General features: G+C 51.6%; 170 protein-coding genes, 17 tRNA genes and 2 pseudogenes (2 of these 189 running past the window's edge). 110 read left to right on the top strand and 79 right to left on the bottom strand.

Translation table 11 applies throughout. The annotated features are described in order from the left end of the window. The 7 genes from AC1RVX_RS00805 to AC1RVX_RS00835 all read right to left on the bottom strand — a co-directional run. Positions 1-541, bottom strand: the 5' end (the start) of a protein-coding gene (locus tag AC1RVX_RS00805) for a methyl-accepting chemotaxis protein (protein ID WP_493214686.1). The gene continues 1,193 nt to the left of window position 1, outside the view; only the first 541 of its 1,734 coding nucleotides appear in the window; the start codon lies at positions 539-541; its stop codon lies off the left edge, out of view. 277 nt (positions 542-818) lie between these two features. Next, positions 819-2,573, bottom strand: coding sequence for a methyl-accepting chemotaxis protein (locus tag AC1RVX_RS00810; RefSeq protein ID WP_493214687.1), 1,755 nt, complete (start codon positions 2,571-2,573; stop codon positions 819-821). A 562-nt stretch (positions 2,574-3,135) separates the two neighbouring features. Continuing rightward, on the bottom strand, positions 3,136-4,560 hold the full coding sequence (locus AC1RVX_RS00815) for a metallophosphoesterase family protein (RefSeq protein ID WP_493214688.1): 1,425 nt from the start codon (positions 4,558-4,560) through the stop codon (positions 3,136-3,138). An 80-nt stretch (positions 4,561-4,640) separates the two neighbouring features. Next, positions 4,641-5,819 carry a serine hydrolase domain-containing protein gene (locus AC1RVX_RS00820; RefSeq protein ID WP_493214689.1) on the bottom strand — a complete coding sequence of 393 codons (1,179 nt, stop codon included), beginning with the start codon at positions 5,817-5,819 and terminating at the stop codon, positions 4,641-4,643. A gap of 70 nt (positions 5,820-5,889) precedes the next feature. Further along, positions 5,890-6,210 carry an AzlD domain-containing protein gene (locus tag AC1RVX_RS00825; protein ID WP_493214690.1) on the bottom strand — a complete coding sequence of 107 codons (321 nt, stop codon included), beginning with the start codon at positions 6,208-6,210 and terminating at the stop codon, positions 5,890-5,892. Further along, positions 6,207-6,944 carry an AzlC family ABC transporter permease gene (locus tag AC1RVX_RS00830; protein ID WP_493214691.1) on the bottom strand — a complete coding sequence of 246 codons (738 nt, stop codon included), beginning with the start codon at positions 6,942-6,944 and terminating at the stop codon, positions 6,207-6,209. Before AC1RVX_RS00830 ends, AC1RVX_RS00825 begins: the two co-directional genes overlap by 4 nt. A gap of 77 nt (positions 6,945-7,021) precedes the next feature. Then, on the bottom strand, positions 7,022-7,843 hold the full coding sequence (locus tag AC1RVX_RS00835; protein ID WP_493214692.1) for an AraC family transcriptional regulator: 822 nt from the start codon (positions 7,841-7,843) through the stop codon (positions 7,022-7,024). 314 nt (positions 7,844-8,157) lie between these two features. Here AC1RVX_RS00835 and AC1RVX_RS00840 point away from each other — a divergent pair, with 314 nt between their 5' ends. The 6 genes from AC1RVX_RS00840 (at position 8,158) to AC1RVX_RS00865 (ending at position 16,211) form a co-directional block, all read left to right on the top strand. Continuing rightward, positions 8,158-9,744, top strand: coding sequence for an ABC transporter ATP-binding protein (locus tag AC1RVX_RS00840; RefSeq protein WP_493214693.1), 1,587 nt, complete (start codon positions 8,158-8,160; stop codon positions 9,742-9,744). Further along, positions 9,737-10,804, top strand: coding sequence for an ABC transporter permease (locus AC1RVX_RS00845; RefSeq protein WP_493214694.1), 1,068 nt, complete (start codon positions 9,737-9,739; stop codon positions 10,802-10,804). The genes AC1RVX_RS00840 and AC1RVX_RS00845 overlap by 8 nt, the downstream gene beginning before the upstream one ends. A gap of 6 nt (positions 10,805-10,810) precedes the next feature. Further along, on the top strand, positions 10,811-11,731 hold the full coding sequence (locus tag AC1RVX_RS00850; protein WP_493214695.1) for an ABC transporter permease: 921 nt from the start codon (positions 10,811-10,813) through the stop codon (positions 11,729-11,731). 77 nt (positions 11,732-11,808) lie between these two features. Beyond that, the gene (locus AC1RVX_RS00855) at positions 11,809-12,969 is read left to right on the top strand and encodes a BMP family ABC transporter substrate-binding protein (RefSeq protein ID WP_493214696.1); all 1,161 of its coding nucleotides are present in this window, start codon (positions 11,809-11,811) and stop codon (positions 12,967-12,969) included. A gap of 125 nt (positions 12,970-13,094) precedes the next feature. Continuing rightward, positions 13,095-13,793, top strand: a complete 699-nt coding sequence (locus AC1RVX_RS00860) for a hypothetical protein (protein WP_493214697.1) — start codon at positions 13,095-13,097, stop codon at positions 13,791-13,793. A gap of 558 nt (positions 13,794-14,351) precedes the next feature. Further along, positions 14,352-16,211 carry a hypothetical protein gene (locus AC1RVX_RS00865; RefSeq protein WP_493214698.1) on the top strand — a complete coding sequence of 620 codons (1,860 nt, stop codon included), beginning with the start codon at positions 14,352-14,354 and terminating at the stop codon, positions 16,209-16,211. Positions 16,212-16,262: 51 nt separating this feature from the next. On the opposite strand, the gene AC1RVX_RS00870 is transcribed toward AC1RVX_RS00865, so the two are convergent. Both AC1RVX_RS00870 and AC1RVX_RS00875 read right to left on the bottom strand, forming a co-directional pair. Beyond that, entirely contained in the window at positions 16,263-17,189 is a 927-nt protein-coding gene (locus AC1RVX_RS00870) for a LysR family transcriptional regulator (protein ID WP_493214699.1), read from the bottom strand. Further along, positions 17,186-17,983 (bottom strand): class II glutamine amidotransferase, encoded by a 798-nt coding sequence (locus AC1RVX_RS00875; RefSeq protein WP_493214700.1) that lies wholly within the window; start codon positions 17,981-17,983, stop codon positions 17,186-17,188. Before AC1RVX_RS00875 ends, AC1RVX_RS00870 begins: the two co-directional genes overlap by 4 nt. 288 nt (positions 17,984-18,271) lie before the next feature. Here AC1RVX_RS00875 and AC1RVX_RS00880 point away from each other — a divergent pair, with 288 nt between their 5' ends. Then, positions 18,272-18,595 (top strand): hypothetical protein, encoded by a 324-nt coding sequence (locus AC1RVX_RS00880; RefSeq protein ID WP_493214701.1) that lies wholly within the window; start codon positions 18,272-18,274, stop codon positions 18,593-18,595. Positions 18,596-18,611: 16 nt separating this feature from the next. On the opposite strand, the gene AC1RVX_RS00885 is transcribed toward AC1RVX_RS00880, so the two are convergent. After that, a complete protein-coding gene (locus AC1RVX_RS00885) occupies positions 18,612-19,319 on the bottom strand; it encodes an ArsR/SmtB family transcription factor (protein ID WP_493214702.1) in 708 nt (235 codons plus the stop codon). A gap of 78 nt (positions 19,320-19,397) precedes the next feature. Here AC1RVX_RS00885 and AC1RVX_RS00890 point away from each other — a divergent pair, with 78 nt between their 5' ends. From AC1RVX_RS00890 to AC1RVX_RS00910, 5 genes are all read left to right on the top strand, one after another. Next, the gene (locus AC1RVX_RS00890) at positions 19,398-20,600 is read left to right on the top strand and encodes a cytochrome P450 (protein WP_493214703.1); all 1,203 of its coding nucleotides are present in this window, start codon (positions 19,398-19,400) and stop codon (positions 20,598-20,600) included. Next, positions 20,597-21,535, top strand: a complete 939-nt coding sequence (locus AC1RVX_RS00895; RefSeq protein WP_493214704.1) for a DMT family transporter — start codon at positions 20,597-20,599, stop codon at positions 21,533-21,535. The genes AC1RVX_RS00890 and AC1RVX_RS00895 overlap by 4 nt, the downstream gene beginning before the upstream one ends. 69 nt (positions 21,536-21,604) lie before the next feature. Further along, entirely contained in the window at positions 21,605-21,949 is a 345-nt protein-coding gene (locus tag AC1RVX_RS00900) for an antibiotic biosynthesis monooxygenase family protein (RefSeq protein WP_493214705.1), read from the top strand. Between the two features lie 20 nt (positions 21,950-21,969). Continuing rightward, positions 21,970-22,671: a DUF6058 family natural product biosynthesis protein gene (locus AC1RVX_RS00905; RefSeq protein WP_493214706.1), complete on the top strand. Its 702-nt coding sequence runs from the start codon at positions 21,970-21,972 to the stop codon at positions 22,669-22,671. A gap of 112 nt (positions 22,672-22,783) precedes the next feature. Continuing rightward, positions 22,784-23,371, top strand: coding sequence for a LysE family translocator (locus AC1RVX_RS00910; RefSeq protein WP_493215145.1), 588 nt, complete (start codon positions 22,784-22,786; stop codon positions 23,369-23,371). 6 nt (positions 23,372-23,377) lie between these two features. Here AC1RVX_RS00910 and AC1RVX_RS00915 read toward each other — a convergent pair whose 3' ends face one another. From AC1RVX_RS00915 to rpmH, 6 genes are all read right to left on the bottom strand, one after another. Next, positions 23,378-24,178, bottom strand: a complete 801-nt coding sequence (locus AC1RVX_RS00915) for a helix-turn-helix domain-containing protein (protein ID WP_493214707.1) — start codon at positions 24,176-24,178, stop codon at positions 23,378-23,380. Between the two features lie 49 nt (positions 24,179-24,227). Beyond that, positions 24,228-25,634 carry a tRNA uridine-5-carboxymethylaminomethyl(34) synthesis GTPase MnmE gene (mnmE, locus tag AC1RVX_RS00920; protein ID WP_493214708.1) on the bottom strand — a complete coding sequence of 469 codons (1,407 nt, stop codon included), beginning with the start codon at positions 25,632-25,634 and terminating at the stop codon, positions 24,228-24,230. Between the two features lie 363 nt (positions 25,635-25,997). After that, positions 25,998-27,677: a membrane protein insertase YidC gene (yidC, locus tag AC1RVX_RS00925; RefSeq protein ID WP_493214709.1), complete on the bottom strand. Its 1,680-nt coding sequence runs from the start codon at positions 27,675-27,677 to the stop codon at positions 25,998-26,000. Positions 27,678-27,686: 9 nt separating this feature from the next. Next, positions 27,687-27,983, bottom strand: a complete 297-nt coding sequence (gene yidD / locus AC1RVX_RS00930; RefSeq protein WP_493214710.1) for a membrane protein insertion efficiency factor YidD — start codon at positions 27,981-27,983, stop codon at positions 27,687-27,689. A 9-nt stretch (positions 27,984-27,992) separates the two neighbouring features. Then, positions 27,993-28,412 (bottom strand): ribonuclease P protein component, encoded by a 420-nt coding sequence (gene rnpA / locus AC1RVX_RS00935; RefSeq protein WP_493214711.1) that lies wholly within the window; start codon positions 28,410-28,412, stop codon positions 27,993-27,995. 40 nt (positions 28,413-28,452) lie between these two features. After that, positions 28,453-28,587 carry a 50S ribosomal protein L34 gene (rpmH, locus tag AC1RVX_RS00940; protein WP_061535510.1) on the bottom strand — a complete coding sequence of 45 codons (135 nt, stop codon included), beginning with the start codon at positions 28,585-28,587 and terminating at the stop codon, positions 28,453-28,455. Positions 28,588-29,065: 478 nt separating this feature from the next. Between rpmH and dnaA the strand changes: the two genes are divergently transcribed. The 7 genes from dnaA to AC1RVX_RS00975 all read left to right on the top strand — a co-directional run bounded on the left by dnaA (position 29,066) and on the right by AC1RVX_RS00975 (position 40,098). Next, complete coding sequence (dnaA, locus tag AC1RVX_RS00945) at positions 29,066-30,454, top strand: chromosomal replication initiator protein DnaA (protein WP_493214712.1); 1,389 nt, start codon at positions 29,066-29,068, stop codon at positions 30,452-30,454. A 429-nt stretch (positions 30,455-30,883) separates the two neighbouring features. Then, a complete protein-coding gene (gene dnaN, locus AC1RVX_RS00950) occupies positions 30,884-31,990 on the top strand; it encodes a DNA polymerase III subunit beta (RefSeq protein WP_186946002.1) in 1,107 nt (368 codons plus the stop codon). 224 nt (positions 31,991-32,214) lie between these two features. After that, entirely contained in the window at positions 32,215-34,710 is a 2,496-nt protein-coding gene (gene gyrB / locus AC1RVX_RS00955; protein WP_493214713.1) for a DNA topoisomerase (ATP-hydrolyzing) subunit B, read from the top strand. Between the two features lie 277 nt (positions 34,711-34,987). Further along, positions 34,988-36,313 (top strand): N-6 DNA methylase, encoded by a 1,326-nt coding sequence (locus tag AC1RVX_RS00960; RefSeq protein ID WP_493214714.1) that lies wholly within the window; start codon positions 34,988-34,990, stop codon positions 36,311-36,313. Beyond that, positions 36,310-38,379 (top strand): ATP-binding protein, encoded by a 2,070-nt coding sequence (locus AC1RVX_RS00965; protein WP_493214715.1) that lies wholly within the window; start codon positions 36,310-36,312, stop codon positions 38,377-38,379. The genes AC1RVX_RS00960 and AC1RVX_RS00965 overlap by 4 nt, the downstream gene beginning before the upstream one ends. A 1-nt stretch (position 38,380) precedes the next feature. Beyond that, positions 38,381-39,079, top strand: a complete 699-nt coding sequence (locus tag AC1RVX_RS00970) for a hypothetical protein (protein ID WP_493214716.1) — start codon at positions 38,381-38,383, stop codon at positions 39,077-39,079. After that, positions 39,076-40,098 (top strand): ComEC/Rec2 family competence protein, encoded by a 1,023-nt coding sequence (locus tag AC1RVX_RS00975; protein WP_493214717.1) that lies wholly within the window; start codon positions 39,076-39,078, stop codon positions 40,096-40,098. Before AC1RVX_RS00970 ends, AC1RVX_RS00975 begins: the two co-directional genes overlap by 4 nt. A gap of 664 nt (positions 40,099-40,762) precedes the next feature. Here AC1RVX_RS00975 and AC1RVX_RS00980 read toward each other — a convergent pair. Then, positions 40,763-42,163, bottom strand: a pseudogene (locus tag AC1RVX_RS00980) (aminotransferase-like domain-containing protein). 233 nt (positions 42,164-42,396) lie between these two features. Here AC1RVX_RS00980 and AC1RVX_RS00985 point away from each other — a divergent pair. Beyond that, complete coding sequence (locus AC1RVX_RS00985) at positions 42,397-42,642, top strand: hypothetical protein (protein WP_493214718.1); 246 nt, start codon at positions 42,397-42,399, stop codon at positions 42,640-42,642. 96 nt (positions 42,643-42,738) lie between these two features. Here the strand turns inward: AC1RVX_RS00985 and AC1RVX_RS00990 are convergent, their stop codons facing one another. From AC1RVX_RS00990 to AC1RVX_RS01010, 5 genes are all read right to left on the bottom strand, one after another. Further along, on the bottom strand, positions 42,739-43,416 hold the full coding sequence (locus tag AC1RVX_RS00990; protein ID WP_493214719.1) for a class I SAM-dependent methyltransferase: 678 nt from the start codon (positions 43,414-43,416) through the stop codon (positions 42,739-42,741). 330 nt (positions 43,417-43,746) lie between these two features. Further along, entirely contained in the window at positions 43,747-44,724 is a 978-nt protein-coding gene (locus AC1RVX_RS00995) for an extracellular catalytic domain type 1 short-chain-length polyhydroxyalkanoate depolymerase (protein WP_493214720.1), read from the bottom strand. 115 nt (positions 44,725-44,839) lie between these two features. After that, positions 44,840-45,586 carry a hypothetical protein gene (locus AC1RVX_RS01000; protein ID WP_493214721.1) on the bottom strand — a complete coding sequence of 249 codons (747 nt, stop codon included), beginning with the start codon at positions 45,584-45,586 and terminating at the stop codon, positions 44,840-44,842. Further along, complete coding sequence (locus tag AC1RVX_RS01005; RefSeq protein WP_493214722.1) at positions 45,583-46,308, bottom strand: hypothetical protein; 726 nt, start codon at positions 46,306-46,308, stop codon at positions 45,583-45,585. The genes AC1RVX_RS01000 and AC1RVX_RS01005 overlap by 4 nt, the downstream gene beginning before the upstream one ends. Before the next feature lie 95 nt (positions 46,309-46,403). Next, positions 46,404-47,282: an ATP-binding cassette domain-containing protein gene (locus AC1RVX_RS01010; protein WP_493214723.1), complete on the bottom strand. Its 879-nt coding sequence runs from the start codon at positions 47,280-47,282 to the stop codon at positions 46,404-46,406. A 264-nt stretch (positions 47,283-47,546) separates the two neighbouring features. Here AC1RVX_RS01010 and AC1RVX_RS01015 point away from each other — a divergent pair, with 264 nt between their 5' ends. From AC1RVX_RS01015 to AC1RVX_RS01035, 5 genes are all read left to right on the top strand, one after another. Then, positions 47,547-48,401 carry a DUF6920 family protein gene (locus AC1RVX_RS01015; RefSeq protein WP_493214724.1) on the top strand — a complete coding sequence of 285 codons (855 nt, stop codon included), beginning with the start codon at positions 47,547-47,549 and terminating at the stop codon, positions 48,399-48,401. Positions 48,402-48,628: 227 nt separating this feature from the next. Further along, positions 48,629-50,737: a hypothetical protein gene (locus tag AC1RVX_RS01020; protein WP_493214725.1), complete on the top strand. Its 2,109-nt coding sequence runs from the start codon at positions 48,629-48,631 to the stop codon at positions 50,735-50,737. A 137-nt stretch (positions 50,738-50,874) separates the two neighbouring features. Beyond that, complete coding sequence (locus AC1RVX_RS01025) at positions 50,875-57,780, top strand: LamG-like jellyroll fold domain-containing protein (RefSeq protein ID WP_493214726.1); 6,906 nt, start codon at positions 50,875-50,877, stop codon at positions 57,778-57,780. 383 nt (positions 57,781-58,163) lie between these two features. Next, positions 58,164-61,064 (top strand): polyprenyl synthetase family protein, encoded by a 2,901-nt coding sequence (locus tag AC1RVX_RS01030; protein WP_493214727.1) that lies wholly within the window; start codon positions 58,164-58,166, stop codon positions 61,062-61,064. 148 nt (positions 61,065-61,212) lie between these two features. Continuing rightward, positions 61,213-62,145 carry a hypothetical protein gene (locus tag AC1RVX_RS01035; protein WP_493214728.1) on the top strand — a complete coding sequence of 311 codons (933 nt, stop codon included), beginning with the start codon at positions 61,213-61,215 and terminating at the stop codon, positions 62,143-62,145. A gap of 200 nt (positions 62,146-62,345) precedes the next feature. Here the strand turns inward: AC1RVX_RS01035 and AC1RVX_RS01040 are convergent, their stop codons facing one another. Beyond that, positions 62,346-63,488, bottom strand: coding sequence for an ABC transporter substrate-binding protein (locus AC1RVX_RS01040; protein ID WP_493214729.1), 1,143 nt, complete (start codon positions 63,486-63,488; stop codon positions 62,346-62,348). 486 nt (positions 63,489-63,974) lie between these two features. After that, entirely contained in the window at positions 63,975-64,514 is a 540-nt protein-coding gene (locus tag AC1RVX_RS01045; RefSeq protein WP_493214730.1) for a MarR family winged helix-turn-helix transcriptional regulator, read from the bottom strand. Between the two features lie 240 nt (positions 64,515-64,754). Here AC1RVX_RS01045 and AC1RVX_RS01050 point away from each other — a divergent pair, with 240 nt between their 5' ends. After that, positions 64,755-65,996, top strand: a complete 1,242-nt coding sequence (locus AC1RVX_RS01050) for a flavin-dependent oxidoreductase (RefSeq protein WP_493214731.1) — start codon at positions 64,755-64,757, stop codon at positions 65,994-65,996. A 330-nt stretch (positions 65,997-66,326) separates the two neighbouring features. Here AC1RVX_RS01050 and katG read toward each other — a convergent pair whose 3' ends face one another. Then, complete coding sequence (katG, locus tag AC1RVX_RS01055) at positions 66,327-68,513, bottom strand: catalase/peroxidase HPI (protein WP_493214732.1); 2,187 nt, start codon at positions 68,511-68,513, stop codon at positions 66,327-66,329. Between the two features lie 320 nt (positions 68,514-68,833). Here katG and AC1RVX_RS01060 point away from each other — a divergent pair, with 320 nt between their 5' ends. Then, positions 68,834-69,082 carry a DUF3297 family protein gene (locus AC1RVX_RS01060; protein WP_422952512.1) on the top strand — a complete coding sequence of 83 codons (249 nt, stop codon included), beginning with the start codon at positions 68,834-68,836 and terminating at the stop codon, positions 69,080-69,082. A gap of 186 nt (positions 69,083-69,268) precedes the next feature. Continuing rightward, positions 69,269-70,048, top strand: a complete 780-nt coding sequence (locus tag AC1RVX_RS01065) for a tRNA-uridine aminocarboxypropyltransferase (protein ID WP_493214733.1) — start codon at positions 69,269-69,271, stop codon at positions 70,046-70,048. 45 nt (positions 70,049-70,093) lie between these two features. On the opposite strand, the gene AC1RVX_RS01070 is transcribed toward AC1RVX_RS01065, so the two are convergent. The 4 genes from AC1RVX_RS01070 to AC1RVX_RS01085 form a co-directional block, all read right to left on the bottom strand. Then, on the bottom strand, positions 70,094-71,407 hold the full coding sequence (locus AC1RVX_RS01070) for a hypothetical protein (protein ID WP_493214734.1): 1,314 nt from the start codon (positions 71,405-71,407) through the stop codon (positions 70,094-70,096). A gap of 244 nt (positions 71,408-71,651) precedes the next feature. Continuing rightward, on the bottom strand, positions 71,652-73,091 hold the full coding sequence (locus tag AC1RVX_RS01075; protein WP_493214735.1) for a protein kinase domain-containing protein: 1,440 nt from the start codon (positions 73,089-73,091) through the stop codon (positions 71,652-71,654). A gap of 88 nt (positions 73,092-73,179) precedes the next feature. Next, positions 73,180-75,435, bottom strand: a complete 2,256-nt coding sequence (locus AC1RVX_RS01080) for a hypothetical protein (protein WP_493214736.1) — start codon at positions 75,433-75,435, stop codon at positions 73,180-73,182. A 234-nt stretch (positions 75,436-75,669) separates the two neighbouring features. Then, entirely contained in the window at positions 75,670-77,232 is a 1,563-nt protein-coding gene (locus tag AC1RVX_RS01085) for an FHA domain-containing protein (protein WP_493214737.1), read from the bottom strand. A 237-nt stretch (positions 77,233-77,469) separates the two neighbouring features. On the opposite strand from AC1RVX_RS01085, the gene AC1RVX_RS01090 reads away from it, so the two are divergent. The 3 genes from AC1RVX_RS01090 to AC1RVX_RS01100 all read left to right on the top strand — a co-directional run bounded on the left by AC1RVX_RS01090 (position 77,470) and on the right by AC1RVX_RS01100 (position 80,863). After that, positions 77,470-78,873 carry an aspartate kinase gene (locus tag AC1RVX_RS01090; protein ID WP_493214738.1) on the top strand — a complete coding sequence of 468 codons (1,404 nt, stop codon included), beginning with the start codon at positions 77,470-77,472 and terminating at the stop codon, positions 78,871-78,873. 132 nt (positions 78,874-79,005) lie between these two features. After that, positions 79,006-79,593, top strand: coding sequence for a TetR/AcrR family transcriptional regulator (locus AC1RVX_RS01095; RefSeq protein WP_493214739.1), 588 nt, complete (start codon positions 79,006-79,008; stop codon positions 79,591-79,593). Between the two features lie 205 nt (positions 79,594-79,798). Then, entirely contained in the window at positions 79,799-80,863 is a 1,065-nt protein-coding gene (locus AC1RVX_RS01100; RefSeq protein WP_493214740.1) for an alkene reductase, read from the top strand. Positions 80,864-80,918: 55 nt separating this feature from the next. Here the strand turns inward: AC1RVX_RS01100 and AC1RVX_RS01105 are convergent, their stop codons facing one another. Next, positions 80,919-81,785: a dienelactone hydrolase family protein gene (locus AC1RVX_RS01105; protein ID WP_493214741.1), complete on the bottom strand. Its 867-nt coding sequence runs from the start codon at positions 81,783-81,785 to the stop codon at positions 80,919-80,921. A 205-nt stretch (positions 81,786-81,990) separates the two neighbouring features. Between AC1RVX_RS01105 and AC1RVX_RS01110 the strand changes: the two genes are divergently transcribed. The 10 genes from AC1RVX_RS01110 to AC1RVX_RS01155 all read left to right on the top strand — a co-directional run bounded on the left by AC1RVX_RS01110 (position 81,991) and on the right by AC1RVX_RS01155 (position 96,638). Beyond that, a complete protein-coding gene (locus AC1RVX_RS01110) occupies positions 81,991-83,475 on the top strand; it encodes an ABC transporter permease/substrate-binding protein (protein WP_493215146.1) in 1,485 nt (494 codons plus the stop codon). Between the two features lie 161 nt (positions 83,476-83,636). Further along, positions 83,637-84,962 carry an ABC transporter substrate-binding protein gene (locus AC1RVX_RS01115; protein ID WP_493214742.1) on the top strand — a complete coding sequence of 442 codons (1,326 nt, stop codon included), beginning with the start codon at positions 83,637-83,639 and terminating at the stop codon, positions 84,960-84,962. Positions 84,963-84,980: 18 nt separating this feature from the next. Next, complete coding sequence (locus AC1RVX_RS01120) at positions 84,981-85,694, top strand: response regulator (RefSeq protein WP_493214743.1); 714 nt, start codon at positions 84,981-84,983, stop codon at positions 85,692-85,694. A gap of 94 nt (positions 85,695-85,788) precedes the next feature. Then, positions 85,789-87,186, top strand: a complete 1,398-nt coding sequence (locus AC1RVX_RS01125; protein WP_493215147.1) for an ATP-binding protein — start codon at positions 85,789-85,791, stop codon at positions 87,184-87,186. A gap of 494 nt (positions 87,187-87,680) precedes the next feature. Then, positions 87,681-88,904 (top strand): ABC transporter substrate-binding protein, encoded by a 1,224-nt coding sequence (locus AC1RVX_RS01130; protein ID WP_493215148.1) that lies wholly within the window; start codon positions 87,681-87,683, stop codon positions 88,902-88,904. 362 nt (positions 88,905-89,266) lie between these two features. Continuing rightward, positions 89,267-91,882 carry a TonB-dependent receptor gene (locus AC1RVX_RS01135; protein WP_493214744.1) on the top strand — a complete coding sequence of 872 codons (2,616 nt, stop codon included), beginning with the start codon at positions 89,267-89,269 and terminating at the stop codon, positions 91,880-91,882. Positions 91,883-92,362: 480 nt separating this feature from the next. Next, positions 92,363-93,721: a sugar MFS transporter gene (locus AC1RVX_RS01140; RefSeq protein WP_493214745.1), complete on the top strand. Its 1,359-nt coding sequence runs from the start codon at positions 92,363-92,365 to the stop codon at positions 93,719-93,721. 193 nt (positions 93,722-93,914) lie between these two features. Continuing rightward, the gene (locus tag AC1RVX_RS01145) at positions 93,915-94,946 is read left to right on the top strand and encodes a hypothetical protein (RefSeq protein ID WP_493214746.1); all 1,032 of its coding nucleotides are present in this window, start codon (positions 93,915-93,917) and stop codon (positions 94,944-94,946) included. A gap of 136 nt (positions 94,947-95,082) precedes the next feature. Beyond that, positions 95,083-95,400: a helix-turn-helix domain-containing protein gene (locus AC1RVX_RS01150; protein ID WP_186945968.1), complete on the top strand. Its 318-nt coding sequence runs from the start codon at positions 95,083-95,085 to the stop codon at positions 95,398-95,400. Then, complete coding sequence (locus AC1RVX_RS01155) at positions 95,397-96,638, top strand: type II toxin-antitoxin system HipA family toxin (RefSeq protein WP_493214747.1); 1,242 nt, start codon at positions 95,397-95,399, stop codon at positions 96,636-96,638. Before AC1RVX_RS01150 ends, AC1RVX_RS01155 begins: the two co-directional genes overlap by 4 nt. Before the next feature lie 639 nt (positions 96,639-97,277). Here AC1RVX_RS01155 and AC1RVX_RS01160 read toward each other — a convergent pair. Continuing rightward, positions 97,278-98,078: an HNH endonuclease gene (locus AC1RVX_RS01160; RefSeq protein WP_493214748.1), complete on the bottom strand. Its 801-nt coding sequence runs from the start codon at positions 98,076-98,078 to the stop codon at positions 97,278-97,280. 318 nt (positions 98,079-98,396) lie between these two features. On the opposite strand from AC1RVX_RS01160, the gene AC1RVX_RS01165 reads away from it, so the two are divergent. Both AC1RVX_RS01165 and AC1RVX_RS01170 read left to right on the top strand, forming a co-directional pair. After that, positions 98,397-99,554: an SPFH domain-containing protein gene (locus AC1RVX_RS01165; RefSeq protein ID WP_493214749.1), complete on the top strand. Its 1,158-nt coding sequence runs from the start codon at positions 98,397-98,399 to the stop codon at positions 99,552-99,554. Between the two features lie 74 nt (positions 99,555-99,628). Next, complete coding sequence (locus AC1RVX_RS01170; RefSeq protein ID WP_493214750.1) at positions 99,629-100,711, top strand: TFIIB-type zinc ribbon-containing protein; 1,083 nt, start codon at positions 99,629-99,631, stop codon at positions 100,709-100,711. 135 nt (positions 100,712-100,846) lie between these two features. Here AC1RVX_RS01170 and AC1RVX_RS01175 read toward each other — a convergent pair whose 3' ends face one another. Beyond that, complete coding sequence (locus AC1RVX_RS01175; protein WP_493214751.1) at positions 100,847-101,548, bottom strand: YceH family protein; 702 nt, start codon at positions 101,546-101,548, stop codon at positions 100,847-100,849. 199 nt (positions 101,549-101,747) lie between these two features. Between AC1RVX_RS01175 and AC1RVX_RS01180 the strand changes: the two genes are divergently transcribed. The 5 genes from AC1RVX_RS01180 to AC1RVX_RS01200 all read left to right on the top strand — a co-directional run bounded on the left by AC1RVX_RS01180 (position 101,748) and on the right by AC1RVX_RS01200 (position 109,463). Next, positions 101,748-102,527, top strand: a complete 780-nt coding sequence (locus AC1RVX_RS01180) for a hypothetical protein (RefSeq protein ID WP_493214752.1) — start codon at positions 101,748-101,750, stop codon at positions 102,525-102,527. 51 nt (positions 102,528-102,578) lie between these two features. Next, positions 102,579-106,937, top strand: a complete 4,359-nt coding sequence (locus tag AC1RVX_RS01185) for an MG2 domain-containing protein (RefSeq protein WP_493214753.1) — start codon at positions 102,579-102,581, stop codon at positions 106,935-106,937. A gap of 143 nt (positions 106,938-107,080) precedes the next feature. After that, positions 107,081-107,692, top strand: a complete 612-nt coding sequence (locus AC1RVX_RS01190; RefSeq protein ID WP_493214754.1) for a sigma-70 family RNA polymerase sigma factor — start codon at positions 107,081-107,083, stop codon at positions 107,690-107,692. Further along, the gene (locus tag AC1RVX_RS01195) at positions 107,689-108,978 is read left to right on the top strand and encodes a hypothetical protein (RefSeq protein ID WP_493214755.1); all 1,290 of its coding nucleotides are present in this window, start codon (positions 107,689-107,691) and stop codon (positions 108,976-108,978) included. Before AC1RVX_RS01190 ends, AC1RVX_RS01195 begins: the two co-directional genes overlap by 4 nt. Positions 108,979-109,157: 179 nt before the next feature. Next, complete coding sequence (locus AC1RVX_RS01200) at positions 109,158-109,463, top strand: high-potential iron-sulfur protein (protein ID WP_493214756.1); 306 nt, start codon at positions 109,158-109,160, stop codon at positions 109,461-109,463. A gap of 73 nt (positions 109,464-109,536) precedes the next feature. Here the strand turns inward: AC1RVX_RS01200 and AC1RVX_RS01205 are convergent, their stop codons facing one another. Then, positions 109,537-109,842 (bottom strand): helix-turn-helix domain-containing protein, encoded by a 306-nt coding sequence (locus AC1RVX_RS01205; protein ID WP_493214757.1) that lies wholly within the window; start codon positions 109,840-109,842, stop codon positions 109,537-109,539. Between the two features lie 197 nt (positions 109,843-110,039). Between AC1RVX_RS01205 and AC1RVX_RS01210 the strand changes: the two genes are divergently transcribed. From AC1RVX_RS01210 to AC1RVX_RS01295, 18 genes are all read left to right on the top strand, one after another. Then, positions 110,040-110,285, top strand: a complete 246-nt coding sequence (locus AC1RVX_RS01210; RefSeq protein WP_493214758.1) for a hypothetical protein — start codon at positions 110,040-110,042, stop codon at positions 110,283-110,285. Positions 110,286-110,822: 537 nt separating this feature from the next. Beyond that, positions 110,823-110,897, top strand: a tRNA-Glu gene (locus AC1RVX_RS01215). A 23-nt stretch (positions 110,898-110,920) separates the two neighbouring features. Next, positions 110,921-110,996 (top strand) — tRNA-Ala (locus AC1RVX_RS01220). Positions 110,997-111,001: 5 nt separating this feature from the next. Then, a tRNA-Phe gene (locus AC1RVX_RS01225) sits at positions 111,002-111,077 on the top strand. A gap of 27 nt (positions 111,078-111,104) precedes the next feature. After that, positions 111,105-111,181, top strand: a tRNA-Pro gene (locus tag AC1RVX_RS01230). 26 nt (positions 111,182-111,207) lie between these two features. Next, positions 111,208-111,283 (top strand) — tRNA-Ala (locus AC1RVX_RS01235). Between the two features lie 79 nt (positions 111,284-111,362). Next, positions 111,363-111,436: transfer RNA gene (locus AC1RVX_RS01240), tRNA-Lys, on the top strand. Between the two features lie 65 nt (positions 111,437-111,501). Beyond that, positions 111,502-111,577 (top strand) — tRNA-Asn (locus AC1RVX_RS01245). A gap of 6 nt (positions 111,578-111,583) precedes the next feature. Next, positions 111,584-111,660: transfer RNA gene (locus AC1RVX_RS01250), tRNA-Gln, on the top strand. Between the two features lie 9 nt (positions 111,661-111,669). Next, positions 111,670-111,744: transfer RNA gene (locus AC1RVX_RS01255), tRNA-Ile, on the top strand. Positions 111,745-111,753: 9 nt separating this feature from the next. Beyond that, positions 111,754-111,830, top strand: a tRNA-Ile gene (locus AC1RVX_RS01260). 115 nt (positions 111,831-111,945) lie between these two features. Beyond that, a tRNA-Trp gene (locus AC1RVX_RS01265) sits at positions 111,946-112,021 on the top strand. A 6-nt stretch (positions 112,022-112,027) separates the two neighbouring features. After that, positions 112,028-112,103 (top strand) — tRNA-Arg (locus AC1RVX_RS01270). 80 nt (positions 112,104-112,183) lie between these two features. Next, positions 112,184-112,271, top strand: a tRNA-Ser gene (locus AC1RVX_RS01275). Positions 112,272-112,278: 7 nt separating this feature from the next. Next, a tRNA-Asp gene (locus AC1RVX_RS01280) sits at positions 112,279-112,353 on the top strand. A gap of 6 nt (positions 112,354-112,359) precedes the next feature. Further along, positions 112,360-112,435 (top strand) — tRNA-Thr (locus AC1RVX_RS01285). A gap of 5 nt (positions 112,436-112,440) precedes the next feature. Further along, positions 112,441-112,529: transfer RNA gene (locus AC1RVX_RS01290), tRNA-Ser, on the top strand. 574 nt (positions 112,530-113,103) lie between these two features. Continuing rightward, a complete protein-coding gene (locus AC1RVX_RS01295; RefSeq protein WP_493214759.1) occupies positions 113,104-113,574 on the top strand; it encodes a hypothetical protein in 471 nt (156 codons plus the stop codon). On the opposite strand, the gene AC1RVX_RS01300 is transcribed toward AC1RVX_RS01295, so the two are convergent. Then, complete coding sequence (locus tag AC1RVX_RS01300; RefSeq protein ID WP_493215149.1) at positions 113,567-113,950, bottom strand: winged helix-turn-helix transcriptional regulator; 384 nt, start codon at positions 113,948-113,950, stop codon at positions 113,567-113,569. The two genes, AC1RVX_RS01295 and AC1RVX_RS01300, sit on opposite strands and share 8 nt — an antisense overlap. Positions 113,951-114,110: 160 nt before the next feature. Here AC1RVX_RS01300 and AC1RVX_RS01305 point away from each other — a divergent pair, with 160 nt between their 5' ends. Genes AC1RVX_RS01305 through AC1RVX_RS01325 form a run of 5 tightly spaced genes read left to right on the top strand, consistent with a single transcriptional unit; the run spans position 114,111 to position 117,535 of the window. Next, positions 114,111-114,959: an NAD(P)H-binding protein gene (locus AC1RVX_RS01305; RefSeq protein ID WP_493214760.1), complete on the top strand. Its 849-nt coding sequence runs from the start codon at positions 114,111-114,113 to the stop codon at positions 114,957-114,959. Positions 114,960-114,973: 14 nt separating this feature from the next. Then, positions 114,974-115,369 (top strand): DoxX family protein, encoded by a 396-nt coding sequence (locus AC1RVX_RS01310; protein ID WP_493214761.1) that lies wholly within the window; start codon positions 114,974-114,976, stop codon positions 115,367-115,369. Positions 115,370-115,387: 18 nt separating this feature from the next. Further along, a complete protein-coding gene (locus tag AC1RVX_RS01315; RefSeq protein ID WP_493214762.1) occupies positions 115,388-116,320 on the top strand; it encodes an NAD(P)-dependent alcohol dehydrogenase in 933 nt (310 codons plus the stop codon). 4 nt (positions 116,321-116,324) lie between these two features. After that, complete coding sequence (locus AC1RVX_RS01320) at positions 116,325-117,224, top strand: SDR family NAD(P)-dependent oxidoreductase (RefSeq protein ID WP_493214763.1); 900 nt, start codon at positions 116,325-116,327, stop codon at positions 117,222-117,224. Positions 117,225-117,253: 29 nt separating this feature from the next. Beyond that, entirely contained in the window at positions 117,254-117,535 is a 282-nt protein-coding gene (locus tag AC1RVX_RS01325) for a hypothetical protein (RefSeq protein WP_493214764.1), read from the top strand. Between the two features lie 266 nt (positions 117,536-117,801). On the opposite strand, the gene AC1RVX_RS01330 is transcribed toward AC1RVX_RS01325, so the two are convergent. Further along, complete coding sequence (locus AC1RVX_RS01330) at positions 117,802-118,182, bottom strand: winged helix-turn-helix transcriptional regulator (RefSeq protein ID WP_493214765.1); 381 nt, start codon at positions 118,180-118,182, stop codon at positions 117,802-117,804. Positions 118,183-118,264: 82 nt separating this feature from the next. Between AC1RVX_RS01330 and AC1RVX_RS01335 the strand changes: the two genes are divergently transcribed. From AC1RVX_RS01335 to AC1RVX_RS01355, 5 genes are all read left to right on the top strand, one after another. After that, positions 118,265-118,684, top strand: a complete 420-nt coding sequence (locus AC1RVX_RS01335; RefSeq protein WP_493214766.1) for a DoxX family protein — start codon at positions 118,265-118,267, stop codon at positions 118,682-118,684. 16 nt (positions 118,685-118,700) lie between these two features. Further along, positions 118,701-119,444 carry an SDR family NAD(P)-dependent oxidoreductase gene (locus AC1RVX_RS01340; RefSeq protein ID WP_493214767.1) on the top strand — a complete coding sequence of 248 codons (744 nt, stop codon included), beginning with the start codon at positions 118,701-118,703 and terminating at the stop codon, positions 119,442-119,444. A gap of 51 nt (positions 119,445-119,495) precedes the next feature. After that, the gene (locus tag AC1RVX_RS01345) at positions 119,496-119,834 is read left to right on the top strand and encodes a VOC family protein (RefSeq protein WP_493214768.1); all 339 of its coding nucleotides are present in this window, start codon (positions 119,496-119,498) and stop codon (positions 119,832-119,834) included. Between the two features lie 720 nt (positions 119,835-120,554). Next, positions 120,555-121,529, top strand: a complete 975-nt coding sequence (locus AC1RVX_RS01350) for a hypothetical protein (protein WP_493214769.1) — start codon at positions 120,555-120,557, stop codon at positions 121,527-121,529. Positions 121,530-121,545: 16 nt separating this feature from the next. After that, a complete protein-coding gene (locus AC1RVX_RS01355; protein WP_493214770.1) occupies positions 121,546-122,961 on the top strand; it encodes a family 43 glycosylhydrolase in 1,416 nt (471 codons plus the stop codon). 2 nt (positions 122,962-122,963) lie between these two features. Here AC1RVX_RS01355 and AC1RVX_RS01360 read toward each other — a convergent pair whose 3' ends face one another. Then, positions 122,964-124,334, bottom strand: coding sequence for a hypothetical protein (locus AC1RVX_RS01360; protein ID WP_493214771.1), 1,371 nt, complete (start codon positions 124,332-124,334; stop codon positions 122,964-122,966). 174 nt (positions 124,335-124,508) lie between these two features. Between AC1RVX_RS01360 and AC1RVX_RS01365 the strand changes: the two genes are divergently transcribed. Then, positions 124,509-125,330: a nucleotidyltransferase domain-containing protein gene (locus tag AC1RVX_RS01365; RefSeq protein ID WP_493214772.1), complete on the top strand. Its 822-nt coding sequence runs from the start codon at positions 124,509-124,511 to the stop codon at positions 125,328-125,330. A gap of 77 nt (positions 125,331-125,407) precedes the next feature. Then, positions 125,408-126,412: an LLM class flavin-dependent oxidoreductase gene (locus tag AC1RVX_RS01370; RefSeq protein ID WP_493214773.1), complete on the top strand. Its 1,005-nt coding sequence runs from the start codon at positions 125,408-125,410 to the stop codon at positions 126,410-126,412. A 406-nt stretch (positions 126,413-126,818) separates the two neighbouring features. Here AC1RVX_RS01370 and AC1RVX_RS01375 read toward each other — a convergent pair whose 3' ends face one another. The 5 genes from AC1RVX_RS01375 to AC1RVX_RS01395 all read right to left on the bottom strand — a co-directional run bounded on the left by AC1RVX_RS01375 (position 126,819) and on the right by AC1RVX_RS01395 (position 133,391). Next, positions 126,819-130,058 carry an efflux RND transporter permease subunit gene (locus AC1RVX_RS01375; protein ID WP_493214774.1) on the bottom strand — a complete coding sequence of 1,080 codons (3,240 nt, stop codon included), beginning with the start codon at positions 130,056-130,058 and terminating at the stop codon, positions 126,819-126,821. Between the two features lie 2 nt (positions 130,059-130,060). After that, the gene (locus AC1RVX_RS01380) at positions 130,061-131,245 is read right to left on the bottom strand and encodes an efflux RND transporter periplasmic adaptor subunit (protein WP_493214775.1); all 1,185 of its coding nucleotides are present in this window, start codon (positions 131,243-131,245) and stop codon (positions 130,061-130,063) included. 453 nt (positions 131,246-131,698) lie between these two features. Next, positions 131,699-132,655 (bottom strand): M23 family metallopeptidase, encoded by a 957-nt coding sequence (locus AC1RVX_RS01385; protein WP_493214776.1) that lies wholly within the window; start codon positions 132,653-132,655, stop codon positions 131,699-131,701. A 5-nt stretch (positions 132,656-132,660) separates the two neighbouring features. Continuing rightward, on the bottom strand, positions 132,661-132,870 hold the full coding sequence (locus tag AC1RVX_RS01390; protein ID WP_493214777.1) for a hypothetical protein: 210 nt from the start codon (positions 132,868-132,870) through the stop codon (positions 132,661-132,663). 26 nt (positions 132,871-132,896) lie between these two features. Continuing rightward, a complete protein-coding gene (locus AC1RVX_RS01395) occupies positions 132,897-133,391 on the bottom strand; it encodes a low molecular weight protein-tyrosine-phosphatase (protein ID WP_493214778.1) in 495 nt (164 codons plus the stop codon). 190 nt (positions 133,392-133,581) lie between these two features. Between AC1RVX_RS01395 and AC1RVX_RS01400 the strand changes: the two genes are divergently transcribed. Continuing rightward, positions 133,582-134,130 (top strand): GNAT family N-acetyltransferase, encoded by a 549-nt coding sequence (locus tag AC1RVX_RS01400; RefSeq protein ID WP_493214779.1) that lies wholly within the window; start codon positions 133,582-133,584, stop codon positions 134,128-134,130. A 31-nt stretch (positions 134,131-134,161) separates the two neighbouring features. Here AC1RVX_RS01400 and AC1RVX_RS01405 read toward each other — a convergent pair whose 3' ends face one another. Further along, the gene (locus AC1RVX_RS01405) at positions 134,162-134,389 is read right to left on the bottom strand and encodes a hypothetical protein (protein WP_493214780.1); all 228 of its coding nucleotides are present in this window, start codon (positions 134,387-134,389) and stop codon (positions 134,162-134,164) included. A 95-nt stretch (positions 134,390-134,484) separates the two neighbouring features. On the opposite strand from AC1RVX_RS01405, the gene AC1RVX_RS01410 reads away from it, so the two are divergent. After that, complete coding sequence (locus AC1RVX_RS01410) at positions 134,485-135,984, top strand: tetratricopeptide repeat protein (RefSeq protein WP_493214781.1); 1,500 nt, start codon at positions 134,485-134,487, stop codon at positions 135,982-135,984. Positions 135,985-135,993: 9 nt separating this feature from the next. Here the strand turns inward: AC1RVX_RS01410 and AC1RVX_RS01415 are convergent, their stop codons facing one another. Beyond that, on the bottom strand, positions 135,994-136,386 hold the full coding sequence (locus AC1RVX_RS01415; RefSeq protein ID WP_493214782.1) for an MAPEG family protein: 393 nt from the start codon (positions 136,384-136,386) through the stop codon (positions 135,994-135,996). A 210-nt stretch (positions 136,387-136,596) separates the two neighbouring features. On the opposite strand from AC1RVX_RS01415, the gene AC1RVX_RS01420 reads away from it, so the two are divergent. Both AC1RVX_RS01420 and AC1RVX_RS01425 read left to right on the top strand, forming a co-directional pair. Then, the gene (locus AC1RVX_RS01420; protein WP_493214783.1) at positions 136,597-136,848 is read left to right on the top strand and encodes a hypothetical protein; all 252 of its coding nucleotides are present in this window, start codon (positions 136,597-136,599) and stop codon (positions 136,846-136,848) included. A gap of 93 nt (positions 136,849-136,941) precedes the next feature. Continuing rightward, positions 136,942-137,133: a hypothetical protein gene (locus AC1RVX_RS01425; protein WP_493214784.1), complete on the top strand. Its 192-nt coding sequence runs from the start codon at positions 136,942-136,944 to the stop codon at positions 137,131-137,133. Positions 137,134-137,210: 77 nt separating this feature from the next. On the opposite strand, the gene AC1RVX_RS01430 is transcribed toward AC1RVX_RS01425, so the two are convergent. Together AC1RVX_RS01430 and pdxR are read right to left on the bottom strand one after the other, a co-directional pair. After that, the gene (locus tag AC1RVX_RS01430) at positions 137,211-139,280 is read right to left on the bottom strand and encodes a M13 family metallopeptidase (RefSeq protein ID WP_493214785.1); all 2,070 of its coding nucleotides are present in this window, start codon (positions 139,278-139,280) and stop codon (positions 137,211-137,213) included. A gap of 164 nt (positions 139,281-139,444) precedes the next feature. Further along, positions 139,445-140,944: a MocR-like pyridoxine biosynthesis transcription factor PdxR gene (gene pdxR / locus AC1RVX_RS01435; protein ID WP_493214786.1), complete on the bottom strand. Its 1,500-nt coding sequence runs from the start codon at positions 140,942-140,944 to the stop codon at positions 139,445-139,447. 451 nt (positions 140,945-141,395) lie between these two features. On the opposite strand from pdxR, the gene AC1RVX_RS01440 reads away from it, so the two are divergent. From AC1RVX_RS01440 to AC1RVX_RS01470, 7 genes are all read left to right on the top strand, one after another. Continuing rightward, the gene (locus AC1RVX_RS01440; protein WP_493214787.1) at positions 141,396-142,664 is read left to right on the top strand and encodes a 4-aminobutyrate--2-oxoglutarate transaminase; all 1,269 of its coding nucleotides are present in this window, start codon (positions 141,396-141,398) and stop codon (positions 142,662-142,664) included. Between the two features lie 92 nt (positions 142,665-142,756). After that, positions 142,757-143,878 (top strand): ABC transporter ATP-binding protein, encoded by a 1,122-nt coding sequence (locus tag AC1RVX_RS01445; RefSeq protein WP_493214788.1) that lies wholly within the window; start codon positions 142,757-142,759, stop codon positions 143,876-143,878. A 70-nt stretch (positions 143,879-143,948) separates the two neighbouring features. Beyond that, positions 143,949-144,980, top strand: a complete 1,032-nt coding sequence (locus tag AC1RVX_RS01450; RefSeq protein WP_493214789.1) for an ABC transporter substrate-binding protein — start codon at positions 143,949-143,951, stop codon at positions 144,978-144,980. 98 nt (positions 144,981-145,078) lie between these two features. After that, entirely contained in the window at positions 145,079-146,362 is a 1,284-nt protein-coding gene (locus tag AC1RVX_RS01455) for an ABC transporter permease (protein WP_493214790.1), read from the top strand. A 13-nt stretch (positions 146,363-146,375) separates the two neighbouring features. Continuing rightward, positions 146,376-147,212, top strand: a complete 837-nt coding sequence (locus AC1RVX_RS01460) for an ABC transporter permease (RefSeq protein ID WP_493214791.1) — start codon at positions 146,376-146,378, stop codon at positions 147,210-147,212. Positions 147,213-147,224: 12 nt separating this feature from the next. After that, complete coding sequence (gene gabD, locus AC1RVX_RS01465) at positions 147,225-148,679, top strand: NADP-dependent succinate-semialdehyde dehydrogenase (protein ID WP_493214792.1); 1,455 nt, start codon at positions 147,225-147,227, stop codon at positions 148,677-148,679. 296 nt (positions 148,680-148,975) lie between these two features. After that, on the top strand, positions 148,976-149,494 hold the full coding sequence (locus tag AC1RVX_RS01470; protein WP_493214793.1) for a hypothetical protein: 519 nt from the start codon (positions 148,976-148,978) through the stop codon (positions 149,492-149,494). Between the two features lie 229 nt (positions 149,495-149,723). Here the strand turns inward: AC1RVX_RS01470 and AC1RVX_RS01475 are convergent, their stop codons facing one another. The 4 genes from AC1RVX_RS01475 to AC1RVX_RS01490 form a co-directional block, all read right to left on the bottom strand. Continuing rightward, positions 149,724-154,484: an NAD-glutamate dehydrogenase gene (locus AC1RVX_RS01475; RefSeq protein ID WP_493214794.1), complete on the bottom strand. Its 4,761-nt coding sequence runs from the start codon at positions 154,482-154,484 to the stop codon at positions 149,724-149,726. A 332-nt stretch (positions 154,485-154,816) separates the two neighbouring features. After that, entirely contained in the window at positions 154,817-155,569 is a 753-nt protein-coding gene (locus tag AC1RVX_RS01480; RefSeq protein WP_493214795.1) for a hypothetical protein, read from the bottom strand. Between the two features lie 22 nt (positions 155,570-155,591). Continuing rightward, on the bottom strand, positions 155,592-156,119 hold the full coding sequence (locus tag AC1RVX_RS01485) for a hypothetical protein (protein WP_493214796.1): 528 nt from the start codon (positions 156,117-156,119) through the stop codon (positions 155,592-155,594). Between the two features lie 97 nt (positions 156,120-156,216). Further along, positions 156,217-157,887, bottom strand: a complete 1,671-nt coding sequence (locus AC1RVX_RS01490; protein WP_493214797.1) for a M20/M25/M40 family metallo-hydrolase — start codon at positions 157,885-157,887, stop codon at positions 156,217-156,219. Between the two features lie 412 nt (positions 157,888-158,299). Here AC1RVX_RS01490 and AC1RVX_RS01495 point away from each other — a divergent pair, with 412 nt between their 5' ends. Continuing rightward, positions 158,300-159,274 (top strand): peptidylprolyl isomerase, encoded by a 975-nt coding sequence (locus tag AC1RVX_RS01495; protein WP_493214798.1) that lies wholly within the window; start codon positions 158,300-158,302, stop codon positions 159,272-159,274. A gap of 202 nt (positions 159,275-159,476) precedes the next feature. Continuing rightward, positions 159,477-161,645 (top strand): C1 family peptidase, encoded by a 2,169-nt coding sequence (locus AC1RVX_RS01500; RefSeq protein ID WP_493214799.1) that lies wholly within the window; start codon positions 159,477-159,479, stop codon positions 161,643-161,645. 248 nt (positions 161,646-161,893) lie between these two features. On the opposite strand, the gene AC1RVX_RS01505 is transcribed toward AC1RVX_RS01500, so the two are convergent. Beyond that, positions 161,894-164,224 (bottom strand): DEAD/DEAH box helicase, encoded by a 2,331-nt coding sequence (locus AC1RVX_RS01505; protein ID WP_493214800.1) that lies wholly within the window; start codon positions 164,222-164,224, stop codon positions 161,894-161,896. A 171-nt stretch (positions 164,225-164,395) separates the two neighbouring features. Further along, a complete protein-coding gene (locus tag AC1RVX_RS01510; RefSeq protein ID WP_493214801.1) occupies positions 164,396-165,274 on the bottom strand; it encodes a LysR family transcriptional regulator in 879 nt (292 codons plus the stop codon). 329 nt (positions 165,275-165,603) lie between these two features. Between AC1RVX_RS01510 and AC1RVX_RS01515 the strand changes: the two genes are divergently transcribed. The 3 genes from AC1RVX_RS01515 to AC1RVX_RS01525 all read left to right on the top strand — a co-directional run bounded on the left by AC1RVX_RS01515 (position 165,604) and on the right by AC1RVX_RS01525 (position 168,098). Next, positions 165,604-166,713 (top strand): HAF repeat-containing protein, encoded by a 1,110-nt coding sequence (locus AC1RVX_RS01515; protein ID WP_493214802.1) that lies wholly within the window; start codon positions 165,604-165,606, stop codon positions 166,711-166,713. Between the two features lie 226 nt (positions 166,714-166,939). Continuing rightward, entirely contained in the window at positions 166,940-167,707 is a 768-nt protein-coding gene (locus AC1RVX_RS01520; protein ID WP_493214803.1) for an SDR family NAD(P)-dependent oxidoreductase, read from the top strand. Positions 167,708-167,792: 85 nt separating this feature from the next. Continuing rightward, positions 167,793-168,098, top strand: a complete 306-nt coding sequence (locus AC1RVX_RS01525; RefSeq protein ID WP_493214804.1) for an NIPSNAP family protein — start codon at positions 167,793-167,795, stop codon at positions 168,096-168,098. Between the two features lie 12 nt (positions 168,099-168,110). Here the strand turns inward: AC1RVX_RS01525 and AC1RVX_RS01530 are convergent, their stop codons facing one another. Next, positions 168,111-168,932 carry a substrate-binding periplasmic protein gene (locus AC1RVX_RS01530; protein WP_493214805.1) on the bottom strand — a complete coding sequence of 274 codons (822 nt, stop codon included), beginning with the start codon at positions 168,930-168,932 and terminating at the stop codon, positions 168,111-168,113. Between the two features lie 13 nt (positions 168,933-168,945). Further along, the gene (locus AC1RVX_RS01535; RefSeq protein WP_493214806.1) at positions 168,946-169,935 is read right to left on the bottom strand and encodes a 1-aminocyclopropane-1-carboxylate deaminase/D-cysteine desulfhydrase; all 990 of its coding nucleotides are present in this window, start codon (positions 169,933-169,935) and stop codon (positions 168,946-168,948) included. On the opposite strand from AC1RVX_RS01535, the gene AC1RVX_RS01540 reads away from it, so the two are divergent. Together AC1RVX_RS01540 and AC1RVX_RS01545 are read left to right on the top strand one after the other, a co-directional pair. After that, entirely contained in the window at positions 169,934-170,596 is a 663-nt protein-coding gene (locus tag AC1RVX_RS01540; RefSeq protein WP_493214807.1) for a GGDEF domain-containing protein, read from the top strand. The two genes, AC1RVX_RS01535 and AC1RVX_RS01540, sit on opposite strands and share 2 nt — an antisense overlap. 90 nt (positions 170,597-170,686) lie before the next feature. Next, positions 170,687-172,681, top strand: coding sequence for a CocE/NonD family hydrolase (locus tag AC1RVX_RS01545; RefSeq protein ID WP_493214808.1), 1,995 nt, complete (start codon positions 170,687-170,689; stop codon positions 172,679-172,681). A 57-nt stretch (positions 172,682-172,738) separates the two neighbouring features. Here AC1RVX_RS01545 and AC1RVX_RS01550 read toward each other — a convergent pair whose 3' ends face one another. Continuing rightward, positions 172,739-173,611, bottom strand: coding sequence for a DMT family transporter (locus AC1RVX_RS01550; protein WP_493214809.1), 873 nt, complete (start codon positions 173,609-173,611; stop codon positions 172,739-172,741). Positions 173,612-174,213: 602 nt separating this feature from the next. On the opposite strand from AC1RVX_RS01550, the gene AC1RVX_RS01555 reads away from it, so the two are divergent. Both AC1RVX_RS01555 and AC1RVX_RS01560 read left to right on the top strand, forming a co-directional pair. Beyond that, the gene (locus AC1RVX_RS01555) at positions 174,214-175,944 is read left to right on the top strand and encodes a rhamnogalacturonan lyase B N-terminal domain-containing protein (protein ID WP_493214810.1); all 1,731 of its coding nucleotides are present in this window, start codon (positions 174,214-174,216) and stop codon (positions 175,942-175,944) included. Positions 175,945-176,100: 156 nt separating this feature from the next. Then, the gene (locus tag AC1RVX_RS01560) at positions 176,101-176,694 is read left to right on the top strand and encodes a CcdC protein domain-containing protein (protein WP_493214811.1); all 594 of its coding nucleotides are present in this window, start codon (positions 176,101-176,103) and stop codon (positions 176,692-176,694) included. Here AC1RVX_RS01560 and AC1RVX_RS01565 read toward each other — a convergent pair. The 7 genes from AC1RVX_RS01565 to AC1RVX_RS01595 all read right to left on the bottom strand — a co-directional run bounded on the left by AC1RVX_RS01565 (position 176,691) and on the right by AC1RVX_RS01595 (position 185,936). Beyond that, complete coding sequence (locus AC1RVX_RS01565; RefSeq protein ID WP_493214812.1) at positions 176,691-177,500, bottom strand: TatD family hydrolase; 810 nt, start codon at positions 177,498-177,500, stop codon at positions 176,691-176,693. The two genes, AC1RVX_RS01560 and AC1RVX_RS01565, sit on opposite strands and share 4 nt — an antisense overlap. Before the next feature lie 252 nt (positions 177,501-177,752). After that, positions 177,753-178,508: a LytR/AlgR family response regulator transcription factor gene (locus AC1RVX_RS01570; protein ID WP_493214813.1), complete on the bottom strand. Its 756-nt coding sequence runs from the start codon at positions 178,506-178,508 to the stop codon at positions 177,753-177,755. A gap of 20 nt (positions 178,509-178,528) precedes the next feature. Continuing rightward, the gene (locus tag AC1RVX_RS01575; protein ID WP_493214814.1) at positions 178,529-179,872 is read right to left on the bottom strand and encodes a sensor histidine kinase; all 1,344 of its coding nucleotides are present in this window, start codon (positions 179,870-179,872) and stop codon (positions 178,529-178,531) included. Positions 179,873-180,011: 139 nt separating this feature from the next. Then, positions 180,012-180,443 carry an ANTAR domain-containing response regulator gene (locus tag AC1RVX_RS01580; protein WP_493214815.1) on the bottom strand — a complete coding sequence of 144 codons (432 nt, stop codon included), beginning with the start codon at positions 180,441-180,443 and terminating at the stop codon, positions 180,012-180,014. A 128-nt stretch (positions 180,444-180,571) separates the two neighbouring features. Beyond that, entirely contained in the window at positions 180,572-183,034 is a 2,463-nt protein-coding gene (locus AC1RVX_RS01585) for an alpha/beta hydrolase family protein (protein ID WP_493214816.1), read from the bottom strand. A 159-nt stretch (positions 183,035-183,193) separates the two neighbouring features. After that, a complete protein-coding gene (locus AC1RVX_RS01590) occupies positions 183,194-184,603 on the bottom strand; it encodes a M16 family metallopeptidase (protein WP_493214817.1) in 1,410 nt (469 codons plus the stop codon). Positions 184,604-184,607: 4 nt separating this feature from the next. After that, the gene (locus AC1RVX_RS01595; RefSeq protein ID WP_493214818.1) at positions 184,608-185,936 is read right to left on the bottom strand and encodes a M16 family metallopeptidase; all 1,329 of its coding nucleotides are present in this window, start codon (positions 185,934-185,936) and stop codon (positions 184,608-184,610) included. Between the two features lie 512 nt (positions 185,937-186,448). Here AC1RVX_RS01595 and AC1RVX_RS01600 point away from each other — a divergent pair. Beyond that, positions 186,449-187,978, top strand: a complete 1,530-nt coding sequence (locus AC1RVX_RS01600) for a peptide MFS transporter (RefSeq protein WP_493214819.1) — start codon at positions 186,449-186,451, stop codon at positions 187,976-187,978. A 66-nt stretch (positions 187,979-188,044) separates the two neighbouring features. On the opposite strand, the pseudogene AC1RVX_RS01605 reads toward AC1RVX_RS01600, so the two are convergent. Both AC1RVX_RS01605 and AC1RVX_RS01610 read right to left on the bottom strand, forming a co-directional pair. Continuing rightward, positions 188,045-189,460, bottom strand: a pseudogene (locus AC1RVX_RS01605) (RtcB family protein). 169 nt (positions 189,461-189,629) lie between these two features. Next, positions 189,630-190,034, bottom strand: a complete 405-nt coding sequence (locus AC1RVX_RS01610) for a tautomerase family protein (protein ID WP_493214820.1) — start codon at positions 190,032-190,034, stop codon at positions 189,630-189,632. A gap of 161 nt (positions 190,035-190,195) precedes the next feature. On the opposite strand from AC1RVX_RS01610, the gene AC1RVX_RS01615 reads away from it, so the two are divergent. After that, complete coding sequence (locus tag AC1RVX_RS01615; protein WP_493214821.1) at positions 190,196-191,128, top strand: LysR substrate-binding domain-containing protein; 933 nt, start codon at positions 190,196-190,198, stop codon at positions 191,126-191,128. Between the two features lie 60 nt (positions 191,129-191,188). Here the strand turns inward: AC1RVX_RS01615 and AC1RVX_RS01620 are convergent, their stop codons facing one another. The 3 genes from AC1RVX_RS01620 to AC1RVX_RS01630 all read right to left on the bottom strand — a co-directional run bounded on the left by AC1RVX_RS01620 (position 191,189) and on the right by AC1RVX_RS01630 (position 194,935). Continuing rightward, positions 191,189-192,322, bottom strand: a complete 1,134-nt coding sequence (locus AC1RVX_RS01620; protein ID WP_493214822.1) for a GGDEF domain-containing protein — start codon at positions 192,320-192,322, stop codon at positions 191,189-191,191. 364 nt (positions 192,323-192,686) lie between these two features. Then, positions 192,687-193,862, bottom strand: coding sequence for an acetyl-CoA C-acetyltransferase (locus tag AC1RVX_RS01625; RefSeq protein WP_493214823.1), 1,176 nt, complete (start codon positions 193,860-193,862; stop codon positions 192,687-192,689). Between the two features lie 179 nt (positions 193,863-194,041). Next, on the bottom strand, positions 194,042-194,935 hold the full coding sequence (locus AC1RVX_RS01630) for a LysR family transcriptional regulator (RefSeq protein ID WP_493214824.1): 894 nt from the start codon (positions 194,933-194,935) through the stop codon (positions 194,042-194,044). A 125-nt stretch (positions 194,936-195,060) separates the two neighbouring features. On the opposite strand from AC1RVX_RS01630, the gene AC1RVX_RS01635 reads away from it, so the two are divergent. Both AC1RVX_RS01635 and AC1RVX_RS01640 read left to right on the top strand, forming a co-directional pair. Continuing rightward, positions 195,061-196,857, top strand: coding sequence for a sulfatase family protein (locus AC1RVX_RS01635; protein WP_493214825.1), 1,797 nt, complete (start codon positions 195,061-195,063; stop codon positions 196,855-196,857). 18 nt (positions 196,858-196,875) lie between these two features. Next, positions 196,876-197,262, top strand: coding sequence for a hypothetical protein (locus AC1RVX_RS01640; protein WP_493214826.1), 387 nt, complete (start codon positions 196,876-196,878; stop codon positions 197,260-197,262). A gap of 96 nt (positions 197,263-197,358) precedes the next feature. Here AC1RVX_RS01640 and AC1RVX_RS01645 read toward each other — a convergent pair whose 3' ends face one another. The 3 genes from AC1RVX_RS01645 to AC1RVX_RS01655 form a co-directional block, all read right to left on the bottom strand. Beyond that, entirely contained in the window at positions 197,359-197,922 is a 564-nt protein-coding gene (locus AC1RVX_RS01645) for a phasin family protein (protein WP_493214827.1), read from the bottom strand. Positions 197,923-198,101: 179 nt separating this feature from the next. Next, complete coding sequence (locus tag AC1RVX_RS01650) at positions 198,102-198,650, bottom strand: methylated-DNA--[protein]-cysteine S-methyltransferase (protein ID WP_493214828.1); 549 nt, start codon at positions 198,648-198,650, stop codon at positions 198,102-198,104. A 25-nt stretch (positions 198,651-198,675) separates the two neighbouring features. Further along, on the bottom strand, positions 198,676-200,259 hold the full coding sequence (locus AC1RVX_RS01655) for an AlkA N-terminal domain-containing protein (protein ID WP_493214829.1): 1,584 nt from the start codon (positions 200,257-200,259) through the stop codon (positions 198,676-198,678). 181 nt (positions 200,260-200,440) lie between these two features. Here AC1RVX_RS01655 and AC1RVX_RS01660 point away from each other — a divergent pair, with 181 nt between their 5' ends. The 3 genes from AC1RVX_RS01660 (at position 200,441) to AC1RVX_RS01670 (ending at position 204,173) form a co-directional block, all read left to right on the top strand. Next, a complete protein-coding gene (locus AC1RVX_RS01660; RefSeq protein ID WP_493214830.1) occupies positions 200,441-201,655 on the top strand; it encodes an MFS transporter in 1,215 nt (404 codons plus the stop codon). A 25-nt stretch (positions 201,656-201,680) separates the two neighbouring features. Next, the gene (locus AC1RVX_RS01665) at positions 201,681-201,812 is read left to right on the top strand and encodes a hypothetical protein (RefSeq protein ID WP_493214831.1); all 132 of its coding nucleotides are present in this window, start codon (positions 201,681-201,683) and stop codon (positions 201,810-201,812) included. Between the two features lie 180 nt (positions 201,813-201,992). After that, complete coding sequence (locus AC1RVX_RS01670) at positions 201,993-204,173, top strand: M3 family metallopeptidase (RefSeq protein WP_493214832.1); 2,181 nt, start codon at positions 201,993-201,995, stop codon at positions 204,171-204,173. A gap of 116 nt (positions 204,174-204,289) precedes the next feature. On the opposite strand, the gene AC1RVX_RS01675 is transcribed toward AC1RVX_RS01670, so the two are convergent. From AC1RVX_RS01675 to AC1RVX_RS01700, 6 genes are all read right to left on the bottom strand, one after another. Then, a complete protein-coding gene (locus AC1RVX_RS01675; RefSeq protein WP_493214833.1) occupies positions 204,290-204,589 on the bottom strand; it encodes an energy transducer TonB in 300 nt (99 codons plus the stop codon). A 198-nt stretch (positions 204,590-204,787) separates the two neighbouring features. After that, positions 204,788-206,527 carry a methyl-accepting chemotaxis protein gene (locus tag AC1RVX_RS01680; RefSeq protein WP_493214834.1) on the bottom strand — a complete coding sequence of 580 codons (1,740 nt, stop codon included), beginning with the start codon at positions 206,525-206,527 and terminating at the stop codon, positions 204,788-204,790. A gap of 579 nt (positions 206,528-207,106) precedes the next feature. Beyond that, positions 207,107-209,974, bottom strand: coding sequence for a TonB-dependent receptor domain-containing protein (locus tag AC1RVX_RS01685; protein ID WP_493214835.1), 2,868 nt, complete (start codon positions 209,972-209,974; stop codon positions 207,107-207,109). Positions 209,975-210,724: 750 nt separating this feature from the next. Beyond that, a complete protein-coding gene (locus AC1RVX_RS01690) occupies positions 210,725-213,841 on the bottom strand; it encodes a TonB-dependent receptor (RefSeq protein WP_493214836.1) in 3,117 nt (1,038 codons plus the stop codon). A gap of 902 nt (positions 213,842-214,743) precedes the next feature. Beyond that, positions 214,744-217,524 (bottom strand): TonB-dependent receptor, encoded by a 2,781-nt coding sequence (locus AC1RVX_RS01695; RefSeq protein WP_493214837.1) that lies wholly within the window; start codon positions 217,522-217,524, stop codon positions 214,744-214,746. A gap of 586 nt (positions 217,525-218,110) precedes the next feature. Further along, positions 218,111-218,659, bottom strand: coding sequence for a c-type cytochrome (locus AC1RVX_RS01700; protein WP_493214838.1), 549 nt, complete (start codon positions 218,657-218,659; stop codon positions 218,111-218,113). A 283-nt stretch (positions 218,660-218,942) separates the two neighbouring features. Here AC1RVX_RS01700 and AC1RVX_RS01705 point away from each other — a divergent pair. Both AC1RVX_RS01705 and AC1RVX_RS01710 read left to right on the top strand, forming a co-directional pair. Beyond that, positions 218,943-219,019: transfer RNA gene (locus AC1RVX_RS01705), tRNA-Arg, on the top strand. Between the two features lie 232 nt (positions 219,020-219,251). Continuing rightward, positions 219,252-222,023 carry a M16 family metallopeptidase gene (locus AC1RVX_RS01710; protein ID WP_493214839.1) on the top strand — a complete coding sequence of 924 codons (2,772 nt, stop codon included), beginning with the start codon at positions 219,252-219,254 and terminating at the stop codon, positions 222,021-222,023. A 55-nt stretch (positions 222,024-222,078) separates the two neighbouring features. Here the strand turns inward: AC1RVX_RS01710 and dinB are convergent, their stop codons facing one another. Beyond that, positions 222,079-223,134, bottom strand: coding sequence for a DNA polymerase IV (gene dinB / locus AC1RVX_RS01715; RefSeq protein WP_493214840.1), 1,056 nt, complete (start codon positions 223,132-223,134; stop codon positions 222,079-222,081). Between the two features lie 173 nt (positions 223,135-223,307). Between dinB and AC1RVX_RS01720 the strand changes: the two genes are divergently transcribed. Together AC1RVX_RS01720 and AC1RVX_RS01725 are read left to right on the top strand one after the other, a co-directional pair. Then, a complete protein-coding gene (locus AC1RVX_RS01720) occupies positions 223,308-223,775 on the top strand; it encodes a thioredoxin family protein (protein WP_493214841.1) in 468 nt (155 codons plus the stop codon). Between the two features lie 17 nt (positions 223,776-223,792). After that, positions 223,793-226,123, top strand: a complete 2,331-nt coding sequence (locus AC1RVX_RS01725) for a PAS domain S-box protein (RefSeq protein WP_493214842.1) — start codon at positions 223,793-223,795, stop codon at positions 226,121-226,123. A gap of 4 nt (positions 226,124-226,127) precedes the next feature. Here the strand turns inward: AC1RVX_RS01725 and AC1RVX_RS01730 are convergent, their stop codons facing one another. After that, entirely contained in the window at positions 226,128-227,177 is a 1,050-nt protein-coding gene (locus tag AC1RVX_RS01730) for a helix-turn-helix transcriptional regulator (RefSeq protein ID WP_493214843.1), read from the bottom strand. A gap of 118 nt (positions 227,178-227,295) precedes the next feature. Here AC1RVX_RS01730 and AC1RVX_RS01735 point away from each other — a divergent pair, with 118 nt between their 5' ends. Beyond that, positions 227,296-228,891, top strand: a complete 1,596-nt coding sequence (locus tag AC1RVX_RS01735; RefSeq protein WP_493214844.1) for a GMC family oxidoreductase — start codon at positions 227,296-227,298, stop codon at positions 228,889-228,891. Positions 228,892-228,912: 21 nt separating this feature from the next. Here the strand turns inward: AC1RVX_RS01735 and AC1RVX_RS01740 are convergent, their stop codons facing one another. Together AC1RVX_RS01740 and AC1RVX_RS01745 are read right to left on the bottom strand one after the other, a co-directional pair. After that, positions 228,913-230,478: an amidase gene (locus AC1RVX_RS01740; RefSeq protein ID WP_493214845.1), complete on the bottom strand. Its 1,566-nt coding sequence runs from the start codon at positions 230,476-230,478 to the stop codon at positions 228,913-228,915. Between the two features lie 20 nt (positions 230,479-230,498). Further along, positions 230,499-230,686, bottom strand: the final stretch of a protein-coding gene (locus tag AC1RVX_RS01745; protein WP_493214846.1) for a SirB2 family protein. The gene runs 202 nt beyond the window's last position; only the last 188 of its 390 coding nucleotides appear in the window; its start codon lies beyond the right edge, outside the window; the stop codon is at positions 230,499-230,501.

Below are 230,686 nucleotides of genomic sequence, written 5' to 3' on the forward strand. Positions count from 1 at the left end.
GATAGGCAGCAATACCGCCATCTGAATTAATCTGCACCATCTTGTCCGCCAGTTTGAGTATCTCTGCATTCAATCTGGATGATTCGCCACGCAGAGTCGTACGTGCCTCTTCCATATTGCCTGCTCTGGCCTGATCTGTCAGTTTTTTAGCTTCAATGGCGTACAGGTCCCACAGCCTGCCATATTCCGTGAAGTCTTTTTGCTCATCTGCTGAACTGATCAGTTTGGCGTAATCGCTCTCATAATTCTTCAATTCAAGCACATAATCTTGCCAGCGCTTTTCATATTTATTGAGACTATCTGCATCACCTGCAGACAATACAATCTGCATTTCCTGAGTACGCAGGCGCGAGATTCTTTCCTTGATGCCCATGGCGGCGTTCACACTGGGCATCCAGTTGGTGCCCAGTGTGAACGCTGTCTGGTTAACCCGTGATAATTGAAATATTGAAAAACCGCCCAGAAAGGCAGTCAGTATCAAAAGTAGAATGAAACCCACAAACAGCTTGGACGAAATCCTCAGGTTATAAAACAATTTCATGGCGAGTCCTTAGGTAAAAAGAACGACACAATGCAATAAGATAGAAAGAGGGGGCAAGATAGATGAACTACTTATGTTGTTATAGTTGTTATTTTTATAAAAATCAAATTTCTAACACCAATTGACGTGCTCATTCAGCTTAGCATTGTAGAAATCGTCAAGACAAGCAAAAGCGAGGTTTCATTGAAACCGACGTATAGGGCTCCTGCCCAAGCGCATTCTTTGAGCATCAGCGACATCCTCTGCACCAACTCCGGACTGCCTTTGCTGTCGGATACTAAAATTCTTCCCAGTCGTCATTGGCCCCGGCCACCACCGACTCTTTCCGGCTCGCGGTACTCTTATTGACTGGACTGGATGAAGGGCTTGAAGTGCTGCCCGGCCTGGTGACTGACTTTGTTGCAGGTTTGGGTAAGCCGTGCGCTGCCCCAGTCGTCTTCACTGTAGCGTGCTTAGTGATGACTTGTCGTGGCTGTTCACTGCTCTGTTCCAGTTTGAACACACTGACCACACGGCTGAGTTTGGCAGCCTGCTCCTGCAAGGCTCTCGCAGCAGCAGCGGCCTCCTCCACCAAGGCAGCGTTTTGCTGCGTCATCTGATCCATTTGGGTCACAGCCACATTGATTTGCTCTATACCTGAGCTTTGCTCAGCACCTGCAGCCGTGATTTCGCTGATGATGTCACTCACCCGTTTCACACTTTCCACCACTTCTTTCATGGTGGCACCAGCCTGGTCCACCAGGCGCGTGCCCTGACCGACTTTTTCTACCGAGTCATTGATCAGTTCCTTGATTTCCTTGGCGGCACTTGCCGAACGCTGGGCCAGATTGCGGACTTCAGACGCCACCACGGCAAAACCACGCCCCTGTTCACCAGCACGTGCCGCTTCCACAGCGGCGTTCAATGCCAGGATATTAGTCTGGAAGGCAATGCCATCGATAACGGCAATGATATCTACAATCTTTTTTGACGAGGCATTGATTGAGCCCATGGTATCAACCACCTGCGACACTACATTGCCACCCTTTTGTGCTACGGCCGAAGCAGAATGGGACAGTTGATTGGCCTGACGTGCATTGTCGCTGTTGTGTCGAATGGTAGATGTAATTTCTTCCATGGACGAAGCGGTTTCTTCCAATGAACTGGCCTGGCTTTCGGTACGATTGGACAGATCCATATTGCCATTGGCAATTTCGGTCGAGGCCGAGGCAATTTCATCCGTCCCCTGGCGTACTTCGCCGACTACCTGCAACAGGTTTTGATTCATCTCTTTCAACGCTTGCAATAACAAGCCCGTTTCATCCTGTGTATCAACCTGGATATGACTGGTCAAGTCACCGGTAGCCACGGTCTGTGCGACCTTGACCGCGTCCTGCAAGGGGCGCGATACAATGCGTGCAATCGCATAGGCCAACACCATACCCAGCAGAACACTGATGATCAGCACGGAAATAATCAGCGTGCGTGAAGTCTGATAAGACTCCATACCCGCCTTATAAGCATGGATACCGCCATCGACATTAAGTTTGACCATCCTGTCGACCAATTCCCTGACTTTGGTATTTAATTTGGATGAATCGGTACGCATCAGTGCCAACGCATCCTTACCATTTCCTTCGTGTGCAAGTGCGGCCATCTTATCGGTAATCTGTAAATAGGCAGTCATGGATTTACTGTATTCATCAAATTGCTTTTTTTCTTCAGGATCAGAAATCAGGCGCGCATAGTCGGCTTCATTTTCTTTCAGGCCAGTGATGGCCTCTTTGGTGCGGTTCAGATATTTTTCCACTTCCTCCGCATTCTCTGCCGAGACCATCTGCGCTTCTTGCGAGCGTATGCGCGACACTCTTTCCTTGATGCCCATGGCAGCATTGACGCTGGGCATCCAGTTGGTGCCCAGATCGTAAGCATTCTGATTCACTCTGGCCAACATGACGATGGAAAACACACCGAGGAAAATGGTCAGCAACAAAAGAAAGCCAAATCCTACGAACAGCTTTGCCGAAATTCTTAAGTTATAGAACATGCTCATCACGATTCCTTTAGAAAAAGGCGCATCAATGCATGGAAAAATCAAAAATTCAACAACTACATAGTAAAAAATTAATGTCAGATTATGGTGTGCCCTGATCAGAAAATGGAAATTGAATTCCACTAACGACTGGTAACTGAATGACCGAGACTCCTCTAGTCGTAGAAGCATCTGATGACGCATTCTTGTGAGAAAGAATGAGGCAATGCGATTCGACAGCAAGTGATATGGGATATATTTGACTATATACTTAGTTGTAGTTGGAATTGTTGCAGAATGCAAATTCCCACACAGGTATGTGGCGTAAAGCTCGTGTCTGTGTTGTATCAACTGTGAAATTCAAATCAATAAAAAGCACGGACTAACAGCTCTCATTTTCAAAAACGCAATCTATTGCAAACATCAAATTAAAGAGCTTGCCTCTCCGGCAGCAGTATCAAAATCGCCAGTTCATCGATACCAACAATGCATTAGGATCTGTCACTGGTATTTGATTTTTGCGCAATGACATTACAATAAAAAACGGAGCATCAAGCTCCGTTTTAATTGGTAGCAAAAATGATTACTTCATTGACTTGCATTCGGTTTTATTACCCTGCATGCGGCATTCGGTTATCAACTTGCCCTGCTTGTTCCAGGCCTGGACTTTCCAACTTTGCTGCTCACGCTCCATGGTCATGAAACCAACATCATTGGAATTGCTGAAATGATCAAGCTTGGCCCCGGTATACGGTGTGGCATTGGCTTCCAGCGGGGTAGACAAAGCTGTATCGAGTGAAGAACCACCATTGCCCGACACAAATTGCACTGGTTGACCGCTACTGAAGGTCAGCGCTTCAAACAAATGCACATGACCCGCCAGTGTAGCTTGCACCTTGGAGGGGAACAGGCGGGTACTGTTCAACGTCTGCATGATGTCTTGCATGGCCAGGTTGCCTGGATGAATTTTCATTTCACCACCCTTTTTAGATTCAGCAGCAAAACCCAATACCGGATGGTGATCGATAAAGAGATTGAAGTCTGCTGTTTCTGCCAGCTTGTTGACTGCCTTGAACTGCTCCATATACAACTGATAAGCAGCATCGGTTTTTGCCAGTGGCTTGTTAGGGACTTTGGCGGAATCAAAGACGATGAATTGTGCCTGCTCGCCACCGACGCGCCCTAAAGGCACGGCATACGGGGCACTGTAATCACCGCCCAGATCATCTTGCTCGGCAACGCAATCACGACCGGCCTGCAAAGGACGCGGGTCCATCAGACGCCACCAGCCCTGGCCTGCCCGCGTGCAGGATTCATGATTACCGCGCACAACTATCCAGGGTGCAGTTTTGAGCAATGCGCTTGCTGGCGAAAAGAAATCTGCCTGCCAGGTATCCCAGCCATAACCCCAGGGGCTGCCAGCACATTCCTTATTGCCTTCGGGGCAGGCATTTTCGCGGTATTGATAATCGCCTACGTGCACGACCAGGTCAGGCTTGAAACGCGCAGCGGTTTCCACCATTTCGCGGAAAGCCCATTTTTCACTGTCATTGCATGACTGGAAGTAATTGTCATTCGATTTCAAACGGCAACCTGTATCCCCTATCACCACAATTTTTTGTGTCACGGGTTTGGGCAAAGGTAAATCACGGCCAGCGATACTGGCGGCTTTTATCGTCGCAGGCAATGCTGCTTCACAAGTCAGGACGGGGAAAGAAGACGGTTTGCTGTCTTCCGGCTTGCTGGCTGTTTTGCGTAAAGGCAGAGTAGCGGCTGCAGCACGCACCTGCATGGGCTGCACCACACCATCTTGCGTCAGGGCCGGGCAGGTAGTATCTGTCGTGATGGCACGGGCAATCGCCTGGCCATTTTCACCCAATACTACCCAGGTGGCCTGTAACTTGCCGGCCTGTTCATTTTGCGTAGGCACTGTGCCACACGCACCCAACAGACTGGCCGCTGCCAGACCGGACATCACGCGCAAGCTTTGTGTCATATTGAAACTCATTGTCTTCTCTCCCATGAAATAATACTGTCCTTGCCGCCCAGCTTAACGTCGCATCATGTCCGCATGATGAACACCCTGGTTTATCCGTGCCCCAACGCCTCATACGCCAGACGCTTGAAGTCAAATGAAAAAGGATGCCAGAAACTCATCAGTCTTTGTGTCATCAGTACACCGGCAATATTGTGGCGCGGCGATATCCACCAGTGCGTACCAGCTATGCCCCCCCATTCAAACTCACCGGTTGCTGCTGGCGGGTCGATTGATGAAGGTTGCAGCGTTACTGCACCGCCCAGGCCAAAACCCTTGCCCGGTACGGCACCGACACCGGGAAAAGCAATGCCGGTACCTGCTGGCAACTGGTTCTGCATCATCAGCTTGATGGTCGAAGCTTGCAGTAGTGTATCGCCATCCGGCATAAAACTGCGCAGCAGGGCCAGCATGTCCTGGATGCTGGATACCAGTCCCCCACCGCCAGACAAACGTGCCACTGGCGTGACAAAGGCACCTGGATAGGGTGACTTGTCCAGCTTGCGCAAACCGCGTTGCAAGATATTTTGTGGATCAGTCCCCGCATAGTAAGACGCCAGACGATCACGTTTGTGTTCGGGCACGACAAAGCTGGTGTCATGCATGGCCAGGGGATTAAGTATGCGTAATTGCAGGAAGCGATCAAAACTCATACCGCTGACCACTTCCACCAGGCGTGCCAGCACATCGGTGGCGATCGAATATTCCCATGCTGCACCAGGGTGAAAGCTCAAGGGCAAGTCAGCCAGCACATCCATCATGTCGGCCAGACTGGTGAAAGCATTCAGTACCCGTTTTTCATTGTAGGTCTTGTACATCAACGTGCCGTGGTCAAGCAAGCCATAGCTAAGCCCTGCAGTGTGGTTCAGCAATTGTTTGATGGTGATCTTGCTGCGTGCTGGCTCGGTATCATCCAGGCTGGTGGCACCGGGTTTCAATACCTGACGCTGTGCCAGTTGTGGCAAAAATTCTTCAGCGGGTTGATCCAATTCCAGTTTGCCATCTTCCATCAACAGTAACACTGCTATCGACGTAATCAGCTTGGTATTGGAAAACACGCGAAACAGGTGGTCGTCACGCATGGGTGTCTGGCTTTCGCGGTCTGCCCAGCCAGTGCAATGCTGATGCACCAGTTCACGCCCGACCAAGACGGCCGTCGACACACCGGACAGGATTTCCCTGTCCACATATTTTTGCATTGCTGCATTTACTTTGCTGAAATCGTAGGTCATAGCCGAACTGTGCATACGTCAAAAAAACAGACATATTACTACGCTACACAGCTATCTTTATTCCTGCCACTCAGGCAAGCATGAATTGCCAGCTGAAAAAAACCAGCAGACCTACGATGATGGTCGCCAGTTGATGACGTGTTGCAGCGCAGACCATGGCCGCCAAAGAGGCTGCCACCAGTTGCGGATTGCGCCAGCTTAATTCCAGCTCCTGCCCATGCGGCGACAGTATCATCGGGACGATAATGGCGGTCAGCACCGTCACTGGCACAAAGTCCAGCGCCTTGCGTACATTGGCAGAAAACATCACACGGTCCCCCAGCATGAAGATCAGTGCCTTGATTACGAAAGTAATGGCGGCCATGCCAAGTATGGTTAAAGTGATATTCATGCTGGTTCCACTTCGTTTTCTGCTGCATTTTGTTTGCTAGTGTTGAATCTGGACGCCAGCATGCCGGTACCCACACCTGCGACCACGGCGACCAGCAAACCCAGTTTGTAAGGCAAACTCTGCAACGCGTAGGCACTGCTGCCAGCCACGATCGCCGCCAATAAATGTGGTCGCCGATATAACTGTGGCACCACAATGGCAATAAAGGTTGCCACCATGGCAAAATCCAGCCCCAGGGTCTGCAATTTCGGGAAAATGGCACCAAACAACAGGCCCACCAGCGTCCAGCACTGCCAGTTGACATACATGGACAAGCCCGATCCCAGAAAATACCAGTGACCATCTTTGGTATGGTGATGTTCACGATAAAAACCATCGACCACAGCAAAGGTTTCATCCGTCAATAAAAATCCCAGGATCCAGCGCCAGCGCCGCGGCAAATGGCGCACATAGGGCATCAGTGAAGCGGCATACAGCATATGCCTCAGATTCACGATCAGGGTCGCCAGCCAGATCACGAACATGCTGGCATGCCCGGCAATCAGGCCAACGGCAATAAACTGGCTGGAGCCGGCAAATACCGACAGCGACATGAGCTGCCCCTGCCATACGTTCAATTGTGCAGTAGCCACCAGGGCACCGAATATCATGCCGAAAGGGGCAGCGCCGACCAGCATGGGCACGGTATCGCGGATACCGGCAGTAAATTTGCTGAGTCTGGGAGAGCTTGGCATGGAATGCATCCTTTGAGACATGTGGATGTCAAATCATGCACGCCTGGCGGATTTTGCGCTTGTACAATCTTGCGCTTTTATAGTCGCCAGCGCCCTGGTGCTACGCCGAAGGCGCGTTTGAAATGGCGGTTGAAATGACTTTGGTCGGCAAAACCTGTCATGTTGGCAATATCAGTCACAGATAATCCCTGTCGCAGCAACCCCTGTGCACGGTTCAGCCTGAGCTGATTGCGCCAGGCGTGAGGTGGCATGCCGGTGCTGCGGGAAAACAGGCGTGCGGCATAAAAAGGGGAAAGTGCAACTTCCCGCGCCAGATCACTCAGACTCATGGGCTGGTCCAGGTTTTCACTGAGTCTGGCCTTCATCAATTCCACCCTCGCAGCATCTGGCAAGATGGATTGCAAGGCAGGCCGGGTACGTGCATAGCGCGACAACAGCAAGGCAAAACCGGCTGTCAGCGCATTTTCTGCAGCCAAAGGGTCAGCAGCTGTTTCCAGCAGACGGTGTGCGATTGCCAGGTGACTGGAAACTTCGGCATCTTCGATCACACCATCTGGCAACCAGGGAATACCTGCCTGTGTACCCGTCATATCTGCCGACAATTGCTGCATCCAGGCAACCGAAGGGTAAAAAGCACGGTAAGCCCAGCCGTGTTCAGTCGCCCTTTCGCCGGTATGTACTTCGCCAGGGTTGATGGCGGCGATACAGCCCACTGCAGCCAGGCAGCGTGCTCCACGATAACGATAAGTTTGTGCACCAGACTGGATAACGGGAATGGCAAAGCCTTCATGCCAGTGAGGTGCAAATTCCTGGGCAAAATATTCAGCCGTCAGCAATTCGGCATCCGGCAAGAGCGGGCTGCGCCACATTCGTGCTTCATCGTGGAAGGTCTTTTGCATGGGCAAAGTTAGACTGGAACTTTAAACCGTTTCATTTTATACGTACCTGACATTCATTGCCCGGATACCTCAGGCTGGCATGGCTGATGCTTGCAAACAACGCGAACGACTGGTCTGCTAAAAATTTCATCATCCTGGCTAATTGCCCAAAATCATCGTAAAGCACTGGCTATGCAAATGGCACAGAGATTTTGAATTTGTGCGGTTGACACACTTATAATGTGATGCAAATGATGGCCATGCCGTTCACGTGATGTTGAGCGATGGGCTTACTCTCTACTCTTGATTACCTACCTTTGGTTCGAAAGGATAAAGTGAATTCTGCCGTTACGCCAAACTTGCCCCGACTGGACTTGAAAGGCATCTCTAAACGCTATCCTTCGGTCATTGCCAATGATCAGGTTGACCTGCAAGTGGCACCCGGCGAAATCCATGCAGTACTGGGCGAAAATGGCGCAGGCAAGTCAACGCTGATGAAAATCATCTTCGGTGCTGTCAAGCCTGATGCAGGCACGCTGCGCTGGAATGGTGAAGAAACCAGGATTGGAACGCCACAAGATGCGCGCAAACTAGGCATCGCCATGGTGTTCCAGCATTTTTCGCTGTTTGATACCCTGACGGTTGCAGAAAACATTGCGCTTGGGCTGGACAAGAACGTCAATATGCAGGCGCTGGCAGAACAGATCGCCCAGACTGGCGACAGGTATGGCCTCGAACTGGAACCACATCGCCATGTCCACACCCTGTCTGTCGGTGAAAGGCAACGCGTGGAAATCGTGCGTGCCCTGCTGACCAAACCGCAATTGTTGATACTCGATGAGCCAACTTCAGTGCTGACACCGCAGGCCGTGCAAAAACTGTTTGTGACCCTGCGCCAGATTGCAGCCGAAGGATGCAGCATCCTGTACATCAGCCACAAGCTCGATGAAATCCGTGAACTCTGTCATTCAGCCACCGTCATGCGGGCTGGCAAAGTGACCGGGCATTGTGATCCGGCGCAAGAAACTGCCGCCAGCCTGTCACGCATGATGATAGGTGAAGACTTGCCGCAATCCACAGAGACCGGCGAATGCATACTGGGTGAATCGCGCCTGATACTCAGCGGCCTGAGCCTGCCCAAGGCACATGCGTTTGCGACCGCATTGTATGACATCGACATGGAAGTCTTTGGTGGCGAAATCGTCGGCATCGCCGGCGTATCCGGCAATGGCCAGCAAGAATTGCTGGCCGCCCTGTCTGGTGAAGACCGTCGTGCCGGTGCCAGGATGATACGTCTGAAGGGCCAACTGGTTGGCAACCTGGGGCCGGAAGCACGACGCAACCTGGGCCAGAGCCTGGTACCGGAAGAAAGACTGGGCCGTGGTGCCGTGCCGGAAATGAGCCTCACTGACAACATGTTGCTGTCGCATCAGCATGGACAATTCGTGCGCCATGGCATGATCAATTTTCGCCATACCATACAGGCGGCGGCAGATATCATCAGCCGCTTTCGTGTCAAGGCATCTGGTCCGGCGGCGCTGGCCCGCAGCCTGTCTGGTGGCAACCTGCAAAAATTCATCGTTGGCCGCGAGATCACGCGGCAACCGGATGTCTTTATCGTCGCTCAACCCACCTGGGGTGTGGACGTGGGTGCGGCAGCCCAGATCCATGCAGAAATCCGTCAGTTGAAACAGGCTGGTTGTGCCGTGCTGATCATTTCTGAAGAACTGGACGAACTGTTTGAACTTTGCAACCGCATGCATGTTATCGCCAAAGGACGCCTGTCACCCTCTATCGCCACGTCCACTGCCACGCGCGAGAAAATAGGTTTGTGGATGAGTGGCCTGTGGGAAGATGGGGAAACAGCAGAAACCGTATCGCTGGGCAAGACCCGCCGCCGCAAAGAGGTGGACCATGCTTAAGCTGGAATTACGCGCTGGCAGTTCGCGCAGCATGGCTTATTTTTCACCGGTACTGGCGCTGTTGCTGACCATCTTTTTTGGTGCCCTGTTGTTCATGGCTTTGGGCAAAAACCCTTTGACTGGCTTGCAGGTGTTTTTGATCGAACCGATACGCAGCAAGGCGGCGATTGCCGAATTATTGCTGAAGACCACACCACTGGTACTGTGCGCGCTGGGGCTGTCAGTCTGTTACCGTGCCAATGTATGGAACATCGGTGCCGAAGGCCAGTTGATTGCGGGTGGTCTGGCAGCGGGTAGCACCATCCTGTTTTTTGATACGGGCACACCAGGTTTGTCGGGTGGGATGGTACTGATACTGGCAACCTGCGCCGGTGTCATCGGTGGTGCACTATGGGCCAGTATCACTGCGCTATTGCGTGACCGTTTTAACGCGAATGAAATCCTGGTGTCGCTGATGCTGACTTACATTGCACAACTGCTGTTGATGTATGCCGTGAATGGCCCGCTGAAAGATCCAGGCGGTATGAATTTTCCGCAATCCAAGGTATTTTCCAGCGACTATTTATTACCGCATCTGTTTCAGGGTAGCCGCCTGCATGTAGGCTTTATCGTCATGCTGCTTGCCAGTGGCCTGATGGCAGCCTTTGTGTATCGCAGCTTCGCCGGTTACCGCCTGACCGTGGGTGGGCTGGCACCACTGGCGGCACGCTATGCAGGTTTTTCCAGCCGCAAGGCTTTGTGGACATCCTTGCTGATTTCTGGCGGCTTTGCCGGCATGGCAGGCGCGTTTGAGGTAGCGGGCCCCATAGGCCAGGTCTTGCCTTCGATTTCACCGGGCTATGGTTTTGCCGCCATCATCGTCGCATTTATTGGTCGACTTAACCCCATAGGCACCATCTTTGGCGGTCTGGTGCTATCCCTGTTTTATCTGGGTGGCGAAATGGCGCAATCACGGCTTGGCCTGCCATCTGCCATCACCGGACTGTTCCAGGGCATGCTGCTGTTTTTGCTGCTGGCCTGCGATACCTTGATCAATTACCGCCTTCGTTGGCAGAAATAAGCGACCATGGAAAATTTTGCTGCGCTGATCGCCGCCTCCATCAATTCCGGTACGCCCTTGCTGATCGCTGCGCTGGGCCTGCTGATCAATGAGCGTGCAGGTGTGCTCAATCTTGGTGCCGAAGGCATGATGCTGGTGGCCGCCATTGTCGGCTTTGCCGTCGCCCACCAGACCCATATGCCCTGGCTGGGCTTTGTCGCCGGTGCCATTGCCGGTATGCTGATGGCCACCCTGTTTGCCTGGCTGGCGCTGGTGCTGGCCACCAATCAGGTAGCCACCGGGCTGGCATTGTCCATCTTCGGTGGTGGCCTGTCGGCCTTTATCGGGCAGTCTTTTGTTGGCCAATCACTACCCGGCGGCGGACATGGCATACCTTACCTGTCTGATATCCCATTCCTGGGCAAGGCGCTGTTCGACCAGCATGGCATCGTGTATTTCAGCCTGATATTGTGCGTGGCGATTATCTGGTTTCTATACCGTAGCCGGGCTGGCCTGATCTTGCGTGCGGTTGGCGAATCGCCAGAATCCGCCCATGCCCTGGGCTATCCGGTACGCAAAATCCGTTATATTGCCCTGCTGTTCAGTGGTGCCTGCTGTGGCATAGCGGGGGCTTACCTGTCCGTGGTCTATACACCGATGTGGGTGGAAGGTCTGGTAGCAGGTCGTGGCTGGATTGCACTGGCCCTGACCACCTTTGCCACCTGGCGCCCGGCACGCGTCTTGCTCGGTGCCTTACTGTTTGGTAGTGTGACGATATTGCAGTTCCATTTTCAGGCGATAGGCATTGCCATCCCTTCGGAAATTCTGTCCATGCTGCCTTATGCTGCGACCATCGTGGTGCTGGTACTGATTTCGCGCAATCCGGACTGGATACGCTTGAACATGCCTGCGTCACTGGGGAAACCTTTCCGTCCCGGTTCTGCCTGAAGGCGGTCCTGGATAAATTTTTTTGCTGTATTCTTTTTATTTTACGAAACTTAGTTACCTAGCATAGGAAGCTCACCATGAAAATTTCTCGCAGAAAAACCCTGACAGCCGCGCTGTCTCTGGCGGTAATTGGGACTCTTGGTCTTGCCGCTTGTGGTCAGAAAGAAGAAAGCAAACCTGCTTCCTCAGCATCTGCTGCGCCAGCCAGTGCAGCAGCCGCGCCCGCGGCACCTGAGCCGCTGAAAGTCGGCTTCATCTATGTTGGCCCGGTGGGTGATGCAGGCTGGACATTTGCCCATGATGTTGGCCGCAAGGCGGTCGAAGCCAAATATGGTGACAAGGTTAAAACCACCTTTGTTGAAAACGTGCCAGAAAGTGCCGCCGATGCTGAACGCGTCATCCGCGACCTGGCCACCCAGGGCAACAAGGTGATCTTCGGTACCACCTTCGGTTACATGGAAGCCATGCTGAAAGTGGCCAAAGACTTTCCTGACGTGAAATTTGAACACGCCACCGGCTACAAAACCGCCGACAACATGGCGCAATATGATGTACGCACGTATGAAGGTGCCTACCTTGCAGGTATCGCCGCCGGCAAGATGAGCAAATCTGGCAAACTGGGCGTCGTTGCCTCCATCCCTATTCCTGAAGTGCTGCGCAATATCAATTCCTTCACGCTGGGCGCACGTTCAGTCAACCCCAAAGCGACGACCAAGGTAGTCTGGGTGAACAAATGGTTTGACCCGGGCAAAGAACGTGAAGCTGCCACCACCCTCATCGGCCAGGGTGTGGATGTACTGATGCAAAACACCGACTCTGCCGCCGTAGTACAGACCGCTGAAGAAAAAGGCGTGTATGCCTTTGGCTGGGATAGCGACATGAGCAAGTTCGGCGCCAAGGCTCACCTGGCAGCATCCGTCATTGACTGGGGCGTGTATTACACCAAACGCGTCGGTGAAGCACTGGATGGCAAATGGAAATCAGACACCACCTGGTGGGGCCTGAAAGAAAACATGATAGACCTGAAAAACTTCAACGCCAGCCTGTCAGATGACGTGAAAAAACTCATCGCCGACAAACGCCAGGGCGTCATCGACGGCACAGCACCGATCTGGAAAGGTCCGATCAAGGACAATACCGGTAAAGAAGTACTGGGCAAGGATGCAGTTGCGGATGACAAGTTCCTGCATGATGTGAAGTTTTATGTCGAGGGCGTCGAGGGCAAGGTTCCGGGCTAAATCGACAGAACTCTACGTCAACAAAAATCGCGGCGACCCGTTATCGGGCAGCCACGATTTCCTTTACAGGAGTAATCATTGCAGAGACGGAAATCAACATTTGCATAAACTCAAAGAGGAAATAAATGGGTCAGCAACGTGCAAAAATTGAAGCATGGCTGGAAGTACGACGCAGCCGCCCCAGTGACAGCGAATCAATCAAATTGCTTCTTTTAATTGCCGATGCCTGTGATTCTGCACTCGACATGGGCCATTTATCAAAGGAACAATTACAGGTATTTATAGATGGAGCAAGTAACACTCATGCACTGGTTTGGGCAAATACCGTAGAACTTATCACGATTTTGCAAAAGAACGGGATCGACGCGAACTCAATCCTGGTCGAAATTTCGAAAAGCAAGAAGGCTAAAGCGCGATATGCGGCGCTTTGCTGCATCGAGGGAAGAGCGACACCCAATTTTCTCGTAGATGAAATACTCATCTCTGGCTTGAATGATCGTAGTGAAAATGTGCGCGTGAAAGCCGCAGAAGTCGCAACCATTCATTTCCGTAAAAAATGGCTGGCCCCGATCATGGGCCCAGCCGCAGAGCAACATCCCTACATCGCGCAGCTGCAAAAATTGACTCGTGATGGATACACACTAGAAGGGCATGGAGATGGAACTTTCGATCTCAGTGTTCTTACTCATTCAGACGGTATCTGGACAAAACGCATTACCGAAACTGACCTGGAAACAAAAGGTATTCATGCCCTTGTGACTGCATTAAAACTTGGTTTAAATAAGACACCACCTCTTCCTGTCGAAGAGCATAGGATTTTCTGAGTTTATATAGAAGTGCAGCTCATCGGTATTGACCCGGAAATTAGCCACGTATCTGACCATGCGCACAGACAAAGGCAGGACATCTGCCAGGCAAGGATCGTTTAACAACTGGGTAATCAGCCTTCTTCAAGAACGTCGTCGAAAGACTACTATTTAGGGATCAAGGTGAATCATCACACCCTGACCTACTGGATTCACTATCAGGACCACCAGGCCATGGACATCGGTGCCGACATCGGTGCAAGCACTCAGTTGAGCCGAGGCACGCGATGTGTGCAGTCGGCTAGATCGCGGCTTGCTTCGTCATTAATTTATCGCGTTCTTCTTGAAGTGCAGACCAGTTTTCCGGATATCCGGCACATGTGCACATAAATCACGCCTTTGACGTCTTTTGCATAAAACGCAGCACATCGCTTCGCATAGACAGGCAGATTTTCGTCCTTCGTCCAATTACTATCCGCGTGCCGGAGTGAAATTGAAAATACCGTCAATCGACATTCGACGACGGCGGCAACGCCGTCGTTCTTTCACAATAATTGCGATAAGGAATACAGCATCATGAAGATACAATCCGATAAAGTTCATGCAGAAACCTCAGCTCACTCGGAACACCCCCAGGAAACAGCGCCCGCACCGGAAAACCGATACACGCCGGACGAGCGACCTGGGAGCATCGTGTCGGCGCAATTCGCTGGATTGGAACGGCTTTCAGTGGTGCGAAGGGCCTCATCCGATATTGGGCCGCGTCACGCCGCCTTGGAAATCGGCGAATCTTCCGGTACTGCCAATGCCGCCGTGGCGCGCTCCGACTCCGCAATGCTTTTAGGCCATCACACGCAACGCAGTGACAGTCAGATCTTGACACTGTTGCGGCATTCGAACATGCCCGCCCGCGCGACCAATGTATCTGACCCGGTCGCTTGCGCTGCAGATGAAGCATCCTCCGGCTTCAAAGCGGCAATGCACTCTTTCGCCCGCATGTCCGATATCCGTACACTACTATCCAAGGCAGATGATGGCGAGTTTCTCGCACCGTTGCAGGGACGCGATGGCGAACTTGCTCGTCTGTCGGCCAACATGGCCGACTTGAAAGCCATCTTGAACAGCAACGATGTTGCCGCGCCGGCGGAATTGAAAGAAGCCATTTCGGCCAGGCTTGATCAGGTAACGCAGGCCCTCGATGAACTCAATACCAACAAGTCACTATCAAATCGTGCGTCAAAAATTGTCGCCATCCACGCCTTGCTGGCACCGCTGCCGCTGCTCGTCCCAATGTTCACCAAACCCGTTCAGCAAAAGGCAGAGGCGGAAATCATGGCCTTGATCTTCAAGGCCATGGTCGAGGGTGTGGGCATGATGCGCACTCCTACTGTCGGCAACCTGCTGCTGAAGGATCGCACCATGTCGCGCTACTACGCCAACATAGTCCAGGCCGGATTGTTTGCCTTGCCGACCTTTGTCAAGAGCTTGCGCTTCCTTAATAAAAGCACGCCCTTCAACGCGGCGCTTGGTGTCATCTCCACCGGCGCGCTATTCGGAGGGTTCATGTCGAAGGAAATCAAGGAGAAAGTCAATAAGTGGTATAGCGGAGATCCTCATCCCGCCATGATGAAGGCGGGCCGGGACTTGTTCTCCACCACTACGTCCTTGAGTGAAGAGCAGCAGACCCGCATTCGCGAAGTGATGAACCAGATCGTCTACACCATTAATACGGATCAGAAAAGCCTGCTCAACACCAAGAAAGCATTCGTCGCAAACGAACATCTTGAACTCAGTCCGCACGTCAGCAAGCAAGTTTCCATTGCAGTGAACGCCTACCAGCAGATAGCCGAGGAACTCTCCAGCCTTCTGGGCACCCACGCGCCCGAACTCGCCACGGAAAACAAGGATCGCAAGACCAAGTTAGCACTGGCCACATTTGCCACCGGCGTGTGCGCCGCGACCACGATACTCATGATTCCCGACAAGATCGGCGTGGTAGACTTGGGGGCGGATGCTGCATTCACCTCCGCCTTGATGTTCAGCCTAGTTGCCGATGGCAATGTCAGCCGCAAGGATGCGCTGGAGGAATTCAAAACTTTTGTCGGATTGAGTATCGTCATGTTTGCCGTGCTGGCGGCCAACAAGGGGGCGAAGGATTACATGGAGAAAGGAGCTACCGGACTCTTGGTCGGTTCCATCGCCATGACCGGACTCAATCTCGTATTGCCTGGCCCTATTGGCCATTACGCTGCGTCGGGGTTGGAAAAGTTGATGAGCATGAATCCGTCCGATCTGCTGGCAGCCCTGCACGGCATTGGTAACAAAGTTTACCAGATGTTCGGCGGTGCGGCGGCGGAAGCACAACCGCACAGGTCCAGTGTCGTCATCGAAGAGCTGGAAGGGCACGGCGATTTGGAAAACGGCCTGCCTGCGTAGGTGGGTTACCTGTTTGCGCCACATTGTCCCCCGCCGATTAATACAAATCATCTACACCATCACCTTGGCCGACGCCTCCGCCACTATCCGCCGTAACCACTGCACTTCTGCCGCTGCATGTGCGCGTTCGTGCCAGAGCATGAAGAATTTCATTTTGGGTACGGTAATGGGCATGGGCAGGACTTCTATCGGCCAGTCTTTGGCGCACTGCACGGCAAAGCTGCGGCTGGTGGTGAAGATCAGGTCGGTGCGGGACAGGACGTAGGGCACCATGCCGAAGTAAGGGATGGTCATCTGTATCTTGCGCTTCAGGCCCTGTTCTGCCAATGCGGTATCGATGATGCTGCGGTGGCCCATCATGTAGGGTGTCGGGGCAAGGTGGGCCATTTCCAGATAATATTTGATCGACAGACCCTTGCTGACAACCGGGTGCTTGCGATGCACCATGCACACCACTTCATCTTCAAATAATTGCGCCAGATGCAGGTGCTGTGGCAGGTCTGGCCAGTTGCCGATGACGCAATCCAGTTCGCCAGTTTCCAAGGCATTCGCATAATCAAAACCGGCATTCAGGGCATGCACGGTCAGGCCGGCATTTGGTGCCTGTTCACGCAGTTTTTCTATGATCAGCGGGATCAGCAAGGCACTCAGGTAATCGGGTGCGCCCAGTTGAAATACCCGCTGGGTGGATGCGGGCATGAAGGCGGGGGCCGGGCTGGCGATGCTTTCCATCACGTTGAGCCCCTGGCGGGCCAGCAGCAATAATTCTTCACCACGTTCTGTGGCAGTCATGCCATTTTTACCCCGTACCAGGATGGCGTCGCCAGTGATTTCGCGCAGGCGCTTCAGCATATTGCTGATGGCAGGTTGTGATTGCCCCAGTTTCATGGCTGTGCGGGTGACACTTCGTTCCGTCAGCAGGGTATGCAGGACACGCAATAAATTGGTATCAAGCTGATCCATCAGGCGCTGGTTCATGCTGCCACCTCAGTTGAGGATAAGGGCAGTGCCAATACATCACCATCGACAAAGACCAGCATCTGGCCAGATTCGCACTGGGTCCAGTGTTCATTGGTGGTCAGCGGTTCAGTCACGATGATGGCAACCTTGTCAGCGGGCGTAGTCACCTGCGAAAAATCCACGGCCACATCTTCATCCGTCAAGGCAGCCGTACTGAAAGGATGCTGGCGCACGATATAGTAAAGTTTGGTTGAGCAATGCGTGAACAGCGCTTCGCCATTCGACAACATCATGTTGAAGGTGCCGAAGCTGGCAATTTCTGCGGTGATTTCGTGCATGAACAGAGCCAATTGCTCAACCGATGGCAACTGCTCACCAAAATGGCGGCGCATGCGTTGCAACAGGTAGCAAAATGCGCGCTCGCTATCGGTATTGCCGACCGGCTGAAAACTGCCATCCAGCACAGGATGAAACTCTTTGAGGTCACCATTGTGGGCGAATACCCAGTAACGGCCCCAGCATTCGCGCACAAAAGGGTGACAGTTTTCCAGGCTGACCTGGCCCTGTGTGGCCTTGCGGATATGCGCGATGACATTCCTGGATTTAATGGGATAACGCTTGATCAGCTCGGCCACGGGTGATTCAACCGCTGACTGATGATCAACAAACAGGCGCACACCGCTGCCTTCAAAGAAAGCGATACCCCAGCCGTCTTTGTGCTCGTCCGTTAAACCGCCACGCGTAGCAAACCCGGTAAAACTGAAGACAATATCAGTCGGGGTATTGCAGTTCATTCCAAGTAATTGACACATGATGCAAATAGTAGAAACAGTTTGCACATACCTTACCATAGGCAAACCCGCTTATTATTCCCAAAGCCATAAGATTTTTGTGATTCCTTATGCTATTTTCGCTCAAGATGTGTTGACATATCTTTTAGACAAGTGAATAGAATGGCAAGCTTGTCCGGGCAATCGCGGCGACACAATCTGTAGCAATCATGGGCGGTAAATGTCTTACAATTTGACCGTGGACCTGATGCATATTGAGGCAGATAATCTACCCATGGCCTGGTTTCAGGCTGATAAAGGAATCCTATCATGCAAAAATTCAGCACCGATATCTTATTGCTGGCCGTACCTGAATTAAAAGACGTTGCGCCCAAGCACTATGCAGAACTCATCTACCATGCAGAGCTAGCGACATTAAAGACACGCAAGCCGCTCTGGCGTGAATTGATGATAGCCATGACGATATTCACGTCTGTGTATTTTGCCAACCTGATATTTGCACCGGACTCCATCTGGATCAGCGGTATGGTCACTATTGCCATTTCACTGTGTTCCGTATTCGTCATCGACCTGATCTACTTCCGCAAGCTGAAGCCAGCCATCATCTCGCGTCTGGCAAAAATCAAATCCTGAGCAGACTCAGATTAGTTCAGGTTTTCAGGGCAAACACCTTTTGAAATTCGCGTTTGCCCTTGTTCGTCAGCGCCAGTGCCCGGCTGTCCAAATCACGCTCCAGCCAGGCATGGCTGAGCAATAAATTCAACAAAGCTGCTCCCAGCGCACCTCCTAGATGAGGTGTGCGCTCACTCCAATCGAGGCATGAGCAGGCGAACCTGCGTCTGGCCTTGCGTGTAGTGGCCACATCCAGCCCCAGTTTTTCCAGTGCAAGCACGCCTTCTGCCGTCAATTCATAGGCAGTATCTTCACCTTCCACGGTGGTGATCCAGGCTTGCTGCAACAGATAATCATGCATACCCACCGCCACTTCTCCCGCCATATGGTCATAGCAGGTACGTGCCTTGCGCAGTCGGTCTGGCGTATTTGGCACAAAAGGCGGTCTGGGCAAGCCTGCAATCAATAACAGAGATTCCAGCGCATTAGCCACTTCGGGGCTGGCCAATTGGTAATAGCGATGCTTGCCCTGCGCCACCACATTCACCAGATGTTGTTCCAGCAACTTGCTCAAATGCACACTGGCTGTGGAAGGGCTGACCTCGGCCACTGTTGCCAGTTCAGTACTGGTACGGGCGCGCCCGTCCATCAGGTTACACAGCATGCGGGCGCGGGCTGGTTCGGCGATGGCACCGGCCAGTCTGGCTAATTGGGTATCGGCATAATGGAGATTATCTGCATTCATAGTTTGATGGTAGACGAATTGTTCAATGCAAACAAGCCCTATACTGCATCACCTACCCATGCACGATAGAGCATAGCCATGAACCAGACAAACACCATTAACATCCTGAATGCCGCAAGCAATTCTGACCCCTACCCGTATTACGCCAGCCTGCGTCAGGGTCCGGCATTGGCATATGAAGCTGAATTCAAATGCTGGATAACCAGCCGCGCAGATGTGGTACAGCAAGTGCTGGAATCCACAAGCTGTGCCGTCAGGCCGACCGCCGAACCAGTGCCGCGCAATATCGTTGGCGGTTCAGCCAGTGAGATATTCGCCCATTTGATGCGCATGAACGAAGGCCAGGCCCATGCCCAGCCCAAACAAGTCATGCAAACCACATTGCGCCAACTGGATTTATCAGTTCTTGCCCTGCATGCCCAACAGCATGCGCTGGCACTAACACGCCAGTATGCATTGGATGATGGCGAAGGCCTAAGCCAGTATCTGTTCGACCTCCCTATCCATGTCATGGGCAGCACTCTGGGTTTCAGGCAAGACGTATTGGTCAGGCTGTCCATATGGATGGCTGATTTTGTGCGCTGTCTGTCGCCGCTCAGTACCCCACCACAAATCGAGGCAGCCCATGCAGCCGCACAGGCTTTACAAGCCAGTTTTCGCCAACTGCTACAAGACACTGCGGTTGAACCGGACAGCTTTCTGGCACGCCTGCAGGCAGAAGCACTACAAGTGGGCTGGAACAATGCAGATGCCTTATTGGCCAACCTTATAGGCTTGTTATCACAGACTTATGAAGCAACAGCGGGTCTGGCGGGTAATAGCATCATCGCTTTGCAGCAACGACCAGACCTGATACATATAGTGTGTGAAGTGTCTGCTAGTCAGCCACAAAGAATAAAAGACCTGGTTGCAGAAGTAGCCCGCTACGATGCCCCGGTACAAAACACACGGCGCTTCGTGACTCAGGCATGCGACATTGCGGGCCAGGCTTTGCAGCCCGGTGATGTGATCGTGGTCTTGCTGGCAGCCGCCAATCGTGACGAATCGGCCAACCGTGATGCAGATAGCCTGCAACTGGACAGAACGGACCGCAAGGTATTCACCTTCGGCCATGCCCGGCACGCCTGCCCCGGTCAGGCGATTGCCGAACAGATTAGCGCCAGTAGTCTCCACCATCTGTTGACTAACTCGTTGTTTGACTGGGGCAGACTAAGCTGGGCTTACCGCCCTTCGCTGAATGGCCGTATTCCGGTATTCAATCACAATATGGAGTTGTCATGACTGAAGTCAGCATTGTCGCGAATCAGAAAAATAATGTTGCTACTGAACTCGCGCTGTTACTGGCACTTTCTACCTTGTGGGGAGCGTCCTATACCTTTATCAAAATCGGTGTGGTCACCATCCCGCCAGTGACCTTTATCGCAGCACGCACGCTGATCGCCAGTACTTTATTGTTGGCTATCATGCGCTGGCGTGGCATCCGTCTGTCCCGCGACGCAGTTATATGGCGTCGTTTCATGGTGCAGGCATTGCTGAATAGCGTCGTACCATTTACGCTGATAGCATGGGCGGAACGGTCGGTCGATGCTGGTCTTGCCACCATCCTGAATTCCGGTGCCCCAATTTTGACATTTCTGGGAACGTGGATGATTACCCGCCATGAATCGGTCACCCCACGTAAGCTGTTCGGTGTAGTCGTAGGACTGGCAGGAACCTGCCTCATCATCGGCATGGAAGTCCTGCATGGCCTGGGCGAGCAATTGATGCCACAACTTGCCATTATCCTGGCCACTATCTGTTATGCAGGTGCCGCCATGTATGGCAAACATTTTAAAGGTCTCGACCCCATGCAGCCTGCTGCTGGATCCCTGATCTGCGGCACAGCCATCATGATCCCTTTAAGTCTGATTGTTGATCACCCCTGGACAATCACACCTTCCCGCGCGTCGGTCTTTGCCTTGCTTGGGCTATCGGTATTTTCGACGGCGTTGGCGTTTGTCATTTATTTCCGGCTGGTACGAACTCTGGGTTCCGTCGGCACGACTGCACAAGCATATCTGCGTGTTCCGATTGGCGTCCTTATCGGTGTAGTCGTACTGCATGAAACCATGACGCCCACCGTTTGGACAGGTTTGGCCTGCGTGGTTTTTGGTGTGGCTGCGATGACCATCCCGGCACGTGTTGCCATACCTGTCAAAACAGGGAAACCCACGTAACCTGCCTTGGCAACCATGCTCGTGAAATTTACTACTCAATCAGATGTTTCTCAACAACCAGGAGACCCCATGATCGCCGTTATTTTTGAAGTCATTCCCCATGCAAACAATAAGCAGGAATATCTGGACATTGCCGCTGAGCTTGCGCCTTTGCTGAAAGAAATGGATGGATTTATTTCCATTGAGCGTTTTCAAAGCCTGGTTGATCCTGCCAAGATTTTGTCGCTGTCTTTCTGGCGCGATGAAGCCGCTGTCGCCAACTGGCGTAATACCGAAGAACACCGGGCAGCGCAAACCCAGGGGCGCGGCCATGTGTTTGCCGCTTACCGTCTGCGTATCGCCGCCGTGGTGCGCGATTATGGCTTGCATGAAAGAGAACAGGCACCTGCGGACAGTCGCAGCGTGCACGGTTAAACCAAACCAGAAAGTACCTTATGTCCGCACTTGATCTCTACCTTAAAAAATACTACCTGAACAAGGCGCAATTTGCCGCTGCCTGCAACTGTACAGAGGAAAATATCGATGTCCTGATACAGGCCCAGCTATTACCCGCCCCGTCTTATGTGGTGACAGAAAATGCCAAAATCCATTCTGCTATTTTTGGAGAATTGGATGCTGCTGAAACTGACGTTGGCGAATATTTTCACCCTGCCAATACCGTGTGGTACAACAAGGCACAACAGGCGATGGCCCAACATGGCGACCTGGCCGCTCAGGCATTCAAACAGGATTTCACGCAAGAATTTATCGATGCCATCACCAAGCTGAATGCCACACTATGGCATGTGCAAGACAGTTTTAACAGCGATGGGACTGTCATTGACACAGGCTTGCAAGCCCGTGCTGAATTAAGCTGGCAACATTTTTTGTTGGGTACTTTTGGCCTGTGCGTCGCCAACCCGACATCAGCAACAACAATAGCACTCAAAGAAGTATTGCAGGAAAAATTGATCGCCCTGACCGACAATGGCAGCAAGATCATATACAACACTGCAGAAGCAAAAGACTTGCTGCCACTGGTCGATGATTATGCGCGGGTAGCCATGTGGTTTTCCCCGGCAGAGTACCCGCGTTGCAGCCGCAAGCGTCTGGTGGATGATTTGCGGCCCCATCTGCTGACAGCAATCGCCGCATAAATCAGCAGCCGGGTTTATCGACGCGGTTTGCCAGGGTAGTTTTCTTCAATACGCCGCATGTGTGGCCGGGTATAAGTCTGTCTACCGACTAACTTATACCTCCACACTTATGTTGAAACTCTATCTTTCCATGGCAGCCTTTGCATTGGCTTCATCCTTTTCACCCGGCCCGGTCAATATCGTGGCCTTGCGCTCTGGCACGCAATACGGCTTTCGTGCCAGCCTTGCACATGTCAGCGGCGCAACCATAGGCTTTACGGTTTTATTGTTCCTGATTGGCCTGGGCCTGCATGAGTTATTGAATGTCATACCAGCGCTGACACAGGTCATACGATGGGCCGGAGTTGCTTTTTTATTGTTCCTGGCTTACAAGCTCGCAATAGACGATGGGCAATTGCTGGTCGATGAAAAAGGCAAGGGCCCATCCGCATGGTATGGCGCACTGATGCAATGGCTGAATCCAAAAGCATGGCTGGCATCGATAGCTGGCATGGGTGCGTATGCTGCAAATGGTGATACCAGCATGGTATGGCATTTCACCATCATCTATTTTTTCATTTGCTATGCATCGATTGCAGCCTGGGCCTATGCTGGCACGGCTTTGCGCCAGCTATTCAAACGACCAGCCCTGATGCGTGCTTTTAATCGCAGCCTGGCGGCGATGTTATTGGTCAGTGCCGTCTATCTGGTGCTGACTTAAGCTTGCTTAACCCAAATACTGGCCAGGCGTCGCCGCCAGCATGCGTTTAAACACGCGCTGAAAATGCGCCTGGTCAGCGAAGCCAGCATCCAGTGCCGCCTCAGCGATGGTGGCACCGTTCTTTAATCGCTCTTGCGCATATTGCACACGGCGATTGATCAGGTAGGCATGCGGTGTCATGCCATATTGTTTTTTAAATGCGCGAAACAGGTAAGAAGCAGACAGCCCGGCCTGTGCAGAAATATCGTCCAGGCTCAGGTCTTGCGTACAATGTGCATCAATGAAATCTGCCGCCAGCTTGAGCTTGCCATTTTCCAGCGGCAATTCTGGTACTGCCGCCTGCAGGCGTTTTTGCACTTCAGAAAAATACTGGATGGCGCTGCCCTGCTTGTGCAAGAGTTCAGCATCTTCGGTAATCAATACCTGATACAAGTCCAGCAAGCCCTCAAACAATACCGGGTCGGTACTGACCGCTGTCGCATACCCCTGAAAAGTCTTGTCCGTTTCCCCCTGCAAACCGGCCAGCCAGTCAGCATCTACATACAGCATGCAATATGCCCAGGGCAAATCTTCCAGCGGATTACAGGCATGCACGCAACCCGGATTGATGATAACCACGCTGCCCGCAGCGACACGGTATTCATCATCACCATGAATAAAACTGCTCTCCCCTTCGATGATGGCCCCGATGGAAAACAGCTTGTGCGCATGCCTGTCATAACTGACCCGGCGACCATCCGCCAGATAACGCGCCTCAATAAAAGGCAGCCTGTCATCGCGCCAGAAACGCGGGACAAATTCGGGCATTAACTTTTCAGTAGGTTTTGGCATTTTTCACATCAGTGGTCGCCAGTTTTTATTTCCCAATACAAAACCGCGAAAAAATCACCCCCAGCAAATCATCCGACGTAAATTCACCGGTGATGCTGTTCAGGCGGTCCTGGGTCAGGCGCAGTTCTTCGGCGAACAGGTCCAGTGACTGGTCGTTTTGCGCTGCATATTCCGCCGCGTTTTGCAAATGTTCGTGTGCGTGCTTGAGGGCGATCAGGTGGCGTTCGCGGGCCAGGTAAAGTGATTCGCCAGTCTGTTCCCAACCTGCGATGCGCAGCAGTTCTTTACGCAGTAAATCGATACCTATGTGTTCATGGGCTGACAGGTAGATGTGGGTGGCGTCGGACATCTGGTCTACGCTGGCATGGTGGCCGGATAAATCGATCTTGTTCCACACACGTATCACCGGCACGCCATCAGGGAAGCGGGCGACAATGGCTTCATCAGCACGTGTAGGACCGCGACTGGCATCCAGCAGATGCAGGATCACATCTGCCTTTTCAACTTCGGCCCAGGTACGCTCTATGCCTATGCGTTCTACTGTGTCGATGGCATTGGCGACCTCGCCTTCTTCGACTTCATCATGTTCATGGCGTATGCCGGCGGTGTCGATGATGTTGAGCGGTATGCCTTCGATATGGATGGTCTCGGTCACCTTGTCGCGGGTGGTACCGGCGATGGGGGTAACGATGGCGACATCATCACCAGCCAGCACATTCAGCAAGGATGATTTGCCGACATTCGGCTGGCCTGCCAGCACCACATTCAAACCTGCGCGCAATAAGGCACCTTGGGCTGCCTGTTCAAACACTTTTTGCAGCGCTGCCTGTATGGTTGCCAACTGGCCACGGGCATTGGATTTTTCCAGGAAGTCGATTTCTTCTTCCGGAAAATCCAGTGTTGCCTCCACCAGCATACGCAGGTGCACGACTTTTTCTACCAATGCATGAATGACTTTGGAGAAAGCGCCAGACAGCGATTGCGATGCCGACTTGGCTGCCGCCTCGGTCGATGCCTCGATCAGATCAGACACGGCTTCTGCCTGTGCCAGGTCAAGCTTGTCATTCAAAAAGGCGCGCTGGGTAAATTCGCCCGGTTCTGCCAGACGCAAACCCGCGTCCTTGCCTGCTTCCAGGCAACGCGACAGCAGCATTTGCATGACCACAGGGCCGCCATGGCCTTGCAGTTCCAGTACGTCTTCGCCAGTATAAGAATGTGGAGCCTTGAAATAAATGGCGATGCCCTGGTCGATGACGGTGCCGTCAGCCTGCGTAAATGGCAGATAACTGGCATGGCGTGGTTTGAATTGGATATTGCCAAACAGTGCCGTGACGACAGGGGCAAGGTCTTTGCCGGAAATGCGCACGACACCGATGCCGCCACGCCCGGGGGCGGTGGCTATTGCGGCGATGGGGATGGGGTCATAAATCATATTGAAATTCTATCTGTGCTTGCACCTTATAGGTGCAAATTAGTTTGTCTTGCTGTGACGCAAATGCGACAGGAGTTTATGCCTACAAGAATAAATATGTAGGTTGGGCATTTAAATGACGTATACGTTGGTTGAGGCCCAGTGTTGGGCTGATACCCCGTAGCCCAACCTACAAGCTTATTGGCCCGACACTCGACCTCGAAATAACGTATACGTTTCTTAAACGCCCAGTGCTGGGCTGATACCCCGTAGCCCAACCTACGAACTAGCCCAACCTACGTTGGAGCATGTCTTTGCAAAAACAAAAAAGCCCGCAAGCAAACTTGCGGGCTTTCTCATTTGCTCAATACTTCAGCTTTATCCTCAAGTCTTGTGCGCTGCCGGGATCAACTTATTATTGATCACCCACTGCTGTCCAATCGACAGGATGTTGTTCACTACCCAGTACAGTACCAGACCGGACGGGAAGAAGAAGAACATGACCGAGAATGCCAGTGGCATGAACATCATCATCTTCGCCTGCATAGGATCAGCCGGGGCCGGGTTCAGCTTGGTGGTGATGAACATGGAAATCGCATACACCACAGGCAGGATATACCATGGATCAGGAGAAGTCAGATCGGTGATCCAGCCCACCCATGGCGCGCCGCGCATTTCTACGCTGGCTTGCAAAACCCAGTACAGTGCCAAAAAGACTGGCATCTGGATCAGGATAGGGAAGCAACCGCCGAGAGGATTGATCTTCTCGGTCTTGTACAACTCCATCATGGCCTGATTCATTTTTTGCGGATCGTTTTTGAAACGCTCGCGCACGGCCTGCATCTTCGGTGTCACCACCTTCATCTTCGCCATGCTGCGATAACCGGCAGCCGACAAGGGGAACAGTGCCAGTTTGATGGAGATCGTGAAGACCACGATAGTCCAGCCCCAGTTACCCAGCATCTTGTGGATTTGTTCCATAACCCAGAACAAAGGTTTGGCGATGATGGTCAGTACGCCATAATCCTTGACCAGCTCAAAACCTGGTGCGATCGCTTCCAGTTTCGCTGATTCTTGCGGACCAGAATACAAACGTGCATTCATCGTCACCGTGGCACCTGGCGCAACCGAGCCCATAGGCAGGATATTGCCGACAGCATACAGATTGGTATCAACCTGTTTGGTGAAGATTTCACGCTTGGTCTTTTCTTGCGGGATAAAGGCTGAAACAAAGAAATGCTGCAACAACGCGACCCAGCCATTGTCAGCCTGTTTGGCATGGCTGTCTGTACCTTTGGCGATTTTTTCAAAATCCAGCTTCTGGAACTTGTCGCTTTCGGTGTACACCGCAGGGGCATAAAACTCGCCACTACCAGAGAACATGCCGCCGCTTTCAGGCTTGGTGCCATCATGCAGCAGTTGCAGGTACAGCGAAGGGCTGATGGCTGCGCCGCTGTTATTGGTCACGTCATGGCGCACATCAATGGTGTAATCGCCTTTTTTGAAGGTATAGGTCTTGGTCAGCTTGATGCCAGACTGTTCAGATTCCAGCACCAGTTGCACCTGATTGGCATCCCCCAGGGTACGGACACCAGGCTTGGCAACAAAGCCAGACCGGTGATTAGGGAAAGCGCCACCCAGCAAACCTGTCTGTGCCAGGTAAGTGCGTTTAGCCGAGTTATCAAACAAGACCATGTTACGGGTGTGATCTTTACCATCTTTATGCTTGAGCAATTCCAGATGTTTCAGCTCGCCACCAATGGTATCAATATCGGCTTTGACCACATCGGTGGTGATGGTGATGATCTCGCTCTTGATGACAGGTGCAGCTTCGCCATTGGCTGCGGTACCAGCGACGGCTGTTGTTGCACTAGCCGCCGTGGCCGATGCAGAACCAGTCGGGACAGGCACATTGCCGGATGCAGAAGCGCTGGCATCTTTGGTCTGCGCTGTCGGTGTCGGGAAAAACAGGGATGATTTGCCATTATGGCGCATCCAGTTATCCCAAATGAGCAACAGCGACATTGAGAAAATTACCCACAGGACGGTACGTTTGATATCCATTTGTGTATGTCAGGAAAGGGGAGAAGAATGACCAGTGTGGCCAGGTTCATGGCAGCACTTGGCGGATGTGGGGGCGTTTTGCGTTTTTTCACTAGCGGGCGGAACATGATCCACACCACCGGGGTGCCAGGGATGACATTTACATAAGCGTTTGCCTGCCAGCAAGCTGCCTTTGGCGGCACCATGCAGCTTGATTGCCTCTGCTGCGTATTCAGAACAGCTGGGATAAAAACGGCAATTCTGCCCCAGCATAGGACTGATTGCCAGTTTATAGAACTTCAGCAACAAGAGCAGCAGGGTTTTCATCTCAGCGCCTTAAGTGAGCTTGCAGGCTGGTGCGGCGAACAGGCGCAGGATTTCCGCCCTGAGCTCACGCTTGAGCTGGGCAGTCGTAGCAGGGCCATCCTTGCTGTTGACAGGGCGGGACAAACGCACGATGCAATCCACATTCAATAACGCTGCCCGCCGGAAAATCTCGCGGGTAACCCGCTTGATCGTATTGCGCGTCACGGCACGTGGCGCAAAACGTTTGGCGGCTACCACGCCCAGACGGGCATGCGGCAAATCATTGGTTCTGGTATACAACACGAAATGCGCCGTTTTTTGTACGGGGCGCAAACGAAAAACGGATGAAAACTCATCCGTTTTAACGATGCGCCTGACGCGGGCAAAATCTGCGCCACCTGCACCTGCCTGAACTGGCTCAGTTGTACTTTCAGCTATATGATTGATCACGCGAATTCAGCAAAGCTGCCGCAGACCAACGAACCGAAAATCAGGCTGCCAGGCGTTTACGGCCTTTGGCGCGACGTGCGTTCAGAACAGCGCGGCCACCGCGGGTTGCCATGCGTGCGCGGAAACCGTGAGTGCGCTTGCGGCGAACGACGGAAGGTTGGTAAGTACGTTTCATGTTGGTCTCGCTATTTGAGCAATAAAAAAAATCGGAATTACGGATAAAGGCTGTCTCGGGTGCGACTTCGGCTTGCACATTTTCGTCAGGCCTTTCGCCTTTACTGCCCCAAAACCGCTGCTCATGGTGTGAAGCATAGATAGCAGATAATCTGCTTATCAAGGCCGCACCAATAAAAGAGGGGTAGGGAACCCTGAATTAGACACCACTTTTGACTTCGGTGTCAATCACTTAGCGCAAATTTTAATCAATGCAGGCACATCTATTGGTGCAATGCAAAGAATAAATTTAAAGGCAAACCTGTGGATAACTCGGTCAAGCGGGGTTAAAATAGCGGATTAGCGCGGCACCGTTTTATGTCTTTCAGACAACTCACCCAGCGATACAGATAGAGTTACTGGCGCAAGTTTAGCCTGTTTCATCTGGGTAGAATGTTAATTCGGCACCGCGCGTTTGCATTTAATAATTAAAGTCATACATGGAAAATTTCTGGCAGGCCTGTTCGTCCCAACTTGAGCAAGAGCTTCCACCACAGCAATATAGTGCCTGGATCAAACCGCTGGTTCCGCTCGACTTTGAAGACGGCAAGCTGCGCATTGCTGCGCCGAATCGTTTCAAGCTGGACTGGGTCAAGGCCCAGTTCGCTCATCGCATCTCGGAACTGGCAAAACAGTTCTGGGACGATGACGTGGAAGTGCAGTTTGTGCTGGACCCGCGCGGCAACAAAAAACCTGCTGCGCCCGCTGCCCGCCCGCAAGGTTTGAATGCCGACCTTGATGCTCAGGGCGACATGCCAGAAATGATGTCCGAACCCGCTGCACCAGAAGTCGCGTCGCCACGCCGTGAACAAAGCCGCATCAATTCCGACCTGACCTTTGACAGCTTCGTCACTGGTAAGGCCAACCAATTGGCGCGCGCTGCCGCCATCCAGGTGGCGAATAACCCTGGCGTATCGTACAACCCGCTTTTCTTATATGGCGGCGTTGGCCTTGGTAAAACGCATTTGATTCACGCCATCGGCAACCAGATCCTGGTTGATAACCCGAATGCCAAAATCCGCTACATCCACGCTGAACAATATGTACGCGACGTAGTGACCGCTTACCAGCGCAAAGGTTTTGATGAATTCAAACGCTATTACCATTCGCTGGATTTGTTGCTGATCGATGATATTCAATTCTTTGGCGGCAAGAGCCGCACCCAAGAAGAATTCTTTTATGCCTTTGAAGCGCTGATTGCAGCCAAGAAACAAATCATCATCACCAGTGATACGTATCCAAAAGAAATCACCGGCATGGATGACCGCCTGATTTCACGCTTTGATTCTGGTTTGACCGTCGCGATTGAACCGCCAGAGCTGGAAATGCGCGTAGCGATCTTGCTCAAGAAAGCCCATTCAGAAGGTGTGCATATCTCTGACGACGTGGCTTTCTTCGTGGCCAAGCATTTGCGTTCCAATGTGCGTGAGCTGGAAGGCGCATTGCGCAAGATTCTGGCTTATTCACGCTTCCACGGCAAAGAAATCACCATTGATGTCGTCAAAGAAGCTCTGAAAGACTTGCTGTCAGTACAAAACCGCCAGATATCGGTAGAAAACATACAAAAGACCGTGGCCGACTTTTTCAACATCAAAGTCGCCGACATGTATTCGAAGAAACGTCCGGCCAATATTGCCAGACCACGCCAGATTGCCATGTACCTGGCCAAGGAATTGACACAAAAGAGCCTGCCAGAAATCGGCGAACTCTTCGGCGGCCGCGACCACACCACCGTCTTGCACGCCGTACGCAAGATCACCGCAGACCGTACCAAAAACCCCGAATGCAATCACGAATTGCATGTATTAGAACAAACGCTCAAGGGTTAATGGCCAGGATGTTGTAGGATGTGCAAGTTAGGTTTGTAATTAGTAAAGTAAAGATTGTAAGGTCAAGATGTGTAGGGTGCGCCGGGCGCACCATGGCAGTAAAGCCGGACAAGTGCGGTGCGCGTGGCGCACCCTACGGGTTGGCAAGGGCCAAATTGAAGTGGCGGGATGTTTAAAACCGCAAGAAAAGTATTAACGTCATCCCAGCGAAGGCTGGGATCCATCTGTGCAAGAGCCGTATGTACAGAGCGACGAACAAGTTTGTAGGGTGCGCCATGCGCACCATGGCAGCAAATGCCCGGACGGTGCGCGTGGCGCACCCTACGAGGCAACAAGTACGATGCAGTAAATAAAAGAAGTAGTAAAAAAGAAGCAAGGGGGCAAGCTAGCTTGCACCGGTCCTTTAAACAAAATAGTGAGGATATTCAAATGCAATTGGTTAAAACCCACCGGGACACCCTGCTCCGGCCTTTGCAAATTGTGAGTGGTATTGTCGAGCGTCGGCACACATTGCCGATTCTGGCCAATATCCTCATTCGCAAAGATGGCGAACAGGTGTCGTTCTTATCGACCGACATCGAAGTGCAGATCACGACCAAGGCAGCCATTGGTTCAGGCGGCGATGTCGTTGCCACCACCGTGGCCGCCCGCAAATTGCTGGATATTTTGCGCGCCCTGCCCGATGACAATGATGTCGTCCTCAAACTTGAAAACAAAAAGATGACTGTGCAGTCTGGCAAGTCACGCTTTTCTTTGCAGACTTTGGCAGCGGAAGAATTCCCTACCGTCGCCCAGGCCGAGCATTTCAATGCCAGCGTCAACCTGCCACAAAAAACCCTGAAGCACCTGTTCAACATGGTGCACTTCTCGATGGCGCAACAAGACATTCGTTATTACCTGAATGGCTTGCTGCTGGTCGTTGATGGCAAGAACGTGATTGCCGTGGCAACTGATGGCCACCGTCTGGCGTTTTGCCAGGTCGAAGTGGAACAAGAATTCCCGCGCCATGAAGTCATCATCCCGCGCAAGACCATCATTGAAATGCAGCGCCTGCTGGAAGACAAAGAAGACCCGGTCCAGATCGACATCGCCAACAACCAGGTCAAACTGACGTTTGCCGATATCGAACTGATTTCCAAACTGGTCGAAGGCAAGTTCCCTGACTTTAACCGCGTCATCCCCAAAGGCTATAAAAACAGCTTCACTTTGGGCCGCGAGCAATTGCTGCGTTCATTGCAGCGTGCCGCGATCATGACATCAGACAAGTTCAAGGGCGTGCGTTGCGTCATTACCCCAGGCAGCATGCAGATCTTGTCCACCAATGCGGACCAGGAAGAAGCGATAGAAGAAATTGAAATCGACTACGGTGGCGACAGCGTGGACATCGGCTTCAACGTCAGCTACCTGCTGGACGTGCTCAACAACCTGAAGTGCGACCAAGTCAGCGTATCGCTGGGTGATTCCAACTCATCCGCCCTGATCACCATACCCGACAACACCGACTTTAAATATGTCGTCATGCCGATGCGGATATAGTTTTTTATTTGCTGAATTGCCGTGAAAGCAGTTAATCAATTTCACGGCAATCTCATTTCCGTCATTCCAGCGAAGGCTGGAATCCAGCGTCTTCTGCCTGTATGCATCAATACCCAAGACACTGAATCCAGCCCAAACAGGAATGACAAAGCAGTTTTTGAATGTGTTTCACATTGGACGATTTACATATTGTCCAAAACAGTTCGTTTTTTTAGAAGGTAGCCATGTCCGATAACACCCAAGACAATACTCCAGCCCAGCCAAATCAATACGGCGCATCCTCGATCCAAATTCTGGAAGGCCTGGAAGCCGTGCGTAAACGCCCCGGCATGTACATCGGTGACACCTCGGACGGCACCGGTCTGCATCACCTGGTATTTGAAGTGCTGGATAACTCGATTGATGAATCCCTGGCAGGCCACTGTACCGAGATCAACGTCACCATCCATAGCGACAACTCCATCTCCATTACCGACAATGGCCGTGGTATCCCTACCGGCATCAAATGGGATGACAAGCACGACCCAAAACGCAGCGCGGCAGAAATCGTCATGACCGAACTGCATGCCGGCGGCAAGTTCGATCAAAATTCCTACAAGGTATCCGGCGGTCTGCATGGCGTGGGTGTATCCTGCGTGAACGGCCTGTCCAAATTGCTCAAGCTGACTATCCGCCGCGACGGCAAAATGCACACCATGGATTTTGTCCGTGGCGTACCACAAAACCGCGAGCTGGAAACCGTTGATGGCATCGTCACATCACCAATCAAAGTCGTAGGCGACACCGACAAACGCGGTACCGAAGTCCATTTCTGGGCTGATGAAGAAATCTTCACCCATGTTGAATTCCATTATGAAATTCTGGCCAAACGCATACGCGAATTGTCCTTCTTGAATAATGGCGTACGCATCAAGCTCAACGACCACCGCACCGGCAAAGAAGAATTGTTTGCCTTTGAAGGCGGCACCCGTGGCTTTGTTGAATACATCAACAAAAACAAAAGCGTACTCAACCCGACGATTTTCCAGGCCACTGGTGAACGCCAGTCTGACCAGAACACCACCATCACCGTAGACGTATCCATGCAATGGAACGACGCCTACAATGAACAGGTATTGTGCTTCACCAATAACATCCCGCAGCGTGACGGTGGCACCCACCTGACCGGCCTGCGCGCCGCCATGACCCGCGTCATCAACAAGTATATTGAAGAACACGAATTCGCCAAAAAAGCCAAGGTCGAAGTCAGCGGCGACGACATGCGCGAAGGCTTGACCTGCGTCTTGTCCGTTAAAGTGCCGGAACCAAAGTTCAGCTCGCAGACCAAAGACAAACTCGTCTCCAGCGAAGTACGTGGCCCGGTAGAAGAAATTGTCGCCAAGACCCTGACCGACTTCCTCATGGAAAAACCCAACGATGCCAAAATCATTTGCGGCAAAATCGTTGAAGCAGCACGCGCCCGTGAAGCCGCCCGCAAAGCCCGCGAGCTGACACGCCGCAAAGGCGTCATGGACGGCCTGGGCCTGTCTTCCAAACTGGCAGACTGCCAGGAAAAAGATCCCGCCCTGTGCGAACTGTACATCGTCGAAGGTGACTCTGCGGGTGGATCAGCCAAGCAAGGCCGCGACCGTAAGTTCCAGGCGATTTTGCCACTGCGCGGTAAAGTGCTCAACGTAGAAAAAGCCCGCTTTGAAAAAATGCTGTCCAGCGAACAGATCACCACCCTGATCGCCACCCTGGGCACCAGCATAGGCCCGGACGAATTCAATGCCGACAAACTGCGCTATCACCGCATCATCATCATGACCGATGCGGACGTTGACGGTGCCCACATCCGCACCCTGCTGCTGACCCTGTTCTATCGCCAGATGCCACAACTGGTAGAACGCGGCCACATCTACATCGCCCAGCCACCACTGTACAAAGTCAAGGCGGGCCGCGATGAACGTTATCTCAAAGATGATGCAGAAGAAGCCACCTACATGATGACCGTGGCCCTGACCGGCGCATCGCTCACACCAGGCACAGGCGCAACCCCCATCATTGGCGAAGCCCTGGGTGAACTGGTACGCCAGTACAACCTGGCCAACGCCATCATGATGCGCCTGACCCGCGTCATTGACCGCGCCGCCCTCACCGCCATCATGACTGGCGTCACCCTGAAACTGGATACCGCAGAAAATGCCGAAGCATCCGCCATCGCCCTGACCGCCGCCATTGGCGACAATGCAGTCAAGGCAGTGGTACGCAGCGACGAACTGTCAGGCGCATTCAGCCTGCGCATAGAACGCCTGTACCACGGTAACATCAAGGTCAGCAGCATCGATGCCGACTTTGTGGATGGCGCAGACTACCAAGTGCTAGAAAACGCCGCCAGCACCTTCAAAGGCCTGCTGACCGAAGGCGCCTTCATGCGCCGTGGCGAAGGCGAAAAAGCCAAAGAAATCGCCGTACAAGACTTCCACCAGGCCATGCTGTGGCTGCGCGACGAAGCCGAACGCGGCGTCAGCAAACAACGCTATAAAGGTCTGGGCGAAATGAACCCAAGCCAACTCTGGGAAACCACCATGGACCCCACAGTCCGCCGCCTGCTCAAAGTACAGATCGAAGACGCCATCGCCGCCGACCAGATCTTTACAACACTGATGGGCGACGACGTGGAACCACGCAGAGCGTTTATTGAATCGAATGCGTTGCGGGCGGGGAATATTGACGTTTGATGTTTTCAATTATGGGTGAAGTGAAATTAATGCTACATTGGCAATAATAAATAGTTCCTAGTTGTACAATTAAAGAAGCCAGCCTTATAGGTCGGCTTTTTTAATTTGTTCTTTGCAAAATATCTTGTGCTCTTTATTCACATATTGCGAATAACTGACACTCTTAGAAAACAATCTAATGATTAATGTATCATCAACATACATAAATGATTGTAATAGTGCAATTTGTGCACTCCGCACTATTTTTTCGTAATTTGGAGTTGGTATACATAGCACCATGAGCTCACAGGAATTTAACCCAATTAAAGACTTTGCGGCATTCTCCAAAGAAGTTGACGCCGAACTCGGTAGGCTACTCAATCAATTATCAGAGGGTGTCGAAAATACAGAGCGACTGCTCAATGGAGCAGCGGTTGAGGCTGTTCAACAGTTTGTTAATAGAGATGCTCGCTCAGCGGACGGAATATATTTTTCTAGCCAAGAACTATCAAGACTTGCAACGTCTCTTGTAGCTGACCGATTACGCGAAGGTGCGACCGTTGCAGATCCCGCGTGTGGGGCAGGTGACTTATTGATAGCATGTGCTAGTCATTTCCTTAGTGAATCAGGATTGACAGCTACACTCAATAGTTGGGAAGGTCGAATTTTCGGCTGTGATCTGCATAAAGAATTTGTGGATGCCGCTCGTTCAAGACTTAGATTACTGGCAGCGTCCCAACAAGTAGCTATACAGCGCACCCTATCTCACGAGACTCGCCGCCTTGTACCTTTCAAGAATATTTTGCGAAAAAACTACTTGCACCATACCGAATCTCTTGGGCAGGTTGATTGCTTAGTTATGAATCCACCTTTCGGTAGCACTATAGCTGGCCCAGATTGTACTTGGGCCTCTGGAAACGTTCAATTGGCTGGAATTTTTGTCGATTCAGCACTTAAGGCAGCAAAAGTTGGTCAAGAGATTGTCGCTATCCTTCCTGATGTCCTCCGAAGTGGTACTCGCTATAAGCGATGGCGAGAAAGTATCTCTGCCAAAGCCCTCGTCAAACAGATCATCGTTTACGGCAGATTTGATAGTAAAACAGATGTTGATGTTTTTATTATTCACTTACAAAAACTTGAAATTGAGAAAAATGGAACATCTAGCTGGCAAGTGTCTTCTGATAACACCGATCTTCTCAGTGCAGTGGAAAATTTCTTTCGCGTCTCTGTTGGTGCCTACGTACCATTTAGGGCAAAAAAAAATGATAGAAAAGTCGATTATCTTTCTGTTAGTGACGCCACACCAGATGGAGAAGTTATTCCAACAGCTACGTGTAAATTTAACGGCACATTACACAAAACTCCATGCGTTGTAGTCCGGCGCACCTCTAATCCGTCAGATGCACGTCGAGTTATTCCAACCCTAGTATGCAGTCCTGCTGAAATAGCTGTTGAAAACCACTTAATTGTCCTATCACCGATTGATGGAACTTTGAGAACCTGTAAGAAGCTAATGAAAGCACTAAAAAATTCTAATGTTGATGACTGGATGAATAAAACTATACGTTGCAGGCATTTAACGACCGAATCGCTAAAAAAACTTCCTTTGGATGAGTGGATATGACAAATGCATCATTTCGTTTTTCTCCAATAATATTATCCAGGCTAGGGGAAGAACTCAACCAAAGTGCAGATCAAAGCATTCTAGAGCTTATAAAGAATTCATACGATGCAAATGCAAACCTATGCACGATTGAACTCTTTAATACCACTGAATCAGGCGGGGAAATTAGTATCACCGATGACGGAGATGGAATGAATGCAGCTGGAATACGTGACGGGTGGCTTGTTCTAGGCAAGTCCGGAAAATCAAATGCTGTAGAAACTCGATTAGGAAGAAAACCTGCCGGAAGTAAAGGCCTTGGCAGGCTAGCAGCACTTCGAATGGGACGAAAAGTTGAGCTCTCCGCAGTACAACTCAGCAACGTTCGGCGCATTCATCAACTCAAAATCAATTGGGCAGACTTTGAAAAAGCGTCGGTTGTTGAAGACGTAGCGTTGGAGATTAAAACAAGTAAAAACAACCAACGTGGAAAAGGTGTAACCATATTACTTCAGGATCTACGCCAACCTCTTAGAACAGAAGAGGTCAAGCGCCTCGCCCGATCAATTCTGCTCCTGACGGATCCATTTGGTGATAAAAAAAACGGCTTTGAGGTCAAACTTGTCGCGCAGGAATTCAAAGAAGTCGTTGAACTGCTTAATCAAAAATACTTTGACCAAGCGGACTACCATCTGCTGGCAAATCTCGACAAAAATGGTAATGGAACTGCAAGCATTTTAGATTGGCAAGGCAAAGCTCTAGCAGTTGCAACGCATGCGGACCTTCGAAGGGTCAAACAAAAAGTTCCCTACAAAGCTCCGCCCACAGTATTTGACCTTTGGGTTTTTGTTTTGTCTGCTGCAGAATTTAGCGCTCGCCGAGTTACGAAAACAGAAGTTTCAAACTGGCTTGCAAACTTTGGGGGAGTTCATGTGTACCAAGATGACATTCGGGTGTCACCATATGGTAATCCTGGGAACGATTGGCTTGAAATGAATCTTGCCCGCGCTAAGAGCCCTGAAGAGCGCCCAAGTACAAATACCTCTATCGGAAGAATTGTTATTCCAGGAGCGAGCAAATTCGAATTGAAACAAAAGACAGACCGAACTGGGTTTATTGAGGATGACAACTTTGAAGAGCTTAAGGAATTTGCAAGCGATGCGATGAATTGGATGGCACGTTGGAGATTGGCACGAGCCCAAGAGCGTCGGGATAATGACAAAGATGAAGTTCCAAAAGCGACAAAAGCACACAAAGATAATATGGCAGCTGCTATCGCCAAAGCCTCACCTACTGTAAGAGCACAATTAGAACTTGCATTTCACGGATATGAAAAGTCACGGAACAAAGAAGCAGACTCATTGAAAAAAGAAATTCAGTTATACAGAACTTTAAGTACCGCTGGAATCACTGCTGCCACATTTTCACATGAGTCACAAGGTAATCCAATCAAGATTATTGATCTGTCCGTAAATACACTAACTCATCGCATTCCCCTTTTGATCAAAGCAGTTTCTGAGCAAAAGAAATTTCTGGACCCGGTAAATAAAATTCGAGAAGCTTCAGGAACTTTGGCTACACTTGGAAATGCTACACTTAGCCTCGTCAGATCATCAAAACGTCGAATGGAACGCGTACAAGTTCATGACGTAATTAAAAACATGTCTACTTTAATGGAGAAGTTCGTAACTGGGCGCGACGCAACGTTGGAGCTTAAACTGGCAAAGGGCTCTCCTTACCTCCGCACTTCTCACGCAGCCATCGAATCAATTCTTGCGAACTTAATTAATAACTCCCTTCGTGCCTTTGAACATGCTGCTACTCAAAACAGAAAAATCGAAATTTCAACTATTATAAGTAGTCATGAAGTAGAAATTATAATATCGGACTCTGGTCCAGGTATAACAGATTTAAAACTATCAGAAATTTGGCTGCCAGGCATGACAACCAATCCTGACGGTACTGGATTGGGATTAACCATCGTCAAAGATACTCTAAAAGACATGGGCGGTAAGATTGATGTCACACCAAATGGCGGACTCGGTGGTGCTGAGTTTAAGGTAACTCTTCCAATTTTGGGGAAATAATATGGCTTTAAACATAGGTGCGCGGGATATATCGACAATTCAATTAATTGACGACAATCCGAACGTACGGGAAACATACCGATTTCACGTTGAAGACCTTGAAGTGGATGCCAAAGAAATAATGGGGCAGATTCAAGATGTCCCATCGCTCATTCAACAATTTGACGCTCAGAAAAGCGCAGTCATATGTGATTACAATCTCAAAGTAAAAAATTACTCAGCAATTAATGGAGATGAAATTGTCTCTGGTTTATACACAAATTTTATTCCCGTAGTGCTATGTACACGTTACGAAACCCATCTTCCTGATGCAATTCGAAGACATCGCCGTCAAATCCCGGTGATTCTTCAACCAGATGACGTAAGTGCTGAAACTTTAAAGGAAGCATTCACAATATGCATAGGTGAATTTCAACAGAATTTTTCTTCCGTTCGCAAACCTTGGAGGACAGTTGTTCGCATAGAGGGTGGGGAAATCTTACGAACAGGGCTTATACAAGTAAATGCAGTGATTCCAGAATGGGATTCGTCAACTTTCGTCAGCTTTGAGTGGGAAATAAATGACAATGAAGCGCTTCAAAAAGTAAAAACGGGAATTGAAAACCATGAAGTGGTTCGAATTTACGCAACTGTAAATGTTGGAGCTGACGGACTCGAGGATTTATATGTAGATGAATGGTCCATAAGGAAACTTCAATGAGCAAAATTACTCTATTGAAAGCGACCGCGACAAGTATCAATGAACCTGTCCTTTTGGTACTTGATGTCGGTCACGGAAATGCAAATGTTATACTAGAAAACGGCGTTGTCATTTTAGTGGACACAGGTACTAAGGCCAAATTGCGGCAGCATCTTAAAAAACTAGGTATTACAAAAGTAGATACCGTAATTCTTTCGCACTCTGACTATGATCACATTGGTGGACTAGTGGGCCTTCTCACGGATGGATTCGAGATTAAGAAAGTTTTATTGAATGCGGATGCAGACAAAACGAGTGAGGCTTGGAATGATCTTACCTTTGCGCTTGACGGCGCTGAGGAAAGGAACGAAATTGAAATTGTCTTAGGATTAAAAACTGGTCCTCTTGAAGTCGAAGGCCTTGTAGATGTCTCCTTAGAAGTAGCGGCACCTTCAGTGCTACTTGCCGCACGCGGTGCAGGGGCGCGTGATCGACAAGGTAGGCAAGTGACTAGCAATTCTGTTAGTGCCGTTATTCGCATTATTTTTGACAAAGTACCAATTGCGTTATTGACTGGCGACATGGATGAAGTTTCATTAGATGAAATCACAAAAAAAGGTGTAGATATTACAGCGCCATTCTTAGTATTCCCACATCACGGGGGCTTGCCCGGCGATGCGGACCCACAACAGTTCACTCAAACGCTGCTCAATGCCGTACAACCTAAGACTGTCCTCTTTTCTCATGGACGAGATAAGCATTTAAATCCGAATGAAGCAGTACTAAAAACCGTAGTTGCATATAACGCATCTATAGGCTGTACCCAATTATCGAAACGGTGCGCTAAAGATCTCCCCATTGCAAGCCGGATCTTTGATGAAAACTTACATTCATCTGGAAGAGAAAAAAATATTTGTTGCACTGGAACGGTAAAAATCCCATTAAAAAAATGCGCGATTTCAGAACCTACAAACTCATCCCATCAAGATTTTATTCTCCAGCATATACCCAATGCGAAATGTAAAAGTACCAATCCATGAATAATGCACGCCATTTGCTTGATTTCGAAAGCAAGATAAAAGAATATTGATATTCGATAGCTTTGAGTTTGCGCCATCTTAATACCAAAATATCTTATACAAGTTTACTAGTAGAACTTTTAATGCGCAGATTGATCTAGCCCCAAAACTTTTGTGCCTCTTGCCTAGCAATTTCTTCTATTTTAATCACTAATTGAAATAGCTTCTTTTTGCGAACTTGTCGTTAATATGCGAAACAGCATCAGCATCGCCTCAGAGTAAAAAATTAAAGGCTTTTCTCTGGCCAATTGTAAAATGCTCACCACGGTTGCCGCGCAAAGAAATCCCAAATCATCTCCGCCCCATTCGGTGCCATCGGCGATGGCCCTAGCGTAAGCACCCGGTCAACCTGTGTTGACCGGGTGCTTACTGTGATCTTGTTCAGGTCCGCGAAATATTGTGCGGATGCGCGTGCATTGAGTACGTCGCCGCATTTGTAGAACAGCCCAAGAGGTTTACTTCGCCGCCGTTGAATAGCACTAGCGGGCCTTTGGTGCCGTTAATGATGATGACTGAAGTGCCGAGTGGGCTTACGGCGGAAGTTCTGGATTGCTTGCACGCTCGCTGACACCGCCGTCCCAGCGCGGAAGCGGCTTGGGGATTCCAGTGCCAGACGTAGTGACAATTAAACCACAGCAGCGTTGAACGACTCGGGCCGCCATGCAAGGAGATGAGACAGCCGTTGACGACCCGCCTGTAAGCGTCCACGGTCTTTGATGCTACCCAAAGAGATACGGATTGCATTCACTGGTTCGCTGACAGTTGCGAATGCCTCTGCTGGCGTGACTGCGATGCCCTCGTTGGCGGCTGCACGCGCAAGCTGTGCAGAGTTCCAATACGCTGGCAACTCTAGCCATATATGCAGGCCGTCTCCGGCGCCGCTGTATTGCCCCGCCAGAATATCCCTGGCCATGCTGTGGCGCAGGCGCGCCTCGTTGTGTATGCCTTCCATCAATCCCGTCAGCCGAACTGTCGAGTATCCACTGGGTGGCCAGTGCGGCCGTCAAGGGGGCGGCCATCAGCGCAAATGATCTTAGTGCGACCAGAAAACGTTCGCGTTCGTGCGGGGTGGGTATGAGCACGAAGGCGACACGCAGGCCGGGCGTCAGGCATTTCGACAAGGTGGAGATGTAGTACACCTGTTCCGGCGCAAACGTGGCAATAGGTGATGGCGGGGCATCAGCAAGGAGCCAGTAGGGATCGTCTTCGACGATGCGTACATTGCAGCGCTTCGCGATGCTGGCGAGCTCTTTGCGCCGGTGTTCTGGCATGGTGATGGCGGTCGGGTTCTGTAATGTGGGGTTGAGGTAGACCAGCCCAGGCTTGTGCTGGCGGCACGCTTGCTCCAGCATATCAGGCAGCATCCCGTGTTTGTCTGCTTCCACGGCAATGATATGCCGGCCAAATTGGGTCGCTGCGGCACACAAGCCGGGGTAAGTCATTGGCTCTGCCAGGATGACATCGCCAGGCTGCGTCAGCGCCAGGATCAATGCGGCGATCGCAGCTTGCGCACCCGGACAGACAACAAGCTGTTGAGCATCCAGCTGTCCAAACATGGGTGCCAGCCATTTGGCCCCAGCCTTGCGGTCGGAGTCGCTTCCACCGGCCAGGTGGTAAGTCATCAGCAATTCATTATCTGCCCTCATCAGTACTTGTGACAAACCTTGTTTCAACATGTCGTCAAAATCCTCGCCATCCGGCGGTGGTGGGGTATTCATGCTGAGGTCGAGGATGGCGTTCATTTCAACTTTTGGCGCTGCGACATAAGTGCCCCGGGCACCGCGGCCCTGCAACAAGTTGCGGCGTCTGGCTTCGTCATATGCGCGGGTGATGGTCGTCAGGTCGACGTCCAGTTGTGCTGCCAAAGGCGCTGCGGAGGTAGGCGGTCACCCGGTTTCAACGATCCTTCTGCCACCGCCGCCTGCAAGGCATCTGCAATTTGCAAGAACCGTGGCCCGCCGTGCACGGCCAATTGCGGCAACCAAATTGGCAAATTTTTGTCTTGTGTGTTTTTCAACTGGGACAATTTGTCCTCATGTATGGAAATTGCTTTGAAGTAGTATGCATCAGGACGTGCAGCAACACTATCCTTGCATGGCAGTCGATGACGTTTTCTGCTCTCTCATCTGCATTCGGCAGGTTACTTCGCTGGATGCCTGAGGGGATGGTTTGAACAAGAAACGAAGCTGCTGAAGCAGTGTTTTAAGCTGGTGTTGCTCACGATAGATAGTTTTATGTAATAGCCTGGAAATACTCAAAATGATGGAATGGATTCCTATAGTCTTAGTTACGTTCAAAGCTCTCGTGCTCGGCGTGGGCATGTTTTTCGCCATCAAGTGGCATTACGATCAAGGGAAGAAGGAGAAGGACCACGGGACGGAGACACGCGCAGTGCTACGCGCGAGTGGCAAGGTGGCTGCCATCTTTATGCTATCGCTCCTTGCCTTGGGGATCTTCACCTTCGTCCTTGCCAGGGCGTTGGGCTTGGACCTGACCTTCCCGTGATGGCAAAGAATAGTCGGCCGATCTAGTGATGCAACGGCGCTTCCTCGATGCAGCTGTTGGGCAGCGTCGGCAGGCGGCTCGAGTACATTCACTGAATTATTTATTTTTAACGGCGAAAAATGCGGTGACACCAAGCACCTCAAAATCAAGCACTTGAAAATTCTTTTCCAAGAAATCTTTCAGGTCGCGTGCATTGTCATTGCGATTGTTGAAAACGCCCAGATAATTCATCAGCCACATGAATGGCTTTGCAAAAAAATTTTTATGTACGTCTTCAGATAAGACAGAGGTTCCAAACAGCACGCCATTTTCAGTGAGAAGTGGTTGTAGATGGCTGAATGCAATGCCCTTTTCTTTGAAGCTGCCTGGAACGCAATGCATGACATAGTTGATCGCAATGGAGTCAAATTTGCTCATCTTGTGCTGGACGGGCTCCAACAAATTTTGAATGTATGTTTCCGGCGCATATCTTGAAACCTTGAGTTTGGTTTTTGCCAGACACTCAGGGCTTAGATCCATCAGCGCGAGTCTGGGTTTGATAGAATCAAAGACAACCCTGTTTAATAGGAACCCAGTTCCAACACCGACTTCGAGATGATTGGAAGAGACGTAATTTTTATAATGCGCGTCCAAACGCTGGATAGAGCAACCCCAGGCGTATTTGGAAATCACACCATACAAGACGAGGTCGTAGAAAAATAGACTCACCTGATTAAAATATCGCTGCGACCGTTCGACTTTTAAGGTGGTTAAATTCTGATTGGCAGTTTTCATTATTGCTTTCATGTTGAGTTGCGTTCGAATTATAGATGTCTAACCAGCACATTTATATTGCGTTCGACTGAAGGAGCGGAGGTTTCTGAATCCAGCATTCAAGCAAAGGCTTTGGGACTATTATTGAAGAACTTAACATTGGAATGAACCGCAATGAACCAGTGCGAATTGAACCAACAGAAGGAATGAACGCCTACATCTCTGCAAATATGGATGACTATATCTTCGCTTTACCTACCTTATTTTCAGATTGATACGTGCTCCCCCAAAGGGGGTCGCTGCCGCAACGTGAAAGATTGCAAGAATCTCCCCCGACCATTTAAATGTTGCTCAAGGTTGCTGTCGCGCAAAGAACTCCCAAATCATTTCTGCCCCATTCGGTGCCATCGGCGACGGGCCTAGCAGGCGTGCACGTCGGTAGTAGGGTTGTGGCAGGCCATGCCCACCACCGTGGATGGTGACGAGTTCGACTTCGGTTCTGGCGTCGTGCTTCCAGCTTACTTGTTCTGCATCGATACCTGACGTAGCGGTCGTTTGCGTTATGGGTGTGGCGGTGATCTTGTTCAGGTCTGCAAAATATTGCGCAGATGCGCGTGCTGACAGTACGTCGCCGCATTTGTAGAACAGCCCAAGCAAGTTCACTTCACCGCCCTTGTATGGCACCAGCGGGTCTTTGGTGCCGTTCATGATCATGACGGAGGTGCCTGTGCCATTGGGCTTGCAGCGGAAGTTCTGGGGTGCTTGCACGCTTGCAGATACCGCCGCCACGGCGCGGAAGCGGTTTGATGATTCTAAGGCCAGGCGCAGTGACATGAAACCGCCTGAGGACACGCCGGTGGCAAACACGCGGGTCTTGTCTGTGCCGAGGTCGTTGATGAGCTTGTCGGTCAGGGCATTGAGGAAACCAACATCGTCGATGTCGCGGCCATTGACCTGGTAGTCGCCAACCTTGCCGCAATCGTTCCAGTCAAAACTGTAGGAATCGGGATAGGCGACGGCGAAGCCATGTTGATCGGCGAGGCGCTCGAAGCCGTAGCCGGTTTCGACGCGAATATCTTCTGCGCTTTGGCCTGAGCCGTGCATGACCAGCACCAAGGGTGCGCCTTTGGGCAGGTCACGTGGAACATAGCTGACGTAGGTGCGTTTGATGCCGCCAGCTTGTATGTTGCCTTTTTGCAGAGTGCCGGACAAGGCCGGGCGAACGGGCGCTGGGGAATAAATGAAGTAAGCGAACAATGCGCCGCACACAGCGATGAGGGCAAGCAGGCCCAGTATGCTCCAGGCAAACCAGCGAAGTAATCGTTTCATCGTGTGCCTTTAGTGGCTGAACCTGCGAAAGGGCATGGCTTGCGATTGTTTGGCAAACACACTCGTGAGCACATCTGTGATAATACCCAAGCGTCCAATTGTTCTGCCTTCCTCATCAAAAATTATTACTAAAACGCGCCGACGTTAAAAACGCACGCTGCCCGGTCACTACCACTTCATCACCGATGTTCAATTGAATCTGTTTCGGGATCGTTTCTGGAGATAATTTCAGCGCACCCATCTGCATAGACACATCAAGCCGATTCATTTGCACCGCATAACCCAAACCAAAACCATTTTCGTGCCAATGTTTTATTTGCGATTGGCATGTCGACGTCAGCTTGAGGTGATCGACTGCGAAGTTTTCTACATTCACCGTTGGTGCACAATCGGTAATTTCCAAACTCAATTCAGTAGCAGGTAAGGGCATGCTACCAGACACTTCAACGGCATCAACACCAGAAAATTTCACTTTTTTAACCGAAGACGGTAGTTTGATGATTAATTCGCTGGACGATGTGTACTGACGCGTTTTAATACTGGCCAAAGTGATATTCAATGCCCCGTCAACAATCTGACCATTGACTGACAGGCGCAAGTTCTCATTATTAACCGAGGCCTGTGATGTACTTGGGTCGAAAAAAATTTTGATTCTTGCAGCACCAACTTCGTTATTCTTCGTGCGTATCACCACACTTGCCTGTTCGCCGATATCGAAATGTTGCTCAATATTATGCATGCTCTTGGCATACGTGACATTATTTTTATTAATGTCAGCCAGTATGAAATTACCAGCGAGATACCATGCCACGGCTACAAAAAACAACCAGACTCCAATTTTTGAAAAGAGACGTTGCATCATGCCACCTCGCGTTCTTTGAGGTGGAAAAATAGTGCCGTCCAAAGCAACACAGGCAAACCTAGCCACAAGCCTATTGAAAAACCATATTCGGCTGCCCCGTGTAGAACAATTACATCATCATTGCTCGATGCAAATATTCCCAATTGTGGAGAGGAACCAATCCATGCTGTAAAAATGAAAAGTAAAAATAACCCCAATACCGTTCTTAGCACGGGTGAACGTTTAAAAAAAACCGTACAACCGGCAAAGACTGCCTGCCCCGCTGATAAGAACAGCGCGAAAAATATTTGCATCTTAAAGAAGCTTCGCGCATCGTCACTGGTCTTTCCTATTTCTGAGGTGAAGAAGGGAATATAGAAATGAAAGTCCGGCTCAACGCGATTGCAAGCCTCACAAAGCGCTGGCCCAACATATGACGCTTTGGCCAACTGGACGGCGGGATAATTCATCAGCGTATAACCCAAGGTATACACCAGAGGATACAAGATGCTGATGATCACGAATGCCAACAGCCATTTTTCAAACACCGAAGCCGGGCGCATCAGGGTAATCAGGCTTGCGCCAGGATTGACCATATGTTTGAAATACCGGCCAGCGAATACAATTGCCGACATAAACAAACCACCCATATACCAGTTAACCTGCATGCCGAACTGAAACAGCCCGAACGCGCTCTGCCTATCGGAAGTAAACGAAATCAGTATAAAGATCAAATCCAGCATGACCATGACGGCGACGAACCAGGCATAGTCACGCCAACTTTCTGCCCAATGGGCGCGCCACAAGCGGGCAAAACGCGCGCTGTCAAAAAAATTGCTCATTGCGGATTCCTTGTTGTGTCTTGATGGACTGCCACTGCATCCAGTATGGCTTGCTTATTGATGCTCAGGGCCTTGTACAGCAATTCGAGATTGACTGCCCCCGGTGCATCGCTCTTGTTGGCTGCGACATAGGCCCATTGATGACCGATTGCCTCGTGATAAATGCTGTCGGCGATATCTGCCTGATTGTCTGCGACGCCCAGATGCAAGGCACGTTGCAGTGTGTCCATGCTGGCGGACAAGGCCAGCTTGCCTGCATCGACGAACAGCACGTGGTTCATGAGGCTTTCTAAATCATGTGCCTGGTGCGTGCTGATGATGACGATACGGTCTGCATGTTCTTTGCGGGCCATGATGGTTTTAAACTGTGCACGGCCTACGATGTCGAGCCCATTGGTTGGTTCATCCATCAATAACACGGGTGTGTGGGTTGCCAGCGCAAAGGCGATCACGGCTTTTTTCTTTTGCCCCAGACTCATGGAGGCAAAGCCCTTGTCATGTGGAACTTCAAAAATATCTACGTAGCTTTGAAAATCGACACTGGAAAAGCGCGGATAAAACGGCGCATGCGTCTTCAGTAGCACATCCAGCTTGATATTGGGCAGATGAAATTCTTCAGGGACCACGTACACCTGTTCCAGAAAGGTGGGCAAGCGGGCCGCAGGCTTGTAGCCCAGCACCTCAACATTACCCCCATGCGGGAACAGCAAACCCGACAGTATTTTTAACAGCGTCGATTTGCCGCTGCCATTGCGCCCAAACAAGCCATACACGCCTGGCTGGGCCAGCGTCAGCGAAAAATCGTCATAGACGCGTTTGCGCCCATATTCAAATTGCAGTTGTGTGACTTTGATCATCAAAGGTCCTGTAGACATCTATTATTTGCGGCCCGCTGTTTTCAGCAGTGGGCGTTCTGTATGCGGTATTTTTAATTCTGCTTTGCCTAAGTCCTGGCAACGAAAGATTCAATTGCAAAGTGTCAGAGTTTATTACTTTTTTGCAAATAAAGGAAACTGAGACATCTATTGGAAAATATCCAGGCGATGCCAGCTCACTTATGTTTGATACCCCACAAACAAGGTGGTGGGCTTTGTGCATAATCTAATGCATCTTTCACTTCCATTACTGGCAACATCACTATGACCTGGATTGTATGGATATTACTTGCTCTGGTTTCTGTCGCTGCCATCGTAGCTGGCCTTGTCGCCTATGGTGCGGCGCGCTGGGCGGGCAAAACGCGGGGTTTATTGGCGCGACTTGAAAGCACTCGCCTGCTGACAACTACATCGCCATATAACATGCAGGAAATTGAAAACCTGCCTGCACCTGTGGCACGATATTTCCGTACCGTATTGAAAGACGGCCAGCCCATCGTCACCGCTGCCAGGGTTGAACATGTTGGCAGCTTTAACCTGAGTGCTACTGGTGAGCAGTGGAAGCCGTTTACATCCACACAGCGGGTCGTCACCCGCAGACCGGGCTTTGTCTGGAATGCCCGCATAGCGATGGCCCCGGGCATAAGCGTTTATGTACACGATGCGTATGTGGGTGGTGAAGGCATATTGACCCCGGCCATACTTGGCCTGCTGACTATGGCGGGTAACATTAGCGCACGTGACCTGGCTGAGGGCGAATTCATACGCTTCTTTGCCGAAGCTGCCTGGTACCCCACCGCCCTGCTCCCTGGCCAGGGCGTAAGTTGGCAAGCTGTGGATGCCCATTCTGCTACTGCCACGCTTGCCGATGGGCCAATCAGCGCGACCATGCTGGTCAAGTTTAACCAGGCTGGTCTGATTGAATCAGTGCGTGTTGAAGCACGCGCCGCCATGGTAGGCAAGGTGGTCGTGCCTACCCCGTGGGAAGGGCGCTGGTACAACTATCAAGAACGCAATGGCATGCTGGTGCCACTTAGCGCCGAAACCGCATGGCTGCACGCTGACGGGCGCAGGCCGTATTGGCGCGGTACCATCACTTCGATTACGTATGAGTTTTAAGCTGGTGAACAGCATTGCTGCGAAGCATATCTTTAAGAACATATCTTGCCCCTCAAAACTCCTTCCCCTCCCTCGGCAGCAAATCCGCCATACCTTCCATTTCCTTGTATATTTTTAAGGCATTTCCGTCTATCCTGAGCGCTGACTGTAAATCCTCTCTTTGACATTGACAGAACGTGCCGTCAAATTGATCCGCTTTCTCACTTACTGTGTTTCTGGAGACATCGATGGCCACTGTGCTGACACCGCAATTTGGACCTCTTCAATTCGGCGCTGAGTGCGCTCTGCCTGGAGAGCGTTTGTTTGCTCCGGTGATTGCCAGTGGGGGGCGGATGTTGATCGCCGGGGGGCCGCAGGCTTTAGGCTTGTTTACGGTGGATGATACTTCCAGCGCGCTGAAGACGTTTCGTACCCGTGCGGGGCAAGGGATAGCGGGGTTTTGTGTCAGTGATTCGGTGTTGTATATACAGGATGGGCCGGTGATCAGTGCATGGTTTTTGGTGAAGCAAAAATGTTTTGCTGCACAAAATCTTTCCACTGGCCAAAGCTGGGATGCCGATGATGCAAAGCCGGGTGAGCATGAGCCGCCAGTGTCGTTTTATGCATTTTCTGAAGAAGACAAGGACTTGTATGCGCAATTGCTTAAGGCGCGCAACAGGCGGGTGCTGGCAGCATCGCTGGCGGACCTGGATCAGCAAAGTACGGCAGAGTCTAAAGAACTGGCCGGTGGGGTACGCCAGCTTTTGCAGGTTGATAGCAAGGATGCGACACACGTGCTGGCCGCGGCCAGAACCGAATTGCAGCAGACTGCCAGTGCGGTGGGCAGGATTGTGTATTCAGCCCCGGTGGCGCGTATGCAGCAGGCGTCGGGGTCGGGCGGCAGCCAGGTATTTACGCTGGGGTTGAACGGCACGGTGTATGCAATGGATGCCAGGCTGGAGTCGGTGCAAGCGGTGATACGCGATGCCAGCCTGCCTTTGCGTGCTGCGCTGGCCATAGCAGAACCCATGCAAACATCCGGCAATTATGGTTGCCGCCTGTATTACGTAACGGAAGATGGCGGCATCTGTGCGCTGAACGGCATTACGCCGAATCTGGACGCGCTGCCGGGTTGGCGCGGCGTGGGTCGCCCGGCGCGTGACAGGGTTTTGCCTTTGAGTTGCCATGGCAATGTATTGATGGGTGGCGGTATTCTGGGCGCGGATTTTTTTGCGACTGGTATTGAACCTACGACAGCACTGGCACAAACGGTAGAGGCACCTGCCGGGGGCTGGACCAACTATCAGGTTGAACCCAAAAGTGAACTGGTGTTGTTAAGCAATGGCATGGCTTCGCGCCTGCATGCTTATGGTGCCACGGTCAAGAAACGTGACCGCTGGCGTCTGCGTCAGAATACCGCAGCAGTGCATGCCGCATTTGCTTATACAGGCACGACCAAAGATGATTACCTCGTGGTGGTGGAAACGGACGCATTGAAACCGGCAGGAGGTTCGCTGGGTTTTCGCATCTTGCTGGCCAATACGCTTGACTGTGAAGACCCGGCCAAAAGCCCCGATTACCCACCGTCAGCCGTTGAGCTGGGCCGGGGCAGTTTTGGGCCATGGAATGGCAGCCCTTCATTTAGCATAGACTGGATACGCCACAACCCTGCCATTGCCGGGCCACATATGTATTGCATGGTCAGGGCAGCACGCCCGGCCAATCTGAAAGCGGACTCGCCACAATTGCTGACAGGCAGGGAACCTGGCTATGCAGCGCAGCTACGTCAATTGAGCAGTGGTGGTTTACTGGCGGATGCCGGCATGCCTGTGCTGCGGGCAGAAGGCGGCGCGCCTGATTATGTCGCGGCATTTGCCTTGAATGCAGAATTAAGCGCGATGAAACCACGTGCCAAGGATGAGATGGTGATCATGGCCATGAAGGCCAGGTCAGTCAAGGTGCGTGTCATGCTGAGCTGGACTGAAAGCGGCCTGGGGATTAATCCACGTACTGAAAGTTTTGGCCCCAGCCCTGTGCGTTCTACCCTGCTGACCATGCGTCTGTCACCGGGTGGCGAGACCAGGCTGACCACCGATGCGGATGGCATAGCCTATATTGACTCCAGCTTGAAAGACAGCCAGGTCACGTTGGTACCTGGTTCTTACGATGGACTAAAGCCACCCCGGTCTGGTACTTCACTGCGCCCTGATTTTGATTTTCCTTTACCCGACATGGGGGGAAGTCGCATTATCACCGACAAACCTACATATCATCGCAGCGCCAGTACAGTCAAGCTTGATGAATACAATATAGTCGAGCTTCATGTCAGGGTTCTTGTCCAGACTAATCGTCCATAATCCACCTACCATGCACGGGCACGGCATGGGCACTATTGATTGTTGCTGGTCGCTGCTGGCCGCAGTCGGCAACTTTTTTCTGGTGAACCCTGCCGCCTGTGCATCTGTTCTATCCATTGAATAAATACGAGGATGTTATGAGCACATTATTAGATGCATTGGGAGCAGAAATTCTGCCAACGACCTGGACTTGTCCTTCGATTTACGGACCGCTGACCTCGCCGCTGGTGGCCGCCGGTGACAAGCTGATAGGCGTAGCGGGCAAGGTGGTGTATGCAGTTGACATTCATAACGGCCAGCAGGTGCCGCTGGCCAAAAATAGCGATTCGAGATGGGTGCTTGAGATGCGTCAAGCCACAGGCACTGACCCACGTGTCACTGCCTGTGATGGTACGGTGTATTTGATGGATGGTGATTACCTGACGGCTGTATGCCTGAACGATGGCAGCAATTTGCCTGGCTGGGTCCCACCCAAACTTGGCCGCGCCAGTTCGCTGGTGGCGGACAGGGGTATCATCATGGCCGTATACCTGGATGCAAAAAAAGGAGCATCGCGTGTCGCAGGCTATATTGCCGCAACCGGTGCCAAAGCCTTTGAGCCTGTAGAAGTGACAAAGAGCAGCGCCGGGCCAGCATGTTATGGTGACGGCGCGGTGTTCTTTGTGGCGGGCGGCAAGCTGCTGGCTGTGAACTTGCGTTCTGGTGATACCCGCTGGACTTTTAATGATGCGCAAGACAAACTCAGTGCAGCTACTGCACCCTGTGCGGCAGAAAAAGTGGTGCTGGTGGCTGGCCGCCATCTGCATGGCATAGGGATAGACGACGGCAAAGTACGTTTCAAGATTGCACCGCTTGAAGAGGGCAATGTCAACTGGCATACGCCTGTGATTGATATTCCGGCCAAGGTCAGGACTGCATCACGGGTGGTCAACCTGAAAGCAGCACGCCCACCGCAACAAGGTGCCGAACATTTGTTGCAGGCCAGCGATACCGATCCGGCCAATCTGGCTGCGGGTGTGGCGGTGGCATGCAATTCGATGGGCGAAGTGATATGCCTGTCGCTGGCCGATGGCAAGATCAAATGGCGCGCCAAAGTCAAAGACCCTGGCGCACCCAGGATCATTGATGGTGTGGTGTATATCAAGACCGATGGCGGCAAGCAGCTTGCGCGCTTTTATGTTGAGAATGGCAGAAGCGCAGGCGTGGCTTATTCGCTGCCCAGTCTGGCAAGTGCTCAACCGCCAGTCATCACGAATGGCACGCTGTTTTTGGCGGATGACCTGGGTGGAATCGCTGCGCGGCCTTATGCCAACCAGACTGCGGCGTATTTTGATGGCGTGAAGTCCATGATCAATATTCGCCCTGACGGTACGCAGTTTGATTTTGGTGAACGCAATTTCACGGTAGAAGCCTGGGTACGCAGCAGCCACGGTGGTGAGATCATTTCTGGTTATCCGACAAAAAATGACCCGGATGCGAATGGTTTCAGACTCAACCTGGCACCGAATGGACAGATACGGGTGGCGATATTTTCTGCCGATGGCAAACGTCAGAGCGTTGGCCGGACCAATACATCGTCTGCGGCGGATGGCAACTGGCATCACATCGCCCTGGTCAGGCGCAATGATACTTATCTCATCGTGCTGGACGGCATACAGCAGGAAGTGCGTCTGCCAGAAACACCAGGCGTGGCCAGGCTGGCGATAGGTGGCAATACTGCGCTGACGATAGGTGCGCTGGTATCCAGACAGGGGGATAAGGCAGAATCATTCTTCAATGGTCTGATACGTGAAGTACGTTTGTGGGACTGCGCGATGGAAGCCAGTTTAATAGAAAGCAACCGCAGCACCGCCTTGATAGGCACAGAACCACAGCTGCTGGGTTTGTGGCGTCTGGATGAAGTTCAGGCTACCGACAAGGCCGCGGTGGAGCCTTATAACGCTGCGCACCAGCATCGTGTCACATCGCAGTTCATTAACCATGCATCGAGGCGCACTGACCTGACCATGGACCGCAACGCCTTCCCTTACCTGTTACGCGAATCGGCCAAGCAATGGCCGTATGCCAATACCTGGGGTGCACGTGGGCAGACGCAGGTGACGGGTTCATCGGCCCTGTCCAGAAATGGCATATTGGCTTTCCCGACCGAGAATGTCTTGTATGCAGTGGGGGCACAAGATGGCAAGCGCAAGTGGGCCATGGATATTGCCGAAAAAATCTCGGACCCGGTGGCAGACGGCAACAGCTTCTTGCTGCTGACGCAAGACGATTCGCTGGTACGTATTGATGCCAGAAGCGGCCAGAAAACCCAGCTTGCCGCTTTTGCAGGCATGCATAACGAACATGCCGAAGCCTTGCCTGCACCTGCTGCGAATGAAACCTATGTGGCAGCAGCAACTGGCGATGGCAACACGCAGATCGTGATTGCCGAACGCCAGGCCGACACTGGGCTGACTGTGAATATACCTGGCACGCCATTGCAACTGGCATTTTGCAAGACGGCCACGAATAGCGCACTGGCCGTACTGACGCGCACGGCCAGTGACCTGGAACTGCACCTCGTCGATTGCGTAACTGGCCTGGAAATTGGCAAACGCAGCATAACGGGTAAAGCCTATTGCACTGCCGGAACCTGGATATTTTCCATGTCTGGCGATACGGTCACCAAGCTCGACATCGCCAATCTGGCGGCAGCACCACTGGCTATTTCTGGCAAGATCAGTGACAACATCACTGGCATGGTGGCGTCGCTGGATGAAGACTTGCTGGTGCTTGCCACTGATACCGGTAAAGTGCTGGCATACAGCCTGAGTGCCCTGACCACACGCTGGGAAGTCAGCTTGCCACCTGGCCCTGCCGGTAGCTTGAATGGATTGAATACCCCGGTATTTGACCGCGCAGCACGCGTGATCTGTACCACGGCCAGCGGCACGATAGCCGCCGTCAACGGCAAGACCGGAACATTGATGGGCTTGTACCAGGCACAAAATGGCACGGTCGGCATACCACAGGTGCATGCCGGTACGGTCTACGTCGGTTGCCACGACGTTGCTGCCAATGCGCAGAATGCCGAACTTGACGGTGCCATGCACAGTCTTGTGCTGGGAGATATTTCTGCCCTGCGTTTGAATCTTGACCGCTGGGGCAATCCCGTTGCCAATGGCACTCAACATGCGGTGATAGACATCAGTACCAAGGATGCGACCCTGCACCTGATGCGCGTGCAGGAAAGCTGCGTCGAAGCCTGGGTCAATGTGCCACGCCTGACAGGTGCGGCAGCAGCGCGTGCCGGTGGTGGCATCGTTGGCATCGCTGCAACAGAAGAATCCAATTTCAGTATCAACATGTGGCTGGATACCGATGGCACCGTGCATTATTCATCCAGCGCCAGAGAAAATGGCAAATGGACTGGCATCCACGTCAAGACGCAGACATCTATCATGGATGGCAAGTGGCATCACCTGGCTGCATCACGCCGCCCGGCTGCCGCCAATGAAACGGCGGAACAGGTGATATTGTATGTGGACGGCAAAGCCATGCCCACTGTACGTCTGGATAAACCACCAGCACCCAGGGTAGCCCCTGCTGGCCTGAAAGCCTATGTCGGTGCCTGCGTGGCTGCAGACTTGCGCGCAGAAAAAGCGTTCTGCGGCATGATTGCTGAAGTACGTATCTGGGACACTTATCTGGTGGCACCAGAAATTGCCTCGCGCATGCTGGTCAAGTTGCGTGGCGATGAACCTGCCCTGCTGGCTTACTGGAACTTTGATTACCAGGCAGTGCATGACTCAGCCCTGCAAGGCCATAGCGGCGTGCTGGCGCAAAACCCCACTGACGAAGCGCCGGTGTGGTGGCTGACTGACCTGCCCTTCACACAACCGGCCTACCCGCACATCACCAGCACGGCATCCATCTCCCGCATGAAGGACAATGTGCCCTTGTATGCGCTGACAGCCAAGGTCTGCGCAGCAGACGGCACAGGCATGGCTGGTAAACGTGTAGAGATGTGGTACATCAAACGCCAACCGGACGACCCTGCATCCATCTTCATCAATGGTGACGAGGTACTGGGAATAGAGCCAGGCAGCGAGCCTGATCCCGTGCTGCGTGCCGCAAAGGTCACTAAATTTTTCTCTGCTGTCACCGGCATCGACGGTACGTTGAACCTGAGCATCTCCTCGCCTGAGCCTGGCCATGGCCCTTCACTGGATCTATGGACTTCGTTCATGCCGGTCAATGAACGCTTCCATATCAATGTGCTCATCAATAACCAGGTGCTGGCCAAGCCGGTGCCGCCAAACCTGACAGCACAAGCCAAGCTGATACAAGACTATCATTACACCACCGGTGACAAGATCAACGACCAGCGCGACCGCTCTACCTGGCGCATCGTCTTGCGTTCACGCGAATCTGACGGCGGCCTGTGCATGCGCGAGCCCATTACGCTTTGGGCATCGAAAGCTGCGACGATAGAAATTGCAGGCAAAAAATATGAGGTCAATACCGAACGCTCAGTCACCGTTGACAGTGAAATGAATGGTGACATGACCATCATCATGGAAGCTGACGAGCTGACCTCGCCTTCATTGTACGCACGCGCCGGTTTCATGAACCGCAATGAACGTATCATCATCAGCCCTGAACAGGAAGCACAGGAACAGTTATCGACCATGGAAAGCGATGACATGACCAAGCCGCGTGTCACCAACTGGAAGAAAGAAGGTGGTGGCGAAGACAGCATGCTCAACCCCGAACACAAGGAGCATGCTGGCGACATATCGAAGGCCGTGCGCCAGGTAGCATCATCTGCCAAGAATGACAGTGACCATACCATGTTAAGGGCGCGCATGTCGCCTGCACAGCTTAAACTGATGGCCATGCGTGCGGCAGAAAAAGGCATCGATGTGGGCTTGCTCAAGGCGGGCAAGAATGGCCCGGATTTATTACGCATAGACGCCATGCAACAGGATGAAGCCGGGGCCAAAACTGACCGCGTAACCCTGTTACGCACAGTCGCCGGTGCACCGCGCCTGGCACCGGCCAACCCTGACGCTTTCCGCCGCGCCATGGGCGGTGCCATGGGTTTTGTGATAGAAGCAGGCGGCCCGAAAGGTTATAGCTACCGTACCTTGAATACGCACAAGGATGTAATGCTGGCACGCGGCGTAGCAACACCTGTCATGGCACATGCCCCCCATTTACTGGGTGGTTTTCTTGATGATATGTGGGATGGTATCAAGGACGTTGCCACTGACATTTATGAAGGTGCAAAAACCATCGTCGTCACGGTTGCCGATGCTGTGCAGGTTGCCATTACCAAAGTAGTCGATGGCATCAGTAGCGTGGTACACGCTGTGGTGTCCACGGTAGAAGATGCCTTGAATGCGGTGGCTGGCTTCTTCGAGCAACTGGCAGTTGCCATCAAGAAGGTGATTGCCTTTTTGCGGGCGCTGTTTGACTGGGGTGCCATCCTGGAAGCGCAGCGCATCCTGCATGACATGTTCCGCTTGGCAAGTGAAGTACAAAAAAAGGCCATGAAGGACAAGGCAGGCATGACGCGCGTCGCCAGGATGATTGCCGGCCTGCCAACAGACAATATGCCTGCTGGTGGCCCCAGCCTGAATGCAAGTTCAAGCGAGGCAAAAAATGCAGGAGCACCGGCGCTTGCCGGGGCAGATGGTGTGCAGGCAAATTCCATGCTGCAAAAATCAAATAACAGTTCGCCACGTCCATTGGAGAAAAAAGACCCCAGCGGCACCATGAGCATGCCCAGCTCAGACGATCCCTTTAAAGCGGTGATAGAGGTTCTGCCCGGCCTGGCCAAGTCAATGCTCGATCTGTCACCAAGTGATCTGGTTGCGAAATTGCAAGCGGCTTTGAGCAAGTCAGCGTCGACTGGCCTGGAAAGCCTGGTGGGGCATCTGGGCGATGCCTGTGGTGCCATCGGCGACGGCATAGACGGCATCATGAAACTTTTTGATACGCCTGTGTATATCCCGTTTATCAGTGAACTGTATAAATGGATTACTGGTGAAGAATTGTCCCTGCTCAGCCTGATCTGTCTTGGCCTTGGTGTATTTTTTAACACGCTGTATGCATTTGTCACGCTCCTCTCGGGAGAAACCCGCAGTTTTGCCAGTGATGCCAAAGGCTTGCCAGCCCGCTGGCGCAGTCAGGCTGGTCTTGCGCCAAAATCCTCGCGTCCTTCCGATGTAGTCAGCGCAGATGACCATGACAATAACGGGAAAGGGGCCGCAATTCTGAAATCTGAGCTTGTGCCAGGTACACCTCTTGTCGTTGAGGTGCTGTATTTGGGTTTTAGCGTCCTGAAATACTTTGCAAATATGCTATCAGACATGAAATTTCGTGATATTTTCGTGAGAGATGGTCTGCGCAATCCCTGGGACAACATGGTGCTGGCAATGGCCGGGATTATGCAGGGTCTGGCGGGTATTGGTGTGGCCTGCACTTTTACGTTCGGCTCGCAACCTGCATTTCATGCCCGCCTGGAAGCAGTATTGGGATCGGACCGGAAGTTGGCAAAAAGACGTGAATGGATGGTGTACCTGAGCTTCAGCATCTTGACTGCCTTGAGTTTAAAAAAGGCCGTGAAAGGCGTTATTACCTGTCTTGATGGAGGATTGGACATCCCACCCAATTCAGCTACCTGGACGGGTAAAGTCAAACTCTTTTTCAAGAACCATGAGTACAAAATATTGCGTATATTTGGCGTACTCAGCACGGCCCTTGTCGTCTATCTGCTAGTTGACTTCTATGCATTGAGCCAGGATGAGTTTAACCGCATCACAAATGAAAATGTGAAGGAGGAATACAAGTTACTCCTTTATCGCGATGTCATGGGTCTGATGCCGGTCATGTTGGAATTCGTGTTTACTGATGAAGATATGAAGGAATCGAGAAAGGGGGGGCACTACGGCAGCGCTGGTTACGACATGGTCATATCTATGCGCAGTATGAGCACCGTGGTTGCTATCATTTTACATGGCGTTGCGGTGTTCAAGTATGGTGATATTGAATATTGAATAAGGATGAAAAAGGTTTGAGCCAGGTATTATTCTGGCACGCTCAAGTCTAATATGCGATCAGTCAGGCAAGTGCAAGACTGATCGCTTGCGTGTTAGTTGTGTATTAGTTGTGGATTGTCTGCGCATTGTCTGCGTATTGCTGGACGACTGAAAACGCATGCTCCAGCCCCCGCGGCACCGCATAGCGCCGATAAGCAAAGATTTTTCAGATAAAAGCCATGCAACCAAGCGGGCACTGTCTGTTTTTTTGAACAAATCAAATTTTGCCAGCACTTTGCTTGCCCAATACCAACAGACTGCCAGCATAATACCTGCTGATCAATGGCGGGTGAGCTCATCTGTGAGTTCCTCTCCGCGATTTCACCTCAGGAGAAAGCTCGTTGAAGCAAACTAGAGTACTTATTGCTGGCGCAGGTATCGCAGGTTTAACGGCAGCCCAGGAGCTGGCCGAACGTGGATTTTTGGTGACAGTGGTGGAGGCACTTGCCGCACCTGGTGGAAAATCGCGCAGTATTCCGGTGGAAGGGTCTGCAGCGACTGGCCAACAAGATTTGCCGGGCGAACATGGTTTTCGCTTCTTTCCGGGCTTTTACCGGCATATTCCCGATACGATGGCGCGCATTCCCTGTGTATTGGCCGATGGGTCTTATGGCAGCGTCGCAGATAATCTGGCGCATACCTCACGCACGCTTGCCCTGTCAAAGAAGGGGCGGTGGGAGGTACCTAACCAGTTGAGGTCATCATCGCGTGATGCGGCGTCGCTGCTGTCATTTCTGTATGATCTTTTCGTAGGCAGTGGGGTTGATGTGCCGCGAGAAGATATGCTGCATTACGTGCGTTGCGTATTCACCATGCTGACCAGTTCAGACGAGCGACGTTTTGGTGAATTTGAAAACATCTCTGCCTGGGATTATTTCCAGGCACCGTCACGCTCAGAAGCCTATCAAAAATATGTCATCAACGCGGTAACCCGTACCCTGGTGGCCTGTCGCGCAGCGGATATGAGTGCACGCTCCAACGTGGTGGTGGGCATACAATTGCTGAGCGATATCTACCGCAGTTGTGCGGACAGGGTGTTGAACGGTCCGACCAGCGAAGTGTGGATAGCACCATGGGTAACGCACCTTCAACATCTGGGGGTGGAGTTTATCCAGGGTGTGTCTGTAGAAAACGTCTTGTGGGAAGGTGATGCGGCATGTGCGCTGCAATTGAGTGATGGTACAGAGTTAACCGCCGATCATTTCATCCTGGCATTGCCGCTGGAACGCCTGCAGGCACTTGCCAATGCCGACATGCTGGCCCGGGCACCCAGTCTGGCACGGCTGGATGAACTCAAAACGGAATGGATGAACGGTATCCTTTTCTATCTTGGGCAAGATATAGAACTCAATCACGGACATACGATTTTTTTGGATGCGCCGTGGGCGCTTACTTCTTTGTGTCAGCAGCGTTTCTGGCCGCGTGGGTTGGCGCAATATGGCGATGGCACGGTGCAAGGCATACTGAGCGTGTGCATATCCGATTTTGACGTTCCCGGTGATTTTGTACGCAAACCCGCCAGGGATTGCACGCCGGAAGAAATACAGGAAGAAGTCTGGCAGCAAATTCTTGCTCACCTTGCCCCTGCAAACCGGGCAGCGCTTGAAGCTGCTGGGGTAGTCGCCTGTTCCATTGACCCGTCATTGCGCTGGACTGCTGAGGGTATGGAAAATGATGCGCCATTGTTTGTCAACACTGCCGGATCATGGGCAGCGCGGCCCGAGGTGGATATTGGCATCAGTAACCTGTCTGTCGCTGGCGATTTTGTACGTACATCTACCGATGTGGCGACGATGGAAAGCGCCAATGAATCCGCACGCAGGGCCGTTAACCACCTGCTGGATGTAACAGGTTCCAGCGCACAGCGCTGCCAGTTATTTCCGCTGGAAGAACCTACGGCGCTGACTCCGCTCAAGGTCATAGACAAGCTGCGATTTGATGCTGGCTTGCCGCATTTGCTGGACCTGGTGCCGGTATTTTCTGGCGAGACCATTGCGTGGTTAGGTGGTATGACTAGCCGCGTCGCTGACTATTCAGTCAGGGCCGGTGACCTGGTGCGCCAGTTGGGGTGGGACAAGCGCTTGCCCGAATTTGAATCCAGGGCCATGCGTTTCATCAATAACCTGAGCCGGGGTGTGGCACCCGTATCCAAGTGGGCCAGCACTGCGGGCAACGCTACAGGTACCACTGAGCATGGCGCGCAAGACCCGCAAGCCAAGGCATCTGGCGTGTATGCCCTTATCAATGATGTTGTTGGTGCCATCAATGACAAGGCACTGGCTGATGATCTGGATATGTTGCGTGCACGTTTGATTAGTGCGCTTGATCAGACGGATAAACATTTTCGTGAATACGGTGCCAGCCACCAGCGCCACCTTATCGATGGTGTGCTGGCTGATTCGCTGTTTCAATCCGGTAAGCGTTTGCGGGCCAGCTGCGCCCTGCTTTGCTCCATGCTGATGCGGCGGTTTTTATCGGAAGAAGCGATACAGGTTGCCATCATCACCGAATCGATACACGCTGCCACCCTGCTGCATGATGACATCATCGACGAAGCCGATCAGCGGCGCGGCCACCCCACCGCATGGAAAAAATATGGCGTTGGTGCCGGTGTGCTGGCAGGCAACCTGCTGGTGTCACGCGCTGTACGTTCACTGTACCGCATAGGTTACAACGGGCTGGCAGATGACCTCTTCGAAGTCATAGAATCCATGATCGCTGCCGAATCTGACCAATTGTCAGGCCGCCGCAACCTGGAAGCCAACGAAGAAGATTACCTGCGCATCATCGACGGTAAAACCGCCGGCCTGTTCGCCTGGTCCTGCCGCGCCGGTGCCACTGTAGGTGGCTGCAACGCCGCCACAGTCACCGCCACCGCCCAGTTTGGCCGCCACATGGGCCTGGCCTTCCAGCTCATCGACGACATACTTGACCTTGACCCGGCCACCAGCGACACTGGCAAAACCCGCTTTACCGACCTGTCCACCGGCCTGCTGACCTACCCATTGCTACTGGCACGCAAGCGTGACCCACAAGGTTTTGATGCTCTGGCGGCCAATGGTTTTGCTGATGCCGCTGAAGTCAGTGATTGGCTGGTCGCCAATACAGCGCTGGAAGATACACGGGCAGAGGCTGCCAGGCAGATTGCGCTGGGGGTGGAAGCCTTGGTGCCGGTACGGCATTCTGCGGCGAAGGCGACGTTGATTGAGTTGGCGAGGGCTTCGACGCGGCGGTTGCGGTAGAACATAGGAAGCTCAATCAGTTCTGCGCTTTTTTACTACTCATTAACAAGTCTATGCTAAGAGGAAATATTCTACTACCATCGGCTAACAATACAACTATTTAGTAGTATTGCAATTTCCTGTATTGAAATTAAGAAAACTATTCGCTATGGACATTCAAGATGACGATCAATCAGCAAGTAATTCCGAATTCAAAAAAACTATTGGAGTAACACAAGCGGAGAGTAAAAGAGTCTTGGCCCTAATCGCGCACTTACGTCGCCTTTTCAAAACCGTATTGAATGAAGATGGAACTGTACGGCACCCTTTAATAATGGATCAAGCGGATTTACTTCTCTGCGCAGCTTCGCTGAGGACGCTTCTATTCGACGATTCACCGTCCCCAATTCTGCTCGACTTCCTAACGCAACACGCGATTGACATTGAAATGGAAACTTTCGAAACTAATGTAGCAATGCTATTCTTTGCACAGATAGAACCTAAAGAACGCGGACACGCTTGCGACCTTTGTCTCGCTTTGTTGTTTGATAAAGAAATGCGAGAATATTGTAAACTCAATCAACCAAAACAACTTCTACTATTTGCAGACGGAGCAAATAAAACATACTCTGACCTAAGACTAAGTCCAAATGTATGGAAACCAAGCCCAGAAAAACTAAAAGAACTTAATACAACTTTAGAGTTTTCAAATCTTGGTGGGCCACTACAGTACATCACCGTAACCCGCAAGCGGGTCTCAATTATGGAATGGGGCATGGTTCGCCTAGGTTGCCTGAAAGACATTCAAATTCATCGCAGAAATATCATTTCATATGTTGCAAATAAGCTTGGTGCAGTACATTACGACTCCACTCGGCTTCCAGTCAGTAAAGATGACAAGGCGGAGTTTAAAATATTAGCTCAGGCATATGACTGGGAAAAACAAGCAATCATGCACGCAGGGTTAACGGCAATAGCTATCGCGTGCATTGAGATAGTAACGCATCCACAAATAAAAGCTGTACTAACTGCACTGCAGAAATTTGAGAACGATCGATTATCTCGATTAATCAGAGGTGAGTCTCCGATCTGGAAAAATTGAAATTTTGATGGCGTTCAATTTTTGAGAAAATTTATCAAAATAGTTTACAAAGAAAAATTATTCATTAATCTCTGATGAGAGTATAGCTCCACACTTTCAATACTTATATCGAACGATTTCTTCGGAAGTTGGCGCGATTCATAAAATAAATAAATCGCGCCTTAGTGACTCATGCAGAATTGTACAATTTCTTTAATTCTTCAAGGCCCAACAGCCTTCCAATTCCCATTCTGTATCGTCAACATCACCCGCGCTTTTTCTTCCAGGCCAAAATGGTCATTGGCGGTGTAATGTAGTACGCCTTGTGTGATGGGAATATCAATCTCAGATTCCATTGCATCCTTCAAGGCAGTGCGGAATTCCGGCGTGCCGGGTTTGGCTTTTTTCAGTGCCAGCGGAACGACACGGTTCAACAGCAGGTAGGCGTCATAGCCGTGGGCGGCGAACTGGTTTCTGCTGCCTTCACCGAATTGCTTTTCATAGCGAATGGTGAAGTCGGTTGCCAGGTGTTTGGATGGGTGGTCTTCTGGCAACAGTTCGGGCAGGATGGCCAGGCCAGCAACAACGAAGGAACCTTCCACATCTTTACCGCCCAGGCGAATCAGGTCACGTGAGGCAGCGCCGTGGGTTTGGTAGATTTTGCCTTTGTAGCCACGTTCTATCAGGGCTTTGTGTGGCATGGCTGCGCCACTGCCGGATGCACCGATGAGGATGGCGTCGGGCTTGGCGGCGAGTAACTTCAGGGTTTGTGCTGTGACGCTGGTGTCGGGGCGGTTGAAGCGTTCTGTAGCAACAGACTGCAAGCCGGCCTTGCTGGCGGCGGCAGTCATGGCTTTGAACCAGGCTTCGCCATAGGCATCTGAATAGCCCAGGTAGGCGTAAGTTTTGACGCCTGTTTTTTTCATGTGGTCGGCAATGGCGTGGGCCATGAGCGGGGTTGACTGGGCGACGCGGAAGGTCCAGTTACCTTTGCCGGGTGCCAACTCGACTGGCGAGGTGGAAATTTGTGGCGTCTTGAGTTCAAACGCGACTTCTGCCAGTGCAACCGAGGCGGGTGTGGCGGTGGAGCCGACGATAACGTCAACCTTGTCATCAGTGATGAGTCTGCGGGCGTTCTTGCTGGACTGGGTGGTGTCGGATGCATCATCGAGGATGACAAGTTTGACCTTTTCGCCGCCTATGGTGTCGGGCCACAGGGCAATACCGTTTTTGGTGGGGATGCCCAGCCCGGATGCGGGGCCGGTCAAGGGCAGGCTGACACCGATGGTGATGTCGGCCTGGGCTGTGCCCATGGTCGCGCCTATCAGCAAGGCCAGTAGCCTTGGTTTGGTGATGAGTTGCATTGCTGTCTCCTGATTTATTGTTGGTATTGCTAATGCGGGTGTTGCTTGGTATTGCTTATGGTTATTTAGCCTTGTTTGCCAGGCCGGGCTTGGAATTGGTGGCGTACTTGTTGTGATCCGTTATTGTGGTTCGTATTGCGATTTAATATTGTTATGCCACATAACAGTTATTCAATATAATAATATTTTGAGTGAGATGCAAGTAAGGCTTTAGTTTTTTTGGCCTGGCATTTATGAATTTTGGTTTGTTTATTGAAGTACGGCGGAAGTACAGCGGAAGTGCCGCGTCTTGAATCCCGTAGGTTGGGCTGGGCCTCTTGACACACGAATACATTATTTGAACGCTGAGTGTTGGGCTGAAAAGGCGTAGCCCAACCTACACTTGGCTAAAGTAGCCGAAACCCATCCCCACCCTGTCCCTCCCCCTTGAAAGGGAGGGGATTTCAACTTCGTTCAGGGACGTAGGTTGGGCCGGGATTCGCCGGGCTAAGGCTTATCAGCCCCTAAACACAATTTCCCCAACAATGCCCGTAACTGTTCCCGTTCTTTTGCTGTCAGTTGCTGGCTGACATGGTTGTCATGTTCTTTGACGACCTGTTTGTATTTCTCTAATTGCCGCTGGCCTTCTTTGGTGAGATGCAGGTTGTAGGCTCTGCGATCGCCGGCGTCTTGTCGTTCCAGCAAACCGGCCTGTTCAAAATTGTCTATGATGGAAACAACACCTGATCGTGCAATGCCCATGACTTCGGCAAGGCGAGTCTGCGAGATACCTGGATTGGCACTGATGATGACCAGTGAAGAAAAGCGCTGGGGTGTGATGTCATAGGCACCAAGGCTGGCAGCGAAATCTGCGTAAATCGACAGTTGGGCGCGGCGTACTGCATAACCAGTCAATTCTTCGAGGATATCGTAATTGATACCGTCTATGCGCGCATTGAACGAGATGGGTTGCGCCTGTCTGGTCAGACGTTTGCTTGCGACAGCCTTGGGCTGTACTTTGCTTGTGGCTTGTTTCTGTTTAGACATGGGAGACGTTTTACCAATGGGCTTTTGCTGTCAGTCAATGACCGTATTGTACATGCTGGGTCTATTTATAAAAATGGCAAATCTTGTCGACGCTGGCTGTTTTTCATCAAGGCAGGACGCATAAAATTGCTACGCAACTTGTGTTATATCGAATAACTGTTATACAGTATAACAATAAGAGTATAACAAGAAGGTCGCACTGCTAAAGACGCGCGGCATAATAAATTTGTGGAGGAAGACATGAAAGTAGTAATTGCCGGTGCCGGTATAGGCGGCTTGACGCTTGCGCTGATGCTGCATGAGCGCGGTATTGATGTTGAGGTGTACGAAGCTGTCAGTGAAATCAAACCGCTGGGTGTGGGCATTAACTTATTACCGCATGCCAGCCAGCAACTATGCCAGTTGGGGCTGGAAAGCTGTCTGACCGAACGCGGTATAGAAACTTCGTCGCTGTCTTATTTCAACAAGTTTGGTCAAAAGATCTGGCAAGAGCCGCGTGGCCGGGCAGCTGGCTATGATTCGCCACAATATTCTATTCACCGTGGTGAATTGCAAATGACCTTGCTGCAAAGTGTGATTGAGCGCATTGGTGCTGAGCACGTTCATCAGGGGCATGCGTTCACCTCTTTTGAGCAATTCGCAGACAAGGTGATTGCCACGTTTACCCGGCAGGTAGATCAATCGGCTGTGCTGGTGGAATCTGACTTGTTGATTGGTGCAGACGGTATACATTCTGCAGTTCGACGCTTTTTGTATCCACAAGGTGATCAGCCGCGTTTTTCTGGTCGTATGTTATGGCGCGCAACCACGGAAGCTGAGCCTTACATGGATGGCCGCAGCATGTTCATGGCGGGCTACCAGGATCAGAAATTTGTTGCTTACCCCATCTCTGAACCATTGCACAAGCAAGGCCGTTCGCTGATCAACTGGATTGCAGAGCTGCGTGTACCAAGTGGTGAATTGCCCACGTCGGACTGGAACCGCAAGGTTGACAAATCTACCTTTAGCAAGCCGTTTGACAGTTGGAAATGGGGCTGGATTGATATACCCGCTCTGATCGAAGGCGCTGAGGTGGTGTATGAATTTCCACTGGTGGACCGCGACCCGCTACCGCGCTGGACCTTTGAGCGCGTGACGCTGTTGGGTGATGCCGCCCACCCCATGTACCCGATAGGATCAAACGGAAGCGCGCAGGCAATTCTGGATGCCCGTTACCTGACCGATTGCCTGACTGGCGAAGCGAATATTTTGTATGCACTGCGTGAGTATGAAGCAGAGCGTTTGCCACGCACCACCGGCATTGTGTTACGCAACCGCATGAATGGGCCAGAACAGGTGATGCAAATGGCAGAAGAACGCGCGCCCCAAGGTTTTGCGAATGTAACGGATGTGATTGCGCAGTCGGAACTGGAAGCGATTTCGATGCGGTATAAGCGCCTGGCTGGGTTTGATAAGGATGCGTTGGCGGGGAAATCTACTTAAACAAGACTGATCCCTTGATAGGTCAATACATCTTTGAAAGCTTGGGTGTTGGGCCAAACCGCTGGGCTGGTAAAACGCAATTCAACTTGCGATTCTGGGCTGATGAGGCGTAGCCAAGCCTACGATGCTGAGTTTTTTTAAAAATGAATACGTTATTTGAACGCCGAATGTTGGGCTGATAAAGCGAAGCCCAACCTACGATTTTGGATTAAAAAACTGCCGTTCAATGAACGGCAGTTTTTTTACTAACTTAAAGGCATGATCTGAAAACAGAATTCATCATTACCAGATCAATGCAATGCCTAAAAAATTATTCAGGCTTTTTGAAACTCACACCAAATCAAACCTGTCTGCATTCATGACCTTGGTCCAGGCGGCCGCAAAGTCATTCACAAATTTTTGCTGTGAATCGCTGCTAGCATAGATTTCTGCCACGGCGCGCAGTTGTGAGTTGGAACCAAAAATCAGGTCCACCACGCTGGCTGTCCATTTCACATCACCACTGACACGATCGCGGCCTTCCAGCACACCTTCTGTGCCTGACTTTTGCCACTTGGTATTCATGTCCAGCAAATTGACGAAGAAATCATTACTCAGGGTTTCTGGTCGTTTGGTGAATACACCCAGTTGTGTTTGTCCTGCATTGGCATTCAGTGCGCGCAGACCACCTATCAGGACTGTCATTTCAGGAGCGCTCAGGTTCAGCAGTTGAGCCTTGTCTATCAGCAGCGCTGCTGCAGAACCTTCAAGTCCTTTGCGCAGGTAATTGCGGAAACCGTCGGCGGCTGGTTCCAATACTTCGAACGATTCGACATCGGTTTGCTCTTGCGTTGCATCCATGCGCCCTGCGGTGAAAGGGACCTTGATGTCATGGCCAGCTTTTTTGGCTGCGGCTTCGATCGCTGCACTACCACCCAGCACGATCAAATCAGCCAGCGAGATTTTTTTACCGGACTGGCTGCCGTTGAACTCTGTCTGTATCGCTTCAAGCTTGGCAAGCACCTTGCCCAGTTCGGCAGGTTGGTTGGCTTCCCAGTCTTTTTGTGGGGCGAGACGTATGCGGGCACCATTGGCACCGCCGCGTTTGTCGCTGCCACGGAAGGTGGATGCCGAAGCCCAAGCGGTGTTCACCAGTTGGGATACCGACAAACCAGACGCCAGCAGCTTTGCCTTGAGCCCGGCAATGTCCTTGTCGTCCACTAATGCGTGGTTGACAGCCGGGATGGGGTCTTGCCAGATCAGTTCTTCTTTTGGTACCAGAGGGCCAAGGTAACGGGCAATCGGCCCCATATCGCGGTGAGTCAGTTTGAACCAGGCACGGGCGAAGGCATCTGCCAGTTCCTTGGGATTTTGCAGGAAGTGACGAGAAATCTTTTCATAGGCCGGGTCCATGCGCAGGGCCATGTCTGCCGTTGTCATCATCGGCGCGTGACGCAGGGATGGATCGTGGGCATCTGGCACCGTGGTCTTGGCGGCTGGGTCTTTGGGTGTCCATTGATGGGCACCGGCTGGGCTCTTGTTGAGTTCCCATTCGTAGCCGAACAGGGTTTCGAAGTAAGAGTTGTCCCAGGTGGTTGGGGTGGCGGTCCAGGCACCTTCGATACCGCTGGTGATGGTGTGCACGCCTTTGCCGCTGCCGAAGCTGTTTTTCCAGCCCAGACCTTGTTCTTCTATGCTGGCACCTTCTGGTTCTGCGCCAACTTGGGCAGGGTCACCTGCACCATGGGCTTTGCCGAAAGTGTGGCCGCCTGCCACCAGGGCGACGGTTTCTTCATCGTTCATGGCCATGCGGGCGAAGGTATCGCGGATGTCGCGTGCAGATGCGACCGGGTCTGGCTTGCCGTTCGGGCCTTCGGGATTGACGTAGATCAGGCCCATTTGTACGGCTGCGAGGGGGTTTTGCAGATCGCGGTCACCGCTGTAGCGTTGGTCGTCCAGCCATTTACCTTCGGGGCCCCAGTAGATGTCTTCTTCTGGTTCCCAGATGTCAGGGCGGCCACCGGCAAACCCAAAGGGTTTGAAACCCATGGAATCAAGCGCGACATTGCCGGCGAGTATCATCAAATCTGCCCAGGACAGTTTATTGCCATACTTTTGTTTGACGGGCCACAGCAGGCGACGTGCTTTGTCGAGGTTGCCATTGTCAGGCCAGCTATTGAGTGGGGCAAAGCGCTGTGCACCTGCACCGCCGCCGCCGCGACCATCAGCAATGCGATAGGTACCGGCGCTATGCCAGGCCATACGGATAAAGAAAGGACCGTAGTGACCATAATCGGCTGGCCACCATTCTTGCGAATCGGTCATCAGGGCATGCAGGTCTTTGATGACGGCATCCAGATCCAGGGTCTTGAATGCTTCGGCATAATTGAATTCTTCGCCCAGCGGGTTGGATGCCGGGGAATGTTGGTGCAATATCTTGAGGTTCAGCTGATTAGGCCACCAGTCTGCATTAGCGTGGCTTGCTGCCACTGCGGTGCGGGCGCTGCCCGAAAACGGACATTTTGCTTCGTTTGACATCGTTATCTCCTTTGATGGGGAGGCTGTTGCAAAATGGGGCTGACTTTAGCTTATAAGGCCAACTTCATTTTGCAACAGCCTCTGAGTGACACTGAAACATAAACAATTGTAGGGATTGATGGTTAATAGGTATACTTAATTTAATTTATTGATTCAATTCATTTTAACTATCGACATCTGTATTGATCCTTGCTATCTGCCTTCAAAAGGACGGGCTGACTGATCCAGAATCTGCGCTGAATGAATTTACATATTAGCTTATTTACACCAAAACACCCGGGCCATTGAAACACCTGCGCTTCTAAGGGATAATTGCGACCATGAACGACACTACACAATACCCCCCATTACCGGATCGCCTGTCGGTTGATCCGCGCAGCCCTTATCATGTTGCCGCCGTGTTTGAACACGATGTCGGTATTAAGCTCAATGGCAAAGAGCGTAACGATGTTGAGGAATATTGCATCAGCGAAGGCTGGGTCAGCGTCGCTGCTGGCAAGGCACGTGACCGCAAAGGTAATCCTTTGATGATCAAGGTCAAGGGTGTGGTTGAAGCGTTTTACCGCTGATTGATTTGCAAAGTTTGTAATTCTGGGTGCAGCGCTGCACCCGTCACTCATTCACCATTATTTCTGCTGCCGGGCATGCCCGGTATCTTTGGCGCGGTTATTGGTGCAGTTATTTGCGCCATACACTATCCATCAATGTATGCAGTCTGGTATGTTTGTTGATCACCCATTGATGTTGCCCTGCCGATGAAACCCACCCACTTGCCCCATGCTGTCTCCCGCCTGCGTTCAGCCCGTCTGCTGCGCAGCACCAGGCCGTTTCTGGCACGTGGCGGGCCCAAGGGTGAACGTTGTGGCGGATGCAGGCTGATTCTGAGCCATTGTCTGTGTACCTTGCGCCCTGTCGTGTCTACCCGCGCCGGGGTGTGCCTGATCATGGCAGAACATGAGAGCTTAAAGCCCAGTAACACTGGCTGGCTAATTGCCGATGTGGTGCCGGATACGATGGCGTTTGGCTGGGCGCGCACTGAGGTTGACCCGGCGCTGCTGGCGGTACTGGCTGATCCGCAATGGCAACCATACGTGGTTTTTCCGGGTGAGTTTGTGGCACCAGAACGGGTGATTACGGAATTATTGCCTGCAGACTTGCCTGCTCAGCAAGCATCCCTTTCAGACCAAGCTGAAAGCAAACGCCCGCTATTTATCTTGCTGGACGCCACCTGGCCAGAGGCACGCAAGATTTTCAAGAAAAGCCCTTACCTCAATCAGTTCCCGGTACTAAGCCTGCTGCCAGAACAACTGTCGCGCTACCGCCTGCGCCGCTCGCGACGTGATGATCATTTGTGCACATCTGAAGTGGCAGCGATATGCCTGGGCCTGGCTGGCGACACCGCAGCTGCACAAGCGCTGGAAACCTACCTGGATGTATTCACCGACCACTATCTGCGGGCAAAGCAGCAGTTGAAAGTGGAATGGGAAGATGAATTGCATATACAGCTGCGGGCTTTGGCCGCGTCTTTGGGTTAATAATTTCGTATTTTTGACCAGATTGCGATTTGGCAGAACGCGTTTCTAATCCCACCAAAGCGCGAAAATTTTCGTTTTTTTCTGAAGTTTTGGAGCACCAGGTGGTGTGGCGAGTGTACTGGTGAACCAGTTGCTCCCCATTTCATTGGTTTCCGCTCCTTTAGTTAGTGATTTTGTCCATTGTTCCACCTCTTCCAAGCTGCTGGAAGTCAAAATAAACACGGTATCAGAACTTGGCCATTCTTTATCCATCGATGTGTCATCGGGATCTGGATAGTTTTTCACCGCGACCAATACGTCTTGCACACCAGGCTTCGCCTGAATTTCAGACAAAACACGGTGACAGACGTTCAACGAAGGACGTCCGTCATCAGCCATATTTGCGGCAAGTGAATAACGATCCCAATTTCCATCGAAAAATTCGTCGAGCCCAACAAGCACGGGCAATCCGGCCTCTTCCGCTTTTGCATCGAGCCTGGCGATTTTTTTACACAAACGATTGCGCTTGGCAAGACGGGGGTTGGGATTATTGAGTTTTGCAATTGCTGCGGTAAAGCGCTTGGGCACCCCACCAGTGGCAAGTTTAACTCTGTCAAGATATTCCTGGAACCCGAACAGTAGCTGACTATGGTCGGCCAAATATTGGCGGATCGTGCCAAGATATGGCCCTTCGACTTCCCACACGTGCATGCCTTCACCAGCTGAAGTGAGATGTCCGCGTTCCGGTGCAGCGTCAATCCATTGTCGTAATGGCAGACCGTCAACCAGTTGCCCTAGCTGGATATCCGTCAATAGATTCCATGGAAATACGTTCTGCAGCATGCCCTCGCGCCAGATATTTTCCGGCTCGCCTTTCGTAGACCAGGCGACCGTACACTGTAATTTTCGGTCTACTCGCGTCATGCCATAACCGTACTCAGGACGCAGCAATTGAATCAAGGTGGTTACAGGCACTAATAACGAGTCAGAAGTCAGGTGAGCATATGGCTCCACACCACTGATAAAGAATGTACCTTTCCTGGACCCTGCGTCAACGTTCGCGCATCCGGCAGAAATGACGTGTCCCGGGATTCGCTGCACAGGTTCTTTTGCTTTAACCTCAACATGGAATGAAGAAATTCCGACGAAACTTTTCGTGTGCAACCCTTGATACACAGCCGTTGGATCAATCTCTTCCTTGCCAAGAAGACCAGAAGCACCGCGACGCCAGAAGCTTACACCAGACATTGGTACGCCGATTTTGGAGAGCCACTCGTAGAGAATGGAAAAGACCTGTTCAAGCTTGTTCTCATTGTATTCAATGCCATACAAGGTGACGACCCACTCAGTCGGATCAACCGGAACATTCTTATTTTTCATAGCTGCTCTGTCATTTTTCAATTCGCTTGCAGGTCAAAGAGCAGGCTATTCCTGACGAATCAGCAACTTGAATTCGTCAATGCTCATCGGGTATGACCATGTAATGGGATGTGGAATCCTAACACGAAAATTAAGGCACTAATGCTCAACTGAAGACTTGCAGGACGGACCGCAATTGGCAGAGTGCTGCCAGGATTAGAACTCATTTCCGAAAGAAACTTTGTCGCCCTCTATCACCATCCCACTAACCCGACACTCCCGGTAACTGCCCATTGTCTGGCCCTGCATTGCGGCTGATGGCTGCCAGATAGCGTTGTGCTTCTTCCCACGTAATCGTGATATCAGTCGGTGCATCGTCTTGTGTAGCGGCGAGCAGTGCTTCTTCTTGCTGGCGTTTTTGTGCTTGCAGTTCCTTCTTTTGACGCAGCTGTTCTTCCTTTTGGCGTAGTTGAGCGTCTTCGATGGCACGCAGGCGGTTTTGCCTGGCGATGAGTGCATGCAGGGCGGCGCTGGCTTGCTCGCGTCTTTGTCTTTCCAGTTCTTTGCGTTGCCGCCTTTGTTCAGCGCGTTGACGGGCAGCGGCTTCTATCGGGGATTCTTTGATTTCTGCCTTGCTGCTGCTCGCCTTGGCCTGTGCTGCACCCACACTTGATTTCATCGCGGCTTGCAGGTCTTGCAGCAGGGCGCGCACGCTGGCCGGGCGCTGGTCTGGCTGGATGGCGAAGCCGCTTTGCAGGACTTGCCATTGTGCGGCGTTGAGTGCGGCAGGCTGTATGGGGGTTTGTTGCGGATGGCGATAGTCGCCAAAGGGCATGGCGGCTTCCAGCATCTGGTAAATCATGACGGCAACGGCGTACACATCCAGACCGGTGCTGTGCTGGTGGCTGCCAGCTTCTGGTGCGCGGTAGCCTGCGGTGCCGGCATAGGGCGAACGTGAAGGCGTCATGCTGCCTGGAACACCAGTTGGAGTAAGCCCGGCCTGGGTGTGGCTGCGCAAACGGGCAGAGATGCCAAAGTCGAGCAGTTTGATGTCACCGGCTTGTGTCAGCAAGAGGTTGCTGGGCTTTAAATCGCGATGGACGAGTTTGTGTTTGTGCCATGCATAGTGCAAGGCATCGGCCACGGGGCCAAGCATATCCAACACTTGTTTGATCGTGCAGCGGCTGTGCTTGGAGAGATAAGTTTCCAGGTCTTGCCCATCCAGATATTCCATGATGATGAAATAGCTGCTGGTGGCGGGGTCACGCGCCCAGTCATACACCCTGACGATGTGTTCATGTGCCAGTCTGCGCACCAGTGATGCCTCTTCCACCAGCAGACGCGCATGGATGGCGCTTTGGGTCAGTTGCGGCGGCAATATCTTAAGCGCCACCATTTCGCTATGGCCCAGTTCTGCCTGGGTTGCCAGGTCTGTGGCTTGCCATACCTGGCCCATGCCACCCTGCCCTAACAGGCGTTCCAGTCTATAACGTTTGGAGTGCCCACCCACTTCTTGTCCGGCCAGAAAACCCAGGTCGGTGCCTTGTACATTTTCTTGCGCGGCTTTGCTGGTGTGCCTGGAGATAACGGGTGCAAGTTCGGTATCAAGTATGGCGTCTTTACGTTGCTTGAATTCGTCTTCTGTCAGCAGCCCTTCATCCAGCAATGCACGCAATTCACGGATTTTTTGTATTGGCGTTTGCATGTTGTTGATAAAGGCTACTTTGCTTAAACGGTGAAATCAATTGTTGTCGTGCAGTTTGTTATTTCTTTGACTGATCAAAATAGTATTTTCATTTGCGACCGCCATGGCCGGTTTGCGCAGCGCGATTATTGGCATTTTGCGCCATGCTCAAATCTATCTCATGGCGTCTTTGCTGTTCGGTTTCTCTTTGTTGACGTTCATCCTGTATGCGTTCTTGCAGCATCTTGACCGCCTGTTCCCATGTCATGCCTTGCTGCACGCTGGCCATGGCACTCATGGCTTGAGCAGCATGTGCTGACATACCAGCCTGCATGGCGAGGATTTGTTCTGCCGTCAGACTGGCTTGTGCCTGAATTTTGACGATCTCTGCCAAGGCAATTGCGTTGGGCACCTCGGCAGTGGCGATTTTGCCGGTTTCGCTGAAGTTGGCAATCGCGTTCATACGTTCTATGGCGATGCGGGCCAGCAAAGCATCATGTGCCTGCTGTGCCTGGCGTTGCTCACGTTCCAGATTTAATTTGGCAAATTTGTCGACACGTTCTGCTTCTGCCTGTTGCAATTCTCTTTGCCAACGGCGTTCGTCATCCTGGTGTTTGAGTTGTTGCCGTAAGGTTTCTGCATCTATATCGGCCAGCGTTGTTTGCTGACGTTGTTGCTGGGATTGCTGTTCAAACAGGGCCTGGGCCTTCAGGGTGTTGAGCAGTTTTTCATGCTGGGCCATGGCATCGGCCTGGTTGTCGCTGCGTTTGATGCTGTTGACCTTTTCCTGCAACTGGCTCAGTTGCAGTTCGGTATCGGCATCACTGATGCTGTCTTCACGTAGCAGGGCGCGTTTGCGTTGCTGCTGCAATTCTTCTTCCCAGGCTTGTATACGCTGGAATTCACGCGCCTTGGCTTCGGCTTCTATGCTGACGAGAATGAGGCGGCTTTTTTGCTCTTCTTCTTCCAGTTCCTGTTCACGACGGGCCAGTTGGTTTTGCTTGTGACGCAGTAATTCTGTCTGAGCTTTTTGCTGTTCCTGATCGGTGATCAGGCTGGCTTGCGCGACTTCATGTTCGAGCTGGAATTTTTGTAGCTGATGCTGGATCTTTTGCTGCATCAATTGCGCGGCTTCTTTGCTTTGCAACTGGGTGATTTCTGATTCTGAACGCATCTTGATGCGTGCCAGGGTACGGATGTGCAGCCATTGGTCAGCTTCGTTCTGGCGATGTTCTGACTTTTGCTTGAGACTGTGTTCCAGCTCTTTGATGGTTTCTGCGGCACCACGTTCCAGCGCATGCTTGCGGGTGGTAGCTTCGACGATACGGCCATACAATTCCAGCTCGCGTGCACGTATGGTTTGCAGGCGTTCGTTTTCATCCTGGCGCAGTTTGGCGCGACCAAGGCGTTTCTTGGCGTTTTCCAGCTGGCCTTGCATATACAGCCAGCCCAGGTCTTTGCCAAATTGCTGACGCATTTCTTCGCGCCGGTAACGCAGGCGGATTTGCTCTTCCTGCTTGGCGATTTTTTGCCATTCACTATTGGTGTAGATGGCGTCCACACGCTTGCTGTGTTCCAACTGGGCGCGCTGGCCATCGATCACCAGATGCAGGGTACTGATTTTCTCACTAAGTTTTTCTCTGTCGTCAGTCAGCTTGTCATGGCGCACTTCACGGGTGACGGCTTGCGTTGCGACAAAACCGTATTGGGCAATACTTTGGTTTAATGTAGACAGCAAACGTTCATCCAACTGCTGGCGCAGATGGACATTGTCTTGCAAGTCACGCAGCGATTGTGCGCCCAAAAATTCGACCGCAATCTGGCGCACCATGGGTTCCAGCAATTGTTGTAACTGCTGGCAAGTGATGATGCCCGGTGCATGCATGAATTGTTTGGCAAATACCGACACGTCGGCAATCTTGACGCTGACGACAAACTTGGCGACGATCGCTAAAAATTCTGCTGTATGCAAATCATCAAAACTGAACAGCAAGGCAAAGGGATTGAGACGAGTCAGCAAGATTTCTGCTGCCTGCTCTGTTTGCAAACCCGCTAGCTGGCCAGATATATCTTTGTCCACATAGTCACCGGCATGCAATTCAACAATTTGACTATCTTGCAGCACATAGGCGCGTGCACTGACAGGGATATGCAGACCTTGCGTGGCGATACTGGCAAGCGGGCGCACGCCGAAAAACATGGCAACTTCATTCTCGGTGGGTAGCCAGCGACTTTGACGCAGCACGGCATCATGCCGTGGGCTGCTCAACATGAGGCCGCAATGCGTGCAATACACAGCATCTTGTATATTGTTGTGGTCACAACGGGGACATTTGAGCTTGGAAGTACCAAACAGGCTGAACATGCGAGACTCCTTCAATCGCTGCGCACGGTGAGTGGGCATAGGGGCATAAATTTTGCGCCTGAGCAAAAATGGTAGCACCGGGGGTGGATTTGAAAGGCAGGAACAGAAGGGGGTTTTGGGTCCAGATCGTGATTTGTAGTGAAAAGGCAAGACCTCTCAACACAGAGACGCGGAGACACAGAGGAAATACTGAGAGGTGATTCTTTTTGGAGCCTGCTAATGCCAAAAGGTATTTTAGCTCCCACTACTTAATTCCTTGCTAAATCCGTCATTTCGGCTAAGCCCATATCCCTGAATATTTGCATACGTCACGCTGGAATAACGACAAGCTGATGGCAGACAAGGAAGTGTTTTCAAATCTGTCTGTCCATCCAACTTGGTATCCTGCAAAGCTTGCCTGTCCCAGTACCAGAAACTACCCTGAAAATGAAATAGCATAGGCAATGCTGGCTTTGCGGTGGTGTCTGTAGGACCCGGGCGGGTTTCAGGATTTAACAGGTACAACAATTCTGTAGCCGGTTTGGCATCTGCATCGCCAATGATGATGACATGTGGCAGCATTGCCAGAACTTGCAGTTTCACTATGCCTCTGACACTGGCGCAGAATTCGATTTGCATACCTGCACGCAAGGTATAGGGTTGATTCTTGTGCATGCTGACCCCGTCCAGCAAGGTGCCATAGCGCGATATATCGGTAATTTCTGCCCCCTCACCTGTTCTGCGGATGATGGCGTGGCGGGCGCTGATGCGACGGGTCAACCGAGTGTTCTCTGACGCATTGCTGGCACGGTGGCATAGCAGGATATCAGCCTGGGGTTGTTGTTCCATGCGCCCCAGCACCCATTCATTCTTGGCGAAGAGCCGAATAGTGCTGTGCGGCTGCGTCTGGTCTGCTGCTACCAGGCTGGCGGAACTTGTTGTGATTTTGGCTGCATTGGCGCTTGTATTGGTGACTATCCTGGCTGGTACCTTTGCTGCATCTTGTATCGCATCTTGTATCGCATGTTGCATCGCAACTGGCTTGGGTTTGGCGAGCGCTTCTTGATCTGCGGCGACTTCGATCAGTTCTTCATCCCAGGCAATGTTACCCATGGCAATTTCATATTTGCCTGTGGGTGGACGCATTTCCAGCTTGGCAATGGATGCGTCCTTGGCATTGATTTCTATGTTCATATTGCCTTGCGCGTAGCCATTGGACTGACCCAGCCCGCTTAAGGTAGCAATGGCACCATCTTCGGCAACGATCCTTACATTTTTTTGTGCTGCCAAAAACACGCTATGAATTTCTGTCAGTGTGGCATCGGCTCGCGGGACGAAGATTACGCTGGTGCATAACCATTTGCGCTGGCCCCGGCCTGCCTGCTCATGCAATAGCGCGACTTCCAGCGGGTATTGTCCATGCTCTTTATTTTTGGACGTGAAACTGATCAGCAAGGGTTGCCATTGGCCGGACACGGTGCGCAGCAACTTATGCGTGGCTGCACCGCTAGCAATCAGGTCAGAACGTAATTGGATTTCGAGTGTGCTGATATGTGCAGGTAATGTACCGCGTAATTCCAGTCTTATTGTTTGACGGCCACCTGCTGCGCGTGGGTCATAACCACTGAAATGCAGATGCAGATTGGCTGGCGTAACCATCGCCGCTTGCTGGGTGATGATACCTGCCGATGCTTTTAGGACAGCGGTGCGGCTGGCGTTGACCGTCACGGCTTGCGGATGCCCAGCGGCGCAAACAGCTTCACCTTCAGCCACCCAGTGCGTGCAATGAGGGTGATCCGGGGCTTGGCATTTTTTCATGGTGAGGCGGGGGTCATAGTACGGGCGATGATCCTACTATAGAGGGAAAAGCGCCAGTTCATATACCGGAACAAGGCTGACTTTTGCTGTTTGCTTGTGAGATAGGCGGGGAGTTGCGTTGACCTGCCCTCTTCCCTGCATTACCCTTGTCGGTTTCGACATGCTTCATTTCGCAACTGTGCACTATGTTTGCGGAATGCCTGTTACCAACATGCCATCCCTGTTTTGGAAAATGCAATGAAAAAAATCGTCGTCAAATTTGGTGGTTCCAACCTGCGTCAACCTGAAGATATCAACCGTGTCGTGAGCGTTGTACAAACCTATCAACGCCCGCTGGTACTGGTTGTATCAGCGTTTTATGGCATTACCAATGCACTGATTGCCTGCGTGCAAGCAGCAAAAGAAGGTGCTGGCACGGCAGCGGCTCTGGCCGAAAGCCAGGATTACACACTCAATTTGCGGGCATTAAAGAAACAAATTCTGGAAGCCAATATCAGCGATGTCGCGCATCGTGCGCGTATAGAAAAAGCACTGGCAGTGAGGCTGGATCAGCTTGACCGTTATCTGACCGGCATACATTGCATAGGCGATGTACCCACCTTTGTGAACGATGCCATTCTCAGTTATGGCGAGCGCCTGTCCAGCCTGTTGCTGACCGAAGTCTTGCTGAGCCGCGGCATTAAGGCACGTGAAGCCCTGCCGGAAGATATAGGTTTGGTGACTGACGGTGTGTTTGGCAATGCTGCCTGTGATTTTAAAATCAGTGCACCTGCCGTCGCCAAGGCTTTGGAAGGCGATGAAGTGATTGTCGTACCCGGCTTTTATGGCGTTGACAGCAATGGCAAGGCCACTTTGTTCGGGCGTGGTGGTTCTGATTATTCGGCTGCATCCATCGCCTGCTGCATAGGTGCTGAATCGCTGGATGTGTGGAAGGATGTGGATGGTTTCCTCAGTGCAGACCCCGGCACTGTTGCTGCACCACATACCATTACCCAATTGAATTATCTGGAAGCTGCCGAATTGTCTTATTTTGGTGCCAAGATTCTGCACCCACGCACGGTAGAGCCTTTGTTTGACCAGAACATCCCTATCCGTATCCTGAACATCACCCGCCCTGAACGTGGCTTGCAGCCTTACACCATCATCAATGCGCAACGCAAGGTGACGCGTGACGTGGTGAAAAGTGTCACTTCCACAGAAGACGTGGCCATACTGAAATTGCACGGCCCCGGCGTGGGATTCAAGCCCGGCATCCTGGCGCAGGTTACCCATACGCTGGATGCGAATGGCATCAACATCAAGAGCGTGCTGACGGCGCAGACTGCCATCAATATCCTGGTGTCACGCGACCATCTGGATGCAGCTTATGCAGCGCTGGTGGAACATCACCTGGCAGGTGTGGTGGAAGTATCCCGCAATGACGAAGTTGCCATCGTCGCGGTGGTAGGTGACGGCGTGCTGGAAGCATCTGACGTTGGTGGTGCCATCGCCAGCCGCGCCTTGTCCGCCGCGATTGCCGCTGGTGTACATGTGTGCCTGGCTGCTGCGGGTGCTAGTGAAGTAGCGGCCTATATGTTGGTGCAGCAAGATGACAGAAAACTGGCTTTACAGGCCATACATGCTGAGTTTTTTGGGGGTTGACAGCTGATTTATTGCTCTTAAATACATGTTCATTGCTGCCGCCTTGCCCCTTCGTATTTGAAAGCGAAGGAAGTTTTTCAGGCAAAAATAAAATACTAGACGACTGGTCTAATTTAATCTAGAATGCGAAACATGAATACTCCGCGCGCCGATGTCAGGCAACATATCCTCGATACTGCCAAGCCCATTATTTTGGGTAAAGGCTTTTCCGTGGTCGGGTTGAATGAAGTGTTGAAGGCGGCAGCGGTACCCAAGGGTTCGTTTTATCACTATTTCAAATCCAAGGAATTGTTTGGCGAAGCCTTGCTGGATGATTATTTTGCCGGTTACTTGGCGGCAATTGATGCTCTTTTGAAAAGCAATGATGAACCTGCGGCCCAACGCTTAATGCGGTACTGGCAGGGCTGGTTGCCGGAACGTCCGGATGAAGGTGTGCAATGCCAGTGCCTGGCAGCGAAACTGGGTGGTGAAGTATCTGATTTGTCTGAAGCCATGCGACTGGCCTTGCAACATGGTACGGACAGTATCATTGCAAGGCTGGCCGACTGCATGCGCGAAGGCATAGCCGATGGCTCGTTGCCTGCTGATCTGGATGCGGCCCATTGTGCCCAGGTCCTGTATCCGATGTGGCTGGGTGCGACTTTGCTGACCAAGATACGACGTGACATGAGTGCGCTGGAAAACGCGATGCTTGCTACCCGCAAGATGCTTCAGTTGTAAAACCCCAAAACGAATTTCCCGAAGTTGATATAAATATAAACGATTTACTTTGCAAGCTTTTTATAGACGACCAGTCTAATTTTTATCTTGAAGTATCTTAATTAAGCTACACATAGCATGCCAATTGTGGCTTATCTGCCTTGATTTTTAAGTTTTGCTGTTTGTTTTTTGCTACCCCACACTCCCCCGATAAAGGAAAAAAGAAATGTTATTCACCCCCCTACAAACCGGTTCTGTTTCATTGCCTAACCGTATCCTGATGGCCCCACTGACACGTGCGCGTGCTGATGCTGGCCATATGCCTAACGCCCTGATGGCCGAATACTATAGCCAGCGCGCCAGTGCCGGTCTGATCATCACTGAATGCACGATGGTGGCAGAAAACACCTCGGCCTTCTATGCTGAACCCGGCATCTACAATGCTGAACAAATCGCTGCATGGAAAGTTGTGACAGATGCGGTACATGCCAAAGGTGGCAAGATTTTTATGCAAATCTGGCACGGTGGTCGCGCCGCCGTACCTGCATTCAACAACGGTATTGAAAACGTAGGCCCAAGCGCCATCGCCATTGAATCAGAAGTGCAAACACCAAACGGCAAGATCCCTAACGCTGTGCCACGTGAATTGCGTCTGGATGAAATCCCTGCACTGGTTGCCGCTTATGTACAAGGTGCAAAAAATGCGATTGCTGCCGGCTTTGATGGCGTTGAAGTACATGGTGCCAATGGTTACCTGATCGACCAGTTTTTGCGTGACAGCGCCAACAAGCGTACTGACAGTTATGGTGGCTCTATCGAAAACCGTGCACGTTTCCTGTTTGAAGTATTGACTGCAGTCAGCGCCGCTATCGGCTCTGACAAGGTAGGTCTGCGCCTGTCCCCTCTCAACAGCTATAACAGCATGAAGGACAGTGATCCAATCGCTTTGATTTCTTACCTGACTACCCGTCTGAACGACTTCAAGCTGGCCTATCTGCACGTGATGCGCGCTGACTTCTTCCAGGCGCAAACTGGCGATGTCATGACTGTTGCCCGCGAAAATTACAAGGGTGTATTGGTCGGTAACATGGGTTATAACGCAGAAGAAGCCAACCAGGCTATCAGCAGCGGCAAACTGGATGCGATTGCCTTTGGCAGCAGCTTCCTGGCCAACCCTGATCTGCCAGCACGTATCAAAAAAGGTGCCGAATTGAATGCGCCTGATACATCGACTTTCTACACACCAGGTGCCAAGGGTTACACCGATTACCCTAGCCTGCAAGCTGCGTAATCAACTATGCTGTGATGAGAATGCCCGGAACTGTCCGGGCATTTTTTATGCCTGCTTAAACCGCCTCAGCATGTAAAAGCCTGCTGCTAAAAAACGCCAATATCTCATCCCGCGCCACCAGCGTTGGCTGCCCGGCTTCATCAATCAAATGTGCGGTGACGACGCTGTGCGGTGTGGTGACATAGCGTTTGAAAAAGGGAGCCGTATCCTGGTTGGCTGCGCTGTCAGGTAACACATGGGCAACAAAGCGTTCACCAAGCGCTTCTGAAAAAGCAGCAAAGCGCTGGGCGCGGCAAAAGGCATCACCTTCGAAACGATATGCCATGACGGTCAGGTCTTCATCTTGCAGACGCTGCCGCACGACTTGCAGGTCGGCTGCATCCAAACCCGTGCCTGCCGGGTCATCCATGGGCAGCGATGGCTGCGAAACGACTGGAGCAAGTACCGCCGGTTCCAGCATCATGGACAAGGCAAAATTGCCGGTGAAGCACATGCCTATGGCACCTACGCCGGGGCCGCCGCATTCTGCATGGGCCAGTTTTGCCAATGCCCTTAACCACAAGGTGACCGGGCTGGAACCTTTGCCGGCAAAGGCACGAAATTCTGCACTGACGCAGGCTTTCTGAAATACGGCTGCGCCCTCTTCTGCCGTCGCCACCACACCATCACGCCCAAACAAGGACGGCATGTACACGGTAAAACCCGCATCACGTACCCAGCGCGCAAAGCGTGCCACATGCGGGCTGATACCCGGCATTTCTGTCATGACGATAACGGCTGGCCCACTGCCCATAACGTACACACGTTTGCTGACATCATTGAGCGTGATCTGGCGCGGGGTAAAATCAGTCAGCGGGTCATCGGCATGCATGTCTTGTTTATTGATGTCTTGCTGGTTGATATCTTTGATGGGAATGGACATGAATGCTCCTGTCTGCTGGGGAGCATGCAGTGTAAGTCTGCCTGGTTGATGCGCGTAGCGGTAGTTTGGACAACATTAGGGTTGAATTGGCCAGATATGCCGTGCATGTAGAATATGTACAAATTCAACCAGTAGCAGTTTAGCGGAGCAATTACCCATGCTTATCAGGTGCAAGCTGCAATACCACTCAACAGTACTGATGCACATGCTTTTGCTATTCTGTGTCATGACAGTACAGGTGCAGGCAGCAGAAACTTTGAATGTGGGCTCCAAGCGCTTTACCGAATCCTATGTACTGGGTGAGGTATTAACGCAGACCGCTGCACCACATACCCCCGTGCGACATCAGCAGGGGCTGGGTAATACAGCAATCGTGTTCAATGCGCTGAAGACTGGCAGCATTGATATCTACCCAGAATACATGGGCACCATCAATACCGAAATCCTGAAGCACAACGGTGCCTTAAGCCTGTCGCAAATGCAGGCGGAGCTGGCATTGCAGGGCCTGGGTGTCGCCGTGCCACTGGGTTTTAATAATACCTATGCGCTGGCGATGCTGCCCAAGAGCACCAATGCTGTACCACAAACACTAACCGACCTGGCGACGCAGCCGGGCTTGCGTTTTGGCCTGTCACATGAATTTTTAGGCCGCGCCGATGGCTGGCCAGGGCTGGTCAAACAATATGGCCTGCCACAACAGCCAACCGGGCTGGACCACGGCATTGCGTATGAAGCCCTGGCTGCGGGTCAGGTCGATGTCATCGATATTTATTCTACCGACGCCAAGATCAAACAACTGGGCTTGCGCGTGCTGGCTGATGACAAGAATTATTTCCCGCGTTATGACGCCGTGTTGTTGTACCGGCTGGACCTGCCAGCACGCTTCCCGCAGGCATGGGCTGCAATTCAGCAACTGGAAGGCAAGATCAACAATACGCAAATGATCGCCATGAATGCAGCGGTAGAAATCGACGGTCAAAGCTTTGCCCAGGTGGCGCAGCAGTTTGTGGCAAAAGCACCTGACACGGCAATCGTGCGTGAAAGCTTCATGCACAAGTTGTTTGGCCCGGATTTTTTGCGTCTGACATCGCAACACCTGTTGCTGGTGCTGTTGGCGATTGCTGTGGCCAGTGTGCTGGGCATACCACTTGGCATCATCGCCGCTTTTACACCGTGCCTGCGTGAGGTAGTCATGGGCGTGGTCGGCGTTTTACAAACCATACCATCGCTGGCTTTGCTGGCGATGCTGATACCACTGTTGGGTACGATAGGTTTTACGCCGGCACTGATTACTCTGTCGCTGTATGCCTTGCTGCCTATAGTACGTAATACCAGTGTTGGCATAGCTCAGGTGCCAGCAGGCTTGCGGCTGGCAGCCCATGCGCTGGGCCTGTCAACGCGTGACCGTTTACTGCATATCGATTTGCCATTGGCACTGCCAACAATTCTGGCTGGCATCAAGACCGCCGCCGTCATGAGCGTGGGCACGGCGACCATCGCTGCCTTCATTGGTGCGGGTGGTTATGGCGAACGCATCGCCATAGGCCTGGCCCTGAATGACAACCAGATGTTACTAGCTGGTGCCCTGCCTGCAGCTGCTCTGGCTTTGTTGACGCAATGGGGGTTTGATATGCTGGAACGTCTGGTGGTAAAAAAACGAGTTAGCAATATCTGTCTGCACCAGACGTAACATGCTGTCCCCAGCATTGTGTACACAAAAGAACAATGCCTACCAGAAATCTGCCCCCTTTGGTAATATGCATCCGGCCTGATGGTCATTCTGGAACAAACATACATCAGCCACCTGGCCCTTACCCTAATGCAATAAACTATTTCCAATACACAGCTTAAGTGATTTCGTTAACTGAACATGTCGCTGCATTACGATTAGCCTGGGGCCTGGTCCGGGTGATCGTGTTTGGTGTATTGATTTTCCTGTATTGCATGACAAGAGCTTACGGCGGCACCACTCAGCCAGAAACCACGCTACAGGTTTTGCACTGGTGGACATCCGCCAGTGAGCGCAAAGCAGCGACTTTGCTGGCCAGCAGGCTGGCAGAAGAAGGTGTGGTCTGGCGTGATGCTGGTATACCTGGCGGTGCTGGCATTGGTGCAGGCAAGGTCTTGAAAAGCCGCGTGCTGGCCAATGATGCGCCCGAGGTCACGCAGATTATCGGTGTCTCGATAGGTGAATGGGCCGATCTGGGCTTTTTGCTGGAACTGGATAAAGTGGCCGTCAGCAATAAATGGAGCAGCAGTTTTTTCCCCACCATACAAACACTGATACAGCACCGCAAGCATGTGGTCGCCGCTCCGTTGGGCATACACCGCATCAATACCCTGTTTTACAACCGCAAGCTGTTCAGCAGCCTGAAGCTGTCACCACCAGAAAACTGGAATGAACTGGTCATACTGGCGACCAAACTGAAGGCGGCGGGGGTGATCCCGCTGGCGCAAAGCAGTGAACCCTGGCAGGTTGCCACGCTGTTTGAAAACCTGATCCTGGCCGAAAGTGGCCCCGACTATCATCGCGAGCTATTTGTCAAACAAAACGCCCAGGCGGTATTTGACAAACGTTTTATCGAAGCGCTGGAACGTTTGCGCCTGATGAAAACCTGGATGAATAATCCTGTTGATGAACGCCCCTGGACAGATGTCGTGCGGCAGTTTTCCAAAAATGAAGCAGCAATGATGATCACTGGTGACTGGGTGAAAGGTGAATTGAATGAATGGGGTTTTGCAACGGATGAAGCGTTTTCTTGCACACCCATGCCGGGCACCGGCAAATACCATCTATACAGCGTAGACACCCTGTCGATGTTCACCAATGACTATTCGCACGTGCAGGCGCAAGAAAAACTGGCGCGACTGGTTGCCACGCCAGCAGTGCAGGCTGACTACAATGCTATCAAGGGATCGGTATCGGTACGGCGTGATGCCGACCCGACCAAAATGGATAGCTGTGCCCGAGCCTCGTGGCATGCCTTTGCCCAAGGCGCGGCCACGCAGGCACCCAGTCTGGTGCATCGCATGGCAACAGATGAATCCAGCAAGGATGCCATCATCGCCCTGATACATCGTTATTTTATTGATGCCACGGTGACCTCCGCCGAAACGCAGGCAAGACTGGCGGCATTGTTCAAAACATTTGGCAGCAACAAAAAACAAACTCCTTAAGATAATCGGGTAGACAAGATGACGCGAAAAATATTGATAGTGGATGACGACCAGAAAACGCGCGTATTACTGAAAGCATATCTTGAAAAAAACCAGTACGAAGTCATCCTGTCACATAACGGCGAAAGTTTCATCACTGAATTCAACAGCCAGATGAACCACTTGTCGCTGGTGATACTGGACGTGATGTTGCCGGATACAGATGGCTTTGCGCTGTGCAAGGTAGTGCGCCAGCGCTCTAATGTGCCCATCATCATGCTGACCGCCAGTTCTGACGACACCGACCGCATAGTCGGGCTGGAACTGGGGGCGGATGACTATATCGCCAAGCCCTATAACCCGCGTGAACTGCTGGCACGCATCAAGGCCATCTTGCGGCGCACTGCCATGGAGGTGTCGGCAGCACCTCGCTATTACCGCTTTGTCGGTTTCACGCTGGATTTGGTGGAACGCAAGGTCACGGATAGTGAAGGTGAAGTGGTAGCACTGACCGGGCTGGATTATCAATTGCTGAAATATTTTGTGGAACACCCCGGCGATGTACTGGACCGCAATGTCTTGTCAGAAGAAACCCGTGGCCGCGATGCGGGGCCGCTGGACCGTTCACTGGATGTGCAAATCAGCCGCCTGCGTCTGTTGCTGAAAGATGATAGCAAACAACCCAGCCTGATCAAGACCGTGCGCGGTGCCGGTTATGTGTTTTCTGCTGACGTGAGCATTGCCAGTGCCTGAGTCCAGGAACGAACTAATCAGCAGCAAAGCACTGCACAGAGGGCGGCGCTGGCACTGGTTGCCGCAATCGCTGCTGGGGCGGCTGTCGCTGGTGATGGTATTTGGTGTACTGCTGACGCAACTGGTAGGCAGCGCCATCTGGACTACGCAACAGCGCGCCAAGGCGGAGATCGAAGCCACCACGGCATCACAATACCTGGCGCACAGTGCTTCCAGCGCGATACGTTTCTTCCGCAGCCTGCCCCCCAATTATCGTACCGTGCTGATACAGCAATTTCGCGAAATGGGTGGCACCCGCTTTTTTGTACAGGCAAATAATGCCGTCGTACCCATCACCGAAATTGAGCCGCATGCATTGGCGCAGACCGTGCTGGGCAAGATTACGAATACATTAAAAACCGACCTGCCACAATATCCGGAATTTAAAGTCGCCTTTGCCTGGCCCGATCAGTTGACCACCTCTGCCGATGGCACTCGCATCATCGACCTGCCCGAAAGCTGGGTGCAGCACATCTTGCTGATCAAGCCCGAACCGGCACCCGTACTGGTGATACAGACCGAGCTGGAACCGGGCAACTGGCTATACCTGGCAGCCCTGATGCCCAACCCCTATTTCTTAAAAGGGATTGACCCGCTGTCGTTTGATCGCCTGGTGTTACAGGGCTTGTCATTGGCGGCGGTATTGCTGTTATCCATCATGGTGGTGCGCTGGATCACTCGCCCACTGGCGGCTTTGTCAGATGCGGCCGAAGCCTTTGGCAAGGGTGAACACATGCCTGATCTGCCAGAAACCGGCAGCCGCGAATTCATCAACACGGCACGTGCCTTTAGCGCCATGCGCCAGCGCATACAGGGTTATCTGGAAGACCGCGAACGCCTGTTCATTTCGATTTCACATGATTTGCGTACCCCCATCACACGGCTGAAGCTGCGTTCAGAACTGCTGGACGATGATGTCTTACGTGCCGAATTTGAAGAAGACCTGGATGACCTGGACATGATGGTCAAAGGTGCGCTGCAATTCGTCAAGGACAGTGACATCCATGAAAACCCGACCGAGGTCAAACTCGATCCCTTGATCAGGCGGTTGGTACGCAGCGCCCATCTGGCCAAGCACAATGTGGTGTTTGAAGAATCCGGCGTCTCGGTGTACGCCAAGCCATTGGCACTGAAACGCGCCATCGGCAATTTGCTCGACAACGCCCTGTACTATGGTGAACGCGCCGAAATCAGCGTGCAAGCCATGGCTGACAGTGTCATCATCGAAGTACGCGACCACGGCCCCGGCGTGCCGGAAGATGCCTTACCCAATCTGTTTGATCCTTATGTGCGGCTGGTGCACGGACGCGAACAAAACGAAGGTGGCATGGGCCTGGGTTTGGGCATAGCACGTAGCGTCATCGAAGCGCATGGCGGTACGCTGACGCTGGAGAATCATCCTGAAGGCGGGCTGAAAGCCATCATTAGCCTGCCCAGCCAGCACATTGCCTGATCAGGCGTTTCATCGTTCTTTCCCTCCACGAATTCAACCCGGTATCAGACAACCGCCTTGTTGTCTGATGCCTGTCCGCTGTCTGTTTGTCGTCTTTCTGTGCAATTCACAACACCCTTATCCAGACTTTTGTAAAGTTTTGTAAGGAATTCTTAAGTAAGGTTACTGCACCTCAGGAATCTGAAAACAAGCAAGCCACATTGTCCCCGGCAAACAGCCATATCGCGGCCAGGCAGGGTAAGGATTTGTAAGCGACACAGATCAGCGCCACATAAACATCTCAATAAAATCAATCACTTGGCGAATCCAGCAACAAACAGATAGGCAAGTGGCATTACATTCATCGCATTGCTAGTATCAGCTTCAACAAGTAATTCATTTATATCGAATTGTTTGCAGGTGACACAGCTGAATCGCTGCGATGAAGCAAAGACAGTTTTGTCGTACCAATATTCTCAACAGGATTTCTCTTGAAACGCATTTTCAACATCGCCATGTTATGCGCCACCGCCGTGATGGGTACTGCGAATGCAGGTACGCTCGTCATGGAAAGCTGGCGCGTGGATGACAAGGCTTTGTGGGAAACAGTATTGATACCAGCATTTGGCAAAAGCCATCCTGGCATAGACATCAAATTTTCGCCCACTGCGCCAACTGAATACGACAGCAGCTTACTGACGCGTTTTGGTAGCGGTACGGCGGGTGATCTGGTAGCGTGCCGGCCATTTGATGTGTCGCAGACTTTGTACAGCAAGGGCTATCTGGAAAAACTGGATGGCAAACCCGGCATGGAACATTTTGAAGCCACTGCGTTGCTGGCCTGGCAAAGTGATGATGCCAAGACGACGTTCTGCATGCCGGTAGCATCGGTGATACACGGTTTTTTGTATAACAAAAAGATTTTCAAGAAACTCAATCTTCAGCCCCCAAAAACAGAAGCTGAATTTTTAAACGTGCTGGACACCATCAAAAAGAATGGCACCTATATACCGCTGGCACTGGGCACGGCAGAAAAATGGGAAGCAACGCAAACCCTGTTTACCAGCATAGGCCCGAATTACTGGCGCGGTGAAAGCGGTCGCAAGGCATTAATCAATGGCAAAGCCAAATTTACCGATGCCGCCTTTGTAGGCGTGTTTGATTACGAAAAAAAACTGAGTGCCTATCTGCCTAATGCTGCCAGCACCCAGAGCTATAGCGATAGCCAGCATCAGTTTGCGTCTGGCCGTGCGGCGGTGTACCCAGTCGGGTCCTGGGATATTTCTTATTTCAATCAGGTGACAGGGCTGGAGTTTGGGGTTTTTGCACCACCAGTGCGGGTCGCAGGTGACAAATGCTACATCCTTGATCACATGGACATAGGTATAGGCATCAACAAAAAATCCAGGAACAAGGAAGACGCCTACAAGTTTCTGGAATGGCTGGGCTCACAAGAATTTGCAGACTTGTATACCAACCGTGCTACCGGTTTCTTTTCACTGTCAAATCATTTGATTTCGGTGCGCGACCCAATAGGCAAACAAATGATGGAATGGCGCACGACTTGCGAATCCAGCATCAGGGTGAATGCGCAAATATTGAACCGTGGCCAGCCCAGCCTGGAACAGGAATTATGGAACGTGAACGCTGATGTGTTGAACGGCAATTTATCAGGCAAGGATGCAGCTACAAGAATACAGAATGGTTTATTGGCTTCATACAAATCTCTGCGTAAATAATCATACCTCCCCCAAGTCGTATGACTTTCCGACGCCCGGCGTGGCGTCGGTTTTTTTACCCACAGATGTGGCATGCAATACAGGTGAGTATGGCAATACCAGATGAATGAACTAAAAATGAAAAGTAAAAACCTTTTACCTATTTTAAAAACGGAGAGTGCAAGTAGGCAGGCAATTCTTTAGCAATAACGACACCACTTCTTCTACCTCGCTTACTGCATTCCTTAAGAAGATGGAAATCGTTTTTCAGGACGCCTTACAAAAATAAAATATCAAGACAACACACCAAACCCAGTTTACGTTTTCAGCAGCCTCGTATTTAAATCCCTAGCCATTTAGCCACATATCCAGAGGAGACTTACATGACCAAGCCCGTATTCAAGAAGAAACTGCTACCACAATTGATCGCCCTCGTGCTGAGCACAACTGCTTTTGAAGCTGCATATGCAGCAGATGAAGCAGCGCAGGCAACACCAGACACGCCAGGTGCACAATCTGTTGAGGTACGCGGTATACGTGACACGTTAAAAAAGAATCTGGCTGGTAAACGTGATTCTCAAAACATTGTTGATAGTGTCAATTCTGAAGACCTGGGCAAGTTTCCGGACAAGAACGTGGCCGATTCGCTGCAACGTGTGCCGGGTATTTCTGTTGACCGTACCTGGGGTGAAGGCCGCGATATTTTCGTGCGCGGCACCGATAAAAGCCTGAACATGACACAATTGAATGGCCAGTCGGTAGCCTCTGCTTACTGGTGGAAAAACGATTCCCAAAGTCGTGGTTTTAACTATGACATCCTGCCTTCTGAACTGGTAGGCAGCCTGGATGTGTACAAGAGCCCGTCGGCGGATCTGGATGAAGGCAGTATCGGCGGTCTGGTCAATGTCAAGACCCGCAAGCCCCTGCAATTCAAGGCACCGCTGACTGCACAATTCTCGCTGGAAGCGACTTATTCCGAGTTGCCCAAGAAAACTGATCCACAAATTTCTGGTCTGGTGAATTGGAAAAATGATGAAAGCACGCTGGGTATCTTGCTGTCGCTGAGCAAACAAAAACGCACCATGCGCCGTGATGGCCTGGAAAACTTTACCGATTCCACCAAGTACACCATCGTCGATCAAAACAATGTTGCAACACCCAATGCCTACGCATCCTGGGGTGGCGGTTCAGCAATTTTCCGCCAGGACCGTGAACGCACCACTGGCAATGTCACGCTGCAAATCAAGCCTAACCGTGACAGTGACGTGTCTCTGAATTACATCAATTCAGACATGAACATGGACAATAATAACCAGAACTACCTGTGGCAGATAGGTGGCCTTGCGGACAGCAATAATGTTATCCATATCACGAATCCACGCTTCATCACTACCTCTGACGGTACCAAGGCCGTGGTCGGCGGTACCGTCGGCCCAACTACCGGCGTATCGTTTGAACCTATCTATCGTCAAGCTTATATCAAATCCAAGGTACTGGATCTGGAAGGCAATTATGAAGGCGATGGCTGGAAATTGCATGGACAGGCAGGCGCAACCTCTGCCGAAGGTGGCAGCACGCATGACCGCAATTTCTGGTTCACTGGCAATACCCGCGCCACGGTGAATATCGCGCCGGATACCTATGAAGTGTCTTACCTTGACATGAACCCGCTGGACCCAACCAAGCTCACGCTGCAAAGCGCGCGTGACTGGATACGCAAGATGGAAAGCAAAGAAAACTATGTGCAGGGTGACATGACGCTGGACCTGACAGGCTCTTTCATCAAGGATATCAAATTTGGTTTGAAATACCGTGACAGTACCGTGCAAAATCACCGCACCATAGGTACGGATGGCCCCGGTAGCGTTGGCTGGCAATCTTTCAGTCTGGCTGATTTGTCCACTGGCCCTTCACCTTTGTTGAGCCAGGCTGCAGCCACTGCCGGTTCACTCACACAATATGCGTGGGTCAATGATGCACTGGCCGCCAGCAAAGGCTTTGCCATGTATGACAAGGGCATGGTCTACAACGAAGCCAAAGGTGAGTATTACAAGATACAGGAAAAAATCACAGCCGCTTACGTCAAAGCAGATTATGCGATCGACAAATGGCGTGGTGATTTCGGTGTGCGCCTGGTCAAGACCGAGCAAACCTCAGAAGCATATCAAGACCTGACCGGTAATGGCAACTATGTCATAGGCAGCACTACACGGACCTATAACGATGTATTACCCAGCCTTAACGCCGTGTATGACTTGCGCAAAGACCTGGTATTGCGTGGTGCAGTAGCCCGCGTGATGGCACGTAACACCTACAGCGACCTTAGTGCCAGTACCGAGGTCAGCGGCACCACCAATGCCGCCACTGCTGGCAACCCTTTGCTTAAACCTTATCACGCCGACCAGGCAGAGATAGGGGCAGAATGGTATTTTGCTGACGCATCGATGTTGTCTGCGACACTGTTCACCAAACGTCTGGATACCTTCATCTACACCTCAACAGCACAAGAAAATGTTGCTGGCGTGATGCGCCCGGTCACCCGCCCGCACAATGCTGACAACGGTGCCGTCATCAATGGTCTGGAACTGCAATGGCAGCAAGCTTTTGGCAATGGCTTTGGCGCAATCGTGAATTACACCTTTACGGATGCCAAGGCAGGTTCCATCGCTGGTGGACAAAAACTGAATGTGATCGGCAATTCACGCAATCAGTTGAATGCCAGCGGTTATTATGAAAAGAACGGTATCAGCTTCCGCCTGTCATATAACTACCGTTCCAAGTCTTACGGCGGTCTGGATGAAGGTGGCCAGGATGTCACCAGCGCCTATGGCCAGTGGGATGCCACGGCGAATTGGGATATCACTCCAAAAATCAGCCTGTTCGCCACTGCAGTCAACCTGACTAATTCTGTGATACGCACCAACACCACAGATGGCCTGCCAGTCGGTGTATATGAAAACGGCGCACGTTACAGCCTGGGCGTCAGAGCCAAGTTTTGATCTTTACCATGATGATCTGAAGCAATTCAGATCAGAGCGGCGGAAGAGCCTCCCCGTATGAGCAACAAGGGGAGGTTTTTTTGCACAAAGCATAGTCAATGGCTGCTAAAGTTCATTTACTAAAAGCTTGTTGCAAAATCAACCTGGCGTTGTTGTGCCTTCTTACCATACTAAAATGCCGTCTGCGTCGGCGCGCCTAGTCGGGGCACTAGCCATCTTAATTTTGCAACAGCCTCTATAGGGCTTACGCAAAATTGTCCCAGCAAGGCTTATCGCTTTTAGGAAACATCCCTTGCAGGGGATGTTCGTTATGTCGGCAGACAACATGTTGTCTGAAACCCCGACTGCACCGTAGCGACGAAGACAGTACGAATAGTACGGCTAGGAGCTGCAACGCAGCTGGGGCGGTTTTGCGTAAATCCTACTCTAAAGGTTTGCTCAAGATGACTGCAATAATTTTAAATATGTTTGGAACCCCTCATGAATAACCATGATCAAACGGCAGGATCAACGAAAGACGTGGTAATTGCCATGTTTTTTATCGGCCTTTTATTCTTTATCCTGGGCTTTGCCACCTGGCTTAATGGTTCGCTGATCCCCTTCCTGAAGATAGTCTGCGACCTCAACAACTTCCAGGCACTGTGGGTAACATTTGCCTTTTATATTGCCTACACCGTCATGGCCCTGCCGTCGGCAGCCATACTCAGCCGCACCGGCTACAAGAATGGCATGACGCTGGGCCTGGGCATTATGGCGCTGGGTGCGCTGCTGTTTATCCCGGCGGCCAAGTCCAGCTTTTACGGCTTCTTTTTACTGGCCCTGTTCACGCTGGCAACAGGCATGACGCTGATGCAGACGGCCATCAACCCCTACATTGTCTGCATAGGCTCACGCGAAAGCGCCGCCATGCGCATCAGCATCATGGGGCTGTTCAACAAAGGCGCGGGCATCGTGGTGCCGCTGGTATTTTCTGCATTGATTTTATCCGGTATAGAAAAATATTCCGACAGCGCACTGGCAGCCCTTGATTACAGCGGCAGATTGGCCTTGCGTGCAGAACTGTCTTCACGTCTGGTATATCCCTACGCCATCATGGCGGCTGGCTTGCTGGTGGTAATGGTGATCGTGCATTTTTCTTCGCTGCCAGAACTCAGCACGGAACAGGACAGCACCGAACCCGCTGTCAAAAAATGGGGCGTACTGCAATTTCCGCAACTGGTGCTGGGTGCCCTGTCGCTGTTTTCTTATGTAGGTGTGGAAGTCATCGCTGGTGACACTATAGGCCTGTATGGCCGTAACCTGGGCGTGCACAATTATGCGGTGCTGACCTCTTACACCATGGGCTTCATGGTGCTGGGCTATATCGTGGGTGCAACCACCATCCCCAAACTGATGACACAGAAAACAGCATTGCTGCTGTCGGGCGTCTGCGGTATTCTGTTCACCTTTGGTGTGGCTACCGCATCGGCAACAGACACTGGTATCTCACATTTATTGCTTGGCTGGGCTGGTGTGCCTGCAGTACCAAATACTGTCATGTTCCTGGCCATGCTGGGTCTGGCCAATGCCCTGGTCTGGCCATCCATCTGGCCGCTTGCCTTGCAAGACTTGGGTAAATATACAGCAGCCGGTTCTGCCCTGTTGATCATGGGTATTGCCGGTGGTGCCCTGCTGCCCATGCTGTACGGAAGAATTTCGGATGCAGCCAATTCACAACATGCCTATTGGGTCATGTTGCCCTGCTACCTGATGATTTTCATGTATGCGGTGAAGGGACATAAACTGCGCAGCTGGGGTGCCGCTTCAGCAAATCTGGAGAGTGTGGATCAGGCGGGTTAATGTGCCGGTCGCTGTGTTGTTGAACACCGTTCATATCTGGCTATCTGCCCAAGACAAGCAAGGCAGATGGCCAAAACTATCTTAGTTAGCCTGCGGAAATTGTTACAACTTCGGTAATTTATTTGCACATAATTTCTTGCATCAAAACATCTGGCAGGCATAATGAACTGTCAATATTGAATATTCAGTTACCATGTTCAAACGCCTTCTGTCTGTGTTTAGCAATAGCAAATCGTCCGACCAATCTAAGCCGGAACCCACATCAACAGCGGCAAAACCATCTGCGACTACAAAGGTAAAATCAACCACTGCCAACACCACGGCAGCTACACCGGTTAGCGTAGAAGATGGCGAACCGATTACCACATATGACGCGCAAGGCCGCCAGGTCATGGTGCCGCGTAATGAATGGCGTGAAAAAGTTTTGTTGCCCAGCATCGCAGAAAAAGCGAATGACTCCGATGCCCTGTACCACGTCATCATGACAGCGCTGAATGACGGCTTTGCCAAAGACCTGGTACCTGCAGCAGAACGCCTGCTAGCCATCGATACCATTGCCGAACGCGGTTATACCGTGCACGGCATCGTCTTGCTGGAAAACGGTAGGCTGCAAGAAGCCGAAGCAACGCTGAAAGCCGGCATGCAAAAAGTGGGGGCCACCGGCACCCTGCTGACCAATCTGGCCAAGGTCATATGGGAAACCGGCAACGAAGCAGCGGCCAAAGACATCTTGTGGGAAGCCGTGCAAGCCGCCCCCAATCTGGAAAACGGCCTGATGTGGTGGCTGGCCATAGAACGCGAACAACATGGCGACATCGCCTACGTCAATGCCCTGCACACCGTCTGCGCCCTGCCCCAGACCTGGCGCGCGCAACTGGTGCTGGCGCAATACTATCTGGAACAAAACCAGCCAGAAACCGCTGTCAACCTCTACCAAAAGGTATTGAACGCAAAACTGTTTGACGCCAGCGCCCTGGCCAGCATATCCGGCGCGCTGGGCAGCCACGGCCACCTCACCAACATCATTGAACTGATCGCCCCCATCTATCAGCCAGACCGCCACGACCCCATGGCCGGCCTGAACCTCCTACGCGCCTACCAGCAACTGCGTCGCAACAAGGAAGGACAGGCTTTGCTAGTCAAAATGCAAGCCGTAGACCTGGGGCCTTACCAGCAATACCTGGATGAATTTGCGCAAAATTTTGGGGAAATGCGGGTGGCTTAGGGGTTACGATTAATAGTTACTCATAATACAATTTTCCACTGATCAATTCGATCTAAAAAACCACCTTATACACGACCATAACTAGTATAATTCTATTGGAAAGTTAGATTAACTAACCCTAATCTACAGAAAACCAATGGATTTCTCTTTACTCTTACCTGATGAGATTTGTGTAGAACTGGGCGAACGAGCGCGTGAGCGGCGTTTGCTTTTGAACATCAGCGTGGAAGAATTGGCGCAACGCATAGGCGTCTCGGCGCAAACAGTCAGTAGTTTTGAACGCACAGGCAAATGTACGCTGACTAACTTTGTCCGCATACTTGAATCTTTAAATGCGACACCAGATTTACAAACCGTGCTGACACCGCAAACCAATAGCATAGAAGATATGCGGGCAAAATCTGCTGTACAGGCCAGGCAGCGGGCATATCGCAAAACCAAAAGCTCGGCATGAAAGAGCTTAAAGTTAACTACCAAGCGCGTGGCGAATCGCTTTGGCTGGGAACACTGGCCGACGATGGTCGTAACATCCTGTTCCAGTATTCACCTGTCGCCATTGCACGTGGTCTGCAACTATCCCCCATACGCCTGCCCCTACGAGTAAACGCTTATCCCGACAAACAGGCCGATTACCTGCCCATCATGCGAGTGCCCGGATTAATCTATGACTCCTTGCCTGATAGTTGGGGCTTCCAGCTGATGAACCGTCGCATGAAAGCCAAAGGCATAGATACCGACACCGTCTCAGTACTCGACAGACTCGCCTATCTCGGTGACAACACCATGGGCGCATTGACCTATGAGCCAGGCAGCGAAAACAATCTGGAAATCACAGACCTGACATTAATCGAGCTTGCAAAAGAAATGCGGGCATTGGAGGCAAACGATAGCCACGAGGTTTTGGACGAACTGGCAAAAGCAGGCGGATCACCCGGCGGCGCACGCCCCAAAGCCCTGGTCTATTACAAACCTGCAACAAGGCAGATGAGCACCGAATATATGCCTGACGCAGAGGCCTGGCTGATCAAATTCCCCGCAAAAGAAGATGCCAACGACAGTTGCGCACTGGAAGAACTGTACGCCCGGCTAGCACGCAAATGCGGCTTGGGTATGAGCGACACACAATTCTTTGAATTACCCGATGGCATGACAGCATTCGGCACCAAACGTTTTGATCGCGACCGTGAACAAGGTCTCCACGTTCATTCACTGGCTGGCTTATTACACGTCAACTTTCAAATACCCGCCTTGGGCTACAGCGAATTCATGCGCGCCACCCGCAGACTGACAAGGGATGCACGGGAACTAAAAAAAGCCTTACAGCGCTGCGTCTTCAACGTATTGATGAACAACCGCGACGATCACGCAAAAAACCTGTCCTACCTGCTCAACAAAAATAATGAATGGGAACTCGCCCCACCTTACGACCTGACTTATTGTCCGGGCTACCGTGGCGAACATTTCATGGACATTGCTGGCGAAGGAAAATCACCAACGCAGGCACATATTTTGAAAGTGGCGCAAGACGGTGGGCTGAAAGAAAAAGAGGCGCTGCACATGATTGATGAAGTGCTGGATTTAATTACTGCGGCTGATTTCAAGAATGCCGCACGGGATTTGCCTATCTCAAGAAAAACATTGGTAATGGTGGGTAAGGCTATTGAGTTGAATCGCTCAAGATTACATGTTTAACGTAACCCGATAAGTTTTCTAACCTCGTCTAGCCGCAGACATACCTTCTCCTAGCGTTCTGCACAGAAATATAGTTTAAATGACGAAATTCTGTATAAGAAAATTTCTTCCATTATCTCTGATGAAATGTAGCGACGTAAGTCTTTGATAAATAAATGGTTTCAACATAGACCATTAAAATGATAAAAAATGTTGAAACCCTGAATTCACGTAGTCCAGAGACGGAAGCGATTTATGAAAACCTCACTTCAGACAACCCTCGCACCGAAAGGTAATTCTAGTGACGGCCATCATTCCAACTTATTCATTTCCAAGCGTAAAATAAAATCTTCTATTGAATTTGTTGTGGGTATTTTCGAGTTGGCTTCCACATAAGCCAACAATTCAAACTCGTGCCAGTCATGATCAAGTTCATCGTCATAGTCTTCAAAAATAGCTCAGGCAATCGAACCGCATAGGCATCGAAGTACATCTCATCAAGCAATGCTAATTTCACTCTTGCGGTTAAGACCTCTAGCGACAATCCATTAGGATTAGAGAAAATCGCCTCACCGAAATTTTTGAAATTTCCAGCATCGCGATATAAGTAAGAAAATCGGATATTCATTTTTAAGTGAAAATAGAAAGCTTAAAGAATAATTAATTCTGCAGAAAAACATGCTCGTTGTGCCAAACTAGAAACTCCATTGAAGGGCTAAATTTTTCCGGCATGGCGATCTGCTTCCCTTCCAACCCGAGTATCCACTCCGAAGCAAATGGATTATCAGCAAGTTGACTAGCTGCTGGTGAAATCTTGATTTTGTATTCTGTATCTACCGTGAGTAAGCCTTTATCGAAAGCCTTATCGTGCAACATTGAAAGACAAAGACCGTTGCTTGGATTAAGCCTATTAGTTTTGTTGGAACGCCATGGCACGATATGACTTGCCACCAATAGACTGGGATAAGCTAATCCGGTAATACAACAGCGCCCAGCATAGGCACTTAAAACTGCGCGACGGAAAAAGTGCTGGCCGATGCGGACCTCAGTCTCAACCCGTTTACTATTACCCGAATAATCAATTGATGTATTAGCGCTAGTGATGTCATCATCAAAATCATCATCCGAAACATTTACCTGATTTGCCGTCAATAATGCATCAACTGCTGCCTGGCTAGAAATGGCAAAAGTATTCCAATCAGCCTGCATTTCTTCCCACATGGCTCGATCTAACTTGGAAGCACCGACCAACCCGCTACGTCCGGAATCTGTAATAACAGGATCAAGACTTGCAATATTCACCAGTTTCATGGCTAGTGCAGAGGGGGTTCTACCTATCAGGCTGGCAAAGGTGACTATTTCCGGATTTCGACTATGAAATTTCCCAAACGGGAGCTGACAATACAAATTGAAAGCAATCAGGAGTTGCTCACGTGTCCAATTATTGGATTTCTCTGCCATTGGCAATACTTTCTGCGTTCAAAAAGGAATTGAATGTCTTTAATGCCCTTCATAATATCCTGGTCAAAATGATATGTCTTCTCATCATTTAGTGAAATGCGACATACATGCATTTCAAACAACTAACATTTATAAACGCTTACACCACAAAATCCCCTCCCCACCCTTGTGATAATGTACCAATTCAGCAATACTTCGCCTACGCCGAATGCGCTGGTGGATTTTGATTATCCACACTTGTTCGCCGAATAGCTGCTGGCCGCTATCAATAGAATTGCCTGCCAGCATCCTGCAAGAATTTTGTTTTTGGAGAAGACTATGGGTCTGTGGAATAAGCTCAGCAATGAATTTATCGATATTGTCGAATGGCTGGATGACAGTCCCGATGTGATGGTGCATCGCTTTGAGCGCTATCAGAACGAAATCAAGATGGGCGCCAAGCTGACGGTGCGCGAGGGGCAGATTGCCGTGATGGTCAATGAAGGCCAGATGGGCAAGGGCCAGGTGGCAGATGTCTTCATGCCTGGCATGTATGACTTGTCGACTGAAAACATGCCTTTGCTGAGTACGCTCAAGGGCTGGAAGTATGGCTTTAACAGCCCTTTCAAGGCGGAAGTGTATTTCTTCAAGACCACCCGCTTTACCAACCTGAAATGGGGCACGGCTGGCCCGGCCACCATGCGCGACCCTGAATTTGGTGTGGTGCGTGTGACTGCCTTTGGTATTTATGGCATACGCATCGTTGATGCCAAGGCCATGCTGTCTGAACTGGTGGGCACCAAGGCTGACTTTACCACGCAGGATATAGAAGAAAACCTGCGCGGCAAGATAGGCATGCGTATCAAGGAAGTGATGCCTGAAATTGGCGTGCCGGTGATTGATCTGGAATCCAAGGTCACCGAAGTGGGCAAGCGCATACAGGAAAAGATTGCCGCTGACTTTGTGCAATATGGTCTGGAACTGTGCGAAGTGCAGGTGCAGGACATAGGCTTGCCGGAAGAAGTGGAAAAAGCCATAGACCAGCAAGGCGCAATGCGCGTGATAGGCAACATGAATCAGTTTGCCCAGTACCAGGGCGCACAGGCTTTGCGTGATGCGGCACAAAACCCCGGCATGGCAGGTGCCATGATGGGTGTAGGCGTAGGCGGCATGTTAAGCCAGAGCATGGGTACAATGTTTGGCAATAATCCACAACCAGCAGCAGCGCCTGCTGCCAGCCCGGTATCTGCACCTGCTGCGGCTGGTGGTGCCATGCCACCACCTTTGCCGACAGCAGTGCAATACTTTGTCGCACAAAACGGTGCGCAGACTGGGCCGTTTGATTTGCCTGGGCTGCAATCGCACGTTGCCGGCGGCAGCCTGACGCGTGACAGCCTGGTATGGCGTCAGGGTATGGCGGCCTGGGGCAAGGCCGGTGAACAGGCGGACCTGTCTGGCCTGTTTGCGGCCATGCCACCACCACTGCCACCACAATAAAACCTGCCTTATGATGCGGCGTCGCACCCGGATGGAGGCGACGCCATTTCTGTTTTGTTCTGGAACCATCACCTGTGACGACAAAAACCTACCCCTGTAATTCATGCGGTGCCAAGCTGGAATACGCGCCTGGCCAACACGCCCTGCAATGCCCGTATTGCGGCAGCAAGAACGCTATCCCTGAAGATCAGGAAGCCACGGTTGCGGCAGTAGAAGAACTGGATTACCAGTCCTATCTGGCCAACCAGGCAGGCAATGAGCCCATGCTCGCCAGCCAGAATGTGAAATGCACAGGTTGCGGGGCAGAATCGCAACTGGCAGCCAATCTGGTGTCTGACCGATGTCCGTTTTGTTCGGTGCCGCTGATAGCAGCGAATGCCTATGCCGCACGCAAGATCCGGCCAAAGGCGATTGCACCGTTTGACATCAAGGAATCGGAAGCACGTTCGAAGTTTACCAACTGGGTAACAGACTTGTGGTTTGCCCCCAATGCGTTGAAACGTGCCTACCGCGCAGAACGTGGTCTCAAGGGTATTTACACCCCTTACTGGACCTATGATGCCAACAGCGACACTACGTATCAGGGCCAGCGCGGTGTCGATTACACAGAAACAGAAACCTATACAGAAAACGGCGAAACCAAGACCCGGCAAGTCGTCAGAACCAACTGGTATCCCGCCGTGGGCGCGGTACAGGTGTCATTTGATGATGTCCTGGTGGTGGGTTCAAAAACCCTGCCCACTTCGTATGCAGAAAACCTGGCGCCGTGGCGTCTGGATAAATTGCAGGGCTATCGCGACGATTATGTATCCGGCTTCACGGTAGAAGCGTATCAGGTTGGTCTGGAACCGGGCTTTGTTGATGCACAGGGCAAGATGGAAGGTGAAATCCGCAATGCCATCTGCCGCGACATTGGCGGCGACCACCAGCGCATCATCGCCATGCAACCACGCTATTCCAATATCAGCTTCAAGCACATTCTGCTGCCGATTTGGCTGTCTTCTTACAAATACGGTGACAAAACTTACCGCTTTTTGGTGAACGGCCAGACCGGTGAGGTTCAGGGTGAACGTCCGTATTCAGCATGGAAGATTGCCGGGGCGGTGTTGCTGGGTGTGATTGTGGTTGGGGTGTTGATTATGCTGGGGCATAAATAAGCAGGAAAACCTCTCAACACAGAGACACAGAGGAAGCACTGAGAGAAGTTCATTCAGCGGCGAATTTCCTCTGTTGCTCTGTGGTTCCTCTGTGTCTCCGTGCCTCTGTGGTGAGCTTTTTGGTCTTGTAGCTGTCTATTCAAACTGCTTCTTAAACTCCGCAAACTGCAGGCTTAAATCACTGACTTGTTGCTTCAGTTTCGCGACTTCTGCTTCCAACTGGCTGACTCTGTCGCCTTTTGAACCACTGCCTGCGTTGACGGGGTGGCTGGCTTCTGCCTGGTCCAGGCTTTCTTCATCGCAGGACAGCAGGTGGGCGTAGCGTGGCTCTTTGGTGCCGGGGGTCAGGGCCAGACGGGCAACCAGGGGTGGGTATTTATCGATGAGGTAATCGAGGCATTTTTCCACTTCTGCTACGGTGGCAAATTCATGCAGGCGGCCAACGCGGCTGCGGATTTCGCCTGCGGTCTGGAAACCGCGCAGCATGAGTATGGTCAGTACAGCCACCTTGGGCTGGTCCAGCATCCATTTGATGCGCATGCGGTGTTCATACTTGGCGACGCGGGCACCGGCCTGGTGGATGGCATTGACCAGCTTTTTGGCGGCCAGCCTGTCTATGGCTTCCAGCACTTCGGCTTCGGTCACGGACATGACGGGGTCGCGGCTGGTGAGCTGGTTACAGGCATTCACCAGGGCGTTCAATGACATGGGGTAATTGTCTGGGGTAGCCGCTTCTTTTTCGGCCAGAGCACCCAGTACGCGCACTTCAACTTCATCTAAAAACTGGGCATCTGCTGATGCGGGGCTGCCTGATCCGGCGGTGTTTTCTGTGTTCATGCTGATTCCTGTCGTTGTTGCTGCGGCTGGTAAGCCGCTTTTTCTGGATTTGACTCATATTATCCTTAAAAATTGAAAATGTGACATTCAACGCGAGAAAACTGATTTTTGACCTCTTGCAAATATTTTTCAGAAACCTTAACCCCGTTTCTTTCGCCGCTCCGTTTAATGAATAAGACCCTCATTTTTTGGAGTAGACATGAAAACCTGGATATCCATCGTGGCAATGCTGATCATGGCCTTGCTGGCCCCCATAGCCAGCGCCGGGCAACTGGCTGCCATCAGCATCATCAATCAGGCCACAGGCGAACGCCTGCCCATCTGGCGTCATCAGGGTGTGAATTATGTCGCTGGCAGGCCCGGTGACCGCTATGCGATAGAAATCAGGAACAAGACGGATGAAAGAATTCTGTCTGTACTGTCCGTCGATGGCATCAATGTATTGACCGGCAGCACTGCCTCGCCGGCACAAGCAGGCTATGTGCTGAACACCTGGCAAACCATGGAAGTGAAAGGCTGGCGCAAGAATATGGATGAAGTGGCGGCGTTTTATTTTTCGCAATTACCGGATTCATATGCGGCCCGCACTGGCCGCCCTGACAATGTTGGTGTGATAGGTGTTGCCCTGTTCCGTGAATATGTTGAGCCTGTAGTCATCAGACAAGAAGAGTATTCACGCAATTCTGCCGCTACAGCGAAGGCAGAGGCACCCGCCCCTGCCCCTGCGATTGCAGGTAGCATGGCAAAGCGTGCAGAAGGGGCAGAACTGGCTGATTCAAGAATAGGCACCGGTCATGGGGAACGCCTGCCCAGTGCTGTCAGGTCTACGGATTTTCGTCGTGCCACGGTAACGCCAAATGAAATCATCAGCATTCAATACGATACTTATGCTCATCTTGTGGCACGCGGCATTATCCCGCGTAGCCGCCATGAACGACCTGAACCCTTCCCCGGCGGCTTTGTACCTGACCCAGAGTAATTGCGCCTTATACCATCCGCAAAAAAACCATTCCACATAAGGATACCCATCGTGAAAAAGCCCAGCGCACTTTTATTAGCCCTGATACTTGGCGGCTGCCAATTGACCAATATGACAGATCAGGCAGCAGAACATACAGGGGCAGATGCCACAAAAAAAGATAAGGATTTGCTGCTTGCGGATAGTATTGACGGCAAAGACAGCACAGGCAGTACCACCGCAAAAAGAAAAAATGATGTGCTACCAGCGCTGGCAGCAGAAGCTGCACCTGATGCGGCCAAACGCGACAACACGGTGCGTAGCAAAGAACTGCCAGAACTGATCAACGGTTATTTTGAATACCAGATTGGCCACCGGATGTATGTGCAAGTGGACAAGCCTTTGTACAAACCGGGTGAAACCATCTGGTTCAAGACCTGGGATTTAAAAGCACGCACGCTGACGGGCACCGACCAATCTCAAACCCTGGTAGAACTGATTTCGCCCAAGGGTGCCACGGTCTTGAAAAAGAATGTGGCAGTTGTGGCTGGCACGGCCACCAATGATTTTGAAATTCCCCCAGATGCACAAGGGGGCGAATATACCTTGCGTACCACCAGTGCGGATGGGCAAAAAGCCGAGCGCGCCATCATTGTGTCGGCGTATGAAGCACCGCGCATGAAAAAGAAGTTGGAATTTATCAAAAAATCGTATGGCGCGGGTGAGCAAGTCAGCGCTACGGTAGAAGTCAAACGCCCCACTGGCGAGGTACTGGCAAACAAACAGATCACCGCCGTCATTACAGTGGATGGTATAGAACTGCCGCGCGTCAAGACCACAACAAATAGCGAGGGTGATGCACTGGTCAAGTTTGATCTGCCAAAGAAGATAGATACAGGTGACGGCTTGTTGACGATACTGGTGGAAGATGGCGGCATTACCGAATCGATTTCAAAATCCATACCAATATTACAGAAAAAACTGGCACTGTCTTTCTTCCCCGAAGGCGGAAAAATGGTGGCTGGTCTGCCTACCCGTTTGTATTTTGAAGCCAAGAACAGATTGGGCAAGCCTGCCGATGTCGAAGGCCGTCTGGTAGATGACCAAGGCAATACCGTGGCGCGTTTTGCGACGTATAAGAACGGCTTGGGCCGTATTATTACCTTTACCCCGGCCACTGGCCGCAGTTATCACGCCGAAATCAGCAAACCCGATACAGTGACAGAAACCTATACCCTGCCGCTGGCCGAAGAAAGCGGCTGTGTGCTGCACAGTTATGATGACCTGGATGGCCAGGAAAAAGACTTGCGGGTCGCCGTGCAATGTTCAGAAAAACAAAAGGTGGTAGTGGCAGCAACCGTGCGTGAAAACCTGTTTGATGTGGGTGCCATTGAAGCTGGCCCCGACAAGCCTGCCGTCATCTATTTGCGGGCCGGTGATGCAGCCATCCGCAATGCGGCTGGCATTGCCCGGGTTACGGTATTTGATCAGGCACTGAACCCACTGGCAGAAAGACTGGTGTTTCGCAACCGCCGCAACCGGCTGGATATCAAGGTAGAAACAGACAAGAAGACCTATGCCCCACGCGGCCAGGTGGCACTGTCCATCACCACAAAGGATGTCAGCGGCAAACCCATTGCTGCCAAACTGGCACTGGCGGTAGTCGATGATACGGTCTTGTCTTTTGCTGACGACAAGAGCGCTAACTTGCTGTCGCGCCTGTTGCTGGAATCAGAATTGCCGGGCAAGGTGGAAGAACCCAATTTCTACATGGATCTGAGTGAAGAGAAAAGTGCATTGGCACTGGATATGCTGATGGGTACGCGGGGCTATCGCCGCTTTGACTGGGTGCCGGTCGTCAATGGTTATTACCCGCGCGGAGGTGCCCTTGCAGCCCCCGGATTGGCGAATCTGCGGAAGTTGAAAATGCCTGAGGAACTGAAGATGCTAGCTCCACTTCCCAGCCCGCCTGCCGTAATGGCACCGCCACCTGGCCTGAAAAATTTTGCAGCAGAAAAGCAAGCCATGGCATTCGCACAAATGCCTGCACCTGCCAAGCTCAAAGAGGAGAAACTTGCTGTTGTGGACCAACCACGTGCCGCACCTGCAGCAGAGATGGCACGGCCAATAATCATGCTTCCCGAACAAAGAGTAGTAGTTGGTGATGTGATGACAAAGGAACTGGTAGACAAGGACTTTGCGCGGGCGGCAACGAAAATGGCAAACCGCTTTGAACCTGAACCAATGACGCTGGCACCTGTGCGCGTGTTCCCGACGCCGCTTTATCAAGCCAACCAGGCCAGCCATGATGGCCCGCGTGACGATTACCGTGAAACCATCATGTGGGCACCATCTATCAAGACCGATAAGCAAGGCAAGGCCAGCCTGAAATTTTTCTTGTCTGATGCGGTGACTTCTTTCCGTGTTTCTACTGAGGGTGTGGGTTCGGCTGCCGGTCAGTCTGCGACCGGGCTAGCTGGGCGCAATGAGACTGTCATCAAGTCTTCACTACCGTTTTCATTGTCCGCCAAACTGCCGCTGGAAATATCAGCTGGTGATCATCCTCTGATCCCGGTAACGCTGACAAATGAAAGTGAACAATCGATGCCTGTGTCCATGGACAGCAGTTTTGGTGCCATGCTGAAGGCAGCAGATGGAACAGGTAAAGCAAGCAATGGCAAGCTGTCAGAAGTGTTGGCAGCGGGCCAGCGCAAGAGCCTGTTCATACCGGTGGAAGTGACTGGTATGCGTGGACAGTCGGAAGTACATCTGTCTGCCACTGCAGCAGGTTTGAAAGATGAAATCTTGCGCAGCATACCGGTGGCGGCGCCTGGCTTTCCACAACTGTTCGAGAAATCCGGGCAAATCAAGGGGCAGGCCAGCCATGAGCTTGATCTGAGCAAAGCCAGCAAGGGCAGCGCGCAGGCAAGCATCAAAGTGTACACGTCGTCACTGTCAACCATGATATCGGGTCTGGAAGGCATGCTGCGTGAACCGAATGGCTGTTTCGAACAGACATCCTCCACCAATTACCCCAACGTGATGATCATGCAATACTTGAAGCAGCATGACGTGGCGGATTCTGCTTTGCTGGAACGCACTGGCAAGTTGCTCGACAGCGGTTATAAGAAGCTGGCTGGATTTGAATCACCGAAAAAAGGTTACGAATGGTTTGGTGGTGACCCAGGGCATGAAGCCTTAACCGCTTATGGCTTGCTGGAATTTGCCGACATGAAACCTATCTATGGCTCTGTTGACCGGGCCATGCTGGAACGTACTGCGGCATGGTTGAAATCCAGGCGTGACGGTAACGGCGGTTACCAGCGCGATCCCAAGGCACTGGACAGTTTTGGCAGTGCCGCACCAGAAGTCACCGATGCCTATATCACCTGGGCGCTGGTATCGGCAGGTGAAACCGGTCTGGACAAAGAAATTGCCCGTTCAGTCAAACTGGCAGAACGCACACAGGATGCCTATCAACTGGCACTGGCCACTGGTGCCATGCTGGAAAAAGGCAGTGCTACTATCGTCTCAGACAAGACACGTCAGGCTGCGGTGGATAAACTGGCAGCGATGCAGACAGCATCCGGTGCATGGACCAATGCAGACCATTCCATCACCCGCAGTGGCGGCAGCAATTTGCAGATAGAAACCACGTCGCTGGCGATATTGAGCATGTTGAAAGCGGGCGGCCATCTGGAACAGGCACGGAAAGGGATAGACTGGCTGCAAAACAATCGCAGCGGCTTTGGCCAGTGGGGTGCCACCCAGGCAACCGTGCTGGCACTGAAGGCCATGATTGCCTTTGACAATGCGACCCGCATTGCCCCCACAGCCGGCAAGATCAGTCTGTTGATAGATGGTGTCGTGGTACGTGAACAAAGTTACGAAGCCGGCAGACGCGAAGCCGTCATGTTCAACGACATTGATGACTTGCTGACACCGGGCAAACATAGCATCAGCCTGAAGTCAACAAGCAGTGAAGCCCTGCCGTATTCGATTGCTGTTGAATACCGCAGCACCGAACCTGCTTCGTCGAAAGAAGCGGTCATCAACCTGAATACCAGTCTGGCCAAGGCTGACATGAAGATGGGTGAAACCGTGCGCCTGGATGCCATCGTCAGCAATAAAACCCAGATTGGCCAACCCATGAGCCTGGTACGTCTGGGCTTGCCCGGTGGCCTGACTTTCCAAAACTGGCAATTGAAGGAAATGCACGAAAAAGGTCAAATCGCCTTCTTTGAAACCCGCGCACGTGAAGTGATACTTTACTTCCGTGACATGAAGCCGGGCGAAGTGCGCAAACTGGCGATTGATCTGGTGGCAACCGTGCCGGGCACCTATATCAGCCCGGCTTCGTCCGCCTACCTGTATTACAACGACACGGATAAAACGTGGACAGCTCCAATGAGCATACGCATCACGCCTTAAGGCGATGCAGCAAACCCCGCTACCTGACATCACATTGGTGGTGTCAGGTAGTGTGGAACGTCGTACATACAAGCTCAGAATTTTCAATCGCAGGGCATGCAAAATCTGCGATAAGCGGGGGAATATCCGTTAAACTAGACGGCATGATTCCCACCCCACAAACCGACGAAGCACTGATGCTGCTGTATTGCGAAGGCGACCTGCAAGCCTTTCGTGAGCTGTATCAGCGTCACAGCAATGGCCTGTACCGGTTTATCAGCTGGCGTTCGCCACGCCGTGAATGGGTGGATGAAATTGTGCAGGACAGCTGGGCAGCCTTGCATACCGCCCGCCCCCACTACACGCCACTGGCAGGTTTTCGTACCTATCTGTACCAGATTGCACGCAACCGCCTGATCGATCTGTTGCGGCAAAAAGAAATTTTTTTGGTTGGTGACGATGAACAGAGCGATGCGCTCGACAATGATGCCGTCGAAAATGCCGCACGTGCCACACACGCTAATCAAGATGCACTGTCGCCAGAAGCAGCGCTGGAAAAAAAACAGCAAGCTGACAGGCTGCATGCAGCCATACGGGTTTTGCCCAATGACCAGAAAGAGGCGCTGGTCTTGCAACAGTTTAACGGACTCAGCCTCGAAGAAATTGCAGCCATCACTGCAGTACCTGTGGAGACGGTCAAAAGCAGATTACGCTATGCCATGCAAAAATTGCGCTCCCAATTGCATAGCCAAACGAAGCAAGGTGAGCCAGCATGACTTCCAGAGATACCGACATCAACGATATTGACCCTATGCAGGACGCCGAATTTGAAGAATTCCTGCAAGGCAAAGGTGCGCTTGCCGACTTGCTGCAAGAACTGCTACATGAGCTGCCACAAGAAGCGCCTTCCGCCGAACTGGATGCAGCAATACTGGCCGATGCCGAAGCAGCGCTGATACCACAGGCGAAAATGGCTGCGTCGGAAGTGCCCATGATGCAAGCTGCTATTCTTGCTCCGCAATCACCCCAGCCACCTCTGTCAGCAGCGGCAGCAGCCAATGATGTGCAAAACCCTGATGCGTCGCCGCACAAGCCTTCATTTTTATGGCGCTGGAAAATTCCACTTGGTTTGGCTGCCAGTGTTTTACTGGCGATGCCTTTTGTTCTACTGCAAAAACATCAGCAGGAAGAATACCCACAGCTTGCCAAAAATGAAGTTCTGCCGCAACCAGAAGAGCGCAAGGCAACGGCAACCGCGCCAGTTGCCAAAATGGATAGTGTGCCAGCAAACATCCCGGCACAATCGCCGGCCAAACCCGTAATCAGCGCCAAAGCCAAGTCACGCCCTGCGGACCAGGACACTACGGTAATCGCCATGAACCAGCCAGAGCCGACCGTACAAGTTGCTGCCGCACCGCCTGCTGCTGCCCCTGCTGTCACTGCCCCTGCTGCCGCCCCTGTTGCTGCAGAACCAGTGATTGTGGCGACAGCATCACCTGAAGCATTAAGGCGAGCTATTCCAACTGCGCCAACAGCCACCGTATCCGCTGCCGATGTTTCAGCCATCGCCAAAATGGCAGCGAATGCAGCACCGGACGAAAAGCAGGCGGCTGGTGGACAAGCTGACCGCGGGGTGCGTGCATTTGCCAGTGGTTCAATCGCCATGAAAGAAGAAGCACCCCGGCAATATTCAAGAGCGAGTGAAGCAGAAGCCAAACCAGCTGCGCCACCAGCAAGCATGGACATGCGCATGGCAAAAAGCGCAGCACCGGTCAGTGTGCCGCCCGTGGCAGCCGTCAAGTCACTAGCTGAAACCCATCTTGCCGACAATAGCAGCGCCGTGACGCCTGCGTCAGCAGCCGCTGCACCACCTGCGGAATGGACACCACCCGGTGCAGCAACGTTGCCAGATGCCCAGTTGCGATTAGCCAAGATAGGCAAACTGATCAAGGCAAAACAAAACAAAGAGGCGCTGGAAGAATGGAACAAGTTCCGCACTGCCTATCCAGATTATGTAGTGGATAAGTCCCTGCAAAAGCAAATTGAGAATTTGCAAAAATGAGGTGAAGTGAGTTCGGGTCAATAGCCAGGAAACTGCCTGATTTTGCCTGCAATAATCCGATTGAATGAAAATTCTGTTATGACATCTGATTAGCGTTCAGATTGCAAGTCAACGTTGTGCTTGCAATTCCAAACAGAGTTACACTGACGGGCAGACTGTCTTAGATAAAAGGCTCAACAATGAACTCAAACAAACAGCGCAGAATATTTGTCATGCATATGGTTGGTGCTGGCCTTGCCTTGTGCGCCCTGCCTGGTCACGGTGCAGATGAAGTGCCATTAAAAGAAGATGAAAAAGAAGCCAAACAACATGCCTATGTGGAAAATGCCGCCAAGGTAGACGTAAAGCGCTTCCCGGAATTCAAGGACACGCAAAAATGCGGCAGCTGCCAGTTGTATGAAGACAAGCACAACGGCTGGGGTGCCTGCGGCATTTTCCCCGGCAAGCTGGTGAAAGAAGAAGGCTGGTGCGACGTATGGGGTTGATGTATGGACTTTGATACCTGCGCTTGATACCTGAGCAGGCGCATTCAACACTGCATCAGGCTTCACGTCGCATTCAGGTATTACCAGCAAACCCCTCAGTTTCCACATAGCGTTCAATCTTGAACAGCTCACTTTCACTACATTGAAACACCTCAATAAAGGCAGACAAAAATTCCACTTTCCAGTGATCTGCCTTGTTATCGACGACGCGCAATAACTGTGAATGCGATACGGTGACTTTCTTGCCGATCAGTATGCGATGCAGGGCAGAGACAGAACGAATTTTGTGTTCTGCCATTAATTCGCGTAGTCGCAATACGACCCTGATACGTTGTTGGCCTGGGGCTATTTCAGGTAAAACTGTTGGTATGGTGTGCATGTCCGAACCTCACTTCGAAGGCGCGCATCATAGCAATAAACGAAGAAATATTGCACCTGTCGCAAAAATACATCAAATATTTCATTAAATTCGTCATGCCATGCTTGTTTTATTCAAAAAGCTATGGCAAGATACATCCATCGACTAAGCAATACCCATTAACACCCACATTAGCACCAACTCTTTTAGGAATGATCGTGAAAACAACTTTGCTCCAACAACTGATACCAAGCCTGCGCTTCAATGCGCAAGCCCGGGCATCGGCCACGGCCAGCAAAGCCACGGCGAAGAAAGCTTCCCGCAATACGATTCCATTCTTCACATCGCCAGCACATGCCGATAGTGAAATGTTCAATGATGTCAGCCCCATGAATCAACAAGATACATGGTTTATACAAACAAGCATACGAGGGGCAACCCTTGAGGTCACAGGAGCAAGTTAAGCCGCTCCCTGACCCCAGCGCTGAAAAGCCCGGATGCCTTCAACAGCTCCGGGCTTTTTTGTTTTTTGTTTTTCTTTTATTGATCCGCACAACGCAGATCACAGCAGTTAAACCCGTGCAAGCGGTCGTGACCGGACAACACCGGACCATGGAATTTCTTTAACAATTTGGGAAGTATTATTCAAGCTTATTCCACAGGCATCCTCACATGCCTGTGGAATGAGAGTGGATACCAGGGTGGTGTGAACTTTGACCGTTCACAAGGGTAAGAATCCCTGCGCCCGTTTCATGATGAAAGCGACTTTAGATTCCATTGATTCTGAGGTTTTTTTCATGATTAGGACTTACGCGAAGTCGTCCTGGCAAGGCTATCGCTTTAGGAAACCTCCCTTGTAAGGGAGATTCGTTACGTCGGCAGACAATTTATTGTCTGAAACCCCGACTACACCGCCAGCGACGACGACAGTACTTTAGTACGCGGCTCCTAGGAGAGGAGCTGCAACGCAGCCAGGGCGATTTTGCGTAAGTCCTAACGATGTCTTTGCCGTCTAAAGGTCAGAACAGCTGACTTTCTATCAGCGAATGGCGGTTCGATTCCGCTCAAAGACTCCATCTTTTTTAACAGCAACCAATACGGGGATGTAGCTCAGTTGGGAGAGCGCCTGCTTTGCATGCAGAATGTCGTCGGTTCGATTCCGTCCATCTCCACCATTTTTGTGTCTCAAGCTAAACAGGTGAAAGCACCGGTTTGAAAAACCGGGGAGCGTGGATCGTTACCACGGGGACGCACCAAACAACATCAACACAGTTAGCATCAATCGGAGTATGGCGCAGCCCGGGAGCGCAACTGCTTTGGGAGCAGAAGGTCCGAGGTTCAAATCCTCGTACTCCGACCATTATTTATGAAACAAAAAACCAATACGGGGGTGTAGCTCAGTTGGGAGAGCGCCTGCTTTGCACGCAGAATGTCGTCGGTTCGATTCCGTCCACTTCCACCAATTTTTAACAATACTATCATCGAGGCATCACATGAAACGAAAGACCATGCATCGCAAGATGCCAAACCATAAAACCACTCGGGATGTAGCTCAAAGGTAGAGCATTCGGCTTTTAACCGAACGGCGAGAGTTCAATTCTCTCTATCCCGACCACCGCAGAATTTCGATTAAAGCGAAGTCGTTTTAATCGGTGTTTTGTACATGCCGTAAATTTCAATTTCTCGATAACTCAGCAGGTAGAGTGGCGTACTGTTAATGCGCATGTCCCTGGTTCGAATCCAGGTCGAGGAGCCAGTCTATAGGGGATTCGCCTAGCGGTCCATGGCACCTGGTTTTGATCCAGGCATTCCAAGGTTCGAATCCTTGATCCCCTTCCACTTTAACGTGTTCCTTTAGCTCAGGGGTAGAGCAACCGGCTCATAACCGGTCGGTCGCTGGTTCAAAGCCAGCAAGGGACACCATGATTTTTTACTTGTATAGCTCAATTGGTCAGAGCGCTGCCTTGATAAGGCAGAGGTTGGTGGTTCAATTCCATCTGCAAGTACCAACTATCAACAGGACTTACGCAAAACTGTCCCAGCAAGGCTACAGCGCCGAAGGCAGTACTCAAGTACGACTAGGCGCTGTAACGCAGCTGGGGCGGTTTTGCGTAAGTCCTGTATATCTCAGTAGCTCAATTGGAAGAGTCGCGGTCTCCAAAACCGAAGGTTACAGGTTCAAGTCCTGTCTGGGATGCCACTATTTCTCGCCTTAGCTCAGTTGGAAGAGCGCAACAATACGAATGTTGAGGTCGCAGGTTTGATCCCTGCAGGCGGGTCCAGTTTTATCGTGTGATCAGGTGATCACTGCTACCTCACCAGCAGGATGTGTGACGCACATGCACGATAATTTTTTAATCAAGGAAGATTCGCATAATGGTATTGCACCGGGTTGCTATCCCGGCGGGCTCCTCAGGCCTATGTGCGTTCGAATCGCACATCTTCCGCCAAATTCTAGCCTCATTAGCTCAATGGTAGAGCGTTCGCCTGTCCAGCGGAATGCCAGCGGTTCGATTCCGCTATGGGGCGCCAATTTTTGCCGGTTTAGCTCAGTTGGTAGAGCAACTGATTTGTAATCAGTGGGTCGTGGGTTCGAATCCTGCAACCGGCACCAGTCATGGAAGTGTGGCAGAGTGGCTTATTGCACCTGTCTTGAAAACAGGAGGCCTGTAATAGGCCCGTGAGTTCGAATCTCACCGCTTCCGCCAAATATTTTTATTAAGCCCTTGATTTTCAATAGCTTTTTCTTTTTCTATATTTCTCAGTACGCCATCCAGCATGCCATTTTGTGTTGGAATAAATTGGATGCTATTGGTTCGTTGTTGGATCTGGAGATTTAGGGGTGTCAGAAGAAGTCATTTGGCGCCATTCAAATTTAATTGCCTTCATTTTTCTGGAAGATACCCATCGCCAGTGAGCGAAATCCATGCCCGGTCATCTTGCCACTGTATCCCATGCGCTTTAATGCCGCCAGGATACCGAAGTTTGTTGCTGGCTTTTCGGGATATCTTTGATTCGGGAACAGGTATTTATTCCCGCCAGTAATTTCATGAAGCTCGCGCAGGAGTTCTCAGCTTGTCGTTGCAGGAATACATGGTGATTAGGGTTTAGTGCAGTTAGCATGTGAACACAGAACGTCGATCATGAGTTCTTTGCTTGTTCAACTAAACTAGATTGATTCGAGCAGCTTGACGTTGATAAGATTGGGTTACACAGCGGTTACATGGAAAGCAAAAGTAGAAGTCAAAGCAAAAAAGGCTACATACCGAAGCACGTAACCTTTTGATTTTATTTTTAATTCTTGGTGGCCCGGGGCGGAATCGAACCACCGACACAAGGATTTTCAATCCCCTTGCTCCAAAATTAATGTACCTCCCAGAAAATCTGCCCAAGCTTGCATCAAGGGGCGACGCTGTTCCAGCATATCAACATGGGCTGATTGCGCCAAAGGATTTAGATATTGCCAAAAAAACCTTACACCCGAGCAAACTAGTTTTGTCAAAGCAGATCCGCAGCATCATGGGTACCACTATACCGATGTTCCTATCGACAGCGAAATACACTCAGGCTACGTACGGAACAACAGATCACGATGTCGTCCAAATACAAAAAAGTATTGAAACACTTAAAGGAAATGCAGGTGCACACAATTTTTCAAAGCGCGAAACATTGATGTTGTTAACACATACCTTCGGCAGTAGCGGGGAGCAGGCATTTGATTGCGCGGCTCACGCTATCATTTGTGCTAGATAGTCTCCGCTGAAACTACATCCTCGTTCGTAATACGTGCAGCCTCAATGGCCGGAAGGTTGGTCTGAGCCCACAAAGTAAGGGCGCTCAATGGCTCGATAAGCGAGCGGCCAACTTCAGTGAGTTGATATTCAACTTTGGGTGGCACAGTCGGGTAAACGGTTCGTTTTACCAAGCCGTCCTGCTCAAGACCACGGAGTGTCAACGTCAACATTCGATGCGATACGCCACCAATTAGGCGCATCAATGCATTGAACCGCACAGGACCTTTCGAAAGTGCTCCAACCACCATGACCGTCCACTTGTCCCCAATCCGATCCAACACCCTGCCCAGTGCCTTGCATCGCGCATGGTCGTCGTCCAGGTCCACCGGCTCCATCTGGTCGCCTCTTTGCATGCATGTCGTTGCTGTCAAGTGATTCCCCTTGGATAGGAACATTTTTGTTCGTTAAGTACTTTGATGTTCATTCTTGCAAATTTATCCGCTAACGCGCATATTTGCAAGAACATTTTGTTCCTAACGATAGAAAGGTAATTGTATGAAAATCGGCATTAGCGGTGCGAGCGGCCAGCTCGGCCAAGAAGTCTTATCCCAGCTTATGCAGCGCGGCACACAGCACAGCCTCATAGGCATCTCTCGCTCGCCGCAGATCGGCAGTACCAAGTTCGAGGGTCGATTCGGTGACTACAGCAAGCCGGACTCGCTCGCCAAAGCCTACGAAGGCCTGGACCGGCTACTCGTCATCCCGAGTGCGGACCTTGCCCCCGGCGTACGCGGTAGCCAACTCAGAGCCGCCATCAACGCAGCCAAGCAAGCTGGAGTCGCGCATGTCTTCCTGATCTCGGCAGCAGGCACGCACGAGACAGCCCCTCCGTCCTTGGGAGAAGCCTATTGGGTTGGTGAACAGGCGCTCATCAGTACGATCACGCAATGGACGATTCTGCGCATGAACTACTACGCTGAGTCCATGGCGGACGAGATCAAGATGTCGCTGGGCGACGGCGTACTTGTGGGTCTGGGCGACGAGCGCGTGGCTTACGTGTCCCGAGATGATGTTGCAGCGGCGGCGGCTGGGGTGTTGCTTGGCGAAGGACATGCAGGGGCGATCTATGACCTGACCGGCCCTGCCATCATCACCGGTGCAGAACGAGCTGCCATCGTTTCGGAAATTGTCGGAAAGCCGGCCAGCTATGCCCGCATCACTGTGGAGCAACTACGTATTGGGTTGGCCCAGGCAGGTCTGCCCGAGGTGATTATCGACGCAATGACAGAGATCAAGACCTCCTTTATCAAAGGCAAGTTCGACATCGTGACAAGGGATGTCGAGCGTCTTTCCGGACGTCCCGCGAAGACACTGCGCGAAATTCTCGCTGCAAAACTGGCGTGAGAGAGGAGAACTATATGACACGGAAATACGCCTACTGGATCAGCACGACTCTGCTCTGTTTGCTCTACCTTGCTTCCATCACGATGTACCTGACGATGGGCGAGAAAGTCCGCCAATTGCTCGCTGCGCTCGGCTACCCGACATACCTGAGAGAAATCCTTATCGCCGTCAAAATTTTGGGGGTTGTTGCCATTCTTTCCCGTCGCAGTGTTGCGCTGAGTGATCTTGCCTATGCAGGGATGTTCTTTCATCTGCTGCTCGCCTTCTCGGCGCACGTGCATGCCGGCGATGGCGGCTTCGTGCCCGCAGTCGTGGGGTTGATTGCGTTGATCGTTTCGTTCTACACGCAGAACACGGCACGAGCGAAGAAGTCACCTTACTTGTCGCCATCGGCGGCACGTGCCAAATAGAAAATAGGAAAACCATACATGAAGCGCATTCAATACCACCACTACGGTGGTCCCGCGACAATGGAACTCGAAGAGTTCGAGCTTGGAGAACTGGGGACAGGTCAGATTGTCGTTCGCACCAAAGCGGCATCTGCCAACCCCGTCGACTGGAAGATTCGAAACGGCGTGATGAAGTTCATGACGGGTTATCGTTTCCCTCGAGCCATGGGCAGCGACTTTTCAGGAATCGTTGAAGCCGTCGGCCCATCCGTCACGCGGATCAAGGCCGGTGACGAAGTGCTGGGCACGGCGTCCATGAAGAATGGCGGAGCCTTTGCAGACAAACTGATAGCGGATGAAAAACTCGTGGTTGTTAAACCGAGCGCGTTGTCTTTCGAGCACGCCGCCGCCTTGCCGATTGTGGGGGCGACGGCTTGGTGCGGTCTGATCGACAAGGCGCAACTGAAGCCTGGCCAATCCGTCTTCGTCCACGGCTGCCTTGGCGGCGTCGGCCGTGCTGCTGCACAAATCGCTATGGCGCTCGGCGCCAATGTCGTCGGCAGTTGTCGGGGAGCCGCGATGGACGAGGCACGTGCGCTAGGCCTACATCGTGTCGTTGACTACCAGCGATTTCATGTCGATCCACTCCGGCATCAGTTCGATGTTGTATTTGATACGGCCGGAACGCTGTCCCTAAAGGAGGGGCGTGCCCTGTTAAAGCCGGGCGGAGTCGTTCTCGACATCAACCCATCGCCTAGCAAGCTATTCGGAATCATGCTTTCGAGAAGGCACAAGATGGTTGTCGCTAAGCCAACGCCACATGTACTAGAGAAAGTGGCCGAAATGGCAGCCATTGGGAAGTTGCGGCCGTCGATTGGCAAGACCGTATCGCTTTCGAATGCCATTCCTGCGCTGACAGCGTTGGAACAGCACAGCACCCTCAAGGGGAAACTCGTAATCACCTGGAACTAAAAACATGAAAAGTTCATTCAGCGCTCGCTCCACCACGGACGAGGTCCTCAATGGCATTGATCTCACCGGAAAAACTGTGCTGCTAACCGGCTGCAACTCCGGCCTAGGCTTCGAGACCCTACGGCAAATGACTGCCCATGGTGCGCATGTCATCGCGGCCGCCCGTAATCTGAGAACCGCCCAAGAAGCCTGCGAAAAAGTCGGTGGCAGCACTACTCCCCTGGCTTGCGACCTGAGCGACTTTTCGTCGGTGAAGAAAGCCGTCGCCACAGTTCGCGCCACTGGCCAAAAGGTGGACATTGTCATTGCCAACGCTGGCATCATGGCACTTCCAAAATTGGAGCAGTTGTACGGGCTGGAGAAGCAATTTGTCGTTAACTATCTTTCACACTTCATGTTTATCACCGGCATCCTAGACATGATTCCGCAGCACACAGGTGCGCGCATCGTGATCTTGGCCAGTAGCGCTCATGATAAAGCGTCCAAGGAAGGTATCGAATTTGACAATCTGTCCGGTGAACGCGGATACAAACCGTGGGTCTTCTATGGACAATCGAACGTCGCCAGAATTCTGTTCGCCCGAGTGTTGTCACGACGCTTGAGTGGTGCGGGCATCACCGTGAATTCTCTGCATCCTGGCGTCATCGCCGACACCAATCTTGCGCGCAACTTGGGGTTGCTGATGCGAGCACTCGCGCCTATCGCCCGCTATTTCACAAAAACCATTCCACAGGGCGCGGCAACGCAGTGCTACCTCGCCGCACATCCCGAAGTGACTAGCGTCACTGGCGAGTATTTCAGCGATTGCAAAATCACCGAACCGAGTCCGGCCGCGCGTGACGACGCTATGGGTGAGCGCCTGTGGGAGTTATCTGAGCAACTTGTCGCTGCTCACAGGTGCTAATTGTGTCGGTGCGGTGGGCGACGAGGGCGATGGTATTGAGTCGTTCGCCCAGCAAAGAGGCGGACGCCAAGGAACTCGGCGCAGATGCCTTCCTAGTGTGCAACGACAAAGACGCAATGGCGCAGGCGACCTCTGCGTTCAATCTCATTGTTGGCACGGTTCCGACCAAGCATGATCTCACGCCCTGCCATCCACTGCTGGACGTGAATGGCACCTTGTGCGTGGTCGGGCAGATCGGCCCGTTGGACGAGTTGAGCGGCCTGCCGTTACTGCTGGGCTGCGGCCGCATCACTGAACCAGCCACAGGTTGATGCGCCGTAAGGATCGACGTCTTAATGATAGGTAGCCGCCACAAATATCGGCGGAAGTCCAGTACCGCCGAATTGGCTCCTAAACGAGAAGAAAATAAACAAACCTGCTGCGCACCTTCATCGTTTCATTCGCGTAACGACGAATATGTCTAATGCGGTGAAACATGCTCCCTGTTGCGGAATAGCGACCTACCGTAGGCGCTCCGGTGACTGCCAGTCCCTGGATCTGCTGACAAGACACTAGCACATCTAAGCATAGCGTCAGCTTAGCTGCCCTTGGTCTTTCGGCCACGTGACGTCGGTTTTTCCGGCAGGCTTCGGCCGTACTCGTTCCACCAAACTGTCAACGCTTCCATCGTAGGCCCAAGTCCACGGGCCTTTTGAGTTATCTCGTATTCGACTCGGGGAGGCACTTCCGCGAAAACGGTGCGGGATACCAGGCCGTCCGCTTCAAGCTCGCGGAGCTGAGCCGTCAGCATGTGTTGGGTGATGCCGGGGATTGCCTTTCTCAGTTCGCCGAAGCGATAGACCCGCTGATTGAGCAGCCACATGATCTCCAGCTTCCACTTGCCTGAGAGTAGGGCAAATGCCCGGCGCATTTCGTCGTGCATGTTGATCTCGTCGAGGTTATTGGTATGGTTATTCATACTATACGTCTGTAATTCATCCTACTTGAATTTTTTCATATTAGACGACATCATCGATAAAAGTCCATAGGAAAACAGCTTTATGAACCCTCTCATGACATCGAACTACGCGTACTGGCTAAGTACGACATTGCTGACATTGCTCTACTTGACATCTGCGACGCTCTACATCGTTAAAAGGAATTGGGTGCGCGAAGCCCTTGCCGAGTTGAACTATCCGGCTCCCTATCTCGTGCCTCTCATGGTCGTCGTGAAGATTCTTGGGCCGGTGGCAATCCTGACGCGATTCAGTGTGCCGCTGAGTGATCTGGCCTATGCCGGATTCTTCTTCCACCTGCTGCTGTCCGGCACGGCGCACCTCGCCGTCCGTAAGCCCAAGGGTGCGGTCCCGGCTGCCATCGGACTCGCGCTTCTGATCGTGTCTTTCACTACCCAAAACGTCGCACGAAATATCCCTTCACCATATGGTGCAGTCGTGCCGACGCAATACAGCAACCCTTAACTGAAAGGAAATAGTTATGTCTAGACTCAATGGAAAAGTAGCCATCGTTACAGGTGCCGGACGCGGTATCGGCCGTGCCACCGCAAAGCTGTTTGCAGCCGAGGGCGCGAAAGTCGCGGTTCTCTCACTAACGCCCGCAAACGTGGATGCCGTCGTAGCCGACATTACTGCCGCCGGCGGTACATCGCTTGGCATCCATTGTGATATTAGCAATGCCGATCAGCTAAAGGCGGCCATAGACAAGGTGGCCGCTACTTATGGCGGTATCGACATTCTTGTGAACAACGCCTTCGATCCCACCGCGCCTTTTTCAACCATCCTCGACTTGTCAGCGGAACAGTTGCAACGGAATTTCGACCTTGGCCCCATCGCCTACCTAAGAGCCATGCAGGCGGCCTACCCATATCTCAAAAAGAGCGGAGAAGGGCGCGTTATCAATTTCGGCTCAATGGCGGGCGTTGTCGGGCTGATCGGTTATGGCCCCTACAACATGGCGAAAGAAGCCGTCCGCGCCCTGACTCGGACAGCCGCGCGTGAATGGGGCGCCGACAAGATCACCGTGAATAACATTTTGCCGGTCGCTGAAACTTGGGGGCCGGACGCCAACGTGCCTGTGGCGACCAACCCGCTTGGCCGCTACGGCTCGCCGGAAGAAGACATTGCCCCCGTCGTCCTGTTCCTCGCCGGCAAGGATTCGCAATTCATCACCGGATCGAGTCTCACTCCTGATGGTGGCTCGATCATCGACAGCGCACGGTGACTCAATACCTGCCGCGATCTAATCTGCAATTCACTTCACAAGGCATTGAACATGAAAATACACGCTATCACCATTGACACCGCGAACCCTCAAAAGCTGGCAGCTTGGTGGTCAGAGGCTCTTGGGATCGCCATCGCCAATGACTACGGAGTAATCGTGCAGTTGGCGTCATCCGCAGCCATACCGCCGTTTCAGTTTCAAAAGATTGAGGACATTCCTACTCAGATCAATCGCGTACATGTCGATCTCAAAACCCAAGACCTTGATGGTGAAACCGCTCGGCTTGTCGCTCTCGGTGCGACTGTCGTGCAGAAATTCGAGCTACCCCAAATCTGTTACACGACACTGACCGATTTGGACGGCAATAAATTTGATCTTGTCCAGGAATAGTCAGGCGTGATCAAAATAGCGGCTACCCTCGACAGTGACGCGGCATTCCAAAGCTAACTGCTCTCACAGATCATGTTTTTTAAATTCTCCCGGTACTCCAGTTCCGGGAGGAGATGTGCTCGCTACTTGTGAGCATACTCCTGGTGCGAGCAGGGGCGGTATTATTATCGGCTGGAGTGCCCTTTCTAATGGATGTGCTAGTACGGCTTGTGCGCACTTTACAGACAAGAAGTGTACAGCAACATTGCCGCAGTTTTGCCCGCGTCAACTTTCAGTGCAAGTCAACAGTGCAATGGCTGAATGCAATAAAGTAATTGTCCTGTGTTATCTGTAAAGCAGAAATATGCCTAGCTTGAATCGATATGTGATTTTATTGTTAGTGCTGGATCACGTCGCGTGATTTTCTGCACGTGGGCTGGATTTTGATCAACATTTTCGTCATTGATTTGCCACGAAGCGAAGTGCTATGGGTACCCATCTTCTCCAAACCTCAGTTCATTCAAATACAATTGCTTATTTCTGCAAATTGCCGTTGTTGGAAAATACGACAAAGGAGCGATTTTCAAGCATCTGGATGATGATATGGTGTTCAAAGCCGTTTCGAATACATCTTTTCTGAAACACGCAGATAGATAGGAAGATACTATGGGTGGAAACGCATTACACGCTGAATCAGTTCGATTGTCAGCATCAAGATACCGAGAAGTGGAACACCATGCAGTGACAACACTGCAACGGTGTTTTCCGCAGCGTCGTATTGAAGCTGTCATCGCCTATGCCGACAAGGCAGATTTTGGTGATCTGGATATTCTGGTTGAAGCTGGCCAGGATTATGATGCTGCCCTGCTGGCGCAGGCATTGCAGGCGACCGAAGTGGTCTTTAATGGCGATGTCACCAGCATGGGTCTGGCGATAGCCGAAGGTGTGTTCCAGGTTGACCTGATACGGACAGCGCCAGCATCATTTGATTTTGCTTCGCGCTATTTTGGGCTAAACGATTTTGGTAACCTGGTGGGCCGCATCGCCCACAAGTTTGGTGCCAAGTTCGGTCACCTTGGTTTACTTTACCCGCTGCGTGATCCGGACAACGGCAGCCACATGATTGCAGAAATTTGCATTACGACAGATTTTGGTGAAGCCCTGAGCCTGCTTGGCTACGATGCCCTGCTTTATGAAACCATGCGTGCCAAGGGACAGTTCAGAACCCTGAACGACATCTTCCGCTATGTCGTTGCATCGCCGTACGCAAATCGCGAAATTTACCTGCTCGATAACAGGAACCATAAAGCCCGCATACGGGACGCCAAAAGAGCGACCTACAATGCCTTTCTGACCTGGCTGGAGGAACAGGATGAAGTGGAATTGCCAGCCTACCCCTGGGCCGAAGCTGGCACGGCGGAGCGCAACAATCAGAAAAATGAGTTTCTCGCGACTACGTTTGCGCAGTTCCCCGATTTCAGGCTAGCCTATCATGATGCCTTGGCGGACTATGCACGCAAAAAACAGGTGAAGCGCCAATTCAACGGTGGCCTTGCTGCCGAGATTACCGGCTTGTCTGGTAAGGAGTTGGGTGAGCTGATGGCACGTGTGCGCAATTCATTTGCCGATGAAACCAGTTTTGAAAACTTTTTTATTGACGCCAGCCCTGAAACCATCAAGGCGAAGTTTTTGCAGGAAGCGGCTGCACAACCCTGATTTTACGTCTGGAAAAATGAAACGCACACTGATCAGAAATCTGCCATTGTTCATCATCGCGATGCTGATTTCTGATCTGGCAGTGGCGCAGACACCGGCTGGTTACAACGCCATTCACTCGGGCATACCCTGGTTTGATAACCGGGGTGAAGTTGTCAGCGCCCACGGTGCCAATATCATCAAGGATAAAGATACCTATTACCTGTTTGGCGAAGCACACACGGATACCGGCAATGCATTTGCCGGTTTCAATTGCTATTCATCGAAAGATTTGTACAACTGGACCTTCGAGAGTATTGCCCTGCCCGTTCAAGCTGCTGGCGACCTGGGCCCGGCCACCGTGGGAGAACGTCCGAAAGTCATGCAATCGCCCACTACGGGTGAGTACATCATGTTTATGCATGTTGATGCGCTTGATTATAAAAACCAGTTTGTTGGTTATGCCACTTCAAAAAACATCACCGGCCCTTATGCTTACCACGGACCTTTGCTATATCAGGGCAAGCCCATCAAGAAATGGGACATGGGCACCTTCCAGGATAAGGACGGTGCAGGATACGTGCTACTGCACGGGGGTGACATTTACAAACTAACGGAAGACTATACCAGCGTCAGTGAACAGGTCAATCAGGCCATGACACCCGGATTTGAATCCCCCTCCTTGTTCAGAAAAAACGACATGTATTATTTTCTTGGTTCTGACTTAACCGGCTGGGAGCGTAATGACAATTATTATTTTACAGCCAGCTCACTAAAGGGACCTTGGACACGCAGGGGTTTTGTCGCACCGGAAGGCACGCTGACCTGGAACTCGCAAGTCACTTTTGTATTACCGATTGAAGGGTCGCAAGACACCACCTATATGTTCATGGGGGACCGCTGGTCTTACCCTAGACAGGCAACTGCTGCCACCTATGTCTGGCAAGCGCTGACGATTGATGGCACATCCATTTCGATTCCCCAATATCAGGAAGCATGGAAAATCGATGCCGCAACCGGCATCACCACACCCGCAGTGGCTGGAAAACATGTCATCAAGAATACAGATGAAAACATTACTTACACCGGCACGTGGCGACATGAAACAACGCCATTCGTGCAAAGCGTTTCAGATGTGAAGGAGGCTGATTTTTCAGTGCCATTTACCGGCACACAAATCAGCGTCTATAGCCTTGCAAGCCCCGACGGGGGTTATGCCCGGGTGAACCTGCGCAATAGCAAAGGCGAAACCGTACTATCTTCCATCGTCGACATGTATAGCAAATACCCGGTGTCTGCACTGAAGTTCATGAGTCCGGTTATGCCCAAAGACAGCTATACATTGACCGTCTCTGTGTTACAGGAACACTGGAATTGGACCAGCAAGAAAAAAATCGTATCCGGCAGTGCCGGATACGCCGTTTCGCTGGAAAAAATTGTCGTCAGTGATTAAAACTACGGTGTTACCACGCCGTCCATTTTCACCACTTCAAAATTACTGCCTTTGACGCTGCCCAGTTCTGACACCAGTTTGTCATTGTTCCAGCGGGCATCTGGCGCACCGCTGATGTACCAGTTGGAACCATTGTCAGCCACCAGCATGCCGTAGGTTTTCATGGCTTGCAGAATGGCCTTGCTCTCATTCGAGAAATTGGCGGGTATCTGGAAACTGGCTTTCAGGCGTACGCGCATGCCCATGGGTGGCAGGGTGTTGCTGGTATTCGATGAAGCCCAATGGGTAGCCGGTGGCACATAAGCACGGCGGGTACGACTGACGGTAAAGCGCAGGGCATGGCGTATCGCACCACTGGCGGCTTCTTCATAGCGTGCCAGTCCTGGGAAGATGGGCAGGCCAGCAGCATCGGCGCTGGTCCAGCCGGGTTTACCGCCCGGCCTTACTGTGTTTGATGTCAAATCAAAGATGGCACCGCCACTGACTTGCCAGCTGCCACCTGTTTGTGGATAGGCATTACCCACTTCATACAGGCGATTGGCGTCGCGGTCTATGACCAGGACGTGACGGTCACCGCCAAAACTGGCACCACTGGCTTGTTGTCCTTCTATGGGTGCGTTGGCCGGTATGGGGTAAGGACCAGGGTCGCTTTCATCACCATAATCGGTAAATTGTACGGCGACCCTGGGTTGGCTACTGGCGACCACCACATAAGGTATGCCTATGGGTGCGCCATCGTACAGGCCAGAACCAAAGTCCGGGTGCAGGCCTGTGCCCAGACCAATGCTACTGATCAGTGCATCCGATGCAGGGTCAACCGCTGCACCAGAAATATCCGTGTTCCAGGCATTATTCGCGGGGAAAGGCACAGCCCCGTTCAAATTCGCGCCTGCGCCCAGATCAGCTTTACGCAAATCGCCATATATGGCGTTGCCCGCTGTGTTGCCACCTGTGCTACCACCACCTACCGTATTGACAGTAACAGTGACCGAGGCAGATGTATTGCATGCCGTGCTACAGGCAGCATTGCCGGCAAGCAGGATATAGGTCGTGGTAACAGACGGACTAACAGTAAGATTGCTGCCAGTCGCGGCAACACCGTTGACAGCGACACTGGTGGCACCGCTGATATTCCAGCTCAATTGCGTACTTTGCCCCGTAGTGATGCTGGCAGGATTAGCGACAAAGCTGTTGATCACCGGTGCAGTGGCAGTGCTGGTGCCGGTAGAACCTGTGGTTCCCGTATTGCTGCCGGTGTTGCTGGTACCCGTGACACTGCCGCTGGTGCTGCCAGAGCCACCTCCGCCGCAGGCAGCCAGCGCAAGCATGAGGGTGAGGGTGAGGACGGATAGTCGTTGAGCAGGACGTCGCATGATGATTTTACTTCCGGCATGAGGCAGGTGGGCTTCCAGCCTAGTGCTGATCCGGCATGCAGACAATGCGAATTGCATTTTCTTACAAATTATCTGCGGGGGAAGGTATGATTTTCAACAACAGCTAGCCGGAAAGGCTTGCAACTAGCAACGGAGCGATAGAGGATATTTGACATGCATGACAATCATTTGGCATTTGAAGAACAAGAACACCCAATAGACCCCGCCATACGCACAGAAATCAATGCCACCCTGCAGCGCATAGAACAGACGCATGATGTCAGGATCTTGTTTGCCTGTGAATCTGGCAGTCGTGGTTGGGGCTTTGCCTCGCCAGACAGCGATTATGATGTGCGCTTTATCTACGTGAACCGGCCTGACTGGTATCTGACGGTTGTGCCAGGTCGTGATGTCATTGAATTGCCCGTCAATGAAATCTATGATGTCAGCGGCTGGGACGTACGCAAGGCTCTGGGCCTGCTGCGCATGGGTAATGCGACCCTGATCGAATGGTTGTCGTCACCTGTGGTATACGCGGTTGACCCCATGTTTCTGCAAGCTATACAGGCAGCAACCAAAGAAGTACACCGGCCAGAACGCTCTTACTACCATTACCTGCACATGGCGGCAAACAACTACCGCGAGCATTTGAGTGGCGACATCGTCAAACTGAAAAAATACCTGTATGTATTGCGCCCGCTGCTGGCCAGTTTGTGGATAGAAAAAAACCTGGGCACGGTACCAATGCGTTTTCAGGATCTGGTTGACGCACTGATCAGTGATAATGTGTTGAAGGCAGCCATCGCTGAACTATTGGTCATCAAACGACGTGCCAAAGAATCAGAACTGGCACCGGCCATGCCTGTCATCAGCCACTTTATAGAAACCGAATTGGGCAGGCTGGAAAACGTCAAGCAGCATGCGACAGAAGAGTTGGATTTTTCTGTGCTGGACCGCCTGTTGCGCGATACCGTGATGGGAACAATTGCCAACTAGTAGCATTTTGGGGCCTGCAAACAAGAAATTGGAATTTCGCCCATAATGATTTTCTTGTCATTTGAAATTGCAGGCTCATGTATCCCTTATCCATACTCGATCTGTCACCAATAGCAGAAGGCAGCGATGCTGCGCAATCCTTCCGCAATTCCCTTAGCCTGGCCCAGCATGGCGAAAACTGGGGTTATCAGCGTTACTGGCTGGCAGAGCATCATGGCATGCCCGGCATTGCCAGTGCCGCCACTTCTGTCCTGATCGGCTATATTGCCGCTGGCACCAAAAGCATACGTGTGGGTGCTGGTGGCGTCATGCTGCCGAATCATTCACCGCTGGTAATTGCCGAGCAGTTTGGTACGCTGGAATCGCTCTTCCCTGGCCGCATCGATTTGGGTTTGGGGCGTGCGCCTGGATCAGACCAGCGCACGGCGCGTGCCTTGCGTCGCAATCTATCCAGCGATGCGGATGAATTTCCGCAAGATGTGGAAGAACTGATTGCTTATTTCGATGGTGATGCGCGTTATGTGCGGGCAGTGCCTGGTGCCGGTTTGTCCATACCGATCTGGATACTGGGTTCCAGCCTGTTTGGTGCCCAGCTTGCCGCAGCCATGGGCTTGCCTTACGCCTTTGCCTCGCATTTCGCCCCGCAGCAGATGATGCAGGCGATCGATATTTATCGCGCCACCTTCCGCCCATCGGCACAACTGGCCAAACCCTATGTGATGCTGGGCTTTAATGTATTTGCTGCGGACACCGATGACGAAGCGCATTACCTGGCCAGTTCTGCCCAGCAAGCCTTTATCAATTTGCGCAGCGGCCGCCCAGCCAAACTGCCTTTACCAGTACGTGATTTCTTGAATCAGATTGGGTCGCAAGAACATATGCTGCTGGATCAGATACTATCGTGCTCGGCCATAGGTGCACCGGATACCATTGCTGAAAAAATGCAAGCCTTCATCAACAGCACCGGTGCAGATGAATTGATGCTGACATCTCAAATCCACAACCACGCCGCACGCCTGCATTCATATGAGATTGCAGCACAGGTTGCCAGCCGGTTACAAGCTGCAACGTCAATCCAGTAAGAAATTAGAGAGGACATTCACAAAATTGTCCCAACAAGGCTATCGCTTTTAGGAAACCTCCCTTGCAGGGGAGGTTCGTTACGTTGGCAGACAACATGTTGTCTGAAACCCCAACTGCACCTATCGCTTTTAGGAAACCTCCCTTGCAGGGGAGGTTCGTTACGTCGGCAGACAACATGTTGTCTGAAACCCCGACTACACCACGACGACGAAGACAGTACTTTAGTACAAGCTAAAAGGAAAAGCGGGAGCAGCAACGCCGTTGGGGCGATTTTGTGAATGTCCGCCTCAAAAAAAAAAGCCTGTGCACACCTCGTTGCACAGGCTTTGAAATTGCTGACCAGATAACAACGGTCTATCAGCAAGAGGGAAACGTTACTACTTCAATTCATTCCATTGTTCTTGTTCATGCATTTTCTGGCTTGATCGTCAGCGGGCTTGCTGCTTTACGATTTCGACCCGTCAACATACCGATAAGTTTCATCACAGTGCGATATATCAAGCGTATGAAGAGCAGGGTAAAAAGCGCTTCCAGCATGGTCATGCAAAAGCCGACCACAGGATTACGTTCTGCCATGCGCCTGCGCATTTTTGCCATCATGCGGTCGCGTGCGATTTCTATACTGTCATAGAAGGTAGGCACAACCAGCAGTGTCAGGATGGTGGAGGTGATGGTACCGCCGATAATCGCAATCGCCAGCGGACGATAAAACTCGCCACCTTCACCCAGCCCCAGTGCAACAGGCATCATGCCGGCAATCAACGCGAAAGTCGTCATCAGGATAGGACGCAAACGCACACGACCTGCATGCATGAGTGCATCTTCACGGTCATAACCTTCTGACTCGCGTTTGCGGGCCGCATCCAGCAACAGAATCGCATTTTTCGCCACCAGACCCATAAGCATGATGATGCCGATAAAGCTCATCAGGTTCAGGGTGCTGCCGGTGATCAGCAAGGCCAGCACCACACCGATCAAGGACAGCGGCAGCGACAACATCACGCCCAGCGGGGCCGTGAAGGAGCCGAACTGTATCACCAGGATCAGGTACATCAAGCCAATACCAGACAACAGAGCAATCAGCATGGCGCCGAATACTTCTTGCTGATCCTGGCCAGAACCACCCAGCGACAAACCATAGCCTGGCGGGTAATCAAAAGACTGGGCCAGTTTCATGGCATCGGCAATGACTTCACCGTTGGAACGCCCTTGCGCGTTGGCAGACACGGTGATGGTGCGTTTGCCATTTGAATGTTCAATACCGGACGGCCCTTTGCCCATGGTGACAGTGGCGATCTGATCAAGCGGTACCATCTGGCTGGTGCCTGATACAGCGATAGGCAGACGTTCTATGTTTTCCTTGCTGACACGGTCATCCGGATGCAGGCGCACTGCCACGTCGCGGGTTTCACCCGTAGGGTCAACCCAGTCACCGACTTCGATACCGGCAAAGGCGACACGCAAGGCCTGTGCTGCATCGTTCGAGGAAATGCCCATGGAATTGGCAAGGCCGCGATTCAGTTCTATCTTCAATTCTTTTTTAGGGTCTTGTTCAGACAGGCCGACATCGACTGCACCTGGTACCTGACGCAATTTATCCATGTAAGCACTGGTGATTTCCAGCAGCTTGCGTGAATCAGGGCCGGTAAATTCTATCTGCACCGGTTTTTGTGCGCCGTTGTTCAAGTCATCCAATACCACATATTCGGCACCGACCAATGCCTTGATTTTTTCGCGCAATTCAACTGCGATTTCCTTGGCACTGCGTTTGCGCTGGGTGCGCTTGCCTATATCGACATAAATGCGGCCACCGGCTGCCGTGATATTGCTATTGGTTTCCTTGGTTTCAGGAATACTGCGTGCAATTTCCGCCGCTCTTTCCATTTTCAGGCGTGCATATTCTATGGATGAAGATGCTGGTGTACGCACAGTGATCATCAGGTTGCCAGAATCTGCTGTTGGCAAAAAGCTGGTACCGCCCCACTTGACCTGCACACCCAGCGCTACGACCAGACTGAACAGGGCAATTGCGCTCATCCAGCGTCTGTGATGCAGGGCCCAGGCGATCACATTACTGTAACGGTCCGACTGATGATCAAACCAGTCGTTAAAACGGGCCAATACCTTGCTGATCCCTTTTTTAGGTGCAGTATGATGATTTGGTGGGTCACTCCAGTATGCGGACAACATAGGGTCGAGCGTGAAGGAAATACCCAGACTGACCAGCACCGAACAGGCAACCGTCAGCGCAAACGGACGGAACCATTCACCCGGCATGCCAGGCATGAAAGCAACCGGGATGAACACCGCAATGATGGAGAATGTGGTTGCAGCCACGGCCAGGCCAATTTCAGCCGTACCTTCCAGCGCCGCAGTGCGACGGTCAGAACCGTTCTGCATGTGACGCACGATGTTTTCCCGCACCACAATCGCATCATCGATCAACACACCAATCGCCAGCGACAAACCCAGCAGCGTCATAAAGTTCAGTGTGAAGCCACACAGCCATACCGCAATGAAGGCAGCAATGACGGAAGTTGGCAAGCTCAGGGCAGTGATCAGGGTGGAGCGCCAGGAATTCAGGAAGGCATACACCACAAATATAGTCAGACCAGCACCCAGTATCAAAGATTCGATCACATTGTTCAGGCTGCGCTGGGCATCTTCACCGCCATCACGGGTAATTTCCAGCTTGGTTCCCGGCAGATTTTTTTCCAGGTCCTTGTTGATTTCCTTGACCTTGTCGCGCACCGCCTGTGCCACGCTGACGGTACTGGCATCACGGGCGCGGGTGACATAAATACCGACGTTTGGTTTGCCACTGCGTATGCTGAGGCCATTTATATCAGCAAAACTGTCTTCTATAGTGGCCACCTGCGCCAGGCGAACGATCTGGTCACCATTTCTTTTGACCACGATGTTTTGGAATTCTTCTGGCGACTCAATACGACCTACCAGGCGTATGCTTTCTTCATCCAGGTTGCCGCGTATCTTGCCGACCGGGGCATTGGTGTTTTGATTGCGCAGGGCAGTCACGACGTCACCGACCGAAACATTGAATTCACGCAATTTTTCTGCACGCAAGAGTACAGACAGCTCACGCTTGAGCGAGCCGGTCACCTCCACCGTGGCGACACCATTGATACTGCGCAGCTTGTCAGCCAGGGTGTCTTCGGCCAGACGCGAAATCTCGGCATGACTTTGCTTGCTGGAGGACAGCGCCATGTTCAGGATAGGCTGTGCACCCGGGTCCCAACGCTGGATGACCGGTTCCCGCATTTCCGTCGGCAATTTATAGCGCAAGGTGGAAATCACATTACGGACTTCATCCGAAGCCTCGATCATGTTTTTCTTGAAGGTGAAGCGAATATCGAAGCGGCCACTGTTTTCTGCTGCTGTCGCCCAGACTTCCTCGACGCCTGATACCGCCTGCAGGGATTTTTCAACGCGGTTGATGATTTCGCGTTCCACCGTATCCGGCGATGCACCGGGATAAGGCATGACAACGGACAAACCCGGCACTTCAACGTCGGGGTTTTGATTCACCCTTAGCTTGCTGAGTGCCAGCAAACCCAAAGCCATCAGGGCGATGATCAGTACGATCGTCGCAGTCGGCTTTTTGATACTGAAATCGGATAAGAACATGATTATTTCCCTTGCGCTGGAGTCGCGTCAGCCACGGCCACTTTTGCCGCCGCCATTTCTATGTTCTGACCGTCCTTGAAACTGGAACTGGGGCTGCGCATGACCACATCACCCGCTGCCAGTCCGCTGCGGATTTCATAATTGCCTGTACGCTGGTCACGCTTACCAATTTGCAGATCTACCCGGCTCAGGGTCTTGCCTGCCACTTTCCAGGCATAGGCCTTGTCGCCAGCTTTGACGACTGCTGCTTCCGGCAACATCAAGGCGCTGACGGTAGCTGCTTCGATATTGCCTTCGGCATACAGGCCGGACACGCGTGGCTGGTTACTGTCGGCAAATGCCACCAGTACTTCTACCTGGCGTGTCACATCATTGGCTGCCGGGTCTACCCGGGTCACCTTGCCCCGGAATTCTTGCCCGGCATAACCATTGATACGGAAACCGACAGGCTGACCAACTTTGACCAGGGCAATCTTGTCGGTGGATACGTGACCGGCAAAACGCATGCTGGTCGGATCAATGACCTTGACCAGTTCTTTGCCTATCGACGCGGTATCGCCAGCCGATACCTTGCGCTCACTGACGACACCGTCAAACGGTGCACGTACAACCGTACGCTGCAATTGCTGGCGTGCCATCACTACCCTGGCCTTGGATGCGGACAATTCGCTGCGGGCGCTGTTGCTACGCACTTCGGCATCGTCCAGTGCCTGCATGGATGTCATGCCGGATGCGCGCAGGGTTTTCAGCCTTTGCAGGGCGCGGTCGGACTGGTCCAGGGCCATGGCAGCACTACGGGCATTGTCTTCGGCTGAATTGAGGTTGTCGCGGATCGCGGTTTCATCCAGTTTCACCAAAATGTCACCACGTTTGACGGCATCCCCATTTTCCTTCAGCACCTGCAGGACCACCGCGCCAACCTCGGCCCGCAGGTCTGCCTTGCGTTCAGGCTGTATCGAGCCAGTAACGACGGGGCCAGACGCCATGGCATTGCTTTGCACGGTCATGATGTCTTCAGGTGCGATCACCAGTTTGACTAAAGGCTTTTTGTCAGTAGCCCCACCCTTGTCTGCTGCGGCACTGGCGCTGGCAGTGGAACTAGCACTGGCTTTTTCCATGGCTTTGTCTTTGCTGCAAGCTGCCAGGGCCGAAGCGATGGCAAGAACGAGGAGTGTTTTACGTAACATGATGAATCCCTGTCGCTATTTGTTATTGGGAAAATTGGATGAGAGAGTATTCCCCGAGGGTTTGTCCAGTTCAATACCCCAGGTTTTGAATTGCTCTTTTTGATGGATGAAATGCAGTTTTCGCGGGTTGAAATGCATTTGGCCATACTGGGAATATGTCGGATCAGACCAGAATGAGCGGAAAAAGTTCCAGTCCGGGCATACGGACGGCTTGCTATTTACAGCAAATAATCATGAACATGACGCTCAAATAAATCGGTTACCTACACTTGATAGGAAACAAGCAATCGGACAATCGTAGATGGAGTCAGCAGTACCAGCAACACAGTACCTTAGGTCTTAAAACCTGTTTATGATCTTACTGCGCGTGCGCAATCGTAGTCCACGCAGGGCTCAGGTTCTTAGGTGTATCTGTCTGGAAACAACAATCTGCCGTGAATCACCATTTAAACACTACGAAGCCAGGCAGCGGATCACCGCATCGTCTATCGTCTTACCGGTTGGCAGACATTCGCGCAGAGTCTTTTTGGTTTTTGTTTTGCTGACTTTCAGACTCTGTGTATCGGGGATAAGCCAGGTTTTGTATAGCGGGGTAAACACCCCATCATGCGCATTGCGAAAGCGAAACGGCAAAGAAATGATGGTGCCGTTCTGGTTCACTTGCACATGAAAATGCAGGTGCGGTGTCGTCGAATAGCCACTATTGCCAGACAGACCCAGCACATTGCCGACTTCAACCCGCTGACCGGGCTGCACCTGGGTGGAATTTTGCATCAGGTGAACATAGTCAGCCCAGCTACCATCATCATGCAGGACGCGGACATAGTTGGCCTTGTCAAAAAATTCTGGCTCTGCTCTGCCATTGTCAGCAAACTGGCGCTCCACTTCCGCCACCATACCTGCGCGCGCAGCGACGACTGTGATGCCGATAGGCATATTGATATCCACGGCATAGCGCGTGGCGACGGTGGTATGGGAAAACAAGGGGCCATCTGCGGATTGCAGCACCTGAAAAGCCTGATCAGCAAGGAAAGGAATCCGGTAGCTAACAGCCGCATCATACCGCGTCCTGGGGTCACCCTGAACGAACTGGCTATTGTAATAAAACGTGTAACCAGATTGCTTGTTGGCAGCAGACACTTCCACCAATTCCATGCTTTTTCCGCCCGCCAGCAGTACTTGTATGGGCCAGTTGCGACTGGATATCAGGTTGCTGGAACTGCTGAGTTGCAGCGTCACCATTACCGGCATACGGCTGTTGTTGGTGGCAACCACAGCATCTGAACCGTTTTTTTTGATTGTTTCTATCTTTACCAGGTCATTACCGGCATAGACTAATGAAAACTGGCTGAAAGACAGGGCACAAAAACAGACTGCAATCAAAAATGTCCTGCTGGCAGACATAGACATCCAGCTTAAGCCTTGATGTGAGGGGCACGCCAGATCGTGCGGCCACCCACATCAAGACTCTCCAATTCACCCGCATTGCGCATCTTCTCAAGCAAGGGTAACACCACAGTCACGGGCAATGCCTCACCCGGCCAGTCTATCCAAAAGCTGGCAATACCTTCGGCTGTGTCAGCACTATGCGGGTACAGTCGTACATATTGACGTACGGAATTCATGATAAATTCGAGGTCCTGAGCCTGCATCATTTGCTCCCTCCCTGATGGTCCTGTTGTATGGCACGAATCAAACCGGCACTGGCATCTTCAATATAATCCAACACCAGGTCAAAACCATCCGGGCCTCCATAATAAGGGTCGGGCACGATGTCGCTGTCACTTTGGATTGCATATTCCATCAAGAGCTTCAACTTGTGTTGATGCGCCGCCGGACAGGAAGCTTTCATTCTGGCCAGATTATCTTTGTCCATGGCCAGTAATAAATCAAATTTCGCAAAATCATCCGCACTGAGCTTGCGCGCTCTTTGCTGCGATAAATCTATGCCCCGGCGGGCAGCAAATTCCTGCGAGCGTGGGTCCGGCGGTTCGCCGATGTGATAAGCATGGGTGCCGGCAGAATCGATATGCAGATCCAGTTGCGCCGCTTCAGCATGGGCGCGAAATACCCCTTCGGCGCTGGGTGAACGGCAAATATTGCCCATGCAGACAAACAGGATTGCTCTGGTGGTGGAGTTTTTCATCACAAAGTCGGAAATTACCAGAAATTCTGGGTAGAAACATAAAAACTGGATAGTTCATGACATGCTAACACGCAGGTTTCTCGTCAGCAAAGTCAGATTCTCATACCAGAAAAACACATGTTATTATTTCAGCCCGCAGTAAGCTTAATGGCCAACTTGGCTGCAAGCCCTACATAACACAGAGACACGTATGACAGAAAACATCTCAAACAATGCGACAGCCGTCAGTTTTCGACCTGCTGTTGACGCGGACGCAGAAATGATCGCCGATCTGGTCAACAGCGCCTATCGTGGCGACAGCAGCCGCCAGGGCTGGACGACAGAAGCCGATTTATTGCAAGGTGCACGCATACATGCGCCAGAAGTGCGCGAACTGATCGCCACGCCCAATTCCGTCATCCTGCTCTGCCTGCAAGGTGAAGACATCATAGGTTGTGTCAATCTGGAGAAAACCGAAGGTGCCGCTTACCTGGGCATGTTCGTGGTGCGCCCCGTCTTGCAAGGAAATGGCATAGGCAAGCATTTCATGCAGACGGCTGAGCAGCACGCGCAACAATTATGGGGTGTAGGTAAAATCTGGATGACTGTCATCAGCGTCAGGAAAGAGCTGATTGCCTACTACGAACGCCGTGGTTATGTACGTACAGGCCGCTTCAAGCCTTTCCCTTCGAACAATGGCAAGGAACAGATGCTGGTTGAAAACCTGCAGTTTGAAGAGATGGAAAAAATACTGTCCTGACTTCTGGCACTTGCATATCCCTGGTCAATGATCAGGGTTTATCGTGATAAAAATAGATCGCCCCACATAGTGCAAGACCCACAAGGTAGAGCAACCAGGTTTCGTTGCCTATCAGATAGGGATAAAACATCAGGCCTATGGCCAGCCATTTGATGCGGGTACTGGATTTTTTCTTGCCATAGGCATAGGCCACCATACCCAATATACCAAAAAGGATGGCACCAAATATATAGGCAGGGCTGGGTAACATGCTTAACATGAGAGCGGTAAGATCCTGTTCATCCAGCATGGGCGACCTTTAAAATGGAGTACATGTTGCAGTATAAGATATAAAAGGCTATTCCCGCTTCATCCATGAAAACAGCAAATATACAGCTCCTGCTGGAACAGGCGCTCGCCAGACATCAGCAGGGTCAGTTACAGACAGCAGAAGCATTGTATCTGCAAGTGCTGCAACTGCAACCGGCACAGTTTGACGCCCTGCAATTATTGGGGGTACTGGCACGCCAGCGTGGTGACGCAGAAACAGCCATCAACCGCCTGCAACAGGCCATTGCCGTCAACCCGCAGCAAGCCATTGCGCATTGTAATCTGGGCGCTGCCCTGCAAGATCTGGGGCGCTCGCAAGAGGCGGTAGCAAGTTATGACCGGGCATTGCAATTGAAACCGGATTACGCCATGGCCTGCAACAACCGTGGTAATGCTCTGCGTAGCCTTGGCCATAAGGAGCAGGCGCTGGAAAGCTATGATCGTGCCTTGCAGATCACACCCGCCTATCCCGAAGCATTGCTTAACCGTGGCCTGCTATTGCAGGAACTGGATGAACACGAAGCTGCATTGCCAGACTTTGATGATGCCCTGGCCTTGCGCAAGAATTATACGGAAGCCCTGTTTGCCCGTGCCGTCAGTCTGCAATACCTGCATGCCCATGAAGAAGCACTGCAAGATTACGACCACCTGCTGCAACAAAACCCCGCACATAGTGAAGCCTGGTGTAATCGTGGCATGCTGCTACAAAAAATGCGGCAGTACGAAGCGGCCTTGTACAGCTTCGATCAGGCACTGGCAGGTAAACCCAATTTCGCCAAAGCGCATCAGCAGCGCGGCCATTGCCTGCATCTGCTACAACGCAATGATGAAGCCATTAGTGCGTATCAAAATGCACTGGCACATGGAGCCAATGCAGAACAGATTCACTACGCCCTGGCCGCATTGGGAACAGGGGAGACACCTGCAGCAGCGCCGCCGGGCTATGTGGCGGAATTATTTGACCAGTATGCTGATCACTTTGACCGCCATTTGCTGGATGTGCTGGGCTACACTGTACCTGATCTGCTTGCCGCCGCCATAGAGCGGCACCGAGGTACAACAACACGCGAAAGCCTGGACTTGGGTTGTGGTACAGGTCTGTGCGCACCGTCACTGCGTCGTTATTCAAGCAGGCTGGTAGGTGTCGACCTGTCAGAAAAAATGTTGGAAAAAGCACGACAGACTAGCCTGTACGATAGCTTGCATTGCGCTGACATTACCAGCTTCCTGTTGACTGCCACAACTGCGGAATATGGCCTGGTCATCGCAGCTGACGTATTTGTGTATGTTGGCGACTTGCAGCAGGTATTTTCCGAAGTCAGCCGTGTGCTGAATAATGGTGGCCTGTTTGCATTTTCAGTCGAAGCCGGGGATACCACAGATTTCTGCCTGCGGCCTTCACATCGTTACGCCCATACTGCGGATTACCTGCAGCGACTTGCACAGCAACATGATTTCGTCATCGCAGAAACACGTCAGGAATTTGCAAGGCGCGACCATGGTGAAGATATCGCCATTCACATCGTGCTTATGCAAAAATGCTGACGAGCATATTCAAGCCATGGCAAGTATGGCTACTGACGTAGCAACGCCGGCAAACCAGACCAGTGAGCGCAACATGCCCTGATTCGCCAGATAGGTGATGATGTACACAATCCGGATGGCAATGAACAACACGGCCAGTTGGTCTATGCGGACCTGATCAGCATGTGACTGCTGTGCCAGTACGACGGCAGCAATAAATAGCGGTAAAGCTTCAAAACCGTTTTGTTGTGCAGCGTAGGCCCTTTGCTGCCAGCCACTCAAACCCTTTGCCCATTCGCGCGGCGCCTGATTATCATAGACTTCACTTTGGCTAGCTTTCTTTACCGAACCCGCCTTGGCCAGCCCGACGCTGACCACGGGTAACATACATGCGGCCAGTACACACCAGTTTGCTATGCTCATCTTTTTCTCCTGAAGTTTATGTCCACGATAGTGCCGAGTCGGCACGATACCACGTTGCGAATCTGTAGAACTCATTTCATCAATAGGGATGAGATGGCTTCTATTAACAATTCGCAACACATTCCTTGTCAACATGATCGCCCCGTATCGCGTTCTTGGCTTACGTAGACTGACTACGTAAAAGAAATCAACCACAGAACAGGATTTAACATGAACAAGCTGATCGCCACTCTCGTTGCTGCTACCTTCGCTATGGGTACAGCGTTCGCTAGCACTCCTGCGGAGCCAGCAAAAACAGCGGTTCCGCCAGTTGCCTCTGCCAGCGCATCGGCACCTGCTGCTGCACCTGCAGCGCCAACAGCCGAGAAAAAAGTTGTGAAACATGTCAAACATGCGAAAGCAAAAAAGACTGCGAAAAAGACAGTAAAAACTGAAGAAACAAAAGCAGTATCTGCTAAATAACTGACGAACTAATTGCTGGCAAAACAGCAGGAAAAATAAAATCGGCGCAATGTGCGCCGATTTTATTTTCAACATCTGTTGTCACCTGTACTCATGAGCAGCACATCCAGCAGCGATGTCTGTGCCAGGTTGAGCAAGGGTATCAAAATTGCCCTGCTCGACCTGACCATCCATAAACTAATTTCACCCAACAGGGCCAGGATAGATTGCTGCAGTAATTTTTACCAGCCGAAATTACCCAGGCTTAACCACAGTAATTTCGACGACATGGCCACTGAACTGTAACGCGCCAACACCATTCATGGCAAAGCCACGATAATGGTCTTTTTCCAGCGGCTTGGCCCAACCTGGGCTTCTATTTGTTACCAGACCTTTACTCTATCTTTCGGTGCCAGGTAAAGTTTCTGCCCAGGCTTCACGGCAAATGTGTCATACCAGGCATCGAGGTTACGCACAGTCAGCACACGGTATTGTCCTGGTGCATGTTCATTAGTGATAACAACGGTGCGCAGGGCTTCATCGCGCATTTTTTCGCGCCAGCTGCGCGCATACGCCAGGAAGAATTCCTTGTCATCTTCTTTGCTGATGGCCTGCCCCTTTTGTTTCATCGAAGCATGGAAGGCGTCGTACGCTGCCATCAGACCAGCCAGATCGGCGATATTCTCCCCTAGCGTCTGTGCACCGTTGATGGCCAGGTCAGGGAAAGGTTTGTACTGGTTGAACTGGGCGACCAAAGCTTTGGAAGATGCCTGAAAATGCGCCAGGTCTGCTTTGCTCCACCAGTTGCGCAATTCACCTTTTGCGTCAAACATGGCACCGGAATTATCAAAGCTGTGGCTGATCTCGTGACCTATGGTGGCACCTAATGCACCGTAATTGCTGGCATCGCTGGCATTCAAATCAAAGTTGGGTGATTGCAAATAGGCAGCCGGGAAGTTGAGGGCGTTTTGCAGCGGCATATTGACCGCATTCACCAATTGCGGGTTCATACACCATTCGGTGACATCAACAGGCTGGCTAAATTTCGCCAATGCGCGACGGTATTCAAATTCCTGCGAGCGTTCACGATTGCCGAAAGCGTCAGTCACATCCACGGTCAGACCGGCATAATCACGCCATTTGTCCGGGTAACCAATACCGACATAGGTGGACTTGATTTTTGCCAGGGCTTCCTGCTTGGTGGCTGGAGCCATCCATTTCAGGGCCTGGACCCGCTCACTAAAAGCAGCCAGCAAATTATTCACCATGCCATTGATACGGGTCTTGGATTCTGGCGAAAAATTTTCAGCCACATACAGTTTTCCAACTTCTTCACCGAGGGCATTATTGGTTGCTGCCACTGCATATTTCCAGCGCGGTTGCGGTGCTTTGGCACCGCTCAGTGCACTGTAAAACTTGAAGTGCTGATCAAAGAAAGCTTGTGGTAACACATTCGAACGCTGGTTGATGGAATGGAAGCGCAAATAATCCTGCCAGCTTGCCAACGGTATATTCGCCACCAGTGCCGACGACGCTTTCAAGGCACCCGGATGCCAGATGATGAATTTACTTTGTCCATCCAGACCTGCTGCCTTAAAATAGGCAACCCAGTCCATACCATGGGCTTTCTTGTTGAAGTCAGCCATGCTCCAGGTATTATCGGCCTTCAGGACATCTGATGTTGCTTCACGATTTGCATGGCCTTTGGCGATCAGCATTTCCAGATCAAATACACGCTTGGCTGCCTGCTCCGCATCCGGTACATCTGCCAGCTTCAGAGTGGCGGCGATATGCGCCAGATAGTTTTTTCGCAGTTCAGCCATCTTGGGGCTGGCTGACAGATAGTATTCACGGTCAGGTAAACCCAAACCACCTTGCAAGAGGTAGGGCATGTACTTGCTATGGTCATGGAAGCCTTGCGACACCCACAGGCCAAACAGGTTTTCGGTAAACACATTGGTGGCATTAATAGGATCGACATCAGCACGCAAGTGTTTACCCAGATAGCTTGCCAGTGCAGTTTTATCTTTCAGGTCAGCAATGTTTTGCATCTCTCCCTGCAAAGGTACCAGGCCGCGCTGATTAATGGCATCAGTGTTCAGGTAAGAAGTATAAAAATCACCTATCTTGCGGGCCGCACTGCCAGCCTCGGCCTTGGTCGCCTGTTCTATCAGCTTCTGGACCTTGGCGTCGGATTCTTCCACCAGTACATCAAAAATGCCTACAGCGACTTTATGATCAGGAATGACCGCCGTCTTTTCCCAGCCGCCATTGGCATAACGATTAAAGTCGTCGCCCGGTGCAACGGAAGTATCCATGTCACTGTCTTTGTTTGTCGCCGCTGCGGTGGGCACATCGACGGCATTTGCCTGAACGTGCATCAAAGGCAACGCCAGCATGATCTGCAGGCACACCCTGGCAAGGGGTTTCAATTGAAACTGCGTCTTATTCATGGATTTCTTTCTTGTGGAATGTTGTCATTGCTATTTGGTCGACAGCATAGGCTTGGAAGGCTTTTTCACAAACGAGTTCCAGGAATTTTCTAATTTTCTTGCTGCTTCAGACCATAGACTGCCTGGCAGCCCAGCGCCGGTTAACAATTTTGTGCCAGTGCCAACTATTTTTCTGGCCAGTGCGCTTTAATGATCTGTGCAAGTTTGTCAAAAGCTGGCTGTATCTGGTCGTCTTGAACGCAGGCGTAGCCCAGTAGCAGACCAGGTTTGGCAGTCGACTTATGCATGTAGTAGCGCGACAAGGGGCGGGCGACAATGCCAATGGCGCGGGCAGCACGGCTGATGGCAAAATCATCTGACCCTGCAGGCAATTCCAGCGCCAGATGCAGTCCCGCTTCGCCACCGCCAGTTGCCAGTTGGTCACCAAAGTGATGTTGAATGGCTTGCTGCAGGAGGTTCAGGCGTTTTGCATAAAGCAAGCGCATGCGCCGTATATGGGAAGCAAAATGTCCTTCCCGCATGAAGTCGGACAAGATAGCCTGGATGAACATTTGCCCACCACGATACAGTTCAGAATGCCCGGTTGCAAAAGCATCGGCCAGCTTTTCCGGTACCACCAGAAATCCTACCCTTAATCCGGGAAACATGGTTTTCGTGAACGTTCCCATGTACAACACGCGATCATTCACATCCATGCCTTGCAGCGAAGCAAGGGGCCTGCTGCCGTAACGGAATTCACTGTCGTAATCATCTTCGATGATCCATGCCTTCTGGGCTGCGGCATATTCCAGCAACATACGTCGCCGTGACAGGCTCATCACCGTTCCCAACGGATATTGATGGGATGGGGTAACTACGATGAAACGTGGTGGCACTTGTAAATCCTTGGGATGCAGACACATGCCCTCTGCATCGACAGGAATCGGCACTGGTTGTATCCCTTGTGACTGCAAGACACTGCGCGTACCCCAGTAGCATGGATCTTCCAGCCAGGCCCGGTCACCGTTTTCGCCCAGCATGCGCATGATCAGATCGATGGATTGATGTATGCCCGTCGTAATCAACACTTGCTCTGCTTTACAGTTGACAGACCGGGCAACCCGCAGATAGTCGGCAATAGCTTCCCGCAATGGGTAGTGGCCGCCAGCATCGCCGTAGGTCATCAGATCGGCGCGGGAACGTCGCCAGGCTTTATTTTGCAAACGGCTCCAGATCTTGTTGGGAAACAGGGTGACGTCCGGCACACCAGGCATAAATGCTCCCCACTGCAAATCACTGACCCCGGCCTTTTGCAGTAATTGCTTGCCGCGCTGTGACAAACCTGATGAGCCGGTTTGCGCATCCCCCCTATCTGCAGTTGCTTTGTTGTGTGGGAACAACGTAGCGATCTGATCGGAAACCGTATCTGCAACAAAACTGCCTGCGCCTCGCCTGGTTTCCAGATAGCCCTCGGCGATCAATTGTTCATACGCATACGTGACAGTATTGCGCGACATTTTCAGCTCTTTGGACAAGTCTCTGGACGACGGCATTTGCAGGCCCGCAGGCAGACTACCAGACAGCACCGCTTCACGGATCACCTGGTAAATCTGACGATTGACCGGACCACCATTGGCACGGTCTATACGCTGCAGCAAAAAATCTGGCAAAGAGGCGATGCGCAAAATACCACCATTTAATAGTCGGGATTGAATACATACGATTTATACGATAGCACCAATTGCCCCCCGCAAAGTGGCACCATCAAATAATCAAAAGTGGATATATAAGATAGCACCAAATCGACCTTAATATGAGTTATCACATAGAACTCATTTCATAAATAGGAGCGAATGCGAACAAGGCGATTTGGGATGTAGTGCAAGGCGTGACGCGCAGCTAAGGCTGGTGCCTTAGCAAGCGGCACAACGCTGCAATACGCCCAAATCGTCAGTTCCCGAAGGGTTTGCCACATAACGCGTGCTGGACTGCGTTGGACTCGTTGTCAATAGCACCGCTATTGACTGCCTCGTCCGCCTTGCCAGCCCACGTTATGAGGCAAACGCATCTCGCCCCTATTTATGAAATGAGTTCTAGTCATAACAGACGTATTGCTCTAGAACAGGAAATGAATATATGAAGAATGTCGATTTACAACAACGCAAAGAAGCCGCTACGCCACGCGGTGTTGGTGTCATGTGTCAGTTTTACGCCTCGCATGCCCAAAATGCAGAACTCTGGGATGTCGAAAACCGGCGCTATATAGACTTTGCCGCCGGTATTGCTGTTCTGAACACAGGCCATCGCCATCCACGCTTGGTCAGCGCCATTCAGGCACAACTGGAAAAGTTTACCCATTCCTGCTATCAGATCGTTCCCTATGAAAGTTACATAGAGTTGGCTGAACAGATCAACCAGATCACACCGGGTTCCCATGCCAAGAAAACAGCATTGTTTTCGACTGGTGCAGAAGCAGTTGAAAATGCAATCAAAATTGCACGGGCTGCAACAGGCCGCTCTGCGGTGATCGCTTTTACTGGCGGCTTTCATGGCCGCACCATGATGGGCATGGCGCTGACTGGTAAAGTGGCTCCCTACAAATTGGGATTTGGCCCCTTGCCGTCAGAGGTCTATCATGTACCATTCCCTATCGAATTACACGGTGTCAGTACGGCCAATTCCCTGGCAGCCTTGCAAGCGCTGTTCAGAGCTGATGTCGATCCCAAGCGTGTTGCCGCCATCATTCTGGAACCTGTGCAAGGCGAAGGTGGCTTCTATGCAGCACCCGTCGACTTCATGCAAGCCTTGCGTAAATTATGCGATGAGCACGGAATTCTGCTGATTGCAGACGAAGTACAAACTGGCTTCGCCAGAACCGGAAAAATGTTTGCGATGGAACACTACGCGGTGACACCCGACCTGATGACCATGGCTAAGAGCCTGGCCGGTGGCATGCCTCTTGCTGCGGTATGTGGCCGGGCTGAAATCATGGATGCACCGGCGCCTGGTGGTTTGGGAGGCACTTATGCAGGGAATCCTTTGGCGATTGCTTCAGCCCTGGCGGTATTGCAAGTAATTAAAGACGAGCAATTGTGTGAACGTGCACAAGCGCTGGGTGACCGCTTGAAAGAAAAGCTGAATTCATTGCGCGCCAAAGTGCCTCACATTGCTGATATACGCGGATTGGGCGGCATGGTCGCAGTAGAATTTAGCGATCCTGTCAGTGCTCAGCCTGACGCAGACTTCACCAAGCGCGTGCAGACTCTGGCCCTGCAAAAAGGTTTGCTGCTACTCACCTGTGGTACTTACGGCAACGTCATCCGCTTCCTGTTTCCATTAACGACCACCGATGCACTGATGGACGAAGCGCTTTCCATACTCGCCGAGGCGATGCAGCAAGCCTGATCTCTCAGGTAAGTGGACGCTATTGCAATGTTTCAGCTCTAGCGTCTGCTGATGTCGGAAAAAGTAGTGAACGCAAATACAGGGGACATAGCTTGAAACAGGAACATACGACGGACGACGGGCAAGACACACTGGTAGCTTTTCGTGGGGTGCAAAAGACCTATGATGGCGAAAATCTGGTCGTCAAGCATCTGGATCTGAATATCCGTAAAGGAGAATTTCTTACTTTGCTTGGACCTTCAGGTTCGGGAAAGACAACCTGCCTGATGATGCTGGCCGGCTTTGAATTTCCTACCGGCGGAGAAATTTATCTGGGTGGAAAGCTCTTGAACAAAGTGCCACCCCACAAGCGCAATATCGGCATGGTGTTTCAAAACTATGCCTTATTTCCACATATGACAGTTGGGCAAAATGTGGCATATCCGCTGCAGGTACGTGGCATGGATGCCAGCAGCCGCGCCGACAAAGTCAAGAAGGCACTGGATATGGTGCAAATGGGTAAATTCATAGACCGCTATCCTGCACAACTGTCTGGTGGACAACAACAACGCATTGCGCTGGCACGTGCTCTCGTATTCGACCCTGAACTGGTGCTCATGGATGAACCATTGGGTGCGCTGGACAAGCAATTGCGCGAGCACATGCAATTGGAATTGAAGGCCCTGCATCACCGCCTGGGATTAACATTCGTCTATGTCACCCATGACCAGAGCGAAGCGCTGACGATGTCAGACAGGGTGGCCGTCTTTGATCAAGGTATCGTCCAGCAACTGGCTGTCGTAGATAACCTCTACGAATATCCCGAAAACCAGTTTGTAGCCGGGTTCATAGGCGACAACAATAAATTCAAAGCACGCGTGGTTTCCAGCAATAACGGCAATTGCGAGGTTGCACTCCCGGACGGCAGCATACTTCGCGGCATCAATGCCAATGCTGCACAGGCAAACCAGGATGTGGTTGCTTGTGTGCGTCCCGAGCGCATACGCCTGGGCACGGATGTCAATGCCACCGGCAACTCATTTGGCAACATTCTCAAGGCATCGGTCTCAGATCTGATCTATTTTGGTGACCACGTGCGTGTACGGTGTGAGCTGCCGCAGCAGGAGGATTGTTTTGTCAAGCTGACCTTGAACGATCCTGCACTGTCAAGTTTATCGGAAGGCTCACGTGTCACGCTGGAAGTTGATCCCGATCGCTTGCGAGTATTCATCTAGCTCTGCCCGTAAAAAAATAAGCATTATTTATTTGTCGATGTCGTTGTAAACCCAAACTAAGAGAGCCAATATGAAACCTGCTATAAAACCTGTACTGCTTTCACTGCTTCTGTCTACTGGTCTGACACAAGCTGCTGAAATTACCGTTGTCAATTTTGGTGGTGCCAACGGTAATGCACAAAAATCTGCATATGTAGAACCATTTCAGACCACCACTGGAAATAAAATTGTTTCCGTCGAATACAACGGCGAAATGGCAAAAATTAAAGCCATGGTGGAAGCAAAAAAAGTTAGCTGGGACGTAGTTGAAGTCGAATCAGGTGAAATTGGTCGTGCCTGCGAAGAAGGTTTGCTGGAAAAAATAAACATCAGCAAACTAGGAAAAAAATCTGATTTCATGCCAGAAGCCCTGCATGAATGTGGTGTTGGTGCCTTTGTCTGGTCAACCGTCCTGGCTTATAACGCCGATAAACTCAAGTCGCCACCTGTTGGTTGGGCAGATTTTTGGGATGTAAAAAAATATCCAGGAAAACGCGGCATGCGCAAAGGCGCCCGCTACAACCTTGAATTTGCGTTGATGGCCGATGGCGTTCCGACTAAAGACGTGTACAACGTGCTGGCAACCAAAGCCGGTGTTGACCGCGCCTTCAAGAAACTGGATGCACTGAAGCCAAATATTCAATGGTGGGAAGCCGGCGCACAACCGCCACAATTCCTGGTTGCTGGCGACGTCGTGATGACAACAGCATTTAACGGACGCATTGATGCCGCACAACGTGAAGGCCGTAACCTCAAGGTTACCTGGGCAGGCAGTATCTATGACCTGGATTTCTGGGTGATTCCTAAAGGTTCTTCCAACAGAGAGACTGCAGAAAAATTCATTGCCTTTGCCTTGACGCCAGAAGCACAGAAAAATTATGCACAAAAAATCGCTTATGGCCCAGTGAACGTGAACGCACTGAAATTACTGGATGCGAAAACACTGGCTGATTTGCCGACTTCCAGCAATAACGCCAAGGATGCGATCCAGCAAAACCTGAAATTCTGGACCGACCACGGAGAAGACCTGGAACAACGCTTCGCAGCGTGGGCAGCAAAATAATTCAGGCTCCGCTTCTATAAAAATGGATGTCGCCCGCTGATTCGGGCGACATCGTTCGACTTGGTTCGACTTAGTTCGACATCCTTAGGCATTCCGACATGACCACAGCAACAATCGCAACAGTGCCGGTTTCTGGTATAGCTACCGAAAGATCGCGATCACAATTGAAGCGCGACTTACGGGCAGCACAGTTGCGCAAGAAAATTACAGCACTTGCGTTAATCGCCCCCCTCGCCATTTTTTTGCTGATCACGTTTATCGTTCCCATCGCCGTATTGCTCGTCCGCGCGGTCGATAATCCCGAAGTAGCATCAACTTTGCCAAAGACAATAAAGGCACTCAGTCATTGGGATAAGAAAAGCTTACCGGATGACGCTGCGTACTCTGCCTTGTCTGCCGATCTGACCATTGCCAAAGACAACAATACAGGTGGGACTTTGGCACGCCGCATCAATTCTGAAATTCCCGGTGCCCGTTCCGTCATCATGAAGACAGTCCGTGCCATGCCACTGCTGGATACCGATGGCCATCCGCTGACAGAAAAAGAAGTGAAACCAGCCCTGATTGCGCTGGATGAACAATGGGGGCAACCAGAATACTGGCAAATCATTGCCAAAAACGACGCACGATATTCCCCGTATTACCTGCTCGCCTCACTGGATATGAAGCAAGACCGCTTCGGCAAATTTGAACGTGTCGATGATGAGCAGGCAGTCTACGTCAAGATATTTTCACGTACCTTTGTCATCAGCCTGGTAGTGACCTTGTTATGTCTCGTTACCGCCTATCCACTTGCTTACTGGCTCTCGCTGATGTCCGAGCGGCGCGCCAATCTGTTCATGATCCTGGTATTAATCCCGTTCTGGACTTCGATACTGGTCAGGGTCGCAGCATGGATCGTTCTGCTGCAGTCGGAAGGCCTGGTCAATAAAGGGCTGATGGCAGTCGGACTGACACAGGCACCGCTTGAACTACTTTTCAATCGTTTTGGCGTGTATGTTTCCATGACCCATATTCTGTTGCCGTTCATGATTTTGCCTTTGTATAGCGTCATGAAGGCGATCCCGCCTACCTATATGCGTGCCGCCATTTCACTGGGCAGCCATCCTTTCGCTGCATTCTGGCGTGTGTACGTGCCGCAAACCTTACCTGGAGTTGCCGCCGGTGGATTACTGGTGTTTATCCTGGCACTCGGCTACTACATCACCCCTGCTTTGTTGGGTGGTCCAAATGAACAGATGGTCAGCTATTACATTGCCTATTTTACGAATGTAACGATCAACTGGGGTATGGCCTGTGCCTTGGGTAGTCTGCTGCTCGCTGCGACACTGGTGTTGTATAGCATTTATCTGCGCTTCACAAAAACCGAAGTCGCTTCGTAAGGGAAATGATCAAATGAAATCTTCTTTGCCACTTTTTCCTCCCCATGCGTCCTTCATTGAACGTATATGGTTCATTTTCCTGCGAGCTGCAAATGTGCTGACTTTGCTGTTTCTCGTTTTGCCAATTTTGGTCATCATTCCCCTGTCTTTCTCAGACAGTACATTTCTGGCCTATCCTATCCCTGGATTTTCTTTGCGCTGGTATGACAACCTCTTGCATTCAAATGAATGGATGCGTGCCGCGAAAAACAGCTTCATCGTTGCGCCACTGGCCACAGTCATTGCTACCGTACTGGGAACGCTGGCAGCAATGGGCTTGAATAAAGCCGCATTTACCGGCAAGGCATTATTGATGGCTATCCTGATTTCACCTATGGTCGTGCCAGTGGTCGTGGTAGGTGTCGGCGTGTATTTGTTCTTTGCCCAAATCGGGCTTTCAGACAGCTATACCGGGTTGATATTTGCCCATGCCGCATTGGGTGCGCCATTTGTCGTCACCACCGTGTCGGCGACCTTGCAGGGTTTCAATCACAATCTGGTGCGAGCCAGTCTGAGTCTGGGAGCAGGCCCAATCAGAACGTTTTTCCGCATTACCTTGCCAGTGATTGCACCCGGTTTGATTTCCGGTGCCCTGTTCGCTTTTGCCACATCGTTTGACGAAGTTGTGATTACCTTGTTTGTTGCAGGACCAGAGCAAACAACTTTGCCACGTCAGATGTTTACTGGCATACGCGAAAATATCAGCCCCACCATCGCTGCGCTGGCAACGATACTGATCGTATTCTCAACTTGCCTGCTGCTCGCACTGGAGTGGCTGCGTGGCCGTAACAAGGCTGCGGCAAAATTTTAATCAGGAAAACTCATGTTACAGCTTAAAGATTCAACATTGCTGCGTCAGCAAGCCTATTTGAACGGCAATTGGTGTGATGCTGACGATGGCAGTACTTTTGCAGTCCATAATCCGGCAACTGGTGAGTTGTTAGGACATGTGCCACGAATGGGCACTGCTGAAACACAACGTACCATTCTGGGAGCAAAGGATGCATGGCCAGCGTGGCGGAAAAAAACAGGCAAAGAGCGCAGCGCGATTTTGCGCCGCTGGAACGATTTGATGCTGGCCAACCTGGACGACCTGGCATTGATCATGACCGCCGAGCAAGGAAAACCACTTGCCGAAGCAAAAGGCGAAATCGCTTATGCCGCTTCGTTTATTGAATGGTTTGCCGAAGAAGCCAAGCGTGTGAGTGGTGACACTTTGCAGTCCCCCTGGAGCGATCGCCGCCTGCTGGTGCAAAAGGAACCAATCGGGGTTTGTGCCGCGATCACACCTTGGAATTTCCCTGCAGCGATGATCACACGAAAAGCCGGCCCTGCATTGGCCGCTGGCTGTCCCATGCTGGTCAAACCGGCTGAAGCAACACCTTTTTCTGCGCTGGCCTTGGCGGAACTGGCACATCGTGCCGGTGTGCCCGCAGGCGTGTTTAGTGTGCTGACTGGAACACCTAAAGAAATCGGCGCAGAAATGTGCAGCAATCCGACAGTGAGAAAACTGAGCTTCACAGGGTCAACCGCCGTTGGTCGCCTGCTGATGCAGCAAAGCGCGCAGACGATCAAGAAACTGTCTCTGGAACTGGGTGGAAATGCACCATTCATCGTGTTCGACGACGCGGATCTCGACGCCGCAGTGGAGGGCGCGATGGTATCCAAATTCCGCAATGCCGGACAAACCTGTGTGTGTGCCAATCGCATCTATGTGCAAGACGGCGTATACGACGCTTTTGCGGCAAAGCTGGTGGCAGCCGTAGAGAAACTGCGCCCTGGGAATGGCATGGAAGCAGAAGTCAATCAGGGTCCGTTGATCGACGAAAAAGCTGTACAGAAAGTTGAAGCACATATTGCCGACGCCGTAGCACATGGTGGCCGGATATTGACCGGTGGTCGACGCCATGCTTTGGGACACACCTTTTTTGAACCTACCGTCATTGCAGATATCAGTGCCGATAGCCTGGTTGCCCGCGAAGAAACCTTTGGCCCACTGGCTCCACTGTTCCGTTTCAAAACAGACGAGGACGTCATTGCCATGGCCAATGACAGCGAGTTTGGTTTGGCCAGTTATTTCTACGCGCGTGACATTGGCCGCATCTGGCGCGTGGCAGAAGCACTGGAGAGCGGTATGGTCGGTGTCAACACAGGACTTATCTCGAATGAAGTTGCACCGTTTGGTGGTGTGAAGCAGTCAGGGCTGGGAAGAGAAGGGTCACGCTATGGCATGGACGATTACCTGGTGATGAAATACGTCTGCCTTGGTGGATTGTAATTCGCAAATATGCCGGTAGCAGCAACCAGAGTAACGCTATCTCCGTGGTGTCACGCACTGGTCGGCCTGAAGGGTGGATACCACAACGTTTCAGTAGCGCCGTCAATACACACCTTTGTTCCTGTCATTGGATAGCCTCTATCGATTCGGCACCGGGCTGGCCGGCATATCGACCAACCGGTTTGCCAGCTATCCCGGCGAGCGGCAGCGCTCAAGAAAGAATGCTAATTACCTTGACTGCTTCGATTTATATCACTTAGGATTTGCATATTTACAACGTTGCTGTCGAATTGATTATGCCTCTTAAGAAAATCGTCTTATTCATTGCAATCAATTGCATCTTGATATCGCAGACCCATGCCGCTGGCTGCAAGTTACATCACGTTCCCGTAGAACCACTCACGCCGGGGCACTATAAGGTATTTCAGGCAAAAGCCAATTCTGTCGAATTAAACTTCAAAAGCGATGCCAATGATCCTGAAGTAGATGCTTTTCCTGATCCGCCACTGACGGTAAAGCAACTCGCCAACCATACCCAATGTGAAATCAATAGCGGTATCTGGGTCAGGAAAGATATTTACTTCAGCCAGGATGAGCAGGTGTTGGTCACCCACGAATACAGCGGTTCAAACGATTTTCTGATGTTTTACAAGACTGCCGATTGCAGCAAATTGCATGAACTGGATGTGTCCATGTCCAGGTGGAAAATCACTGGCAATACGATACGTGTGCAAAATATGGAAGACCAAAAGAAAGTTCAAAAACCCGTACAGTATGTGCTGGATGCTAGCTGCAAGCCAGTCAGCAAAAAATAAGAATGAAAAAACCGGCCTGTCAGTCAACACAGGCCGGCTAGTGGACTGTAACAGTTGAAACAGAAGTGAATGGCGCGTGCCCGGCGATCAGGGCAAGGAGCAAAGCGCAGCGATAGTGGGACTATCGCGAGCATTTGCAACGCAGCCATGGTCGGCGCGCACGTGACAGACGCTCTGTTTTCAATTGTTACAGTCCACTAGATAAATCAATGCTTCAGCAGGCGATACATCAAGCCAGGTGACGCAATTCCCGCAAAGCTACCGATACCGGTGCCAGGTCTGGTCCCTGTGCGCTGATGGTGGTCAGCAGAGCGGTCAGCCTGTCTATGGCTGGGGCATGCTGGGCACGCCAGTTGCTGACTTCTTCCTGGCGCGACAATAGTCCACGGGTGATCTGACTGGCAATCGAATACACATCGTCACGTGCACTGCCACGCGCCTGGGTCTGCCAGAGTGTGTCTGTAGGCAGGCGGTTGATCTGATTACGCCAGCCAGTCAGACCCAGCTCGTCATCGATACCAAAGTAGGCACGGGCCGCCTGTTCCAAACCACTGCTGGTGCTTTGTGCCAGATCTACCAGATCCAGTGCCGGGAAGATGTATTCCAGCGCTGTCAGGTTTTGCGCCAATGTAGCTTCGACACCTGCCTGCGTCAATGCATCTGCCTCTTTTTGCCAGTTGGCATGGGCATTGGCAGGCAGCCAGTCGTCGAGTTGCCAGCGCATTTCACGCGCTGCCGGCTGATAACGCTGTATCAGCGTCGGCAGATCGGTGCTTTGCGAACGTATGCGCAGCATCCAGCGTGAAGCCCTTTGCGCAATCGCAATCAGCTTGGACAGCAGATCCAGTTGCAGTTTTGAATCAACCACATAATCGAGTGCATCAATCTGATCCCACAATGGTTCCAGGTCAAATATCTCACGTGCCAGGGTGAAGGCGCGAATCACATCAGCTGCGGTCGCACCAGCTTCCGATGCGATGAAGTTGACGAAGGTCGCACCGGCACGGTTCACTACCGTATTGGTAATGAAGGTGGCAATGATTTCACGTTTCAGTGGATGATGCGTAATTGCTTCGGCAAAACGTTCAGACAAGACTTGCGGGAAGTAAGCTTTCAATGCACGGCTGAAGAAAGGATCGTCCGGCAAATTGCTGGCCACCAGTTCATCAAACACCGACATTTTGGCATAGGCCAGTACTACCGCACCTTCCGGTGCAGTCAGGCCCTGCTTCAAGGCCTTGCGATGGAAAATTTCATCATCGCTGGGCAGGTATTCAATGGCACGGTTCAGACGGCCCTGTTTTTCCAGCGACTGCATCAGCCTTTGCTGGCCATCAAGTACATATAGTGGGCGATGTGTGCCAATATCCAGCGCCTGGCTTTGATAATAATTATCGGTCAATACCAGGTGGCCGACTTCATCCGTCATCGAGGCCAGCAAGTCATTACGCTGCTTGAGCGTCAGGTCGCCTGCTTCGACGATGCTACCCAGCAGAATCTTGATATTGACTTCATGATCAGAGCAATCGACACCAGCAGAATTGTCTATCGCATCGGTATAAATGCGGCCACCTTTCTGCGCGAATTCTATACGGCCATTCTGGGTACAACCCAAATTGCCGCCTTCTGCCAAAACCTTGCAGCGCAAGTCATTGCCATTGACGCGGAAGGCATCGCCTGCCTTGTCACCGACTTGCGCATGGGTTTCATATTTGGCTTTGACATAGGTGCCTATGCCGCCGTTATACAGCAGATCAACTGGTGCCTGCAGAATGGCGCGCAGCAATTCTACCGGAGCCAGTTCAGCCGTTTCTATACCCAATACAGCGCGTGCCTCAGGGCTAAGGCTGATGGATTTTGCCGTACGTGGATAGACTCCGCCACCGGCAGAAATCAAACTCTTTTCATAATCATCCCAGCTGGAACGCGGCAGGTTGAACAGGCGCTGACGCTCGGCGAATGAAGCCGCGACATCCGGTGATGGGTCGATAAAGATATGACGGTGATCAAATGCTGCTACCAACTTGATATGCTGGGACAACAGCATGCCATTACCAAACACGTCACCTGACATGTCACCGATACCGGCCACGGTGAATTCGGTATCTTGTGTATTCACACCCACGGAACGGAAATGACGCTTGACCGATTCCCATGCGCCACGGGCGGTGATACCCATTTTCTTGTGGTCATAGCCGACCGAGCCACCGGATGCAAACGCATCACCGAGCCAGAAACCGTAATCTGCCGATACGCCATTGGCGATATCCGAAAAGGTTGCCGTGCCCTTATCCGCCGCTACCACCAGGTAAGGATCGTCAATATCATGACGGATGACCTGCTTCGGTGGAACTACCGCACCCTTGACAATATTGTCGGTCAGGTCCAGCAAGCCAGACAGGAAGATTTTGTAGCAAGCCACACCCTCTGCCTGATAGGCTTCGCGGTCTGTCGCCGGTGGCGCATTCTTCAATACAAAACCGCCTTTGGAACCGACTGGCACAATGACCGTATTCTTGACTTGCTGGGCTTTTACCAGACCAAGGATTTCCGTTCTGAAATCTTCGCGTCGGTCAGACCAGCGCAAGCCGCCACGGGCCACTTTGCCGCCACGCAAATGCACGCCTTCAACACGTGGTGAATACACCCAGATTTCAAACAGGGGTTTAGGTTCTGGCACACCCGGTACTTCACGAGGATTAAGCTTGAAACTCATGTAGGGTTTGAACGCGCCGCTCATCGTGGTTTGCCACAGATTGGTACGCAAGGTGGCGACGATAGTGGCGATAAACTGGCGCAAGATGCGGTCTTCATCCAGGCTCGCTACATTGCTCATCTGGGTTTCCAGCTGTTCGCGTATATGCTTTTGGGCCTGCTCGCGGTCACCGACATAATCGGGCTTGAAGCGAGCACCAAACAGTTCGGCGATCAGTTGCGTAATTGGCGCATTCTTGTTCAATGCTGCTTCTATATAGTTCTGGCTATAGGCAAAACCCAGTTGCTTGAAGTAACGTGAACAGGCACGCAAAACAGCGATGGAACGTGCATCCAGCGCGGTACTAAGCACCAGGCGATTCAGGTCATCACTTTCTACATCGCCACTCCAGGCTTGTGAAAACAGGTTTTCAAAGCGCAGTTTGACTGCGGATAAATCCGTGTTGACAGGTAATTGCAAACCCAGATCATGTATCCATAAAGTCTCGGCACCACTGACGATGGCATAAGGATGTTCATCCAATACCCTGGCACCCATGTGTTCCAGCACAGGCAGGGAATCGGATAAAGCCACTTTGCTGGTGTTATAAATCTTGAAGCGTAACATGCCCGGCCCGGCATCCAGTGGTCTATACAGCTTGACCATCATCGGTGAAGTTGCATTCAGGCTGGCCAGCATTTCTGCATCTTCTGCACCGACCAATGCAGAAAAATCTTCACGATACGCCGTAGGGAAAGCATTCGCAAAACGATTCGCCAGGCTCAGGCCATTGCCTTCACCATGCGAGCGCAACAATTCTGACGTGCAATCGTCTTCCCAGCGTTGCGCCAGTTTGGCGATACGCGCTTCCAGCATATTCAGGTTTACATTTTGTGGTGCATGGTCTTTGGCCCGCACCAGATAATGTATCCGTGCCAGCGGGCTATCGGTCAGCATGGGTGTGAATTCGATAGACTGCCCATTCAGAGCGATCATGAGCTCATTGCCAATCTTTACCCGCAACTCGGTGTTGTAGCGGTCACGAGGCACAAAAGCCTGGGCAGAAGTGAAACGACCAAACGGGTCGCGGCGCAGGAACAAACGCGTGCGCTGGCGTTCTTGCAGGCGCAAGATACCGATCGCATGTTCCGCCAGCGTGGCCGTGTCGATCTGGAACAATTCATCACGCGGATAATCATCAAGTATGGCTTGCAGGGATTTGGCAGCATGGCTTTCCGGCACCACGCCCGAAGTACTCATGACATCTGCCACACGCTGGCGTACCAGCGGGATATTGCTGACTGGTTCAGAATACGCCGTGGAGGTATACAAGCCCAGGAACCGCGATTCACCAATGACATTACCAGCGTCGTCAAAACGCTTGACGGCGATATAGTCCAACCAGGCTGGCCGGTGTATGGTGGCCCGTGTCATGGCCTTGGTAACCATCACCATTTCGGTCGATTCCATCAGGGCTATCACTTCTGCCGGCAGGCGGGTTTCCGAGGTTTTTACTGCACCACGCAAAATGCCCAGGCCAGATTCGGGCAAGGCCACCAGACTGACCGCGTCACCATCGCGCCGCAAGTCATAATCGCGGGCACCCAGGAAGGTGAAGTGACGATCTTCCAGCCACTGCAAAAAGGCGATGGCTTCATCACGTTTTTCGGGGGACTGGGTATATTTTTCGCAGGCAGCACGTACTGCACTGACCCTTTCCAGCATGGGTTTCCAGTCGACCACAGCACCACGCACATCAGACAACACGCGCTGCAAATCTTCTACCAGCGCCTGTTGCGCCACCTGGTCAACGATGCGGTCACATTCAACCAGGATCAGGGATTCAACCGGGTCATTGCGTCCGGCAGCCTTGGCGGCTGCCACGGTGCTAACCGAAGTCACACTGCCACTGGCATCGCGCGCCACGCTCATCAGTGGATGCACGATCCAGTGCGCAGTACGGCCTGTACGGTTAATCGCCATCGTCACCGAATCGACCAGGAAAGGCATATTGTCGTTGACGATTTGCACCACTGTGTGGTCGCTGACAAAACCGTCTTCTGCCAAGGTCGGGTTAAACACGCGTATCTTCGGTGTATGTGCTGTACGCGGCGCATCGAGCAAACGCCAGTGGGCATTCGCCTGCGCAAACAGAGTTGCCGGTCCACGGGTGATGATTTCATCCGGGTCAGTATTTTCAAAATACGCCGTAATAAATTGGCCCTGACGCTCAGTAGCAGGTCCTGTGTGCGCTTGCGCATAAGCGATCAGCTCAGCGAAGTGGGAAATGGTCATACGTTCTCCTTCTGATTGGAAGATAACGAGAGGTGAGTTTGCAGCGGTGCATGCAATCTATTGGTGCAAGTATCCTCCATTATGCACGTTCAAACAAACGGGATTTCCAACACCAAAACGAGCACGACCGTGCGACAAACTGACGAAACCGGATAAAGAATGATATTGCGAGCTTAAGTGTTGCTTACTTCGACAAAAATGCAGGCAAAATACAAAAATACTCCGACAGCGATAAATGCAAATTTTCTGCGCTGCCTCAAATTCTCAAATCAGGCAGGTAAGGAAAAATACACGTAAAAACCAATGTGCAGTGCAACATACATGGTCGATCATCAATGCGTACGATCATTGAAGCGCACCGGCTGCATGAACCAGGCCACAATACTGGCTACCAGCATGATGGCGGCAACCCACACCAGGCTGCGCCAGGGTTGGCCGCCGCTTTTGATGATCTCAAAACTCTCTACAAATACGGTTTCACAGGCACCGTTACCGGTATCGGTGCGGACTATACTGGTGCCGCGCTTGAAGGGTATGCCGTTATGACGGTGTGAATATTCGGACAGGCGACCACGAAAGTGGATCTGGTCACCTACCTGTACCTTTTGCATTATTTTGGCAAGCCTGGTCTGATCGGTCAGCAAATGATTATTTGAAATCGCGGTTTCGTCAAAGGCGGCAAAGGCTTCCATCGAACTGCTGCCATAATTGCAGGTGAACTGGCTGCTGGAAAAACTCAATTCTTCATAGGCACCGGTTTTCACATTCTTACCCCAGACTACGCACAAATCCACCACGTTCAGATTATCGTTCCATTCGCGGTGCAAATAATCCCACCAGGCATTCGCATCATGCTTGCTGACAACCAGCCCTACCAGATCGTAGTCGTACAGCGGCTGTACAGTATAGGTGACGCCACCCCTGGTGGTCTGGAATGCCTTTTGTGTGATTTCAGTCTGTACCGGCTCATTCAGCAATACCGGATTCAAGGCTGTCGGGGGCGGTAATATATCGCGTCGCCAGATAGAAATCACCAGCAGCCAAACGCTGAAAAACACCAGCCAGCGCAAAGCGGTTCTGATCATGAATGGGCCGCCACGATGTTGCTCAATCCAGTTTCAACAGACTGGCATCATGCAGGGAACAGGACTGGACTTTGGCACCAAAGAAATCAGCCTGCAATTGAAATGCACGCAAAATGCGCTGTCGCCCGGCTTCATCTTCAGGCAGGCTGAACACCACTTTCAAGAGTGGCGTACCAGAAGTGGCGGTGACTGCGAGCGGGCTAGGTTGCAATGAAGACGCAGGAGCAACTGATACGACTGACACGGTTGATACAGCGTCACCTTGCTGACGGCGCATTTCTGCCAATATCTCGGCTTCGCCGACGATAACGCTGTCATGCACGCCCTGGAATTTTTTTGCACCGCCACTGCTGACGGCGATACCACCGGTAATTTCAAATTCGACAGAGGAAATTCTTTCGTAATGAAAAGCTTCCCAGCCGCTTTGTTGCTGTTTGCTCTGTGCCACGACCGCCATGGCTGCTGCGGCCAGGCCACCACCAGCAATCATCCCTACCGGCAACATGTCTGCCAGGCTGGTGGGAAGGGTGTCTTGCAAAGGATCGCTCATCGTCAATGCGTCAATAGAAAAAGGGCCAGCCTGTATTGTATTCTTGTTCCAGAATGCAATACAGAACTGACCCTCTGCAGCGGTAATATCTGCTGATTTATTTCTTGCCGTCAGCAGTTCCTGTTGTTTCCTTGCTGTCTTCCTTCTTTTCTTCTGCTGGCGGGTCTTTAGGCAGTGGCTTACGCGGCAACATGTCGTTGCGGTTCGCTGCATGAGCAACAAAGCTGGCCAATACCATGGAAGCCTGGGTCAAATCGCTTTTCTGTGCTTTGTCATATACATCCATACTGGAGTGATGGGTACGGCTGAAATAATCCATGTCGTCCTGGACGAACTGGAAACCAGGCACGCCAACGCGGTCAAAACTTACGTGGTCAGTGCTGCCGGTGCTGCGCAAGGTGGTGGTAGTGGCGCCGACATCGTTGAAAGGGGCCAGCCAGGCATCAAAAATCGGTTTGACGGCTGCATTGTTTTCCGCATAGATGCCACGGATCCTGCCACCGCCATTATCCAGGTTGAAATACGCAGAAATCTTGCCATGCATGGGCTTGATGCTCATGGGGCCGGTCAGCTTGCGGGCAAACGGCGGCAATTCCAGTTCCTTGGGATCGGTCGGTTCGGGGCGAGAGGCTATCCATTTATTGACATAGGCACGTGAACCCAGCAAGCCCTGCTCTTCCCCGCTCCACAAGGCGATGCGTATGGTACGGCGTGGCTTAAAGCCGCTGACTTTCAGCAAACGTACAGCTTCCATCACCATCGCGACACCGGCTGCATTGTCGGTGGCACCGGTACCGCCGTGCCAGGAATCCAGGTGGGCACCCAGCATGACGATTTCATCTTTCTTGTCGCCACCAGGGATTTCTGCCAGTACATTGACGGCGGCTTCCGGGTCTTCAGCGTTGAAACTGGCCTTGATATCAATTTCCAGTTCTACGTCTTTTTTCTTTTCTACCAGACGGTACAGGCGATTATAGGTCTCGCTGGCCACTACCAAGTTGGAGGGGCCGGTGGCTTCATCCTTTTTGTAAGAGCCTCCTTCCTGGACAAAAATGGTGCCGTCTTCGCCCCGCGTGACGTTCAGTGCCGCCAGCACTTTCTCTTCCATCAGGAAAGTGCGCAATTTTTTGCGGAAGGCCAGTTGTTTGATATAGGTCGGCAAATCACCGCGACGCGAAGGCTCTGCTTCAAAATCGACTTTGGTCAGTTCATCCAGTTCTTCATGCGAATAGCGATGTGCATCTGCCTTCATATGGGGTTTGATGGGCAGAGGGTCATCCAGCATCACAATGGTGCCAGCCAGCTTGCCCTTCCATTTGGCAAGATCTTCATCAGTCACCATTTTCGCGACCACCAGCTTGCCGCGTTGAACGCCATCGGTGCCTGGCGTCCATGCCTTGGTGATGGCGTACACATCAAACTGAGAGGGCGAGACCATGCGCAGCGTGGTTCTTTCCAGCGTCCAGCCACGGCCAAAGGGGGCAAAGCTTTCGCTATGCACATTTTGCAGGCCCCATTCACTGAGTTTTGAACGGGTCCAGTCACTGGCTTTGCGCAATGCGGGTGAGCCGGTCAGGCGTGGTCCGATTTCATCGGTCAGCACACCAAAAATTTCCTGGGCTTTGGAGCGGTTCATGGCTTCATCACGCAGCCGGGTGATGAGTTCAAGATCGATTTTTTCTTCATTCGCGGCAGCCGCATACGTGGCGCTTGCGGTAAAACTGCTGGCGATGATGGCGGTACCCAATAAAACGTGAAACATGCGCATTGCTGGTCTCCTGTGGGAAATCTGGGGTGTCGTTGATGGTGACATTGCTATTTAACAAAGCTGTGCCGGGTTTGGCCTGCTTGTATGGCCTATTGTAAAAAGCAATTGAAAAGCATTGCTTGGAGTTAACAATTGCACTTTTGTTCCTTGTTTTCAGAGGAATTCAGGAAAAATTCTCGTATTTACAGGAAATTCATCTGGAAAATGGAGGTAATTGATTGACAATGCATATCAACGTACCGGGCCGCCACTGGGATATGCAGTCTTTAATTCGTAAGCAAAAACGAATTTCTGGCAAATCAAGCATAATCACGAGTAAAATTCACCGTCATTTTTTATTCGTCGCATGCGGATTTTGCTGCATGTGCTCATTATCCGTGCTGTGATTCAGCTCAATATAGAAGGAATTAGTATGTCAATTAAATCCCGCGTTGTTCTGGGTAGCGCGCTTGCCATGTTGGTACTTAGCGCCTGTAATGATAAAGATACTGCAAAAACAGCGTCGGCATCTGCTTCTGCCTCAGCCTCTGCTTCCACCAGTAGCGCTGAAGTAGCTGCGACCGTCAACGGCACAGCCATCAGCAAGAAGCAGCTTGACCAGATCATGCAGCAACAGGCGTCCCAGGGCATGCCGGATACACCAGAAACACGCAAGATGGTAGTTGATAATCTGGCCATGCAAATTCTGGTGGCCCAATTGGCCGTAACCAAAGGTTTGGACAAATCACCAGAAGTGGCCGACCAGCTGGAAATGACCAAACAGTCCATCCTGGCAAATGCTTATGTCAAAGACTATATCAAGACAGCCACAGTCACTGACGAAGCACTGAAAGCCGAATACGAGAAGTTCAAAGCCACTGCCAGCGGCAATGAATACAAGGCCCGCCATATCCTGGTCGCCAAGGAAGAAGAAGCCAAAGACATCATCGCCAAGATCAAGAAAGATATCAAAGCTTTTGATGGTCTGGCAAAATCCAAATCCAAAGATCCTGGCTCGAAAGACAAAGGCGGCGATCTGGGCTGGTTCAACCCACGTGGCATGGTGCCTGAATTTGGCGCAGCAGTGGCCAAACTGGAAAAAGGCAAGTTCACTGAAGAACCTGTGAAATCCCAGTTCGGCTACCACGTCATTATCCTCGACGACAGCCGTCCAATGACCCCGCCGTCACTGGAAGATGTCAAAGCAGGCCTGACCCAGCAATTGCAACAGCAAAACCTGAAAGCCATGCTGGATGACCTGAAAGCAAAAGCCAAGATAGAAATCGTCAATGCACCGGCACCTGCCTCCGCTGCTGCGGCGTCTGGCGCGCTGACAGTGACCCCAACTGCACCGGCTTCTGCTTCTGCGTCTGCGTCCTCATCAGCTTCTGCTGAAGTAAAGAAGTAATCATACGCAAGTAACACATTCGCCAGCATGATCTGGCGAATGTGAAAGACTGGCAGTACGTGCATCAAAGGCACTGCCAGTTTCTTCAACCCTCTCCCGCTATTTCTGCACTACCCGGTATTGCCAAGCAACGGCTTTCCTGCGACACTTTGCGATTGCAAATTATGCAATTTGTGCAGAGTAAACATCGCCAGGAAACCGCATGCCTACCAGCCCATTCCAATTCAATACCGCCACACTGTCGCTGGATGCACGCTCGGATAGACTCGACATCCGTGACCGTCTGTACGAACCGCGCATCAGCAACCTGCCTCCCTGCAATCCGCCGACGGCAACCGTCAGCACAGTGTTCCCCGAGTACGTCAAAGCTGGCATGATCCTGGACCAAGGCAGTGACGGTGCCTGCACAGGATTTGGCCTGGCTGCCATCATCAACTATTTGTTCTGGCTACGTGACCCCGAAAGCCCGCAATGCAGCCCGCGCATGCTGTATCACCTGGCCAAATTTTATGATGAATGGGCGGGTGAAGACTATACCGGCTCCAGCTGCCGTGGCGCACTCAAGGGTTGGCACAAACATGGGGTGTGCAGGCGCGATTTATGGCCCTACACTTTGAATAAGAACGACAAGGCCCCTGCGTTTGAAGCCCCACGCGAAGGCTGGGCGCAAGAAGCCTTGCAGCGACCACTGGGTGTGTATTACCGCATCGATAAAGATTCCGTCACTGACATGCAGGCTGCCCTGCTGGAAATCGGTGCCATTTATGTATCTGGCAGGGTGCATCCGGGCTGGGCGCTGGAGCAGGGCAGCCAGGCAAAGACCGCTGCCAGCTTTGCACAATTGCCGGTGATCCCCTTCGACAGTGGCCCCACCAGCGGACATGCTTTCGCCATACTGGGTTATACCGAACAGGGTTTCATTGTGCAAAATTCCTGGGGTAAGGACTGGGGTCATCAGGGTTTTGCGATACTCACCTACGATGACTGGATCACCAATGGTGGTGACGCCTGGGCCATATCATTGGGGGTGGCAATCAAACGTACCCCTATTGCCCACCACTGGCAGAGCAGCAATCCGCGCGCGGCCAGACTGACTGCATTGCCAGCCTTACCGGCGTACTGCACCAGTGGTTCCGCAGTACGGCCACATGCACAATATACCGCCAGCAAAGCTGGTCCACCCAGCCTGAGTCTTGACCAGACCTATGGCCTGACACTGGTGCTGGGTAATGATGGTGGCTTGATACAGCGCCTGCTAGGCGTCGCCGACGCCGTGGCGGCTGCAGAACAGGTGGTGCTGCACGCGCCACAAGCCTGGCTGGCTAATCTGGGTGGCAATAAAAAATTGAAACTGGCGCTATATGCCCAGGCAGGTATAGACAGTGAAGAAAGCAGCCTGCAGCGCAGTGCTGCGCTGGCCCCTTATTTTCTGGCCAATGGTATCTACCCCGTGTTCATCAGCTGGAAGACAGGGCTTGGCCCTGCCCTCAACGATATACTGCAAGACAAGATGCAGGACCATGCGCCTGCCATCAACAAGGTCGCACAAGAGACGCTGGACCGCACCCTGGAAGCCGCCTGTGAATCATCTGGTGCCAAAGGTTTGTGGGTGCAGATGAAGATGAATGCCGCGCAGGCGGCGGAAGATAGCGACCCGCCACGTGGGCTGTACGTACTGGCTAAATATCTGCAAGAACTGCGTCACGCCATCGGCCAGGACAGGCTGGAAATCCATTTGATAGGCCATTCTGCCGGTGCCATTCTGCACGGGCATCTGCTGAGCCTGTTGGGCCAGCACAAGCTGGCTGTCAAAACCTGCAGCCTGTATGCACCGGCCTGCAGTATCGCTTTCGCTGACAATACTTACCGCCCGGCCATGCGCTCCGGCTTGCTGCCACGGCAGAGTTTTCATATCCACCTGCTGTCAGACACGCGTGAGCTGGACGATAATGTAGGCGGTATCTATCAAAAATCCATGCTCTATCTGATTGCAAGGGCGCTTGAAAGCCAGCACAAGACTCCGCTTCTGGGTATGGCTGCCAGTTTCGATGCTGCCAGCTTCGCTGACAAGAACCAGCAAAACGGCCAATGGAACCATACCAGCATGCGCAGCCTGCAAAGCTGGAACCAGTTTTACTGGGCCAGGAAAATACCCTCAGACTTTGCCAGCACCGGTGAGGGTTTGAACAAAAAACAGGCTGCCACCCTGCACATCATTCACGACAAATACATGCATAGTGGCAAACACAGTATGCCGTCTGGACATCATGCCTTTGACCAGGATGTGACCGTACTGACGCAAACCCTGACCCGGATTGCAGGAATTGGCAACCCGGACCGGTTAGCGGTGCCAGTGTCGGATATCGGGTAATCGGGTAACCGGTTGTGCCGATAACTCGGCCTTACTTTACCAATACCTTATATTTCCAGGGTTTCAGGCTGATTTGCTGGCGCTGAACGGCTGCGCCGTCAGCCTGACACAGAGCGCACCGCTGCCTGATCACCAAACACAAAGCCCCCGCATGGAAGCGGGGGCTTTGTGGGGGTTCTGCATTTTGTGATGTGGACAGTGCAATCAAATCTGATGCCGTAACATCAAACCAGACACGGCTGACACACTCAGGCTTTGGGGCCTTTGCGATGTGGCTTGGCCGACTCTGTTTTGGGTTTACCTGCCCCATAGCCCTTGGCTTTTTCTGTCACGCGGCGATCACCACCGGCTTTCTTGGGACCGAAAGGTGAAGGCTGGCTAGCCGGTACAGGCTTCCTGACATGATCGTCGCCCACCGGGCTGATCTGGATTTGTTTGCCAGCAACCCAGACTGCCTTCAACTGCTTCAGCAATTCCTTGGGCATACCATCGGGCAAATCCAGTGTGCTATAGCTGTCGAAAATATCGATACGGCCTATGTGCTTGGCTTCCAGCCCTGCTTCATTGGCAATCGCGCCGACGATATTGCTGGGGGTAACGGCATCTGCCTTGCCGACTTCGATACGGTAAGTCTGCATGGGGATGCTGACCTTGCCCTTGCCATCGGCTTTGTCTTTTTTCGGCTTGGCCGGACGTTCGTCTTCCATTGGAGCACGGGCAGCGCGATCGACCACCTGATTCAGCTTGCTGGCGGGTGCTGCTTCGGCAACACTAGGGGCACGGGGTGCGCGTTCGCGAGGTGCTTCTTCACGCGCTGCACGTGGTGCAGGGCGGGATGATGAAGCACTGCTGCCATTGCCTTTTTCTGCACTGATGCGCAATGCCTGACCAGCAACACGTACCGAACTCAGGTGTTCCATCATGTCGCCGGGCAGATTGTCTGGCAGATCAAGGATGGTGTAGTCATCGTAGATATCAATACGGCCGATGAACTTGGATTCTATATTCGCTTCATTGGCAATCGCACCGACGATATTGCCCGGCTTGACGCCATGATCATGACCAACCGCGATACGGAAAGTCTGCATGCCGGGCTCTGGTGTGCGCGGGCTGTGTTCACGGCGTGCACCACGGTCTTCGCGTGGTGCGCGTTCAAAGCGATCACCCCGGTCACCACGATCGCCTCTGTCGCCACGTTCAGCGCGTGCCGGACGCTCATCGCGCCAGCTATCGTCGGTCTTGGTTTCTTTGCGGTTTTTATCCAGCAGCAAAGGTTCATCGCCACGTGCCATTTTGGCGAGTGCGGCAGCAATTTCCACCGCAGGGATATTTTGCTCACGTTCAAAATCTTCAATCAGGGAAGTGAATTCATCCAGACCACCTTGCGCCAGCGTAGCTGAAATCTGATCCTTGAAGCGGGCGATACGGACATTATTAACCGTCTGTATGCTCGGCAATTCCAGTGGTGATACTGGCTGGCGCGTTGCCCGTTCAATCGCCTTCAACAAGTTCTTTTCACGCGGGGTGATGAACAGGATGGCTTCGCCACTGCGACCGGCACGGCCGGTGCGGCCTATGCGGTGGGTATAGCTTTCCGGGTCATACGGTACGTCATAGTTGATGACATGGCTGATACGTTCCACATCCAGACCACGGGCAGCAACGTCAGTGGCGACCAGAATATCGATCTTGCCGTCTTTCAGTTGCTGGATAGTGCGTTCGCGCTGTTGCTGGTTGATGTCGCCATTGATGGCGGCAACCGAGAAGCCTCTTGCATCCAGTCTGGCTGCCAATTCTTCCGTACCCAGTTTGGTACGGGCGAAAATGATCATGCCGTCAAAAGTTTCGGCTTCCAGTATGCGGGTCAGCGCGTCCAGCTTGTGCATGCCGCTGACCAGCCAGTAACGCTGGCGGATATTGTCTGCCGTGCCAGTCTTGGCAGCGACGGTCACTTCGGCTGGTTTGTTCAGGTAAGTCTGGGCAATCCGCTTGATGGCCGACGGCATGGTAGCCGAGAACAATGCTGTCTGACGGCCTTCTGGTGTTTCTTGCAGGATGCGTTCTACATCATCGATAAAGCCCATGCGCAACATTTCATCGGCTTCATCCAGCACCAGGGTTTTCAGCGCGGACAAATCCAGCGTGCCCTTGTCCAGATGGTCAATCACGCGACCCGGTGTGCCGACCACCACATGCACGCCACGACGCAATGCCGAGAGTTGCGGGCCATAGCTTTGGCCGCCATAGATAGGCAAGACATGGAAACCAGGTATATGCCGCGCATAAGTCTGGAAGGCTTCAGCCACCTGTATGGCCAATTCACGCGTTGGTGCCAACACCAGTGCTTGCGGTGTGGTCTGGCGGATATCGATACGCGACAGGATTGGCAGGGCAAACGCAGCCGTCTTGCCGGTACCGGTCTGTGCCTGGCCCAATACGTCACGGTTGGACAGCAAAATCGGGATGGTGGCCGCCTGTATCGGTGATGGTGTTTCATAGCCTACGTCCTGCAAGGCGCGCATGATAGGCGCACTCAATTGCAGGTCTTCAAAAGTAATCGGGAGTTTGGTTTCTGACATGGCGATGCTCGCTCGTTCGCTCGTATCGCAGGATGCGACAGGATATTAATGGGCGTAGTTTACTCTCATGGCTGGAACAGAGGGGAATTTCCTGCTTTTCAGGCCATCTCGCGAGCAATGTGCAGCGCCCCATATCATTGCTTATTTGGCATTAAAACATTCGAGACGTGCCTATTTTAGAAAATCAATCAGGGCTCGTAATGCCGCTGACTGATGGCGCCTGCTGGGATAGTATAAGAACGTGCGTTCGGCAGCTGGCCACCAATCTTCCAGCACGTATTGCAACTGCCCTTGCTTCACCAGTTCATCGGCATAGCCGCGATAGGTATAACAAATGCCGGCACCATCTTGTGCTGCCCGGGTAGCGACGGCGAAATCGTCAAATACCAACTCGCCATTGGTGGCAACCTCCATCTTTTCTACACCGTGCTGAAATTCCCAGCGGTACCTGAGCCCACTGGGGAAGCGGAACTGTATGCAGTGATGTGCCAGCAAATCATGCGGCGTCTGTGGTATGCCATGCGCCTGCAAATAAGCTGGCGATGCACACACCACGAAACGAATTTCTGGCCCGACAGGCACGGCAATCATGTCTTGCTGCAGACTTTCACCAAAGCGCAGACCGGCGTCAAAACCCTGCTCCACGATATCGATCAGGGCGTCGCTGCTGACGATTTCCAGTTCTACCTCGGGGTAGGCAGCATGCCAGGCTGCCATCACCGGCGCCAACAGCAACTGCGCCGCCGGACGCGGCACGTTCAAGCGCAGACGCCCGACCGGCTTGTCCCGTAGCTCGTTCAGGCTTTCCAGTGCAGCTTCTATGTCTTGCAATGCCGGTTGCAGGCTCTGCAACAAACGTTCACCGGCCAGACTGAGGCTGACGCTACGGGTGGTACGCTGCAGCAATCGCATGTCCAGTTTTTGTTCCAGCCTGGTGATGGTATGGCTGAGAGCCGAAGGCGTGACCTGCAATTCTTGCGCAGCCTGGCGAAAACTGCGGCATTCTGCGACACGGACGAAAGCCATTAAATCATTCAAGTCTGGCGGCATGGGCGAAATCTCTCAATAAGGTGACGGCCATTATAGGGATGTAAAGCACAGACAGCATAAGCCACGCCCCATCGCTCTGTCATTTACTCCAGCATCCCTGACATCACCATAGAAACCTCAAGGCAAGGCTTCACAGGGTGCTTCTTCCGGCGAAGGAATATGGCAAACACAATCGGGTAATCATGCATCAAAAAAACTGTGCGATGGCCGATTGATGGTCGAGCAGCCGATAGAAACAGAAATAAAAAATTATCTTTATTGCCAGTTATCAATCCTGTATATTCTCCAGCTAATTCCCCGCACAAAACTCCTTTTGAAAGGATGCTCGTATGCCTCATGCATTGCGTAGTAGTTTGTTGCTGTTGACCCTGATTGGTGGCGAAGCCGCTGCGACGAGTCATTCACTGGGTATAGAACGTAAGCAGTATGGTGAATCCATCGCCTATGACATGAATGCAGCGGGCCAGGTAGCTGCCGTGATCAAGGAAAAAGATGGCACACCCCATGCCGTGTTCTTTGAAAACGGCAAGCTGATCAGGCTTGAAATGCCGGGTGAAACCGAGAGCGAAGCCAAGCGTATCAATGACAAGGGCGAGGTGGTCGGCTCTTCCAAAAAAGACCAGTCCTGGAGAGCATTCATCCGTAGCCGCGACCACGGCACGCAAGACCTGGGTACCCTGGGTGGCCCCAGCAGTTATGGTGCGGCAATCAACAATGCCGGTCTTGCAGTTGGCTTTGCCGATACCGCCAGCCGTGACTGGCATGCCTTCCTGTACACACCTGGCGAAGCACTGAAAGACCTGGGCACACTCGGTGGTAAAGTCAGCTATGCCAGCGGTATCAATAATCTGGGCCAGGTGGCTGGTACTGCCATGATAGCCGATGGTTCGCGCCATGCTTTTTTCTATGACAGCACCAAAGGTATGGTGGACCTTGGCACCTTAGGTGGTCGCTACAGTTCAGCGACGGCTATTAATGACAAAGGGGTGGTCGTCGGTGCATCCGAAACCAAAGACCGGCGCTGGCATGCCTTTGTGCATGACGGCAAAAAAATGCTGGACCTGGGGGACAAAATAGGTTTCGGTGACAGCTTCGCCACCGGCATCAATAATGAAGGCCATGTGGTCGGTGTGGTTGATACGCTGGATATGCGCTTATCCTTCGTCTGGCGCGACAACAAGATGGTCTTGCACCCGGCAGGTAAAAGCCTGTACCTGACCAATGCCATCAACAACACCGGGCAGGTGATAGGCGCAAGCTACGATCGTGGTCTGTACGCCGCCACCATGCCTTCCAATGCCATTCCCTTTGTTGATATGGGTGGTACCAAGATTCTCGGCTTTAACGTTCTGGTCGTATTCCTGGCTCTTGCCCTTGCCGTCTTCCGCAAACGCCTCAAGGGTTTGTTTTTTGAGAGCAGACTGTTTTTTGGGGCGTGAGCCTGTTGAAAAGTGATCACTTATCTTCAGGTGCCAGTGCTGGATTGTGGATTGAGCAATCCTAATGACGTGGATTTTGGTTCTTGCTGTTCCAATGCGCAGAAATCTAAAGCCCCATCTTTCCATTGATGAATTTTAGTCATTAATATCATGAAACAAACATGGATTGTTTCATCAATAACCGCGCACCATACTCTGATTTCCCTCAGCAGAAAGGAAATCCAGTATGTCAATCTCTTCCAATACTTTTAAAGACCAGGTCATCGTCGTCACCGGCGGTTCTTCCGGCATAGGTCTGGCCAGTGCCCAGGCATTCATCAACGCAGGTGCCAAACGGGTCTATATCACTGGCCGCTCAAAGGCCAAACTCGAACAAGCCAAAGAAATCCTGGGTAGCAAGGTCATACCTGTGGTCGCCGATGTCGCCAATATCACCGATTTGCAAGCACTGCGTGATGTCGTTGCCGCGCAGGGCGACAAGCTTGATGTGCTGTTCGCCAACGCCGGCATTGCTATCCACAACCAGTTTGGTACAACCACAGACGCTGATTTCACCAACACCTTCGACACCAATGTCAAAGGCCTGTTCTTCACCGTGCAAACTCTGTTGCCGCTGATGCAGCCTGCATCTGCGATAGTACTGAATGCCTCTATCGCGGCCAGCAAGGGCATGCCCAATCTCAGTCTCTACAATGCATCGAAAGCGGCGGTCCGCTCTTTTGCGCGTAGCTGGGCAAATGATCTCAAGGACCGCAAAATTCGTGTGAATGCCATCAGCCCTGGTGTGACCAGAACCCCCATCATGGAAAATGGTCTGGGCATGAAAGAAGAAGATATAGCGAATTTCAATGCCTATTTGCTTGGTGCGGCACCAGCCGCGCGTATGGCACAGCCGGAAGAAATCGCTGCTGCCGTTTTGTTTTTGGCATCCGGAGCTGCGAGTTATGTGAATGGCGTGGAATTGTGTGCAGATGGTGGCCTGATCCAGGTTTAATCCAGCATTAATACCGTGGAGCCATTACAAAATTAATCTGCAGGGCGTGTAAGATGCGATATCTTCCGCCCTGAAAGCAAACATAATGGTCACCTGCTACATTCGCTACATCATCGACCCTGCCAAACTGAAAGAGTTTGAACATTATGGCAAACTCTGGATACCGTTGGTCACCAAGTTTGGTGGTCAGCACCATGGTTATTTTTTACCTTCTGAAGGTGCAAATAATGTGGCGCTGGCCTTGTTCAGTTTCCCTGGTCTGGCGGCGTATGAACAATACCGCTTACAGATGATGGACGATGCAGAATGCCAGGCTGCGTTCAAGTTTGCCGAAGAAACCAAATGCATCATCAGTTATGAACGCAGCTTCTTCAAACCAGTGTTTGAATGATCTGGCCAGGCTCTAGTGTGACGAAAGCCCGTACCGGTGCATGATCTTGTCGATGTCGCCATTGTCCTGCATGGTCTGGATGGCGGCATTGATCTGTTCTATCTTCCAGCCTGATTTATGAGACAACGCGCACTGGGTATGCACGATGGAAAAAGCGGTTTTTGAAACCTTGTACAAAGAGCGTTTGTCAGGAAAGTTCTTGAAATAACCTTCGATTTCACTGTCTGAACTGATCATGGCATCCGCCCCACCCAAATTCAGCATGCGAAACATGCCAGGAACATCCGTCAGGTCCACACGCTTGATTTTACCTTCTGTCAGTTGCGTTGCTATCTGCGGATAATGGTAGCCCAATTGAGTGGCCAGTCGTTTGCCTTCCAGTTGCTGGGGGAAATTTTCCAGGCCAGGCTTATCTGCCATGACCACTATTCTTTCCACCTGAGGGAAAGTCGATATGGACCAGCTGACTTCTTTCGGTAAATCAAACCAGCCAGGGCTGGAATAACACACCATATCGGATTCGCCCTGTATCACGGCATGTTCAATACGACGTCGCGAATAGGCAACATAATTGACCTTCGTTGATAATTTTTTCGCGAGCAGATCGGTAAATTCTTTTTGCAGACCGCCAATCAATTGGCGATTTTTGTCGAAGACATTAAGTGGGTAATCCAGATTTTCATACACAGCGACGCGCAAATGGGCATCGGTCGCCTGGCAGGTGACGGACACTCCACCCAGGCAAAGAAATAGCAACGCGCCAGCGAGACGCAGATGGTGTTTGCCACTGTGTCTGCTTTTGATTGGCCGATACTGCTCCTGCCTTTGTCCCATATTTATTTTGTCCTTAACCATTCTCAGGTACTGACATCGCGGCAAACCCACGTCGCCCCTGCAGTCCTCCGGTATGTATTGCAAGCACGCTGGCATCTGCCGCCAAACGACCATCATGCCACAACTGGCGCAACGCAAACAGCATTTTCCCGGTATACACAGGCTCAAGCGGGATGCTGGTTTCGTTTTCAAAATCAGCACAAAATTTCATCAGTTCCGGCGTGACGCGGGCGTAGCCGCCAAGATGAAAATCCGTCAACAATTGGTAATTTTGATAGTCAGGATAGCCAGCCTCAGCCAGCAGGCGAGCTATCTCGTCTTTCAGATAAGCCGCATTGCTGACGGCAGCAATGCCTATGACCTGGGAGCGACCGGCCATACCCGCCAGCACCCCGGCCAGGGTTGCACCTGTGCCACAGGCCAGTATCGTATGCGAGGGGATAAAGGGCAATTCGGCCACCAGTTCAGCAACACCACGCAAAGCCTGTGCACTGCTACCACCTTCCGGTAGCCACAACACTTCCTGTTGCGGCATAGTCAGATGAAAACGCCAGGCGTCTGGCTCGCTACGCAACTGCCGGTAAGCCTCACGCGTGACAAATTTTACCTGTACGCCCAGTTGGCGGATGTCGTCCAGCATGGCACTTTGCATGCCCTCGGCGCCTCGCACCAGTGCAGTAGATGGCACACCGGCCATGGCGCAGGCATGGGCCAGTGCATGCAGATGATTTGACCAGATACCACCCATGGACACAATGTGTACAGCCCTGCCCCGCACCGCCTGCAATGGATATTTGAGCTTGCGGAATTTATTGCCAGACACCAGTGGATGCAGCAGATCGTCACGCTTGATCCATAAATTCATGCCAGGGAAATACTTGCTTTCCAGACGCTGACAGGGTGAGACTTGATTTGAGGGCAACATTCTTGGCAGAAATACGGTGGTCAATGGTAAAGTGCCATTGTAGCGCCTGCCGCTAACCATCATCGCTGGAGAGGACATGTCGACGGATAATACTCAGACTTTACTGAATGCACGACAGCAACTTGATCAATTGATCAGACAAATCAAGACCGAAGGTCAGCAAGCCAACTTATTGCCAGCACTGGAAACGGTGTTGACACAACTCGATAGCATGGCCAGACACGACCACCTGACTGGCGCACTGAATCGCCGCTCATTGATGGGAATGCTGGAAAATGAACTTGCCCGCTCTTTCCGTACCGGGCACACCTTCACGCTGGCATCTATCGCCATAGATGGTCTGGAACAGATACTGGAGCAGCATGGTCAGGCGGTGGCTCGTCAGGTATTGCAAAGGGTATCCAAAGAAGCCCTGACCATGTTGCGCACCCTCGATTCCTTTGGCCGCGTGGCTGCCAATGAATTTGCCATCGTCATGCCGACGACCTGGCTGGAAGCCAGCCGCAAAGCAATAGCCCGTCTGAAACTGCGCGTCGAACAGGTGGCTTGGGAAAGTCTGGCACCGGGGTTGAAAGTCAGTTTTTCCACCGGCCTGACGACCAATGCCCATAAAGACAGTGCCGAAAGCATGCTGAAAAGGGTCAGTTCTGCCTTGGCGACTGCCCGCAGCCTGGGGGTCAGCCAGATTTCGGAAATTGAGCCTCCCCTGCCGGATTACGATCCCAATGCAGACAATTAATGCCTGTTAGCAATTAAATTGGGAACTTGTTCGCTTAAAAATGAACCAAGCAATTCGCATTCTTATATTCTTACAATTTCCGGGAAAACCATGATCCAGTCTGATTTGCAGCGCATGCGACCCACACATGCGCTAGTCCCTCTGTTGCTGAGTGCCATGCTGGGCAGCATGGCGGTGCCTGTGCTGGCCACCACGACAGCCGCTACCAGTTTCATCAATGCCACGAATGTCACCAACGCAGCCAATCTTGCCGACGACAAAGCAGACCAGATCAAACAGCGTGCCGACTACATCCGCAAGCATTACTGCAAATTTGAATACCGCATCCCCATGCGCGACGGCAAACTGCTGTTCACCGTCGTGTATGTGCCGAATGATGCCAATAACAACAAACGTTATCCCATTCTGCTGAACCGCACGCCTTACTCTGTCGCCCCCTACGGTGCGGACCAGTACAAGACCATGCTTGGACCTACCGCAGAATATGAGAAGGAAGGCTTCATCTTTGCCTTTCAGGATGTACGTGGCACCTATATGTCAGAAGGCGAATTCGTCAATATGCGCCCGCACATAGACCAGAAAAAAGGGGGAAACGATATTGATGAAAGCTCAGATACCTATGACAGCATAGAATGGATGACCAAACATTTGCCCAACAATAATGGCAAGGTAGGGCAATGGGGTAATTCTTACCCAGGTTTCTATACCTCGGCCGGTGCCATAGACAGCCACCCGGCCCTGAAAGCAGTGTCGCCACAGGCCCCGATTGCGGACTGGTTCCGGGGTGACGACATGCATAGAAATGGTGCCTTCAACCTGCAAATGGCGTTTGGTTTTTTCTACGGCTTCGGTCAGCCACGGCCACAACCAGTTTCCAGTGTTGGCTGGAAGAATTTCAACTTTGGCACGCCAGATGGGTATCAGTTCTTCCTTGACCTGGGTTCGGTCGCGAATGCAAATACCCGTCATTTTAAAAATGGCATCCCGTTCTGGAATGACATTATGGCGCATCCCAACTATGACCAGTTCTGGCAAAGCAGGAATATTTTGCCACACCTGAAAAACATCAAGGCAGCGGTGCTGACCGTGGGTGGCTGGTACGACACCGAAGATCTGTATGGCCCGCTCAACACCTACAAGTCCATAGAAAAACAGAACCCCGGCATACAAAACACCCTGGTCGTCGGCCCCTGGACACACGGCGGCTGGTTCCGCACTGATGGTGACAAGGTGGGTGACGCGAATTTTGGTTACCGTACCGTGGAAACCTATCAACCGATAGAACTGGCATTTTTTAAACACTACCTGAAAACCGGCGACAAACCGGCACTGCCCGAAGCCTGGATGTTTGAAACTGGTGCCAATCGCTGGCGTGGTTTTGACCAGTGGCCACCGAAAGAAAGCAAAGACCAGGCATTGTATTTCCAGGCCGATGGCAAACTCAGTTTCACTGCCCCAGCGAATCAGGATGCGCAGTTTGATGAATATGTCAGTGACCCGGCCAAACCAGTGCCATACACCACCGAGATAGGCACACGCTGGAGCAATCAGTATGTGGCCGCTGACCAGCGTTTCGCTACCCGTCGCCCCGATGTACTGACATGGCAAAGCGAGGTACTGGAAAAAGATGTAACCCTCGCTGGGCCACTGGCGGCAGACCTGTTTGTCAGTGTCACAGGTACAGATGCTGATTTTGTGGTCAAGCTTATCGATGTCAATCCACCCAACCTGGAAACTGATCCACAAAACAATCGCGGCAATCAGCAAACTCTGGTCAGGGGCGAACCTTTCCGTGCCCGTTTCCGTGATGGTTTCGAAACCGCGAAACCGCTGGTTCCGAACCAGGTCACCAAGGTAAAGTTTGGCATCAATGATGTGTTCCACACTTTCCAGCGTGGGCATCGCATCATGGTGCAGGTGCAGTCCAGCTGGTTCCCCTTCATAGACCGCAACCCGCAAAGCTTTGTGCCGAATATTTATGAAGCCAAAGACAGTGACTTTATCAAGGCCACGCACAAGGTGTATCACAGCAGCAGCCAGCCCAGCGCACTGCATGTGAAAGTCTTGCCAGCGCTGGATCAATAAAAAATGCCGGTCATGCCGTGAACTGGCGTGACCGGCATTATCAATTCGGATGAGGCTTTACTGCACTTTTTTAACGGGCTGAAACACCACCAGCCAGGTCGCCAGCACTACCCCTGCACACCCTATCGCCGTATTCAGCGTGATGCTTTCATGCAGGAACAGATAACCCCACAATAAGGCAAACAGCGGAATCAGGAAAGTCACCGTCAGTGCCTTGGTCGGTCCCAGATCCGCCATCAGGCGGAAATAAATCAGATAGGCAACCGCGCTGCACAAGAGCGCCAGGGCGATCCCCACCACCACTATCGTTGTCGTGATCTCGCCCCTTACCGGTGCCAGTGGCAGGAAGGGCAATAATACAAATGCTGCCCCCACTTGTGAGCCAGTGGCCATTTGCATGGCCGTCATGCCACTGAGTTTTTTCTTGGTATAAATACCGACGATGGCATAACACAGTGTTGCACCAACACAGGCCATGACCGCCAGCACCAGCTTGCTATTGAATTCCACTGGTCCCAAACGCACCAGGAAGGCAACGCCGAGTACCCCCATGGCCATACCCGCCATTTTGCGCAGGGTCAGTTGCTCGCCCAGAAAAGCCGCCCCCATCATCGCTCCCCATAAAGGACTGGTGGCATTCACGATCGCCGAATAACCGGCGGGGATGCTCAGTGCCGCATACGAATACAGTGCAAAAGGCAGGGCAGAATTGATCGTCCCCAGTATCAGAAACGATTTCCAGTTATCGCGAAAATTCATCGCCCTGCCGGTAATGATCATCATGGTCAGCAAGGCCATGCCTGCCAGACCTACCCTGACTTCGGCACTCCACAATACCCCGACTACAGGTGCCAGCACCCGCATGAACAGGAAAGACGCACCCCAGATGGCCGCCAGGGAAATCAAACGTAATAAATCAGCACTGCGCATAAGCCGCTCCATAACTATCAGGCAAGCAGCTTAACAAACTGTGAAGAAAGCTGCTGGCAGCTTTCGGACATGGCAGGAAATCGGGGATAAGCAACAGCAAGGTCATGCGCGGGCATCGCTCAAAAAAATGATTTATTGCAATATTCACCGCGGTTGTTGCCTGATTGAATTGACATACTGAACACTGAAAACAATACTTGTTTCATTATAAAAGACTTGCGCAGCAGTACCACCCACTTCAGCCACAAGCTGTTTCGCCGCAAGCAAAACGCTTTCCATCAACTCGAAACAAAGTCTGAAGCTAACTCAGTATCGTCGCCTGCGACAGACTAAGAGTATCAAGCCGTACCGACGTTTTTTACATTGCCTGGCACCTTGCTGATGCCGGACGCATGTTGCACCCCTTTGCTTTATATCGCTTTTGTGTGTGTTTGCCGCAGGCGGATCCACCGACGGCGTTACCGTAAGTTTCACCATGAATTCAGATTCACCATGCAACACATCGTGTGTCGCAAGGTCACCTCGTCAATAAAGGAGAACACATCAGAAACGACATCGCAAAAATACAACTAGATTCCCCAATTAAAAACAGGAGACAAAAATTGAAAACAAGAAAATTATGCAGCTTTTGGTTAAGTTGCCTGCTACTCAGTCTACTCGCAGGCTGTGGCGGCAGCGACGGTAGTAAAAGCACACAAACTGGAAACACGGTAACGGCTGCGGTTCCCCCACAAGCAGCACCAGCCAGTACCTTCGGCCTGACTTCCGACGCCAATTTCTATACGGTAGATACCGGTGCCGGTCTGGTGTTTAAAGTCCGCCGTCTTGATAACGGTGTCAGTACTCAATCCGCAGGTGACATTGCATCGCTGATTTATAACGGTGTGCAATATCAGGATCAGTCCAGGGGTTCACAGGTGAATAGCGGTTTCGATTACCTGTACACCGGTGTTTCTGCCGTAACGGTCAATGCCGATGTCATCAATACCGACTATATCCGTGTCACAGTACAAGCTGGCAATCTGACCCATTACTACCTGGCAAAAAATGGCAGCCCGCACATCTACATGGGGACCTACTTCACTAGCGAACCAGATACTCTCAACCTGGTGCGTTATATCGTGCGTGTACCGGTAGGAGCACTGCCTTACGGCCCGGGGCCATCAGATCTGCGCAACACAACCGGTGCCATCGAATCCAGCGACATCTTCGGCATGGCCAATGGCGAAACACGTTCCAAGCATTATTCAAACATGCGCTTGAAAGACTGGTCATACATAGGCGGTACCAGCAACAGCGTCGGCCTGTGGATGGTCAGGGACAATAATGAAGGCGGCTCCGGTGGTCCGTTTTTCCGCAGTCTGCTGAACCAGATCACGACCACCGACCAAGAAATCACCTACATCGTCAACTATGGTGAAAACCAGACTGAAGCATATCGCCCCGGCATCCTGAATACCTATACGCTGGTATTCACCAGCGGTTCTGCTCCCGGCACACTGGACACTTCATGGTTCGCCAACATGGGCATGACAGGTTACGTCCCTGCATCAGCACGTGGTGCGGTTGCTGGCACAGCCATCTATGGCCGCGATACCAACTTTGGCTATACAGTCGGCTTTTCAAATGCAACGGCGCAATACTGGGCCACTGCAAATGCAAGTGACGGTTCATTCAATAGCCCGAACATGATTCCTGGCACCTACACCATGAAGGTCTACAAAAATGAACTGGCAGTCGATACACGTACCGTCACCGTCAGTGCTGGCAGTACCTATAATGCCGGTGCCATCACCATTACTGGCGACCCCAGCAGCAGTGCTGCAATATGGCGCATCGGTGACTGGGATGGTTCACCTGCCGAGTTCCTGAATGGCGACAAAGTCACCACCATGCATCCATCCGATGTACGCATGAGTTCTTGGGTACCAGGTACTTTCGTGGTTGGTACTTCAACTGCAGCGGCCAACTTCCCGGCATATCAGTGGAAATCAGTGAATGGCACTTACACCATCAAGTTCAACCTGACAGCCAGCCAGATTGCCGACCATACCCTTAGGGTAGGCATTACTACCGCCTACGCGGGAGGACGTCCTAAGGCGCAAATGAATGCCTGGGTATCTGCCAATCCGGCGGCATCGACCCAGCCATCCAGCCGCACCATGACCGTCGGCAGCTATCGCGGTAACAATACCATGTTCACTTTCAGTATCCCTGCCAGTGCTTTTGTAGTGGGTGAAAATACCCTGACCCTGACTGCCATCAGCGGCTCCAGCGGTACGACTTACCTGAGCCCGGGTTATTCGTATGATGCGGTAGATCTCTTGCAATAAACCTTGTAATACAAAACCTTTCAGGCCAGCGAAATCTTCGCTGGCCTGATACATTCTGGTACAGGCAAATTTAAGGACATGTTAGACTTTTAAAACTCATTTCATAAATAGGGATGAGTTCTAATTTTCATCTGCACACAAGACAGAAAGTCCCTCATGGCCACAGCTAGTCCATCATCCCTGTTGTTTGGCGCCGCCATCGGCGCGTTTATTCTATGGCGTATCGTGTCGCGTATCAGGCGCATGGTAGGCCGGCAAAAATATTCCGGCGTGCGTGCAATGATGACGGTATGTATTTTCCCGGTGCTGATCGCTCTGGTCATGTTCGGTGCACTGAAGCATGAAGGCAACGCCCTGATCATGCTGGGTGGCATGGCTTTCGGTATCGGTCTGGGTATGTATGGTCATCGCCTGACCAAATTTGAAAACAATCCCGCAGGAAAATTCTATACGCCAAATGCCCATCTGGGTATTGCTCTGTCTGTTCTGCTGCTGGGTCGTATTGCATGGCGTATGGGAACCTTGTATTTCACCACGCAATCTTTTAGCGCACCACCTGGTGATTTTTATGGCAGCTCACTTACCCTGTTCCTGTTTGGCATGCTGGCCGCCTACTATATTACCTATGCCATTGGCCTGTTGCGCTGGTCGCGCAGTTTGCGAACTACAGTACCATCTGTAACACCAACCTCGACAGCAGAGATTGCGAATGACGCAGACAATCCAACGCCATCGGCGCCGCAATCCTAACTGGTTAAGGAGAGATTAAAAAACTGCCCGGTATTCAATCGCACCTGATGCGCCAGTGCTATGGGTGATATACCCAGAATGCTGGCCACGGCTTCCAGCACGAACGGCAAGTACATGGGCTCATTCCGGCTATCTTTTGGTTTCACGGGCAAGCTGCGTGGCAACAGGAACGGTGCATCCGTTTCTATCATCAGCTTTTCTTTCGGCAAGAACTTGAGTGCCTGACGCAAGTCATCACCACGGCGCTCATCACATACCCAGCCAGTCACACCAATATGGCAATCCAGATCCAGGTATTCGCGGATTTCTGCCGTGTTGCCGGTAAAGCAGTGCACCACTGCGCCTTTGAGCTGCGAACGGTATTGTTTGAGCAGGGCAAAAAAATCATCATGTGCCTCACGCTCATGCAAAAACACCGGTTTTTGCACACGCACGGCCAGTTGCAATTGCGCTTCAAAGCAAGCCAGTTGCTGGACTACAGTCGAGAACATGCGGTTATAGTCAAGACCACATTCACCGACGGCGACCACTCCCGGCCTGCTTACCAGTTGTTCTATGGTTTTGGCGCAATTTGCATTCCAGTTTTTGGCTTCATGCGGATGGACACCAGCAGTACTGCTCAGATAACCTGCATAAGTTTGTGTCAGCGCATAAGCATCATGGCTTGCGCGTTCTGAAGTGCCAGTGACGATGATGTGTTCAACACCGGCCTGCCTGGCTCTGTCAATGACAGCATCCAGATCGGCATGAAAACGATGATGTGCGAGATTGGCACCGATATCGATCAGTGTATTTTTTTGTTGCATTTGAGATTCCTGTTATTGTTATTATTTGGACTACCGGCTCGCTCAATCAGTAAGGATTGAGGATATTCTGAAGCAGAAACTGCGAAAGAGAAATCGTCTGGATTAATCCAAATCTTTTTATTAAAAAATGATGGCGTAGCTTGCATCGCCAGCGCCATCATAAATCTGCTTGCTCGAAAAAGCCAAGCCATTCTGTAGTAACCGTTGGATTTCCACAAACGATAAAGCCAGGTTTTTTCACACTTTTAGGACTTACATGGGTTTGAAGCGCCAGGCATATGCCTGACTCACCTTGAGCTTTTCTTGTGAACCACGAATTTCCACTGTGTATTTCCCCAATTCGTCTCTATGGGCGCGTGTGACCGCATCGGCACGTACCACCACACCCCGGTGAATTTGCCAGAATATGTCCGGGTCTAGGCCATCCATCAATTCTTTCAGCGGCTTGCGCACATGCGCTTCGTCATCGGCACAAACCACCCTGGTGTATTTTTCGTCTGAACTGAAAAACAGGATTTTTTCTACCGGGAACATCTTGATCGTATCGCCCACGCTGGCACTGATCCAGCGTATGCGCTCAACGGTACTACTGCGCAGGCGCTTGTCCAGTTCTGACATCAACTGGCTGACATCGGCCACCGGTTGCTTGCTGGTGATGCGTTCTTTCAGACGCGCTACGGCTTCTTGCAGGCGAATTTCGGATATCGGTTTCAGCAAATAATCCACCGCACCGGCGGCAAAGGCATCGATGGCATGGCTGTCATACGCTGTAGTGAACACAGCATGGCAACGGCCCTTGACGGCATGCGCTACATCCAGCCCGGTCATACCGGGCATGCGGATATCCAGAAAAGCGATATCTGGTGCGTCATGGTGTATGGCTTCCAGCGCTTCGGCACCGTGCTCACATTCAGCCAGTATTTCCAGTTCTGGCCATACTTTGCTCAACATGCGGCGCAATTCCTTGCGCGGCAAATCTTCGTCATCGGCAATGATGGCTGTAGTCATGAATCGTTTCCTTATTTCAATCAGGCTTCCAGCGGTAACAGGATGGTCGCAGCAACGCCACCTTCCGCCCTGGCTTTCAATATCAGACTTGCGCGTTCACCATACATGGAAGTCAGGCGCTCATGAATATTTGCCAGCCCTATACCCGAACCCGTACTGCTGCCGGCAAAACCAACACCATCATCTTCCACCGTCAGTTCGAGCATGGCTGCACCATCCTGTTCAACACGCCTGGCATGAACAGCAATATGCACCGGACCTATCTTCGGTTCAACACCATGCTTGACTGCATTTTCAACCAGGGAAATCAACATCAGTGGTGGCAGTGCGGCATCGCTCACTTCGCTGTCGACGCTGTAACTGAGTCGGGGAATACGTGCATGCATCAAGCCCAGATAAGCGCTGGCGGCTTCCAGTTGCTGCTTCAGCCTGGCTTGCGCCGAACTGCCATCATTACGCATTTGCGGTATGGTTGCACGAAGGTAATCGACCAGGTGATCAACAATCGCTGTGGCACGTTGCGGCTCTGTCAGGATGGCAGAGCGCACACCCGCCAAGGTATTGAACAAGAAATGCGGTTCTACCTGAGCCGCCAATACTGACAGACGCAGTTCTGCCTCACGTCGCGCATCCTGTGCCTGTTGCAGTTCCTGTTGGCGCATGACTTCCAGCAGACGTTTTTTCTGGCGGAAGAAATACCAAAAATCCACCGCCCCACCGGTATAAATGATCAGGCTGGTGGTAACGAACAGGGAAAATCCCTCCATCATCAGCTTCAGTGCTGGTGTGTGTTCAAGTTTATTGGCGGCGTCTTTGTTATCAGCAGGCTGTGCCGGAACACTCGCCTGCGGGGTGACAGCACTGGCTGGTTTGGCTACAGTATCTTTTTGCCTGGCACCTATGGAGCCGGAAACAGCCAATTCAACATCAGCACTGCCCAGCAATAAATATTTGGTCGCGTAATTAACACCCGAAAACACCCCATAACTGCCTGCCGCCCCCAATAACAGGGCCGACAGCAAGGCAATGACTTCCTTTTTACCGGTATAGGCCCGGTTCCTGACCCAGACTGCCATTGCAGGCCCCAGCAGGTGCAGGGCGGTGCTACCCAGTGTCAAGGGGATAAAGACCGCCACGGTCTTGCTCATATTCGCATCTGCCACCCAGCCCACCACCAATACCAGCAGGTCAACGATGGCAAAAAAGCCTATCCATGCCTGCGCACGATAACGGAACCAGATGCGGGAAAAGACCGGATAATTGCGGGCGCGGGTCAGCCAGGTTTCGCTACGTGCAGTCACTTCGGATGGCAGCAGTTGTTCTGAAGTATGCAATTGTTTGGACATGGCATTAGAAAGAGACATGGCAATTCCCGGTAAAGTTTTGCTTAGTCTAGTGCTGGATAGGTTGAAATAGGACAAATGCGACAAAACTCGCAGTTGGTGGATGAAACCTGATATTACGGAGATAAACTCAACGGAGATGAACTCAGCGGGGATAAACTCAACCTGCTTCTGCGTCACCCGGATCTTCAGGTTCACTCTCAGCCACGGCAGTTTTTTGCTGCTTGGCAATACGCAGTATGGTATTGCGTATGGAAGTCAGGACGGCGACCGAATTGAAAGGTTTGACGATAAAGCCCACTACGCCACGTTGCTGGGCTGCCTGTAAGGTCGCGGCATCAATTTTAGAGGAAACCAGGAATAACAGGGATTTGGGCAAATCGGCCCGCAGCTTGTCCAGCAGCGCCAGACCCTCTGTATCGGCCTCACCAACATCGATACAAATAACCTGGGGTTTAAGCTTGATGACACGTGCAAGGCTGGCCGGGCTGAGGTTAGCGTCTCCCACCACCTCATGACCACCGTTGACCAACACAGAGGCGAGTAAATTGCGGGCGACGGCATTAGCGTCGAGAATGACGGCTTTAAGCATGGGAAACCGTGTAGATAATATGACTGCATATTAATGCAAAACATTAAGTTCATGTGCAAAAGGCAGCCGATCTTATGAATCTGCTGCCTTTTTTAACATTTGTGATGTCTGTTGATCAATTCTGCAAATTACTCTCTGCTACTGTCTGGCTTGGCATTCTTGACATAGGTTTCCAGCCAGCGATCCTGTTCCCACAATACTTGCAGTATGGATTCGCGCGCACGATAGCTGTGGCTTTCATTGGGCAGCATGACCAGACGGGTAATGCCGCCCAGTCCCTGTATGGCCTGGTACATGCGTTCACTTTGCATGGGGAAAGTACCCGGATTATTATCCTGCTCGCCATGGATGAAAAGGATAGGATCCTTGAACTGGTTGGCAAAATTAAACGGTGACATGTCCTGATACACCTTGTTGGCTTTCCAGTAATTCCTGTCTTCTGACTGGAAGCCAAATGGTGTCAGACTGCGGTTATAGGCACCTGAGCGGGCAATACCGGCCCTGAACAAACGGGTATGCGCCAGCAGATTGGCGGTCATAAAGGCACCATAGCTGTGACCACCTATGGCAATGCGGTTGCGGTCTGCCACGCCCAGGCGCACAACTTCGTCTACCGCTGCCTCGGCATCCATTTTCAGTTGTTCCAGATAAGTATCATTCGGTTCTTTCTTGCCTTCGCCGACGATGGGCATGGTCGGCCCATCCAGCACGGTATAACCACGTGCCAGCATCGCATGCGGGCCGGTATAGGGAATGCGGTTGAACTTGTAGGGTGAACCGATAACCTGGCTGGCCGCCTCTGCGGTTTTGAATTCGCGCGGGTAAGCCCACATGATCATGGGGCGGGGGCCATCACGTTTCGGGTCGTAACCTGGCGGCAGGTAAAGTGTCGCCGTCAGCTCAACGCCGTCTTCACGCTCATAGCGGATTTGTTGCTTTTTAACTCCCTTGAATTGCGGCATGGGATGCGGGAACTGGGTTAATGCACGTGGTCCGGCATTGCCGCTCAAATCATGCAGATAGAAATTCGGTCTTTCATCATTTGATTCACGACTGGTGACAAAACTGCTCCCCTTGTCATTCAACAGAGCCATCACTTCTTCATAGTAGGGTGCCTGTGAGCGCCAGAGGTGGGTAGCCTGTTTGCTGGCGAGATCAAATCTATCCAGGAAAGGCCTGTCTCCTTCGGCGCTGGCACCAGTGCCCGTCAGGAAGATGGCCTTGCCGTCTGGCGTAGTACGCAATACCAGGCGGCCCAAGGTATTTTGTGTCATCACCGGTAAACCAGGATTGGCGTACTGATCTTCAGATTTACGGCTGAACAAGAGATCCGGCTTGCTGTCTGGCAAGCCGGGTTGCACGCGCCAGGTGCGGGTGTCTCTGGTCTTCAACCAATTTTCGGTAACCAGTGCCAAGTTATCATTACCCCATTGCACGCTGCCAAAACGCCAGGCCATGTCCATGATTTTATGAGCCGGGCTATCGAAAGGTGCGGCCTGCTGGAACAAGGCATCATGTACCTTGCTATTGACTTCCGGGTCGCCACCAGCCTGCGCTTCCAGCCAATACAGGGTGGCGGGTTTGTCGGTACGCCAGCCAAAATCACGGGGGCCGGCTTGTACAGCATCCATACCAGTTGGCAAGCGCTCACGCATAGGGCGCTCGGCTACGGTCTTGACTTTCTTGCCCTGATTGTCCCAGAGTTCTATCAACTGGCCAAAGCGATCGATAGGTAACATGGTCGAATAGGGGCGGCGCAACTGCGTGGTCAAAATCAGCTTGCCATCGGGGGAGGCCAGCGATTTGGTCAGCGTCATGGCATGACCTATACGGTGCAGCTCGCCCTTGACGCTGACAAAAGCCAGCTGCGTCTGCAATTGCCAGTCAAGCACGTCGCTGTCACGTGGCGTCTTCAACATATCTGGATAGGTACGATTCTGGCTCAGTTTGCCGCCCCTGCTTTCTTGCGTATTCGGTCCAGCCGGAATAAAGCTGGCCGTTGGCAACTCTTTCTGGCGCAATGGCACGAGTCTGACCAGTAACTTATCTGAGCCATCTATCCATGAAAACCCGGGCCCGGTAACCGCATTGAGCTTGTCGGCCATCAAACGATGGACCGCTGCAGTCTTGACATCCAGCAACCACAGTTCTACACCGTTATCTACCCATATGCTGAAAGCCAGCCAGCGTTCATCGGGAGACCAGGCAGTTTCAGCAATCTTGACCTTTGCCGGTAAACCAGTGACTTCACGCAGTTTGCCGCTGCTGGTATCCAGCAAGCTCATACCATTGCCAAAATCAAAATTGCTGGCGGCGCGGGTACGTGGATTGATACGCAGGCCAGCCAGTTTCAATTCTGGCTGGGACACGTCAGCAATACTGGGTAAACCGGGCAAGGTCAGTAACAAGGCGGTTTTGTTTTGCGGCCCCAGGCGGAAAATCGGCCCTCTGGGGGCGTTTACTACCGCCTGTAATTCTGGTGGCGGTAACTGATAACCGGATTCGCTGGCAGTACCTGCATACACCTGACTGGAAGAAGCCGCCACCAGACTGAGTGTGGCAAAGAAAAACAAAGGTTTGAAGCGAAACATAAAAAACTGTCCTGGTCTCTGATTTTATTCTGCGGGTCTGACATGAAGACATGTAATGACCTCTAAAAAAAACGACCGCCCCTGACACAGGGGCGGTTTTTATTTACTCAATTTTAAGCATTGCTACTATTTCTGCCATCACGCATGACCGACATCCACTTATTTGGTGACAGGGGTAAAGCCATTCGCCGTAATGTCCAGCTCGCTGACTTCACCATAGTTGGCAGCAATGCTACGTATGGCTTCTGCTTTGCCTATCAGTAACATTTGCAGTTTATCGCGTGGAAAATGTTTGTCCACTAATTGTTTGGCTTTTTCCGGATTCAAACCATCAACATCCCGCATGAAATGATCAATCTGTTCACGACCGACTCTGGAAACATACATATCACTTAACAAACCTGCCAGTTGCTGGTTGGTTTCGAAGCGTGGTGGGAATTGCCCCTTGACATAGGCCTTGGCCGATTCCAGGGTGGCGGCATCAATGCCCTTGTCCCACAGACGCTGGTAGGTTTTGGTCGCCAATGCCAGTGCCGCTTCGGTTTTGGGGCTGGCAGTAAAGCTGGATACGGCAAAGGTACCGGTGTCCGTCAGCGTGAAAAAGCTGCTGCTGGCACCATAGGTTAAGCCAGAATTGACACGCAATTCATCATTCAGCCAGGAGGTAAAACGGCCGCCGAGTATGGTGTTAATCACCTGCAAAGCTACATAGTCGGGGTCATTGCGGGCAATACCGGCACCACCAAACAGGAAGGTGGTTTCTGCAGCGTCCGGCTTATTCACCAGCCAGACCCTGGCTTTGTCGGCCTGCACCTTGCCTTTGACTACCGACGCAGGTAATGGCCCTGCAGATTGCCATTTGCCAAACAGGGCTTCCAGTTGCACACGCATGGCCGCTGGCTTGAAGTCACCTACCACGATCACTGCTGCATTATCCGGGCGATAGTAAATTTTATGGAAACTGCGGGCATCCTGGGTCTGCAAGGCTGTCACGCTGTTGACTGAACCCGCCACCGGATTGGCATAAGCCCCGTTACCAAACAGCATGCTGCGATAATAATTTTGCACCACATTGCGCGGACTTTCCTTGGCCTGTTTCAAGCCATCGACTGTTCGCGCACGCAGCTTGCCAAATTCTTCCTCGTTGAAGCTCGGATGCTGCAAGACATCGGCAATAATAGGCAATAAGGTACCGGCATCATCCTTGGCAAATTCTGCCGTCAGGGCCGTAGCTTCAGCGGTGGTGGCACTGGCGATGCGGCCACCACGAAAATCAAAACTCTGGTCCAGGGCCTTCTTGTCGTATTTGCTGCTACCCAATAGCAGTGTTTCACCGGTCAGGTTGGATAAGCCAGACTGGCTGCCATCATTGACAGCTCCGGCCTTGACCACTGCACGCATGGCGATCAGTGGCACATCGTGACGCTCCATCAGATACACGGTCAGACCATTTGACAACTTGGCCGTTTCAAACGCAGGCAGATGAAAATCGGCAGCATGGCTGCTAGCTACGCACAATCCAAGACTGGCGCTGGCCAGACTATATGCAAGAATTTTTTTGCTGATCATCTTATTATTCCTCCACTGCGGCAAGTACACCAACAGTACGTTGTGATTTTTTGAAATATTTCGCGGCGACCGTTTTGATATCTGCCACAGTCAGCTTGCGGTAAGCATCTGGCGCATCAAATAATTTTTTGTAGTCACCGAAAAATACTTCGTATTCACCCAGTTGCGCTGCCTTGCCATTGATGGTTTCTTGCGTGCGGTAGAAATTCAACAGCTTCTGGTTCTTCACTTTCTGCAATTCTTCTTCGCTGATGCCGTCCTTGATCAAGCGGTCTATTTCTGCCAGCAAAGCTGCTTCCACCGTCGCTGCCGGCACCTTGTTGGCGGCCACCGCAAAAAAATTGAACAGGCCAGGGTCAAGTGCCTTGCCCTGGTCGGAACCGACCTGCGTCGCCAGTCGCTTGTCCACCAGTGCCTGATACAGACGCGAGGTATTGCCGTCGGTCAGGATGCTGGAAATCACATTCAGCGCATAGTAATCAGGATGATTGGTGGCAGGCACCTTGTAAGAAATCATCAGATTGGCAGCAGTGGCCGATTCCTTGCGCACAAATACGCGTCGCTCGCCTTTTTGTTCCGGCTCAACTGTACGCACTGCGGGTGGCAAGGCACGCTGGGAAACATTGGCAAAATACTGCTCGGCCAGACGTTTCACTTCATCGGCCTTGACATCGCCAACAATGACCGCCACCGCATTATTGGGTGAGTAATACACATTGAAATACCTTTGCAGATCATCCTGCGTCCAGGCCTTGATATCGGATTCATGGCCGATAGTGGGAATCGAATAGGGATGAGCGCGGAAAGCTGCGGCATACACCTCGCCCCACAAAGCGCGCAGATTGGAATTTTCCAATCCTGTGCTGCGTTCCGACAAGACCACACCGCGTTCGCTTTCCACCATCCTGGGGTCAATGCTCAGATTGGCGATGCGATCACTCTCCAAGTCAAAAATGGTCGGCAGCGACACCGCCGGAAACCAGTCCTGGTACACCGTCACGTCATTGTTGGTATAGGCATTGTTGGCACCACCGCTGGCTTCCATGGTGCGGTCAAACTGCTTGGGGCCGAATTTTTTGGAGCCATTGAACATCATGTGTTCAAAAAAATGCGACAAGCCAGTGATGCCCGCGACTTCATTACGGGAACCAACTTTCCAGTAGGTGTACATATTCGCATTGGGAATGGTGGTGTTCTCCAATACCAGGAACTTCATGCCGTTTGGCAGAGTGAAGGTTTTCACCTGCTCTGCCGTCACCGCCTGTGCAATACCTGTCATACCCGTCATACCACACAACAGGCTGCCGACGGCAACCAGGTTTTTCCACTTCATTGCTCTCTCCTTTTGTTCCTTTGTTCGTGGACAAATTCCAACAAACCTGTTGCAAGCGGTTCGTGCTGAACAACTGCAAACTGGCTCATTTCATGCTTGTGGTGCAAGAGTTCCGTATTAATTCACCAGCACATCTGCCGATTGCGGCACAAGCCATGCACGGTCACAACAACATCATCATGCAAAACATCCGGGCACTTATTCTATTTCCAAGGGATACCACAGCCATACACGAGACACATTTTTATTACTCTTTTAACATTAATTTTGCAAGTACAAATAAGCATATGCAAGTGAAATACGACGATTCATGAGGCATGCAGACGACGATATCTGCACAATGTTTGTGCAGCATTTTTTGCTGCAGCGCGCAATATGTCTTTTTATTTGGGCTTTTTGTCGTGGTAAGCTACGCGCCGAATTGAATCAATTCATATCATTTAATGATACACAATGAAAAAAATTTTGCGATATAAATCACTTTTAATACAAAATAAACACTGGAGAGCACTTTGAACAAAATTCAAACGCCAGCCGCACACACTATCCTGGGACATCCAGATAGCCTGTTTGTGCTGTTCTTCACAGAAATGTGGGAACGGTTTTCTTATTACGGCATGCGTGCCTTGCTGGTGCTGTTTCTGGTCACCACCGCCGACAAAGGCGGCTGGGGCTGGAGCCGGGCTGACGCCACTGCCTTGTATGGCTGGTATACCGGGTTGGTGTACCTGACCCCTATCCTTGGTGGCTACATTGCCGACCAGTTGCTCGGCAGCCGCCGCTCCGTCGTGCTGGGTGGTTTCATCATCGCCGCCGGTCATGCCTGCCTGCTGCTGGATAGCCCTGCCACCTTCTATACCGGTCTGGGCCTGGTAGTTGCTGGTACCGGTTTGTTCAAACCGAATATCTCTGCCATCGTTGGTCAGTTGTATACCAAGGACAATGAAGGTGGCCGTGATGGCGGTTACACCCTGTTCTACATGGGTGTCAATTCCGGTGCTTTTTTCGGCATTTTGTTGTGCGGCTACATCGGTGAAAAAATTTCCTGGCCCATGGGCTTTGGTCTGGCCGGTATCTTCATGATGCTGGGTGCGATCCAGTTTTATTTTGGCCAGGGTATCTTTGGTGATATTGGCCTTGCCAAGTCACAGCAAAAAACTGATGCAGTGGTGGCAGAAGAAGCTGCGCCGCACATCATTGCTGACCGCCTGATGGCCATATGCGTGTTCTCTTTCTTCACCATCTTTTTCTGGTTTGCCTTTGAGCAGGCTGGTGGTTCGATGACAATTTTTGCAGCGGATTACACTGACCGTGCACTGGTTGGCACCAGCGGCATGGTGTTTAAAATCGTCAACAGCCTGATGACCGTGATCCCGACCATCATCCTGTCCTGGCTGCTGCTCAAACTGTTTGCCGGTACAGCAAAGCGCTACCTGTTGTCGAATGCCTTGCTGGTCATTTGTATAGGTTTGATCTGGGCGCTGGTGATCTGGATGCTGCGTCGTGAATTTGCCCTCGATCAGTCCAGCGTACCTGCCACCTGGTTTGGTGTACTGAATTCTTTCTTCCTGGTGATCCTGGCACCTATGTTTTCCAAAATGTGGGAGAAATACTGGAACCCGAGCGGCCCCGTCAAATTTGGTGTTGGCCTGATCTTGCTGGGACTGGGCTTTGCAGCACTGTCTTACGGTTCTGCCAGCATTCCTGCGGGTGCCAAAACGGCTGGCGTCAGTATGATTTTCCTGATCGCAGCTTATTTCTTCCACACCATGGGTGAATTGTGCCTCTCTCCAGTCGGCCTGTCGTATATCAGTAAACTGGCACCACCACGTTTGCTGGGTCTGATGTTTGGCGTCTGGTTTCTGAACACTGCCATCGCCAATAAACTGGCTGGTCTTAGTGGCAGTTATATCGACGAGATCTCAAAACATTATTCGCTATCCATCTTCTTCCTCATCTTTACGCTGATACCGATTGGTGCAGGTGTAGTGATGATGTTGCTTAACAAATGGATGGAAAGAAAAATGCACGGCATACACTAAACTGCCTTTGCATAAAAAATCCCCGCGCCATGATCCATCGCGCGGGGATTTTTTTATTTTTAAAACTTATGCTTTAAACGTGATCCAAGGTCTGAGCCTGACTGCTGCCTTGATCAGCCCGGCCTCTTCCTGCGCCTCTATGACCGGACCTATGGGTTTATAGGCTTGCGGTGCTTCTTCAACACGACGTTCTTCACGCAGTGTCACACATTGTCAGGTGGCCTCTGCATTGTCGAGACGCACGCGTCGCACATCCTGCCGCCGTACACGCCTGCCTGCGCCATGACTGCAAGACCATAACCAGTCCGGATTACCCAGTCCCTGCACCAGAAAGCTGGCGTCACCCATGGAGCCGGGTATCAACGCCAGGTCACCATCGCGTGCAGGGGTGGCACCTTTTCTGTGTATGTTCAAGCCATGCTCACGCAAGATCACGTTATGCGGTACATCCACGATCAAATTCGATCTGGCCTCGCCCAGTACGGCTTGCAACTGCTGCCTGACCAGTTCAGCCAGCACCATGCGATTGGCCCAGGCATAGCGTGCTGCCACCCCCATGGCCTGCAGGTACTCTTCAGCCAGTTCACCGCTAAGGCCATACAGTGCGGTGTCAGGATGCTTCAGGCCCACAGGCCATTCTGACCTGGCCCTGTCCATCCAACGCTGACCGACATAGAAGCCTACATCGCGCGAACCGCTGTGTATCATAACCACGATATCGTCTTTTGCCAGCCCTGCGCGATAAGCCAGATGGCGATCAAATACCGCATCAACGATCTGCAATTCAACAAAGTGATTACCACCGCCGGTGGTCCCCAGGCTGGGGTCACGCATGATGCCTGCGCGATTAAACCAGGCTTCGGGTGCATAGCGGCTTGCGCCGCCAAATTCATGCAGACCTATGCAGACAGCAAGTTCTTGCTGCAACCTGTCCCGGTCCGCCGTGGCCCAGATACCGCTATCCGGCAAACTATCCAGAAAAGCTGCCGGGCCAGCATCACACAGCGCAGCAAAAGCCTGGACATGGGCAGGGACATCCCTGGCATTTTCCAGCAAGACTCTTTGCAGTTGACGGATCAGCGCGTCTTTATGCAGACTGGCCTGCGTCAGATTAAAACCTGTCGTCAACAGGCGCATGCCGCAATTGATGTCGGTGCCGATAGCAGCAGGAATCACAAACCCGGCATCCGTGGCGACGATGGAACCGACTGGCGCAATGCTGCCAGGATGAAAATCTGGTGTGGCACAAGCCTTGCAAACCCCGTGACTGGCATCCGGGGATTTAACTGCAGCAAAAGCCAGCAATTGCTTGACCGCCTTTTCTTCCAGAGGAAGCGAGTCCGGTAATAGCACAGAAGCCTGCGCATGTTCATTATGAAGTTGAAAAATGCCATTGGCATGTTCAACGTGAATGCCCTGTCTTTGCAGGGCCGATTGCAGACGGGGAAAAGACGGTGGTAAGGAACGGAGAATAGAAGTCATGACGGCTACCAAAATTTGAAGTACAGGTACGCCTCCGGCGATTCGGGGGCATTTGTACCTCTAGCAGCAGCGCCAAGAGGAGAGTCGTCAGTATAGCCATATTTGCTGCGATTGCAAATATGGCGATGCCGGATGTGTCTCTGCATCAACCAAGAGACGCGTTTCTTCCTTAACCAGCTGCCACCTGCTGCACCAATGCCATGGCAAACTTGCCATGGCCTGTAGACCAGTCCGAATAATCGTTTTCATGCATGAAGATAAAGACATCTGACTTATCCACACCAGCTTGTGCTTCCAGGTTTTCTGCGATGTGGGCATATAAATCACGCTTCATGGCATCACTACGACCGCGCCGCAGGCTGATGTCTATCACCACCAGTTTGTCGGAACGGGCCACGCCATTGAAGCTGCGACTGTAGAAAAAATCTTCCGCTTCATAGCTGGTGACCAGGTTGAACAACTCATCTTGTGGCATGCCTATGCTGGCCACCAAAGCCTGGTGGATACCTTCGACGATAGCCTGGCGCTGTTGTTGGTCAGTACTTTTGCTGACATGGGTACGGATAAATGGCATGTGATATTTCCTGTAATAGTTTTGAAAGAACCTGAAATTGGAGCTAAAGATGGGCCAGGCAAGATTTTCTTTGACACGAATGGAACCAACGCCATTCTTGAGGAAAGCTTCTGCGAAGAAAAGCGATTTCCATTCATTCCTATGTGCGGTAAACTCAAATAATGAAACGTCGCCTGCCTCCCCTGAATGCACTCCGCGCCTTTGAAGCTGCCGCCAGGCTGGGGCGCATGACTGCTGCCGCCGATGAATTAGCGGTTACCCCCGGTGCTATCAGCCGCCAGGTACAGCAACTGGAACAAAGTCTGGGAACAGTTTTATTTGAAGGCTCAAAAAACCGTCCACAACTAAGCTCCATGGGCAGGCAATTGTTGCCTGCCCTGACAGCCGCTTTTGACCAGATGGAAATTGCCGTGAACGCAGTACGCGAGGACAGCAGTGGCACGCTGGACATATGCTGTTTCAATACCTTCACGGTCAAATGGTTGATTCCGCGTCTTTTTGATTTCAATTCCAGGTACCCTGACATCGATATCAGACTGAGTTCAGCTGACCGCAGACATAGCACACATCAGACTGAGGATATGGCACAGGAACGCTATGACCTGGTGATTCGCGTGGAGAATATGGATGAACAACATGACAGCAAGGTATTACCGCTGTTTCAGGAATGGCTGGGGCCTGTACTTTCGCCTGCATTGGTAGCCAGCACCAGCATATTGACTGCTGCTGACCTGGAAGGTAAACCCTTATTGCATACCCGCACCAGAGCAAATGCCTGGCAGATGTGGGGGGCAGCCACCAATTGCGCTGTACCCAACACAGTGGGGCGAGAATTTGAACATTATTACTTTACGCTGGAAGCTGCCGTAGCCGGCCTTGGTATCTGCATTGCCCCCTGGCATCTGGTGCTGGACGATATCCGCAGCGGTAGACTGATCGCCCCTTTGGGCTTTTCTGCCAGTACTTATCGCTACGTGGCGCAACGTAGCCGCAAGCAAGACAAAAAGCTCGATCTGTTCTGCATCTGGCTGCAAAACCAGGCTCTGCTATGCCCTTTGCCCGCTGGCAAGCCGGATCATCTGCAGGACTCCTGATCTTACATTCCCCGTCCGCCGTCGATACACAAGCTCACCAGGCCTTCCTTAATGCACAAATTAGTAATGCACGTTAGTTGACTCATCAATAACAAGGCGATTCCGTCCAGCCGTCTTGGCAGCATAGAGCGCCAAATCGGCTCTGTGCAATATCTGAGTCCATGAATCATTCTTGCCATTCGCAAATGCCGCCCCCATGCTTACTGCAATTGCTACGCGAGTACCCTGGCTCATGATCATCAGTGACTCGACTTCCTGGCATAAACGCCTGCCTATTGCCGTTAACTCAGGTACAGATACCTGCGGGAAGTAAAGCACAAATTCTTCGCCGCCATATCGTGCAAAGGCGTCGCGCTCCCGCAAAGTGCCACTGACATGACGCGAAAATTCCACTAAAACCATATCCCCGACAGCATGTCCAAAACGATCATTGATCTGCTTGAAATGGTCAAGATCCATGATGATCACTGCCATGCCCTGGCATATATTTTCTGGAAGTTGATCCAGAAACCAGCGACGATTTCCTATTCCTGTTAATTGATCTGTCTGAGCCATCAATTTCAAATGGCGTTCAGTGCGTTCGTTGACCAAAATAACGGTCAGCAATGCGATGCCAAAATTAAGCAAAATTTGCAGCAAGAACATCTCTGCAATGGGAAAAATGAAGGTCTTTCCAGAGATCAGGCTAATGAGATTGATTGTATAAACTAGCGCACTCAGGATTAGCGTTGCCGCCAATAACCTGCGTACAGGAAGTGCCTCATTACGGTAATCAAGGCGAACTTTCAATGCGGTAAGTATCAAAAATATCACTGCATTAATATGGAAGACGCTGGCCCGCAAGACGTTTTGGCCAGGAAAATCTGTAAGCCATCCTAATAAGGCCAAGCTCACTGGCACTGACAGCACCAGCCTGTTTTTCTGCCAGCCGCGCCGGCCACTTAATTCGCTCAATCCTGCCCAAAAAAGCGCATAACCCAAAGTGCCAAGGAAAAGGCTCAGATGTGTCCACAACCAATAAGGCAGGCTCGCATTTTCACCCAGACCAGCGACCGTTGCGCCCGCGGCCAAAGCAATGAAAGCAATGGCTAACAGACCCAAGCCTTTTACTGCCACCAATTGTTTTCGTAAGTACAAAAAAGCAAATGCGCCAATAAGAAGTGAAGTTTCGTGCAGTAACAGGACAGTAGCCAAATTTATTTCGGGGAACATAAATGCGAAGAGGTGCCTGATTGAATAATATGACAAGCGGGTATAAGCAAAATAAGTGCACCAGGCGCATTGCTGTTCAGTGCAACTATTTTCAGTAATATATTAGCGCGCAAGTATAACAAGGCCGTGAATTCCAGCTCCGGAACTGCGGGGAATAATCAATCAATTGCAATCAAATGAATGATTGTTTGTATTTTTGAAGAGGTGACTGACCAGGGCGTGCAGGCAATCAAATTGAGAGATGCGCTCTAAAATAAACTAACCAGGTATATTTTGTCGCCCCCAAAATGGAAAAACCCCGCTGAATAAATCAGCGGGGTTTGCGATCTGAGACTGAGCGGGCGGCTTAACGTTCTATCGCCAGCGCCACACCCATACCACCACCGATACACAGACTCGCCAGACCTTTTTTGGCATCGCGACGTATCATTTCATGGATCAGGCTGACCAGGATGCGGCAACCGGATGCCCCGATAGGATGGCCGATTGCAATCGCACCACCGTTGACGTTGATCTTGCTGGTATCCCAGCCCATTTCCTTGTTGACGCCGATGGCTTGTGCAGCAAAGGCTTCATTGATTTCCATCAGATCCAGGTCTTGATGCGTCCAGCCTGCTTTTTTCAGGCACAACTGGGTCGCAGGGACTGGGCCCATGCCCATGATGCTTGGGTCAATACCGGCAGAAGAATAAGCCTTGATGCGGGCCAGCACTGGCAAACCCAGCTCGTCCGCTTTTTTGGCGGACATCATGATAACGGCAGCAGCGCCGTCGTTCAGGCCAGAGGCATTACCGGCAGTGACCGTGCCATTTTTGTCGAAAGCCGGACGCAAAGACGACAGCGATTCCAGCGTGGTGCCGTGCTTGATGAATTCATCACTGTCAAAAACGGTCGTGCCTTTTTTGCTGACCAGTTCAAAAGGAATGATTTCATCCTTGAACTTGCCTGCCTTCTGCGCAGCTTCTGCCTTGTTTTGGGACGCCAGGGCAAACAAATCTTGTTCTTCACGGGTGACGCCGAATTTTTTGGCGACGTTTTCGGCAGTGATACCCATGTGGTACTGGTTATATACGTCCCACAGTCCATCCACGATCATGGTGTCAACCAGTTTGGCGTCGCCCATGCGGAAGCCATCGCGGGAACCGTTCAACACATGAGGGGATGCACTCATGTTTTCCTGGCCACCGGCGATGATAATGTCTGCGTCGCCCGCCTTGATGGCTTGTGCTGCCAGATGCGTTGCTTTCAAACCGCTACCACATACCTTGTTGATAGTGAATGCCGGGACCATGTCTGGCAAGCCAGCCTTGATGACAGCCTGACGCGCCGCATTTTGGCCGACACCAGCGGTCAGCACCTGACCGAGAATGACTTCATTGATCAGATCACCACTGATGCCGGTTTTTGCCAGCAAAGCCTTGATGACATGGGCACCCAGTTCGGAAGCAGCAGTTTTTGCCAAAGAGCCGCCAAATTTACCTACTGCAGTACGGCCTGCAGCTACGATTACCACGTCTTGCATGTGAATTCTCCTGGTTTTACCTCTGAGGGTATTGGGATGGTCAAACGAGTGCTGCTAAATCCTGCGTATAGGATACATCCTCTAGCTTACCACTGCTCGTGCTTGCAGTAGTTGGCACACTTAAAAAAAGATGGTGTTTTGCTATGAGTCTGGCTTGATGTGAATCAGAATGCTTGCATTTATACATGTTCGGCCACTTTAGCCAGTACCAACTCTGCCATGGGTGACAGGCTGCGCCGCTCCAGACTGACCACGCCAATTTCAGCATGAATGGCTTGCCAGCCATCCACTTTCAGTTCGACCAGCTCGCCATACGCTAGCTCTTTTGCCACGGCTGCCTGGGTACACAAGAGAATGGCATCGCTATGCAAGACAACCTGCTTCAAGACATAAATATTGTCGCAAGTGGTTACCAGCGGCAAATCCTGACCCGGTTCCAACCCAAACGCCTTGCGTAAAGACGGCAGGAAAATATCCGCCAGGTACACGCTGGCATAGCTCGCGCTTTGCAAGTCATGCATACTCAGCATATCTTTTGTCGTCAGTGGGTGCTCACGACGGCAATAAAGACCACCAGACTGTTGCGTCAGGTGCCTGATCTTGACATGCTGGTTGGGATTCACGGTACGGGTATCGGCGATAAAGAATTCCAATTTCTCGGCCAGCAAGTGTTCCATCAAGGTATCGCTGTTATTCACTTCCAGTACTGTACGCATACGTGGATAAGTGACGGCCAGTTCGGTCAATACCGCAGGTAAAAAGCTGCCCGCTGGGAAGGGCCCGGCCCCGAAAACAATCTGACCACTTTCGCAATCACGTAGTTGCGCCATCTCTTGCTTGAGGTTGTTTGCGGCATACAACAAATCATGTGCACGGGTAACCAGTTGCCGCCCAGCAGCGGTAATGGTAGCACCTGACTGGTCGCGGTCAAACAGACGCATACCCAGTTCGTCTTCCAGTCCGGAAATGCTGCGGCTCAATGCTGGCTGGCTAAGGTTGAGCTTGTCTGCCGCACGGGCAAAATTGCCTTGCTCTGCCAGTACGACCGCATGTTTAAGTTTGTTCAGGTTCATAGGAAGTTTATAGATGCCATACCTTAAAAGCATTGAGATAATAATTATAATGCATTGGACGCATTCACCTAAGTATTCCAAACTGGCTTGTATGAATAGAAACTACAAGCTCAGATGGAGACAACATGGCAAACCAGGACAGCAATATCAGTCGTAGAAAAGTGTTGGCAGCAATGGCAACTGTGGGTCTTGGTGCCGCCATGGGCGGTATGGCTGACCAGCATCTGAGGCCACGCAGCCTGCCAAAAGTGCCGGGTGCAATGTCAGCTGCAGGCTTACGCCAGCGGCGTCCGAATATCTTGCTGATCGTGAATGACCAGTTGCGCCACTGGCAAGACTTGCCATCTGGCCTGAGCTTGTCAGCGCATGAGATGCTGCTGGAACAAGGCACAGGCATGATGAATTTCCATGCGAATACCACGCCTTGCTCACCATCCCGCTCGAATATGTATTTCGGCCAGCATACACAACACACGCAGATGACGGCGAATGTGGATGCGCCACCATCTTTCCCGCAACTGGCAGACGGCTTACCTAGTCTCGGGCATTTGTTACGAGCGCAGGGCTACTACACTGCGTATAAGGGAAAATGGCATTTGAGCCATCTGCGGGCCGACCCCGGCCTGGTGTACGGGCCTTACCCAACGACTGAAAACGCGCTTGAGCCTTTTGGTTTTTCTGACTATAACGCCGATGGTGATCCACATGGTTCCACCTGGACCGGTTACCGTTATGATGGGCAAATCGCCAGTAATGCCGTGCAATGGCTGTGTAGCAAGGGGCACGAGATGCGTAGTATGCGCGGCAGGCAACCCTGGTTTCTGGCGGTGAATTTCGTCAATCCGCATGATGTCATGTACATCAGTACCGGGGATAAACAGGTATCCAGCAGGCAGCAACGCAATATGCTGTCGCCCTTGTCTACGCCACCGATTGGCGGTTTTTATGACAAAATCTGGGATCTGCCGCTACCGGATAGTTATTACCAGGACCAGTTGAAGGACAAACCCTGGGCCACGACTTCCTACATGGAAATGTGCAACTGGCTGTATGGTCATATAGACCCAAATGATGAAGCTGCATGGCGTGCCTACCAAAGCTATTACTTCAATTGCGTGCGGGATGTCGACAGCCACGCAATGACGGTCTTGCAGGCACTGAAAAAGCTGGGCATGGAGCAGGACACTATCGTCATCTATACCTCAGATCATGGCGAAATGGCTGGCGCACATAAACTGCGTCAGAAAGGCCCTTTCATGTACAAGGAAAACCTGCGCCTGCCCTTCATCGTACGTCACCCGGATGTGGCAGGCAGCAGGATGACCAACGCGCTAGGTTCACATATCGACCTGGTACCCACCATACTGGGTATGGCCGGGGTCGATAGCCGTGCAACTGCAGAAAAATACCCCTACCTGAAAGGCATGGATATCAGCGCCGCCATCACCACGCCGGGGGCGACTACAGAGCGGGACAAGAAAGGCATCTTGTTCAATTATGGTGTGCCACTGTATATGGACCCGGAATTCACACGCAAGGGTGCAACCACCGGTAAGACGTATAGCAAGCTGAGTTCGCTTTTCATCGGTCTTGAAAGCGGGCAGTTTTTACCCAGCCTGGACAACCCGGCGCTGTTTCGCGGCATCCATGATGGCCGCTACAAATTTGCCCGTTATTTCAAACCTGCCGATCACCATCAACCACGCGACTGGCAAAACCTGACCACCCGCAACCAGCTGGAGCTTTACGACACCCACACGGATCCTAATGAAATCACCAACCTGGCGGCCAAGCCGGAGCAATATAAAGAATTGCTGCTGAATTTAAACAGCAAGTTGAATACACTGATCACTACCGAAGTCGGTGATGATCTGGGCAGAGAATTGCCAGGACCGGCATTTTTATATCAACGAGAAACCTGAATAAACCTGGGGGAGAACATGCAAGAAAAAACCATAAGCAAAATCCTGTATGTCAGTGGCATAGTCACCATGCTGGCGGGCTTGCAATTTCTGGCCCCTACCCTGTTCCTGCAGGCATCCGGCATGCAGGTGGGTGATGTTACTGGCCTGTTTTTCGCCCGCCACTGGGGTTTGATGGCCTTTGTAGTCGGCGCTTTGATCTTGTATGCCGTCAAACAGGTGCAGGCACGCCGGGCGATTTTATTGGCAGCGACAACAGAAAAACTGGGCCTGGTCGTCATGGTGACAATCAACTGGGCCGAGCCGGCCTTGCAGGGCTTGCATGTTGCGGCCTTTTTTGATGGCACCTGTGTTGTGCTGTATCTGATTTATTTGCTGGGCAAGCCAGCACAACCGCAAACTTAAATTTTGACCAGACATGAAAAAATCCCCTCATGCGAGCATCAGGGGATTTTTATACTGCAACTCAATTTTCATTGAGCCTGAAACATCAATTGCTAATTACTTCTTTTTAGCAGTTGCTTTTTCAGCAGCTTGTGTGAATTGCTGGGTAGCCTTGGTCAGGTTTTCTTCCAGTGTTTGCACAGCTTGCTTGGTTGTTTTGGACAGTTGTTCGTAACCTGCGTTGATGTTGCCAACAACAGATTTCAAAGCTGTCACAGCTTGTTCGGAACCAGCTGGTGCATTTTTAGTTACTTCGTCGATCAGAGAGATCACTTTAGTATTTGTTTCAGCGATGTGCGCTTCAACTGCTTTAGTGAATTCTTGCTGAGTTGCTGTAGTGATGCTTGCCAGGTGACGGCCATAAGCCAGGGCTTTTTCTGCACTTGGCTGAGCTTGTGCTGCAGTCAGGGAGAAAAATTCTTGTGGGTCTTTGGCACCGATCAATTGCTTGGCAGCAGCTGTACCTTCTTCAAAACTGGCTTTGGCAGCATTGACGTTCAGGGCAAACAATTGCTCCAGACCTTCAAAGGCTTTCTTGTTCAGAGAAGTCAGGGAAGCAAATTGGGCTTCCAGGTTAGCTTTGGTAGCAGCGATAAATTGTTCTGGTGTATTGGTAGTCATAACATTCTCCGGTAAATGGAATTAAGTGGATTCAAACATCGGCAGCGCCTTCCATTAACTCAATTGAATGGTGCACCGCAACAATTACGATTTTACACGGAGAATTTAAAAGGTCAAGCACTTTTTGTGCATCGCACCAAAATTAGCTAAATTACATTTCAGAAACCTCGCTTGAAATACTATACAAAGCAAAGTGACGATTGGGCCTGGTCTTGTTTATTGTCAGGTTTATCGCTTTTACCCTTGCCCTTTTCCAACCTCAGCAAGGCTTGCTTATTCTCCAAACCACCGGCGTAACCTGTCAATGCCCCCGAACTGGCGATGACACGATGACAAGGAATGATGATGGAAACGGGATTGCGCCCATTCGCCGCACCAACCGCCCGTACCGCCGCTGGCTGCCCGATATGTTGTGCAAGTTGCCCGTAACTGGCCGTCGTGCCAAACGGAATTTGCCGTAAGCCAGCCCAGACGGCTTGCTGAAACGCTGTGCCTGCCGACAAATCCAGCGGCAAGTCAAAATCCTGGCGCTGTCCTGCAAAATAGTCACGCAACTGCTGGCTGGCCTGTACCAACAGAGGGTGTTGCGGATTCAATTGCCAGCCTGCACTCCCCTTAAAATGCTTGTGGTGTTCAAAATACACGCCACAAATACCATTTGCGCTGGCAGCCAGCAACAAGGAGCCCAGCGGACTATCCATATTCATATAGTGGATGGTTTTCATCATGTTTCCTTTCTTTCTTACATGTACATCAAGATGTCGCCAGGGATTGCCACAGCAACAATGCGGCATAAGCGCGCCATGGCGCCCATGCTTCGGCACGGCCAAGTAACTGCTTTTCTGTCAGGCGAGCCTGTGGTGGCAGACTGAGCTGTGCTGCTGCTTTTTGCAGACCCAGATCGCCAGCCGGGAATGCATCGGAAAAACGCAAAGCCCGCATCGCAATGTATTGCGCCGTCCATTCACCGATGCCGCGCACGGTCTTCAATCTGGCAACCATGTCATCCGAACTGGCGGCCGGTTGTCTTTGCAAGCCACCATCCAGCGTGAATTGGGCAATGTGCTGCAGCGTCGCTGCCCGTGTCCCGGGAATGCCGATACCTGCCAGTTGATCAACCGACAGGTCAACAATGGTTTGTGGTGAGGGAAAATGACGGGTGATCGCCGCAAACGGCGTCGTTGCCGCCTGACCGAAACGTGTTACCAGTCGCCCGGCTACCGTGGTTGCCCCAGCGACACTGACTTGCTGGCCGAGTACGGCACGGATTGCCAACTCGAAACTGTCAAAAGCACCCGGCACCCGCATGCCGGGCGTGCGCTGGATTTGTGCTGTCAGCATGGCATCATTTTCCAGATGACTTTGTATGATGGCCGGATTGGCTTCCAGGTCAAATTGTTGTCTGACACGTGCCATCAAAGGCATCAATACTGGTGCAAGTTCCGGTGCTACTTGCAGACTCAGTTGATGTTTATCAGGCAAATGGGCAACTTTCAACCAGCCAGTGATTCCATCGATTTGCACACTACGGACATAGGCTTTGCCGCCCTTTTCTTCTATCACTGCTTCCAGCCCCGGCATGGCACGACCGGCAAGGTAAGCAATGACTGCATCCCATGCATACGGTGGGCGATAAGCCAGGCGCAGGCTGACACCTTCACCACCAAGATCAGCGGCGCGTCGTATGGAACCAGGAGCCATCTGATAACGTTCAGAAAACAGGGCATTAAACCGCCTGACACTGCCAAAACCGGCAGCGAATGCTATCTCTGCCATGCCCAGCCGGGTTTCCTGCAACAATTTTTTGGCGAACAGCAGGCGCTGGGTCTGTGCCAGTTCAACCGGTGTGACACCAAATTCTTGCAACATCACTCGCCGCAGTTGCCGTGAAGACAGGCCAACCTGTCGCGAAAAACTTTCCAGGTCGTTTTCATTCAATGCCCCATCAGCAATTCTTTGCCACACGGCATGCGCCAGATTCTGTTGCAAAGCATACGGTGCCAGTTCAGGCCGGCAACGCAGGCAGGGACGAAAACCCGCTGCTTCAGCCGCTGCTGCACTATTAAAAAATTCACAGGAAGATTCACGCGGGGTTTTGACACCGCATACCGGACGGCAATAAATACCGGTAGTTTTTACACCGGTAAAAAAGACCCCGTCAAAACGACTGTCCCTGGCTGCAAGAGCGCGGTAATAGCATTGCTGCTGGGTCGGACTGTCACCCGCTTCAGGAAATAAAATGGCGGAGGCTACCGTTTTTTCCATCGTGTTTTTTACTGTTTTCATTACTGCCACTTCATCCTTGTCTGTACGGTCAACCTGCTTTGCTTTCTTCATTTGTATTTATACGCGAGTGTGCGGCACTGTTCTAGCCGTTTTCGGACAAATAAATCCAGCCGAAACCACCATGTACCGAATACAAGAAGGCAATACCGTCATGGTCTTTGGGGCAGTCCACATGATGTTCAAGTTTCGACTACACTGGAATGTATTTCCTTATACGTAAACCATCTATCCCATGACGACTCAACGCGCCCCCGATCTCAAGACCGTGCTGATTGCCAGCGGTTTCGTCTTAACGCTGGCCATGGGCGTACGACATGGTTTTGGCTTGTGGATGCAGCCTATATCGCAGGCGCATGGCTGGACCAGGGAAACCTATTCCATGGCGATGGCCATGCAAAATCTGATGTGGGGTGTCTTTGGCCCGTTTGCGGGTATGGCAATTGACCGCTTCGGCACCATGAAGATGGTGATACTCGGTGCCTTCCTGTATGCGGGTGGCTTGCTGTGGATGGCCATGATAGACCAGCCTACCGTGTTTATTCTGGGCACCGGTGTGCTGATTGGTGCAGCTCTTGCCTGTACTTCATTTGGTGCCGTCAGCGGCATCATTGGTCGTACCGCACCGCTGGAAAAACGTTCATGGGCATTTGGCATTTCTTCTGCAGCCAGTTCCTTCGGACAATTTGTCATGATGCCGGTGGAACAGCAATTGATAGGGCATACCGGCTGGCAAAATGCGTTTTACATGCTGGCGGCACTGGTAGTCATCATCATGCTGCCTATGGCCTGGAAACTACGTGAACCTGCCCTGGAGCAAGCCAGCGGCCCTCAACAAAGTATCAGCCAGGCGATACGCGAAGCCTTTGCCTATAAACCTTTTCTGTTGCTGTTGGCCGGGTATTTTGTGTGTGGCTTCCAGGTCGTGTTTATCGGTGTGCACATGCCGGCTTATCTGAAGGACAAGGGCATACTTGACCCGAATGTCGCGGTCTTTGCGCTTGCCCTGATCGGGCTGTTCAATATTTTTGGCTCTTATTACGCTGGCAAACTGGGCGGGATGTTTTCCAAACCTTATCTGCTGTCCACGATTTATCTGTCACGCACAGTGGTAATCGGCTTGTTCCTGCTGGCACCTTTATCGTCCTATTCGATTTATGCTTTTTCTGCAGCGCTGGGCTTGCTGTGGCTGTCTACCGTGCCGCTGACGAATGGCATCATTGCCGGTATCTTCGGGGTCAAGTACTTGTCGATGCTATCGGGCTTTGTGTTTTTCTCACACCAGGTGGGTAGCTTCATGGGGGTCTGGCTGGGTGGCTATATTTATACCAAGACCGGCAATTACGATATGGTCTGGGGCATCGTGCTGGCGCTGGGTATTTTTGCCGCCCTGGTGAATGTCCCTATCAGCGAAAAACCTATCGTGCGTGAACAGACGGCAGTTGCATGATGAAAACCTCGTCTTTTCCACGATCATGATATCGCGCAAAAAAATCCCGCAACTGCTATGGCTGCTGCTGATGGCCGTGGTACTGGCCTTGACTTTCATGGCTTATCTGCGGCCGGCCTTCATTCTGGAACTGGCGAATCGCTTCGTCCTTTGCTGAAACCTCCCTTCGCTGCCTGAACTCTGCGCTGACCAGGCAACGGGCCAGCACCAGCAATAACAAAATCAGATCTCATGGAGCATGACGTGGAATTATTTTCCAGCATGATGGTCTGATACACTGTTTTCCTCTGTCATTACCTGTCTCAGTCACTAGAACTCATTTCATACCGGAAACCTTATGAACAAACACCTCATGCTCATATTGCTGAGTTCTGCACTGGCAATTCAATCCAGTGCGGCAAACTCTGCGCCAGCTGAAACAGCGGCAAATACCAAGGCCGTCAGCAGCAAGAAGCCCCTCAACACTCTGGCGAATAATCCCTTCGCCACTGCCAGCAATCTGATGTATGAGTACCCGCCCTTCGACAAAATTCGTAATGACCATTATGCCCCCGCCTTTGCCGAGGGCATGCGCCAGCAGAATGCCGAAATCGCCCGCATTGCCAACAACCGGGCAGCACCGACTTTCGACAATACCGTGGTCGCGATGGAACGTGCCGGACAAATGCTGAACCGTGTTTCCACCGTCTTCACCAACCAGACATCCACCAATACCAACCCGGTATTGGAAACCCTGTCGCGCGAACTGGCCCCCAAACTGGCTGCCCATCAAGATCAGATTTTTCTGAACGCTCAATTATTCAAGCGCATCAGCAAATTGTATGAAGCACGCAGCAGCCTGAACCTGGATGCCGAATCCTTCCGTCTGCTGGAACGTTATTACACCGACTTTGTGCGGGCCGGTGCCAGGCTGGCAGAAACAGACAAGACCAAGTTGAAATCCATGAATGCGCAGCTGGCGACCCTGGCTACCCAGTTCAGCCAGAATGCGCTGAAAGAAAACAATGCCGGTGCCATCATCGTCGATAACAAGGCTGACTTGCAGGGGCTGTCAGAAGGTGAATTGTCCAGCGCAACTGAAGCCGCCAAGGCACGCGGCCTGAACGACAAATACGTGATACCGCTGATGAACACCACCGGCCAGCCATTTGAAGCCGTGCTGGCTAACCGGGCACTGCGCCAGCGCTTGCATGAGGCATCGGTAGCTCGCGGCAGCCATGGTGGAGAATTTGATAACCGCGATGTCGTTCTCAAGATAGTTCGTCTGCGGGCCGAACGGGCCGCCTTGCTAGGTTACGCCAACCATGCCGCTTATGGCCTGGAAGATGAAACCGCAAAAACCACCACTGCCGTCAACAAGATGCTGACCGAACTGGCCCCGGCGGCAATCAATAACGCCAGGCTGGAAGCGGCAGAACTGCAAAAACTGATCGATGCGCAGCAAGGTGGTTTCAAGCTGGAAGCATGGGATTGGGCCTACTATACCGAACAATTGCGCAAGGCCAAATACAGTTTTGACGACAGCCAGTTGCGCCCCTATTTTGAGTTGAACAATGTGCTGGAAAACGGCGTGTTTTATGCGGCATCGAAACTGTACGGCATCAGCTTCAGGGAACGCAAGGACTTGCCGGTGTATCACCCGAGCGTCAAGGTGTATGAAGTGCTGGATGCCGATGGCAGCAGCCTGGCATTGTTCATTGCGGACATGTATGCGCGCGATACCAAGCGTGGTGGCGCATGGATGAACGCGTATACCGAACAGTCGGGCCTGTTTGGCACTCATCCGGTCATTGCCAACCATCTCAATATTCCGCAACCACCCGCAGGTCAGCCTACCCTGCTGACCTTTGATGAAGTGCGTACCGCGTTTCACGAATTTGGTCATGCCTTGCATGGCATGTTTTCCAAAGTGAAGTACCCGCATTTTTCCGGCACGAATGTCCCACGTGATTTTGTCGAATATCCATCCCAGGTTAACGAGATGTGGGCGACCTGGCCGGAAGTGTTGAAGAACTATGCCAAACACTATCAGAGTGGTGAGGTCATCCCGCAATCGCTGGTCGATAAAATCAGTGCTGCCAATCAGTTCAACCAGGGCTTCACCACCACCGAATATATTGCCGCATCACTGTTGGACCAACGCTGGCACCAGTTGACGCCAGTGCAAATCCCCAGCGATGTACTGGCCTTTGAAACGCAGGCATTGAAACAGGCTGGTGTGGACTTTGCCCCGGTACCTCCGCGCTATCGCACCACCTATTTCTCGCATATTTTTGGCGGCGGTTATTCAGCCGGTTACTACGCCTATTTGTGGAGTGAAGTGCTGGATGCCGATTCGGTAGAATGGTTCAAGGAAAACGGTGGTCTCAGCCGCAAGAATGGCGACTGGTTCCGCCAGCAATTGCTGTCCAAAGGTGGCAGCGTTGATCCGTTGTTATCCTTCCGTCAGTTCCGTGGACGTGATCCCAAGATCGAACCCTTGCTGATACGTCGCGGTTTGCAATCAGGACAGAAATAAACGCTGATAACTCAGTCAAAAACAGGAAGGGGACACATAATTGTGTCCCCTTCCTGTTTTTATATTCCGATTTGCTACTTAGATGACCCAACTTCTGAAGTCACCGCTCCCGACGATTACTCGAGTTTCCAGACGAAATCAACCTTGGCCCACAATTGATCAGGTTTGCCATCTTTGGTACCTGGTTTGAATTTGCATTGGCTTAATGCGCCCAAAGCGGCTTTGTCCAGGCTTTTGGATCCGCTGGATTTTTCGACTTTTGATTCAACGACTTTACCATCAGTACTGATCAGGAAACCCATGGTGACGGTACCTGTCTCTTCATTCATCAGCGCGGCTTTTGGGTATTTCGGTGGTTCGCAGGATTTGCTTTCCATGACTGGTGATGTTTCAGCAGCCAGTACAGAAGCGCTCATTAGCAGTAGCAGAGATGAAACAAGAACGGATATTTGCGGTTTCATAAAAATATTTTTATTCACTTTTGTTCAGTATAAAAAAATTCCGGCAGATCACAAGTCAAGCATTGTTAACTGACATTCGAATAGCATGAACCCTGACTACTATCGGCAAACCAACTGTATCAAAACAGCCGGTCGGGAATCATGACAGCGTAATCAGAATTCTTCCCATTCATCTTTTCTGTTTGCTGATGCGGCTTTTTTTACTTGCACCTTGGCCGCAGGTAAAGATTTTACCTGATTGTTTCTGACCTTAGGCTTAATTGCGACCACAGGCTCAACACGACGTACCGGTGCAGGTGTGGGTGTGGGCGTTGCCAGCGTTTGCTGGATGCGCTCACCAGCCTGCAATTTGAATACGCTGACGACTTTTGCCAGTTCAGAGGCCTGATCCTGCAAGCTTTGTGCGGCAGCAGCAGCTTGCTCTACCAGAGCAGCATTTTGCTGGGTGACGCCATCCATTTCGATAATGGCGTGGTTCACATGTTCAATACCGACACTTTGCTCCTGGCTGGCAGCACTGATTTCGGCAATGATATCCGTCACGTGTTTTACACTGGAGACCACCTGATCTATTGTCACACCAGCCTGTCCAACCAGCTTGGTACCGATTTCGACTTTTTCTACCGAGGTGCCAATCAGGGTCTTGATCTCTTTGGCAGCAGCAGCACTACGTTGTGCCAGGTTACGCACTTCGGCAGCAACCACGGCAAACCCGCGACCTTGCTCGCCGGCACGTGCTGCTTCAACAGCTGCGTTCAGCGCCAGGATATTGGTCTGGAAAGCAATACCATCAATGACGCTGATGATATCCACAATTTTCTTGGACGATTCATTAATGGAACCCATGGTATCAACCACCTGCGCCACCACGACACCACCCTGACGTGCAACTTCAGAGGCTGATGCGGCCAGTTGATTGGCTTCACGGGCATTGTCAGCATTCTGCTTCACGGTGGTCGTCAATTCTTTCATGGACGACGTGGTTTTTTCCAGCGAACCGGCCTGCTGTTCTGTGCGAGAAGACAAGTCCAGGTTGCCAGTGGCGATTTCGCTGGATGCCGTGGCAATAGTGTCGGTACCGGTACGTACTTGTGCAACGATGTTCACCAAGCTGTCACGCATGTTTTTCATTTCAAACAGCAGACTTTTCTGGTCACCTGATTTCAGGTCTATCTGTCCGCTCAAATCACCGGCAGCAATCTGGCCCGCGATAGTGGCTGCATAATCAGGCTCTCCACCCAATTGTTTCAGCAAACTGCGGCTGATCGCCCATGCTGCACTGATACCAGCTGCCAGCGCCAGTGCCCCCAGCACCAGCATCAGGGTAGTTGCTGCCTTGAAGGCGGATTTGGCTTCGTCTGCCGTTTGTCCATTCAGCTTGTCTTCTAATGTAACGAGTTCGTCCAAAGCATCCAGCCATTTTTTCTGGACAGGACGCAATTTCTTGATCAGGGTAATAGTTGCGGCTTCAGCATTGTTGGCCATACCCAGTTCCTGGGCTTTGGCTGGCAAAGATGCCGCTGCCGTTTCCGCCTCCTTGAGCTTGGTCAGCAGCGCTTTCTTTTCTGCTGAGACATTACCGTCTTCAGCACCCATCTTGCTCAGTTTTTCATCTGCTGCGGCATATTTTTTTGACTGGTCAGCGATCTTGGCCAGTTCCGGTTCCATATCCCCTGCGTCATTGAGCAAGGTCAGATTACGCAGTGACACCATGCGGTCATACACAATCGCACGCATGTCCAGCGCCAGACGAGTCTCGGCATTGCTGACATTAACGATCTTTTCCAGACGCCCTTGTATTTGTGACATCCTCGAAATGCCGACTACCGCCACTGCAATCAATAGCGCTAACACCAGAGCAAAGCCCAGCCCCAGACGTTTACTTACTGTCATTGTTGATAAATTCATTTGCTTGACTGGTTTTAAAAAGGTTGAGGAAGTGACGAATACCGACAAAGCTTTATTACTTGCTGTTCTCCACGCAATTACTGCGTCTTTAATTCGCCAGACCGAAATTCACTCTGATCGGCCTTATTCACCAAAAACCGATGAAAACAGGGTTTTTTGGAGTGATCAGCTTTTAATTTGTGGGAATACAGCAAATAAAGTTAGAAATATACTCGAATTTTGCCCAGTGGCAAGGGGTTTTTACTGTGATGGTCTCTATCAAAATGCGCGATTTTTATAGTTCCTGACAGAAAGTATTTTCATTTATGCAGGCATATAAATTTGCTTTTTTTTCATGTGGACTAACTATTCTTGCCGGGTGGGTGTTTTGACTAAATTTTGTTCACGCTTTATTTGATTTTCCCATCGCAACAATGCTTTATTAGCAAATCAACCTCATTGATAAAAGCAAAAATTTTTGTATTTTTTTCTTTGCATCAAAGACTTAGCGAGAAAAAATGGGAATTGAAATTCGAAAAAAAACCCCGGTTTTTTTACCGGGGTTTTTATAAGGCATATCAATAATTAATACTTGTATGCAGCTGTGACATAGAAGGTACGACCCAGTGGATCAGTATAACGACCATCATAGCCAACCTGATTACCACCACCGGTATTACGAATGGTGAATGGAGGATCAACATTGAAGAGGTTACGGATACCGCCAGTAATAGTCAGATTTTTGATTACCTTGGCTTGCAATTGATAATCAAAAGTCATGTAGTTGCTGACATCACGCGCCATGTCTACATAACCACCAATACTGCCGTCAGCATTCACGGAACGGACATAAGCATCATCTGCCGTCGCTACCTTGTCGTGATAGCCAGAACGGTAATTCATGGTCAGGCTATGCGTGTACTGATCGGACACTTTCAGGGAAGTCACGAGTCTGGAGATGATACGGAAGGTGACATCATCATAGGAGTCGAAACGACCTATGCTACTTTCCTTGGCTGCACCGGGTACATCCTTTTCTGCTGTCAGCATATAAGTACCGGACCAGTTCATGGTCAGCTTGCCGATAGACAGGGCTGTCTTGAAGGTCGCATCCCAATCCAGACCGGAATAGCGTGAGCTGGCCAGATTCACAGGACTACGCGTCGCCACCAGAACTTTGGATTTCTGGATAGGATCGTAGTACAGGGAGATGTATTGATTAGCCAGTGACGGTGTCGTGAAAATCAAATCCTGAGACAGTCTCTGGATCTGATTTTTCAGTTTCACATCCCACCAGTCCAGGCCCAACGACAGGCTGCTGACCGGTTCAAAACGGAAGCCAAGAGCCGCCTGTTTTGATTCTTCTGCCTTCAGTGCATCCGCACCTGTGCTTGGATTACCTTTTTTCAAGAGACCATATTCGGAAGTACCACGGCAATAAGCAAAGCGTGGATCACTTGCCTGGGTGATGGGGCAAGGGAAGAAGTTCGACGAACCGTCATTTTTCAATGGATCGGAAATGTCATTCAGCGTAGGTGCTTTGAAGCCAGTGCCGTAAGAACCGCGCAGCATCAGGTTTGACACTGGCTGGTAACGTGCGGACAATTTATAAGTTGCCTTGGAAACGGAAATACCTTGAGTACCAGGTTGCGAAGCATTGCCGTTCACGTCATAGCTGACATTGTCTTTCTTCACAGCATCATAGCTGTCATAACGTACGGCAGCAGTGACATCCATGTTTTTGATGACAGGCATCAACAATTCACCAAAAGTACCCCAGCTTTTGCGGGAAGCGACCAGACCTTGTGAGCCGGTGCTGCCACCAATAATGACGTCAGTCCAGGCGGGATGCTGTGGACCAGGACCTTGCGAGAGCTCGCTAGGCGCATCGTCATAAGACTGCTTGGTCATATCTGCACCCAGACCCAGTTGAGCCTTGCCGCCACTCATGTCGAACAACTCTTTGGATGCGTGGGCACTCAAGACATCGATCTTGGATTTCGTGACACTAAGGTTTTCTTGCAGTATTGCTGGTGCCAGAATCGAACTGGCGTTCGCATTGATGATGTATGGATTGTAAGCGCCGGATTTGACCAGTGCATCAAAACGATTAGCACTCATGTAACCGGAAACAGCGTCATCTTTTTCCGTGTTTTCGGAGTGTGTATAGCTGGCACTGTAATCCCAGCCTTCAAAATTGCTTTCCAGGCCGATTACTCCGTGACGTGCTTCGGTTTTGTACTTGTCGGCGCGGCCACCTGCATCGCGGGCACGGAAGTAGAAGAAGGCATCGGTCACGTCGGTAGGGTTGATACCTTGTCCTGCCAACAGAGGCACTACAGATTTGTTGTAGGCACCGATGTAGTTCGGGTTAATCACCTTGACGCCAGTGACAGGGTCCGTGCTGAAAGTAGTCAAAGGTTGTGCTGGAGCCGCATAATATGCAGTGTTGGAGAAATTGGACATCACCAGTTCGCCAAACAGTGTCGTGTCTTTGCCGACTTTCAGGTTGCCAGAGGCAAACAAACTGTCGCGCTTCAGTTCTGGTAGCAATTGCACTGTGGACGCATAGTCATAACGGCAAACGCCGCCACGTGCAAAAGTATTTGGGCCATTACATTTGCCGGTATTCACCAGGTCAGGCGAGAAAGTCGCGTTATTGCCCAGGGAATCATAAATATCAGCATTCGCAGGAATGGAATTGATACTGGTTTGCCAGGTAGCATACATCTTGCCGTCTTTGACGAATTTCTGAACACCGGAGCTACCGAAGCTGCGCTGTGACGCTTCCAGGGCTTTTTGTTCATCGTGACTGTAGGCAAACAAAACGTTGTAACCGTCTTTTACCGGGTCACCAAAACCTTTGGAAATCGAGAAGTTGCTGCTGCGACCACCGCTTTGTTGTGGGCTGGTCAGTGTGGCTTCTACGTTCAGGTCAGTCTGGTTTTTTTTCAAAATAAAGTTGACCACACCGGCAATCGCATCTGAACCGTACAAAGTCGATGCACCATCCGTCAGGATCTCTACACGTTCTACGGCGGACAGAGGGATACTGCCCAAGTTCACTGCACTACCTGTACCATACGGCGCCATGCGGCGACCATTCAACAGCACCAGAGTGTAATCTGTACCAATCGCATGAATGGAGGCAGATTGGCGACCTGCGCCACCACCATTAACCGAAGCAGAAGAGGTAATGAAGCCTTGCATGGCTGGCAAAGCGGCAACCAGGTCAGCCACATTATTCAAGCCACTTTGTTCTATGTCTTTACGTGTCAAGGTTTGTACAGGCAAAGCACCTTCCTGCGCAATCCGTTTAATGGACGAACCGGTAATCTCCACTTTTTGAACTGCATCTTGCGACATTGCCGGTTGTGCCAGCAAGCCTGCACCGACAGCAAAACCGCCTACAAACATCAGGCGCACTGACCGGGCCAACATTTTTTCTACCATGACTATTCCCCCGAAAAAAACTAACAAGTCAGACTTCGCATGCAAGGCCTCACCTCGTAAGTAAGACCCCCTATCTGCATGGCAAAGCCACATTTTTATCTTGGATGTTTTTTGATTGGCGGCAATGTAAAAACTTCATGTTAAACATGGATATGTAAATCATTTATTTTTTTATTTTTGCCGATGTAAATTTTTTCATCAAAAAACACCTTTTTTTATGGAACCATTTGGGGCGTTTGATGTCAAGGCAAGTCTTCGATGCTTAAAAGCAAGATTGTTTTCTATGGAAGTGGGGTCTACATCCAAACTTTGATTGATCAGTATCTGGGATTTTCCGCAAGAAAAGTTGTGGCGAATTAACCTCGTTCTGCAATATATCCATATTATTTAGTTCATTTCAATCACAACAAAATTTTTGCGACATTGAAATGACTTTTTCTTGATAAAAGATGTCACTAAAAAGTGCACTTCTAAAATGAAAGAAATTGTCCTTAAGACTTTTGTCAACTTGAAATTTCAAAAGAACACATATTCGCCTGGTAGTAAAAAAAACAAACGAGTCAAATGCCTTGCAGCACACTAGAGCGTACATTCTGAAACAACTTTTTGTCGTAAAGGTACAACAAATTGATACCTGAAAAGAGCTGATTTCCTGTCAGGCTGAACTATGTTTTCCATTCCAAAATGTAAAAATCCCCTGCTGGCTTGCGCCAACAGGGGAAATTTTTTTTCAGGCTACTCAGACGAGCATCAGAACTTGTGGTTGTACTGAACTGAGAGGCGGATAGAGCGAGGTGCTGTGTAAGACAATTCCTGGCCAGCTGTTGGGCTGACTGCGTCGCCAGCCAACCTGACGTTATAGCCTTCATCGATAGACTGTACAACTTGCCTGTTGAAGACGTTCAGGATATCCATCTTCAGTAACAAGCCTTTAACTATACTTGGCTTGTACATGAAGTTCAGGTCCAGACGGGTATCCCATGGCAAGCGGCCAGCTGCACCACGACCGTTTGGAACACCTGAGCTGGCTGGGCACAGGTAGAAGATAGAGCCGTATTGTGACAAGCCCAGACCTTCCTGATCCATCGCTGATGGAATATTACATGTGAACGATTTTGGACGACCAGATGCCACCAGCAAGTTGCCACCAACCGCAAATTCAGGGTTGATTTCATACAAACCGTAAGCCTTGAACTGGTGTGTACGATCATTTGGCAATAAACCACTGCCGTTGATCATGGTTTCCGGGAAATCCCACAAAGAGCTGTTACCTACGTCAGACTGCGCATTGTCGGACTTGGTCAGACCTTCCTGATTACCTTCGCTACGTGACCAGGTATAGTTGAATTTACCATACCAGTTGTTACGCATTGGATGTTCCAGCATGAATTCCAGGGCTGTGTACTCACGTTTTGGACCTTCAGGGAAACCCATTTCTGCCGCAGTTATAGATATGGTACGTTGCTGTCCGTTACCCAGTGGGAAAACGAATGTCGCGTCCTGGCCTGGATTGAACAAGGCACCATTCCATCCCAAACCTGCTGCATTGTAAGTAGCCAAATCGGCTGCATTCAATTTCTTCAGGATGGCGCGGGTATCGGAATAATCGTCGATGGTATTTTTCAATTTACGATAAGTAAATTTCACACCACCGTTAAATTCTGACGACAGCGCTTTTTCGAAACCAATATTGATTTCATCCTGATAGTGAGCCTTCAAATTGGTTGCAGCCAATTCATTGGCAACTTTAGGCTGACCGAATTCAGAGTTGGCAGACAACACACCACTGATCTTGTTCAGGCCAAGAGGAGCACCCGTCTTTGGATCAACCCCAGTATAGGTGTAGAACTGGTCAGTATTCAAAGATGCACCCGCAAAACGCACCGCCAGATTTGTTGGCAATGGCAAGTGATAACGACCTGCAGTACCAAATACTTTCAAGGAACCGTCACCGTTCACGTCCCAGGCTGCCGCAAAACGAGGAGCGATTTGATTTTTTTGCTCAACGAAAGTCGTACCGACTTCATTTTGGTTAGAGAAGCTTTCACTACGCAAACCTACGGTCAGCAACACATCTTTGGTGATTTGATAACGGTCTTCGATATACAGCGCAGATTGTTTGACTGACGGGGTCGAGCCAGTAGCCTGCAGATTCAAATCAACATAGTAGCCTTGCGTACCATAGCCACCACCTGCTGCTGGAGACATATTATGGCCAGAAAGCACTGCATTCGGATCTGTGGCACGCAGATAAGTCCAGGTACCACCACCTGCAGCCTGGCTACCAGCTACCGAGTTGATCTTGTTGTAGTCCAGACCGGCACGGACAGTGTGATCTTTAGTAGCCTTGTATTCCAGATCGAAGCGATAACCCTTATTCTGGTCATTGGCACCTTCGCGTAACAAACTACCTGCAAAAGTTTGTGGGTCCGTTACGTTGTAATTGACACCCGGTACGCGGTTAGCATCCGCCGCTGTAAAAGGTTTTACACCGGGAATGTAACCAAATGGCGTCTGCACGTGATCAACTTTGGATTGACCAACCAAAGCCAGCACGGTCAAATTGTCTGTCAGATAGCCCGTATATTTCAGGATATCAATATTAGCACCCTGAGGTGCCTGCAAAGCCGCGCCGTTGGCGTTAAACCCAAGCAAGCCAGATGCATAGTTTTTAAATGTGGCGCCACCATATTGGGTATAACCACGTTGCTTGGTTGTATAGTCAAAGCCAAAATATTTGTCTTCTACACGGGACTCATCGCCAATGCGGGTGTATTCAAGATGATGATCATCTGTAATGTTCCAGTCGACTTTGGCCAGGTAACGTGGGACTTCAGAAGTTTGCTCTAGCCAACCCAATTTGTTATTGGTCGTGTTGGACGACGCCAGGCGTGCTGTCTGGGTATTTTTTTGTGTTGTTTCAGCCGCAATGTAGACAAACAACTTGTCCTTGATGATCGGACCACCGAGAGAAAAATTGTAGATCTTCTCGTCTACGATGTCACCGGCTTTATAGTTGAAAATTTTGCCGTCGGTGCCTGCATTACGAGCAGCACCTGTATTTGGGTACAAGATGTCTTTCGGCGTTGAGCGCAGACTATTCGGGGCATAAGTAAAACCTGCACCCACTTCCCAGTTATTGGTACCGCTCTTGGTGGTGATATTCACAACGCCACCAGTGGAGCGACCAAACTCTGCACCATAACCGCCGGTAATGACCTGGGCTTCAGCAATTGAGCCGAATGGCAGGGAGGAATAACCGACCTGATACAGGGCGCTGGTCACGGGGAAACCGTTAATGTAGGCGGCATTTTCTGCCGCACTGGAACCACCAAAGGAAGCGGCGTTATTACCGAAACGTGATTCTGCGCGGGTCGTACCACCGGCCAGTTGAACGATGTTGGCGACAGCTGGAGCAATCGGGATTACTGAGAGTTCTTTGGCTGTGAAAGAAGAACCAGAATTGGAACTCTTCACATCTATTGCCTTGGCGCGTTGGGTAATTTGGACAACCTGGGTACCAAATGTCGCTTCGCTGTCCTGACCGATACGGACTTCAAGATCCTGGGTAGCGATTACGGACGTACCTTCCAGCAACGACACCTTGTAATTACCAATAGGCACGGAGGGAACACGGAAGGCGCCAGATGAATCTGGTGTGATAGTGCGTTTGACACCATTATCCACACCGACGATGGAAACGCTTGTATTTGCCTTAACAGCAACTTTACCTGAGATCGTGCCGGTTGTATTTGATTGTGCCATGACAACCGGATTCATACCGACGGTCATCACACCAGCACCAAACGCCAGTATGAGCGCGCGTGCTACCAGTGTTTTTTTAAATACCAGACTGTTTTTAGACATGTTTTTTCCTAAGTATTTTGTATCAATAAAACGCAGCGCGAAACTTCCTTCAACTCACCATCAATTTCGCGCAACTTCCTCTTTCTTAAAATCAATATCTACTCAAATGCTTTTTCATCCTGTCAGAGAACACACATTGCTTGTGTAAATAATGATCGAAACACACCAGAAATATTTCCCAAAGAAAACTTATGTTATTGCAATTATTGGCTTCAAGAAAATGCAGACATCATCCCGCTTAGATTTTGAAGTTACAAATGTAAATTTTCCTGTCAAAAATACTCATATTGCATGGAACCATCGCTCAAAGGCAGTGTCAAGGCCGAAATTTTGGCCCTTGTAAGCTGTTTCGACGGTAAATCCGGGTAATAAAAAAACAAAATAAAAGAATCTTTTTTTTGTTTGTTCTTGCCAACATTTTCTATTCTTATAACTGCCAGTAACTTTGTTCGATTTAATTCACCCACATGGACTTGGGACAAAATTTTATTGCCAACGGTGGCTATTGGATGGACGAAAATTCGAGAATAACTATTTGGCCTTTTTGGAGAATAGGCAGCCCCAAGTATTTACATTGCAGTTAACACAATTATTACAAACTAGTATGATGTAAATTTTATGGAAATTGATGGGGTCAATATTGTTAATATATTTTCTTTCATGATCTTTTCTGTATCTTTAATGAGACAAATGTCATGGGTCCACACCGCAGGCAGAAAAATGTGTTTTTACATTTCCGACTAAAAACCAAGCCCTCTTAAGCGAGGTTCAGTCGAAAAAAAACCGCAAGCAAGCTTGCGGTTTTTTGCTGCAACAATGACTTGTTTACATCCCACTCATCCTGTCTGGAACTGAACAGGATGAGGCAAGATTTTTACATATAGCGCCCGTCTGTGCATTTATCAGAATGTATAACGTGCACCAACGTTGAAGTAACGACCGACTGCGCCAGACTGGTGCAGGGACGGATTGTAGTTGATGCGGCCATAAGTCTGGACATCAAGCGGAGCCATCTTGTCAAACAGATTGGTGATGGATGCCGTGAATTCCAGGTTTTTCGACATTTTCCATTTTCCAAATACGTCCATAGTCGTGAATGAGGCAACACGGCAACCGAGATAAGGATTGCCATTAACATCTACGTCCAGGCAGTCGCCACCGATTTCATTGGTGTCGCTGATGCTGGAAACATAGTTGACGTTACCAGACAGTGTCCATGGACCACGTTCCCAGCCCAGAGTGAATGTGGTTTTGGTACGTGGTGTACCACCATCGCCAGACAGGTTCACGTCACCATGGGTACCGGCAAATTCATGCACTGTACCATCAGCATCAGTCCTTCTGAACTCATTCATGTAAGTCACAACCAGGCCAGCATTCAACTTTCCATTGCTGCCCAGGTCAAACTTGGCGCGCATATCCAGATCCAGACCGGAAGTCTGTGTCTTACCAGCATTCAGGTATGGTGCTTTCACCATCAGGATAGGACCAACCAGGTTAGGGAAGTTGGTTGTTGGTTCGCCACGGACGATTTGAGCGTCTGGGTAACCGGCTGGATTAGCAACAATAGAGCCAGGATCAGAACCGCTGATTTCACCATCACGAACAATCTTCCACCAGTCCAGAGAGATACTGAAGTTCTTGATCGGTTCTACAACCAGACCAAGGCTATAGCTCTTGGAAGTTTCAGGTTTGATGTTTTTGTTACCTACAGTAATTGCACCCACGTTTTGTGAAGAGCAGTCAGCTGCCAGTTTGGTCACTGGGCAACGGATAGGATCGCTGGCGATGTTGGTAAATGCGGCTACAGCACTGTCACCATTCTCTGCCGCGCTAGGAGCACGGAAACCTTCAGCATACGTACCACGGAAAGCGATGGTATTGGTTGGTGTAAATTTGAAGCCGGCTTTTGGTGTTGTAGAACGACCATAGTCAGAGTATTTGTCTGAACGCGCAGCCAGCTGGAATTCCAGCGATTTTAATACTGGGATAGCCAACTCTGTGTAGATCGCAGTAACGTTACGTGAACCTTTGGCAGCAGAGTAACCCAGGCCAGCGATGTCATTGGTATCGGTGTACGGTGTTGGCTCGCTGTTGGTTTCTTCCTTGCGATATTCTGCGCCAACCGCAATACCCATGGCGCCACCTGGCAATTGCATCAGTTCACGTGTGGCTTTGAAATCCACAGATGTGCTCTTGGTCACGCCAGAATTGAGCAGGGTAGGGGATACCAGTGCCAACACGTCGGCTGAATTAACACGACCCTGACCAATGCGGAAAGTGCCGTTGTTTATTGCTGTCTTCAAAGCAGACTGACGGTAGTAGCCGTTTTGTGTCTTGTCTGTTTTGCTTTCTGCATACAGGAAGCCTGTATCGTAATCCCATTCAGCGACGGTACCTTTTACACCAGCCAGGAAACGCGTAACCGTTGTTTCCAGATCGGCTGTGCGTGGACGGGAAGCATCAATCCAGCGTGGGCGTGCGCGGGCATCGGTAAATGGATTGTCCGGATGGCCAATAGGCAACAACAGCTGGTCAGGGCCTGTGCCTGTATTATTGACACGTGCATTCACCAGATCGAAGCCAGCACCGGTCAAGCCGGATGGTGTAGTCTGGGTTTTCGCCTTGTTGTTGAACAAGCCGAGCTCGGTATAGGCCGTGGTCGCGTCATTGATGGCGAAAGTACCCCGTACATACAGATTCAGATTTTGTGTTTCTGGTTGTATGGTCTGGTATTGCACCGGATCGAACATACAACCGCCGCCAGCGTTATCCAACGATGTACCACCAACTGGATCCAGATTTTTGGGGTCGCAAGTACCTGGCAATTGTTGTATGCCACGTCCAGCAATGGTGCCGCCAGTGGCGCTCACAGGACGCACTGTACCCAGCATATTGCTGCCGCCTGCATTACCGGATGTGATAAAGCCGGCACGTTGGTCACGACCACCCCATGGACGGGCATCAGCCTGACCAATGTAATCGTCACGGTCTTTTTGCCAGATTTTTTCTTGCTTCTTGGCATCAATGGTCATAAAGACATTGTATTTTTCGGTTTGCAGATTACCGAAACCTATCGAAGCCGAAGCACTGGAAATGCGGCCATCACCACGGGAAGATTGACCAATACTGGCGGAAACCGATTGACCTACATAATTTTGGCGCAAGATGATGTTGACCACACCGGCGATCGCATCGGAACCGTAAATCGCAGAAGCGCCATCTTTCAGAATCTCGATACGTTCAACTGCATCCAGAGGGATGGAGTTCAAGTCAACGAAGCTGCGCTGACCGTCATCACCGAAACCATAAGGGGCTGTGCGGCGACCGTTGATCAACACCAGAGTGGAACTGACGCTCAAACCACGCAGGGACACGCCTGAAGCACTACCGGCGAAACCATTGGTGAAAGAACCACTGATACTGCCGTTGTTATCCGCAGAGATGCTGCGTACCACGTCAGCGATGGACGTTTTGCCAGTTTGCTCAATGTCTTTACGGCTCAAAATCTGAGTCGTTGCAACACCTTCTGTTTCAGTACGCTTGATACTGGAACCGGTAATTTCTACCTTTTGGACGCCTTCTTGTGCGAAAGCAGTTGGGGCCAACACACCCATGCTCAGCACCAGGCCGCTAGAACAGATCAGTCGTACTGATCTTGAAATGGTTTTTTCTTTAATCACTTTGCGCTCCGTTGTTTGTACATTACCAATAAATCTGTGACAACCAGATAAATTTTGCAATTAAGCAAAATCACCAAATTAAAATGGAAAAATATTTCCATTCATGAGTAATTTTTGAATTAAATTCTTTCAAAAATTTAGCCCTAGAATGAAACCACCTTGGAGAATCTGCTGTCAATCTTGAAATTGTACAAACGACGAAAAAACAACACTTGCTTAAATTTAGCCATTTTCTTGAAACAAGTCGCTCGCATAAGTCTACAGATTAGGACGAAAGTTCCGGGGAAATGAAAATAATTTTAACTATTTTGTAACGTAGTTTTTCTAGTGTTACATCCCTTGCAAATTGCTTTTTTGCAATTTTGTAGTACCGCGACGATATAAGATGAAAACGACAATTAGTGATTTTTTACCTACAGAAATTCGCCCTAATTTTGTGCGCTTAACATATTAAGCACTCAAAAAAACAATAGCCGGAAATAAACAATCTAAAACCAAAGGAATGAAGAGAAAATCTAATGCTGAAAAGCAAAAACCCCGGCGAACCGGGGTTTTTGTTAAGACACCAAAAAAATTGGTGGGAGAATTACTTGGCTGAAGCTTCTGCCGAGGCTGCTGCTGGAGCAGCCTTGACTTCTGGTTCCTTGAATTTGGCACCACCTGCATTGGCCATATGGACGACTGCACGAGCAACTTCTATATCATCCAGATCAGGATTGCCGCCTTTGGCAGGCATGGCACGAATACCGGAGATGGCATTGGCCACCAATTTGTCGTAACCCTGAGCAATACGTGGGCCCCAAGCGCTGGCATCGCCAAACTTCGGTGAGCCAGCAGCGCCAGTATCATGACAAGCCGAGCATATTGTCTTGTAAACAGTTTCGCCTGCCTGCAATGTTTTAGGACCGCTTGCATCTTTAAAAGTAAAGCCCTGGTCTGCGACCGGGCTGATACGCGCAGCTGTCGCTTCCGGCGTCAGTGCAGAAGAACCAGCGCCGACTTTTTTGTCATTCGATACATACTGTACCAGCAAGACAATGGCGATAATGGGGACCAGGAATCCAGCGAGTACAGCAACGATAAGTTGCTTAGGGGTCTTAATCGCTGATTCGTGTTCGTCGTGCGCGTCGCTCATGGTTTCCTCGTTGCAAATAAAGTAGGTACTGAAAATAAATCTGGAGTGCAGGCATGCCGCTTACACAAGCAATTGCCAAAGCTTGGGATTATAGTGCGAAAGTGTCCTGTTTGGAATGAAAAGCAAGAGGACTTGACCAAGAATACAGAAACTCCAGCCTGTTTAACGACAAATTCCTTGGTTTGGGACGGGAGATAAAGCCCAATTTAGGTTAGAATGTTGCCCTTGCACTACCAGAACTCATGCCTGATTATGAAATGAGTTCCAAACAGTTTCCCCCCAAGCGCCAGTAGCTCAGTTGGATAGAGTACAGCCCTCCGAAGGCTGGGGTCGCACGTTCGATTCGTGTCTGGCGCACCAAGTTTCCTTCCTGTCACGGCCTCCTTAGCTAAGCAATACTTGCTACGGACGCTACGGACATTTTCTCTGCCCTTGTCGACATTCCGACATCTGCTATATGCTAGCCCGGCTTAATTGCCTTGCACGTATTTCATTTTTTGAACCTGTCCCTATCTGCTTTGTCATACCGGTACCCGCCATGACAGAGCAGGCACAGGTTTTTCCCAATACACATGACACATGAAGGTCGCTTATGAAATCAAGCCGTCTCCAGCTTACTACGCTTAGCCTTGCTATCGCCCTGGCCTGTGCTGCCATGGCCCCCGCCACGATGGCGGCTGAGCAGGCAGTTCCACTTGCCAAAACCGCCTTGCCAGCTGGTTTGAAACTGATACGCCAGGTGGAAGGCATAGATGAATACCAGCTTGCCAATGGCATGCGGGTATTGCTGGTACCGGATGCCAGTAAGCCAACCACGACGGTTAATATTACTTACCATGTCGGTTCACGTTATGAAAACTATGGCGAAACCGGCATGGCGCACTTGCTGGAACACTTGATGTTCAAGGGCAGCAAAGCCCATCCCCGCCTGTGGGAAGAACTGTCGCAGCGCGGCGTGCAATTCAATGGCACGACCTGGCTGGACCGCACCAATTACTATGAAACCTTTGCCGCCAAGCCTGAAACCCTGGCCTGGGCGATTTCCATGGAAGCAGACCGCATGGTGAATTCGCGAATTTCCGGTGAAGACCTGAAGACCGAATTTTCTGTCGTCCGCAATGAGATGGAAAAAAATGAAAACTCGCCGGTCGGCACCCTGATACAGCGCGTCATTTCCAGCGCCTACCAATGGCACAATTACGGCAAGGACACCATCGGCGCCCGCACCGACGTGGAAAACGTCAATATCCCGCACCTGCAGGCTTTCTGGCGCAAATATTACCAGCCAGACAATGCCACTCTCATCGTCGCCGGGGCCTTTGATGCCAAACAGGTGCTGCAATTGATCAGTACCCATTTCGGTAAAATCCCCAGACCAAAACGCCAGATAGAAACCACCTATACCCTGGACCCGGCACAGGATGGCGAGCGTGACGTGACCGTACGCCGCGTTGGTGATTCACAGGCGGTGGTGGCGCTTTACCATACCGTGCCGGCAGCGCATCCCGATTATGCAGCAACCGAAGCACTAGCCCTGATACTGGGTGACACACCGAATGGCCGCTTGTATAAAGCCTTGGTGGAAACCAAGAAAACCGCCGACGTTTTCCCATGGGCAGCCAATCTGGAAGAGCCGGGCTTCCTGCTGCTGGGCGCAAATATGCGTACCGAACAGAATGTCCCGGAAGCGAAAAAGATTTTGCTGGACACCATAGAAAGCTTCGACAAGTCCCCGGTGACCGAAGCTGAACTGGCGCGCGCCAAGGCCAAGCTGGATTCTGACATTGCCCAGGTCTTCAACGATCCGGAAAAGCTGGGTGTCTCTTTGTCAGAAAGTATCGCCAGCGGCGACTGGCGCCTGTTCTTCCTGTTCCGCGACCGCGTCAAAGCACTGAAAGTCGATGACGTGCAGCGGGTAGCCACCACCTGGTTGAAATCCACCAATCGTACTTCCGGCAGTTTCATCCCCAGCGACAAGCCAGAGCGTGTACCAGCACCAGCCAAAGTGGCCGTCGATGAGCAGATCAAGGAATTCAAACCCGGCGTAGCCTTGGCGCAGGCAGAAAACTTTGTCACCACCGCAGACAACATAGACAAGCGCACCCAGACCGGCGCACTCAGCAACGGCATGAAATATGCACTGCTGCCCAAGACCACACGCGGCAATACCGTGGTGCTGTCCATGATGCTGAACCTGGGCGATGAAAACAGCCTGAAAGGCAAGGCCAGTGCCGGTGAACTGGCAGCCGCCATGCTGAACCGTGGCACCGAAAAACTCAGCCGTCAGCAATTCACTGAGGAACTGGACAAGCTCAAGGCCAAGCTGCAAATCAGTGGCAATGCATCGACTGTCAACGTCTATGTGGAAACCATACGTGACAACCTGCCACGGGTACTGGAATTATTGCATGACGCCCTGCGCCAGCCTGCATTCAATGAAGCTGAATTTACCCAACTGATCAATGCACAGTTGGCGCAACTGGAAGAGTCACGCAAAGATCCACAGGCAATTGCAGTAGATGCCGCCAAAAAAGCATTGAATAGCTGGCCAGCAGATGACCCACGTTACCAGCGTTCCATTGATGAACAGATTGCTGCGCTGAAAACCGCCAAACTCGGCGATGCCAAGGCATTCTGGAAAGAATTCTACGGTGTCAATCAGCCTGCTCAGGCGCAATTGTCCATCGTTGGTGAGTTCGATACTGCTGCCATCAAAACCCAGTTGCAAACAGCCTTTGGTGACTGGAAGGCACAGCAGAACTTCAGCCGCCTGGCCAGACCGTATCACGTCACTAAGGCCGAGGAAAAGCAATTGATCACGCCGGACAAGGCAAATGCCTTCTTCTTTGCCGGCATGCATGTTCCCGTCGGTATCAAACATGCTGATTATCCGGCCCTGCTCATGGGTAACTACCTGCTGGGCGGCAGTTCCAATTCACGCATACTGGAACGCATACGTCAAAAAGATGGTGTTAGTTATGGTGGTGGTTCTTCCTTCAATGCTTCATCCATTGATGAAGTCGCCTCCTTCTCGGTAGGTGCCATTTATGCACCTCAAAACCGCGTCAAGCTGGAAACCGGCATACGGGAAGAACTTACCCGTGTCCTGAAAGATGGCTTTACAACTGCAGAGCTGGAAGATGGAAAGAAGAGCCTGCTACAACAAATGCAACTTGAACGCAGCCAGGATAATGTACTGGCCCCCATGCTGACCAACAACCTGTATCTGGGCCGCAATATGCAGTTTGAGGCCGAGATGGAAAAGAAAATCCAGGGATTGAGTGTCGCCAGCATCAAGGAAGCCATGAACCGGTATCTGGGTTATGACAAGCTGGTACGTGTTTTTGCGGGTGATTTCAAGTAAGTCGTTCAACCAGGCTGCAAGGACTTTCCCATGAGGAAAGTCCTTGCCATTGCAGCTATTCACCACCAAACAAATTCAACTGATTTTCCGTTTTCTCGTCTGCCAGCCGTGTCCCCAGGCCCAGCAGGCGTACAGGTAACTGACGACGTGAATAGCCGGTTGCCAGCAACTGTGCATACATGTCCTGATCCAGCGCCCTGGCTCCGCATTCCACCGTGGTGACGCGGAAATCTGAAAAACGGATTTTGACATACAGCTTTTGTATGCTGTCTTCTGCCGCCGCCCTTTGCATGCGTTGCTGCAAGGACTTGAACAAGACCGGCAATTCAGCCTGGCAGGCAGCCAGGTCTGGCAAATCGATGGTATAGGTTTCTTCCACGCTCACGGATTTACGTTCCGAGTAAGCGCATACTTCACGTCTGTCTATGCCACGGCAAAGCTGGTAAAGATTATTCCCCAGTTTGCCAAAGTGCTGCATCAAATCAGGCAATGACCATTTCAGCAAATCGCGGCATTCATGGATGCCCATGGAATGCAGTTTGGCAGCAGTGACCTTGCCGACCCCGAACAGGCGGGCTACTGGCAATGCAGCAACAAATTCTTCTACCTGGTCGGGCAAGATGACGAACATGCCATCCGGCTTGTTCCAGTCGCTGGCGATCTTTGCCAGGAATTTATTCGGTGCCACGCCGGCAGAGGCGGTAATACCCACGGTCTCGGCAATGCGTGCCCGTATTTCTTGCGCGATCAGGGTGGCGCTGCCTTTGTGCTGGGTGGAATGGCTAACGTCGAGATAGGCTTCATCCAGCGAAAGCGGTTCCACCGCGTCGGTGTAATCACGATAGATCGCCAGTATCTGGCGTGAGGCGATGCGGTATTTTTCCATGGTCGGCGGCATGATCATCAGATCCGGGCAGCGTCGCACCGCCTGCGACATTGGCATGGCCGAGCGTATGCCAAAGCGACGGGCTTCATAATTGCAGGTCGCCACGACCCCGCGCTGGTCGGGCTTGCCGCCCACCGCCAGGGGTTTCCCGCGCAGCGCCGGATCATCACGCATCTCTATCGCTGCATAAAAACAGTCACAGTCGCAATGGATAATCTTTTTCAAACTGGCCACTCAAAGTAAGAATGCCGTATTTTATCCTGAAATCCGTTCTCAACTGAACGTATATACAGTATAAGTCCAGTTAATTCTCGCAAGAAATAACCAGATCTTGCGGTTTAAGCTAAGATAGTCTTATCTGTAGCAACACGGTTTGTATGCTTTTTGAAGGATGAATAATGAAAAAACTGTTTTCCCTGATCTGCACACTGGTTTTTGGCTTGAGCATGGCCCAGGCCAGCGCAAATGCGCCACAACCCTATGATGAAAACGCCGACGCCCAGGCTGCCATTACCAAGGCACTGGCAGAAGCCAAAAAAAGTGACAAGAAAGTACTGGTCATTTTCGGTGCTAACTGGTGTAAGGATTGCCTGGAGCTGGACAAATCCATGCATGGCAAAAGCGCTCCCCTGCTGGCCAGCAAATTTGTCATGGTCAAAGTCAATGTAGGTCAGTTCGACAAAAATATGGACCTGTCAAACAGCTATGGCACGCCCACTAAAAAAGGCATACCTGCAGCCGTCTTACTCAGACCGGACAATAGCGTACTGTATGCATCCAAAGGCGGTGAATTGTCGAATGCCCGCAAAATGAGTGATCAGGGAGTATATGATTTCTTTGATGAAATTACGGCCCTGTATCACTAAGCATTACCAACTCAGGCATGTCTGATCTGCCACCCCCGCCTCTGCTTCCGCCTGACCAGGCGGAACTGGACATGCTGAGACGCAGCCATGCGCTGCTGTCGAATTTTTCGCGTCATCTGTCCGGCATGTTTTATCAATACCGGCGCTATCCAGATGGACGCACCTGTTTCCCTTATGCCAGCGATGCAGTTATTACTTTTTTTGGTGTCAAGGCAGAGCAACTAAGTGAAGACGCCAGTTTCCTGGCATCCATCGTACATCCAGAAGATTTGCCAAAACTGATTGCGAGCATACGCAAGTCATATAAAGAGCTCAGTATCTGGCATCAGGAATACCGCATCATTTCTCCAGGCAAGCCAGACCGCTGGGTGCTTGGTGATTCCACCCCAGAGTTATTGCCAGACGGCAGTGTGCTGTGGCATGGTTTTCTGACTGACAATACCGAACGCAAGCTGACCGAGCAAAGGTTGCTGGCCGCTGAACGTCAACGCCGCCTGGTCATGAAGGCATCGAACCAGGGCTTGTACGATATCAATCTGCAAACCGGGGAAGGTAGCTTCAGCCCGGAATACCTGCAAATGCTGGGTTATAGCCCGGATGATTTTACCGAACCGCAACTGTTCTGGGACTATTTCTGGGGTGCGGGTGTGCATCCGGATGACGTAGGCAATCTCAAACAAGCCTATAAGGCGCACGCCAAAGGCATGGGTAAAGGGGATTACCATGCTGAATTCCGGCAAAAGAACAAGGCTGGTGACTGGCGCTGGATCATGTCGCTGGGCAGTATCGTCGAATGGGATAGCAATGGGAAACCGCTACGTATGGTCGGTACCCACATCGATATTACCGAACGCAAGCAGACCGAAGACATGCTGCGGCAAAACCAGGAACTGCTGAAATCCAGTAAGGACCGCTACAAGGTACTGGCGAAAGAGCTGGAAATCCTGATTACCAATGTGCCGGTAGGCATCATGTTTGTCAGCGATGGCGTGATCGTACGTGCCAATAAGGCATTGGCCGAACTGTGCCGTTTCCACGATGTACAGGCAATGATAGGTAAAAAAACGGCCTTCCTGTACCAGGGCCAGGAAGATTATGAGGCTTTCAGCAAACAAGTCGTCCCCGGTTTGCTGGCAGATGAACTGGTAGAGCTGGAATGGCCTCTGCGTCGCTACAATGGGGAAGCCTTCATAGGCCGCATCGCCGGGCGCGCCTTGCCTACCGGTGGTTATGTCAAGGGTGCAGTCTGGATGATACAGGACATCACCGAACAAAAAACCATGCTGGATGCCCTGCGCAATAGTGAGCAGCGCCTGCAAAGACTGATGAATTCCAGCCTGATCGGCATCATCCAGGGTAATGAAGCCGGACAGATACTGGACGTTAACGATGTCTTCACCCAGTTCAGTGGCTATAGCCGTGACTATTTGCTGACCCATAGCGCCGTTTGGGAAACCCTGTTGTCGCAGCAGGACATCAAAATCTGCCAGCAGGCCTATGAGGATTTGATTCGTACCGGCACCACCGTGCCATTTGAAATCATGCTGCAACAGGAAGATGGTAATGGCGTACCCATCCTGGTCGGCCTTAGCCACCTGGAAAATTCAGAACGTGAATGGGTCGCTTTTGCCATGGACATCAGCGACCGCTTGCGCATGAACCGGCTAAAGACAGAATTCATTTCCGTCGTCAGCCACGAGTTGCGTACGCCACTGACCTCGATCCGCGGCTCACTCAGCTTGCTGGAATCTGGCGTCAGCGGGGCTTTGCCATTACAAGCGGAACATCTGATACGCATCGCCCACAATAACAGCAAGCGCCTGATTACCCTGGTCAATGACATACTGGACATGGACAAGCTTGCCAGCGGCAAGATGATTTTCAAATCGGAAGCGCTGGATCTGGTGACGCTGGTGCAAAATGCCATCGAATCGAATATGTCGTATGCAGCATCGCTAAGAGTCAGTCTGATACTGAAAAGCTATCCGGCGCAGGCATGGATACTGGCCGACAGTGACAGGCTGATGCAAGTCATGGCCAACCTGATTTCAAACGCTGCAAAATTCTCGCGTGAGGGTGATGCCGTATCCCTGCATATCATCAATGCTGGACCGCGCTACCGGGTTGAAGTCTGTGATCACGGCAGTGGTATAGCACCGGAATTTCAAGAGCATCTATTTGAACCCTTTACCCAGGCAGACGGCACCAACACCCGGCAAAAAGGCGGGACCGGACTGGGGTTGTCGATTACCAAGGCCATGCTGGAAAAAATGCATGGGCAAATCGGCTTCCACAGTACCCCTGATATCGGTACCACCTTCTGGTTTGAATTCGATGTCTATCGCTGAATGTTCAGACGGCTTTCAAAACCTGATTGCGAAATTCTGAAGGACTCAGTTGACTGGCGCGTTTGAACGCACGGCGAAAGCTGCGGCTGTCTGAATACTGCAATTGCTCGGCAATCTCATCCAGGCTCATGGACGTATGACGCAGATAATGTCTGGCCCTTTCCATACGCAGGCTTTCGGCAATCTGGAAATATGAACAGCCTTCGCGCGCCAGCAAACGGTGCAATGACCGGGGGCTGATGCCCAGCACTTGCGCCAGTTCCTGCACACTATGGCATTCGCATTGCAGGCTGACCAGTTGATGCAGCAGGCTTTGCTTGCCACTTAAACCAACGGCTGCCAATTCGGCATCGCAAACTTTTTTGGAGGCGTCCGCCAGTTCAGGATCAGGTGTGAGCAACAGGGTGTCAAGCACGCTGTTTTTGACAATGATGCGACTGACATCGGCACCATACACCACCGGGCAGGCAAAAAAATCTTCGCCTACAGAACGGCTGGCCTGACGGTTGCCGCGCAATTCCACCCTTTCCAGTTGCAAGCCCCTTCCACAGAGCGCGCGGCTGGCATTGATGGCGGTCGCCAAATGGTCAGCATCCAGAAAATCCTGCAATTCCATATCATCAAACAGCGGTCTTGCCGATATCGTTGAGAACTGCGCGCCTGGTTCCAGCACCAGTTGCACCATGGCACCGGCAATCAACTGGTATTCCAGACCAAACTCTATGGCCTTGAACAAGCTCTCTTGCGCCAGCATTCCCCTGGCCATGGCCCCCAGTTGCGGCAGGGACTTGCGTGCGCCGGACAAGATGCCAAGATCAGCACCACCCTGGCGGCGCGCCTGCAAGAAACTTTCCCTGGCCTGACGGTAGCTGATGCGCACATCGCTTGCCGGTTTGCCCTCCGCATCCAGACCCAGTGCCGGAAACATGGCATTCAGTTGCCAGTCGCGCTCACGCCCTATCGCCAGCAAACCCGAAAACGGGTGCGCCGGAAACACCGCATCCTGTACCGACAGCACCGGGGAGGTGGCCTGGTTTGGAGACGGATTCAGCATGGATAAGCGTGCAACATGGCAGTAATTGTCCTTACTTTCTGAAAGACAGGGGCTTAATATCTGAAATTACACCGGAACGTCGATTCCGGCAAGACAGCAAAAACATAAGAGAGACGAAATGACAACTACTACTGACTTTATCGTCGTTGGTGGCGGCTCGGGCGGCTGCGCCGTTGCCGGACGCCTGACAGAAGACCCTGCCCTGCATGTCACCGTACTGGAATCCGGAGCCAAAGCGGATAACTGGGTGGTGAATACCCCGGCTGCCGTGGTAGCCATGCTACCAACCAAACTGAATAACTGGGCTTTTGAAACTGTACCGCAACCCGGCATGAATGGCCGCCGTGGTTACCAGCCGCGTGGCAAGATGCTGGGCGGTTCTTCCAGCATCAATGCGATGGTGTATATCCGCGGCCACAGACAGGATTATGATCACTGGGCTGCACTGGGCAATCCTGGCTGGTCATTTGATGAAGTACTGCCCTACTTCAAGCGTTCAGAAAACAATGAAACCCATGGCGGCCCGTATCATGGCCAGTCTGGTCCCCTGCATGTCAGCGAATTGCGCAGTGACAATCCGTACCAGCAAATTTACCTGGAAGCCGCGCGCCAGGCCGGTTTTCGCATCAATACCGATTTCAATGGTAAAGATCAGGAAGGCATAGGCATTTACCAGGTCACCCAGCACAATGGTGAACGCTGGACGGCAGCGCGGGCCTACCTGCATCCGCACATGGGCAAGCGCCAGAATCTGCAGGTGGAAACCGGCTGTCATGTGACCCGCATCCTGTTTGAAGGCAAGCGTGCCGTCGGTGTCGAATATCGCCAGGGCGGGCAAACCAAAACCCTGAAAGCCAGGCGCGAAGTGCTGCTGGCAGCAGGTGCCTTGCAAACTCCGCAATTGCTGATGCTGTCCGGCGTAGGCAACGCGAAGGCATTGCAAGGCTTGGGGATAGAGGTCGTGCATGACTTGCCAGGCGTTGGCCAGAATTTGCAGGATCATCCTGACTTTGTGTTCAAGTACCGGTCAAAAAGCCTGGACCTGCTGGGTATTTCTGCGGCTGGCAGCGTGCGCATGGTGAAGGAATTCAGACGTTATCAGCAACAGCGGCGCGGCATACTGAGTTCCAACGGGGCTGAAGGCGGTGGCTTCCTGAAGACCGACCCGGCCTTGTCAGCACCCGACATACAACTGCATTTTGTACTGGCCATGCTGGATGACCATGCGCGCAAACTGCATCTGGGCCATGGCTATTCCTGTCATGTCTGTCTGTTGCGTCCGAAAAGCGTGGGTGAACTGACACTGGCCAGTGCCGATCCCATGGCAGTCCCGCTGATCAACCCGCGTTTCCTGGAACATCCGGATGATTTGGAAAACATGGTCAAGGCTTTCAAACTGACACGCCAGTTGATGAATGCCCCGGCGCTGGTGGCTGCACGTAGCAGCGACTTCCAGACCGCCAATGTACACACCGACGACGACATCCGTGCTGTCCTGCGCCAGACTTGCGATACCGTGTATCACCCCATCGGTACCTGCAAGATGGGCGTGGATGACATGGCCGTGGTTGACCCGCAATTGCGTGTGCATGGCATGACCGGCTTGCGGGTCGTGGACGCCTCAATCATGCCAACCCTGATCGGTGGCAATACCAACGCACCGACCATGATGATAGGAGAAAAAGCGGCGGACATGATACGGGCCGGGCTGTGACCGCCCTGCCCTCCAGGTAATTTACCTGGCCACGGTTTGAGACTGGAGCAAGGCTGGTGCCGGCAAAGCTGGTCTGGCCTGCTCAAAGGCATAGCCCATATTCAGCAGCTTTGCTTCACTCCAGGCACCGGCAAACAGGGATAAGCCCACTGGCAAACCCCGCACCAGCCCCATGGGCACAGTCAGGTGCGGATAACCAGCAACGGCGGCGGGTGTACTGGCGCTGCCAGCGACCACATCACCGGCTTTGTAGTCGATGGCCCAGGCGGTGCCGGTGGTGGGGGCAATCAGTGCTGCCAGCCGGTATTTTTTCAGCACGGCATCAATGCCTTGCTTGCCCGCCCTTGATTTAATGCGGGCTGCAGCTTGCCGGTAGGCTGCATCCTGCAAACCCGGCGTGGCTTGCGCCTGTTCCATCAATTCCTGACCAAAATGCGGCATGACAGTATCGGCATGCAGTTTGTTGAAAGCAATCACATCGGCCATGTTGCGTGTCTTGACCGCTGCGGGTGTAGCAGCCAGATATATGTTCAGGTCAACCTTGAATTCATGCAGCAGAACGGTCAGTTCATCCTTGTCCAGTTCTTCCAGATAAGGCAAATCTATCTGGTCAACAATGGTGGCACCATTGGCGATCAATGTCGCCAGACTGCGTTCAAACAGCGCCCGGGTTTCGGCATCATAACCATCCACCATCTTGCGCACTATGCCCAGCCGTACACCCTTCAGTGCAGTTTTCTTCAGCCCTGCCGTGTAGTCCTTGCTGCGGTAGCGGTCAGCCTGCCGGGTCGCCGGGTCGTGCACATCACTGCCCGCCATGGCATTGAGCAGCATGGCGGCATCGCGTACCGTCAACGTCATCGGCCCCGCTGTGTCCTGACTATGGCTGAGTGGCACGATGCCAGTGCGGCTGACCAGGCCAACCGTGGGCTTCAACCCCACCAGTCCATTGACCGATGCCGGGCAGACGATGGAACCATCGGTTTCGGTACCGATCGCTGCGGGTATCAGACGTGCCGCCACAGCTGCACCGGAACCTGAACTTGATCCACAAGGGCTGCTATCTGGTGCATAGGGATTACGGGTCTGGCCCCCGGCACTACTCCAGCCACTGCTGGACTGGCTGGAACGCAAATTCGCCCATTCACTGAGATTGGTCTTGCCAGCGATGACGACACCTGCAGCCCGTAAACGCGCCACCAGAGCCGCATCTTTTTGCACCTGATTCTCTGCCAGCGCCAGCGAACCTGCTGTGGTCACCATGCCCCTGACATCAATATTATCTTTCAGCAATATGGGCAGTCCTGCCAGGTAGCCACGACGTGGTACCTGCTGATCCACGGCTATTGCTTCTGCCTGCGCTTGCGGATTGATGGTCATGACGGCCTGAATCGCCGGGTTGGTTGACTGGATTTTGGCCTGGTAACTTGCCAACACTTCCTGTGCCGTGGTTTTACCCTGACGCAGCTCTTGTGCCAGTATGCTTAATTCATCACTGGCTGCCGCAGTTTGCATAAACAATAGTGGCAAGGTACTGGCCAGCACCAGCTTCGGATTCAGCTTCAGATTCAGCAATCGGCATTTCATCAATTGATTCCTCTTCTCATTCACAAGGGAAAAACCTGACGGGTCAGCGCGACACTGACAATATAGGCAAACACCAGCAGCGCTGCCACCAGAGCCACCGCCCTTATTGCAGGCGTCTTGCCGCGTTTCAGGGCGACAGTACCAAGCACGATGTACAGAATCAGTGCCAGCAATTTTGCAGTCAGCCAATCCTGGCGGAAAGGGTATT

Source organism: Undibacterium sp. GW821-FHT11B02 (assembly GCF_058808955.1).

Bases quoted from the DNA above. Each gene is read 5' to 3' on its own strand.
- AC1RVX_RS01370 (WP_493214773.1), top strand. From the start codon at position 125,408: ATGTATCCCTTATCCATACTCGATCTGTCACCAATAGCAGAAGGCAGC.
- AC1RVX_RS01675 (WP_493214833.1), bottom strand. From the start codon at position 204,589: ATGAGCGCTTCTGTACTGGCTGCTGAAACATCACCAGTCATGGAAAGC.
- gyrB (WP_493214713.1), top strand. From the start codon at position 32,215: ATGTCCGATAACACCCAAGACAATACTCCAGCCCAGCCAAATCAATAC.
- AC1RVX_RS01740 (WP_493214845.1), bottom strand. From the start codon at position 230,478: ATGAAATGCCGATTGCTGAATCTGAAGCTGAATCCGAAGCTGGTGCTG.
- AC1RVX_RS00895 (WP_493214704.1), top strand. From the start codon at position 20,597: ATGACTGAAGTCAGCATTGTCGCGAATCAGAAAAATAATGTTGCTACT.
- AC1RVX_RS00820 (WP_493214689.1), bottom strand. From the start codon at position 5,819: ATGACCTACGATTTCAGCAAAGTAAATGCAGCAATGCAAAAATATGTG.
- AC1RVX_RS01090 (WP_493214738.1), top strand. From the start codon at position 77,470: ATGAAAAAAATCGTCGTCAAATTTGGTGGTTCCAACCTGCGTCAACCT.
- AC1RVX_RS01460 (WP_493214791.1), top strand. From the start codon at position 146,376: ATGAAATCTTCTTTGCCACTTTTTCCTCCCCATGCGTCCTTCATTGAA.
- AC1RVX_RS00970 (WP_493214716.1), top strand. From the start codon at position 38,381: ATGGCTTTAAACATAGGTGCGCGGGATATATCGACAATTCAATTAATT.
- AC1RVX_RS00825 (WP_493214690.1), bottom strand. From the start codon at position 6,210: ATGAATATCACTTTAACCATACTTGGCATGGCCGCCATTACTTTCGTA.
- AC1RVX_RS01380 (WP_493214775.1), bottom strand. From the start codon at position 131,245: ATGTTACGTAAAACACTCCTCGTTCTTGCCATCGCTTCGGCCCTGGCA.
- AC1RVX_RS01340 (WP_493214767.1), top strand. From the start codon at position 118,701: ATGTCTAGACTCAATGGAAAAGTAGCCATCGTTACAGGTGCCGGACGC.
- AC1RVX_RS01020 (WP_493214725.1), top strand. From the start codon at position 48,629: ATGGCCACTGTGCTGACACCGCAATTTGGACCTCTTCAATTCGGCGCT.
- gabD (WP_493214792.1), top strand. From the start codon at position 147,225: ATGTTACAGCTTAAAGATTCAACATTGCTGCGTCAGCAAGCCTATTTG.
- AC1RVX_RS00905 (WP_493214706.1), top strand. From the start codon at position 21,970: ATGTCCGCACTTGATCTCTACCTTAAAAAATACTACCTGAACAAGGCG.
- AC1RVX_RS00835 (WP_493214692.1), bottom strand. From the start codon at position 7,843: ATGCAAAAGACCTTCCACGATGAAGCACGAATGTGGCGCAGCCCGCTC.
- AC1RVX_RS01035 (WP_493214728.1), top strand. From the start codon at position 61,213: ATGGACATTCAAGATGACGATCAATCAGCAAGTAATTCCGAATTCAAA.
- AC1RVX_RS01450 (WP_493214789.1), top strand. From the start codon at position 143,949: ATGAAACCTGCTATAAAACCTGTACTGCTTTCACTGCTTCTGTCTACT.
- AC1RVX_RS01475 (WP_493214794.1), bottom strand. From the start codon at position 154,484: ATGACCATTTCCCACTTCGCTGAGCTGATCGCTTATGCGCAAGCGCAC.
- AC1RVX_RS00865 (WP_493214698.1), top strand. From the start codon at position 14,352: ATGAAGATACAATCCGATAAAGTTCATGCAGAAACCTCAGCTCACTCG.
- AC1RVX_RS01070 (WP_493214734.1), bottom strand. From the start codon at position 71,407: ATGAAAAATAAGAATGTTCCGGTTGATCCGACTGAGTGGGTCGTCACC.
- AC1RVX_RS01095 (WP_493214739.1), top strand. From the start codon at position 79,006: ATGAATACTCCGCGCGCCGATGTCAGGCAACATATCCTCGATACTGCC.
- AC1RVX_RS01425 (WP_493214784.1), top strand. From the start codon at position 136,942: ATGAGCAGCACATCCAGCAGCGATGTCTGTGCCAGGTTGAGCAAGGGT.
- AC1RVX_RS01005 (WP_493214722.1), bottom strand. From the start codon at position 46,308: ATGCTGGATTTGATCTTTATACTGATTTCGTTTACTTCCGATAGGCAG.
- AC1RVX_RS01110 (WP_493215146.1), top strand. From the start codon at position 81,991: ATGCTTTTGCTATTCTGTGTCATGACAGTACAGGTGCAGGCAGCAGAA.
- AC1RVX_RS01710 (WP_493214839.1), top strand. From the start codon at position 219,252: ATGAAATCAAGCCGTCTCCAGCTTACTACGCTTAGCCTTGCTATCGCC.
- AC1RVX_RS01610 (WP_493214820.1), bottom strand. From the start codon at position 190,034: ATGCCATTTATCCGTACCCATGTCAGCAAAAGTACTGACCAACAACAG.
- AC1RVX_RS01530 (WP_493214805.1), bottom strand. From the start codon at position 168,932: ATGGGACAAAGGCAGGAGCAGTATCGGCCAATCAAAAGCAGACACAGT.
- AC1RVX_RS01140 (WP_493214745.1), top strand. From the start codon at position 92,363: ATGAATAACCATGATCAAACGGCAGGATCAACGAAAGACGTGGTAATT.
- AC1RVX_RS01305 (WP_493214760.1), top strand. From the start codon at position 114,111: ATGAAAATCGGCATTAGCGGTGCGAGCGGCCAGCTCGGCCAAGAAGTC.
- AC1RVX_RS01010 (WP_493214723.1), bottom strand. From the start codon at position 47,282: ATGTCTACAGGACCTTTGATGATCAAAGTCACACAACTGCAATTTGAA.
- AC1RVX_RS01660 (WP_493214830.1), top strand. From the start codon at position 200,441: ATGACGACTCAACGCGCCCCCGATCTCAAGACCGTGCTGATTGCCAGC.
- AC1RVX_RS01080 (WP_493214736.1), bottom strand. From the start codon at position 75,435: ATGTTCAGCCTGTTTGGTACTTCCAAGCTCAAATGTCCCCGTTGTGAC.
- AC1RVX_RS01310 (WP_493214761.1), top strand. From the start codon at position 114,974: ATGACACGGAAATACGCCTACTGGATCAGCACGACTCTGCTCTGTTTG.
- AC1RVX_RS01570 (WP_493214813.1), bottom strand. From the start codon at position 178,508: ATGACTACAGCCATCATTGCCGATGACGAAGATTTGCCGCGCAAGGAA.
- AC1RVX_RS00985 (WP_493214718.1), top strand. From the start codon at position 42,397: ATGATGGAATGGATTCCTATAGTCTTAGTTACGTTCAAAGCTCTCGTG.
- AC1RVX_RS00815 (WP_493214688.1), bottom strand. From the start codon at position 4,560: ATGAGTTTCAATATGACACAAAGCTTGCGCGTGATGTCCGGTCTGGCA.
- AC1RVX_RS01195 (WP_493214755.1), top strand. From the start codon at position 107,689: ATGACTTCCAGAGATACCGACATCAACGATATTGACCCTATGCAGGAC.
- AC1RVX_RS01585 (WP_493214816.1), bottom strand. From the start codon at position 183,034: ATGTTTCGCTTCAAACCTTTGTTTTTCTTTGCCACACTCAGTCTGGTG.
- AC1RVX_RS01685 (WP_493214835.1), bottom strand. From the start codon at position 209,974: ATGGTAGAAAAAATGTTGGCCCGGTCAGTGCGCCTGATGTTTGTAGGC.
- AC1RVX_RS01075 (WP_493214735.1), bottom strand. From the start codon at position 73,091: ATGCAAACGCCAATACAAAAAATCCGTGAATTGCGTGCATTGCTGGAT.
- AC1RVX_RS01065 (WP_493214733.1), top strand. From the start codon at position 69,269: ATGAAACCCACCCACTTGCCCCATGCTGTCTCCCGCCTGCGTTCAGCC.
- AC1RVX_RS01470 (WP_493214793.1), top strand. From the start codon at position 148,976: ATGCCTCTTAAGAAAATCGTCTTATTCATTGCAATCAATTGCATCTTG.
- AC1RVX_RS01175 (WP_493214751.1), bottom strand. From the start codon at position 101,548: ATGAACACAGAAAACACCGCCGGATCAGGCAGCCCCGCATCAGCAGAT.
- AC1RVX_RS01130 (WP_493215148.1), top strand. From the start codon at position 87,681: ATGTTATGCGCCACCGCCGTGATGGGTACTGCGAATGCAGGTACGCTC.
- AC1RVX_RS01405 (WP_493214780.1), bottom strand. From the start codon at position 134,389: ATGTTAAGCATGTTACCCAGCCCTGCCTATATATTTGGTGCCATCCTT.
- AC1RVX_RS01515 (WP_493214802.1), top strand. From the start codon at position 165,604: ATGCCTCATGCATTGCGTAGTAGTTTGTTGCTGTTGACCCTGATTGGT.
- AC1RVX_RS01045 (WP_493214730.1), bottom strand. From the start codon at position 64,514: ATGTCTAAACAGAAACAAGCCACAAGCAAAGTACAGCCCAAGGCTGTC.
- AC1RVX_RS01540 (WP_493214807.1), top strand. From the start codon at position 169,934: ATGTCGACGGATAATACTCAGACTTTACTGAATGCACGACAGCAACTT.
- AC1RVX_RS01565 (WP_493214812.1), bottom strand. From the start codon at position 177,500: ATGCAACAAAAAAATACACTGATCGATATCGGTGCCAATCTCGCACAT.
- AC1RVX_RS01300 (WP_493215149.1), bottom strand. From the start codon at position 113,950: ATGGAGCCGGTGGACCTGGACGACGACCATGCGCGATGCAAGGCACTG.
- AC1RVX_RS00965 (WP_493214715.1), top strand. From the start codon at position 36,310: ATGACAAATGCATCATTTCGTTTTTCTCCAATAATATTATCCAGGCTA.
- AC1RVX_RS01180 (WP_493214752.1), top strand. From the start codon at position 101,748: ATGAAAACCTGGATATCCATCGTGGCAATGCTGATCATGGCCTTGCTG.
- AC1RVX_RS01160 (WP_493214748.1), bottom strand. From the start codon at position 98,078: ATGGCAGAGAAATCCAATAATTGGACACGTGAGCAACTCCTGATTGCT.
- AC1RVX_RS00885 (WP_493214702.1), bottom strand. From the start codon at position 19,319: ATGAATGCAGATAATCTCCATTATGCCGATACCCAATTAGCCAGACTG.
- AC1RVX_RS00875 (WP_493214700.1), bottom strand. From the start codon at position 17,983: ATGTGTCAATTACTTGGAATGAACTGCAATACCCCGACTGATATTGTC.
- AC1RVX_RS01580 (WP_493214815.1), bottom strand. From the start codon at position 180,443: ATGCTTAAAGCCGTCATTCTCGACGCTAATGCCGTCGCCCGCAATTTA.
- AC1RVX_RS01385 (WP_493214776.1), bottom strand. From the start codon at position 132,655: ATGTCTATGTCTGCCAGCAGGACATTTTTGATTGCAGTCTGTTTTTGT.
- AC1RVX_RS01670 (WP_493214832.1), top strand. From the start codon at position 201,993: ATGAACAAACACCTCATGCTCATATTGCTGAGTTCTGCACTGGCAATT.
- AC1RVX_RS00855 (WP_493214696.1), top strand. From the start codon at position 11,809: ATGAAAATTTCTCGCAGAAAAACCCTGACAGCCGCGCTGTCTCTGGCG.
- AC1RVX_RS01485 (WP_493214796.1), bottom strand. From the start codon at position 156,119: ATGAGCGATCCTTTGCAAGACACCCTTCCCACCAGCCTGGCAGACATG.
- AC1RVX_RS01315 (WP_493214762.1), top strand. From the start codon at position 115,388: ATGAAGCGCATTCAATACCACCACTACGGTGGTCCCGCGACAATGGAA.
- AC1RVX_RS01125 (WP_493215147.1), top strand. From the start codon at position 85,789: ATGGTATTTGGTGTACTGCTGACGCAACTGGTAGGCAGCGCCATCTGG.
- mnmE (WP_493214708.1), bottom strand. From the start codon at position 25,634: ATGATTTATGACCCCATCCCCATCGCCGCAATAGCCACCGCCCCCGGG.
- AC1RVX_RS01105 (WP_493214741.1), bottom strand. From the start codon at position 81,785: ATGTCCATTCCCATCAAAGATATCAACCAGCAAGACATCAATAAACAA.
- AC1RVX_RS01050 (WP_493214731.1), top strand. From the start codon at position 64,755: ATGAAAGTAGTAATTGCCGGTGCCGGTATAGGCGGCTTGACGCTTGCG.
- AC1RVX_RS01400 (WP_493214779.1), top strand. From the start codon at position 133,582: ATGACAGAAAACATCTCAAACAATGCGACAGCCGTCAGTTTTCGACCT.
- AC1RVX_RS01635 (WP_493214825.1), top strand. From the start codon at position 195,061: ATGGCAAACCAGGACAGCAATATCAGTCGTAGAAAAGTGTTGGCAGCA.
- AC1RVX_RS01490 (WP_493214797.1), bottom strand. From the start codon at position 157,887: ATGCGCATGTTTCACGTTTTATTGGGTACCGCCATCATCGCCAGCAGT.
- katG (WP_493214732.1), bottom strand. From the start codon at position 68,513: ATGTCAAACGAAGCAAAATGTCCGTTTTCGGGCAGCGCCCGCACCGCA.
- AC1RVX_RS01335 (WP_493214766.1), top strand. From the start codon at position 118,265: ATGAACCCTCTCATGACATCGAACTACGCGTACTGGCTAAGTACGACA.
- AC1RVX_RS00915 (WP_493214707.1), bottom strand. From the start codon at position 24,178: ATGCCCGAATTTGTCCCGCGTTTCTGGCGCGATGACAGGCTGCCTTTT.
- AC1RVX_RS01575 (WP_493214814.1), bottom strand. From the start codon at position 179,872: ATGTCTCTTTCTAATGCCATGTCCAAACAATTGCATACTTCAGAACAA.
- AC1RVX_RS01365 (WP_493214772.1), top strand. From the start codon at position 124,509: ATGCATGACAATCATTTGGCATTTGAAGAACAAGAACACCCAATAGAC.
- AC1RVX_RS01135 (WP_493214744.1), top strand. From the start codon at position 89,267: ATGACCAAGCCCGTATTCAAGAAGAAACTGCTACCACAATTGATCGCC.
- AC1RVX_RS01495 (WP_493214798.1), top strand. From the start codon at position 158,300: ATGTCAATTAAATCCCGCGTTGTTCTGGGTAGCGCGCTTGCCATGTTG.
- AC1RVX_RS01025 (WP_493214726.1), top strand. From the start codon at position 50,875: ATGAGCACATTATTAGATGCATTGGGAGCAGAAATTCTGCCAACGACC.
- AC1RVX_RS00860 (WP_493214697.1), top strand. From the start codon at position 13,095: ATGGGTCAGCAACGTGCAAAAATTGAAGCATGGCTGGAAGTACGACGC.
- yidD (WP_493214710.1), bottom strand. From the start codon at position 27,983: ATGAAAACCCTGCTGCTCTTGTTGCTGAAGTTCTATAAACTGGCAATC.
- AC1RVX_RS01640 (WP_493214826.1), top strand. From the start codon at position 196,876: ATGCAAGAAAAAACCATAAGCAAAATCCTGTATGTCAGTGGCATAGTC.
- AC1RVX_RS01360 (WP_493214771.1), bottom strand. From the start codon at position 124,334: ATGCGACGTCCTGCTCAACGACTATCCGTCCTCACCCTCACCCTCATG.
- AC1RVX_RS01500 (WP_493214799.1), top strand. From the start codon at position 159,477: ATGCCTACCAGCCCATTCCAATTCAATACCGCCACACTGTCGCTGGAT.
- AC1RVX_RS01535 (WP_493214806.1), bottom strand. From the start codon at position 169,935: ATGTCCTCTCCAGCGATGATGGTTAGCGGCAGGCGCTACAATGGCACT.
- AC1RVX_RS01410 (WP_493214781.1), top strand. From the start codon at position 134,485: ATGAAAACAGCAAATATACAGCTCCTGCTGGAACAGGCGCTCGCCAGA.
- AC1RVX_RS00900 (WP_493214705.1), top strand. From the start codon at position 21,605: ATGATCGCCGTTATTTTTGAAGTCATTCCCCATGCAAACAATAAGCAG.
- AC1RVX_RS00960 (WP_493214714.1), top strand. From the start codon at position 34,988: ATGAGCTCACAGGAATTTAACCCAATTAAAGACTTTGCGGCATTCTCC.
- AC1RVX_RS01545 (WP_493214808.1), top strand. From the start codon at position 170,687: ATGATCCAGTCTGATTTGCAGCGCATGCGACCCACACATGCGCTAGTC.
- AC1RVX_RS01615 (WP_493214821.1), top strand. From the start codon at position 190,196: ATGAAACGTCGCCTGCCTCCCCTGAATGCACTCCGCGCCTTTGAAGCT.
- AC1RVX_RS01330 (WP_493214765.1), bottom strand. From the start codon at position 118,182: ATGAATAACCATACCAATAACCTCGACGAGATCAACATGCACGACGAA.
- dnaA (WP_493214712.1), top strand. From the start codon at position 29,066: ATGGAAAATTTCTGGCAGGCCTGTTCGTCCCAACTTGAGCAAGAGCTT.
- AC1RVX_RS01200 (WP_493214756.1), top strand. From the start codon at position 109,158: ATGAACTCAAACAAACAGCGCAGAATATTTGTCATGCATATGGTTGGT.
- AC1RVX_RS01345 (WP_493214768.1), top strand. From the start codon at position 119,496: ATGAAAATACACGCTATCACCATTGACACCGCGAACCCTCAAAAGCTG.
- AC1RVX_RS01015 (WP_493214724.1), top strand. From the start codon at position 47,547: ATGACCTGGATTGTATGGATATTACTTGCTCTGGTTTCTGTCGCTGCC.
- rpmH (WP_061535510.1), bottom strand. From the start codon at position 28,587: ATGAAACGTACTTACCAACCTTCCGTCGTTCGCCGCAAGCGCACTCAC.
- AC1RVX_RS01665 (WP_493214831.1), top strand. From the start codon at position 201,681: ATGATATCGCGCAAAAAAATCCCGCAACTGCTATGGCTGCTGCTGATG.
- AC1RVX_RS01655 (WP_493214829.1), bottom strand. From the start codon at position 200,259: ATGAAGAAAGCAAAGCAGGTTGACCGTACAGACAAGGATGAAGTGGCA.
- AC1RVX_RS01190 (WP_493214754.1), top strand. From the start codon at position 107,081: ATGATTCCCACCCCACAAACCGACGAAGCACTGATGCTGCTGTATTGC.
- AC1RVX_RS01455 (WP_493214790.1), top strand. From the start codon at position 145,079: ATGACCACAGCAACAATCGCAACAGTGCCGGTTTCTGGTATAGCTACC.
- AC1RVX_RS00880 (WP_493214701.1), top strand. From the start codon at position 18,272: ATGCAAAAATTCAGCACCGATATCTTATTGCTGGCCGTACCTGAATTA.
- AC1RVX_RS00850 (WP_493214695.1), top strand. From the start codon at position 10,811: ATGGAAAATTTTGCTGCGCTGATCGCCGCCTCCATCAATTCCGGTACG.
- AC1RVX_RS00995 (WP_493214720.1), bottom strand. From the start codon at position 44,724: ATGAAACGATTACTTCGCTGGTTTGCCTGGAGCATACTGGGCCTGCTT.
- AC1RVX_RS01590 (WP_493214817.1), bottom strand. From the start codon at position 184,603: ATGATCAGCAAAAAAATTCTTGCATATAGTCTGGCCAGCGCCAGTCTT.
- AC1RVX_RS01625 (WP_493214823.1), bottom strand. From the start codon at position 193,862: ATGCAAGACGTGGTAATCGTAGCTGCAGGCCGTACTGCAGTAGGTAAA.
- AC1RVX_RS01525 (WP_493214804.1), top strand. From the start codon at position 167,793: ATGGTCACCTGCTACATTCGCTACATCATCGACCCTGCCAAACTGAAA.
- AC1RVX_RS01390 (WP_493214777.1), bottom strand. From the start codon at position 132,870: ATGAATTCCGTACGTCAATATGTACGACTGTACCCGCATAGTGCTGAC.
- yidC (WP_493214709.1), bottom strand. From the start codon at position 27,677: ATGGATATCAAACGTACCGTCCTGTGGGTAATTTTCTCAATGTCGCTG.
- AC1RVX_RS01650 (WP_493214828.1), bottom strand. From the start codon at position 198,650: ATGATGAAAACCATCCACTATATGAATATGGATAGTCCGCTGGGCTCC.
- AC1RVX_RS00890 (WP_493214703.1), top strand. From the start codon at position 19,398: ATGAACCAGACAAACACCATTAACATCCTGAATGCCGCAAGCAATTCT.
- AC1RVX_RS00870 (WP_493214699.1), bottom strand. From the start codon at position 17,189: ATGAACCAGCGCCTGATGGATCAGCTTGATACCAATTTATTGCGTGTC.
- AC1RVX_RS01155 (WP_493214747.1), top strand. From the start codon at position 95,397: ATGAAAGAGCTTAAAGTTAACTACCAAGCGCGTGGCGAATCGCTTTGG.
- AC1RVX_RS01725 (WP_493214842.1), top strand. From the start codon at position 223,793: ATGTCTGATCTGCCACCCCCGCCTCTGCTTCCGCCTGACCAGGCGGAA.
- AC1RVX_RS01085 (WP_493214737.1), bottom strand. From the start codon at position 77,232: ATGAAAAAATGCCAAGCCCCGGATCACCCTCATTGCACGCACTGGGTG.
- AC1RVX_RS00975 (WP_493214717.1), top strand. From the start codon at position 39,076: ATGAGCAAAATTACTCTATTGAAAGCGACCGCGACAAGTATCAATGAA.
- AC1RVX_RS01205 (WP_493214757.1), bottom strand. From the start codon at position 109,842: ATGCACACCATACCAACAGTTTTACCTGAAATAGCCCCAGGCCAACAA.
- AC1RVX_RS01145 (WP_493214746.1), top strand. From the start codon at position 93,915: ATGTTCAAACGCCTTCTGTCTGTGTTTAGCAATAGCAAATCGTCCGAC.
- AC1RVX_RS01060 (WP_422952512.1), top strand. From the start codon at position 68,834: ATGAACGACACTACACAATACCCCCCATTACCGGATCGCCTGTCGGTT.
- AC1RVX_RS00830 (WP_493214691.1), bottom strand. From the start codon at position 6,944: ATGCCAAGCTCTCCCAGACTCAGCAAATTTACTGCCGGTATCCGCGAT.
- AC1RVX_RS01690 (WP_493214836.1), bottom strand. From the start codon at position 213,841: ATGTCTAAAAACAGTCTGGTATTTAAAAAAACACTGGTAGCACGCGCG.
- AC1RVX_RS01550 (WP_493214809.1), bottom strand. From the start codon at position 173,611: ATGCGCAGTGCTGATTTATTACGTTTGATTTCCCTGGCGGCCATCTGG.
- AC1RVX_RS01730 (WP_493214843.1), bottom strand. From the start codon at position 227,177: ATGCTGAATCCGTCTCCAAACCAGGCCACCTCCCCGGTGCTGTCGGTA.
- AC1RVX_RS01430 (WP_493214785.1), bottom strand. From the start codon at position 139,280: ATGAATAAGACGCAGTTTCAATTGAAACCCCTTGCCAGGGTGTGCCTG.
- AC1RVX_RS01520 (WP_493214803.1), top strand. From the start codon at position 166,940: ATGTCAATCTCTTCCAATACTTTTAAAGACCAGGTCATCGTCGTCACC.
- AC1RVX_RS01375 (WP_493214774.1), bottom strand. From the start codon at position 130,058: ATGTTCTTATCCGATTTCAGTATCAAAAAGCCGACTGCGACGATCGTA.
- AC1RVX_RS01560 (WP_493214811.1), top strand. From the start codon at position 176,101: ATGGCCACAGCTAGTCCATCATCCCTGTTGTTTGGCGCCGCCATCGGC.
- AC1RVX_RS01040 (WP_493214729.1), bottom strand. From the start codon at position 63,488: ATGCAACTCATCACCAAACCAAGGCTACTGGCCTTGCTGATAGGCGCG.
- AC1RVX_RS01325 (WP_493214764.1), top strand. From the start codon at position 117,254: ATGGTATTGAGTCGTTCGCCCAGCAAAGAGGCGGACGCCAAGGAACTC.
- AC1RVX_RS01165 (WP_493214749.1), top strand. From the start codon at position 98,397: ATGGGTCTGTGGAATAAGCTCAGCAATGAATTTATCGATATTGTCGAA.
- AC1RVX_RS01420 (WP_493214783.1), top strand. From the start codon at position 136,597: ATGAACAAGCTGATCGCCACTCTCGTTGCTGCTACCTTCGCTATGGGT.
- AC1RVX_RS01700 (WP_493214838.1), bottom strand. From the start codon at position 218,659: ATGAGCGACGCGCACGACGAACACGAATCAGCGATTAAGACCCCTAAG.
- AC1RVX_RS01595 (WP_493214818.1), bottom strand. From the start codon at position 185,936: ATGAAGTGGAAAAACCTGGTTGCCGTCGGCAGCCTGTTGTGTGGTATG.
- AC1RVX_RS01000 (WP_493214721.1), bottom strand. From the start codon at position 45,586: ATGATGCAACGTCTCTTTTCAAAAATTGGAGTCTGGTTGTTTTTTGTA.
- AC1RVX_RS01505 (WP_493214800.1), bottom strand. From the start codon at position 164,224: ATGTCAGAAACCAAACTCCCGATTACTTTTGAAGACCTGCAATTGAGT.
- AC1RVX_RS01150 (WP_186945968.1), top strand. From the start codon at position 95,083: ATGGATTTCTCTTTACTCTTACCTGATGAGATTTGTGTAGAACTGGGC.
- AC1RVX_RS00990 (WP_493214719.1), bottom strand. From the start codon at position 43,416: ATGAAAACTGCCAATCAGAATTTAACCACCTTAAAAGTCGAACGGTCG.
- AC1RVX_RS01120 (WP_493214743.1), top strand. From the start codon at position 84,981: ATGACGCGAAAAATATTGATAGTGGATGACGACCAGAAAACGCGCGTA.
- AC1RVX_RS01480 (WP_493214795.1), bottom strand. From the start codon at position 155,569: ATGATCAGAACCGCTTTGCGCTGGCTGGTGTTTTTCAGCGTTTGGCTG.
- AC1RVX_RS01630 (WP_493214824.1), bottom strand. From the start codon at position 194,935: ATGAACCTGAACAAACTTAAACATGCGGTCGTACTGGCAGAGCAAGGC.
- AC1RVX_RS01440 (WP_493214787.1), top strand. From the start codon at position 141,396: ATGAAGAATGTCGATTTACAACAACGCAAAGAAGCCGCTACGCCACGC.
- AC1RVX_RS01355 (WP_493214770.1), top strand. From the start codon at position 121,546: ATGAAACGCACACTGATCAGAAATCTGCCATTGTTCATCATCGCGATG.
- AC1RVX_RS01100 (WP_493214740.1), top strand. From the start codon at position 79,799: ATGTTATTCACCCCCCTACAAACCGGTTCTGTTTCATTGCCTAACCGT.
- AC1RVX_RS01395 (WP_493214778.1), bottom strand. From the start codon at position 133,391: ATGAAAAACTCCACCACCAGAGCAATCCTGTTTGTCTGCATGGGCAAT.
- AC1RVX_RS01680 (WP_493214834.1), bottom strand. From the start codon at position 206,527: ATGACAGTAAGTAAACGTCTGGGGCTGGGCTTTGCTCTGGTGTTAGCG.
- AC1RVX_RS01320 (WP_493214763.1), top strand. From the start codon at position 116,325: ATGAAAAGTTCATTCAGCGCTCGCTCCACCACGGACGAGGTCCTCAAT.
- AC1RVX_RS01415 (WP_493214782.1), bottom strand. From the start codon at position 136,386: ATGAGCATAGCAAACTGGTGTGTACTGGCCGCATGTATGTTACCCGTG.
- AC1RVX_RS01720 (WP_493214841.1), top strand. From the start codon at position 223,308: ATGAAAAAACTGTTTTCCCTGATCTGCACACTGGTTTTTGGCTTGAGC.
- AC1RVX_RS01645 (WP_493214827.1), bottom strand. From the start codon at position 197,922: ATGACTACCAATACACCAGAACAATTTATCGCTGCTACCAAAGCTAAC.
- AC1RVX_RS01735 (WP_493214844.1), top strand. From the start codon at position 227,296: ATGACAACTACTACTGACTTTATCGTCGTTGGTGGCGGCTCGGGCGGC.
- AC1RVX_RS00810 (WP_493214687.1), bottom strand. From the start codon at position 2,573: ATGAGCATGTTCTATAACTTAAGAATTTCGGCAAAGCTGTTCGTAGGA.
- AC1RVX_RS01510 (WP_493214801.1), bottom strand. From the start codon at position 165,274: ATGCCGCCAGACTTGAATGATTTAATGGCTTTCGTCCGTGTCGCAGAA.
- AC1RVX_RS00845 (WP_493214694.1), top strand. From the start codon at position 9,737: ATGCTTAAGCTGGAATTACGCGCTGGCAGTTCGCGCAGCATGGCTTAT.
- dnaN (WP_186946002.1), top strand. From the start codon at position 30,884: ATGCAATTGGTTAAAACCCACCGGGACACCCTGCTCCGGCCTTTGCAA.